This window comes from Variovorax paradoxus (assembly GCF_022009635.1).
Lineage (GTDB): Bacteria > Pseudomonadota > Gammaproteobacteria > Burkholderiales > Burkholderiaceae_C > Variovorax.
On sequence record NZ_CP091716.1, the window covers coordinates 3815754 to 4043694 of the forward strand.

The 227941-nt window shown below is 68.1% G+C and carries 202 protein-coding genes, 1 tRNA gene and 1 pseudogene (2 of these 204 only partly in view); 112 read left to right on the forward strand and 92 right to left on the reverse strand.

Annotation, left to right across the window (positions count from 1 at the left end; genetic code table 11):
- The 3 genes in view from L3V85_RS17750 to lptF are tightly spaced (each overlapping or abutting the next) and all read right to left on the reverse strand, a layout consistent with a single transcriptional unit that may run on beyond the window.
- On the reverse strand, positions 1 to 73 hold the 5' portion of the coding sequence (locus L3V85_RS17750; RefSeq protein WP_237680346.1) for a sirohydrochlorin chelatase. 314 nt of this gene lie to the left of the window's left edge; only the first 73 of its 387 coding nucleotides appear in the window; the start codon lies at positions 71 to 73; its stop codon lies beyond the left edge, outside the window.
- Positions 70 to 1182: an LPS export ABC transporter permease LptG gene (gene lptG, locus L3V85_RS17755; protein ID WP_237680347.1), complete on the reverse strand. Its 1113-nt coding sequence runs from the start codon at positions 1180 to 1182 to the stop codon at positions 70 to 72. The genes L3V85_RS17750 and lptG overlap by 4 nt, the downstream gene beginning before the upstream one ends.
- Entirely contained in the window at positions 1179 to 2300 is a 1122-nt protein-coding gene (gene lptF, locus L3V85_RS17760) for an LPS export ABC transporter permease LptF (protein WP_237680348.1), read from the reverse strand. Before lptF ends, lptG begins: the two co-directional genes overlap by 4 nt.
- Before the next feature lie 21 nt (positions 2301 to 2321).
- Here lptF and L3V85_RS17765 point away from each other — a divergent pair, with 21 nt between their 5' ends.
- From L3V85_RS17765 to L3V85_RS17780, 4 genes are all read left to right on the forward strand, one after another.
- Positions 2322 to 3821, forward strand: coding sequence for a leucyl aminopeptidase (locus L3V85_RS17765; protein ID WP_237680349.1), 1500 nt, complete (start codon positions 2322 to 2324; stop codon positions 3819 to 3821).
- On the forward strand, positions 3818 to 4258 hold the full coding sequence (locus tag L3V85_RS17770; protein WP_237680350.1) for a DNA polymerase III subunit chi: 441 nt from the start codon (positions 3818 to 3820) through the stop codon (positions 4256 to 4258). Before L3V85_RS17765 ends, L3V85_RS17770 begins: the two co-directional genes overlap by 4 nt.
- Before the next feature lies 1 nt (position 4259).
- Complete coding sequence (locus L3V85_RS17775; protein ID WP_237680351.1) at positions 4260 to 4658, forward strand: hypothetical protein; 399 nt, start codon at positions 4260 to 4262, stop codon at positions 4656 to 4658.
- A 136-nt stretch (positions 4659 to 4794) separates the two neighbouring features.
- The gene (locus L3V85_RS17780; RefSeq protein ID WP_237680352.1) at positions 4795 to 6012 is read left to right on the forward strand and encodes a branched-chain amino acid ABC transporter substrate-binding protein; all 1218 of its coding nucleotides are present in this window, start codon (positions 4795 to 4797) and stop codon (positions 6010 to 6012) included.
- Between the two features lie 72 nt (positions 6013 to 6084).
- On the opposite strand, the gene L3V85_RS17785 is transcribed toward L3V85_RS17780, so the two are convergent.
- From L3V85_RS17785 to L3V85_RS17805, 5 genes are all read right to left on the reverse strand, one after another.
- Positions 6085 to 6474: a response regulator gene (locus L3V85_RS17785; RefSeq protein ID WP_237680353.1), complete on the reverse strand. Its 390-nt coding sequence runs from the start codon at positions 6472 to 6474 to the stop codon at positions 6085 to 6087.
- A gap of 100 nt (positions 6475 to 6574) precedes the next feature.
- Positions 6575 to 6931: a hypothetical protein gene (locus L3V85_RS17790; RefSeq protein WP_237680354.1), complete on the reverse strand. Its 357-nt coding sequence runs from the start codon at positions 6929 to 6931 to the stop codon at positions 6575 to 6577.
- Between the two features lie 195 nt (positions 6932 to 7126).
- Positions 7127 to 7217: transfer RNA gene (locus L3V85_RS17795), tRNA-Ser, on the reverse strand.
- A gap of 25 nt (positions 7218 to 7242) precedes the next feature.
- Positions 7243 to 8172 carry an SPFH domain-containing protein gene (locus L3V85_RS17800; protein ID WP_093054740.1) on the reverse strand — a complete coding sequence of 310 codons (930 nt, stop codon included), beginning with the start codon at positions 8170 to 8172 and terminating at the stop codon, positions 7243 to 7245.
- A 37-nt stretch (positions 8173 to 8209) separates the two neighbouring features.
- Positions 8210 to 8635, reverse strand: coding sequence for an NfeD family protein (locus L3V85_RS17805; protein ID WP_237680355.1), 426 nt, complete (start codon positions 8633 to 8635; stop codon positions 8210 to 8212).
- Between the two features lie 206 nt (positions 8636 to 8841).
- Here L3V85_RS17805 and L3V85_RS17810 point away from each other — a divergent pair, with 206 nt between their 5' ends.
- A complete protein-coding gene (locus tag L3V85_RS17810; protein WP_237680356.1) occupies positions 8842 to 11148 on the forward strand; it encodes an arginine/lysine/ornithine decarboxylase in 2307 nt (768 codons plus the stop codon).
- 45 nt (positions 11149 to 11193) lie between these two features.
- Here the strand turns inward: L3V85_RS17810 and L3V85_RS17815 are convergent, their stop codons facing one another.
- Both L3V85_RS17815 and fabI read right to left on the reverse strand, forming a co-directional pair.
- Positions 11194 to 12036, reverse strand: coding sequence for a DNA ligase (locus L3V85_RS17815; protein ID WP_237680357.1), 843 nt, complete (start codon positions 12034 to 12036; stop codon positions 11194 to 11196).
- Between the two features lie 62 nt (positions 12037 to 12098).
- Positions 12099 to 12881, reverse strand: a complete 783-nt coding sequence (gene fabI / locus L3V85_RS17820; RefSeq protein ID WP_130424770.1) for an enoyl-ACP reductase FabI — start codon at positions 12879 to 12881, stop codon at positions 12099 to 12101.
- 37 nt (positions 12882 to 12918) lie between these two features.
- Here fabI and L3V85_RS17825 point away from each other — a divergent pair, with 37 nt between their 5' ends.
- The 11 genes from L3V85_RS17825 to typA all read left to right on the forward strand — a co-directional run bounded on the left by L3V85_RS17825 (position 12919) and on the right by typA (position 28402).
- Positions 12919 to 14733 carry an extracellular solute-binding protein gene (locus L3V85_RS17825; RefSeq protein WP_237680358.1) on the forward strand — a complete coding sequence of 605 codons (1815 nt, stop codon included), beginning with the start codon at positions 12919 to 12921 and terminating at the stop codon, positions 14731 to 14733.
- 27 nt (positions 14734 to 14760) lie between these two features.
- A complete protein-coding gene (locus tag L3V85_RS17830; protein ID WP_237680359.1) occupies positions 14761 to 15801 on the forward strand; it encodes a microcin C ABC transporter permease YejB in 1041 nt (346 codons plus the stop codon).
- Positions 15802 to 15948: 147 nt separating this feature from the next.
- Positions 15949 to 16989, forward strand: coding sequence for an ABC transporter permease (locus L3V85_RS17835; protein ID WP_237680360.1), 1041 nt, complete (start codon positions 15949 to 15951; stop codon positions 16987 to 16989).
- Positions 16989 to 18629 carry an ABC transporter ATP-binding protein gene (locus L3V85_RS17840; protein ID WP_237680361.1) on the forward strand — a complete coding sequence of 547 codons (1641 nt, stop codon included), beginning with the start codon at positions 16989 to 16991 and terminating at the stop codon, positions 18627 to 18629. Before L3V85_RS17835 ends, L3V85_RS17840 begins: the two co-directional genes overlap by 1 nt.
- 16 nt (positions 18630 to 18645) lie before the next feature.
- Positions 18646 to 19842 carry a YbfB/YjiJ family MFS transporter gene (locus tag L3V85_RS17845; RefSeq protein WP_237680362.1) on the forward strand — a complete coding sequence of 399 codons (1197 nt, stop codon included), beginning with the start codon at positions 18646 to 18648 and terminating at the stop codon, positions 19840 to 19842.
- Between the two features lie 189 nt (positions 19843 to 20031).
- Positions 20032 to 20691, forward strand: a complete 660-nt coding sequence (gene rimP, locus L3V85_RS17850; protein ID WP_237680363.1) for a ribosome maturation factor RimP — start codon at positions 20032 to 20034, stop codon at positions 20689 to 20691.
- Between the two features lie 15 nt (positions 20692 to 20706).
- The gene (gene nusA / locus L3V85_RS17855; protein WP_237680364.1) at positions 20707 to 22200 is read left to right on the forward strand and encodes a transcription termination factor NusA; all 1494 of its coding nucleotides are present in this window, start codon (positions 20707 to 20709) and stop codon (positions 22198 to 22200) included.
- A 24-nt stretch (positions 22201 to 22224) separates the two neighbouring features.
- Entirely contained in the window at positions 22225 to 25206 is a 2982-nt protein-coding gene (gene infB / locus L3V85_RS17860) for a translation initiation factor IF-2 (RefSeq protein ID WP_237680365.1), read from the forward strand.
- Between the two features lie 21 nt (positions 25207 to 25227).
- Positions 25228 to 25599: a 30S ribosome-binding factor RbfA gene (gene rbfA, locus L3V85_RS17865; RefSeq protein WP_081270552.1), complete on the forward strand. Its 372-nt coding sequence runs from the start codon at positions 25228 to 25230 to the stop codon at positions 25597 to 25599.
- 2 nt (positions 25600 to 25601) lie between these two features.
- A complete protein-coding gene (truB, locus tag L3V85_RS17870) occupies positions 25602 to 26567 on the forward strand; it encodes a tRNA pseudouridine(55) synthase TruB (protein WP_237680366.1) in 966 nt (321 codons plus the stop codon).
- Entirely contained in the window at positions 26564 to 28402 is a 1839-nt protein-coding gene (typA, locus tag L3V85_RS17875; RefSeq protein WP_237680367.1) for a translational GTPase TypA, read from the forward strand. The genes truB and typA overlap by 4 nt, the downstream gene beginning before the upstream one ends.
- A gap of 122 nt (positions 28403 to 28524) precedes the next feature.
- Here the strand turns inward: typA and L3V85_RS17880 are convergent, their stop codons facing one another.
- The 6 genes from L3V85_RS17880 to smpB all read right to left on the reverse strand — a co-directional run bounded on the left by L3V85_RS17880 (position 28525) and on the right by smpB (position 32943).
- Entirely contained in the window at positions 28525 to 30027 is a 1503-nt protein-coding gene (locus tag L3V85_RS17880) for a hypothetical protein (RefSeq protein WP_237680368.1), read from the reverse strand.
- A gap of 120 nt (positions 30028 to 30147) precedes the next feature.
- Positions 30148 to 30531, reverse strand: a complete 384-nt coding sequence (locus L3V85_RS17885) for a COG4315 family predicted lipoprotein (RefSeq protein ID WP_237680369.1) — start codon at positions 30529 to 30531, stop codon at positions 30148 to 30150.
- An 86-nt stretch (positions 30532 to 30617) separates the two neighbouring features.
- Positions 30618 to 31442: an anti-sigma factor family protein gene (locus L3V85_RS17890; RefSeq protein ID WP_237680370.1), complete on the reverse strand. Its 825-nt coding sequence runs from the start codon at positions 31440 to 31442 to the stop codon at positions 30618 to 30620.
- A 13-nt stretch (positions 31443 to 31455) separates the two neighbouring features.
- Positions 31456 to 31971 (reverse strand): RNA polymerase sigma factor, encoded by a 516-nt coding sequence (locus L3V85_RS17895; RefSeq protein ID WP_237680371.1) that lies wholly within the window; start codon positions 31969 to 31971, stop codon positions 31456 to 31458.
- Between the two features lie 15 nt (positions 31972 to 31986).
- Entirely contained in the window at positions 31987 to 32367 is a 381-nt protein-coding gene (locus tag L3V85_RS17900) for a COG4315 family predicted lipoprotein (RefSeq protein WP_237680372.1), read from the reverse strand.
- A gap of 99 nt (positions 32368 to 32466) precedes the next feature.
- A complete protein-coding gene (gene smpB / locus L3V85_RS17905) occupies positions 32467 to 32943 on the reverse strand; it encodes an SsrA-binding protein SmpB (protein WP_081270560.1) in 477 nt (158 codons plus the stop codon).
- A gap of 63 nt (positions 32944 to 33006) precedes the next feature.
- Here smpB and L3V85_RS17910 point away from each other — a divergent pair, with 63 nt between their 5' ends.
- Both L3V85_RS17910 and L3V85_RS17915 read left to right on the forward strand, forming a co-directional pair.
- Positions 33007 to 33453, forward strand: coding sequence for a type II toxin-antitoxin system RatA family toxin (locus tag L3V85_RS17910; protein ID WP_237680373.1), 447 nt, complete (start codon positions 33007 to 33009; stop codon positions 33451 to 33453).
- A complete protein-coding gene (locus tag L3V85_RS17915) occupies positions 33453 to 33788 on the forward strand; it encodes an RnfH family protein (RefSeq protein ID WP_237680374.1) in 336 nt (111 codons plus the stop codon). Before L3V85_RS17910 ends, L3V85_RS17915 begins: the two co-directional genes overlap by 1 nt.
- A gap of 19 nt (positions 33789 to 33807) precedes the next feature.
- On the opposite strand, the gene L3V85_RS17920 is transcribed toward L3V85_RS17915, so the two are convergent.
- A complete protein-coding gene (locus tag L3V85_RS17920; RefSeq protein WP_237680375.1) occupies positions 33808 to 34341 on the reverse strand; it encodes a DUF4124 domain-containing protein in 534 nt (177 codons plus the stop codon).
- 128 nt (positions 34342 to 34469) lie between these two features.
- Between L3V85_RS17920 and guaB the strand changes: the two genes are divergently transcribed.
- The 5 genes from guaB to L3V85_RS17945 all read left to right on the forward strand — a co-directional run bounded on the left by guaB (position 34470) and on the right by L3V85_RS17945 (position 39222).
- Complete coding sequence (gene guaB / locus L3V85_RS17925; protein ID WP_237680376.1) at positions 34470 to 35939, forward strand: IMP dehydrogenase; 1470 nt, start codon at positions 34470 to 34472, stop codon at positions 35937 to 35939.
- A gap of 77 nt (positions 35940 to 36016) precedes the next feature.
- Positions 36017 to 36265: a type II toxin-antitoxin system Phd/YefM family antitoxin gene (locus tag L3V85_RS17930; protein ID WP_237680377.1), complete on the forward strand. Its 249-nt coding sequence runs from the start codon at positions 36017 to 36019 to the stop codon at positions 36263 to 36265.
- Positions 36262 to 36696, forward strand: a complete 435-nt coding sequence (locus L3V85_RS17935; RefSeq protein WP_172839940.1) for a type II toxin-antitoxin system VapC family toxin — start codon at positions 36262 to 36264, stop codon at positions 36694 to 36696. Before L3V85_RS17930 ends, L3V85_RS17935 begins: the two co-directional genes overlap by 4 nt.
- Positions 36697 to 36707: 11 nt before the next feature.
- A complete protein-coding gene (guaA, locus tag L3V85_RS17940; protein WP_237680378.1) occupies positions 36708 to 38324 on the forward strand; it encodes a glutamine-hydrolyzing GMP synthase in 1617 nt (538 codons plus the stop codon).
- 277 nt (positions 38325 to 38601) lie between these two features.
- Complete coding sequence (locus L3V85_RS17945) at positions 38602 to 39222, forward strand: nitroreductase family protein (RefSeq protein ID WP_237680379.1); 621 nt, start codon at positions 38602 to 38604, stop codon at positions 39220 to 39222.
- A gap of 42 nt (positions 39223 to 39264) precedes the next feature.
- On the opposite strand, the gene L3V85_RS17950 is transcribed toward L3V85_RS17945, so the two are convergent.
- On the reverse strand, positions 39265 to 39894 hold the full coding sequence (locus tag L3V85_RS17950) for a porin family protein (RefSeq protein WP_237680380.1): 630 nt from the start codon (positions 39892 to 39894) through the stop codon (positions 39265 to 39267).
- Between the two features lie 247 nt (positions 39895 to 40141).
- On the opposite strand from L3V85_RS17950, the gene L3V85_RS17955 reads away from it, so the two are divergent.
- Positions 40142 to 40678 (forward strand): 2'-5' RNA ligase family protein, encoded by a 537-nt coding sequence (locus L3V85_RS17955; RefSeq protein WP_237680381.1) that lies wholly within the window; start codon positions 40142 to 40144, stop codon positions 40676 to 40678.
- 21 nt (positions 40679 to 40699) lie between these two features.
- Here L3V85_RS17955 and L3V85_RS17960 read toward each other — a convergent pair whose 3' ends face one another.
- The gene (locus L3V85_RS17960; protein WP_237680382.1) at positions 40700 to 41614 is read right to left on the reverse strand and encodes a LysR family transcriptional regulator; all 915 of its coding nucleotides are present in this window, start codon (positions 41612 to 41614) and stop codon (positions 40700 to 40702) included.
- A gap of 126 nt (positions 41615 to 41740) precedes the next feature.
- Between L3V85_RS17960 and L3V85_RS17965 the strand changes: the two genes are divergently transcribed.
- The 7 genes from L3V85_RS17965 to L3V85_RS17995 all read left to right on the forward strand — a co-directional run bounded on the left by L3V85_RS17965 (position 41741) and on the right by L3V85_RS17995 (position 46781).
- Positions 41741 to 42730, forward strand: a complete 990-nt coding sequence (locus tag L3V85_RS17965; protein WP_237680383.1) for a 2Fe-2S iron-sulfur cluster-binding protein — start codon at positions 41741 to 41743, stop codon at positions 42728 to 42730.
- 23 nt (positions 42731 to 42753) lie between these two features.
- Positions 42754 to 44010, forward strand: coding sequence for an aromatic ring-hydroxylating dioxygenase subunit alpha (locus tag L3V85_RS17970; RefSeq protein WP_237680384.1), 1257 nt, complete (start codon positions 42754 to 42756; stop codon positions 44008 to 44010).
- On the forward strand, positions 44007 to 44489 hold the full coding sequence (locus L3V85_RS17975) for an aromatic-ring-hydroxylating dioxygenase subunit beta (protein ID WP_237680385.1): 483 nt from the start codon (positions 44007 to 44009) through the stop codon (positions 44487 to 44489). The genes L3V85_RS17970 and L3V85_RS17975 overlap by 4 nt, the downstream gene beginning before the upstream one ends.
- 14 nt (positions 44490 to 44503) lie before the next feature.
- Positions 44504 to 44872 (forward strand): chorismate mutase, encoded by a 369-nt coding sequence (locus L3V85_RS17980; protein ID WP_237680386.1) that lies wholly within the window; start codon positions 44504 to 44506, stop codon positions 44870 to 44872.
- A complete protein-coding gene (locus tag L3V85_RS17985; protein ID WP_237680387.1) occupies positions 44869 to 45837 on the forward strand; it encodes a Bug family tripartite tricarboxylate transporter substrate binding protein in 969 nt (322 codons plus the stop codon). The genes L3V85_RS17980 and L3V85_RS17985 overlap by 4 nt, the downstream gene beginning before the upstream one ends.
- A gap of 26 nt (positions 45838 to 45863) precedes the next feature.
- Positions 45864 to 46184 carry a non-heme iron oxygenase ferredoxin subunit gene (locus L3V85_RS17990; protein ID WP_237680388.1) on the forward strand — a complete coding sequence of 107 codons (321 nt, stop codon included), beginning with the start codon at positions 45864 to 45866 and terminating at the stop codon, positions 46182 to 46184.
- A gap of 105 nt (positions 46185 to 46289) precedes the next feature.
- On the forward strand, positions 46290 to 46781 hold the full coding sequence (locus tag L3V85_RS17995; RefSeq protein ID WP_237680389.1) for a RidA family protein: 492 nt from the start codon (positions 46290 to 46292) through the stop codon (positions 46779 to 46781).
- Here L3V85_RS17995 and L3V85_RS18000 read toward each other — a convergent pair whose 3' ends face one another.
- Positions 46782 to 47849 (reverse strand): DUF72 domain-containing protein, encoded by a 1068-nt coding sequence (locus L3V85_RS18000; protein ID WP_237680390.1) that lies wholly within the window; start codon positions 47847 to 47849, stop codon positions 46782 to 46784.
- Between the two features lie 62 nt (positions 47850 to 47911).
- On the opposite strand from L3V85_RS18000, the gene L3V85_RS18005 reads away from it, so the two are divergent.
- The 8 genes from L3V85_RS18005 (at position 47912) to L3V85_RS18040 (ending at position 54370) form a co-directional block, all read left to right on the forward strand.
- The gene (locus L3V85_RS18005; RefSeq protein ID WP_237680391.1) at positions 47912 to 49417 is read left to right on the forward strand and encodes a sensor histidine kinase; all 1506 of its coding nucleotides are present in this window, start codon (positions 47912 to 47914) and stop codon (positions 49415 to 49417) included.
- Complete coding sequence (locus L3V85_RS18010) at positions 49414 to 50055, forward strand: response regulator transcription factor (protein ID WP_237680392.1); 642 nt, start codon at positions 49414 to 49416, stop codon at positions 50053 to 50055. Before L3V85_RS18005 ends, L3V85_RS18010 begins: the two co-directional genes overlap by 4 nt.
- A 117-nt stretch (positions 50056 to 50172) precedes the next feature.
- Positions 50173 to 50673 (forward strand): GlcG/HbpS family heme-binding protein, encoded by a 501-nt coding sequence (locus L3V85_RS18015; protein ID WP_237680393.1) that lies wholly within the window; start codon positions 50173 to 50175, stop codon positions 50671 to 50673.
- The gene (locus L3V85_RS18020) at positions 50673 to 51371 is read left to right on the forward strand and encodes an ankyrin repeat domain-containing protein (RefSeq protein WP_237680394.1); all 699 of its coding nucleotides are present in this window, start codon (positions 50673 to 50675) and stop codon (positions 51369 to 51371) included. The genes L3V85_RS18015 and L3V85_RS18020 overlap by 1 nt, the downstream gene beginning before the upstream one ends.
- Before the next feature lie 43 nt (positions 51372 to 51414).
- Positions 51415 to 52059 (forward strand): FMN-binding negative transcriptional regulator, encoded by a 645-nt coding sequence (locus tag L3V85_RS18025; RefSeq protein ID WP_237680395.1) that lies wholly within the window; start codon positions 51415 to 51417, stop codon positions 52057 to 52059.
- Position 52060: 1 nt separating this feature from the next.
- Complete coding sequence (locus L3V85_RS18030) at positions 52061 to 52288, forward strand: hypothetical protein (protein WP_237680396.1); 228 nt, start codon at positions 52061 to 52063, stop codon at positions 52286 to 52288.
- A complete protein-coding gene (gene tadA / locus L3V85_RS18035; RefSeq protein ID WP_237680397.1) occupies positions 52278 to 53399 on the forward strand; it encodes a tRNA adenosine(34) deaminase TadA in 1122 nt (373 codons plus the stop codon). The genes L3V85_RS18030 and tadA overlap by 11 nt, the downstream gene beginning before the upstream one ends.
- Entirely contained in the window at positions 53396 to 54370 is a 975-nt protein-coding gene (locus L3V85_RS18040; RefSeq protein WP_237680398.1) for an LD-carboxypeptidase, read from the forward strand. Before tadA ends, L3V85_RS18040 begins: the two co-directional genes overlap by 4 nt.
- A 27-nt stretch (positions 54371 to 54397) precedes the next feature.
- Here the strand turns inward: L3V85_RS18040 and L3V85_RS18045 are convergent, their stop codons facing one another.
- Positions 54398 to 54733: a hypothetical protein gene (locus L3V85_RS18045; RefSeq protein ID WP_237680399.1), complete on the reverse strand. Its 336-nt coding sequence runs from the start codon at positions 54731 to 54733 to the stop codon at positions 54398 to 54400.
- Positions 54734 to 55068: 335 nt separating this feature from the next.
- Between L3V85_RS18045 and L3V85_RS18050 the strand changes: the two genes are divergently transcribed.
- The 5 genes from L3V85_RS18050 (at position 55069) to L3V85_RS18070 (ending at position 60321) form a co-directional block, all read left to right on the forward strand.
- Positions 55069 to 56019: an adenylate/guanylate cyclase domain-containing protein gene (locus L3V85_RS18050; RefSeq protein WP_237680400.1), complete on the forward strand. Its 951-nt coding sequence runs from the start codon at positions 55069 to 55071 to the stop codon at positions 56017 to 56019.
- A gap of 110 nt (positions 56020 to 56129) precedes the next feature.
- Positions 56130 to 56486 carry a hypothetical protein gene (locus tag L3V85_RS18055; protein WP_237680401.1) on the forward strand — a complete coding sequence of 119 codons (357 nt, stop codon included), beginning with the start codon at positions 56130 to 56132 and terminating at the stop codon, positions 56484 to 56486.
- Between the two features lie 193 nt (positions 56487 to 56679).
- The gene (locus L3V85_RS18060) at positions 56680 to 58497 is read left to right on the forward strand and encodes a DUF1800 domain-containing protein (RefSeq protein WP_237680402.1); all 1818 of its coding nucleotides are present in this window, start codon (positions 56680 to 56682) and stop codon (positions 58495 to 58497) included.
- A 22-nt stretch (positions 58498 to 58519) separates the two neighbouring features.
- Positions 58520 to 59977, forward strand: coding sequence for a DUF1501 domain-containing protein (locus L3V85_RS18065; protein ID WP_237680403.1), 1458 nt, complete (start codon positions 58520 to 58522; stop codon positions 59975 to 59977).
- Positions 59974 to 60321 carry a hypothetical protein gene (locus tag L3V85_RS18070; protein WP_237680404.1) on the forward strand — a complete coding sequence of 116 codons (348 nt, stop codon included), beginning with the start codon at positions 59974 to 59976 and terminating at the stop codon, positions 60319 to 60321. The genes L3V85_RS18065 and L3V85_RS18070 overlap by 4 nt, the downstream gene beginning before the upstream one ends.
- Before the next feature lie 5 nt (positions 60322 to 60326).
- Here L3V85_RS18070 and L3V85_RS18075 read toward each other — a convergent pair whose 3' ends face one another.
- From L3V85_RS18075 to L3V85_RS18105, 7 genes are all read right to left on the reverse strand, one after another.
- Positions 60327 to 61829 carry a mannitol dehydrogenase family protein gene (locus L3V85_RS18075; RefSeq protein ID WP_237680589.1) on the reverse strand — a complete coding sequence of 501 codons (1503 nt, stop codon included), beginning with the start codon at positions 61827 to 61829 and terminating at the stop codon, positions 60327 to 60329.
- Positions 61830 to 61843: 14 nt separating this feature from the next.
- A complete protein-coding gene (gene manD, locus L3V85_RS18080) occupies positions 61844 to 63055 on the reverse strand; it encodes a D-mannonate dehydratase ManD (RefSeq protein WP_237680405.1) in 1212 nt (403 codons plus the stop codon).
- 39 nt (positions 63056 to 63094) lie between these two features.
- Positions 63095 to 63865 carry an amino acid ABC transporter ATP-binding protein gene (locus tag L3V85_RS18085; RefSeq protein WP_414080132.1) on the reverse strand — a complete coding sequence of 257 codons (771 nt, stop codon included), beginning with the start codon at positions 63863 to 63865 and terminating at the stop codon, positions 63095 to 63097.
- Positions 63862 to 64521, reverse strand: coding sequence for an amino acid ABC transporter permease (locus tag L3V85_RS18090; RefSeq protein ID WP_237680406.1), 660 nt, complete (start codon positions 64519 to 64521; stop codon positions 63862 to 63864). The genes L3V85_RS18085 and L3V85_RS18090 overlap by 4 nt, the downstream gene beginning before the upstream one ends.
- Positions 64521 to 65186, reverse strand: a complete 666-nt coding sequence (locus L3V85_RS18095; protein ID WP_237680407.1) for an amino acid ABC transporter permease — start codon at positions 65184 to 65186, stop codon at positions 64521 to 64523. Before L3V85_RS18095 ends, L3V85_RS18090 begins: the two co-directional genes overlap by 1 nt.
- Positions 65187 to 65222: 36 nt before the next feature.
- Positions 65223 to 66053 carry a substrate-binding periplasmic protein gene (locus L3V85_RS18100; RefSeq protein ID WP_237680408.1) on the reverse strand — a complete coding sequence of 277 codons (831 nt, stop codon included), beginning with the start codon at positions 66051 to 66053 and terminating at the stop codon, positions 65223 to 65225.
- 100 nt (positions 66054 to 66153) lie between these two features.
- Positions 66154 to 66888: a FadR/GntR family transcriptional regulator gene (locus L3V85_RS18105; protein ID WP_237680409.1), complete on the reverse strand. Its 735-nt coding sequence runs from the start codon at positions 66886 to 66888 to the stop codon at positions 66154 to 66156.
- A gap of 158 nt (positions 66889 to 67046) precedes the next feature.
- Here L3V85_RS18105 and L3V85_RS37345 point away from each other — a divergent pair, with 158 nt between their 5' ends.
- Positions 67047 to 69101: an Ig-like domain-containing protein gene (locus L3V85_RS37345; protein WP_272934801.1), complete on the forward strand. Its 2055-nt coding sequence runs from the start codon at positions 67047 to 67049 to the stop codon at positions 69099 to 69101.
- Between the two features lie 74 nt (positions 69102 to 69175).
- Here the strand turns inward: L3V85_RS37345 and L3V85_RS18115 are convergent, their stop codons facing one another.
- The 5 genes from L3V85_RS18115 to L3V85_RS18135 form a co-directional block, all read right to left on the reverse strand.
- Positions 69176 to 69535 carry a response regulator gene (locus tag L3V85_RS18115; RefSeq protein ID WP_237680410.1) on the reverse strand — a complete coding sequence of 120 codons (360 nt, stop codon included), beginning with the start codon at positions 69533 to 69535 and terminating at the stop codon, positions 69176 to 69178.
- 73 nt (positions 69536 to 69608) lie between these two features.
- A complete protein-coding gene (locus tag L3V85_RS18120) occupies positions 69609 to 70832 on the reverse strand; it encodes a hybrid sensor histidine kinase/response regulator (protein WP_237680411.1) in 1224 nt (407 codons plus the stop codon).
- Positions 70822 to 71424 carry a chemotaxis protein CheB gene (locus L3V85_RS18125; RefSeq protein ID WP_237680412.1) on the reverse strand — a complete coding sequence of 201 codons (603 nt, stop codon included), beginning with the start codon at positions 71422 to 71424 and terminating at the stop codon, positions 70822 to 70824. The genes L3V85_RS18120 and L3V85_RS18125 overlap by 11 nt, the downstream gene beginning before the upstream one ends.
- A complete protein-coding gene (locus L3V85_RS18130; RefSeq protein ID WP_423838546.1) occupies positions 71421 to 72311 on the reverse strand; it encodes a CheR family methyltransferase in 891 nt (296 codons plus the stop codon). The genes L3V85_RS18125 and L3V85_RS18130 overlap by 4 nt, the downstream gene beginning before the upstream one ends.
- A complete protein-coding gene (locus L3V85_RS18135) occupies positions 72284 to 75784 on the reverse strand; it encodes a response regulator (protein WP_237680413.1) in 3501 nt (1166 codons plus the stop codon). Before L3V85_RS18135 ends, L3V85_RS18130 begins: the two co-directional genes overlap by 28 nt.
- 164 nt (positions 75785 to 75948) lie before the next feature.
- Here L3V85_RS18135 and L3V85_RS18140 point away from each other — a divergent pair, with 164 nt between their 5' ends.
- Positions 75949 to 77004, forward strand: coding sequence for a DMT family transporter (locus L3V85_RS18140; protein WP_237680414.1), 1056 nt, complete (start codon positions 75949 to 75951; stop codon positions 77002 to 77004).
- Between the two features lie 8 nt (positions 77005 to 77012).
- On the opposite strand, the gene chrA is transcribed toward L3V85_RS18140, so the two are convergent.
- Positions 77013 to 78380 (reverse strand): chromate efflux transporter, encoded by a 1368-nt coding sequence (gene chrA / locus L3V85_RS18145; protein ID WP_237680415.1) that lies wholly within the window; start codon positions 78378 to 78380, stop codon positions 77013 to 77015.
- Positions 78381 to 78551: 171 nt separating this feature from the next.
- Between chrA and L3V85_RS18150 the strand changes: the two genes are divergently transcribed.
- From L3V85_RS18150 to L3V85_RS18185, 8 genes are all read left to right on the forward strand, one after another.
- Positions 78552 to 80855, forward strand: coding sequence for an ATP-dependent DNA helicase (locus L3V85_RS18150; RefSeq protein ID WP_237680416.1), 2304 nt, complete (start codon positions 78552 to 78554; stop codon positions 80853 to 80855).
- Between the two features lie 152 nt (positions 80856 to 81007).
- Positions 81008 to 82285, forward strand: a complete 1278-nt coding sequence (locus L3V85_RS18155; RefSeq protein WP_237680417.1) for a family 16 glycosylhydrolase — start codon at positions 81008 to 81010, stop codon at positions 82283 to 82285.
- Between the two features lie 10 nt (positions 82286 to 82295).
- Positions 82296 to 82919 carry an alpha-ketoglutarate-dependent dioxygenase AlkB gene (locus tag L3V85_RS18160; RefSeq protein ID WP_237680418.1) on the forward strand — a complete coding sequence of 208 codons (624 nt, stop codon included), beginning with the start codon at positions 82296 to 82298 and terminating at the stop codon, positions 82917 to 82919.
- 2 nt (positions 82920 to 82921) lie between these two features.
- Positions 82922 to 83512, forward strand: coding sequence for a DUF4304 domain-containing protein (locus L3V85_RS18165; protein WP_237680419.1), 591 nt, complete (start codon positions 82922 to 82924; stop codon positions 83510 to 83512).
- A 103-nt stretch (positions 83513 to 83615) separates the two neighbouring features.
- Positions 83616 to 84635, forward strand: a complete 1020-nt coding sequence (locus L3V85_RS18170; RefSeq protein ID WP_237680420.1) for an acyl-CoA dehydrogenase — start codon at positions 83616 to 83618, stop codon at positions 84633 to 84635.
- The gene (locus L3V85_RS18175; RefSeq protein WP_237680421.1) at positions 84623 to 85384 is read left to right on the forward strand and encodes a PIG-L deacetylase family protein; all 762 of its coding nucleotides are present in this window, start codon (positions 84623 to 84625) and stop codon (positions 85382 to 85384) included. The genes L3V85_RS18170 and L3V85_RS18175 overlap by 13 nt, the downstream gene beginning before the upstream one ends.
- Positions 85381 to 85986 (forward strand): class I SAM-dependent methyltransferase, encoded by a 606-nt coding sequence (locus L3V85_RS18180; RefSeq protein WP_237680422.1) that lies wholly within the window; start codon positions 85381 to 85383, stop codon positions 85984 to 85986. Before L3V85_RS18175 ends, L3V85_RS18180 begins: the two co-directional genes overlap by 4 nt.
- The gene (locus L3V85_RS18185; RefSeq protein ID WP_237680423.1) at positions 85983 to 86681 is read left to right on the forward strand and encodes a glycosyltransferase; all 699 of its coding nucleotides are present in this window, start codon (positions 85983 to 85985) and stop codon (positions 86679 to 86681) included. The genes L3V85_RS18180 and L3V85_RS18185 overlap by 4 nt, the downstream gene beginning before the upstream one ends.
- Before the next feature lie 16 nt (positions 86682 to 86697).
- Here L3V85_RS18185 and L3V85_RS18190 read toward each other — a convergent pair whose 3' ends face one another.
- From L3V85_RS18190 to L3V85_RS18215, 6 genes are read right to left on the reverse strand one after another with little or no spacing between them, the layout of a single operon-like run.
- The gene (locus L3V85_RS18190) at positions 86698 to 88269 is read right to left on the reverse strand and encodes an ABC transporter substrate-binding protein (RefSeq protein ID WP_237680424.1); all 1572 of its coding nucleotides are present in this window, start codon (positions 88267 to 88269) and stop codon (positions 86698 to 86700) included.
- 33 nt (positions 88270 to 88302) lie between these two features.
- Complete coding sequence (locus L3V85_RS18195) at positions 88303 to 89973, reverse strand: ABC transporter ATP-binding protein (protein ID WP_237680425.1); 1671 nt, start codon at positions 89971 to 89973, stop codon at positions 88303 to 88305.
- The gene (locus tag L3V85_RS18200; RefSeq protein ID WP_237680426.1) at positions 89970 to 90797 is read right to left on the reverse strand and encodes an ABC transporter permease; all 828 of its coding nucleotides are present in this window, start codon (positions 90795 to 90797) and stop codon (positions 89970 to 89972) included. The genes L3V85_RS18195 and L3V85_RS18200 overlap by 4 nt, the downstream gene beginning before the upstream one ends.
- Before the next feature lie 5 nt (positions 90798 to 90802).
- A complete protein-coding gene (locus L3V85_RS18205; RefSeq protein ID WP_237680427.1) occupies positions 90803 to 91747 on the reverse strand; it encodes an ABC transporter permease in 945 nt (314 codons plus the stop codon).
- 27 nt (positions 91748 to 91774) lie between these two features.
- Entirely contained in the window at positions 91775 to 92662 is an 888-nt protein-coding gene (locus L3V85_RS18210; protein WP_237680428.1) for a hydrolase, read from the reverse strand.
- Between the two features lie 21 nt (positions 92663 to 92683).
- Positions 92684 to 93844 carry a C45 family autoproteolytic acyltransferase/hydolase gene (locus L3V85_RS18215; RefSeq protein WP_237680429.1) on the reverse strand — a complete coding sequence of 387 codons (1161 nt, stop codon included), beginning with the start codon at positions 93842 to 93844 and terminating at the stop codon, positions 92684 to 92686.
- Positions 93845 to 93997: 153 nt separating this feature from the next.
- Between L3V85_RS18215 and L3V85_RS18220 the strand changes: the two genes are divergently transcribed.
- The 6 genes from L3V85_RS18220 to bioD all read left to right on the forward strand — a co-directional run bounded on the left by L3V85_RS18220 (position 93998) and on the right by bioD (position 99841).
- A complete protein-coding gene (locus tag L3V85_RS18220) occupies positions 93998 to 94891 on the forward strand; it encodes a LysR substrate-binding domain-containing protein (RefSeq protein ID WP_237680430.1) in 894 nt (297 codons plus the stop codon).
- A gap of 114 nt (positions 94892 to 95005) precedes the next feature.
- Entirely contained in the window at positions 95006 to 95317 is a 312-nt protein-coding gene (locus tag L3V85_RS18225; RefSeq protein WP_237680431.1) for a plasmid stabilization protein, read from the forward strand.
- An 18-nt stretch (positions 95318 to 95335) separates the two neighbouring features.
- Entirely contained in the window at positions 95336 to 96199 is an 864-nt protein-coding gene (locus tag L3V85_RS18230; protein ID WP_237680432.1) for an NmrA family NAD(P)-binding protein, read from the forward strand.
- 297 nt (positions 96200 to 96496) lie between these two features.
- Complete coding sequence (bioA, locus tag L3V85_RS18235) at positions 96497 to 97876, forward strand: adenosylmethionine--8-amino-7-oxononanoate transaminase (protein WP_237680433.1); 1380 nt, start codon at positions 96497 to 96499, stop codon at positions 97874 to 97876.
- Positions 97860 to 99098 carry an 8-amino-7-oxononanoate synthase gene (gene bioF, locus L3V85_RS18240; RefSeq protein ID WP_237680434.1) on the forward strand — a complete coding sequence of 413 codons (1239 nt, stop codon included), beginning with the start codon at positions 97860 to 97862 and terminating at the stop codon, positions 99096 to 99098. The genes bioA and bioF overlap by 17 nt, the downstream gene beginning before the upstream one ends.
- Positions 99095 to 99841 (forward strand): dethiobiotin synthase, encoded by a 747-nt coding sequence (gene bioD, locus L3V85_RS18245; protein WP_237680435.1) that lies wholly within the window; start codon positions 99095 to 99097, stop codon positions 99839 to 99841. Before bioF ends, bioD begins: the two co-directional genes overlap by 4 nt.
- On the opposite strand, the gene L3V85_RS18250 is transcribed toward bioD, so the two are convergent.
- The gene (locus L3V85_RS18250; protein ID WP_237680436.1) at positions 99824 to 100876 is read right to left on the reverse strand and encodes an aldo/keto reductase; all 1053 of its coding nucleotides are present in this window, start codon (positions 100874 to 100876) and stop codon (positions 99824 to 99826) included. The two genes, bioD and L3V85_RS18250, sit on opposite strands and share 18 nt — an antisense overlap.
- Positions 100877 to 101107: 231 nt before the next feature.
- Between L3V85_RS18250 and L3V85_RS18255 the strand changes: the two genes are divergently transcribed.
- From L3V85_RS18255 to L3V85_RS18265, 3 genes are all read left to right on the forward strand, one after another.
- Positions 101108 to 102109: an AraC family transcriptional regulator gene (locus tag L3V85_RS18255; RefSeq protein ID WP_237680437.1), complete on the forward strand. Its 1002-nt coding sequence runs from the start codon at positions 101108 to 101110 to the stop codon at positions 102107 to 102109.
- Between the two features lie 24 nt (positions 102110 to 102133).
- Positions 102134 to 103075, forward strand: coding sequence for a cation diffusion facilitator family transporter (locus L3V85_RS18260; protein ID WP_237680438.1), 942 nt, complete (start codon positions 102134 to 102136; stop codon positions 103073 to 103075).
- A gap of 121 nt (positions 103076 to 103196) precedes the next feature.
- Entirely contained in the window at positions 103197 to 104432 is a 1236-nt protein-coding gene (locus L3V85_RS18265) for an SAM-dependent methyltransferase (RefSeq protein ID WP_237680439.1), read from the forward strand.
- A gap of 16 nt (positions 104433 to 104448) precedes the next feature.
- Here the strand turns inward: L3V85_RS18265 and L3V85_RS18270 are convergent, their stop codons facing one another.
- Positions 104449 to 104853 (reverse strand): RidA family protein, encoded by a 405-nt coding sequence (locus L3V85_RS18270; protein ID WP_237680440.1) that lies wholly within the window; start codon positions 104851 to 104853, stop codon positions 104449 to 104451.
- 135 nt (positions 104854 to 104988) lie between these two features.
- Between L3V85_RS18270 and L3V85_RS18275 the strand changes: the two genes are divergently transcribed.
- On the forward strand, positions 104989 to 105966 hold the full coding sequence (locus L3V85_RS18275; RefSeq protein WP_237680441.1) for a LysR family transcriptional regulator: 978 nt from the start codon (positions 104989 to 104991) through the stop codon (positions 105964 to 105966).
- On the forward strand, positions 105963 to 107450 hold the full coding sequence (locus L3V85_RS18280; protein WP_237680442.1) for an MFS transporter: 1488 nt from the start codon (positions 105963 to 105965) through the stop codon (positions 107448 to 107450). Before L3V85_RS18275 ends, L3V85_RS18280 begins: the two co-directional genes overlap by 4 nt.
- Positions 107451 to 107460: 10 nt before the next feature.
- Here the strand turns inward: L3V85_RS18280 and L3V85_RS18285 are convergent, their stop codons facing one another.
- Positions 107461 to 107895 (reverse strand): GNAT family N-acetyltransferase, encoded by a 435-nt coding sequence (locus L3V85_RS18285; RefSeq protein WP_237680443.1) that lies wholly within the window; start codon positions 107893 to 107895, stop codon positions 107461 to 107463.
- 142 nt (positions 107896 to 108037) lie between these two features.
- On the opposite strand from L3V85_RS18285, the gene L3V85_RS18290 reads away from it, so the two are divergent.
- From L3V85_RS18290 to L3V85_RS18310, 5 genes are all read left to right on the forward strand, one after another.
- Positions 108038 to 109660 (forward strand): FAD-dependent oxidoreductase, encoded by a 1623-nt coding sequence (locus tag L3V85_RS18290; protein ID WP_237680444.1) that lies wholly within the window; start codon positions 108038 to 108040, stop codon positions 109658 to 109660.
- Entirely contained in the window at positions 109657 to 109986 is a 330-nt protein-coding gene (locus tag L3V85_RS18295; RefSeq protein WP_237680445.1) for a 4Fe-4S binding protein, read from the forward strand. The genes L3V85_RS18290 and L3V85_RS18295 overlap by 4 nt, the downstream gene beginning before the upstream one ends.
- A gap of 35 nt (positions 109987 to 110021) precedes the next feature.
- A complete protein-coding gene (locus tag L3V85_RS18300; protein ID WP_237680446.1) occupies positions 110022 to 110993 on the forward strand; it encodes an ABC transporter substrate-binding protein in 972 nt (323 codons plus the stop codon).
- Positions 110994 to 111113: 120 nt separating this feature from the next.
- Positions 111114 to 112154, forward strand: coding sequence for an L-glyceraldehyde 3-phosphate reductase (mgrA, locus tag L3V85_RS18305; RefSeq protein ID WP_237680447.1), 1041 nt, complete (start codon positions 111114 to 111116; stop codon positions 112152 to 112154).
- 120 nt (positions 112155 to 112274) lie between these two features.
- The gene (locus tag L3V85_RS18310) at positions 112275 to 112472 is read left to right on the forward strand and encodes a hypothetical protein (RefSeq protein ID WP_237680448.1); all 198 of its coding nucleotides are present in this window, start codon (positions 112275 to 112277) and stop codon (positions 112470 to 112472) included.
- Between the two features lie 196 nt (positions 112473 to 112668).
- Here the strand turns inward: L3V85_RS18310 and L3V85_RS18315 are convergent, their stop codons facing one another.
- The 13 genes from L3V85_RS18315 to L3V85_RS18375 form a co-directional block, all read right to left on the reverse strand.
- Positions 112669 to 114315 (reverse strand): ankyrin repeat domain-containing protein, encoded by a 1647-nt coding sequence (locus L3V85_RS18315; RefSeq protein WP_237680449.1) that lies wholly within the window; start codon positions 114313 to 114315, stop codon positions 112669 to 112671.
- A gap of 180 nt (positions 114316 to 114495) precedes the next feature.
- Complete coding sequence (locus L3V85_RS18320) at positions 114496 to 114822, reverse strand: hypothetical protein (protein WP_237680450.1); 327 nt, start codon at positions 114820 to 114822, stop codon at positions 114496 to 114498.
- 31 nt (positions 114823 to 114853) lie between these two features.
- Complete coding sequence (locus tag L3V85_RS18325; protein ID WP_237680451.1) at positions 114854 to 115519, reverse strand: orotate phosphoribosyltransferase; 666 nt, start codon at positions 115517 to 115519, stop codon at positions 114854 to 114856.
- Positions 115520 to 115560: 41 nt separating this feature from the next.
- Positions 115561 to 116469 (reverse strand): helix-turn-helix domain-containing protein, encoded by a 909-nt coding sequence (locus L3V85_RS18330; protein ID WP_237680452.1) that lies wholly within the window; start codon positions 116467 to 116469, stop codon positions 115561 to 115563.
- A gap of 32 nt (positions 116470 to 116501) precedes the next feature.
- A complete protein-coding gene (gene pyrC / locus L3V85_RS18335; RefSeq protein WP_237680453.1) occupies positions 116502 to 117554 on the reverse strand; it encodes a dihydroorotase in 1053 nt (350 codons plus the stop codon).
- Complete coding sequence (locus L3V85_RS18340; RefSeq protein ID WP_237680592.1) at positions 117551 to 118816, reverse strand: hydantoinase/carbamoylase family amidase; 1266 nt, start codon at positions 118814 to 118816, stop codon at positions 117551 to 117553. The genes pyrC and L3V85_RS18340 overlap by 4 nt, the downstream gene beginning before the upstream one ends.
- 31 nt (positions 118817 to 118847) lie before the next feature.
- Positions 118848 to 119798: a dihydroorotate dehydrogenase gene (locus L3V85_RS18345; protein ID WP_237680454.1), complete on the reverse strand. Its 951-nt coding sequence runs from the start codon at positions 119796 to 119798 to the stop codon at positions 118848 to 118850.
- On the reverse strand, positions 119791 to 120666 hold the full coding sequence (locus tag L3V85_RS18350) for a dihydroorotate dehydrogenase electron transfer subunit (protein ID WP_237680455.1): 876 nt from the start codon (positions 120664 to 120666) through the stop codon (positions 119791 to 119793). Before L3V85_RS18350 ends, L3V85_RS18345 begins: the two co-directional genes overlap by 8 nt.
- Positions 120663 to 121895: an MFS transporter gene (locus tag L3V85_RS18355; protein WP_237680593.1), complete on the reverse strand. Its 1233-nt coding sequence runs from the start codon at positions 121893 to 121895 to the stop codon at positions 120663 to 120665. The genes L3V85_RS18350 and L3V85_RS18355 overlap by 4 nt, the downstream gene beginning before the upstream one ends.
- A gap of 311 nt (positions 121896 to 122206) precedes the next feature.
- Positions 122207 to 122749 (reverse strand): response regulator transcription factor, encoded by a 543-nt coding sequence (locus L3V85_RS18360; RefSeq protein WP_237680456.1) that lies wholly within the window; start codon positions 122747 to 122749, stop codon positions 122207 to 122209.
- 228 nt (positions 122750 to 122977) lie between these two features.
- On the reverse strand, positions 122978 to 124906 hold the full coding sequence (locus L3V85_RS18365) for an esterase/lipase family protein (protein WP_237680457.1): 1929 nt from the start codon (positions 124904 to 124906) through the stop codon (positions 122978 to 122980).
- Complete coding sequence (locus tag L3V85_RS18370; RefSeq protein ID WP_237680458.1) at positions 124903 to 125928, reverse strand: DUF4105 domain-containing protein; 1026 nt, start codon at positions 125926 to 125928, stop codon at positions 124903 to 124905. Before L3V85_RS18370 ends, L3V85_RS18365 begins: the two co-directional genes overlap by 4 nt.
- Positions 125929 to 125941: 13 nt before the next feature.
- Positions 125942 to 126721, reverse strand: a complete 780-nt coding sequence (locus L3V85_RS18375; protein ID WP_237680459.1) for a FadR/GntR family transcriptional regulator — start codon at positions 126719 to 126721, stop codon at positions 125942 to 125944.
- Between the two features lie 188 nt (positions 126722 to 126909).
- Here L3V85_RS18375 and L3V85_RS18380 point away from each other — a divergent pair, with 188 nt between their 5' ends.
- Genes L3V85_RS18380 through L3V85_RS18410 form a run of 7 tightly spaced genes read left to right on the forward strand, consistent with a single transcriptional unit; the run spans position 126910 to position 132241 of the window.
- On the forward strand, positions 126910 to 127422 hold the full coding sequence (locus L3V85_RS18380) for a RidA family protein (protein WP_237680460.1): 513 nt from the start codon (positions 126910 to 126912) through the stop codon (positions 127420 to 127422).
- A 3-nt stretch (positions 127423 to 127425) separates the two neighbouring features.
- Positions 127426 to 128091 carry an amino acid ABC transporter permease gene (locus tag L3V85_RS18385; protein ID WP_081271577.1) on the forward strand — a complete coding sequence of 222 codons (666 nt, stop codon included), beginning with the start codon at positions 127426 to 127428 and terminating at the stop codon, positions 128089 to 128091.
- Between the two features lies 1 nt (position 128092).
- A complete protein-coding gene (locus L3V85_RS18390) occupies positions 128093 to 128749 on the forward strand; it encodes an amino acid ABC transporter permease (protein ID WP_237680461.1) in 657 nt (218 codons plus the stop codon).
- On the forward strand, positions 128730 to 129458 hold the full coding sequence (locus L3V85_RS18395; RefSeq protein WP_237680462.1) for an amino acid ABC transporter ATP-binding protein: 729 nt from the start codon (positions 128730 to 128732) through the stop codon (positions 129456 to 129458). Before L3V85_RS18390 ends, L3V85_RS18395 begins: the two co-directional genes overlap by 20 nt.
- Before the next feature lie 28 nt (positions 129459 to 129486).
- Positions 129487 to 130263 (forward strand): transporter substrate-binding domain-containing protein, encoded by a 777-nt coding sequence (locus L3V85_RS18400; RefSeq protein ID WP_237680463.1) that lies wholly within the window; start codon positions 129487 to 129489, stop codon positions 130261 to 130263.
- A complete protein-coding gene (locus L3V85_RS18405) occupies positions 130260 to 131285 on the forward strand; it encodes a succinylglutamate desuccinylase/aspartoacylase family protein (protein WP_237680464.1) in 1026 nt (341 codons plus the stop codon). Before L3V85_RS18400 ends, L3V85_RS18405 begins: the two co-directional genes overlap by 4 nt.
- A complete protein-coding gene (locus tag L3V85_RS18410; protein ID WP_237680465.1) occupies positions 131282 to 132241 on the forward strand; it encodes a threonine ammonia-lyase in 960 nt (319 codons plus the stop codon). Before L3V85_RS18405 ends, L3V85_RS18410 begins: the two co-directional genes overlap by 4 nt.
- A 10-nt stretch (positions 132242 to 132251) precedes the next feature.
- Here the strand turns inward: L3V85_RS18410 and L3V85_RS18415 are convergent, their stop codons facing one another.
- The gene (locus tag L3V85_RS18415) at positions 132252 to 134954 is read right to left on the reverse strand and encodes a bifunctional acetate--CoA ligase family protein/GNAT family N-acetyltransferase (protein WP_237680466.1); all 2703 of its coding nucleotides are present in this window, start codon (positions 134952 to 134954) and stop codon (positions 132252 to 132254) included.
- 204 nt (positions 134955 to 135158) lie between these two features.
- Here L3V85_RS18415 and gspG point away from each other — a divergent pair, with 204 nt between their 5' ends.
- The 15 genes from gspG to L3V85_RS18485 all read left to right on the forward strand — a co-directional run bounded on the left by gspG (position 135159) and on the right by L3V85_RS18485 (position 162416).
- The gene (gene gspG, locus L3V85_RS18420; RefSeq protein WP_237680594.1) at positions 135159 to 135566 is read left to right on the forward strand and encodes a type II secretion system major pseudopilin GspG; all 408 of its coding nucleotides are present in this window, start codon (positions 135159 to 135161) and stop codon (positions 135564 to 135566) included.
- Positions 135567 to 135571: 5 nt separating this feature from the next.
- A complete protein-coding gene (gene gspK, locus L3V85_RS18425; protein WP_237680467.1) occupies positions 135572 to 136594 on the forward strand; it encodes a type II secretion system minor pseudopilin GspK in 1023 nt (340 codons plus the stop codon).
- Positions 136591 to 137736 carry a type II secretion system protein GspL gene (gene gspL / locus L3V85_RS18430; protein WP_237680468.1) on the forward strand — a complete coding sequence of 382 codons (1146 nt, stop codon included), beginning with the start codon at positions 136591 to 136593 and terminating at the stop codon, positions 137734 to 137736. Before gspK ends, gspL begins: the two co-directional genes overlap by 4 nt.
- A complete protein-coding gene (gene gspM / locus L3V85_RS18435; protein ID WP_237680469.1) occupies positions 137733 to 138305 on the forward strand; it encodes a type II secretion system protein GspM in 573 nt (190 codons plus the stop codon). The genes gspL and gspM overlap by 4 nt, the downstream gene beginning before the upstream one ends.
- Positions 138302 to 140920 (forward strand): type II secretion system secretin GspD, encoded by a 2619-nt coding sequence (gene gspD, locus L3V85_RS18440; protein WP_237680470.1) that lies wholly within the window; start codon positions 138302 to 138304, stop codon positions 140918 to 140920. The genes gspM and gspD overlap by 4 nt, the downstream gene beginning before the upstream one ends.
- Positions 140917 to 142344 (forward strand): type II secretion system ATPase GspE, encoded by a 1428-nt coding sequence (gspE, locus tag L3V85_RS18445; protein WP_237674192.1) that lies wholly within the window; start codon positions 140917 to 140919, stop codon positions 142342 to 142344. Before gspD ends, gspE begins: the two co-directional genes overlap by 4 nt.
- Positions 142345 to 142361: 17 nt before the next feature.
- The gene (gene gspF / locus L3V85_RS18450) at positions 142362 to 143567 is read left to right on the forward strand and encodes a type II secretion system inner membrane protein GspF (protein WP_237674193.1); all 1206 of its coding nucleotides are present in this window, start codon (positions 142362 to 142364) and stop codon (positions 143565 to 143567) included.
- Positions 143568 to 143751: 184 nt separating this feature from the next.
- Positions 143752 to 145041 carry a substrate-binding domain-containing protein gene (locus L3V85_RS18455; RefSeq protein ID WP_237674194.1) on the forward strand — a complete coding sequence of 430 codons (1290 nt, stop codon included), beginning with the start codon at positions 143752 to 143754 and terminating at the stop codon, positions 145039 to 145041.
- A gap of 335 nt (positions 145042 to 145376) precedes the next feature.
- On the forward strand, positions 145377 to 146075 hold the full coding sequence (locus L3V85_RS18460) for an STN domain-containing protein (RefSeq protein ID WP_237674195.1): 699 nt from the start codon (positions 145377 to 145379) through the stop codon (positions 146073 to 146075).
- On the forward strand, positions 146072 to 146632 hold the full coding sequence (locus L3V85_RS18465; RefSeq protein WP_237674196.1) for an RNA polymerase sigma factor: 561 nt from the start codon (positions 146072 to 146074) through the stop codon (positions 146630 to 146632). Before L3V85_RS18460 ends, L3V85_RS18465 begins: the two co-directional genes overlap by 4 nt.
- Positions 146633 to 146640: 8 nt before the next feature.
- Entirely contained in the window at positions 146641 to 147630 is a 990-nt protein-coding gene (locus L3V85_RS18470) for a FecR family protein (RefSeq protein WP_237674197.1), read from the forward strand.
- 104 nt (positions 147631 to 147734) lie between these two features.
- On the forward strand, positions 147735 to 148052 hold the full coding sequence (locus L3V85_RS37555; protein ID WP_366491861.1) for a FecR/PupR family sigma factor regulator: 318 nt from the start codon (positions 147735 to 147737) through the stop codon (positions 148050 to 148052).
- A 71-nt stretch (positions 148053 to 148123) separates the two neighbouring features.
- Positions 148124 to 160936 carry a filamentous hemagglutinin family protein gene (locus tag L3V85_RS18475; protein WP_237674198.1) on the forward strand — a complete coding sequence of 4271 codons (12813 nt, stop codon included), beginning with the start codon at positions 148124 to 148126 and terminating at the stop codon, positions 160934 to 160936.
- A 120-nt stretch (positions 160937 to 161056) separates the two neighbouring features.
- Positions 161057 to 161719 (forward strand): RNA polymerase sigma factor, encoded by a 663-nt coding sequence (locus tag L3V85_RS18480; protein ID WP_237674199.1) that lies wholly within the window; start codon positions 161057 to 161059, stop codon positions 161717 to 161719.
- 58 nt (positions 161720 to 161777) lie between these two features.
- The gene (locus L3V85_RS18485) at positions 161778 to 162416 is read left to right on the forward strand and encodes a transposase (protein WP_237674200.1); all 639 of its coding nucleotides are present in this window, start codon (positions 161778 to 161780) and stop codon (positions 162414 to 162416) included.
- Between the two features lie 27 nt (positions 162417 to 162443).
- On the opposite strand, the gene L3V85_RS18490 is transcribed toward L3V85_RS18485, so the two are convergent.
- Complete coding sequence (locus L3V85_RS18490) at positions 162444 to 162887, reverse strand: type II secretion system protein N (protein ID WP_237674201.1); 444 nt, start codon at positions 162885 to 162887, stop codon at positions 162444 to 162446.
- A 108-nt stretch (positions 162888 to 162995) separates the two neighbouring features.
- Here L3V85_RS18490 and L3V85_RS18495 point away from each other — a divergent pair, with 108 nt between their 5' ends.
- Genes L3V85_RS18495 through L3V85_RS18510 form a run of 4 tightly spaced genes read left to right on the forward strand, consistent with a single transcriptional unit; the run spans position 162996 to position 165031 of the window.
- Positions 162996 to 163481 carry a prepilin-type N-terminal cleavage/methylation domain-containing protein gene (locus L3V85_RS18495; protein WP_237674202.1) on the forward strand — a complete coding sequence of 162 codons (486 nt, stop codon included), beginning with the start codon at positions 162996 to 162998 and terminating at the stop codon, positions 163479 to 163481.
- Between the two features lie 2 nt (positions 163482 to 163483).
- On the forward strand, positions 163484 to 163861 hold the full coding sequence (gspI, locus tag L3V85_RS18500; RefSeq protein ID WP_237674203.1) for a type II secretion system minor pseudopilin GspI: 378 nt from the start codon (positions 163484 to 163486) through the stop codon (positions 163859 to 163861).
- The gene (locus tag L3V85_RS18505; RefSeq protein ID WP_237674204.1) at positions 163862 to 164479 is read left to right on the forward strand and encodes a prepilin-type N-terminal cleavage/methylation domain-containing protein; all 618 of its coding nucleotides are present in this window, start codon (positions 163862 to 163864) and stop codon (positions 164477 to 164479) included.
- Between the two features lie 57 nt (positions 164480 to 164536).
- Positions 164537 to 165031, forward strand: coding sequence for a protein tyrosine phosphatase (locus tag L3V85_RS18510; RefSeq protein WP_237674205.1), 495 nt, complete (start codon positions 164537 to 164539; stop codon positions 165029 to 165031).
- Positions 165032 to 165092: 61 nt separating this feature from the next.
- Here L3V85_RS18510 and L3V85_RS18515 read toward each other — a convergent pair whose 3' ends face one another.
- The 5 genes from L3V85_RS18515 to L3V85_RS18535 are packed head-to-tail and all read right to left on the reverse strand — an operon-like array spanning position 165093 to position 169905.
- Positions 165093 to 166178: an alginate O-acetyltransferase AlgX-related protein gene (locus tag L3V85_RS18515; RefSeq protein ID WP_237674206.1), complete on the reverse strand. Its 1086-nt coding sequence runs from the start codon at positions 166176 to 166178 to the stop codon at positions 165093 to 165095.
- 32 nt (positions 166179 to 166210) lie between these two features.
- Entirely contained in the window at positions 166211 to 167605 is a 1395-nt protein-coding gene (locus tag L3V85_RS18520) for an MBOAT family O-acyltransferase (protein WP_237674207.1), read from the reverse strand.
- Positions 167606 to 167612: 7 nt separating this feature from the next.
- A complete protein-coding gene (locus L3V85_RS18525) occupies positions 167613 to 168293 on the reverse strand; it encodes a cell division protein FtsQ (RefSeq protein ID WP_237674208.1) in 681 nt (226 codons plus the stop codon).
- Positions 168290 to 168964 carry an SGNH/GDSL hydrolase family protein gene (locus L3V85_RS18530; protein ID WP_237674209.1) on the reverse strand — a complete coding sequence of 225 codons (675 nt, stop codon included), beginning with the start codon at positions 168962 to 168964 and terminating at the stop codon, positions 168290 to 168292. Before L3V85_RS18530 ends, L3V85_RS18525 begins: the two co-directional genes overlap by 4 nt.
- Positions 168965 to 169005: 41 nt before the next feature.
- A complete protein-coding gene (locus L3V85_RS18535) occupies positions 169006 to 169905 on the reverse strand; it encodes a LysR family transcriptional regulator (protein WP_237674210.1) in 900 nt (299 codons plus the stop codon).
- 131 nt (positions 169906 to 170036) lie between these two features.
- Between L3V85_RS18535 and L3V85_RS18540 the strand changes: the two genes are divergently transcribed.
- From L3V85_RS18540 to L3V85_RS18560, 5 genes are all read left to right on the forward strand, one after another.
- A complete protein-coding gene (locus L3V85_RS18540) occupies positions 170037 to 170753 on the forward strand; it encodes an SDR family oxidoreductase (protein ID WP_237674211.1) in 717 nt (238 codons plus the stop codon).
- Between the two features lie 112 nt (positions 170754 to 170865).
- On the forward strand, positions 170866 to 171927 hold the full coding sequence (locus L3V85_RS18545) for a putative FMN-dependent luciferase-like monooxygenase (RefSeq protein WP_237674212.1): 1062 nt from the start codon (positions 170866 to 170868) through the stop codon (positions 171925 to 171927).
- Positions 171924 to 172577 carry a CMD domain protein gene (locus L3V85_RS18550; protein ID WP_237674213.1) on the forward strand — a complete coding sequence of 218 codons (654 nt, stop codon included), beginning with the start codon at positions 171924 to 171926 and terminating at the stop codon, positions 172575 to 172577. Before L3V85_RS18545 ends, L3V85_RS18550 begins: the two co-directional genes overlap by 4 nt.
- Before the next feature lie 8 nt (positions 172578 to 172585).
- Complete coding sequence (locus L3V85_RS18555) at positions 172586 to 173188, forward strand: alkylhydroperoxidase domain protein (RefSeq protein ID WP_237674214.1); 603 nt, start codon at positions 172586 to 172588, stop codon at positions 173186 to 173188.
- Positions 173189 to 173325: 137 nt separating this feature from the next.
- Positions 173326 to 174969, forward strand: a complete 1644-nt coding sequence (locus L3V85_RS18560; protein WP_237674215.1) for an NAD(P)/FAD-dependent oxidoreductase — start codon at positions 173326 to 173328, stop codon at positions 174967 to 174969.
- Positions 174970 to 175011: 42 nt separating this feature from the next.
- Here the strand turns inward: L3V85_RS18560 and L3V85_RS18565 are convergent, their stop codons facing one another.
- The 6 genes from L3V85_RS18565 to L3V85_RS18590 form a co-directional block, all read right to left on the reverse strand.
- On the reverse strand, positions 175012 to 175218 hold the full coding sequence (locus tag L3V85_RS18565) for a dodecin (protein ID WP_237674216.1): 207 nt from the start codon (positions 175216 to 175218) through the stop codon (positions 175012 to 175014).
- Positions 175219 to 175290: 72 nt separating this feature from the next.
- Entirely contained in the window at positions 175291 to 176454 is a 1164-nt protein-coding gene (locus L3V85_RS18570; RefSeq protein WP_237674217.1) for a c-type cytochrome, read from the reverse strand.
- 1 nt (position 176455) lies between these two features.
- Positions 176456 to 177259 (reverse strand): ABC transporter ATP-binding protein, encoded by an 804-nt coding sequence (locus tag L3V85_RS18575; RefSeq protein ID WP_237674218.1) that lies wholly within the window; start codon positions 177257 to 177259, stop codon positions 176456 to 176458.
- Positions 177253 to 178320, reverse strand: a complete 1068-nt coding sequence (locus tag L3V85_RS18580; protein ID WP_237674219.1) for an ABC transporter permease — start codon at positions 178318 to 178320, stop codon at positions 177253 to 177255. Before L3V85_RS18580 ends, L3V85_RS18575 begins: the two co-directional genes overlap by 7 nt.
- Positions 178317 to 179333, reverse strand: coding sequence for an ABC transporter substrate-binding protein (locus L3V85_RS18585; protein ID WP_237674220.1), 1017 nt, complete (start codon positions 179331 to 179333; stop codon positions 178317 to 178319). Before L3V85_RS18585 ends, L3V85_RS18580 begins: the two co-directional genes overlap by 4 nt.
- A gap of 106 nt (positions 179334 to 179439) precedes the next feature.
- On the reverse strand, positions 179440 to 180369 hold the full coding sequence (locus tag L3V85_RS18590; protein WP_237674221.1) for a LysR family transcriptional regulator: 930 nt from the start codon (positions 180367 to 180369) through the stop codon (positions 179440 to 179442).
- Between the two features lie 72 nt (positions 180370 to 180441).
- On the opposite strand from L3V85_RS18590, the gene L3V85_RS18595 reads away from it, so the two are divergent.
- From L3V85_RS18595 to L3V85_RS18605, 3 genes are read left to right on the forward strand one after another with little or no spacing between them, the layout of a single operon-like run.
- Positions 180442 to 181101, forward strand: a complete 660-nt coding sequence (locus tag L3V85_RS18595; protein WP_237674222.1) for an HAD family hydrolase — start codon at positions 180442 to 180444, stop codon at positions 181099 to 181101.
- A gap of 2 nt (positions 181102 to 181103) precedes the next feature.
- Positions 181104 to 182237: a DSD1 family PLP-dependent enzyme gene (locus L3V85_RS18600; RefSeq protein ID WP_237674223.1), complete on the forward strand. Its 1134-nt coding sequence runs from the start codon at positions 181104 to 181106 to the stop codon at positions 182235 to 182237.
- Positions 182238 to 182261: 24 nt separating this feature from the next.
- On the forward strand, positions 182262 to 183071 hold the full coding sequence (locus L3V85_RS18605; protein ID WP_237674224.1) for an AadA family aminoglycoside 3''-O-nucleotidyltransferase: 810 nt from the start codon (positions 182262 to 182264) through the stop codon (positions 183069 to 183071).
- A gap of 6 nt (positions 183072 to 183077) precedes the next feature.
- Here L3V85_RS18605 and L3V85_RS18610 read toward each other — a convergent pair whose 3' ends face one another.
- From L3V85_RS18610 to L3V85_RS18705, 19 genes and pseudogenes are all read right to left on the reverse strand, one after another.
- A complete protein-coding gene (locus L3V85_RS18610; RefSeq protein WP_237674225.1) occupies positions 183078 to 184589 on the reverse strand; it encodes a mannose-1-phosphate guanylyltransferase/mannose-6-phosphate isomerase in 1512 nt (503 codons plus the stop codon).
- A gap of 28 nt (positions 184590 to 184617) precedes the next feature.
- Positions 184618 to 185400: a response regulator transcription factor gene (locus L3V85_RS18615; protein WP_237674226.1), complete on the reverse strand. Its 783-nt coding sequence runs from the start codon at positions 185398 to 185400 to the stop codon at positions 184618 to 184620.
- A complete protein-coding gene (galE, locus tag L3V85_RS18620; protein ID WP_237674227.1) occupies positions 185393 to 186511 on the reverse strand; it encodes a UDP-glucose 4-epimerase GalE in 1119 nt (372 codons plus the stop codon). The genes L3V85_RS18615 and galE overlap by 8 nt, the downstream gene beginning before the upstream one ends.
- Before the next feature lie 31 nt (positions 186512 to 186542).
- Positions 186543 to 187775, reverse strand: a complete 1233-nt coding sequence (locus L3V85_RS18625; RefSeq protein ID WP_237674228.1) for a glycosyltransferase WbuB — start codon at positions 187773 to 187775, stop codon at positions 186543 to 186545.
- Positions 187772 to 189025: a lipopolysaccharide biosynthesis protein gene (locus tag L3V85_RS18630; RefSeq protein ID WP_237674229.1), complete on the reverse strand. Its 1254-nt coding sequence runs from the start codon at positions 189023 to 189025 to the stop codon at positions 187772 to 187774. The genes L3V85_RS18625 and L3V85_RS18630 overlap by 4 nt, the downstream gene beginning before the upstream one ends.
- Positions 189026 to 189047: 22 nt before the next feature.
- Positions 189048 to 189995, reverse strand: coding sequence for a hypothetical protein (locus L3V85_RS18635; RefSeq protein ID WP_237674230.1), 948 nt, complete (start codon positions 189993 to 189995; stop codon positions 189048 to 189050).
- A gap of 23 nt (positions 189996 to 190018) precedes the next feature.
- Positions 190019 to 190972 (reverse strand): hypothetical protein, encoded by a 954-nt coding sequence (locus L3V85_RS18640; RefSeq protein WP_237674231.1) that lies wholly within the window; start codon positions 190970 to 190972, stop codon positions 190019 to 190021.
- The gene (locus L3V85_RS18645; RefSeq protein WP_237674232.1) at positions 190969 to 192078 is read right to left on the reverse strand and encodes a glycosyltransferase; all 1110 of its coding nucleotides are present in this window, start codon (positions 192076 to 192078) and stop codon (positions 190969 to 190971) included. The genes L3V85_RS18640 and L3V85_RS18645 overlap by 4 nt, the downstream gene beginning before the upstream one ends.
- Positions 192059 to 193405 (reverse strand): hypothetical protein, encoded by a 1347-nt coding sequence (locus tag L3V85_RS18650; protein ID WP_237674233.1) that lies wholly within the window; start codon positions 193403 to 193405, stop codon positions 192059 to 192061. The genes L3V85_RS18645 and L3V85_RS18650 overlap by 20 nt, the downstream gene beginning before the upstream one ends.
- 16 nt (positions 193406 to 193421) lie before the next feature.
- The gene (gene gmd / locus L3V85_RS18655; protein ID WP_237674234.1) at positions 193422 to 194546 is read right to left on the reverse strand and encodes a GDP-mannose 4,6-dehydratase; all 1125 of its coding nucleotides are present in this window, start codon (positions 194544 to 194546) and stop codon (positions 193422 to 193424) included.
- Positions 194539 to 195516 (reverse strand): GDP-L-fucose synthase family protein, encoded by a 978-nt coding sequence (locus L3V85_RS18660; RefSeq protein ID WP_237680595.1) that lies wholly within the window; start codon positions 195514 to 195516, stop codon positions 194539 to 194541. The genes gmd and L3V85_RS18660 overlap by 8 nt, the downstream gene beginning before the upstream one ends.
- A 36-nt stretch (positions 195517 to 195552) precedes the next feature.
- A complete protein-coding gene (locus L3V85_RS18665; protein WP_237674235.1) occupies positions 195553 to 196254 on the reverse strand; it encodes a sugar transferase in 702 nt (233 codons plus the stop codon).
- On the reverse strand, positions 196251 to 198569 hold the full coding sequence (locus L3V85_RS18670) for a polysaccharide biosynthesis tyrosine autokinase (RefSeq protein WP_237674236.1): 2319 nt from the start codon (positions 198567 to 198569) through the stop codon (positions 196251 to 196253). Before L3V85_RS18670 ends, L3V85_RS18665 begins: the two co-directional genes overlap by 4 nt.
- A gap of 39 nt (positions 198570 to 198608) precedes the next feature.
- Positions 198609 to 199820: a polysaccharide biosynthesis/export family protein gene (locus L3V85_RS18675; RefSeq protein WP_414080133.1), complete on the reverse strand. Its 1212-nt coding sequence runs from the start codon at positions 199818 to 199820 to the stop codon at positions 198609 to 198611.
- A 67-nt stretch (positions 199821 to 199887) separates the two neighbouring features.
- Positions 199888 to 200817, reverse strand: coding sequence for a hypothetical protein (locus tag L3V85_RS18680; protein ID WP_237674237.1), 930 nt, complete (start codon positions 200815 to 200817; stop codon positions 199888 to 199890).
- A complete protein-coding gene (locus L3V85_RS18685; RefSeq protein ID WP_237674238.1) occupies positions 200810 to 201628 on the reverse strand; it encodes a serine aminopeptidase domain-containing protein in 819 nt (272 codons plus the stop codon). The genes L3V85_RS18680 and L3V85_RS18685 overlap by 8 nt, the downstream gene beginning before the upstream one ends.
- The gene (locus tag L3V85_RS18690; RefSeq protein ID WP_237674239.1) at positions 201625 to 202338 is read right to left on the reverse strand and encodes a 4'-phosphopantetheinyl transferase family protein; all 714 of its coding nucleotides are present in this window, start codon (positions 202336 to 202338) and stop codon (positions 201625 to 201627) included. The genes L3V85_RS18685 and L3V85_RS18690 overlap by 4 nt, the downstream gene beginning before the upstream one ends.
- Before the next feature lie 26 nt (positions 202339 to 202364).
- Positions 202365 to 207401: a non-ribosomal peptide synthetase gene (locus L3V85_RS18695; RefSeq protein WP_237674240.1), complete on the reverse strand. Its 5037-nt coding sequence runs from the start codon at positions 207399 to 207401 to the stop codon at positions 202365 to 202367.
- Positions 207398 to 214692, reverse strand: a pseudogene (locus L3V85_RS18705) (amino acid adenylation domain-containing protein). Before L3V85_RS18705 ends, L3V85_RS18695 begins: the two are co-directional and overlap by 4 nt.
- Before the next feature lie 554 nt (positions 214693 to 215246).
- On the opposite strand from L3V85_RS18705, the gene L3V85_RS18710 reads away from it, so the two are divergent.
- From L3V85_RS18710 to L3V85_RS18730, 5 genes are all read left to right on the forward strand, one after another.
- Positions 215247 to 216113 (forward strand): class I SAM-dependent methyltransferase, encoded by an 867-nt coding sequence (locus L3V85_RS18710; protein ID WP_237674243.1) that lies wholly within the window; start codon positions 215247 to 215249, stop codon positions 216111 to 216113.
- A 104-nt stretch (positions 216114 to 216217) separates the two neighbouring features.
- A complete protein-coding gene (locus tag L3V85_RS18715) occupies positions 216218 to 216949 on the forward strand; it encodes a peptidoglycan DD-metalloendopeptidase family protein (RefSeq protein WP_237674244.1) in 732 nt (243 codons plus the stop codon).
- 102 nt (positions 216950 to 217051) lie between these two features.
- Positions 217052 to 217243, forward strand: coding sequence for a hypothetical protein (locus L3V85_RS18720; protein ID WP_237674245.1), 192 nt, complete (start codon positions 217052 to 217054; stop codon positions 217241 to 217243).
- A gap of 119 nt (positions 217244 to 217362) precedes the next feature.
- Positions 217363 to 218490, forward strand: coding sequence for a metallophosphoesterase family protein (locus L3V85_RS18725; RefSeq protein WP_237674246.1), 1128 nt, complete (start codon positions 217363 to 217365; stop codon positions 218488 to 218490).
- Positions 218487 to 221126 (forward strand): AAA family ATPase, encoded by a 2640-nt coding sequence (locus L3V85_RS18730; RefSeq protein ID WP_237674247.1) that lies wholly within the window; start codon positions 218487 to 218489, stop codon positions 221124 to 221126. The genes L3V85_RS18725 and L3V85_RS18730 overlap by 4 nt, the downstream gene beginning before the upstream one ends.
- A 24-nt stretch (positions 221127 to 221150) precedes the next feature.
- On the opposite strand, the gene L3V85_RS18735 is transcribed toward L3V85_RS18730, so the two are convergent.
- The 4 genes from L3V85_RS18735 to L3V85_RS18750 all read right to left on the reverse strand — a co-directional run bounded on the left by L3V85_RS18735 (position 221151) and on the right by L3V85_RS18750 (position 226620).
- Entirely contained in the window at positions 221151 to 221927 is a 777-nt protein-coding gene (locus L3V85_RS18735) for a DeoR/GlpR family DNA-binding transcription regulator (RefSeq protein WP_237674248.1), read from the reverse strand.
- Positions 221928 to 222030: 103 nt separating this feature from the next.
- Positions 222031 to 224307, reverse strand: coding sequence for a phosphocholine-specific phospholipase C (locus L3V85_RS18740; protein WP_237674249.1), 2277 nt, complete (start codon positions 224305 to 224307; stop codon positions 222031 to 222033).
- 26 nt (positions 224308 to 224333) lie between these two features.
- Entirely contained in the window at positions 224334 to 224510 is a 177-nt protein-coding gene (locus tag L3V85_RS18745; protein ID WP_237674250.1) for a hypothetical protein, read from the reverse strand.
- 46 nt (positions 224511 to 224556) lie between these two features.
- Positions 224557 to 226620: a LamG-like jellyroll fold domain-containing protein gene (locus L3V85_RS18750; protein WP_237674251.1), complete on the reverse strand. Its 2064-nt coding sequence runs from the start codon at positions 226618 to 226620 to the stop codon at positions 224557 to 224559.
- A gap of 247 nt (positions 226621 to 226867) precedes the next feature.
- Between L3V85_RS18750 and L3V85_RS18755 the strand changes: the two genes are divergently transcribed.
- From L3V85_RS18755 to L3V85_RS18765, 3 genes are all read left to right on the forward strand, one after another.
- Positions 226868 to 227314 (forward strand): hypothetical protein, encoded by a 447-nt coding sequence (locus L3V85_RS18755; RefSeq protein WP_237674252.1) that lies wholly within the window; start codon positions 226868 to 226870, stop codon positions 227312 to 227314.
- A 69-nt stretch (positions 227315 to 227383) separates the two neighbouring features.
- Positions 227384 to 227707, forward strand: coding sequence for a hypothetical protein (locus tag L3V85_RS18760; RefSeq protein WP_237674253.1), 324 nt, complete (start codon positions 227384 to 227386; stop codon positions 227705 to 227707).
- A 180-nt stretch (positions 227708 to 227887) separates the two neighbouring features.
- Positions 227888 to 227941 carry the 5' end (the start) of a hypothetical protein gene (locus L3V85_RS18765; protein WP_237674254.1) on the forward strand. Its footprint extends 1092 nt past the window's final position, so 54 of the gene's 1146 nt are visible here — the first part of the coding sequence; it begins with the start codon at positions 227888 to 227890; the stop codon falls past the right edge of the window.

A 227941-nucleotide genomic window follows, 5' to 3' on the forward strand; every position in this document is an offset into this window, starting at 1 on the left:
AGCGCTCGTCTCGCGAGCCGTGCGCCAGCAGGACGATGCCCTGGATCTGCCTGCCCCGGGTTGGCGCCGTCATCGTCTCAGGACCAGCCAACTGAAGGCCGTCAACGACATCACCGAGTAGATCAGCCCCGGCGCCGCGGCCGTGAGCCATGGCGACCAGTTGCCGAGGTTGCCGAGGTAGCCGAACACGTTGTTCAGCAGGAAGAAGCTGATGCCGATCATCACGCCGCCGAACACATAGGTCGTGATGCCGGCCTGGCGGAAGTGCAGGTAGGCGAAGGGCAGGGCGAGAACCACCATCACCAGGCACGACAGCGGATAGAACACCTTGCGCCAGAACTCGATCTCGTAGCGCTGGGCGGTCTGGCCGTTGGCGTCGAGGTGGCGGATGTAGTCGAACAGGTCGATCGTGCTCATGCGGTCGGGGCGCAGCAGGGCCACCGACACCATCTCGGCGGTCAGCGAGGTCGGCCAGTTCAGCTCGGGAATCTTGGTGCTGACGATGTGCGCCCGGTCGGCGGCGCCTTGCGTGTCGTAGTGCTGCTGGTCGACGTCGGTCAGTATCCAGTGGCCGTCGCCGCCGATGCGGGCCGAGGCCGCGAGCGTCTGCGTCTTGATGTAGCCCTTGTCGTCGAACTCGAAGATGCGGGGGCTCTTGAGCGCGCCGCCGCGGTCGATGGCCAGCACATTCACCGCATACGAGACGTCGCCGCGCTTTTCCTTGAGCCAGGCGCCGGTGTTGCCCGCCAGGGAATAGGTGCCCTGGTAGCGCGCCTTGAGCAACTGGCCGGTGCGCTCCGAGGTGGGCGCCACGTAGTCGCCGATCGCGAAGGTCAGCACGACGAAGCTCAGGCCCAGCAGCAGCAGGGTGCGCAGCGCGCGCCACGGTCCCAGGCCGCTGGTGCGCAGGATGGTGTATTCGGAGCTTTGCGCGAGCCGCGCCATCACGAAGATGGAGCCGATCAGCACGGTGATCGGCAGCAGTTCGTACAGGTGGCTCGGAATCAGCAGGGCCACGTAGATCAGCGCCTGCATGGGCCCGTAGTTGAGGCTGTCCGGCTTGCCGATGGACTGCAGCTCGTCGACGAAGTCGAAGAAGAAAAAGAGGCTCAGGAAGCCGAGCGTCACGAACGCGACGGACTTCAGCACCTCCACGTAGATCAGGCGTCTTATCGTTTTCACGTGGTGGGTTCGATCTTGGCAATGGTCGGCGCGGCGGCGCGGACTTTTCTGGCGCGGCGGCCCCAGTTGTTCTGGCGCGCGGTCAGCCACGCGAGGTTGATCGCGAGCACGCCGCCGTGCAGCAGCAGCATGAAGCCGCCCATGCTGAAGCGGCCCGAGCTGATCCAGCTCTGGCCCAGGTTGAGCATGTTGTAGTAGACGACGAAGGCGAACAGCGCCAGCAGCAGGTTGCCGCTGCGGCCGACGCGGGGGTTGGCGCTGGAGACGTTCAGCGCCAGCAGCACGAAGTTGACGGCGGTCAGCAGCATGCCGATGCGCCAGGCCAGCTCGCCCCGGCTCATGTCGCTCGGGTCGGTCAGCAGCGAAAGCGTGGTGCGTGCGCGCGACGGCGTGGCGTCGTTCGTGAGGCCGTCGCTGCCGCCGGCGCGGGTGCCGTAGGTCTTGAATTCGCTGATCTTCAGGCCGGTGTTGGCCATCGGCTGCTCCAGCCGCTGGCCGTTGTTGAGCAGCAGGTAGCGGGAGTCGCCGATGTTCTCGATGCTGCCGCTGCGCGCCGAGGTGGTGATCTGCATGTTGCGCTCGACCGACCAGATGAAGACGTTGGTGGCCTTGGAGTTGTCAGGCGTCTCCTTGTCGATGAAGAACACCCGCACGCGGCCCGCGGATTCGCGGAATTCGCCGGGCGCCACGCGCTCGATGTCGCTGCGCTGCTCGTACTGCTTGCGCATGCCGATGGTCTGCGAGTTGGCCCACGGCCAGCCGACCAGCGCCATCACCGCGATCAGGATCAGCACCGGCCAGGCGAAGCGAAACAGGGGCTTCACGAAGTCCATGAGGCCGCGGCCGCTGGAGAACCAGATGACCATTTCGCTGTCGCGGTACATGCGCGAGAGCGTCCCGACGATGGCGATGAACAGGCTCAGGCTCAGGATGGTCGGCATGTAGCCTAGCACCGTGTAGGCCATGACCAGGAACACCTCCTGCGGGTTCACACTGCCCTTGGACGCGAGCCCGAGGGTACGGATGAGCATCATGGTCATCACGATGGTGACCAGAACCACGAGGGTCGCTCCGAAGCTGCGGGACAGCTCCTTGCGTAGGGAAGAATGGAATAACATCGTTCGAGGAAAAAAAGGATTATGGACTTTCAACTCAAGACCCTCACCGTCGCCCAGGCCGCAGCCGAGAAATCCGATGTCCTGATCGTGCTCGTCGGCAGCGCCCCGCTCACCACCAAAGACCCGCTTTCCGTGCTGGCCGCCAGTGCCCGCAAGGCCGGGGACCTGCCCGACAAGGCCGGAAAACTCCTCACGCTGTACCGCCCCGACGACGTCGTGGCGGCCCGCGTGGTGTTCGCGGCCATCGGCGACGGCAAGCCCGCGTCGGTGCGCAGCGGCGTCGCGGCGGCGGTCAACGCGGCCAAGGCCCATGGGCCGAAGCGGGTGGTTCTTGTGTTCGCGCAGCCCGCGGACGGCGCGGCGGTGGCTTGCGCCGTCACGGCGGCGGCCGATGCCAGCTATGTCTACACCACCACCAAGTCGAAGGCCGAGCCGCGCAGCATCCGCAACCTGAGCGTCGGTGTGGCCGATGCGACAGCTGTTACCGGCGCTTTCAACGATGCCCGCGCCACCGTGCGGGGTATCGAGCTGGCCAAGGAGTGGGGCAACCGCCCCGCCAACCACGCCACGCCCACGCTGCTGGGCGAGGCCGCCAAGGGGCTGGCCAAGCTGCCCAAGATCAAGTGCGAAGTGCTGGGCCCGAAGGAAGTCGAGAAGCTCGGCATGGGCTCGTTCATGGCGGTGGCGCAGGGCTCTGCCGAGCCGCTGCGCTTCATCGTGCTGCGCTACCAGGGCGGCCCCAAGGACCAGGCGCCCGTGGTGCTGGTCGGCAAGGGCATCACCTTCGATACCGGCGGCGTTTCGCTCAAGCCCGCCGCCGAAATGGACGAGATGAAGTTCGACATGTGCGGCGCTGCGAGCGTGCTGGGCACCTTCCGTGCGCTCGGCGACATCCAGCCCGCGATCAACGTCGTCGGCCTGATTCCGTCGTGCGAGAACATGAACGACGGCCGCTCGGTCAAGCCGGGCGACGTGGTCACCAGCATGAGCGGCCAGACCATCGAAGTGCTCAACACCGATGCCGAAGGCCGCCTGATTCTTTGCGACGCGCTCACCTATGCCAAGCGCTTCGACCCCACCGCGGTGATCGACATCGCCACGCTGACCGGTGCTTGCGTGGTGGCGCTCGGCGGCGTGCGCAGCGGCCTGTTCTCCAGCGACGAAACGCTGGCCGCCGCGCTGGAAACCGCCGGTGAAGCCTCGCAAGACCGCTGCTGGCGCCTGCCGCTGGACGACGACTACGCCGAGGGCCTCAAGAGCAACTTCGCCGACGTGGCCAACATCGCCGGCCGTGCCGGCGGCGCCATCACCGCGGCCAAGTTCCTGCAGCGCTTTGCGGGCGACTTCGCCTGGGCCCACCTCGACATCGCCGGCACGGCCTGGAAGAGCGGGGCGGCCAAGGGCTCGACCGGCCGACCGGTGGGGCTGCTGGTCTCGTACCTCACGAGCCGCGCGGCCAGTGGCGTGCAGGCCAAGGCGGCCGACAAGGCTCCGGCTCGAAAGGCCCGGTCCGCGAAGTGACGGAAATCGGTTTTCACTACAACGCGCCGGACAAGCTGAACTACGCCTGCCGGCTGGTTCGAAAGGCCGTCAATGCGCGCGGCCTGCGCGTGGTGGTGATCGGCGACGCGCGCGCGCTCGACGTGGTGGATGCCGCGCTCTGGCAGCTTTCGCCGGTGGACTTCGTCGCGCATTGCCGTGGCGATGCGCCGCCTCATGTGCTTGCGCGTACGCCCGTCATTCTTTCTTCCGACGGTGCGGACGCGGCCGCGCTGCCGCACCGCGAGATGCTGGTGAACCTCGGGCTCGAGGTGCCGGCCGGCTTCGAGCGCTACGAGCGTCTCATCGACATCGTGAGCGACGAAAGCAACGACCGTCAGGTCGGCCGTTCGCGCTGGCGTCACTACGCCGACCGCGGCTACACCATCCAGCCGCACGACTTCGCAAAGAGTTCCTGACATGGCCAGCAACCTGCGCACGCCGCCCCGGTTCGTTCCCACCCTGACCACGGTGCTCGAGATCCCGGCGGAGCCCGCGGTCCCCGAGCCGCAGGCGGCCGTGCAGGCGACGCAGCCAGACCCGGAAAGCACCATGGCATTGCCGCCGGCGGCGCAGCTGTCGCAGGCGGAAATCGTCAGCCTCGAAGAGCAACTGCTGCATCGCGTGCTGCAGCGCGTGGACCTCTCTTTGGAAGAGCGTTTGAGCGACACCGTGTCAGCTGCCGTTCAGCATCAACTCGATGCAATGGTGCCGCGTTTGCGCAATGAAATCGAAGCCGTTCTGCGTGCTCTGGTGATCGAGGCAATGGCTGCCGAACTCAGCGAAAACACAGGGTCTACGCCAGCTTCCGGCGCATAAATCCTCGGCTAAACTGCGCCGCAGGTCGGAAGGGCGTGAGGGTGCCGCTGGTCTGCGGCGCGAAACTTGCGAGGTCTAGCCGCCCGGATCACACGACCGGTTTTTTATTCTTTTCATCCAAGTTCTGGAGGTTCCCATGCAATTGAAATGGACTGCGGTCGCACTGGCTGCAATCACGCTTGTGGCTTGCGGCAAGAAAGAAGAAGCCGCTGCTCCCGCTGCAGCGCCCGCGCCAACGGCCGCGGCCCCGGCTGCCGCGCCTGCACCTGCACCTGCCGGGGACACGCTGGTCGTCAAGATCGGTCACGTTGCACCTACCAGCGGTCCCATTGCCCACTTGGGCAAGGACAACGAAATGGGCGCCAAGATGGCCATCGAAGACCTGAATGCCAAGGGCATCAAGATCGGCGACAAGACCGCCAAGTTCGAGCTGGTCGCCGAAGACGACGCAGGCGATCCGAAGCAAGGCACCGCAGTGGCCCAGAAGCTCGTCGACGAAAAGGTCAACGGCGTGGTCGGCCACCTGAACTCGGGCACCACCATCCCCGCTTCCAAGCTGTACAGCGACGCTGGCATTCCCCAGATCTCGCCTTCGGCCACGAATCCCAAGTACACGCGTCAAGGCTTCAAGACCACGTTCCGCGTGGTGGCTGACGACACGCAACTCGGCGGTACGCTGGGCAAGTACGCAGTCGAAACGCTCAAGGGCAAGAACATTGCCGTGATCGACGACCGTACGGCTTACGGCCAAGGCGTTGCCGAAGAATTCGAGAAGTCGGCCAAGGCCGCCGGCGCCACCATCGTGGGCCACGAATTCACCACTGACAAGTCGACCGACTTCAACGCCATCCTGACCAAGCTCAAGTCGGCCAAGCCCGACGTGCTGTTCTTCGGCGGCATGGACGCCGTGGGCGGCCCGATGCTCAAGCAGGTCAAGCAACTCGGCCTGAACGTCAAGTTCATGGGTGGCGACGGCCTGTGCACCGGCGAACTGCCGAAGCTGGCTGGCGATGCCATCGGCGAAGACATGGTGGTGTGCGCTGAAGCCGGCGGCGTGGACGGCGACTTCAAGCAACCTCTGGAAGACTTCAAGGCCAAGTTCAAGACCAAGAACGGCGTGGAAGTGCAGATCTATGCACCGTACGTGTACGACGCGGTCAACGTGCTGGCTGAAGCCATGGTCAAGGCCGGCTCGTCCGACCCCGAAAAGTACCTGCCGGAAGTCGGCAAGGTGCAATACAAGGGCGTGACCGGCCCGATCGCCTTCGACGAAAAGGGCGACATCAAGAACGGCGCGCTGACGCTGTACACCTACAAGGGTGGTGCACGCACGCAAATCGCCGTGGTGCGTTGATTCGCGCAGGCAACTGCCGCAAAAGAAAAAGGGCCTTCGGGCCCTTTTTTCATGTCTGCTTCAAAAGCGGGTTTACAGCGGTGCGAGCCCTGACGGGCGGTCCGCGTTGCAGTACTCGATGAAGGCGTCGAGGTCACGCGACTTGTCGAATACCGCATCGGCTCCAAGAGCACCGCAGCGTGAGCGGATGTCTGCCGTGACGTAGTTGCTCAGCACCACGACCCGTTGGCCGGGCTTGCGTGTCTTGCAGCCGGCGAGCACACCGAGGCCGGAGCCTTCCTTGAGGAACAGGTCGACGATGAGGAGCTGCCAGTCGTCCGGGTGCGCCGCGATCCATGCCAGTGCATCCGATTCGGTTTCGGCGAAGCCGACCACACGGCCATTGACCAGGTCCTCCAGTGCCGGGACCAGGTTGTCCCTGATGGTCTTGTTGTCCTCGACGAGGAACGTGATGAGGGCCATGCCGTGGTTTCGCTTTGAGAACCAATAGCGTAGCGTGCCTGATGCCGGCGCAGCGTAGGAGAAAGGATACGGACGGGGAGAGCGGTGCGCGATGCGCCGCTCAGTCCGTCTGTCCCGAGCGGATCTTGGCCTTGAGCTTCTCGGCCAGCGCCTGGCTCTCGTCGCGCTCGGCCGTCACTTCGAGGCGCTTCTCGATTTCTTCGCTCAGGGCCGCGTTCACTTCAGCCAGCTTCTCTGCCGACTTGGCCAGTTTTTCCTCGAGCTGGCTCGTGTGTTCGATGGCTTGGGCCACTTCGCCGACCTGAACCTCCTCAGGCAGCTCCTGCTCGAGCACCGTGTTCACCACGGCAAGGTTGTCCGATGCCCGCTGCACGTCAGCGGCCACCTGTTCGCTTTTCTGCAGGGTGCGATCCAGCGATGTCGTGCCACGCGGCGAGGGTTGCGGTTGTCCAGCCATCGAGGCTCCTTTGCGGGCTTGAAAGTAAAACCTTTGGATCGTACGCCAGACGAAAGTGCCTGGGTTGCCGACGCCAGTTGTTGCAAAGCAACGCTTGAGCTTGTCTTGCGGACGACAAAAAAGCCCGAGTGCTTGTGGCGACTCGGGCTTCTTCTGATCAGCAATGTTCGCGAACGGTTACGAACAATCAATCTTTGGCGGAGCAGGCGGGATTCGAACCCGCGGAGGGCTATTAACCCTCACACGCTTTCCAGGCGTGCGACTTAAACCGCTCATCCACCGCTCCTGAGCCTCTGATTGTAGCAGTCTGTTCAGGTCGGATTCGAAGGTTTGCCTGCCTGGACCATGCGCATTGCCGAAGCGATGAGCGCAGCGGTCTCCGACATGTTGCTCGGAACGATCAACGTGGTCTTGGAATCGGCTGCAACCTTGCCGTAGGCATCGACCGCGCGCTCGGCCACCTTGAGCTGCACTGCCTGTTCGCCGCCCGGCTGGCGGATGGCGGCCGCCACGCGTTCGATGGCGTCCGCCGTGGCCGTGGCCACCGCCGTGATGGCGGCTGCTTCACCCTGCGCGTTGTTGATCTGTGCCTGCTTTTCGCCCTCGGAACGGGCGATGAAAGCCTCGCGCTCGCCGGTCGCGATGTTGATCTGCTCCTGGCGGCGGCCTTCGGACGCCGCAATCAGCGCGCGCTTGCCGCGCTCGGCGGTGATCTGCGCCTGCATGGCCAGCAGGATTTCCTTCGGCGGCGTCAGGTCCTTGATTTCGTAGCGCAGCACCTTCACGCCCCAGTTGAGCGCGGCCTCGTCGATGGCGGCCACCACCTGGGCGTTGATGACGTCGCGTTCCTCGAAGGTCTTGTCGAGCTCGAGCTTGCCGATCACGCTGCGCAGGGAAGTCTGGGCCAGTTGCGTCACCGCCACGATGTAGTTCGACGAGCCGTAGCTCGCGCGCATCGGGTCGGTCACCTGGAAGTACAGGATGCCGTCGACCTGCAGCTGCGTGTTGTCGCGCGTGATGCAGATCTGGCTCGGCACGTCGAGCGGGATTTCCTTCAGGCTGTGCTTGTAGGCCACGCGGTCGATGAACGGGATCAGGAAGTTGGGGCCGGGCGTCATGGTGCCGTGGTACTTGCCCAGGCGCTCGCGCACCCATGCGTTCTGCTGCGGCACGAACTTGACCGACTGGCTGATGAAGATGATCGCGATGACCAGGATGATGAGAGGGACCGAAAATTCCATGGTGCGCTTCCTTTTCTGAGTTCTAGAGACGGACTGACTAAACCTTGTCGACGACGAGACGGCTGCCGATCACCTCGACCACCCGGTGCTCGCCGGTCGAGGGCGCGCGGCCTGCGCGGGGCACCACCGTCCATTGCGCGCCCCGATAGCGCACGGTGGCCGTGCCGTCGGCGTTCCATGCCTCGACGTGCACGATCTCGCCGATGTCGAGGTTCAGGTCGGGGTTGGCGCCGCTGGGCGGGGCGGGCGGGCGCTTGCGCTGAATGGAATACCAGACCAGCACGGCCCCCACGCCGATCACCGAAGCCACGATCAGCTGCGTGACGATGTCGAAGCCCAGGTGTGCCGAGATGGCGGCTCCTGCAAAGCCCGCGGCCAGGAGCAGCAGGTAGACCGTGCCCGAAAGCAGCTCGGCCACGATGGCTGCCCCCGCGATCAGCCACCAGACGGTGGAATTCGCCATGTTGTCGACTCCTCTTCTTGCTTGTTCGATGCGCGCCATTCTGCGGCATCGCGCCCAAGCGCTTGTCCTGCGTAGGGGTACTGGCGCCGGGTCGGCGCGGCCCTTGCCTGCCTCCGATGAATGGCTTGCGGCAGGCTGACCGGATTCTTCATCTGAATTCCGTACACTTCGCGCCTCGTCTCATTGCCTGACCCGGAGCCCCGCTCATGAAATTCCGCTTTCCCATCGTCATCATCGACGAGGACTTCCGCTCCGAAAACACTTCGGGCCTCGGCATCCGCGCGCTCGCGCAGGCCATCGAGACGGAGGGCTTCGAGGTGCTGGGCGTCACGAGTTATGGCGACCTGAGCCAGTTCGCCCAGCAGCAAAGCCGCGCCAGCGCCTTCATTCTGTCGATCGACGATGAAGAATTCACCGTCGGCCCCGACCTCGATCCGGCCGTGCTGAGCCTGCGCAACTTCATCGGCGAGGTGCGCCGCAAGAACGCCGATGTGCCGATCTACATCTACGGCGAGACCAAGACCTCGCGCCACATCCCGAACGACATCCTGCGCGAGCTGCACGGCTTCATCCACATGTTCGAGGACACCCCCGAATTCGTGGCGCGCCACATCATCCGCGAGGCCAAGAGCTATCTCGAAGGCGTGCAGCCGCCGTTCTTCAAGGCGCTGATCGACTACGCGGAAGACGGTTCCTACTCCTGGCATTGCCCCGGCCATTCGGGCGGCGTGGCGTTCCTGAAGAGCCCGGTGGGCCAGATGTTCCACCAGTTCTTCGGCGAAAACATGCTGCGCGCCGACGTCTGCAACGCCGTGGAAGAACTGGGCCAGCTGCTCGACCACACCGGCCCGGTGGCCGCCAGCGAGCGCAACGCGGCGCGCATCTTCAATGCCGACCACTGCTTCTTCGTGACCAACGGCACCAGCACCAGCAACAAGATGGTCTGGCACCACACCGTGGCGCCCGACGACGTGGTGGTGGTCGACCGCAACTGCCACAAGTCGATCCTGCACGCGATCATCATGACCGGCGCGATTCCGGTGTTCATGAAGCCGACGCGCAACCACTTCGGCATCATCGGCCCGATTCCGAAGAGCGAGTTCGAGCAGAGCGCCATCAAGGCCAAGATCAAGGCCAACCCGCTGCTGGCCGATGTCGATGCCGACAAGGTCAAGCCGCGCGTGATGACGCTCACGCAGTCGACCTACGACGGCGTGATCTACAACACCGAGACCATCAAGAACATGCTCGACGGCTACGTCGACACGTTGCATTTCGACGAAGCCTGGCTGCCGCACGCCGCCTTCCACCCGTTCTACGGCGCCTACCACGCGATGGGCAAGCGCCGCGTGCGCCCGAAGGAGTCGCTGGTGTTCGCCACCCAGTCCACGCACAAGCTGCTCGCCGGCATCAGCCAGGCCAGCCACGTGCTGGTGCAGGACTCGCAGAACCGTCAGCTCGACCGCGACCTCTTCAACGAGGCCTACCTGATGCACTCGTCGACCAGCCCGCAGTACGCGATCATCGCGAGCTGCGACGTGGCCGCCGCCATGATGGAGCCGCCCGGCGGCACCGCGCTGGTGGAAGAAAGCATCCTGGAGGCGCTGGACTTCCGCCGCGCCATGCGCAAGGTCGAGGAAGAATTCGGCAAGGACGAGTGGTGGTTCAAGGTCTGGGGCCCCGAGAAGCTCGTCGACGAAGGCATCGGCCGCGCCGAAGACTGGATCATGCACGGCGAGAAGAACGGCCCGTCCAAGAGCAAGAGCAAGAAGTCGCCGCGCAACTGGCACGGCTTCGGCGAACTGGCCGACGGCTTCAACATGCTCGACCCGATCAAGTCGACCATCGTGACGCCGGGCCTCGACCTCGAAGGCAACTTTGCCGAGACCGGCATTCCTGCCAGCGTGGTCACCAAGTTCCTCGCGGAACACGGCGTGATCGTGGAGAAGACGGGCCTGTACAGCTTCTTCATCATGTTCACCATCGGCATCACCAAGGGCCGCTGGAACACGCTGCTCACGGCGCTGCAGCAGTTCAAGGACGACTACGCGCGCAACCAGCCGATGTGGCGCATCCTGCCGGAGTTCTGCCAGCAGCACCCGGGCTACGAGCGCCTCGGCTTGCGCGACCTGTGCCAGCACATCCACCAGCTGTATGCGCGCTACGACGTGGCGCGCCTCACGACCGAGATGTACCTGAGCGACCTGACGCCGGCCATGAAGCCCAGCGACGCCTTCGCCCATATCGCGCACCGCAAGACCGAGCGCGTGGAGATCGACGAGCTCGAAGGCCGCATCACCACCAGCCTGATCACGCCGTACCCGCCGGGCATTCCGCTGCTGATTCCGGGCGAAGTGTTCAACAAGAAGATCGTCGACTACCTCAAGTTCTCGCGCGAGTTCAACCTGCAGTGCCCGGGTTTCGAGACCGACATCCACGGCTTGGTGGCGCGCGTCGACGAAACGGGCAAGAAGCGCTACTACGCTGACTGCGTGCGCCAGACGGCCAAGTAACTGGCAGGAGGGAAGGGCGCGAAGGCCCTGGAGCAAAAGCTCCGGTTAGCCTTCGTGCACCCTTGCGAAGCGCGCGAGCTTGGGCAAGCCGTTGGCGGTGGTGCCGTCGAAGCGGTACGTGACCCAGCTGCCGATGGGTGGCGGATTCTCGCGCTCGGCGTCGGTCAGGCCGGTGCCGAGCTTGAAGCGCTGGCCTTCGGGCGTTTCGACCAGCAGCGCGGCGAGCCGCGGGCCCCGGCGACTCTTGGTCATGATGTGCTCGACCACGCGGGCCTCGGCGTCGTCGTAGGGCTTGAACTTGAGCAGGTCGCTGTTGCGCTCGCCCCGGTAGAGCGAAGCGCCGCGATGCAGCATCAGGCCCTCGCCGCCCATCTTCACAGTCTTGTCGAGCAGGGCCTGAAGCTCGGCGTGCGTGGTCGCGCGTTCCTGTGGAACGGCGACGACCCACGGCGCGTCGGTGATCGGCAGCAGCTTGCGCAGCTTGGAGAGGCGCGTCGTGAAGTCGCCGCCCTGTGTGGGCAGGTCGAAGACCATGAAGTGCATCTCGCGCCACGCGATGTCGTTGGGTGTCTTGCTGCGCACCGTGGACACGGTACGCGCGAACCGGCCGCGCCCCACCCAGAGTTCGCCGTCCATCGGCTGCCTGGGCAGCGGCGCGGTGAACCACGCCGGGGCCGCGATGCGCTCGCCGCCGCGTGTCCAGAGCTGCTTGCCGTCCCAGTAGCCTCGCACGCCGTCGTATTTCTCGCTGACCCATTGGTCCTCGAGCGACATGCCGGGGCGGTAGACGTCCGCCAGCATCAGCGACGGTGCGCCATCGCGTGCCGCCGCGGCATGGGCGACGGCCCAACCGAAGCCGGCGAGCAGAAGAGAACGGCGAGTCAGCATGATGCTATTGAATACGTAGCGAGAATCGGCCGGCTGGCGACCGGTTCAAAGCTGAAGGGGCGTTACTCCGCCATGCCCCCGACGACGTTGCTGAAGCCGCCGTCGACATAGGTGATCTCCGCCGTCACGCCGCTGGCCAGGTCGCTCAGCAGGAAGGCGGCCACGTTGCCGACTTCTTCGATCGTCACGTTGCGGCGGATCGGCGAGGCGTCGGCCACGGCCGCGAGCATCTTGCCGAAGCCCTTGATGCCGCTGGCCGCCAGCGTCTTGATCGGGCCGGCGCTGATGCCGTTGACCCGCATGCCCTTCGGGCCGAGCGAGGCGGCCGTGTAGCGCACCGAGGCCTCGAGCGAGGCCTTGGCAAGGCCCATGGTGTTGTAGTTGGGCAGTGCGCGCTCGGCGCCCAGGTAGGTCAGCGTGAGCAGGGCCGACTTGTCGTTGAGGTAGGGCAGGGCCGACTTGGCCATGGCCGGGAAGCTGTAGGCACTGATGTCGTGCGCGATCTTGAAGCCTTCGCGCGAGAGCCCGTCGAGGAAGTCGCCGGCGATGGACTCGCGCGGCGCGAAGCCGATGCTGTGCACGAAGCCGTCGAACTTGGGCCAGGTCTGCGCCAGATCGGCGAAGAGCTTGTCGATTTGCGCGTCGTCGCCCACATCGCAGTCGAAAATGAGCTTCGAGCCGAAGTCTGCGGCATATTCGGTGATACGGTCCTTGAATCGCTCGCCGACGTAGCTGAAGGCGAGCTCCGCGCCCTGTTCATGACAGGCCTTGGCAATGCCATAAGCAATGGAGCGATTGCTCAATACACCAGTGATCAGCAGTTTCTTGCCGGAAAGAAAGCCCATGAAGTTGCCTCGTGAAAATCTTGGGCAGAATTCTCGCATGCGGTTTCTCTGGGCCTGGTCGTTGATGGTGTGTGCGGTTCCCGCGTGGGCCGCGCATGGATATGCACTCTGGGACGACCTGAAATACGGCCCCGATTTCAAGGCCTTCGACTACGTCGACCCGGCCGCGCCCAAGGGCGGCGAGCTGCGGCTGGTAAGCAACCTGCGCGTTTCCACCTTCGACAAGTACAACCCGTTCACCATCAAGGGCTCCGCGCCGGCCTACCTCGACAGCCTGCTGTTCGACACGCTGCTGACCGGCTCGATGGACGAAACCGCCTCCGGTTACGGACTGCTGGCCGAAGACGTCACCGTGGCGCCCGACCGCCGCAGCGTGACCTTCCGCCTGCGTCCCGAGGCCAGGTTCCACAACGGCATGCCGGTCGAGGCGGCCGATGTGAAGCACAGCTACGACACGCTGATCGGCCCCTACACCTCGCCGGGCTACAAGACCCTGCTGCAGGAAGTCGACGGCGCCGACGTGATCGACGCGCGCACCATCCGCTTTCGCTTCAAGACGCCGAACCGCGAACTGCCGCTGATCGTCGGCAGCCTGCCGATCTTCAGCCGCGCATGGGGCGTGGAGAACGGCAAGGCCAAGCCTTTCGACCAGGTGGTGATGGACATTCCCATCGGCAGCGGCGCATACAAGATCGGCCCAGTGCGTTTCGGCAAGGACATCACCTACGTGCGCGACCCCGGCTACTGGGCGCGCGATCTTCCCGTGAACCGCGGCTCGCACAACTTCGACCGCATCACCGTGAAGATCTACAAGGACAACACGGCCCGGCTCGAGGCGCTGAAGGCCGGCGAGTTCGACATGATGAGCTTCTACTCGGCTGGCGACTGGGCGCGGCGGGTCAACGGCAAGCGCTTCAACACCGGGGAGCTGGTCAAGCGCGAGTTCCAGCACAAGAAGCCCGCGGGCTTCCAGAGCTTCGTGCTCAACAGCCGCCGCGACAAGCTGAAGGATCCGCGCGTGCGCGAGGCGCTGGGCCTGGCGCTCGACTACGAATGGATGAACCGCCAGATGTTCTACGGCGGCTATCCGCGCGTGACCGACCTGTTCGGCAACACCGACTGCGAAGCCAAGGGCCTGCCGTCGCCCGAAGAAAAAGCCTTGCTCGAACCCTGGCGCGGCAAGATTCCCGACGCGAGCTTCGGGCCGATGTATACGCCTCCCACCACCGAGGGCGAGGGCCATTCGCTGCGCAACAACCTGCGCCGCGCGCGGGACCTGTTGAAGGAAGCCGGCTGGGAGTACCGCGACGGCGCGCTGCGCAACGCCAAGGGCGAGCGCATGACGCTCGAGTACCTCGACAGCAAGGAGGGCGGCGTGCGCACCGTTTCTCCGTGGGTCCGCAACCTCGAGAAACTCGGCATCACGCTGAACTTCGCGACCGTCGATTTCGCGCTCTACCAGGAGCGGCTCGACCGCTTCGACTTCGACATCACCACCATCAACTTTCCCGGCACCAACAACCCGGGCCAGTCGCTGCTCGAAATCTTCGGCAGCAAGGCGGCCAAGACGGAGAGTTCCGGCAACTACATGGGCGTTTCCACCCCGGCTATCGATGCGCTGCTCAAGGACATCGTCGACGCCGACACCAAGGCGGAACTGATGCCCGCATGCCGCGCGCTGGACCGCGTCATCATGCACAGCCACTACCTGATTCCCCAGTGGACGCTGACCTCGCACCGCATCGTCTACGACGATTGGCGCCTGTCGTTCAAGTCCCCGATGCCCCCGTATGCCGGTGGTGAAGACTGGGTCATGGGCACCTGGTGGGCCAAGCAGCCGCCGAAGCAATAAAAGAAATAAAAGAGAAGGAAACAGCCAGTGCTCTCTTATGTCCTCAAGCGATTGCTGTTGTTCATTCCGACATTGCTCGGCGTTCTGCTCGTCACTTTTCTCGTCATTCAATTCGTGCCCGGCGGCCCGGTCGAGCAGTACCTGGCCGAGGCCAAGACGGCGGGCCGCGGCGGCGGAGGTGGCGGTTTCGAATCGGGCGGCGGCAGCTACCGGGGCAACCAGGGGGTGGACCCCAAGCGCCTGGAGCAGATCAAGGCCCTCTACGGCTTCGACAAACCGCCGCACGAGCGCCTTTGGCAGATGCTCGGGCAGTTCGCGCGCTTCGACCTCGGCAAGAGCTTCTTCCAGAACAAGGATGTCTGGACGCTGATCCTCGAGAAGCTGCCGGTGTCCATCAGCCTGGGTTTGTGGACTTTCTTCATCAGCTACGGAGTGGCCGTGCCCCTGGGCGTTGCCAAGGCGGTGAGGGCGGGCACGCGCTTCGACCTGATCAGCACGCTGATCGTGCTGATCGGCTATGCCATTCCGGGCTTCGTGCTGGGGGTGGCGCTGCTGGTGGTCTTCGGCGGGCAACTGCAGTGGTTTCCGCTGCGTGGGCTGACCTCCGCCAACTGGGACGACCTGAGCTGGGGCGCGCGCATCGTCGACTACCTGTGGCACATCACGCTGCCGGTGACGGCCATGGTGCTCGGCAGCTTCGCGGTGACGGCGATGCTCACCAAGAACGCATTTCTCGAGGAAATCCGCAAGCAGTACGTGCTGACCGCGCGGGCCAAGGGGCTGGGCGAGCGGCAGGTGCTGTGGAAGCACGTGTTCCGCAATGCGCTGATTCCGATCATCACGGGCCTGCCGTCGGCCTTCATCGGCGCCTTCTTCGCGGGCTCGCTGCTTATCGAGACCCTGTTCTCGCTCGACGGGCTGGGTCTGCTGGGCTACGAGAGCGTGATCCGCCGCGACTATCCGGTGGTGCTGGGCACGCTGTACCTCTTCACGCTGATCGGCTTGGTGACGAAGCTGATTTCCGATCTCTGCTACGTATGGGTGGACCCGCGTGTCAAATTCGAATGAACACTGGCTCGCCCCCAGGCTGCGCGCACTTCGTGTCGCTTCGCCTTCCCCCTGCCGGGGGCAACACCTGCGGCCCGGCAAAGCCGGTTCCGCGGTGTTTCTGGAATGGGCTTTGCCGAATGCAGGCGCGGCGGGGTTGATGCACCCATGGTGAGCGGCTCGACCCATATCTCGCCCGGCCGTCGCGCCTGGCTTCGTTTCAAGCGCAACCGGCTCGGCTTCTGGAGCCTGGTGATCTTCACCGTCATGGTGGTGCTCAGCCTGTTCGCCGAGGTGCTGTCGACCGACAAGCCGCTGGTGTTGCGCTATGAAGGCCGTACCTATTTCCCGGTGCTGCGCGACTATTCTGAGAAAACCTTCGGCGGCGACTTCGAAACGCCGGCCGACTACCTCGACCCCTACATCCGCGACCGGATCACCCAGGGCGACAACTGGGCGATCTACGCGCCCAACCCCTACGGCCCGAAGACGCTCAACTACTTTGCCAAAGCGCCCAGCCCGGCTGCCCCGACGGCCGACAACATCTTCGGTACCGACGACCGCGGCCGCGACCTGCTGGCGCAACTGATCTACGGCTTTCGCGTGAGCGTGCTGTTCGGCCTGGCGCTCACGGCCATCGGCACGGTGCTGGGCGTGGCTGCCGGAGCGGTTCAGGGTTATTTCGCAGGCAAGGTCGACCTGGCGTTCCAGCGCTTCATCGAGATATGGAGTTCGATGCCGGAGCTCTACCTGCTGATCATCTTCAGCGCGATCTTCGCGCCGAGCGTGGCGCTGCTGCTCATCCTGCTGAGTTTGTTCGGCTGGATGGGGCTGGCCGACTACGTCCGCGCCGAGTTCCTGCGCAACCGCCAGATGGACTACGTGCGCGCCGCGCGCGCCCTCGGCGTGAGCAACCTGCAGATCATGTGGCGCCACATCCTGCCGAACAGCATGGTGCCGGTCGTCACCTTCCTGCCGTTTCGCATGAGCGCGGCCATCCTGGCGCTGACTTCTCTCGACTTCCTCGGTCTCGGGGTGCCTCCGGGCACGCCGTCGCTCGGCGAACTGCTGAGCCAGGGCAAGGCCAATATCGACGCGTGGTGGATTTCCATTTCCACCTTCGGCGTGCTGGTCGTCACGCTGATGCTGCTGACCTTCATGGGCGACGCGCTGCGCGATGCGCTCGACCCGCGGAAGGCCGACAAGTGATGAGCGACAACAACAATAAAACCGGCCAACCCCTGATCGACGTGAAGGGCCTGCGCGTCGCGTTCGGCGGCAAGGAGGTGGTGCACGGCATCGACTTCCAGATTGCCGCCGGTGAAAAGCTGGCGTTGGTCGGCGAGTCGGGGTCGGGCAAGACGGTCACCGCGCTCTCGCTGTTGCGGCTGGTGCAGAACGCCGACGTGACGGGCGAGGCCCGGCTTTACGGCGCGGAGCGCCAGCAGGCGCCGCGCGATCTGCTGTCGATTCCTGAGCGCGAACTGCGCGGCATCCGCGGCAAGGAGATCGCGATGATCTTCCAGGAGCCGATGACCGCGCTCAACGCGCTCTACAGCGTGGGCGACCAGATCGCCGAGGTGCTGGAGTTGCATGAGGCCCTGTCGGCGCGCGCCGCACAGGCCGCCGCCGTGCAACTGCTGGCCGACACCGGCATTCCCGAACCGGCGCGGCGGGCGAGGGCGTTTCCCCACCAGCTTTCGGGCGGCCAGCGCCAGCGCGCGATGATCGCGATGGCGCTCGCCTGCAAGCCGCGCCTGCTGCTGGCGGACGAGCCGACGACGGCGCTCGATGTCACGGTGCGCGCGCAGATCCTGGATCTGCTGGCCGACCTGCAGCACAAGTACGGCATGGCCGTGCTGCTGATCACACACGACCTGAACCTGGTGCGCCGCTTCGCGGACCGTGTGGTCGTCATGGAAAACGGCCATGTCGTCGAGCACGGCGCCGTGGCGCCGGTGTTCGATGCGCCGCAGCACCCCTACACCCGCAAGCTGATCGACAGCCATCCGACGCGCGACGTCGCCGCCGTGCAGGCCAGTCCCGCTGCCGTGCCGGTGCTGGAGGCCAAGGCGCTGCGCGTGATCTATCCGGTGCCGAAGCCCGGCATCGGTGGCTGGTTCCGAAAGGGCGAGTTCGTGGCAGTGCAGGGCGCGGACTTCCGTATCGTGCCGGGCGAGACGCTGGGAGTGGTCGGTGAATCGGGTTCGGGCAAGTCGACGCTTGCGCTGGCGGCACTGGGCCTGCTGAAGCATCAGGGCGCGCTGAAGATCGCCGGCAAGGACTGGGCGGTCGACCGTGCGTCCGACCTGGGGTTGCGACGGGTGATGCAGGTCGTGTTCCAGGACCCGTTCTCGTCGCTGTCGCCGCGCATGACGGTGGAGCAGATCGTGGGCGAGGGGCTAAGGGTGCATGCACCCGAACTCGGCGTCGAGGCGCGCCGCGCCCGCTCGCTCGCCGCGCTGGCCGACGTGGGGCTGACCGAATCGCAGTTTCCTTCGTTGCTCGACCGTTATCCGCATGAATTCTCGGGTGGACAGCGGCAGCGGCTGGCGATTGCGCGGGCGTTGATCGTCGATCCACAGCTGCTGGTGCTCGACGAGCCCACCAGTGCGCTCGACGTGACGATCCAGAAACAGGTGCTGGGCCTCCTGCAGAGACTGCAGCGCGAGCGGGGGCTGAGCTACCTGCTGATCACTCACGACGTGGAAGTGATCCGGGCCATGGCCCACCAGGTGATCGTGATGAAGGACGGCGCCATTCTCGAAACCGGGCCGGTCGAGCGCGTGCTCGGTGCGCCCGAGCATCCCTATACAAAAAAACTGGTGGCCGCGGCGCTGCTGGAATAAACGGAGCAAGCAAGAAATGTCGGAAACCGGACGCGACCGGCGCGATGCCTGGCGCGCGGCGCTGGCCTGCATGGTCACCCTCGCGGTGGCGATGGGCCTGGGGCGCTTTGCCTTCACGCCCATGCTGCCCATCATGCTTCACGAGGGAAAGCTGGAGCTGGCAGGTGGCGGGGTGCTGGCGTCGCTCAACTACCTGGGCTATTTCCTCGGGGCCGTGAGTTGCGCCGCCATCGGCGTCAAGGCGTCGACCATGGTGCGCGGCGGGCTGGTCGCCACGGCTGTGTTGCTGATCGGCATGGGGCTGCTGCACAGCTTTACCGGTTGGGGTGTGCTGCGCTGGGCGGCGGGCGTGATGAGCGCGTGGGTTTTCGTCTTCGCGTCAGGCTGGGGATTGCGACGGCTGGCCGAGACCAACGCGCCGACGCTGGGCGGTGTGATCTACACCGGCCCCGGCATCGGGATCGCGATGACCGGCTTGCTGGGCGGCGCGCTGGGGCGCTGGGGCTCCGAGGCAGGCTGGATCGGGCTGGGGCTGCTGGCTTTCGTGCTGATCGCGGTGATCTGGCGGGTTTTTGACGACGGCCAGTCGGCGGCGGCCAAGAGCGGCGCGCCGGTCGCCGTCGCTTCGGGCGCCGCGGCGACTGGGGCCGACCGCAACGACGCGATTTGGCTGGTGTCGCTCTACGGGCTGGCGGGCTTCGGTTACATCATTACGGCCACTTTTCTTCCGGTGATCGCGCGGCAGGCGTTGCCGGAGTCGTCGTGGCCCGACTATTTCTGGCCGCTTTTCGGGCTGGCCATCATTCCGGGCGCCCTGATCGGTGCCCGCGCGCCGACGCATTGGGACAACCGGCTGCTGCTGGCGGTGGCCTATGCGCTTCAGGCGCTGGGGGTGGTGCTGTCGGTGGCGTGGCCGACGATTGTCGGGTTCGCGTTCGGGAGCCTGTTGCTGGGCATGCCGTTCACCGCCATCACGCTTTTCGCGGTGCGGGAGGCGCGGCGCCTGCGCGGCAACGCGGCGGCCGGACTGATCGGCTATGCCACGGCCTCGTACGGGGTGGGGCAGATCGTCGGCCCGCTCTTTGCGGCACCTCTGGCGCAGCGCACCGGATCTTTTCAGCTGCCTTTGCTGGTCGCGGCGGCTGCTTTGGCGCTCGGATCGGTCTTATTTGCTCTGGTCTGGTCCAAATCTCGCCGTCTGATAGCTGTTTGAGCAGTCGAGGCCCTTCATTTATCACGTGAATAGCATATAATTCGAGGCTCACGACCAAACGGGCGGGTACCAACCGCCCGTTTTTTTTGGTCTATGCATTCTGGAGCTTTGAGGCTTTATTCATGCAGGTGGCACCCAAGGCGGGCGGGTGACACGGAAACCGATTCTTAAAAAGGCATTTTCGAACACGTGGCATTGCAGCAAATAGTGGAACAAACCGTAGCCGGTCTGGGCTACGACCTGGTAGAGATCGAGCGCTCCGCCGGGGGATTGCTGCGCGTGACGATTGATTTGCCCTGGACGGCCCCCACCTCCGAAGCTGTGGCTGCCGGCTTGCCCGAGCCCTTCGTGACAGTGGAAGACTGCGAGAAGGTGACCCGCCAGCTGCAGTTCGCGCTGGAGGTCGATGGTGTCGATTACAAGCGGCTCGAGGTGTCCTCGCCGGGTATCGACCGTCCGCTGCGCAATGAGCAGGATTTTGAGCGTTTCGTGGGCGAGGTGATCGACATCACGCTCAAGGCCCCCATGGGCGCCGCCGCGGCGGGCCAGGTGTCGGCCAACCGCAAGAAGTTTCGCGGCACGCTGGAGCGTGCCGCAGCGCCCGAAGGGGCCGAGGGGGCTGACGCAGCCCCGGGCGGCTGGCAAATCGTCTGGAGCGATGCGCCGGAGCCCAAGCCGGGTCAAAAAGTGAGCAAGAAGCGCGCGCCTGCACCGTTGCATGCGCTGGGCTTCGTGCTGGACGAGCTGCGCGAGGCGCGGCTCGCGCCAATTGTGGATTTCAAGGGCCGCAAGGCCAAAACCCAACCGGGTTTTTCGGATATTGACGACGGAACGCAAGTTCCGGAATGACAGAGGAGTGGTGGCATGAATCGCGAAATGTTGATGTTGGTGGATGCGATCTCGCGCGAGAAGAACGTCGAGCGTGACGTCGTTTTTGGCGCGGTCGAGTCCGCGCTGGCGCAAGCCACCAAGAAGCTCCATCAGGGCGACGTGGACATCCGCGTCTCGGTCGACCGCGACAGCGGCGACTACGAAACCTTCCGCCGCTGGCACGTCGTTCCGGACGAAGCCGGCCTGCAGCTGCCCGACCAGGAAATCCTGCTTTTCGAAGCCAAGGAAGAAATGTCGGACATCGAGGTCGGCGAGTACATCGAGGAAGCGGTCGAGTCGGTGCCGATCGGCCGTATCGGTGCCATGGCTGCCAAGCAGGTCATCCTGCAGAAGATCCGCGACGCCGAGCGCGAGATGCTGCTCAACGACTTCATGTCGCGCGGGGACAAGATCTTCGTGGGCACCGTCAAGCGCCTGGACAAGGGTGACATCATCGTCGAGGCCGGCCGTGTCGAAGGCCGCCTGCGTCGCAGCGAGATGATCGCCAAGGAAAACCTGCGCAATGGCGACCGCGTGCGCGCCATGATCATGGAAGTCGACCTGACGCTGCGCGGCGCGCCGATCATCCTGTCGCGCTCGGCTCCCGAGTTCATGATCGAGCTGTTCCGCCAGGAAGTGCCTGAAATCGAGCAGGGCCTGCTCGAAATCAAGAGCTGCGCCCGCGACCCGGGTTCGCGCGCCAAGATCGCCGTGCTCTCGCACGACAAGCGCGTCGACCCGATCGGCACCTGCGTCGGCGTGCGCGGCACCCGAGTGAACGCCGTGACCAACGAACTCGCCGGCGAGCGCGTGGACATCGTTCTATGGAGCGAAGACCCGGCCCAGTTCGTGATCGGTGCCCTGGCGCCCGCCAACGTGTCGTCGATCGTGGTCGATGAAGAAAAGCACGCCATGGACGTGGTGGTCGACGAGGAAAACCTCGCCATCGCCATCGGCCGTGGCGGCCAGAACGTGCGCCTGGCTTCCGACCTCACCGGTTGGAAGATCAACATCATGGACGCCAACGAGTCGGCCCAGAAGCAGGCGACCGAGACCGACGCCAGCCGCAAGCTCTTCATGGAAAAGCTCGACGTCGACGAGGAAATCGCCGACATCCTGATCTCCGAAGGCTTCAACAGCCTCGAGGAAGTCGCATACGTGCCGATTTCCGAAATGCTGGAGATCGAGGCTTTCGACGAAGACACCATCAACGAGCTGCGCTCGCGTGCCAAGGATGCGCTGCTGACCATGGAAATCGCCAAGGAAGAGGGCGTCGAGGGTGCGCCGCAGGTCTCGCAAGACCTGCACGACCTCGAAGGGCTCGACCCCGAGCTGATTCCCAAGCTGGTCGAAGCGGGTGTGAACACCCGTGACGATCTTGCCGACCTCGCGGTCGATGAACTCACCGAGATCACCGGCCACAGCGCCGATGACGCCAAAGCCCTCATCTTGAAAGCCCGCGAACATTGGTTCGCCGGCCAAGAGTGACGGTCATGGAGGCACGAAACCAATATGTCCAGTACCACTGTCGCCGAGTTCGCGAACGAGCTCAAGAAGACTCCCGAAACCCTGCTTGACCAGCTCAAGAGTGCAGGCGTGCCCAAGGCGGCCGCCACCGATGCGCTCACCGAGGCTGACAAGCAGCGCCTGCTCGGCCACCTCAAGGCCAGCCACGGCACCGTCGAGCCCGAGCGCAAGAAGATCACGCTGACCAAGAAGTCGACCAGCGAGATCAAGCAGGCCGACGCCACCGGCCGCGCCCGCACCATCCAGGTCGAGGTGCGCAAGAAGCGCACCTTCATCCAGCGCGAAGACGGCCATCCCGCGTCGCCCGAGGCTGCGCCGCAAGTGGCCGAGGCGCCCGCCGCGGCACCCGCCGCTCCGCGCGTCGACGAGGCCGAACTGGCCCGCCGCGAGGAAGAGGCACGCCGCCAGGCCGAGCTGATCCGCCGCCAGGAAGAAGAACTGGCCGAGAAGCGTCGCCTGCGCGAAGAAGCCGAAGCCCGCGAACGCGAACAGGCCGAGAAGGCCGAGCGCGCGGAACAGGCCGAGCAGGAAGCCGCGCGCGTCGCTGCCGAGAAGAAGGCCGCCGCCGAGGCAGCCGCTGCCGCAGCGGCCGCCAAGAACACGCCCGCCAAGCCGGCTGCGCCCGCACCCGCTCCCGCAGTGACGGCCGCGGCCGCCGCCGCCGAGCAGCAGGCCGCCGACACCAAGCTCGCCGCGCAGAACGCCGCCACGCAAGCCAAGGAAGACGCGAAGGCCAAGGCCGCCGCTGAATCGAAGGCCCGTGCCGACGAAGAAGCCGCGCGCGCCAAGGACCTCGACGAGCGTCGCCGCAAGGCCCTGGCCGAAGCCGAAGCCATTCGCGCCATGATGAACGCACCGGCCCGCGTGCTGGTGCCGCACAAGGCGCCCGAGAAGCCGCAGCCCGAAAAGGCCGCGGTCAAGGGCACGCTGCACAAGCCGGCCACGCCCGCGGCCCGCCCCGGCGCACCCGCTGCGCCCGGCGCTGCAGCCGCACCCGGCGCAGCCGCCGGTGCCGGCAAGGAAGTCAAGTCCGCCAAGCTCTCGTCGAGCTGGGCTGGCGATCCTGCCAAGAAGAAGGAAATCAAGACCCGCGGCGATGCCAGCGGCGGTGTCGGCCGGGGCAACTGGCGCGGAGGCCCGCGCGGCCGCCGCGGCAATGACCGCGGTGGTCACGACGAGCAGCACGCACCGGCCGCACCGGTCGAGGCACGCATTCTCGAGGTGCACGTGCCCGAAACCATCACGGTGGCCGAGCTCGCGCACAAGATGGCCGTCAAGGCGCAAGAGGTCATCAAGCAACTGATGAAGCTCGGCCAGATGGCGACCATCAACCAGTCGCTCGACCAGGACACAGCAATGATCCTGGTGGAGGAAATGGGCCACAACGCGGTGGTTGCCGCGCTGGACGACCCGGAAGCCTTCACCGACGAGGACGTGTCGGCGCAAACGGCGGAAGCCCTGCCGCGCGCACCGGTCGTGACCGTCATGGGTCACGTCGACCACGGCAAGACCTCGCTGCTGGACTACATCCGCCGCGCCAAGGTCGCCGCGGGCGAAGCCGGCGGCATCACGCAGCACATCGGTGCCTACCATGTGGAAACCGAACGCGGCATGGTGTCGTTCCTCGACACCCCGGGTCACGAGGCCTTCACGGCCATGCGTGCCCGCGGTGCGCAGGCCACCGACATCGTGATCCTGGTGGTGGCGGCCGACGACGGCGTCATGCCCCAGACCAAGGAAGCCATCAAGCACGCGAAGGCGGCGGGTGTGCCGATCGTGGTTGCCATCAACAAGGTGGACAAGCCCGACGCCAACCTGGACCGCGTGAAGCAGGAACTGGTCGCTGAAGAAGTCGTGCCCGAAGAGTACGGCGGCGACGTGCCGTTCGTGCCGGTGTCCGCCAAGACGGGCCAGGGCATCGACGACCTGCTCGAGCAGGTGCTGCTGCAGGCCGAGGTGCTGGAACTGAAGGCGCCGGTGGATGCCGCCGCCAAGGGCCTGGTCATCGAAGCCCAGCTCGACAAGGGCCGCGGCCCGGTCGCTACCGTGCTGGTGCAGTCCGGCACGCTCAAGACCGGCGACGTGGTGCTGGCCGGCTCGACCTATGGCCGCGTGCGCGCCATGCTGGACGAAGACGGCAAGGCGACCAAGGCCGCCGGCCCGTCGATCCCGGTCGAAATCCAGGGCCTGACCGAAGTGCCGCAAGCGGGCGACGAGTTCATGGTGATGAGCGACGAGCGCCGTGCGCGCGAAATCGCCACCTACCGTGCCGGCAAGTTCCGCAACACCAAGCTGGCGAAGGCGCAAGCCGCGAACCTGCAGAACATGTTCACCGACCTGTCGGCCGGCGAAGTGCAGACGCTGCGCATCATCATCAAGGCCGACGTGCAGGGCTCGCAGGAAGCACTGGCCCAGTCGCTGCTCAAGCTGGCGACCGACGAGGTCAAGGTGCAGGTGGTGTATGCCGGCGTGGGTGGTATCAGCGAAAGCGACATCAACCTGGCCATCGCCTCGAAGGCGGTCGTGATCGGCTTCAACGTGCGCGCCGATGCCGGTGCGCGCAAGCTGGCCGAGGGCAATGGCGTCCAGCTGAACTACTACAGCATCATTTACGACGCCGTGGACGAGATCAAGGTCGCGATGTCGGGCATGCTGGCGCCGGAGCGCCGCGAGGAAATCATCGGCTCGGCCGAGATCCGCACGGTGTTCGTGGCCTCGAAGATCGGTACGGTCGCAGGTTCGTACATCACCTCGGGCTCGGTCAACCGCAGTGCGCATTTCCGCCTGCTGCGCGACAACGTGGTGGTCTACACCGGCGAAGTCGATTCGATCAAGCGCATGAAGGACGATGTCCGCGAAGTCCGCGAAGGTTTTGAGTGCGGTATCAAGCTCAAGAACTACAACGACATCAAAGAGGGCGATCAGCTCGAATTCTTCGAGATCAAGGAAATCGCCCGGACGCTGTAAGCGTTCGACGCGAGAGAGTCCATGCCGAAAAGAAAAGCCGCCGCCCCCAACCGCGCGTTCAAGGTCGCCGACCAGATCCAGCGGGATCTGACGGAGTTGATCGCGCGCGAGTTGAAGGACCCGCGCGTGGGCATGGTCACGATCCAGGCGGTCGAGGTGACGCCCGACTATGCGCATGCGAAGGTCTTCTTCAGCATGCTCACGGGCGACGTGACCGAGACCACCGAAGCGCTGAACCAGGCCGCGGGCTTCCTGCGCAACGGCCTGTTCAAGCGCCTGCATATCCACACCGTGCCCACGCTGCACTTCCTGTTCGACCGCACCACCGAGCGTGCGGCCGACATGAACGCGCTCATCGCGCAAGCAGTCGCTTCGCGCTCGAAAGACGACTAGCCATGAACGCGCCACGCACACGGGTGCAGCGGCGCCCTGTGCATGGGGTGTTGTTGCTCGACAAGCCGCTGGGACTCTCCAGCAACCAGGCCTTGCAGAAGGCCAAGTGGTTGCTGCGCGCGGAAAAGGCGGGCCACACCGGCACGCTCGATCCGCTCGCGACGGGTGTCCTGCCGCTGTGCTTTGGCGCGGCCACCAAATTCAGCCAGCTCCATCTGGATGCTGACAAGACCTACGAGGCCACGGCCCGCCTGGGCGTGAAAACCGCCACCGGCGACGCCGAAGGCGATGTCATCGCCGAGCGGTCCGTGCAAGTGACGCCGGAAGACCTGGCGCGCGTCGAGGCGCAGTTCACCGGGCCGATCCGGCAGGTGCCGCCCATGCACAGCGCGCTCAAGAAAGACGGCAAGGCGCTGTACGAATATGCCCGCGAAGGCATCGAGATCGAGCGGGCGCCGCGCGACGTGGTGATCCACAAGCTGGCGATCGACACGGTCGGCGCCATCGGCGACAACGTCATCCGCATCCTTGCCACCGTGAGCAAGGGCACCTACATTCGCACCCTCGGCGAGGACATCGGCGAGGCGCTGGGTTGCGGCGCGCACCTGACATCGCTGCGCCGCGTTGCCACCGGCGATTTCGTCGAGGCGCAGTGCGTCACGCTCGAAGCCCTGGAGGCCATGGACGAAGACGAGCGTCTGGCGCGCCTCCTGCCCGCCGAGGCGCTGGTGGACGGCCACAGCCGCGTCACGCTGGGCGCGGAAGATGCTGCACGCTTTCTTTCGGGCCTGCGCCGCCGTGGCAGCTGGGTCGATGCGGGCGAGGTGGCCGTTTTCGGCGCCGAGCCGGCCGCCTTTCTCGGGACGGCCCATGTCACGGCCGGTGAACTGATTCCGGGGCGCTTGCTGAACCCCATCGAAATCCAGCAAATTCTTTTGAACGCACAACAGACCGAAGCGACACCATGAGTACCAAGCAAATTCGCAATATCGCCATCATTGCCCACGTGGACCATGGCAAGACCACCATGGTCGACCAACTGCTGCGCCAGTCGGGAACCTTCGCCGATCACGAGAAAGTGGTCGATACGGTGATGGACAACAACGCGATCGAAAAAGAACGCGGCATCACGATTCTGGCCAAGAACTGCGCCGTGACCTGGCAAGGCACGCACATCAACATCGTCGACACCCCGGGCCACGCGGACTTCGGCGGTGAAGTGGAACGCGCGCTGTCGATGGTCGACGGCGTGGTGCTGCTGATCGACGCCCAGGAAGGCCCGATGCCGCAGACGCGCTTCGTGACCAAGAAGGCGCTGGCCCTCGGCCTGAAGCCGATCCTGGTGGTGAACAAGGTCGACAAGCCCGGCGCCAACCCCGACAAGGTGGTCAACGCCGCCTTCGACCTGTTCGACAAGCTCGGCGCGACCGACGAGCAGCTCGACTTCCCGGTGGTGTACGCCTCGGGCATCAACGGCTGGTCGTCGCTGGAAGAAGGCGCGCCCGGTGAGCAGTGGGGCCCCGACATGTCGGCCCTCTTCGACACCATCCTGAAGCACGTGCCGTCGCAAAAGGGCGACCCCGCCGCGCCGCTGCAGCTGCAGATTTCCGCGCTCGACTTCTCGACCTTCGTCGGCCGCATCGGCGTGGGCCGCATCAGCCAGGGCACGCTCAAGCCCATGACGGACGTCGTGGTCATGGAAGGTCCGGACGGCAAGTCGATCAAGGGGCGCGTCAACCAGGTGCTGACGTTCCAGGGCCTGGACCGCGTGCAAGCCACCGAAGCCGGCCCCGGCGAAATCGTGCTGATCAACGGCATTGCAGACATCGGCATCGGCGTGACCATCACCGACCCGGCCAACCCGGCACCGCTGCCGATGCTGAAGGTCGACGAACCCACGCTGACGATGAACTTCTGCGTCAACACCAGCCCGCTGGCCGGCCGCGAAGGCAAGTTCGTCACCAGCCGCCAGATCTGGGACCGCCTGCAGAAGGAACTGCAGCACAACGTGGCCCTTCGCGTGAACGAGACCGACGAAGAAGGCATCTTCGAAGTCATGGGCCGCGGCGAACTGCACCTGACCATCCTGCTGGAAAACATGCGTCGCGAAGGCTATGAAATGGCCGTCTCGAAGCCGCGCGTGGTGTTCCGCACCGTCAACGGCGAAAAGCACGAGCCCATCGAGCTGGTGACCGCCGACATCGAAGACCAGCACCAGGGCGGCGTGATGCAGGCACTGGGCGAGCGCAAGGGCGAACTGGTCAACATGGAACCGGACGGCCGTGGCCGCGTGCGCCTGGAGTACCGCATTCCGGCGCGTGGCCTGATCGGCTTCACCAACGAATTCCTGAACCTGACGCGTGGCTCGGGCCTCATCAGCAACATCTTCGACAGCTACGAGCCGCACAAGGGCGACATCGGCGGCCGCAAGAACGGCGTGCTGATCTCGATGGACGACGGTGAAATCTTCACCTACGCCCTGGGCAAGCTCGACGACCGCGGCCGCATGTTCGTGCGCGCCAACGACCCGGTGTACGAAGGCATGATCGTCGGCATCCACAGCCGCGACAACGACCTGGTGGTGAACGCCACGCGTACCAAGCAGCTGACCAACTTCCGCGTGAGCGGCAAGGAAGACGCGATCAAGATCACGCCCCCGATCGAACTCACGCTCGAATACGGCGTGGAATTCATCGAGGACGACGAACTGGTCGAAATCACGCCCAAGAGCGTTCGCCTGCGCAAGCGTTTCCTGAAGGAACACGAGCGCAAGCGCGCCGGCCGCGACACCTCGCAAGGCTGATCGATAGCCGTTGCCTTGCAGTGCGCCTCGGCGCACGGCGGGGCATCCCCCAAGAATCACCATCCGGTGCGGCTTCTTCGCGAAGCCGTCGCCGCTGGTGATTTTTGACGTCTGGGGCGTGCTTAGCGGGATGACTTGGGCGGCGGAGGAAGTGGTGGTGGCGGCGATGGCGGCGCCGGGAACGCAGGCATCGCTGCATCGCTCGCGCCGATCTTGCGCATGCGAGCTTCGACGACCTTGCGCATGAAGGTCTGCATGAAGTCGTCGCCCACGCGCCAGGTGCCGTTGTCCTGCACGAAAGTGAATTCGCCGGTCAGCGGCAGCGCCATGCCGCCATTGCCGGCAAGGGCGCCGAGCAGGCGGTCGTTGTATTCGACCACCAGCGGGCAGGCCTGCTGCCCCGCACCGCCCTCGAGGGCCCGGCATGGGCCTGTGGGTTCGATGTCGGCGATTTCGCGGGTGCGGTCAGGGTCGAGGTCCAGCAGCCCCGAGGCGGCGCGTTCCTGCGCACGCATGCGTGCCAGCGCGCCGGACGGCGAACGTGCCGACAGCGATTCGGCGCCTTCACGGAAGGCTTTTTCCATTGCCTCGCGGCCGATGGGTTCTGCATTGAAAAGAGGCTTGCCGCTGGCGTCGAGATGGCCGAAGCGTGCCTCGACGATGTCCGCATCCGCGCCGCGCACCACCATTTCGTCGCTCTTGGGCGATGTTGCGCCGATGGTGAAGGCCATCGAGTCCTTGTCGTCGCCCTGGGTCATCGTCGCGATGCAGCCGCGCACGCGCTGGTCCTTGCGGTAGCCGACTTCGCGGATGCCGCCGAGCACGGGCGTGTGGATGTCGGCGCGTTTCTCGGCATCGAAGGTGCGCATGCGCACGTCCATGGTCACGCGGAACATCATGTTGTTCAGGGTCTTGCGCGTGGAGCTGGCGTCGCAGGCGGGCACGCTGTCCGGCGCGAACAGATACCAGCCCGCGCCGCCACCGATCACGAGCACCGTGAGGATGAATTTCCAGGCGCCGCTGCGGCTCTGGCGCTGCGCGCGTGATTTCCATTCGGCGACAGTCCGGTCTTCGGCCTCGATCAGCGCCTGGGCCTCGGCGACGATGCGCGAGCGCTCGGCGGCCATGGCAAAGGCGGGTTCGGCAGCGACTTGCGCGCGGGTGGCGTCGAAGCGTTCCCGTTCGAGCGGACCGTCCGTCACCAGCCAGCCCAGCGTGGCGCCCAGTGCGGCGGGAACGGTGCCGGCGACGGGCGTTTCCTGCAGCGCCATGTCGCGCGTTTCCGCGTCGATCAGGCCGTCGCGGTAGAGCGCCTGGACCGCCTCGTGGGTGATGCCGCGCTCGGCGCATTCCATGAGGTCGTCGGCATCGATGGCGGTGTCGGTTGCGTCGTCGGCGTTCGGGTCGGGTGGCGTGGCGTCCTGAATCCGGTCGAGCGCCGCGTTCTGTTCTTCTTCGGTGACCAGGCCCTTGGCGCGCATCCAGGCGAGCGCGTGGGCCGGGCTCGGGAGCGGGGGAAGGGTGGAGGTCTCGGGGTGGGCGAGCACTGCGTCGTGCTGCGTGTCGGTGATGAGGCCCTGGTTCAACAGGGCAAGGAACGCGTCCGGATTGGCGTCAGAAGTCATGCGGGGATTCTGCCGTGGGCTCCCGGGGGCCTCGCGTCGGCCAAAGCGGACAAAACGGGCGCAGCGGACAAAAAAACGCCGGCGGGCGCCGGCGTTGTCTTGCGTCAGGTCCCGGGGGAATCAGGGGCGGGCAACTTTCCACGCGCCGTTCAGAGCGCCGTCGCCGGTCTTGTCGCCAGCCTTGGCGTCCTTCGACCAGTAGTACAGCGGCCAGCCCTTGTAGGCCCATTGGCGCTTGCCGTCTTCGCGAATGATGATGGTGTAGCCGCCCATGGGCTTGGCGGTTTCGGCCACGCCGAGCGCGGGCCAGTTGGTGGCGCACTGCGCGTTGCAGGCGGAGGTGCCGGCGCCGGCCGTGTCCTTGGCGAAGGTGTACAGCGTCATGCCGTTCGGGCCGACCAGAATGCCGTCGGCGGTGCGGGTGGGCGTGTCGGGGGCCGGGGACATGCTGCCGCAGCCGGCGAGCAGGGCTGCCGCGAGGATCGAGGCGCTGAGCAATTTCATGCAGTTTCTCCTTCAGTTGATGAATCGCGAAAACAAGGCCGGTGACCGGCCGGGGTGGTTGCGCGAGCCGGCAGTTTATGCGTTCGTTAAGACAAATCGCGGTAGGCCAGCGTCGCGAGTTTGAGCAAAACGTCACGCGGCAACTTGCCGGCGATGGCGTAGCCGAATCCTTGGTCGACCCAGTAGAAGCTGGGCACCGGGCCCTCGGATGCGAAGCGGAACGCGGTTTCCCGCGCGGCGGTGGCGCCGGCCGCGTTGGCGTCGAGGGTGCCAATGTAGAGCGTCACGCGCTCGCCGGCGGCGTCTTCGAACATGAACTGGGCGCGTGCACCGGTCTCTCCCGGCAGCAGGCGGCCGCCGACCAGGGTGTAGCCCTGGGCGGACAGGTCGGGCACCTTCAGCGGCCGGTCCAGGCGCCTGGAGAGCCATTGCACCAAGTGCTGCTGCTCGGCGGCGGTCACTTCGACCGGATGTCTTTTCTCGGGCGAATAGACGGCGTGCGCGACCGATGCGTCGTGCACGAACTCGCGCAGCGCCGGGGCGCGAGCCAGTTGCTGCTGTGCACCGCCGCGCGGCGCGGACCATTGGGCATTGCCCAGCCAGCCGGCGGCAAAGGCCACCAGCAGGCCGGCCGCCAGGCCGCCCCGGTGCATCCACGCGCCGCGCTGCGCATGGCGGGGTTGGCTGCGGTCCAGCACGGCCGTCAGCGTGTCGGGGACGGGCACATCGAGCAGTTCGCCGTGCAGCCGGTGCAGGGCGTCGCGCTGTGTGTGCCATGAAGCGATCTTCGCGGCCACGGCCGGGTCGCGGGCAATGGCGTCCTCGACCACGCCATGACGATCCGGGGCCAACTGGCCGTCGACCCAGGCGTGCAGCTCGTCGTCGGTGGGGGGCGGGGCGGGGCGGTTCATGGTGCGACGGGTTTCATTTGAGGCGGCGCAGGCCGGGGCGGACCGGCGCCGAGGTGCCGTCCATCAGTTCCTGGAGCCGCACGCGGGCGCGCGACAGGCGCGACATCACTGTGCCGGCTGGAATGCCCAGCACCTTGGCCACTTCGGCGTACGACAGGTCTTCGAGCGTGACGAGCAGCAGCACCGCGCGCTGTTCCTCGGGCAACTGCATCAGGCAGCGCTGCAGGTCGAGGCTGGTGTCCTGGCCGCGTCCAGAGTCGATGCCGCCGTGCAGTTCGTGCGGCAGATCGTCCAGCGGCACTACCGCGTGCGGCGGCGGCGTGCGCCGCACCTGGCTCGCGAAGATGTTGTGCATGACGGTGAAGAGCCACGCGCGCAGGTCGCTGCCCACCACCCACAGCCGCCACTTGCTGCAGGCGCGCTCGAGCGTGTCCTGCACCAGGTCGTCGGCCGCCCACGCATTGCCGGTGAGCGCCCGCGCGTAGCGGCGCAGGCTCGGGATGTGCTCGACCAGCAGGCGGGCGTCCATGGGTGGATCGGCGCGTCAGGGCTTGGCGGTTTTCCAGCTGCCGTTGACGCCGTCGCCGGTCTTGTCGCCCGGCTTGGTGTCCTTGGCCCAGTAGTACAGCGGCCAGCCCTTGGCGGCCCATTGCTTCTTGCCGTCGTCGCGCGTGACGATGGTGAAGTCGCCGGCGGGCTTGTCGCTGTCGGCCGCCACGAAAGGCGGCCAGTTGGTGGCGCAGGCGCCGTTGCAGACCGACTTGCCGTTACCGGCGGTGTCCTTGTCGAAGGTGTAGAGCGTCATGCCGTTGGGGCCGACCAGCGCGCCGTCGGCGGGCTTGGGCTGGGCGAGGGCGGGCAGGGCGAGCACGCCGCTCAGCAGGATGGCGGCGAGGCCGACGGAAGAGGCACGGAAGGTCGACATGAAGGGGCTCCTGGGCGGTTGGCTTGCCATCGGCGATCCGATGACAACCGCACAAACGCCCGCAGCCCGTGTTTTATTCCATCGCGCGCAAAAAAAGATTCAGCGGTTGCGGCTCTTCATGGCGCGTTCGACCTCGCGCTTGCCTTCACGGTCCTTGATGGTGTCTCGCTTGTCGTGCTCGGCCTTGCCCTTGGCCAGGGCGATTTCGCACTTCACCTTGCCGGCCTTCCAGTGCAGGTTGAGCGGTACCAGCGTGTAGCCCTTTTGTTCGACCTTGCCGATCAGGCGGCGGATTTCGTCCTTCTTCAGCAGCAGCTTCTTGGTGCGCACCGAATCGGGGTTGACGTGGGTCGACGCGCTCTTGAGCGGGTTGATCTGGCAGCCGACGACGAACAGCTCGCCGTTGCGGATCACCACGTAGCCGTCGGTGAGCTGCACCTTGCCTTCGCGCAGCGATTTGACTTCCCAGCCTTCGAGGACCATGCCGGCCTCGAAGCGCTCTTCGAAGAAATAGTTGTACGCGGCCTTCTTGTTGTCGGCGATGCGGGAGGAGGTATCTTGTTTCTTTGTGGCCATGACTCGGGAATGTTGGGGCTGCATGGCTTCAATACAATCCGTCGCGCACGCGGTGCCGATTCTATGAAAACAGTCAACAAGTCCGTCCTCATCTGGTACAGCGCCGAAGAGATGTATGCGCTCGTCACCGACGTGGCCAAGTATCCGCAGTTTCTGCCCTGGTGCGACAAGTCGCGAATCATCGAGCAGGACGAGGCCGGGATGACCGCCGAAGTCGGCCTGGCCTTTGCCGGCCTGCACCAGAGCTTCACCACCCGCAACACCCATGTGCCGGGGCGCGAAGTCCAGCTCAAGCTGGTCGACGGGCCGTTCTCCAACCTCGATGGCAAGTGGAAATTCGTGCCAGTCGGCGAGGAGGGCGAGCGCGCCTGCCGCGTCGAGCTGCACCTGAGCTACGGCTTCAGCAATTTCGCCCTGCAGACGCTGGTGGGGCCGGTGTTCGACACCATTGCATCGAGCCTGGTCGAAGCCTTCGTCAAGCGCGCAGAGCAGGTGTACGGCAGCTCTTGATGATCGAGGTCACGCTGAGCTGCTCGCCCGCGGCGCGCGAGGTGTTCGAGCAGGTCTTGCAGCTCGCGCCCGGTGCCACGCTGGTCGATGCGGTGAAGGCGAGCGGCCTTTCCGCGCGCTTTCCCGACCTGGATTGGCGCCATGCCATGACGCCCGGCATCTGGGGCAGGGTGGTCGAGTGGGAGCAGGCGCTGAAGGACGGGGACCGCATCGAGTTGTGCCGGCCCCTCGCGGTCGATCCCAAGGTGGCGCGGCGGGAGCGTTTCCAGCGCCAGGGCTCTAAGGGCACGGGCCTTTTTGCGACCCGCCGCAAGGGCGGCAAGGCCGGCTACTGAAGCGAGCGAGGCTGAGGCCTTACTTGCAGTCGGAGTCGATCACCGATTGCACGCGCTTCTGTTCGGCGGCGCGTGCCGTGTCATCCATGATTTCGCGTTCGCCCTGGGCATTGACCCGCGCGATGCGCATGCCGCTGTCGACCGTCGCCTTGGCCTGACGGGCGCGGGTGCAGTTCTCGGCCTTGGCCTGGGCCACCTTGGCGGCTTCCGCGGCCTGCTTGGCCTTGGCTTCGGCCTCGGCCTTCTTGGTCTTTTCCTCGAGTTCCTTGTCGACGCCGGTGGGCTTCGGAGCCGCGGCGGCCTTGGCGGGCGCGCCGCTGGGAGCGTCGGCAGCGCCTTCGGCCGGCGGTGCGTCGACATTCGGGTTGGCGGTGGAGCGCGCCGCGGGCGGCGGGCCTACACGGCGCAGGATGTTCTTCTCGGGCACCTCGGGCGGCGGTGCCTGGTCGCTGAAGACCTTCTTGCCGTTCTTGTCGAGCCATTGCCACTGCGCGCTCGCCGACAGCGGCATCGCAACGACACATCCCAATAGCAGCCAGTGCACGAATTTCATCCCCGAAGTTTAGCCTTGCCTTACTTTTTGCAACATCCGGATTGGGTTGTTTTGCAACGTTCGTTAATGGCCTGCGCCAGCAAACCCCTCGGGGCCCTCGTTACAATCCGTCTTTTGGAGCTTCACCCATGCGCCTTCTCGGCAAAGCGCTCACCTTCGACGACGTGTTGTTGGTGCCAGCGTTCTCCCAGGTCCTGCCCAAGGACACCTCTCTCGCCACCAAACTCTCCCGCAACATCACGCTGAACCTGCCGCTCATCTCGGCGGCCATGGACACCGTGACCGAAGCCCGCCTCGCGATCGCCATCGCGCAGGAGGGCGGCATGGGGATCGTGCACAAGAACCTCACCGCGCAGCAGCAGGCCGCAGAAGTGGCCCGGGTGAAGCGCTACGAATCGGGCGTGCTGCGCGACCCGGTCGTCATCACCCCGACGCACTCTGTGCGCCAGGTGATGGCGCTGTCCGACCAGCTCGGCATCTCGGGCTTCCCGGTGGTCGACGCCGGCAAGGTGGTCGGCATCGTCACGGGGCGCGACCTGCGCTTCGAGAACCGCTACGACGTGCCCGTCAGCGAAATCATGACGCGGCGCGAGAAGCTCATCACCGTGCCCGACGGCACCACGCTGGCCGAAGCCAAGGCGCTGCTCAATAAGTACAAGCTCGAGCGCCTGCTCGTCATCAACGGCGACTGGGAGCTCAAGGGCCTGATCACCGTCAAGGACATCACCAAGCAGACCAGCTTCCCCAACGCCGCACGCGACGCCAACGGCCGCCTGCGTGTGGGCGCGGCGGTCGGCGTGGGTGATGGCACCGAAGAGCGCGTCGAGGCGCTGGTGAAGGCCGGTGTCGACGCCATCGTGGTCGACACCGCCCACGGCCACAGCGCCGGTGTGATCGAGCGCGTGCGCTGGGTCAAGAAGAACTATCCCCAGGTCGACGTCATCGGCGGCAACATCGCCACCGGCGACGCAGCGCGCGCGCTGGCAGACGTCGGCGCCGACGCGGTCAAGGTCGGCATCGGCCCAGGCTCCATCTGCACCACCCGCATCGTGGCCGGCGTGGGCGTGCCGCAGATCATGGCGGTCGACAGCGTGGCCACCGCGCTGCAGGGCACGGGCATTCCGCTGATCTCCGACGGCGGCGTGCGCTACTCGGGCGACATCGCCAAGGCCATCGCGGCCGGCGCCAGCACCGTCATGATGGGCAGCATGTTCGCCGGCACCGAAGAAGCACCGGGCGAAATCGTGCTGTACCAAGGCCGCAGCTACAAGAGCTACCGCGGCATGGGCTCCATCGGCGCGATGCAGCAGGGCAGCGCCGACCGGTACTTCCAGGAATCGACCACCGGCAACCCCAACACCGACAAGCTGGTGCCCGAAGGCATCGAAGGCCGCGTGCCCTACAAGGGCTCGATCGTCTCCATCGTCTACCAGATGGCCGGCGGCGTGCGCGCCAGCATGGGCTACTGCGGCTGCGCGACCATCGCGGACATGCAGAACAAGGCCGAGTTCGTCGAGATCACCACGGCCGGCATCCGTGAGAGCCACGTCCACGACGTGCAGATCACCAAGGAAGCGCCGAACTACCGCGCTGAATAAGCCCAATCTGGCCAGACCTTGAAAGTCAGGCCAGACTGGGTTTAGAATTTGGGCCAGATTCAAATTTTCTGGCCCAAATGCAATCTATCGGTGTCGCTGAAGCCAAGAACAACTTCTCTGCCCTGATCGACTCCGTCGAAAAGGGCGAGGAGGTTCGCATCACCCGTCACGGCAAGGAAGTCGTGCGCATGCTGCCGGTGCGCCGCAAGCCGGTCATCACCGACGAGCAGATCCAGCGCGAGCTCGGCCAGATCGACGCGTTGCACGCCACCATCCAGCCCGGCCCCGCGCCGAGTGCCTTGCGCAGCGAAGGGCGCCAGCCATGACCGCCTTCGTCATGGACGCCTCGGTCACCGCCGCCTGGCTGCTGCCCGACCACGCCACCGAACACACCCGCAAGCTCTACGCGGCCATCCGCCGCGACGAGGTCGAGCCGCAGGCGCCCAATGTGTGGCAATGGGAGTGCGCCAACATCCTCGCCAACGGCGTGCGCAGCGGCCGCATTCCCTCGTCCGCGGTCGAAGGGCTGTGGAGCGTGCTCGACGCCATTCGCCACCGCGTCGAGCTGCACGAGCTTGCGCCGGCGCAGCACAAGGCCGTGCTCGCGGTGGCCATCGACGCCGGCGTGTCCCAGTACGACGCGGGCTATCTCTGGCTCGCAAAATCGCTCAATCTTCCGCTCGCCACCTTCGACGAGCGCCTCATCCAGGCCGCGCCGCAAGCGGGCGTCCGGCTGTTCGACATTTCAACGCTCTGAGTCCTCACGCCATGCAACACGACAAGATCCTCATCCTCGATTTCGGCTCGCAAGTCACGCAGCTGATCGCACGCCGTGTGCGCGAAGCCCATGTGCTGAGCGAAGTGCACCCCTGCGACGTCACCGACGAATGGGTGCGCGAATACGCCGCCGACGGCCACCTCAAAGGCGTGATCCTCTCCGGCAGCCACGCCAGCGTGTACGAAGAGACCACCGACAAGGCCCCGCAGGCCGTGTTCGATCTAGGCGTGCCCGTGCTCGGCATCTGCTACGGCATGCAGACCATGGCCCACCAGCTCGGCGGCAAGGTCGAGGGCGGCCACAAGCGCGAGTTCGGCTTCGCGGCCGTGCGCGCCCATGGCCATACCGCGCTGCTCAAGGACATTGCCGACTTCACCACGCCCGAAGGCCACGGCATGCTCAACGTGTGGATGAGCCACGGCGACAAGGTCACCGAACTGCCGCCGGGCTTCAAGCTCATGGCCAGCACCGACAGCTGCCCCATCGCCGGCATGGCCGACGAAGCGCGCCGCTACTACGCGCTGCAGTTCCACCCGGAAGTGACGCACACCGTGCAGGGCAAGGCGATCATCGAGCGCTTCGTGCTCGGCATCTGCGGCGCCAAGCCCGACTGGGTCATGCGCGACCACATCGCCGAAGCCGTGCAGAAGATCCGCGAGCAGGTGGGCGATGAAGAGGTCATCCTCGGCCTGTCGGGCGGCGTCGATTCGAGCGTGGCCGCCGCGCTCATCCACCGCGCCATCGGCGACCAGCTGACCTGCGTATTTGTCGACCACGGCCTGCTGCGCCTGAACGAAGGCGACATGGTCATGGAAATGTTCGAGGGCAAGCTGCACGCCAAGGTGATCCGCGTCGATGCCAGCGAGCTGTTCCTCGGCAAGCTCGCCGGCGTGAGCGACCCCGAAGCCAAGCGCAAGATCATCGGCGGCGAATTCGTCACCGTGTTCAAGCAAGAGGCCGCCAAGCTCAAGGCCGGCGACGGCGGACACAAGGGCGCGACCTTCCTGGCGCAAGGCACCATCTACCCCGACGTCATCGAGTCGGGCGGCGCCAAGAGCAAGAAGGCCGTCACCATCAAGAGCCACCACAACGTGGGCGGCCTGCCCGAACAGCTCGGCCTGAAGCTGCTGGAGCCGCTGCGCGACCTGTTCAAGGACGAAGTGCGCGAACTCGGCGTGGCGCTCGGCCTGCCGCCCGAGATGGTGTACCGCCACCCGTTCCCCGGCCCGGGCCTGGGCGTGCGCATCCTCGGCGAAGTGAAGAAGGAATACGCCGACCTGCTGCGCCGCGCCGACGCGATCTTCATCGAGGAACTGCGCAACTTCACGGACGAGAGCGGCAAGACCTGGTACGACCTCACCAGCCAGGCCTTCACCGTGTTCCTGCCGGTGAAAAGCGTGGGCGTGATGGGCGATGGCCGCACCTACGACTACGTCGTCGCGCTGCGCGCGGTGCAGACCAGCGACTTCATGACGGCGGATTGGGCGGAGTTGCCGTATGCGCTGCTCAAGAAGGTGTCGGGGCGCATCATCAATGAAGTGCGTGGCATCAATCGCGTGACTTACGACGTTTCGAGCAAGCCGCCAGCGACGATCGAGTGGGAGTGAGCGGAGCTAGGCACTGTGCGTGTGAGCCCATGGCTTCCGCGCGCAGCGCCTTACACGCACCCCGTGCGTGGGCAATGCCCCATCGCATACGATGACTGCTTGTTCGCCGCCCAGTCGAACGATGGTGCAAGCCTTCGTCTTTCGCTTCCTTCCTGCGAAACACAAGAAGCGCCGAATGCCAGCCACCTCGCGAATCCGCGAGCCAGCCCGCCACTGAAGCTTTCCTAGCGCCTGCCATCTGCCGTGGGGCGGCCTTCCCATTTCGAAGGACGCTGACATGCACCCGGATACCCCCAAGCACCGTTCGGACCGGCGCCAAGCGCTGGACCTCTTGCTCGAACGGCATTCGCCCTGGCCGCTGACCGAGCCAGCCCCATCCGCGGAAGAGTTGGACCTCGTGTTCCAGGCCGCGCTGCGTGCACCCGACCACGGGCAACTGCGGCCCTGGCGTTTCGTGATCATTCGAGGCGACGCGAGGGTCGCGCTGGGCAACGTCTTCGCAAACGCAGCGCGGCTGCGCGATCCGCAAGACGACGGCGAGCGCTTTCGTGGCAAGGCGATGGCCGCGCCGGTGCTCATCGCGATCTGCGCACGGGTGCAGGCACCGCACAAGGTGCCGGAGTCGGAACAGGTGCTCGCCGTGGGCGCCGCCGCGATGAACATGCTCAACGCGCTGCACCTGCTGGGCTATGGCGGCTTCTGGGCCACTGGCCTGAACAGCTACGACCGCAACGTGCAGCAGGCGCTTGGCCTGCAAGGCACGGAGCGGTTGCTGGGCTTCCTGTACGTGGGCACGCCGAAAGAAGCGACGCAGCCTCCAGAGCGGCATGCACCCGACGCGTTCGTGCGCGAATGGACGGGTGAAGCAACGCGCGAGGCGGCCGCGAACCTGGCGTGAGCACGCCGATCGCGGCCGCTGCGCAGGCGTTCAGGCGCTTGCTTAGAAGCTCGCCTTCAGACCCACCGACAGCATGCCGCCCTTGGCCTGCTTCGACAGCTTGCCGAAGTAGTCGTAGTCGGCTGTGATCGCGAGGTTCTGCGTCACGCGGTACTCGGCGCCGAAGCCCGCCATCAAGCCGGTCGAGCTGCCCGAGAAGCGCTGGCCGCCGGGTTGCCACCAGTAGCCGGTATTGTTGTTGTCGCCGCCCGAGATGCGGCCGCGCGACACGCCGAGGCGGCCGTTCAGGGCGAAGGCGTCGCCCAACGGCAGGCGTGCCGTGGCCGCCGCGTAAAAGGCCTGGCCGGTGCCGCTCTGCAGGCTGGAATAGCCCAGGCCCGCAGCGGTCCACTGGCTCACGCGGCCGAGGCGTGCATAGCCGACTTCCACGCCGAAGTTCTCCGTCAGGCGATAGCCGCCGTACAGCTTGTAGGCGGTGCCGGCCTTGCTGGCTTTCTGGCCGCCCCACGGGGTGGGCACGGTGTTGGAAGAAGAGAGGCTGTAGCTCGAACGGCCGACCGAGCCGCCCACATAAAGACCGGTGTCCTGTGCGGGACCGGCGGCGTAAGCGCCGATGGAAGCAGTGCCGAGCAGAAGGGCTGCGAGGACGGTGCAGGCTTGCGTTTTCGTCAAGATGAAATTCCTGGTTGGAGTCGTTGGGATCGATGAGACCGATGGCTGCTTGAAGCCATGCCATCAGCGCTCAGCGATTCTGAAATTCCAGCCTGAAGACGAGCTTGGTGCTTGCTGAAGAGCACCTGAAGGTGCCTGTTCGATGGGCGATGATCGAGGGATGTCTCAACAGCTTCTTCTTCCCGGCATCGATCCCCCGCCGCGGCCTTTGCCGCGCCCCCGCAGCAAGGCGCGACGCGCCGAGCCGATGCCGCATTCGCTCTTCTTCGCATTGCTTCCCGGCGCACAGGACGCCGCCACGATTGCCGCGCTCGGCGAGCGCATGAATTTCCAGCACGCACTGAAGGGCACGGTGGTCGAGGCGCATCGCCTGCACGTCACGCTGTTCGACCTGGGCGAGTACGCCGACGTTCCGCGCGACAAAGTCGAGCAGGCCATGGCCGCCGCCGCGACACTGCCTCCGCCTGAATTCGATGTCGTGTTCGACGAGGCCATGAGCTACGCGAAGAACCAAGCGCTGGTGCTCTACGGCGACGACACAGGCGTCGAGGCGCTCATGGCGTTCAGGCAGCGGCTCGGCGAAGCGCTGGCCGATGCCGGCTTCAAGCCCAAGCGCAGCTTCACGCCGCACATGACGCTGCTTTACGCAAGGCGCAAGCTCGAGAAGCACGCGATCGAGGAGCCGGTGCGCTGGAGCGCCGGCAAGCTCGCGCTGATCGACAGCCATGTAGGGCAGGGCGTGCACGAGGTGCTGGGCCAGTGGCCCGCTGCGACCCAAGCCTGAAATGAGGCGTTGCTGCGCCCGTCAACCACCGTCCGCAAAGTTGTCGAACAGCACCCCGCGCATCCACTGGTTGCCCGGATCGCGGTGCGCCTTCGCGTGCCAGAACAAATTGATCGCAATCTGCGGCAGCGCCACCGGGTGAGGGCGCCACACCAGCCCGAAAGGCTCGGCGATGCTCTGCGCGAGCCGCTCGGGCACTGTCGCAATCATGTGGCTCGAGTGCAGGATGTGGCCGATGGCCACGAAGTGCGGCACGCGCAGCTTGATGCGCCGCTGGATGCCCTGCGCCGCCATCACGTCGTCGGCCTTGCCGTGGCCGGTGCCGGCGGCCAGCACCTGCACATGATCGGCCGCGCTGAAATCCTTCAATGACACGCTGCGCTTCTTCGCGAGCGGATGCGCCTGCGAGAACAGGCACACGTACTGCTGCAGGAACAGCCTGCGCTGGAACACGCCCGCCTTGAGTTGCGGCAGCAGGCCGATGGCGATGTCGACGTGGCCGGCTTCCAGCTCGTCGCGCAGGTTGGTCGCGGTGTTGTTGCGCAGCGTGCTCACGGTCACGCCGGGCGCGGCCACGGAGAGCGCTTCCATCAGCTTCGGCGTGAAATAGATTTCGCCGATGTCGGTCATGGCGAGCGTGAAGCTGCGCGTACTGGTGGCGGGGTCGAACACCACCTGCTGATTGAGCGCCGTGTGCAGCGCGCCCATGGCATAGGCCACCGGCTCGGCCAGCTGCAGCGCGAAGGGCGTGGGCTCCATGCCGCGCGCGGTGCGCAGGAACAGCTCGTCGCCCAGCAGCTTGCGAAGGCGCGCCAGCGCATTGCTGATGGCCGGCTGCGAAAGGCCCAGCGATTCGGCCACGGCCGACACGCGCTTCTCGGCCAGCATGCGGTCGAACACCAGCAGCAGGTTGAGGTCGATGTCCTTGAGTTGCACTGTGGACCTTTATTCAGTTCAGTGATGTAAAGGATTCATCAGATTCTATTGGTCAATCGGACGAGGCCGCGCATCATCGCCCCCAGAGACAAGCCGGCACCCACGCCGGCGCAAGAGAACCCCACGATGGACCTGCACATACATCCCATTGCCCGCACCCTCGAGGTCCGCCCCGGCGCGAACCTGCTCGAAGTGCTGCGCGAGCATCACGTGCCGGTGTCGTACAGCTGCATGTCCGGGCGCTGCGGCACCTGCCGCTGCAAGGTGGTGTCGGGCCAGGTGCTCGACGGCGGACAGGACGCCATCCGCCCCGACGGCCAGGGTGAGCGCTACGTGCTGGCCTGCCAGAGCACCCTCACCGAAAGCTGCGCGATCGAGATCCCCGAGCCCGACGAGGTGGTGGTGCATCCGGCACGCATCCTCAAGGCCACGGTGACAGGCATCGACGAGCTGACCCACGACATCCGGCGCCTGCGTCTCAAGCCCAACAAGCCGCTGGAGTTTTCTCCCGGCCAGTATGCGCAGCTGCAGTTCGCGCCCGACCTCGCGCGGCCGTACTCGATGGCCGGGCTGAGCCGCGACGCCGAGCTCGAGTTCCACGTGCGCCGCGTGCCCGGCGGGCGCGTCACGGCGCATATCTTCGAGCAGCTGCGCGTCGGCGATTCGGTGCGCGTGAGCGGGCCGCTCGGCACGGCCTACCTGCGCACCAAGCACCGCGGTCCGATGCTCTGCGCGGCGGGCGGCACTGGCCTTGCACCCATTCTTTCGATCGTGCGCGGCGCCATCGCGACCGGGCTCACGCAGCCGATCCACCTGTACCTCGGCGTGCGTTCCGATGCCGACGTATACGGCCTGCATGAACTGCGCGAGCTGCAGGCGCTGCACCCGGGCCTGAACGTGCACGTGGTGGTCGTCACCGGCCCGGCGAATGGAAGCCGGCGCGTGGGCCTCATCACCGACGCGATCCGCGCCGACTGGCCCGGCAGTCTCGACGGCTGGCGCGCCTATCTTTGCGGCTCGCCGCCGATGGTCGAGGCCGTGACGCAGCTGGTGCGCGGCCGGGGCCTCGCGCCCGAGCAGACGCATGCCGACGCCTTCTATCTGCAAGGCACCTGAACATAAAACAAAGGAGACCCACGATGACCACGCAAGCCGTGTTCCCCGTCGAACTGAAATGGGAGAGCGAGCAGACCGGCCGCATTCCCTTCATGGCCTACACCGACGAGGCCTTGCACAAGAAGGAGCTGCAGCGCTTCTTCTACGAGAAGCACTGGTGCTACGTCGGCCTGGAGGCCGAGATTCCGAACCCGGGCGACTTCAAGCGCACCGCCATCGGCGAGCGCTCGGTCATCATGTCGCGCGACGAGGCGGGCGAGATCCATGTGTTCGAGAACGTCTGCGCGCACCGCGGCATGCAGTTCTGCCGCGAGCGCCACGGCAACAAGAAGGAGTTCGTCTGCCCCTACCACCAGTGGAACTACACGCTCAAGGGCGACCTGCAGGGCGTGCCGTTCCGGCGCGGCGTGAAGCAGGACGGCAAGGTCAACGGCGGCATGCCGTCCGACTTCAAGACCGAGGAGAACGGCCTCACCAAGCTCAAGGTGGCCTCGCGCGGCGGCGTGGTGTTCGCTTCGTTCGATCATGAGATCGAGTCGTTCGAGGACTTTCTCGGGCCCGACATCCTTCATTATTTCGACCGCCTGTTCGACGGCCGCAAGCTCAAGATCCTCGGCTACAACCGCCAGCGCATTCCGGGCAACTGGAAGCTGATGCAGGAGAACATCAAGGACCCGTACCACCCGGGCCTGTTGCACACCTGGTTCGTGACCTTCGGCCTCTGGCGCGCCGACAACAAATCGGAGCTCAAGATGGACCCGCGCGGCCGCCATGCCGCGATGATTTCCACCCGCGGCAGCGCCGGCAAGGCCGCGCAGGTGACGCAGGTGTCGAGCTTCAAGGAGAGCATGCAGCTCAAGGACCCGCGCTTCCTCGACATCGTGCCCGAGCCCTGGTGGGGCGGCCCGACCGCGGTGATGATGACGCTGTTCCCGAGCCTGATCCTGCAGCAGCAGGTCAACAGCGTGTCGACGCGGCACATCCAGCCCGTGGGCCACGACGCCTTCGATTTCGTGTGGACGCACTTCGGCTTCGAAGACGACACCGAGGAAATGACCCAGCGCCGACTGCGCCAGGCCAACCTGTTCGGGCCCGCCGGGTTCGTCTCGGCTGACGACGGCGAGGTCATCGAGTTCTCGCAGGAAGGCTTCGAGCAGAAGCCCTATCACCGCACGCTCGCCGAGCTCGGCGGCAAGGAGGTCGCGAACACCGACCACATGGTGACAGAGACCCTGATTCGCGGCATGTACCGCTACTGGCGCGAGGTGATGGAGGCATGATGAAGCTCGACGCCGTCACTTATCTCGATCTCTCGCGGCTTTACGCCGCCTATGCGCACGCCGTCGATTCCGGCCAGTGGGACCTGTGGCCCGGCTTCTTCATCGAGCAGTGCAGCTACCGCCTGCAGCCGCGCGAGAACCACGAGCGCGGCCTGCCGCTGGCCACGCTTTCTTTCGAGAGCCGGGGCATGCTCGAAGACCGGGTCTACGGCATCCGGGAGACGCTGTTCCACGACCCGTATTACCAGCGCCACGTGGTCGGCCTGCCGCTGGTGCACGCGGTCGATGCCGACGGCACGATCCACAGCGAGGCCAACTACGCGGTGTTCCGCACCAAGCTCGACCAGCCCTCGACCGTGTTCAACGTGGGGCGCTACATCGACACCGTGGTGCCCACGCCCGAAGGCCTGAAGTTCGCGTCGCGCCTGTGCGTGTTCGACAGCGAGATGATCCCGAATTCCATCATTTACCCGATCTGAAACCAGAGTCAGCCATGCAGCAAAAAGAACCAGAGACACACGGCGCGCCGCTGCGCCGCTTCACCGACCCGGCCTATGTGCCGCTGTGCGCCAACCTCGCCGAGGTGCGCGAGAACATCGACCGGCTCGACCGCCAGATCGTCGCGCTGCTGGCCGAGCGCGGCCGCTACGTGAAAGATGCCGCGCGCTTCAAGCGCGACGCCTTCCAGGTCTCGGCGCCGCAGCGCCAGCAAGAGGTGATCGACAAAGTGAAAGCGCTGGCCGAAGAGAAGGGCGCTTATCCGGAGGTGGTCGAGGCCGCCTACCGCGCGCTCATCGCGGGCTTCATCGCGCGCGAGCAGCAGGACCACCTGGGCATGGCCGCGGTGGAGGCCAAGGCATGAGGTTCGCTCGACTCGGCATCGCCTTCACGGCACTGGCAATGGCCGCGGCCGCCCACGCACAGGGCTGGCCCCAGCGCCCGATCCGCATCGTGGTGCCGTTCGCGGCCGGCGCGTCGCCCGACATCCTTGCGCGCATCGTCAACGACAAACTCGCCGCGCGTCTCGGCCAGCCGCTGATCGTCGAGAACAAGCCCGGCGCGGGCGGCAACACCGGCACCGACCAGGCTTCCAAGGCGCAGCCCGATGGCTACACCTTCCTGCTGTCGGTGAACGCGCCGCTGGTCTACAACACTGTCCTCTACAAGAACCTGCCGTACGACCCGTTCAAGGACCTGGTGCCGGTGTCGCTCGCCGCCACCACGCCCAACGTGTGCGCGGTGTCGAATTCGATGAACGTCGATTCGGTCAAGGGCTGGCTCGACGCGATGAAGCGCAATCCGGGCAAGTTCAACTTCGCCTCGACCGGCAACGGCTCCATCTCGCACCTGGGCGTGGAACTCGTCAAGCTCAAGACGAATTCGTTCGCGGTGCACATTCCGTATGCCTCGTCGGGCCAGGCGGTCACTGCCATCATTCAAGGCGACGTGCAGTTCGCCTGCCTGCCGCCGGTCTCGGTGATGCCGCAGGCCAAGGCCGGGCGGCTGAAGGCGCTGGCCGTCACCTCGGCCGAGCGCTCGGCGCTGCTGCCCGACCTGCCGACGCTGCGCGAATCGGGCCTGCCCGACATCCAGGCGGTACCGTGGTTCGCCTACATGGCGCCCAAGGGCACGCCGAACGACGTGGTGCAGCGCATGAGCCGCGAGATCGCTGCTGTGCTCAAAGAACCCGAGACCGTCAAGCGCCTGCAGACCGCCTACTTTGACCCGGTGGGCAGCACACCCGAGGCGCTGACCAAGTTCATGACTGAAGAACTGCGCCGCTGGAAGCCCGTGATCGAGCGCGCCGGCCTGAAGCCCGACAACTGACCACCCCACCGAGCAAGGACAAGAAGATGAGCACGATGACCTGGGTCGACGCCGCGGCGGTCGACGACGTTCCCTCCGACGACGTGGTGGGCATCGAGGTGCAGGGGCGCGACATCGCGCTGTACGGCACCGAAGACGGCATCCACGCCACCGACAACATCTGTACCCACGGCCATGCGCGCCTGTGCGACGGTTTTCTCGAGGGCCATGAGATCGAATGCCCGCTGCACCAGGGCCGCTTCGACGTGCGCACAGGCAAGGCCATGTGCGCGCCGCTGACCGAAGACCTGCGCAGCTACCCGGTGAAGATCGAGGGCGGCCGCGTCTTCCTCGCGTTCGATCAGTAAGCGGGACAAGGCCGGGTCATCTGTTCCGTCTCCGGGCGGGCTGATCTGTATCTGTTTCCCTGAAGCGGGGCTGGCGACAATGAAGCCCCTTTTCATGGAACAGATATGACAGCGCAGAGCCGAGACCAGATCGCCGACCAGATTGCAGCCGAACTGGGCCACAGCTTCGACGGCGACATCATCGCCGGCGGCCACTATGTGCCGATCGTGCGCGACGGCCGCACGGTCTACCTCAGCGGCCAGGTGCCGCGCGTGGGCACCACGGTGGTCGTCACCGGCCGCGTGGGCGATGCGGTGTCGCTCGACAAGGCCCGCGAGGGCGCCCAGATCTGTGCGCTGCGCAGCCTTGCGCTGCTGCGCCGTTCGCTGGGTTCGCTCGACGCGGTAGAAAAGGTGCTGCGCGTCGGCGTGTTCGTGCAGTGCACCGCCGACTTCACGCAACAGAGCGAAGTGGCCGATGCGGCGTCCGACCTGCTGCACCGCGTGTTCGGCGACGCGGGCGTGCATGTGCGCACGGCTGTCGGCGTCTATGCGCTGCCGAAGAACGCGACCGTCGAGGTCGAGATGACCGTGGCGGCCAAGCTGAATATCGGCTGATCAGCCGGCGTTCAGCGCGGCAAGGTCGCGCGCCAGCTGCGCGATGGTCAGCGGTGCGCAGCCTTCGGCGTTGTTGCTCACGGTGACGAAGGCGTTCTGCCCCGCGCGGGTGGTGCCCGCGATCACCTTGGCGAGCGCGGCGCGCGTCTCGGGGTCGGGATCGACGATCTTGTCGAACGGGCCATAGAGTTTTTCCGCGTCTTCATAGCCGAAGCGGCCGTGGCGGCGGTGCAGGTTCCAGCGGCACACCAGCGGCCCGGGCCACAGGGCGCGCAGCATCGGCAATTGCTCTTCGATGGGCGGCATCTTGGCGTGCAGGCCCATGCAGAAGGTGGCGCCCACGCTGCGCAGCATGTCGGCGAAGGCGGAGTTCAGCAACTGCGGGTCGCGCACTTCGACGGCGATCACCGCATCGGGCGCGGTCTGCTTCAGGTCGGGCAGGGCGGCGAGCATGTCGGCGATGCGTGCCAGCAGCGCGGGCTGGTCGGCCAGCAGGTGGCCGGGAATCGGGCTCAGCTGGAACACCAGCACGCCGATGCGATGGCCCAGCCCTTCGAGCGCGGGCAGCACGAATTCCTGCCGCGCAATCTCGCTGCTGAGGAACACCGGGTTGGCCTGCATGCCGCGGCCGCTTTCGTCGCGCACCGTGGCGTCCGTCACCAGGCTGGGCGCTTTCACCATGAAGCGGAAGTCGTCGGGCACCATGGCCGCGTAGCGCGCGTACTGGCTGGCGGTGAGTGCGCGGTAGAAGTTGCGGTCCAGGCTCACCGTGCGGAACAGCGGATGCTGCGCGAGCGCCGAAAGGCCGTTCCTGGAAAGCACCGACTCGGCGTACTCGCCGTTCCACACGAGGTCGGCCCAGCCGGGGTAGCTCCACGACGAGGTGCCCAGCCGCAGATTGGGCGGCAGCATGGCGGCGAGTTCTACGAGCGCCGGGTCCGCCGGCGCGGGCTCGACCGTGCCGGCGCGCGATTTTTTCCGGGCGGGCGCCTCGTCGGGCGGCGCGGCCGCTTGCGCCTCTTGAGGGCGCGGCAGATCGGGGAAAAGGGAGTCCTGTACTTCAGCCATGTCTGGTGCGGCATTCTCGGCCAACATCGGAGCGCCTTGCCGCGCCGGGCACAATCCGCGCCATGAAACAGTGGTTGCGCGCGCAAGGTTGGTGGTGGCTGGCATGGGTGGTGCTCACCGTGGCCGGTGCCGTGTGGATCGCGCGCGCGGAGCTGGCGCAGATGCACCAGGACTTCGAGACCGACGTGCGCATCGCGCACCGGCTCATGAGCCAGCAGATGGTGCAGTACGACGCCGTGCTGGCCACGCTCGCGCTGCTGGAGCCCAGCACCGGCGCCGACCACCCCGAACAACGCCTGCCATCCGTTTATTCGTCGATCCTGCGGGTGCAGCGTCGCGAGCGCGACGAGCCCTGGCCGGACGCCGGGCCGGCGGCCAGCGCAACGCCCGCAGCGCTCGCCGCCGCCGAGGCGCGCTCGCGCAGCCAGCACCGCGCCGATCTCGCATCGCTCGACCTGGCGCATGGCCGCTACGTGCTGGTGATCGGCGCCATACCGTTCAGCTATGCGCTCGACATCGACCTGGCCGGCTCGGTGCCCTGGCGCGACTGGCCCATGAACCCGCAGGTCAGCCCGGTGCGCCTGAGCCTTCAGCGCGATGGCCAGCAACTCTTGCTTCAACCCGGCCGGCCCATGACGGGTGGCTGGCGCTTCGACCTGACCAAGCCGCTGGCATCGCCGAGCCAGCCCTTCGATCTCGTGGCCGAGCGGCATGTGGGCTGGGGCGAGCTCCCGTGGCGCGGCATCGGCGCCTGGGCCCTCGCGATGGCGGTGCTGATGGCCGGCCTGTGGATGGCGCAGCGCCAGCGCATCGCGCGGCGCCGGGCCGAAGAACTGCTGCGGCTCGGGCAGGTCGCGCGGCTCAACGCGCTGGGCGAGCTGTCGGCCGGGCTGGCGCATGAACTCAACCAGCCGCTGACGGCGGTTCTGGCCAACGCGCAGGCCGCGCGCCGCCTGCTGGACGACGAACCGCCGGACCTGTCCACCGCGCGCGAAGCAATGGGGCACGCCGTCGAGCAGGCCCGCTGCGCGGCGAACGTGGTCGGGCGTCTGCGGCGCGTGATCGAGCGGCCCGAGGCCGCGGGCGAAGCCAAGCCGCTGGTGCTGCAGGACGTGGTGCGCAGCGCCATGCACCTGCTCGCGCCCGAGTTCGGCCGGCGTGCCATCGTCACGCAATTCGACCCCACGGCGCAGGCGCCGGTGCGGGTGCAGGCCGAAGCCGTGGCGCTGGAGCAGATCGTGCACAACCTGCTGATGAACGCATTGCAGGCGCTCGAATTGGTGCCGGCGGGTGACCGGCGCCTGGTCATCGCGGTCGGACGCAATGGCGAGGAAGGCGTGCTGACTGTCACCGACAACGGACGCGGCATCGCGCCCGAAGCTCTGCCGCGCCTTTTCGAGCCCTTCTTCAGCACGCGCGAAGGCGGCCTGGGCCTCGGCCTGAGCCTGAGCGAAACGCTGGCCAGCGGCATGGGCGGCAGCCTGAGCGCGGCCAATGCGTCGCCGCGCGGCGCACGCTTCACGCTGTTGCTGCCGCTGGTCGCGCCGTCCACGGAGCGCGCGGCATGAACGCGCCGACACCCCACCAGCCGCAGTCGCCGCTCATTCACCTGATCGACGACGACCAAGCGGTGCGCGACAGCCTGTCGCTGCTGATCGGCACGGTCGGCTTGCGCGTGCAGGGCTGGGCCGACCCGCTCGCCTTCATCGACGGCTTCGATCGCGCGAGCGTCGGCGCCATCGTGCTCGACGTGCGCATGCCGGGCGTCAGCGGGCTCACGGTGCTCGACCGGCTGATGGCGCTGGGCGTGGACCAGCCGGTGATCATGCTGACCGGCCACGGCACGGTCGAGATGTGCCGCCGCGCCTTCAAAGCCGGCGCTGCCGAGTTCCTCGAAAAGCCGGTGGACGACGAGCAATTGCTCGAGGCGCTGCAGCAGGCGGTGCGCCAGCATGTGCGTTCGCGCCAGCGCTCGCAGGCCGACAACGCCGCGCGCGAGCGCGTGGCGCAGCTTTCGGAGCGCGAGCGCGAGGTGCTGGCCTTCATCGTGCAGGGGCTCACCAACAAGGAGATCGCGCGCGTGCTCGCGCTGTCGCCGCGCACGGTCGAGACGCACCGCGCCAACCTGTTCGCCAAGCTCGACTGCGATTCGCTCGCGCAGCTGATCCGCCGCTACGCGGTGCTGGTCGACGGCGGCGCTCCGTAGTTCTACGGAGCGCCGGGCGTAGCCGTACGAATGGCCGCGAAGGCCGGCGTTTTCTACAGTGGCGCAGCCGTCGGCAACAGCCGGCGCAAACACCGCATCCACTGGAGAAAACGAACAATGCAATCCATCCTTCGCCTCGGCGGCCTCGCCGTTCTGCTCGCTGCTTCGGTCGCTCAAGCCCAGACGCCGGCACCGGCCGTTCGCACCGAAAAGAACATGTCGCTCGCGCTGGCCAACCAGATCGCGGCGGAAGCCGTGGCGGCCTGCGCGGCCAACGGCTACAACGTGGCGGCCACCGTGGTCGACCGTGCCGGCACCGTGCGTGCCGTGCAGCGCGCCGACAACGCCGGCCCGCACACGCTCGGCTCCAGCGAGCGCAAGGCCTGGACTTCGGCTTCGGCCAAGAACACGACGCAGGCCATGATGGAAGGAGCGCAGAAGAACCCGGCCGGCGCCAACCTGGTGTACCTGCCGGGCATGCTGCTGTTGGGCGGCGGCGTGCCGGTGAAGTCGGGCAACGAAGTGATCGGCGCCGTGGGCGTGGGCGGCGCGCCCGGCGGCCACCTCGACGAGCAATGCGCCAACGCGGCGATCGAGAAGGTCAAGGGCCTGCTCTGATGATGGCGCGCGGTGTCTGGCGGAGTGTGCTGGCGGTTGCGCTCGGGTTGGGCGTGCCGCTTGGCGCGCTCGCCCAGGTGCCGCCGCCGGCGGCCGAGGTGCAGGCCTATGAAGGGCTGCACCAGGCCGCCTGGCAGGGCGACCTGCCCAAGATCAAGGCGCTGATTGCCTCGGGCGCGAACCTCGACGTCCGCGACATGCGCGGGCGCACCCCGCTGCAGGTGGCCACGCATGCGCGGCAACGCGAGGCGATCAAGCTGCTGGCCAAGGCCGGCGCGAATCTCGACTTGCTGGAGGATGACCGCTACGACGCGGTCACCATCGCCGCGGTGGCCGACGACAGCGCCACGCTTTCGGTGCTGCTGTCGCTAGGCGCCAAGGCCGGGCAGATCACGAGCCGCTACGACGGCACGGCACTGATTGCCGCCGCGCACCTGGGGCATGACGACGTGGTGCGCCGGCTGATCGCGGCCGGTGCGCCGCTGGACCATGTCAACAACCTGCACTGGACGGCGGTGATCGAATCGATCGTGCTCGGCGACGGCGGCCCGCGCCACCAGCGCACGCTGGCCGCGCTGATCGACGCCGGTGCCAGCCTGGCGCTGACCGACCGGCAGGGCAACACGCCGCTGCAGCTTGCAAGGGCCCGGGGCTACACCGCGATGGTCGGCTTGCTGGAGAGCGCGCGCACAAGATAGGCGGCTCGGGGACAATCGGACCTCGCCACGAGGAAACCGCCCCATGTATCTGCCTCCGCAGTTCAATGCCAAGGACCCGGCCATTGCGCTGGACCTGATGCGCTCGCATCCGTTCGCGAGCCTGATCTCGAACGACGACGACGGCCTGCCGTTCGTCACGCACCTGCCGCTGCTGGCCGAACCGCGAGAGGCCGACGAACTGGTGCTGCTGGGGCATTGCGCCAAGCCGAACCCGCACTGGCGCTACCTGCAGGCGCGTCCCACCGCGGTCGCCACTTTCCTCGGGCCGCATGCGTACATGTCGCCGTCGGTCTACCCCGACCTGGCGCGGGTGCCGACCTGGAACTACCTGGCGGTGCACTGCACGGTCGAGGCCACGCTGATCGAAGACCCTGCCGCCAAGGACGCGTTGCTCAAGAAGCTCATCGGCGACCACGAGCCGGCCTATGCGCAGCAGTGGCGCGACCTGGGCGAAGAGTTCCAACTCAAGATGCTCGCCGGCATCGTGGGCTTCGAACTGCGCGTGACGGCGCTTCAATGCAAGGTCAAGCTCAACCAGCATCGCCGTGAAGCGCACGTCGCCATGCGCGCGGTCTACGGCGCGGGTTCGCCGGACGAGCGGGCGCTGGCGACCTGGATGGATCGCTTGGGTCTGACTGCGGAAGCACCCGCGACGGAGGGCCGCTGACATGCGCGGACTTGGATTGATCGGCTTGTTGCTGGCGCTGTTGATCGTCGGACTCGTTGCGAAGAAACAGATGACCAGCACGGTCGTTCCCTCTGTGCCTGGCGTTGCCGCAGCCCCGCCAGGCGAGCCTGCGGGCAATGTGCGCGAGCAGTCGCAGCGCGTGCAGCAGCAGGTCAAGGACGCCCTGGAAGCGGCGAGCAAGCCGCGCGAAATGCCGGATGACAACTGAATCGACCTCGCTTTCAACAACGGACGATGCGCGCTGGATGGCGCTTGCGCTGGCCGAGGCTCGCCTGGCAGCCGAGGCGGGCGAGGTACCCGTCGGCGCGGTGCTGGTGCGCAACGGCCAAGTCATCGCGACTGGCCGCAACACCCCGGTGGCGCATCACGACCCGAGCGCGCATGCGGAGATCAACGCGCTGCGCGCCGGTGCCGCGGCGCTCGGCAACTACCGGCTCGATGGCTGCGAGCTGTTCGTCACGCTCGAACCTTGCGCGATGTGCGCGGGCGCGATGCTGCATTCGCGGCTGGCGCGCGTGGTGTTCGGTGCGACCGACCCCAAGACCGGCGCGGCCGGCTCGGTGCTCGACCTGTTCGCGGAGCCGCGCCTCAACCATCGCACGCAGGTGAGCGGCGGGGTGCTTGCCGATGAGTGCGCAGCCGTGCTCCAGGCTTTCTTCCAGCAGCGCCGCAGCGCGGCGCGCGAGCAGGCGGAGCCCTTGCGCGACGACGCGTTGCGCACGCCGGCGGATCGCTTCGCCGCGCTGCCGGACTACGCCTTCGCGCCGCATTACGTTCAAGACCTGCCTGCCCAGCGGGGCTGGCGCGTGCACTGGGTCGACGAAAGCGGGGAGGGCAGCGAAGGCGACATCGCCTCTTGCCTGTGCTTGCACGGCCCCGGCGAATGGGGCTATTTCTTCCGGCACCTCGTCGGCCAGCCCGGGCTGCGAACGCTGGTGCCCGACCTCATCGGCTTCGGCAAGAGCGACAAGCCCAAGCGCGAGGCAGCGCATCTACTCGGATGGCACCGTGACGTGCTGCTCGAATGGCTGGCACGCGTACAGCCCGCTTCGACGGTGGTGCTGGCGCACAGCGCGGCGGCGAGCGAACTGGCGTCGCTGCTGCATGCCGCGGCGCCCGGGCGCTTTGCCGCGCTGCTCGTGGCGCCCGAGGGCCATGAGCGCATCAAGGACGCATGGCGCGCACCTTTTCCCGACCGTGGCTACGAGGCTGCTCTGCGCGCGCTCGGCCCGGTCGCATCTTCCTCAGGGCCGACCGCCGCGCAGGCCCGAACGTTCGTGCAGCAGGTGCGAAACGCAATGGGATACTCGAACTCGTGACCAAACACATCTACATCTACTCCCCCTCCAGTGCCATCCGCGACAAGGCCGCGTTCCGGCGCGGCGTGAAGCGGCTCAAGGCACTGGGCCATGAAGTCGAAATCGACGAGGCGGCACTGTCCGTGCACCAGCGTTTCGCGGGCGACGACGTCACGCGGCTGGCCGCGATCTCGCGTGCGGCGGCCAGCGGCGCCGACGTGGCGCTCATCGCGCGCGGCGGCTACGGCCTCACCCGCATCCTCGATTCGCTGCCGTACAAGGCACTGGCCAAGGCCATCGAGAAGGGCACCGAGTTCGTGGGATGCAGCGACTTCACCGCGCTGCAGAACGCGCTGTTCGCCAAGACGGGCGCCACCACCTGGGCTGGCCCGGCGGTCGGCGAAGATTTCGGCGCCGAGGGCGGCCCCGACGACATCATGGAAGCCTGCTTCGACGACCTCGTGAGCGGGCAGGGCGAAGGCACCGGCTGGCGCATGCCGGCGCGCGACACGGAACTGAAGTTCAAGCCCGTGCAGGACGCCGTGCTGTGGGGCGGCAACCTGTGCGTGCTGACCAGCCTGCTCGGCACGCCGTACTTCCCGGTGGTGGAGAAGGGCGTGCTGTTTATCGAGGACACCAACGAGCATCCGTACCGCGTCGAACGCATGCTCGACCAGCTGAAGCTGGCCGGTGTGCTGGCGCGGCAGCGCGCGATCGTGTTCGGCCAGTTCACGGGCGTCCGCAAGGTGGCGGGCTACGACCGCGGTTTCGGCATGAACACGGTGATCGACCGGCTGCGTGCGTCGCTCAAGGTGCCGGTGCTGGCAGGGCTGCCGTTCGGGCACGTACAGACCAAGGTGCTATTGCCCGTGGGAGCCAAGGTCGCGATGGCAGCGGAAGGGCGCGATGTGTTCCTCGTCTGGGGCCATCGCCACGGAGCCGGGCATGACGACCACCACGACCACGATCACCACCATCATCACGCCCACTGAGGCGGGCGAGGAAGCCTTCGCGCGGCTTCAGCCGTTGTCGGTGAAGCGCTGATGTGCGCGCGGGCCCATCGAGCCGGGCAGGCCGCCCTTGAACATGCTGTTGATGGCTTTCATCTGGCGGCGTGCGGCGGTTTCGCCGTCGATGGCGCTCAACGCAATCATCACGTCCTGGCGCAGATACCAGAGTGCCTCGACGTCGACCGCGAAGCGGACGCGCTGGCTAACACGCTGGATGGAGTGACCGCCGTGGCCCTGAAGAATCGACAACATCGCGGTGCGGATACGGCCCAATTGGTTCTCCGCCACCTGGCGGGACCCGAAACCGGGTACGTTCAGCAGACGAAGAATGCGGCGGAAAAGCATGGGACGAAAAGCGTATTGCCGGGAGCCAGAACGGTCGCTACCTTAAGCCTCAGTTCACGGTTGCACAAGATCCGGAACAATGTTTCTTGTCTGCAAACAACACGCTTTACCTACGACTTCAAGCTGTCATTAAATTTTGTTTTCTTAAGTAGTACATCTGGTTGTGATAAATCTGCGAATCCGTCTTTCTGTTACTCGCGTATACAACTCCGTCAACAGAGAAGTTGTGCAGATCGTTCCTTTGTCCAGGCGCATGTCAAGGAAACTGCTTGCAGAGGAGCATGAGGAGCGCTGACCATCATTAACCAGAGATCGCAAGCGAGAACCACAACAATATGGGTGTCAATTCCACAGTCGTATTCGCGGACTTGACGGGGAGTACCAGGGTCTTCGAGGCCATGGGCAATGCAAGAGCCACCGAAACCGTGACGCGACTTACTCAATGGATCGGCGGTGTCTGCCAGGCACACGGCGGCCGGGTCGTGAAGTCGCTGGGCGACGGCGTGTTCGCCATCTTCTCCAGCGGCGCGGCTGCCACGCACGCGGTCATCGAACTGCAGCGCTATCACCAGAAGCGCCTGCTGGTCTGGCCCGCGCCGCTGCGCATGGCGCTGCAGATCGGCGTGGCCAGCGGCGACGTGGTCGAGGTCGAGGGCGATTGCTACGGCGATGCCGTCAACCTGGCGTCGCGGCTCAGCGACCTGGCGGGTCCCGGCCAGATCTGGGTGACCGACGCCGTGATCTCGCAGCTCGGCGAAGGCGGAGTGCAGCACCGCGATCTCGGGCTCATCAACATCCGCGGGCGCAGCGAGATGTCGGTGGTGCACCGCATCGACTGGCAAGAGGAAGTGACTTCGTTCCTGACCGTGCCCGCCGCGCTCGCGCCGATGCGCATGCCCGATTCGTCTTTCGGCCAGATCGAGCTGGCCTGGCTCGACGTGCGCTCCATGTTCAGCCTCGAGCAGCTGCCGATCCATCTCGGCCGGGTCGACGACGCGCAGTTCGTGGTGAACGATCCGCGCGTATCGCGGCTGCATGCGCGCATCGAGGTGCGGCAGGGCAGTTGCGTGCTGATCGACGTCAGCACCTACGGCACCTGGGTTCGCTTTCACGGCAACGGCGGCCCCAGCACCGAGATCGCGCTGCGGCGCGAGGAATGCGTGCTGCACGGCAGCGGGGAAATCGGCCTGGGCGCGCCGCTGAGCGATTTCAGCGCCCCGACCATTTCCTTCAACACGACCGGTGGCGACGTGATGTTGTCGCGCCGGGAAATCGCGCGTCGGTGACGTTTGGCAACCATCTGCCCGCGCGGTGGGTACACCGCGCGCGTGCAAGATGCGTTGCGTATGGACCCGGGCGCTGTCCGCCCCCGGTCCCTCCTGGCTCTGGAGCCGCCATGAACATCAAAAATCACTCTTCCGTTTTCAAATGGGCCGCCGTCGGCGCCATCGCAGCCACCGCCCTGCTCACCATGGGTTCCGCCAGCGCACGCACCAGCTGGTCGGTGCAGATCGGAACGCCGGGCTATGTCGAAACTTACCCGGCGGCGCCTGCCTACTACCCGCCGGCGCCGGTCTATTCGTATCCGGCCCCCATCTACTACGCCCCTCCGCCGCCGGTCTATTACCGGCCGCCGCCGCCCGTGTACTACCGTCCGGCACCGGTCTATGTGCCGCCGCCGGGCCGCGTCTACTACGGCCCCGGCTATCCGTACCGTCCGCCGAACGGCGACTACTACGAAGACCGCGACTGAAGCCTTCCTGAACCCGTGGCATGCCTTCTGGCATGCCATTTTTGTTTCTGGGAGTGACGAAAAAGTCACAATAAGTCACACTTATTGAGCCGGCCCGCGCATTCCCGCGTGGCCCCACATCTGATTTCCACAAGGCATGCCGCTTGCCTTGAGCGCTCCAACGGCACACGAAATGCCGAAGGAGCGAGGAACCATGGTGGAACAGATCGAGGCGACTCTCATCGAGGCGCCAGCGCCCGAGGAGGCGGCAGCAGCAACAACCGAAGAGCGGGCCGCCGACGCGGGCCCTCCCCTGAAAACGCTGGCCGCGTTTTCCATCTCTGCGGCACTGGCCGCATGCGGCGGTGGAGGGGGAGGCGGCGGAGGCGGCCTTCCGTTCGCGGGTTTCGGCGGCGCGGCGCCCGGCGCGGCCCCCGATGTCGCCGCCGACACCGGCCCCTACCACTATCCCCAGGCCAAGACCGACGACGAAGCCGCGCGCTTCCTGCTGCAGGCGCAGTTCTCGGCCTCCGACGCAGAAATCGCCGACGTGCGCGCCAAGGGTTACCTGCCCTGGCTCAGCGAACGCTTCAGCGCGGCGCGCGCGCCCACGGCCTGGGACTGGACCAACGGCAAGGCCTACAACACCGTCGACATCGACGCGGTGATCTGGCGCGATCTCATGGTCTCGCCGGACCCGGTGCGCAAGCGCATGGCGTTGGCGCTCAGCGAAATCTTCGTGGTCTCGGCCACCGAGATCGGCTCCAGCTGGCCCACCCACATGATGGCCCAGTACTGGGACATGCTGGTGGCCGGCGTCACCGGCAACTTCCGCCAGCTGCTGGAAGACGTGACGCTCAACCCGGCGATGGGCTTCTACCTGAACACGCGCGACAACCGCAAGGAAGACGCCTCCGGCCGCCAGCCCGACGAGAACTACGCGCGCGAAGTCATGCAGCTCATGACCATCGGCCTGTACCAGCTCAACCCCGACGGCACGCTCAAGACCGGCGCCGACGGCCAGCCGGTAGAGACCTACGTGCAGGACGACGTGTCGAACCTCGCGCGCGTCTTCACCGGCTACGACCTCGACATCAAGGCGGCGGAGCGCAACAGCTTTACCCCGCCCGGCGCTGGCTACACCATCGAGACCAACGCCTGGACCACGCGTCCGATGGCGTTCACGGCCGCGAAGCACTCGATGCTGGAGGCGCGCTTCCTGGGCACCACGGTGCCCGCCAACACCGCCGGACCGGCGGCGCTGAAGATCGCGCTCGACGCGCTCTTCAACCACCCGAACGTCGCTCCCTTCATCGGCAGGCAACTGATCCAGCGGCTGGTGACGAGCAACCCCAGCCCGGCCTACGTCAAGCGCGTGGCCGACACCTTCGCGAACAACGGCGCGGGCGTGCGAGGCGACATGAGGAGCGTGTTCGCCGCCGTGCTGCTGGACGACGAGGCGCGCGCGCCCACGGGCCTGAGCGACCCCAACTTCGGCCGCCTGCGCGAACCGATGCTGCGGCTCGTGCAATGGGGCCGCACCTTCGGCATCAGTTCCACGAAGGACACCTGGAAGATCGGCTCCACCTCAGACCCGGGCTCGGCCCTGGGCCAGAGCCCGTTGCGTTCGCCCTCGGTGTTCAACTTCTTCCGGCCGGGCTACGTGCCTCCGGCCACGGCCATCGCGAGCAACAAGATGGTCGCGCCCGAGTTCCAGCTGGTCAACGAGACCAGCGTTGGCGGCTACCTCAACTTCATGCAGACCGTGCTGCCCAACGGCTTCGACACCAAGGACGTGACGGCCAGCTACGCGGCCGAAAAGACGCTGACCGCCAACCCCGCCGCACTGGTCGGTCGGCTGAACCTGCTGCTCGCCGGCAACCAGCTGTCGGCCGCCACGGTCGCGCTCATCACCGATGCGCTGTCGAAGGCGCCGCTCGTGAACCCCGGCACCGACGCCGCGCGGCTCAACCTCATCTGCGCCGGCATCCTGCTCGTGATGGGCGCGCCCGAATACCTGGTCCAGAAATAAAGCACACGGGAGCGATCCGAATATGTACCTGATCAATCCAGCCGCGCACACGCGCCGCGCCTTCCTGCGCCGCGCGGGGCACCTCGCGATGGCCGGCACCGCGATGCCGTTCGCCCTCAACCTCGCCGCGATGGGCGAGGCCGCCGCCCAGGGCGCGCCGAGCGACGACTACAAGGCGCTGGTCTGCGTCTTCCTCTACGGCGGCAACGACTACGCCAACACACTGGTCGCCTACGACGACGCCAGCTACGGCAAGTACAGCACCATCCGCGGTGCCATCGCGCTACCGTCCCAGGCACTGGCGGACACCGAACTCCAGCCGACGATCGCGCTGCCGGGCGGGCGCAAGTACGCGCTCAACCCGAACATGAAAGGCCTGCGCACGCTGTTTGACAAGGGCCAGATGGCGGTGCAGCTCAACGTCGGCCCGCTGATCAAGCCGCTCACGCGCGCGCAGTTCAACGGTTCCAACCGCAAGGACTTTCCCATCCCGCCCAAGCTGTTCTCGCACAACGACCAGCAGTCGGTGTGGCAGTCGTCCTCGCCCGAAGGTTCGACCATCGGATGGGGCGGCAACATCGGCGACCTGGCGCTCTCGCAGAACGCGACGGGATCGCTGTTCACCTGCATCTCCGTGTCGGGCAACACCGTGTTCCTGTCGGGCGACGAGGCGCTGCAATACCAGGTCAGCACCGGCGGTGCGGTACGCATCAACAGCGTGAGCACCGCCAGCGGCAACGTCTACGGGTCTTCGGCGGTCAAGGCGGCCATGCAGCAGATCGCGCAGCAGGCGCGCGGCCATACGCTGGAGAACGAATACAACAAGGTCACGAAGCGCGCCACGGAAGCCGAGGGCCGGATCACCGGCGCCATCCTGGCGGACGACCTGACCGGCTTTCCTTCCGGCAGCACCAACTACCTGGCCGCCCAGCTCAAGATGGTCGCGCGCCTGATCCGCGGGCGCACGGCGCTGGGCGTGAAGCGCCAGGTGTTCTTCGTGTCGATGGGCGGCTTCGACCTGCACGACGACATCGACACCAAGCAAGGCCCGCTGATGGCGCGGCTGTCGGAAGCCATGTCCGCATTCCAGGACTACATCAACACCAACGACCTGGGCAGCAAAGTGACGGCATTCACCGCCTCGGACTTCGGCCGCACGCTGTCGAGCAACGGCAACGGGTCCGACCACGGATGGGGCAGCCACCACTTCGTCGTGGGCGGCGCGGTGAAAGGCCAGGCCCTGTACGGCACGCCGCCCCCGATCAGCGTCGGCAACACCTCCGCCGACGAAGACCAGTGGCACGTCGGCCAGGGCCGCTTGCTGCCGACCACCTCGGTCGACCAGTACGCCGCCACCCTGGCACGTTGGTTCGGCGTGCCGGATGCCGAGCTGAACGGCATCCTGCCCAATCTCAAGAACTTCGGCCTGACTGCGCCGAGCGGCATCGCCTATCCGCGCGACATCGGGTTCATGGGATGACAGGACTGATCGGAATGGAGGGCGGGGCCAGCATCAGCTTCGCACCGGAACGCCCCAGCCTGCCGCGCGTGCGCAGCGGCGATACGGCGCCGATGCCGGTGCATCCCTTCACCAGCGTCGAAGCCGCCATTGCCGCGGTGGACGCGCTCGACGGCGAGCTCGAGAAGTTCGAACTCGCCGTGGCCGACAGCCTGCAGGACTACCTGGGCGTGCAGATGGCGCAGATCACCGACAGCGCGCTGGCCCGCGGCTGGGAGCCGGTCAGCTTCACGCAGAAGGACGGCTTTCGCCTCTATCGCTACGAGGCCATGCGCACCTACACCCGGCGCGGCAAGCGGCGCTGAAGCGCTCAGGCGCTCGCCGTGGATGCGGCAAGAGCGCCGCGCACGCCCTGGGTCTCGAGCACGCCCAGTTGCTGCGCGACCGCGGCCACGAAGCGGGGCTCGCCACCCAGCTCGCCGAACACCGGCGCAAAGCCGGTGAAGAACGCGACGCGGTCCTGCATCGACGAAGCCGCATTGGCCCGGGCGAGCCGCCGTGCCAGTTCGCTGGCGAGCGGGTCCTGGATCTCATGCGCGGCGCCGGTCTCGTCCACCCCGCGCAGGTAGTGGACCCAGCCGGCCACCGCCAGCGCGAGCCGGTCGATCGGCAAGCCGGCCGCCAGCCGGTCGCGCACCGTGCCCAGCAGCCTCTGCGGCAGCTTCTGCGAGCCATCCATCGCGATCTGCTTCGTCTGGTGCCGCAGCGCGGGGTTCGAAAAGCGCTCGAGCAGCCGCGCACGGTAGCCGTCGAGGTCCAGGCCCTCCATGGCGGGCAGCGTGGGCGCGATTTCTTCGCGCATCAGCGCATCGATGAAAGCGCGCAGCGCGGGCTCGGCCATCGCGCGGTCCACCGTGCGGAACCCCGCCATCGCCCCCAGGTAGGCAAGCGCCGAATGGCTGCCGTTGACCATGCGCAGTTTCAGCCGCTCGAAAGGCTCCGCGTGCGCGACGAAGCGCGCGCCGCCCGCCGTCCAGTCGGGCCGGCCGCTCGCGAAGCGGTCTTCCACCACCCATTCGAGAAAAGGCTCGCCGATCACCGGCCATGCGTCCTCGACGCCCAGGCGCTCGGAGATGCGCGCGCGGTCTTCGTTGGTGGTGCGCGGCACGATGCGGTCGACCATCGAATTGGGGAAGGTGCAGTGCGCGTCGATCCAGTCGCGCAGCGCGACATCGACCGCCTGCGCGAAAGCCAGCACGATGCCGCGCAGCGTGTCGCCATTGGCGGGCAGGTTGTCGCAGGACAGCAGCGTGACCGGCGCGAGCCCGCGCGCGCGGCGCAGTGCCATCGCATGCACCACGAAGCCGGGCATGGTGCGCGGCGCCTCGGGGTGCGCGAGGTCGTGCGCGATGCCGACGTCGTCGAGCTTCAGCGCGCCGGTGGCCGGATCGTGGTGATAGCCCTTCTCGGTGATCGTGAGGCTCACGATGCGCGTGTCCGGATGCGCGATGCGCTCGAGCACGGCTCGTGGGTCTTCGGGCGCCACCAGCACGTCGAGCAGGTTGCCCACGACCTGCAGCAGCTCGCGCGGGCTGCCGTCTTCGGCCGCATCGCGCAGCGCCAGCGTGTAGAGGCCGGCTTGCGGCTTCAGTGCGTCGCGCGTGTCGGGCGCGCGCAGCGACACGCCCACCGTGCCCCAGCGCAGGTCGTCGCCCGCATGCAACGCGGCTTCGTTCACCACCGCCAGGTGCGCGCGATGGAAGGCGCCGACACCCAGGTGGACGATGCCCGCGCGCAGCGACTCCCGCCGGTAGCGCGGCACCGCGACATGCGCGGGCACGTGGGGCAGGGCGTCGGGATGAAGGCGCGGCATGGCTTCTTTCGCGCTCACCAGTTCCAGAGCGTGCCGTCGTGCTGCAGGCGGTTCACCGGCAGGTAGGCGCGCTTGTAGGGGTACTTGGCGGCCAGCGCCTCGTCGATGTCCACGCCGTGGCCCGGCGCCTCGCCGGGGTGCAGCATGCCGTTGGAGAAGGAATAGGAATGCGGGAACACGGCGTCGGTTTCTTCCGTGTGGCGCATGTACTCCTGGATGCCGAAGTTGGGCACCCACATGTCGAAGTGCAGCGCCGCGCCCATGCAGGCCGGCGAAAGGTCGGTCGCGCCGTGGCAGCCTGTGCGCACCTGGTAGAGCGAGGCCAGGTCGGCAATGCGGCGCAGCTGCGTGATGCCGCCCGCGTGGACCACCGTGGTGCGGATGAAGTCGATCAGCTGGTTCTCGATCAGGTCCTTGCAGTCCCAGATGCTGTTGAAGATTTCGCCTACCGCCAGCGGCGTGGTCGTGTGCTGGCGGATGAGCCTGAAGGCTTCCTGGTTCTCCGCCGGCGTGGCGTCTTCCATCCAGAACAGGTTGAAGGGTTCCAGCGACTTGCCCAGCCGGCCGGCCTCGATGGGCGTCAGGCGGTGGTGCACGTCGTGCAGCAGGTGGATGTCCGGGCCCACGGCGCTGCGCACCGCGTCGAACAGCTTGGGCGTGTGCTCCAGGTACTTGGCTGTCGACCAGTCGTGCTCGCTCGGCAGGTCGGCGTCGGCCGGCTCGTAGAACATGGTGCCGCGGCCCACGCCGTACACCTTCTCCAGGCCCGGCACGCCGCTCTGCGCGCGAATGGCCAGGTAGCCTTCTTCCTTGTAGCGCAGCACTTCGTCGACCGTGTGCTCGATGTCGCGGCCGTTGGCGTGGCCGTACACCATCACGCCGGTGCGGCTCTTGCCGCCGAGCAGCTGGTACAGCGGCATGTTGGCGGCCTTGGCCTTGATGTCCCACAGCGCGGTGTCGACCGCGGCGATGGCCGTCATGGTGACCGGCCCGCGGCGCCAGTAGGCGCCCTTGTACAGGTACTGCCAGATGTCCTCGATCTGGTGCGCGTCGCGCCCGATCAGGCAGGGAATGACGTGCTCGGTGAGGTAGGCGGCCACGGCCAGCTCGCGGCCGTTGAGCGTGGCGTCGCCGATGCCGGTGAGGCCTTCGTCGGTCTCGATCTTGAGGGTGACGAAATTGCGGCCGGGGCTGCAGACGATGACGCGTGCGTTGGTGATTTTCATGGTGTGTATCGAATGTGGGGAAGGGGGCGGCGAAGGCGCTCAGCCGTGCCAGCCCAGGTGGCCGAGGAAGTCGCGCGTGCGCTCGGCGGTCGGCGCCTCGAAGATCTGGCGCGGCGGCCCCTGCTCGACCACCTTGCCGTGGTCGAACACCACCACCCAGTCGGCCACGCTGCGCGCGAAGGCCATCTCGTGCGTGACCACGACCATGGTCATGCCCTCGTCGGCGAGCTTCTTCATGACGTTGAGCACTTCGCCTATGGTTTCGGGGTCGAGCGCGGAGGTGGGCTCGTCGAACAGCATCACCTCGGGCTCCATGGCCAGCGCGCGGGCGATGGCCACGCGCTGCTGCTGGCCGCCCGACAGGCCGCTCGGGAAGTTGTGCGCCTTGGCGGCCAGCCCCACCTTGTCGAGCAGCTTCATGGCACGCTCGCGCGCCTTCTCCTCGCTCATGCCCAGCACGGTGACCGGGCCGATGGCCACGTTGTCCAGCGCGTTCTTGTGCGGGAAGAGCTCGAAGTTCTGGAACACCATGCCCATGCGCTGGCGCACCTTGCGCGCCTCGCGCTCGTCGGTGGGCAGCGGCACGCCGTCGATCAGCACGCGCCCGCCGTCGATGGTCTCCAGCGCGTTCGTGCAGCGCAGCAGCGTCGACTTGCCCGAGCCCGAAGGCCCGATGAGGCACATCACCTCGCCCTTGTTGACCTGCACCGTGACGCCGTCCAGCGCCACGAAGTTGCCGTACAGCTTGCGCACCTTGTCGTACACCACGACCGGCGCCTGGCCGGCCGATTTGCGTTCGCCGTTCATCATTCCTTGACCTCGAATTTCTTCTGTATCCAGTCGACCAGCTTGGCCTGCGGGTAGCCCATGAGCCAGTAGATGACGGCCATGGCCGTGAGCATCTCCAGCACGCGGAAGCTCGACGAGCGGATCTGCAGCGCCACGTGCGCCAGCTCGCCCACCGCGATCACCGACACCAGCGAGGTGTCCTTGAAGAGCGACACCCAGGTGCTCGCCAGCACCGGCAGCACGCGCCGCCAGGCCTGCGGGATCACCACTTTCTTCATGGCCTGCCAGCGGCTCATGCCCATCGCGATGGCGGCCTCCATCTGCCCCTTGCGGATCGAGTTGATGCCGGCGCGGAAGGTCTCGGCGTTGTAGGCCGACACGTTCAGGCACAGCGCCACCAGCCCGGTGGTGAAGGCGGAGAACTCGATGTGCATCAGCACCGGCATCACGTAGAACGCCCAGTACACGACCAGGATCAGCGGCAGGTTGCGAAAGAACTCCACGAAGACCTGGCTCGCGCCCGACAGCGCCTTGCTGCTGGACAACCGCATCAGCGCCAGCACGATCCCCAGCGGCACGGCCACCAGCATGGTCAGCACGGTCAGCAGCACCGTGAGGCCGGCGCCGTGCAGCAGGTCGTAGCGGTGGGTCCAGACGATGTTCCAGTCCAGCTCCATCAGGACCTCCCCAGGTGCGCGACGCGCTTGTAGAGCGCATCGATCAGCCGTGTTCCGGGGAACAGGATGATGAAGTAGATGACCATGACCACGGTGAACACCTCGATCGGCCGGTAGCTCTGGCCCGCGATGGTCTCGGCGCGCTTCATGAGTTCAGGCACGGCGATCACCGTCGCGATGGCCGTGTCCTTGATGGTGATCGACAGCACCGAGCCGAAGGCCGGCAGCATGCGCACCAGCGCCTGCGGCAGCACCACCTTGCGCACGATCTGCGCGCGCGACATGCCCAGCGCCAGCGCGGCGCGGATCTGTCCCGGGCGGATCGACTCGATGCCCGCGCGCACGATCTCCGCCACGTAGGCGGCGATGTGCAGCGTGAGCGCCATCAGCGCGGCCCAGAACGGATGGAAGCTGATGCCCGTGAGGATGGGCACCGCGAAATAGAACCACACCAGGATCACCAGCACGGGAATCGCGCGCTGGGTGTCGATGTAGAACACGATAGGAATGCGCAGCCAGGCCGCGCCGTAGACGCGGCCCAGGCCGAGCGCGGTGCCGAGCACCAGCGCGCCGATGGCGGTGAGCACCGACAGCAGCAGCGTGACGCCCAGCCCGCCCAGCAGGTACTGCCAGCTGTCCAGCAGTGGGGAGAAGTCGAGATCCATGAGATCGTTGCGAGAGTCCGGCCGCGGCCGGACGGGTCACATCGCGTTGATGATCCGGGCCTCGTCCGCGTCCAGCTTGGGCTTCATCTGGTCGTTGACGGCCTTGAGCCAGTTCAGGTATTCGGGCTGGTTCTTGTCGATCGCCAGGCCGATGGGCGTGGCCATCTCGGTGGAGTCCTGGCAGTTGTTGGCGTCTGGCAGCACCTTCAGGCCCTTGACCTTGCGGTTCAGCGCCTGCCACGGCACTCGGTTGATGGGGGTGATGTCGGCGCGCTTGGCCATGATTTCTTCCACCGGCGCGGCGGTGCCGGCGGTCGACACGCCGCGCAGCTTGGCGTTGGGGAAGCGCTTCTTGACCCAGTTCTCCTCGCCGCCGCCGGTGAAGTAGGCAACCGTGATGTTCGGGTTGTTGAAGTCGTCGACCGACTTGGCGTTGGCCACCTTCGGGTTGTCGGCGCGGCCGAACACGCACAGCGCGGTGCGCGAGTAGGTCACGAAGTCGACCACCTTCAGGCGCTCGGGCGTCACCGACAGAGGAGAAATGGTCATGTCGGCCTGGTTGGAGGCCAGCACCGGCACCTTGGTCTCGTGCGAGACCGGCACCGCCTGCAGCTTCACGCCCAGCTGCTTGGCCACTTCATTCGCGAGCAGCCATGCCGGGCCGGCCCAGGCGTCGCCCGAGCCGGTGGTGTTTTCCACCAGCCACGGCGGATTCGACAGCACCGCCGCGCGCAGCACGCCGGCCTTCTTGATCGCGTCGATGCGCGCGCTGGTGCCGGGGGCGGGCACGGGCACCGTCTGCGCGGCGGCCTGGCCGACGAACGCCGCGGCCAGCAAGGCGGCGAGCAGGGTCTTGGTCGTTGTCATCTTCAGTCTCCAGTTCTAGGGGCACCCGAATCCGGGCAGAGGGAAAAGTGGAAAAGGCACAGCAGGGCGCGGCATCGCCGCGCGGCCGGCGCGCACGGCGTCAGCGCCAGGCCTGCGCGAACTCGGCGATCACGCGGTCGATGTGCGCGCGCATCGCGGCGCGGGCTTCAGCCGGGTTGCGTTCCAGCAGCGCGTTGAACACGCGCTGGTGGTCGTCCTGCGAGGCGCGGCGCAACTCGGGCGTGTGGAAGTGCGCTTCCATCTGCGACCAGATCGGCGCCTTGGTGTGGTCCCACAGCGCCGTGACCATCTGCAGCAGCACGCTGTTGCCGGTCGACTCGGCAATGCGCAGGTGGAACAGGCGGTCGGCCGCCTCGTTGGCCGCCTTGTCCTGCATGTGCTCGCGCATCGCGGCCAGCGCCGCGTAGATGCGGTCGATGTCGCTGTCCTTGCGGTTCTCCGCGGCGACGGAAGCGATTTCGGATTCGATCAGGCTGCGCGCGCGCAGCAGCTCGAACGGCCCCGGCCCGGGCGACAGCGTGTAGGCCGATGCGGCCGGCACCGCGGCACCGGCCACCGGCGCGCAGATGTAGATGCCCGAGCCGCCGCGCACTTCGACCGCGCCCTGGATCTCCAGCACGATGATCGCCTCGCGCACCAGCGTGCGGCTGACGTTGAAGCGCTCGGCCAGCGCGCGCTCCGAGGGCAGGCGGTCGCCCGCCTTGAACTCGCCCTCGGTGATGAGCCCGGCGATGCGCGCCGCGAGCTTCTGATAGGAGCGGTCCGATTCCGGCTCGGGAGCCTGGACGAGAGGGAGTTCTGTGAGCGTCGCCATTATTGGTGAGCCAGTTTAAAAGTGGTTCACCAATTTATATCTCGTGGTTTACCAGTATGGGTAAGCGGCCGTCGGACTGACTGGCTCCTCTACCTGTTTTCGGCGATGGACATGCGAGCTGGCCGCAAATATCGTCTCGCGCCATTGCTCACTACCAGATGCGAACGCCCGAATTCGGCGCCTTGCTCAGGCGCACGAGGCGCAGGCTGTTCGATTTCCACCCCTTGGCACTCCACCAGTCTTCTTTGGCACCGACCATTCACTTCGGCCAGCAAGAAAACGCGAGGCGCGTTGGATTCCCGGGACTTCATCGTCTTTTTCACGTCGTATCGTCGGTCCTCGCGTTCGTGATGCTCATGGCGCTGGGTGCGTGCGGCGGTGGCGGCAGTTCTCCAGGCGCATCCTTCGTGCCGCTGCCACAGCCTGCGGCGCCGGCCTCGCCGCCGAAGCTGGTCTCGATCCAGGTGACTCCGGCCAACCCCAGCCTGGCGGCCGGCACTTCGGTGCAGCTGACGGCCACGGCCATCTACAGCGACAACACGCACGGCGACGTGACATCCACCGCCGCGTGGAGCACGGCCGATACCGCCGTGGCGAGCGTGGACGCCTCGGGCAAGGCGCTTGGCGCGGCCCCCGGAACCAGCTCGGCCACGGCCAGCTTCGGCGGACAGAGCGGCAGCACCACGCTCACGGTCACGCCAGCCATCGTGGTCGGCATGGAAATCACGCCACGCACCGCTTCCATCGCCAAGGGAACCCAGGCACGGTTCATCGTCACGGCCACGTTCTCGGACCACACGTCGCAGAACATTTCCGCCGATGTCGACTGGAGTTCGTCCCCTCCCGCGGTGGCAACGGTCGATGGAACCGGGCTGGCCAGCGGTGTGACGCAGGGGCAGGCGACGATCACGGCAAGCTGCCGCCTCGCGCGCCCGTGCGCGTCCGTGCCCGCGGCCACGGCCACACTCGATGTCAGCGCGGCGTCGCTGGCCTCCCTTGCCGTCACACCCGCGAACCCGAGCATCGCGCTGGGCACCACGCAGCAGTTCACCGCCATCGGGACGTACAGCGACCAGACCACGCAGGACCTCACGGCCCAGGTGAGCTGGGCGTCGAACAACCTCTCGGCGGCGAGTGTGAATGCACAGGGCCTGGCCACCTCCGCAGCGATCGGCAGCACAGAGATCACGGCCGACCTGGGCGGGGTGAAGTTCACGACGACACTGACCGTCACGCAAGCGCGGCTGGCGTCCATCGCGATGACGCCGCCGTCCGCAACCGCCACGATCGGAGGGACATCCGGCGGCATCACGCAATTCACCGCGACGGGGACCTACACGGATGGCAGCACGCAGGACATCACGTCCCTGGTGACCTGGGCGTCCGACACCGTTGGCGTGGCGACCATCAGCAATGCGGCAGGAACCGCGGGTTTCGCGACGAGCGTGGTCCAAGGCACTGCAACCATCAGCGCGGCGCTAGGGAGCGTGAGCACGAGCGGACTTCTCACCGTCGAACCCAAGACGATCTTCTCCGCATCGGGCCCTGCGGCCTGGAAGGTGCCGGCTGGCGTCTACCTTGTCAGGGTTGTCGCACTGGGCGGCGGTGGCGGCGCTTCGGGCGCTTACAACCGCGGTGGCCACGGCGGCCGGGTGACGGCGCAGATGGCGGTCACGCCGGGTGAAACCTTGAGTCTTTTCATTGGGGGCGGCGGTGGCGGTGGCGGAGTCGGCACCAGCGGCGTCGGCGGTGGCGGCGACTCCGGCACGGCGGCCGGCGGCGGCGGGGCAACGACACTTCAGCAAAGCGCAAGCGTGCTGTTCATTGCCGGCGGCGGCGGAGGCGCCGGTGCCAGTGCGGGGGGAACCGAGGGTGGCGACGGAGGCGGGCACGGCTCGGGCTCCGGAATGCCGGGATCCGGCGTGGGCTCCGCAGGGGGCGGAGCGAACGGGAGCGGCGGAGCGGCGGGCACGGGAACCATCGCGCCCGGCTCCCCTGGCTCCAGCGCGAGCGGCGGCGACGGTTCGACGTTCGGCGGCGGTGGTGGCGCTGGATTCGGAGGCGGCGGCGGGGGCGGCTTCAATGGCAACTACGGCGGGGGCGGCGGCGGCGGGGGCAGTGCAGGCCCCGCCGGTGCCACCTATGACGTCGGCGGCAATGGCGCGACGTCCTACGACAACGGGGGCGACGGCTCGATCACGCTCTCTTACTGATGTGCCTCGCGGAGACCGCGGACACGCCAGGAATCCGGGCTCGACTCGAAAAGCTCGAAAACCTCGCAGGCGCGTCAGGAAGCCGACGCCAGGATCCGGTCCAGCTTGTCGATATCGATCGGCTTTTGCAGGTGGTGATCGAACAGGCCCTGGGCCGACTGGCCGCCGCTGTCCTGCGCGGAGAAGCCCGAGATCGCCACCAGCAGCTTCGGCGCGCCGGCATCCGCACTGGCGCGCAGCCGCCGGGCCACTTCGGTGCCTGGGAAGTCGGGCAGCGTCAGGTCGATCAAGGCGGCATCGAAGCTTTCCGCAGCGGCCGCGTCGAGCGCCTGCTGGGCCGTGTAGGTACAGCGCGCCGTGTGGTCCTGCAATGTCAGCAGTTCCTGCAACAGGTCGGCCGCGGCTTCGTTGTCGTCGACGATCAGCACGTTCACAGCTTTTTTTCTTTCCGGTAGTTCGAAGGATTCAGTATCGCGGGCGCTCGCGCGCCCGGGGGTAGGAGCATGCCTACGTTGGCTGCGCGGCGTCGCCGTCGGCCTCGGGGATGTGCAGCGGCAGATCGACGACGAAGCGCGAGCCCTCGCCGGGCGCGCTCTCCACGCCGATATGCCCTGCGTGCAGGGACACGATCTTGCGGGTGATGTACAGGCCCAGGCCAAGGCCCGCCGCGTGCCGGCGGCTGTCGTCGGTGCGCTCGAACTGCTCGAAGATGCGCGCGTGGTCTTCCGGCGCGATGCCGATGCCCTGGTCGCGCACCGCCACGCGGGCGGTGTCGCCCTCCAGGCTCACCGTCATCTCCACCGGCTTGCCGCTGCCGTAGCGCAGTGCGTTGGTCAGCAGGTTGGTCAGCACCTGTTCGATGCGGAACTCGTCCCACACGCCGCGCAGCTCGGCCGGCGTCTGCAGCGTGATCGGCGAGCCGGCAGCCTCGGCCTGCTGGCGCAGGTTCTCGACCACCGCGCGGGAAAGCGCGCTCAGGTCAACCGGCTTGGTCTGGATCGACAGCGCATCGCGCCGCATGCGGGTGACGTCGAGCATGTCGTCGATCAGCCGCACCATGTTGCGGATCTGCCGCTGGTCGCGCTCGATCATCGAGGGCAGCCGCTCGGGCGTGAAGTTGGCGAGATTGCCTTTCGACAGATGCAGCTGCCGCAACTGCGCCTCCAGGTAGAGCGTGTTGAGCGGCGTGCGCAGCTCGTGCGACACCATCGACATGAAGTCGTCGCGCATACGCACCGCGCGCTCCAGCTCGCGCTGGGTGTGCTGCAACTGCTGCACCAGTTCTTCCTGCTTGTGGTGGGCGACCGCGAGCTGGTCCATCTCGTGGCGCAGCGCCTTGCGGTGACGGTGCAGGTCGACGAAGACGTTGACCTTGCTGGTCACCGCGTGCGGGTCCAGCGGCTTGTGCAGGAAGTCGACCGCGCCGCTCTCGTAGCCCTGGAACGCGTAGTTCAGTTCGCGCCCGGCGGCGCTCACGAAAATGATGGGAATGTGCCGCGTGCGCTCGGTGCCGCGCATCAGCTCGGCCAGCTCGAAGCCGTTCATGCCCGGCATCTGCACGTCGACGATGGCCAGCGCGAACTCGTGCTCCAGCAGCAGCGCCAGCGCGGCTTCGGCCGAAGCGGCGCGATGCACCACGCGGCCCGGCGCGCGGATGAGCGCCTCCAGCGCCAGCAGGTTCTCCGGCAGGTCGTCGACGATCAGCAGCTTGCTCTCGACCTCAATGTTCATGGGCGGCCTCCAGTTGCAGAAGAAGGGCGCGCAGCTCGCGCAAGGGGAGCACGTAGTCGGGAGCGTGGCGCGCGATGGCGGCTTGGGGCATGGTCGGAATCTGAGCTTCGGTCGGTTCCTGTACGGCGGTCAGCCCGCCGGCCAGATGAATGCGGTGCAGCCCCTCGGCACCGTCGTAGTTGGCGCCGGTCAGCAAGAAGCCGGCGAGGGCGGGGCCGTAGGCATCGGCCGCGGAGGACATGAGCACGTCGATGGACGGCCGCGAGAACAGCACGGGCGGCTCGCAGCTCAGCGAGAAAGCGCGCTCGCGCTCTATCGACAGGTGATAGCCTGGCGGCGCGAAATACAGGCTGCCCGCCGAAAGCGGCATCTTGTCGGCCGCCTCGAGCACCTGAATCGGCAGCCGCTGGCCGAAGATCTCGGCCAGATGGCTGTCGTGCTCCTCGGGCAGGTGCAGCACCACCGCCATCGGTATGTGCCAGGTGGCGGGCAGGTCGTGCAGCAGGGTGGTGAGCGCGTCGATGCCGCCCGCGGAGGCGCCCAGCACCACGGCCTCCACGCGCTTGTTGGTCGAGCGAAGCCGCCTTTTCATGTGGCCTTGCGGTAGATGCGCTCCGCGCGCGCATGGGTGTCGAAGCGGGTGGCGTAGCCCGAGAAGTCGATGCTTTCCTTCGAGCCCAGCCCGAGGAAGCCGCGGTGCGACAGCGACTCGTGGAACAGGCCCAGCGCCCGGTCCTGCAGCTGCCGGTTGAAATAGATGAGCACGTTGCGGCACGACACCAGCTGCGTTTCCGCGAACACGCTGTCGGTGGCCAGGCTGTGGTCGGCGAAGATCACGTCGGCGCACAGCGAGGGGTCGAAGCGCGCGGCCTCGTAGGCGGCGGTGTAGTAGTCGGAGAACGCGCTGCGCCCGCCCGCGCGCTGGTAGTTGGTGGTGTAGCCGCGGATCGCCTCGAGCGGAAAAATGCCCTGGCGCGCCTTCTCCAGCGAGGCCGGGTTGATGTCGGTCGCGTAGATCTGCGTGCGTTCGAGCAAGCCTTCCTCGCGCAGCAGGATGGCCAACGAGAACACTTCCTCGCCGGTGCTGCAGCCCGCCACCCACACCTTGACCGAAGGGTAGGTGTGCAGGATCGGCACCACGTGCTGGCGCAGCGCCAGGAAGTACGAGGGGTCGCGGAACATCTCGCTCACCGGAATGGTGAGGAACTGCAGCAGCCGGCCGAACAGCGCCGGCTCGCGCAGCACGCGATCCTGCAGCGCCGAGATGCTCGGCAGCCCGAGCTGCTCGAGCGCATGCAGCACGCGGCGCTTCTGCGAGGCCACGGTGTAGTTTCGGAAGTCGTAGCTGTACTTGAGATAGATCGCCTCCATCAGCAGGCGCAGCTCGATCTCGGTGTCGCTCAGGGGCGGCAGCGGCGGGGGCGTGGAAGGCGAAGCGGAAGGCGGCAGGGTCACAGGCGCTCCATTTTCGGCATCCATACCCGCAGCAGGGAGAACAGGCGCTCCAGGTCCACGGGTTTGGCAAGGTAGTCGTTGGCGCCCGCGGCCAGGCACTGCTCGCGGTCGTCCTTCATGGCCTTGGCGGTGATGGCGATCACCGGCATCTTCTCGAAGCGCGGGTCGGCGCGCATGCGGCGCGTGGCTTCCAGGCCGTCCATCTCCGGCATCATCACGTCCATCAGCACCAGGTCGATCTCGCGCACCTGGTCGAGTTTTTCCAATGCCTCGCGGCCGTTGCGGCCGATTTCCACGGCCGCGCCGCGCTGTTCGAGGGCGCTGGTCAGCGCGAAGATGTTGCGCACGTCGTCGTCCACCAGCAGGATGGTGCGGCCCTCGAAGATGCGGTCGCGACCGCGCGCCGTCTTGAGCATGCCCTGGCGTTCGCTCGAGAGTTCGGCTTCCACCTTGTGCAGGAACAGCGTCACCTCGTCGAGCAGGCGCTCCGGCGAGCGCGCGCCCTTGATGATGATCGAGCGCGAATAGCGCTGCAGCTCGGTTTCCTCGTCGCGCGTGAGGTTGCGCCCGGTGTACACGATGACCGGCGGGAACGACACGATCTCTTCAGCCGCCATGGCCTTGAGCAGGTCGCTGCCCTGCATGTCGGGCAGCCGCAGGTCGGTGATCATGCAGTCGAACACGCGGGTGCGAAGCAGCTCCAGCGCCTCTTCGCCGGAGCCCACGGCCACGATCTCGATGTCGTCGTCCTCGATCAGCCGCATCACGCTCTCGCGCTGCAGATCGTCGTCTTCCACCAGCAGCACCACCTTGACCTTCTGGGTGAGCTTGTCTTCCAGCCGCGCGAACACGCGCATCAGTTCGTCGCGCGTGGTCGGCTTCAGCGCGTAGCCGATGGCGCCCATTTGCAGCGCCGCGCCTTGTGCGTTGTCGGCGGCGGAGACCACGTGGATCGGGATGTGGCGGGTGTGCGGCGAGTCCTTCAGGCGCTGCAGCACGTCCAGGCCGGTGCTGTCGGGCAGGCGCATGTCCAGCAGGATGGCGTCGGGCACGAACTGCGTGGCCAGCTCGAAGCCGTCGGCCGCGCCGTGCGCCACCAGGCAGCGGTAGCCGAGTTCGTGCGCCAGGTCGTAGAGGATGTGCGCGAACTGCGGCTCGTCCTCGATCACCAGCACGCGGCGCACCTGGTCGCGCGGCAGCGAGCGGTCGTCGGCGAATTGCGGCGCGGGCACCGGGGAGGGCGGCTGGGGCGCGAGCGGCGTGGCGGGCGCGGCCGGCGCCTGGCCCACCGGGGCGTGCGCCGGCTTGGGCGTGTAGATGGGCGACTGCGTGGCCGATGCATTGCCCGAAGCCTGCGGCGCCTTGGCCGGCAGCTGCAGCACGAAAGTGCTGCCCTGGCCCGGCTGGCTCTGCACGGCGAGCGTGCCGCCCAGCAGCTGCGTGAGGTCGCGCGAGATCGACAGGCCCAGCCCCGTGCCGCCGTAGCGCCGGCTGGTGGTGCCGTCGGCCTGGCGGAAGGCTTCGAAGATCAGCTCGTGCTGCTGCGGGTCGATGCCGATGCCGGAGTCGGACACCGCGAAGGCCGCGCCGCCATCGGCAGTGCCCGAGACCACCAGCGCCACTTCGCCGCGGTCGGTGAACTTGAGCGCGTTCGACAGCAGATTCTTCAGGATCTGCTCCACGCGCTGGCTGTCGGTCACCAGCGAGCCCGGTGCGTCGGGCCTGATGTCGAGGCGGAAGCTCAGGTTCTTCTGCATCGCCAGCGGGCGGAAGGTGGTCTCCAGGCTTTCGGCGAGCCGGCGCAGGGGCACGTCTTCCGGCACCACTTCGAGCTTGCCGGCCTCGACCTTCGAGATGTCCAGGATGTCGTTGATGAGCACCAGCAGGTCGTTGCCCGACGAGTAGATCGACTCCGCGAACTTCACCTGCTCGGGGCTCAGGTTGCCCTGCGGGTTGTCGCCCAGCAGCTTGGCCAAGATGAGCGCGCTGTTCAGCGGCGTGCGCAGCTCGTGCGACATGTTCGCCAGGAACTCCGACTTGTAGCGGCTCGCGCGCTGCAGTTCGTCGGCGCGGTCTTCCAGGTCGCGCTGCACGCGGCGCAGCGCGGTGTTGCGCTGGTCGAGCGCCTCGGTGCGCTCCGACAGCTGGCTGTTGGTCTGCTCCAGCTCGGCCTGCTGGTTCTCCAGCATGGCCTGGGAGGCCCGCAGCGCGCGCGACTGCTCCTCGAGCTCTTCGTTGGCGGTGCGCAGTTCTTCCTGCTGCACCTGCAGTTCCTCGTTGAGCTGCTGGGTCTCGGCCAGCACATCTTGCAATTGCTCGCGGTAGCGCGCCGCCGCCAGCGAGCTGCCGATGTCGTCGGCCACCACGTCCAGCAACTGGCTGCCGCGCTCGTCCAGCGCGCCCGGCAGGCCGAGTTCGATCACGCCGTTGACCATGCCGTCGCTGGCCACCGGCAGCAGCAGCACCGCCTGGGGCGTCATTTCGCCCAGGCCCGAATTCACCTTCAGGTAATCGGCGGTGACAGGTTCGATCACCATGCGGCGGCGCTCGGCCGCGGCCTGGCCCACCAGGCTTTCGGTCGGCGAGAACACCTGCGGCGTGGCTTCGGCCGCGCTCGAAAAGCCATAGCTCGAGGCGCGCCGCAGCGGTCCGTGCCGCTCGCGCACATACATGGCGCCGACCGAGGTGCCCAGGTGGCGCGAGAAGAAGGCCAGGATCTTGCGCCCCATGTCCGGCGCGCTGAGCTCGCCCACCAGTTCGCCCACCAGCTCGGTCTGCGCGCCGCGCAGCCAGGCCTCATGAGATAGGCGGTCGGTATGGGCGGCCTGTTCCTTCAGCACCGCGTCGTAGCTCTCGGACAGCCGCATCAGCTGCCGGCGGCCGAAGTAGGCGACCAGCCCGGTGAGCGTCAGCGTGAACAGCAAAAACAGGCAGATCACCCACCACGCGGTGCGGTTGGCATCGTTGTTGCGCTGGAAGCGCAGCGCCTGCTCGGTGTCGATGAAGGCGGTGAATTCCGCGCGCATGTCGTCGGTCAGCCGCTTGCCGCGGCCCAGCCGTACCTGCGCCTGCGCGTCCTCGCCGGCGCGGCGCGCGGCGATCAGGCTGCGCGCGAATTCGATCCAGGTGCCCTGGATGGCGGCGATGCGGTCCAGGCGCTCGACCTGCTGCCGGTTGTCCGACACCAGCTCGCGCAGCGCGGCCGTGTCGGTCTTCATGCGGGGCAGGGCGCTCTGGTAGGGTTCCAGGAAAGTCTCGTCACCGGTGATCAGGAAGCCGCGCATGCCGGTCTCCATGTCGATGCTCTGGCGCTGCAGCTCGCTGGCGGCGCGGGTCACGCGGTCGGTGTGCTCGACCCAGCCGATGGTGTTGAGCAAAAACAGGATCAGCCCGACGAACACCACGGCGCCGAAAACGCCGCCGATCAGCGGGAGCTTGAGGTTGCGGCTCAGCAGACGGTCGAAGTCTTCAGGGTCGATCGCGGAGGGAGTGTTCATCGGTCGCATTTGTAAGCAAAACTTGTCAAGTTTTGCCGAAAAACGACGCTGTTCCTGTCGGAGAAGAGCCCGTCAGGGATTTCTTCGGGAAATGGCGGCTCGTCAGGCTGCAATTTCGCGGGGGCGGAACAATGACAATTCACTTCACGACCAGATCACCGACCATGACCGCCCGCCATCTTTCCCTCCCTGCCGTGAAGGGCGGACTGCTCGCCTTGCTCGCAGCGGCTCTTTTCGGCATCAGCACACCGCTCGTCCAGCATTTCGGAAAGGGCGCGGGTGCCTTCACGACCGCGGCGCTTCTTTATGCGGGCGCTGCCGCCGTCGGCTTCGCGACCCGGCAGCGGGTGGAGCGCGAAGCGCGCATGGTGCGCGGCGACCTGCCCCGGCTCCTGTTGATGGCGGCTTTCGGTGCGTTGATCGGCCCCGTCGCCCTGGCCTGGGGGCTGCAGCACACGAGCGGCACCAGCGCTTCGCTGATGCTGACGCTGGAAGCGCTGTTCACGGCGGTGCTGGCGCGGCTGCTCTACCAGGAGACGATGGACCGACGCGTGTGGGCGGCCATGCTGCTCCTTTTTGCCGGCGGCGTGGCGCTGGTCCTGGACCAGGGTCGAAGCGGCGGCACGCAGCTTTGGGGAATGCTGGCCGTGCTCGTGGCGACGGCCGCCTGGGGCGTGGACAACACGCTTTCGCGCGCACTGGCCGAACGGGACCCGGGCCAGGTCGTTCTGGGCAAGGCCGCCATCGGCGCGGTGGCGGCGACCCTTTTGGGCTGGCTGCTGCACGAGCCGGCACCCGCGCCGGCTGCGATGGTGATCTTGTTCACCGTCGGCGCGACCGGATACGGGCTCAGCCTTCGCTTTTATCTTCTTGCGCAAAGAGCCTTCGGCGCCGCGCGCACCGGCTCGGTCTTCGCCTTCGCGCCGTTCATCGGCGCGGCCTTTGCCATCGCGCTCGGCGATCGAAGCGGTACCTGGGTAATGGCGGCCGGCGGCGTGCTGATGATGCTCGGCGTGGTGCTGCACCTGATCGAATCCCACGGCCACGAACATGCGCACGAGCGCCTCGCGCATGAACACGCGCACCGCCACGACGACGGGCACCATGACCACACCCACGAGGTCATGCCGTCAGGCGCCCACAGCCATCCGCATGTGCACGAGCCGTTCCGGCATGCCCATGCGCATGTGCCGGATGCCCATCATCGGCACGCGCACTAGCTAAGCCACTAGGCGGGAAGCAGGAAGGAAAGCAGCAGGCCCAGCACCGCGCAGGCACCGAGCAGCGGCAGCACGCCGACCTTGAAGCGGAACAAGGCAATCGCCGCGGCCACGGCAATCGCAGCCGAGACAGCGTCGAAGCGGCCGCCGAAGCCCTGCGGCCACAGCACGTGATAGGCGAAGAAAAGCGCCAGATTCAGGATCACGCCCACCACGGCCGCGGTAATGGCCGACAGCGGCGCGGTGAATCCCAGCTTGCCATGCGTGGCCTCGATGGCGGGGCCGCCGGCCAGGATGAAGACGAACGACGGCAGGAAGGTGAAGAAGGTCACCACCGTGGCGGCCAGCGCACCCGCCAGGAACAGCGAATCCGGCCCCAGCACTTGGTGCAGCCAGCCGCCGACGAAGCCGACGAAAGCCACGACCATGATCAGCGGGCCTGGCGTGGTTTCTCCAAGGGCCAGTCCGTCGATCATCTGCGTGCCCGTCAGCCAGTGATGCTGCTCGACGGCGCCCTGGTAGACGTAGGGCAGCACGGCATAGGCGCCGCCGAAGGTCAGCAATGCCGCCTTGGTGAAGAACCAGCCCATCTGGGTGAGGGTTCCGCTCAGCCCCTGGACGGCAACAAGAATGCCCATGGCTGCGAGCCACAGGCCCAGTCCAATGCCCAGAACCTTGATCAGCCCCGAGCGCGAGAAACGCGCATGCGGCGGCGTGGGCGTGTCGTCGTCGATCAGCGCGGCCCCGTAGCTCTGTCGTGCCGCGCCGTGGCCGCCGCCCAGCGCGAAGACTGCGGGCGCGCGTTTCGCGCCGAAGTGCCCGATCACGCCGGCCGCCAGCACGATGGCTGGGAACGGGGTGTCGAATGCGAATATCGCCACGAAGGCCGCGGCGGCGATGCCCCACATCCACCCGTTTCTCAAGGCCCGGCTGCCGATGCGGTGCGCCGCATGCAGGACCAGCGCGGTGATTGCCGGCTTGATGCCGTAGAAAACACCGGCCACCGCCGGCACGTTCCCAAAGCGGATGTAGATCCACGACAGCGCGATCAGGATGAACAGCGAAGGCAGCACGAACAGCGCGCCGGCGACGATGCCGCCGCGCGTCTTGTGCATCAGCCAGCCGATGTAGGTGGCCAGCTGCTGTGCCTCGGGGCCGGGCAGCAGCATGCAGAAGTTCAGCGCATGCAGAAAGCGCTTTTCGCTGATCCAGCGGCGGCGCTCCACCAGTTCGGTATGCATGATCGCGATCTGCCCGGCGGGGCCGCCGAAGCTGATGAAGCCGAGCTTGAGCCAGAAGCGAAAGGCTTCGGCGAAAGTGACGGGTTGCAGGGGCGCGGAAGGCGCGGGGTTTGCGTCAGGCAAGGCAGTGTCCACGGAATGCTCCGTTGAGGGTCTCCAGCGCTTGGACGGGACACCGTCTTGCTTTGCAGGCCGGGAGGCTGTTTTCCCGGTGGGGCATCGTAGCAGCGTCCTGTGTCTTCACGGAGGGGTAGTTCTTGGTCCCGGTCGGCGATAACATCTGTATATCCATCCAGTTGTTTCGCAATGGACCCCGACGAACCCCTCCCTCCGGTCGCGCACACCGTTTCCGTCAAGGCCCTGTGCGCCTTTGGCGCGAAGGCGGGCGACCTCGACCTGCGCTTCGTGCCCGCGCCCAGCGCGCTCGAAGGCATGGCCGGCCACGCGCTGGTGCAGCACCGGCGCGGCGGCGACTACGAATGCGAGGTCGGGCTCGAAGCCACCTGCGGCGAGATGCATGTGCGCGGCCGGGCCGACGGCTACGAGTTCCACAAGGCCAGGGTGGAAGAGATCAAGACCTTTCGGGGCGACTTCGACGCCATCCGCGGAAACCACCGCGCACTGCACTGGGCGCAGGCACGCACCTATGGCTGGATGCTCTGTGAGCGGGACGGCCACGACGAGATGACCGTCGCGCTGGTCTACTTCGACATCGCCACGGGCGACGAGACCGTGCTGGAGGAGCATCACACCCGGGAAACCCTGCGCGAGCACTTCGAACTGCTGTGCGGCCGCTACGCCGCCTGGGCCGCGACCGAGGCTGCGCACCGCACCGCGCTGGACAGCACGCTGGCCGCGCTCGTATTCCCGTACGGCAGCTTCCGCGCGGGGCAGCGCGAGCTGGCCGAGGCTGTCTACCGTGCCGGCGCGGGCGGGCGCTGCCTCATGGCGCAGGCGCCCACCGGCATCGGCAAGACGCTGGCCACCATCTTCCCGCTGCTGAAGGCGCGCGCCGCCCGCAAGATCGACAAGCTGTTCTTTCTCACCGCCAAGACTTCGGGCCGCCCGGTGGCGCTGGACGCGCTGCGCGTGCTCGACAAGGGCCAAGGCCAGGGCCGGCTGCGCGTGCTCGAACTCGCGGCGCGCGAAAAAGTCTGCGAATACCCCGACCGCGCCTGCCACGGCGACGCTTGCCCGCTCGCCAAGGGCTTCTACGACCGCCTGCCCGCCGCGCGCGAGCAGGCAGCGAAGGTGGCGTGGCTCGACCGCCAGTCGCTGCGCGACATCGGCCTTGCGTATGAGGTCTGCCCGTATTTCCTCGCGCAGGAAATGGCGCACTGGGCCGACGCCATCGTCGGCGACTACAACTACTACTTCGACAGCAGCGCCTTTCTCTACGCCACCATGCGCGAGGCCGACTGGCGCGCCGCCGTGCTGGTGGACGAAGCGCACAACCTGCTCGAACGCGCACGCGGCATGTACACGGCCGAGCTCGACGGCGGCGCGCTGGAAGAGGCCCATCGCATGGCACCGGCCGTGCTGCGCGGCCCGTTGGCCCGCGTTTTCCGGGAGTGGGACACGGTGCAGCAATCGCAGCAGGCCGACTACGAAACCGGCGACGAGATACCCGAGCGCTTTCTTCGCACCCTGCAGGCGGCCAACACCGCCATGGCCGAGCATTTCGCGGCCACGCCCGATGCTTCGCAGGGGCCGCTGCAGCGCTTCTTCTTCGATGCATTGCATTTCGCACGGCTGGCCGAGGCCTTCGGCGACCATTCGGTGTTCGAGCGCACCCTGGGCGCCACACAGCAGGCGCGCCGGCTGGCGATCCGCAACCTCGTGCCGGCGCCTTTCCTGCAGGGGCGCTTCGTGGAGGCGGCGTCGGTCACCTGTTTCTCGGGCACGCTGTCGCCTTTCGAGTTCTACCGCGACGCGCTCGGCCTGCCCGAAGACACCGCGCTGCTCGACGTGGCCTCGCCATTTCACAGCAAACAACTGCATGTCGAAGTGGCCATGGACGTGTCGACGCGCTTTCGCGACCGCGCGGGCTCGCTGCGCAACGTGGCGGACATCATCGGCGCGCAGTACGAGCGCCTGCCGGGCAACTACCTCGCGTTCTTCAGCAGCTTCGACTACCTGGAGAAAGCCTGCGCCGCCTTCTCCATGCGACACCCCGGCGTGCCCGTGTGGACCCAGACGCGCGGCATGCGCGAGGCCGAGCGCCATGGCTTCATCGCGCGCTTCGAGGAAGGCGGGCAGGGCATAGGCTTCGCGGTGCTGGGCGGCGCGTTCGGCGAGGGCATCGACCTGCCGGGCAGCCGGCTGATCGGCGCCTTCGTGGCCAGCCTGGGGCTGCCGCAATACAACGAACTCAACGAGATCACCCGCGAGCGCATGCAGACGCGCTTCGGCAAGGGCTACGAGTACACCTACCTCTATCCCGGCCTGCAGAAGGTGGTGCAGGCGGCGGGCCGCGTGATTCGCACGGAGGACGACCGCGGCGTGCTGCATCTGCTGGACGACCGCTTCGCGCGTGCCGAAATCCGGGAACTGCTGCCGCGCTGGTGGCATGTGCGGACTGCCGGGGTGCGAATATCGAGCGATGAATGAATTAGGAATTTGCTGACATTAGGCTCCCTCAATTGAATTGAAATTAACGCCGAATTAAAAAATTTCCGGGACTTCCTTTGGGGTCGTTGCCGCTTCCGCCAAATTCGGGATTTAGACTCGATGAGGAATATTCAACAACGGGATGGCCCTCAATGAAATCAATTCGCTCGGTCAAGAATTCGGCAGTCATTAAAAAATCGCGGAGGCGGTTCTTGCAAACAGGCGCGCAAACCGCAACGGTGCTTTGGGGAGGTTCGGTTCTGGCCGGCTGCGGCGGTGGAGGCTCGGGTGGCGGAGCAGGCCCGGGCATTGAAAGCTTGCTTCCTCCCGCAGCCAACCCGCCTCGTGACAACCCGCCGCCCGCCGCAAGCGGATCTGCCACGGAGAACCCGCCGCCTTCGGCAACCAACTCGGCCATCGAAGATTTTTCGCCCACTGCGACCAGCCCGGTCATTCAGTCTTTTTTCCCGTCCGCCGGGGTTGCTGGCAGCGTAATTGTTATCAAGGGTTCTAAATTCGATTCGACCGCGTCGGTGAGCTTTGGCGGTAAGGCTGCAACTCAATTCACAGTGGACTCCGAAACACAGATTTCAGTGACCGTGCCCGCGTCGGCGACCACCGGTCCGGTCATCGTCCGAACGGCTAGGGGAGCCGCCCGATCCAGCGCGCAGCTTGCGGTACTGGCCGCGCCTGGGCCAGCAAAGGACTATCGACTCACTTGGCATGACGAATTCGATGGCACCAGCGTGGACAGCAACAAATGGCGGGTGGTCGACAAAAGGCGGGACGATGCGCAGCAGACGCCCGACGCCGTCGCTGTCTCCAACAGCATCGTGACGATCTCTACCTACACGGACGCAGGCACGCATTACACGGGCTGGCTCGATACGAACAAGGACCCGGGCTGCAAATTCACTTTCGGGTATATCGAGGCGCGCATTCGATTCGTGAACGCTCCGGGGCAGTGGTCCGCGTTCTGGTTGCAGTCCAACAGCAACAGGGTGTATACGCCAGAAAATCCGGCTGCGGGAGCGGAAATCGACGTTATCGAACATCGGGCGGTCGGGGCGAACAATGCGGATGACGTCAGCAATTCGCATTCGAGCGCAGTGCATTGGAATGGCTATACGCCGGGAGAGGCAAAGAGCAGAGACAGCAAGGTGAGGTCACTGCCGGCGGGACAGTCGTTCTCCGACTGGCATACGGTGGGTTTGCTTTGGACTTCGACCGAATATCAGTTCTACCTCGACGGGAAGCAGTTCTGGAGCACCACAGAGGGCATTTCCGAGAGCCCCGAATACATCCTGCTGACCACCGAGATCAAGGACAAGGCCTGGGCGGGCAACATTCCGCCGGAGGGCTACGGTCCGCGCGGCGCCAGTACCAATCCGGTCATGCAGGTCGACTGGGTCCGCCTCTGGCAACCATGACTGAGGGCCCGTGACAAGGAAGACGCGCTCCACCCGACGCCTCGAGCATGCCGCCCAGCCCGACCTGTTCGGCGAGGCGCCCGTGGCTGCCATCGAGGGCCTGCGCTACGAGCGCGACTTCCTGTCCTTCGCCGAAGAGGCCGAACTGCTGCGCATCGTGCAGGGCTTGCCGCTCAAGGAGATGCGCTACAAGGAATACACCGCGCGCCGTCGCGGCACCAGCTTCGGCGGCAGCTACGACTTCGACACCAACCGCCTCAAGCCCGGCGCACCGCTGCCCGAGGTGCTGCATCCACTTCGGGAGAAGGCGGCGGCATGGGCCGGTATCGCGCCCGAAGATCTCAGCCATGCGCTGATTGCCGAGTACCGCCCAGGTACGCCGCTCGGCTGGCACCGCGATGTGCCCGACTTCGAGGACATCGTCGGCGTCTCGCTGCAAGGCGACGCGGTGATGCAGTTTAGGCCCTACGTGCCGGGCTCGCCCAACTCCGGGCCGGCCGCGCTCGAATTCCTGATCGAGCCGCGCTCCGTGTACCTGCTGCGCGGGCCGGCCCGCTGGGCGTGGCAACATGCCATCGCGCCGACCGAGGCGCTGCGCTACTCCATCACCCTGCGAACACGGAAAACACGCTGACCATGAACCGCACCGTCTTTCTCAAGCTGCTCGCGCAAAAACTCCATCCGGTTCTGAAGGCCGAGGGCTTCGAGGGCACGGGCCAGACGCTGCGCCGCATCGACGGACCGATGATCCATGTGTTCAACGTGCAGGGCGCGAGCGGCGGCAAGAAGTGCTACCTGAACCTCGGCGCGCACCTGGACTTTCTGCCGACCGAAGGCGGCGGCAGCGTGGCACCCGATGCAACGGAAGAATCCCACTGCGTGTTCCGGGACCGTCTCGAGCCGCCCCCCGCGCATGGTTCCGACTGGGCCTACGGGCAGACGAAGGAGGAGGCGGAGGCGAATGTCGATCTCATCGTGCGCGAATGGGCGGGCGCGGGCCGTGCGTTCTTCGCCAGGTACGGCAGCTACCCGCAAAGCTTCGAGCAACTGCTGCGCGAGGCCGATCCGAAGCAGATCCATCCGCGCAACGGCTTGCACCTGGCGCGCATCGCCGTGCACCTGGGCGACCGCGAGCGGGCGCGGGTGTTGGTCGACGAGGCGTTGGCGCGCGCGCCCGAGCGGGCAACCTCGTTGAAAGCCGATCTGGCCGAGGTCCTGGCCGGCTGAGGCGGCCCCATCCTTGCCCTGCGCAGCGCGGCAGCCGCGCTCCTACAGGCGCCGGCGCCACGCACCGACGGGGTCGCGCGCAGGCCGTCCCTAAGGTCGGCGCATGTTCGATGCCGCCCCCGACGATGTACTTGCCTCCCTGAAGCTCCGGCACGGCCGCGACCTGGCGCTGAAGCACCTCGTCGACGCCGGCATCGACGTGCTGCCGCGACCGGGCGGCGGCCAGACCCTCGCGCGCTGGCGCGTGCTCGCGGCAGTCGCGGCGCACGATCTTTCGCTCGTCAAGCTCTTCGAAGGCCACACCGACGCGCTCGCCATCCTGGCCGAGCTGGGCGGCGCACCGGCCGTTCCCATGGGCGTGCGCTGGGGCACTTGGTGCGCCGAGCCGCCCGATGCGCGGGTTGTTTTCGAAAAGGGCGATGCAGGGCGAGACATCCGGCTGAACGGCACCAAGGCCTGGTGCTCCGGCGCGGCCAGCGTCACGCATGCCGTGGTCAGCGGCTGGAATACCGAAGGCGAGCCATGCCTCGCGGCGGTCGCCATGGACCAGCCAAGCGTGCGCGTGACCAACGAAGGCTGGCATGCCGTCGGCATGGCCGGGAGCGCGAGCGTCGATGTTCGCTTCGACAGTGCCCGCGCCGTGCAGATCGGCCAGCCTGGCGACTACACCCGGCGGCCGGGCTTTTGGCAGGGCGGGGCGGGCATTGCCGCCTGCTGGTTCGGCGGCGCGCTCGGCATCGCAAGGCGGGTGCGCGAATCAACCGGGCCGAAGGCCGATGCCCACCGGCTGGCCCATCTGGGCGCTATTGAAGTCGCACTCGGAGCAGCCGCTTCTTTGCTGCGCGAATCCGCCGCATGGATCGACCGTCATCCGCAAGGCAATGCACAGCGTGTCGCGATGCGGGTCCGCCTTGCCGTCGAGCAAGCCGCCCAGGAAGTCATGCACCACGCCGGCCGCGCTGTAGGCGCCGGACCGTTGTGCCGCGAGCCGCGGTTCGCACATGCGATGGCCGACCTGCCCGTGTTCCTGCGCCAGAGCCATGCCGAGCGCGACCTTGCGGCGCTCGGCCAGTTGGTCACGACAGACAGCACCGAAGAGGAGACACCGCCATGGACGCTGTAGAGCGCCGCGCCATCCGGGGCGAAGGCACGCCCGAAGCCGAATGGCGCAACTGGCCCGGGATGGCCGAGCTGCCCACGGTCGCGCCGCGCGATCTCGTGCCCGCCGGTTCGCGCGCGGTCGTGGTCGCGCCGCATCCCGACGACGAGGTGCTGGCCGTCGGCGGACTGCTCGCGCAGTTGGCCGACAGCGGCACGCCGGTCGAGGTGATTGCCGTGACCGACGGCACGGCCAGCCATCGCGGCTCCACCGAATGGCCCGCCGAGCGGCTCGCGCAGGCTCGTCCGCGCGAGAGCCTGCGGGCGCTGCACCGGCTGGGGCTGGAAGACGTCGAGCCCGCGCGGCTCGGCCTGCCCGACGGTGGCCTGAAGGCGCTGCGGGCGGTGCTCGCGGCGCGCCTGGTGTCGCTGCTGCGACCGCGCGACGTGGTGTTCACCACATGGCGCCGCGACGGCCACCCCGATCACGAAGCCACCGGAGAGGCCTGCGCGCTGGCCGCCGCGAGCGCAGGCGCGCGACTGGTCGAAGTGCCGGTGTGGGGCTGGCACTGGTCGAGCCCGGGCGATGCGCGCATGCCCTGGAAGCACGCCTTCCGCCTGCTGCTCAGCGAAGAGGCCGTGCGCCGCAAGCGCGCCGCGGTCCAGTCCTTCACCAGCCAGTTGCGGCGCGATGCTTCCACCGGCTCCGGTCCGGTGCTGCGCGCCACCACCGTGCAGCGCGCCGCGCGGCCATACGAGGTGGTGTTCCTGTGAGCGAGGGGCAGCGCCCTTATTTCGACGCGCTCTATGCGCGCAGCGACGACCCCTACGAGTTGCGCTATCGCTGGTACGAATCCCGCAAGCGCGACGTGCTGCTGGCCGCGCTGCCGCAGCCGCACTACGGCAAGGCCTACGAGCCGGGCTGCGGCGCCGGTGAGCTCACGCACGCGCTCGCGCCGCGCTGCGGACGGTTGCTCGCGAGCGACTTTTCCGACCGGGCGGTGCAGATCGCGCGGGGGCGCACCCGCGAATGGTCCCATGTGCATGTCGAACGGCAGTCTCTGCCCGGCGACTGGCCGCATGACGCGGACCCCTTCGACCTGATCGTGCTCAGCGAAGTCGGCTATTTCCTGTCGCGCGACGACATGCAGCGCGTGGCCGAATGCTGCGAGGCCTCGCTGGCCGCCGACGGCACCCTGGTGGCCTGCGACTGGCGGCCGGGCTTCCAGCAGCGCAGCCTCTCGACGGACGAGGTGCACGGCATCCTGGGCGCGCTCGGTCTCGCGCGCCTCGTGCGCCACGAGGAAGACGACTTCGTGCTGCATGTCTGGGCACGCGACGGGCGCTCGGTGGCGCGGCGCGAGGGCATCCGGTGATCGGCGTCGTCATTCCCGCGCACAACGAGTGCGAGCTGCTGGGCGCGGCGCTTGCCGCCGTGTGGGTGGCGGCGCGGCACCCGGCACTGGGCGGCGAGCCGGTCGGCGTGATCGTGGTGCTCGACAGTTGCACCGACGGCAGCGAACGCGTGGCCGAGCATCACCGCGTGGCGCGGCTGGCGCTCGACGTGCGCAACGTCGGCGTTGCGCGCGGCCGGGGTGCCGAGCTGTGCATCGAGGCCGGCGCGCGCTGGCTGGCCTTCACCGACGCCGACACCGTGGTCGCGCCCGACTGGCTGGCGATGCAGCTCGCGGAGAACGCCGATGCGGTGTGCGGCTGCGTCAGCGTCGACGACTGGAGCGCACACGGCGCCGAAGGCGAGCGGGCGAGGGCGCATTTCGACAGCCGCTATGTGCATGCCGAAGGCCATCGGCACGTGCACGGCGCCAACCTCGGCGTGGCGGCGCAGGCCTATCGCCGCGCCGGCGGCTTCGCGCCGCTGGCCTGCAGCGAAGACGTGGCGCTGGTCGAGGCGCTGGAGGCCGTCGGCGCGCGCATCGCCTGGAGCGCCGGCCCGCGCGTCACTACCAGCGCCCGCACCGACGCGCGTGCGCGCGGCGGCTTCGGCGACACGCTGCTGGCCATGGTGGCCTCGCTCGCGCCGGCGCCGTTGCTCGCCAGCGCGCCGACGTGAGCTTCGGCCCCGGGGCTCAGCCGCCCTTGGCGCCGCCGGCCACCGACACGCCCCACAGGCGCGGCTTGCCTTCCCACACCGCGAAGCCGCTCACGCGCTTGCGCACGGCCCAGGCATCGATGCCGTTGAACAGCATCACCATAGGCACCTGCTGGATCATCAGGCCGTGGATCTGGTCGAACAGCGCCTGGCGCTTCTTCGGGTCGGACTCCGCGAAGCTGTCGTCGATGAGCTTCAGCGCCTGCGGGTCTTCCCACACCTTGCGCGACTGCTTGTCCTTGGGGCCCGAGAACTGCTCGTAGCTCAGCGCGGGGTCGAGCCGCGACGAATAGCTGAAGGAGCTGATCTGGTAGTTGCCGCTGTTGTAGCGGTCGAGCTGCGTGGCCCATTCGAGCACTTCCAGCTGTGCGTTGATGCCCACCGACTGCATCATGGCCTGCGCCAGCACGGCCACGGTGTAGCTGGGCACATGGGCGCGCTTGTTGGTCTGGATGGTGATCTTCTCGCCCTTGTAGCCGGCCTCGCGCAGCAGCTTGGCGGCCTGGGCGGGGTCGTAGTGCCAGCCCTTTTTCTGCGCGGCGCTGTAGAAGGCCGAGCCCTTGTGGATGGCCGAGTTGTTGACCGAGCCCAGCCCTTCGGAAGCGGCGGCCACGATCTGCTCGATGTCGAGCGACGCGGCAATTGCCTGGCGCAGTTTCTGGTTCTTGAGCAGCGGATCGCGCGTCTGGATCAGCAGCACGTTCTTGATGGCCTCGGGCGGCGCCTGCACCGCGAGGTTGCGGTCGTTCTTGAGCTCCTGCGCGTCGCTCGACGTGATCTGGCCCGCGTCGATGGCGCCCGACTTCAGGCCCGCCGCGGCGGTGGCGGCGTCGGGCACGACCAGAAATTTCACCGAATCCACCAGCGGCGCCTTCAGGCCGATGTAGCCGTCGGACTTGGTGGCGCCGGGCGTGGAGGTGTAGCCCTTGAAGGCGGTGAGCGTGACGTACTCGCCGCGCTTCCACTCGCCGAACTTGAACGGGCCAGTGCCCACGGGCTTGTCCCAGCTGCCGTCGGCCTTGAGCGAGCTCTTGTGCAGGATGGCGGTCATGCCGCAGTCGGTGCGCGCCAGCGTGTCGAGGAACACGGCCGAGGGCTTGTTGATCTTCATCACGAAGGTGCCGGCGTCTGGCGTGGCGGTCTCCACCACCTTCAGGCCGTTGCGGCCGTCGTACTCGCTGGTGCAGCGCCAGTCGGTCTTCGGGTCCATGTAGCGCTTCCAGTTCCAGGCCACGTCGGCCGAGGTCAGTGGCGCGTCGTTGTGGAACTTCACGCCCTTGCGCAGCTTGAAGGTGTAGGTCAGGCCGTCGGCCGATACGTCGACCGACTGCGCCAGCAGCGGGCCCACGCTGCCGTCCATGCGGTAGCCGACCAGCCCCTCGACGATGTTCAGCACCACGCCGTCGGTGGTGTTGTCGCGGTTCACGCCGGGGTTGGTGGAGCGGATGTCGGCGGGCTGGGCCACCGTGACGCTGGTCTGCGCGAAGGCGCCCGAGGCGGCCAGGCAGGCAGCGGCGAGGGCGGCGTGGCGGAGGGGAAAGCGGGGCATGAAGAACTCCTGCGGTGCAATGACAAAAAAAGATCAGGCGAGGGCGGGTGCCTCGGCGCCGAAACGCCAGCGCAGCCGCACGCCGCCGCCGGCGGTGGGCTCCAGCGCCGGAATGGCGGACAGCAGCTTGCGCGTGTAGTCCTGCGTCGGCGCGTCGAACACGGTGTCGCGCGAGCCTTGCTCGACGATGCGGCCGTCCTGCATCACGACGACGCGGTCGGCCACCTGCTCGACCACGCCCAGGTCGTGGCTGATGAAAAGGCAGGAAAAGCCGTGGCGCTTCTGCAGTTCGGCGAACAGTGCCAGCACCTGCGCGCGCACCGTCACGTCGAGCGCCGACACCGGCTCGTCGGCAATCACGAAGGCCGGCCGGCGCACGATGGCGCGCGCAATGGCCACGCGCTGGCGCTGGCCGCCCGACAACTCGTGCGCATAGCGCGGCGCGAAGCCCGTGCCCAGGCCCACTTCTTCGAGCACTTCCTGCACGCGGCGCGCCCGGTCGGCCGTCGACATGCCCTTGACGAGCCGCAGCCCTTCGCCCACGAGCTGGCCGATGGTCATGCGCGGATCGAGCGAGGCATACGGGTCCTGGAACACCATCTGGCATTGCAGCCGGTAGTCGGACCAGCCGGCGTCGGAGCGCAGGATGGGGCGCCCGCGGAACATGATCTCGCCGCCGCTGGGTTGCAGCAGGCCCGCGATGGTGCGCCCCAGCGTGGTCTTGCCCGAGCCCGAGCCGCCGACCACCGCGACCACCTCGCGCGGCCGCACCACCAGGTCGATGCCGTGCAGCGCGCGCTTGGGCACGGTCTTGGCGAAAAGGCGGCGATGGCCGGCGTAGTCGACCACCAGGTTGCGCACCTCGACCACCGGCGCCTCGTCGGGCACCTGGCGCGCGGGCAGGCGGTGCGGCATGGCCTGCAGCAGCTCGCGTGTGTAGGCGTGCCTGGGCTGTTCGAGCATGTCGTCGGTGCGGCCGGTTTCCATCACCTCGCCGTGGCGCATCACGACCATGCGCTGGGTGAAGCGGGCGACCATCGGCAGGTCGTGGCTGATCATGAGCACGGCGGTGCGGTGCTCGCGCGTGAGGCCGACCATGAGCTCCAGCACGTCGCGCTGCACCACGGCGTCGAGCGCGGTGGTGGGCTCGTCGGCAATCAGCAGCGCGGGCTCCAGCAGCATCACCGAGGCCAGCATCATGCGCTGGCGCATGCCGCCCGAAAACTCGTGCGGCCAGGCATCGAGCGCGCCCTTGGGGTCGCGGATGCCCACGCGCGCCAGCATGTCGAGGATGCGCTCGCGCCGCGCCGCCGGCGACAGGTCGCGCCGGTGCAGCGCCAGCGCCTCGACCAGTTGCTTGCCGATGGTCATCGACGGGTTGAGCGAGGTCATGGGTTCCTGGAACACCATGCCCACGCGCGCGCCGCGCAGTTCGCGCAGCCGCGCCGGCTTTGCCTGCGTGAGGTCTTCGCCCTCGAACAGGATGCGGCCCGCCGTGCGCACCAGCGGCGGCGGCGTGAGCCCCATGATGGCGCGCGCGGCCTGCGTCTTGCCGCTGCCCGATTCGCCGACGATGCCGACCATCTCGCCCGGCGCGATGTCGAAGGACACATTGCGCACGATCTCTCGCCCGCCCATGCCGACGGCCAGCGTCAGGCCTTCCACGCTGACCAGCGGCGTGCCGTTTGTGATGTTGGTCGTCATTGCACGCCCTTCATGCGCGGATCGAGCCAGTCGCGCACCGCGTCGCCCAGCAGGTTGATGCCCAGCAGCGTCAGCGCGATGCACAGGCCCGGAAGAATCGAGAGGTAGCTGGCCTGCGCCATGAACGGGCGGGCCGACGCCAGCATGTTGCCCCAGGTGGGCGCCGGCGGCGGCACGCCCAGGCCCAGGAAGGACAGCGCGCTCTCGGCCAGGATGACCCAGCCGAACATCGAGGTGGCCAGCACCGTGAGCGGCGCGGTGCAATTGGGCAGCACGTGGCGCACCATGGTGTAGAGCTCGGAGTTGCCCAGTACGCGCGAGGATTCGATGAACTCCTTTTCGCGCAGCGACAGCACCGTGCCGCGCACGATGCGCGTCACCGAGGGCGTGTAGGCCAGCCCCAGCGCCAGCACGATGCCGTACTGGTTCGCGCCCACCACGGCCAGCAGGCCCAGCGCCAGCAGCAGGCCGGGGAAGGCCAGCAGCGCATTGTTGAAGGCCATCACGATGCGGTCGGTCCAGCCGCGCAGGAAGCCCGTCAGCACGCCGACGATGCTGCCCACCACGATGGAAAAGCCCACGGTCAGCACCGCGATCCACACGCTGGTGGCGGCCCCGGCCATGAGGCGCGAGAGCTCGTCGCGCCCGAACTCGTCGGTGCCCAGCAGGAACGCGCCGCCGGGCAGCTTCAGGCGCGCGCCGAAATTGATGCGCAGCGGATCGTGCGGCGTCCACACCAGGCTCACGAGCGCGGCGGCCACGATCAGGCCGACGATGACGATGCCGATCAAGGCGTTCAGGGGAATTCGCTTCTTGCGTTTCATCGTTGTCATTCGACGGCGACTCTCGGGTCGAAGAAGGGGTAGCAAAGGTCGATGACGAGGTTCACCGCCACGTAGATCACCGCCACGAACAGCAGGCAGCCCTGTATCACCGGGTAGTCGCGCGCGAAGATCGCGTCGACCAGCAGCCGGCCCAGACCCGGAATGGTGAACACGGTTTCCACCACCGCGATGCCGCCCAGCAGGTTGCCCAGCACCAGGCCGATCAGCGTCCAGGTCGGGCCGAAGGCGTTCTTGAAGGCGTGGCGCATCAGCACCGCGCGCTCCGACAGGCCCTTGGCCCGCGCGTGCGTGATGTAGTCCAGCCGCAGCACTTCGAGCGTGCTGGCGCGCGCCATGCGCATGAGCACGCCGATCTCGTGCAGGAACAGCGTGAGCACCGGCAGCAGCAGGTAGAGCAGACCGTTCTTCCAGTCTTCGGAAATGCCCACGTAGCCCACCACCGGCAGCCAGCCCAGCTTCAGGCCGAACAGCAGCAGCAACAGCAGGCCGAGCCAGAAGGTGGGAATGGACACCAGCAGCGTGGCCGCGCCCACCAGCAGCAGGTCGGGCGCGCGGTTCTGCTTCCAGGCGGCGATCATGCCGGCCGGCACCGCCACCATCGCGGCCAGCGCGACGGCCACCAGCACGATGCGCCCGCTGATGAGAAAGCGCTCGGTGACCAGCGAGAGCACGTCCTGCCCGCTGTTGATCGAGGTGCCCAGGTCGCCCTGCAGCACATGGCCGAACCAGATGCCGAACTGCGCCGGCACCGAGCGGTCGAGCCCGAGGCGCGCGCGAAGCTCGGCCAGGCTGGCCGGCGTGGCGAGGTCGCCCAGCAGCAATTGGGCAGGGTCGCCGGGAATCAGCCGTATCAGCACGAACACCGACACCGCCACGATGAGCAGTGTGGGAATCGCCATCGCGATACGGGAGGCTGCGAAACGGAACATGGGCCGTATTCCTCGTTGAAGTGGACGTCAGGCCGACGATGACACAGCGCGCGGCTCGCGCAGCGCATTCAGCGCGTCGGCGAAGAACTCCTGCACCTGGCCCACGCAGGCCAGGCCGTTGTGCGGCACGTTGTCCAGCAGCTCGAAGCGGACCTTGATGCCCGCGGCCTCGAAGGAGCGGCGCAGCGTGTCCAGCCGCTCGGGGCGGGTGCGGCCGGCGTCGTTGGCGCCCGGCATGTAGTACTTGCCGCCTTCGCGGTGCGTGATCTCCCAGGTCTCGATGTCGGCCTTGCCGGCGATCATGTGCACCGGCAGCTCGCGCAGGGCCTCCAGGTTCATCGGCTTGCCGAAGCGGCCGGCGAAGTCCTTGGTGCCGACCCACCAGCCTTGCTCCGGGTCGATCAGCGTGACCGAGCCCGGCGCGCCGATCGACACGGCCCACAGCCGCTCGGGGTGCAGCATCGCGAAGCGGTTGGCGAACTGGCCGCCGCCCGAGTAGCCGAAGAGCGCGAAGCGGCTGAAGTCGCAGCCGAATTTCTCCGCGACCTCGGCCACCATGTCCAGCAGGATGCGGTCGTAGTGGATGTCGGCCTCTATCAGGTGCTTGAAACCGTCGCGGTTGCCGTCGCCGCGCACGCCGGCCGGGAACAGCGGGCACAGCACGATGCAGTCGTTCCACCGGGCAAAGCCGCTGAAGGCCTCGCGGTAGTTGACGAAGCCGCGGCCGGTACCGTGCATCACCACCACCAGCTGCATAGGCCGGGCGCCGGGCTTGCCGATGTGCTCGGGCACGTAGGTGCAGTAGGAAAAGCGCGGGTCGCTGCGCGAGGCGTAGATGGTGCTCGGGCCCAGGTCGTAGATGGCGCGGGCGCGCTGCTCGGCGAAGGCGGTGTTGGGTTGCGGTGTGGTGGTCATGGGCGTTCGGGCCTGGCTTGCTTACAGCGTGTATTCCTGGAAATTGCGTGCCTCGTAGGGCTTGCGCGCCACCCACATCACGCGGTTGGCGGCGTCCATCAGCGTGGTGGCCACGGTGGCGGAGATGCTGCTGAAGTCCGCGGGCTTTGGGGTGCGCAGCACGCCGTCGGGCTTGCCGAATTCGTCGGCCAGCGCGGCCTTGACGTGGGACCAGTCGATGCGGCGGCCCTCGGGCTGGGCGGTCACGCGGCGCAGCGCGTTTTCGACGCGGTGCTGGCGGTAGATGCTGTCGGGCCGCTGCGGCAGGCCCGGGTCGCGCAGCTTGACGATGGCCGATGGCGACATCCAGTGATTGGCGTGCACCAGCAGGTCGTTCTCCGGCAGGGTCCAGAAGATCTCGCCGGGCGAGGTCTCCAGGCTGATGCCCGAGCCGTCGTTGCCGGTGGCCTGCGCCAGGATCATGTTGTTGGCGCAGTAGCGCTTCGACGCCCAGATGGTCTTCATGGCCTGGGCCAGGTTGGCGGCCTCCAGCACGCGGCGGCGCAGCAGCACCAGCGGCACGCCGGCGCCTTGCTGGAAGTCTTCATGGCAGGTCAGCGAATTGCCGGTGAGAGACACGCCGTTGCTGTTGAAGCCGTGCCGCGCCAGCGCGCCGGCCTCGGTGAAAGTCAGCATGTCGGGGCCGCCCTCGGTGCGGATGCGCAGCACGATGCCGGTGTCGACGCATTCCTGACGCCAGTCCCAGTTATGGGCGTGCATCAGGCGGCCGGTGGCCGAGCGCGCGGGCAGCACGACGAGGCCGGTGCAGTCGCCGTCTTCCGACGAGGCGGCGTCGGTATCGACCTTGGCCTTGGGTTCGGCCGAGCTCTTCATGTCGGCATAGCCGAACAGCATCTCGGTGCGGCAGTTGATCATCACGATGTCTTCGAGCGGCACGCCCGCGCCTTCGGCGATGCCGCGCATTTCCTCGAGGTAGCTGGCGTCGTAGGCCTCGATCAGCGGGAGCATGGACCGGGCCAGGCGGGCGATGGTGGCGTCGTCCAGGCCGCGGCGGCCGAGCTGGGCGCGGTAGAGCGCGACACCGCCGGCCACGCGCTCGGGCACCGCGCGGCCGTGCTGCACGCCGCGCGCATGCGGCGTACCGGAAACATCGACGAGGGGAAAGTACTGGGGGGTGGTCATGGAATGGAAGGGCTGTGTTGTTCTTGTCATCGGCCTGCCGCCCAAAGGCGGTATGGCGATGACCATGGGCCGCATTGTTTTGCATGCACAGGAAAAAATAAATTTAAAAATTATTTAGAATTAATAAAGAAATTCTTTCCCTTTGAACACGGCATGAGCAGCATCCGCTTTCTTCGAACCTTCGTGGCCGCGGCCCGGGGTGGCTCCTTTGCCGCGGCGGCCGACCAGGTCGCGCTCACGCAGGCCGCCGTGGGCCAGCAGATGCGCGCGCTCGAGGCGGAAATGAAGAAGCCGCTGTTCGACAAGACCGGCCGCACCATGGTGCTGAGCCCCGCCGGCCATCTGCTGCTGCCGCGCGCGGAGGAACTGCTGGCGCAGTACGAGACGATGCGGCGCGACCTGCAGGACCAGCGGCAGATCGCCGGCACCATCAAGCTCGGCTCGCTCATCTCGGCCATGGGGCTGCTGTCGAGCACGCTGGCGCAACTCAAGTCGCTGCACCCCAACCTCGAAGTCGAGCTGCGCGTGCGCGAGCAGATGAAGCTCATGGAAGACGTGGCCAGCGGCGAGCTCGATGCCGCCGTGGTGGTCGAGCGCCAGTGGCCCGACGTGCCGGGCCTGCAGTGGACGCCGTGCTACGACGAGTCGCTCACCGTCATCGCCAACTCGGGCATCGCCTCGTCCGACACGCCCATTGCCAGCCTGTTTGCCACGCACCCCTTTATCCGCTTCGACCGGCGCACGCCGACCGGGGCGCGCATCGACCGCATCCTGCGCCGGCTGCAACTGGTGCCCAAGGAGTTCCTGGAGCTGAATTCGCTGCTGGCCATTGCCGAGCTGGTGCGCAAGAACGTGGGCTTCACCATGGCGCCGCTGCTGAAGAACTTCGACTGGGAAAGCGACCCCGCGCTGTGCGTGCTGCAACTGCCGGGCCGGCCGGTGGCGCGGCGGCTGGGCATGCTGGAGAACGGTCGGCGCAGCCACATCACCGGCGTGGTCCGCGAGGAAATGCTGGCGCACCTGCGACGCATGAAGCCCGGCTCCTGACACGCCCTTGACAGAAGACAGACAGCGCTTACGCGAGGCGCGTGCGTCTTCTTACCCGCAAGGCGGCGCGCGTCTCCAGCATCGGAATCTCCCCAACCTTGCAGGAGCACGAACATGCCAAGAGGCGACAAGACGTCCTATACGGACAAGCAGAAGCGGCAGGCCGAGCACATCGAGGAAGGCTACGAACACCGAGGCGTGGGCAAAGGTGAAGCCGAACGCCGCGCCTGGGCCACGGTGAATGCAGAGACCGGCGGCGGAAAGAAATCAGGCTCCGGCCGGGGCAAGGCTGAAAACCATGCGCCGGCCCGCAAGGGTGGCCGCTTGGGCGGTGCCGCTGCGGCAAACCGCACGGCCGCCGAGCGTTCCGCTTCGGCAAAGAAGGCGGCGGCCACGCGCAGGCGCAACGCCGAAAAGCGGGGCTGACCGGCGCGGAGCCAGGCGATGCATATCGTTCTTGGTGCCACCGGCCATGTCGGCTCGGCGCTCGCGCAAGCCCTGCTGGCTCGCAGCGAACCCGTGACCGTTGTGACGCGCGATGCCGGCAAGACAGAAGCTCTGCGCCGCAAGGGCGCCCACGTGGCGGAAGTCGACGTGTTCGACACGCCCGCGCTGCACCGCGTGTTCCAGGGCAGCCAGCGCATCTTCGTGCTGAACCCGCCCGCTGCGCCATCGACCGACACGGTGGCCGAGGAGCGCAGGAGCATGCGCGCCATCGTCGCCGCGCTCGAGGGCTGCAGGCCCGAAAAAATCGTCGCCGAATCGGTCTATGGCGCACGACCCGGCAAAGGCATCGGCGACCTCGGCGTGCTCCACGAGTTGGAGCAGGCGCTGCAGGCCGGTCCGGCGCCGTTCAGCGCACTGCGCGCGGCCTACTACATGAGCAACTGGGACGCATCGCTGAAGACCGCGCGCGAGGAGGGCAAGGTGCACACCATGTATCCGCCCGGCTTCACGCTGCCGATGGTCGCGCCGCACGACCTGGGCGAGTTCGCCGCGAAGCTGATGCTGGGCCCAGCGGAATCGTCGGGGCCGCACCATGTCGAGGGGCCGGCGCGCTACTCCTCGGCGGACGTGGCGGCGGCTTTTGCCGAGGCGCTGGGGCGCCCGGTGGAGGCGGTGCAGACGCCGCAGGCGCAATGGGTGCCGGCGTTCAAGGCACTGGGCTTTTCGGATGCGGCGGCAAGGTCGTACGCGGAAATGACGCGCCTCACTCTGGAAGACAAGTTCGAGCCGGAGAAGCCTGAGCGCGGTGCGATCTCGCTGCGTGACTACATCACGGCGCTGGTGAGAAAGAGTTCGGACTAGCCGGTTGTCGAGAACGCGCCAGTCAGGCGTCCGAAAGTCGAGGAATGGCTGCGCTCGCCAGCGAGAACCGGACATTCCACGGCGATCTCTGGCGCCAGCCTGACAACTTGCAACGAGCCCGCTTGCGTGTTCGCGCGCACATTGCCGCTGTCTTGCACCACCTTGCGCCGAACGCGCGCGCTACCCCGGTCAACATCGCCCAACACACCGTCTTGTCGCACGCCAAAAGCCCGTTTGCCGGCCGCCTGACACGCCGATACGATCCCGCGCCTCAGTCCCTCTTCAAGGAATGCGCGGGTGCCTTCATCGACCGATTTTTCTCCCGGCAACGCCGGCTGGCAGCAACGCAGCCGGCGCCATGTGTGGCACCCGTGCACCCAGAGCATCCGGCTCGAAGCCGTGCCGCCGCTGCCGATTGCGCGCGGCGAGGGCGTCTGGCTCTTCGACCACGAAGGCAGGCGCTACATGGACGCGACCAGTTCCTGGTGGGTCAATCTTTTCGGCCATGCGCACCCGGCCATCAATGCCGCGCTGAAGGCGCAGCTCGACACGCTGCCGCACGTGATGCTCGCGGGCTGCACGCATGCGCCGGCGGTGGAACTGGCCGAGCGCCTGTCCGCGCTCACCGGCCACGCACTGGGCCATTGCTTCTATGCCTCCGACGGCGCCTCGGCGGTCGAGATCGCGCTGAAGATGAGTTTCCACGCCTGGCGCAATGCCGGCCGTGGCGGCAAGCAGCGCTTCGTCGCGCTGCGCCAGGGCTATCACGGCGAGACGCTGGGCGCGCTGCACGTGACCGACGTGCCGGTGTTCCGCGACGCCTACGCGCCGCTGCTCGCGAACGCGCACCTCGTCGCTTCGCCGGATGCGCGCTCGGCGTTGCCGGGCGAAGGCCCCGCCGACGTGGCGCGCCGCGCGGCGGCCCAACTCGAATCGCTGCTGGCCGGGCACCACGACAGCATTGCCGCCGTCATCCTCGAGCCGCTGGTGCAGTGCGCCGCCGGCATGGCGATGCACGACCCCGAGTACCTGCGCTTGGTGCGCGCGCTGTGCGACCGCCACGAGGTGCACCTGATCGCCGATGAAATAGCCGTGGGCTGTGGCCGCACCGGCAGCTTCTTCGCCTGCGAGCAGGCCGGCATCTGGCCGGACTTCCTGTGCCTGTCGAAGGGCATCAGCGGAGGCTATCTGCCGCTGGCACTGGTGATGGCGCGCGACGCGATCTACCAAGCCTTCATCGACGACGATGCGGCCCGCAGCTTCCTGCATTCGCACTCGTACACCGGCAATGCGCTGGCCTGCCGCGCGGCGCTGGCCACGCTCGACCTGTTCGACAGCGAAGACGTGCTGCGGCGCAACCGCAGCCGCGCCGCGCGACTGCTGCAAGGCCTGCAAGAAGGGCTCGGCGGCCTGCCGGTCGACCATCTGCGGCAGCAGGGCATGATCACCGCGTTCGACGTGCGCGAGCCCGGCGCGCGCTTCGCGGAGCGATTCCACATGGTCGCGCGAGAGCAGGGACTGCTGATGCGACCCATCGGCAACACGGTCTACCTGATGCCGCCATACGCCATCGATGACGGCGAGATCGACCAGTTGGTGGGCGGCACGCTGGCCACGCTGAAGGCGGTCGCTGCCACCGGCACGAAGCAAGGAGCCCGCGATGTCGCGCTTGCTTGACCGCCTGCAGGGCGAGATCGACGCGCTCGACGCGCAATCGCTGCGCCGCCGCCGCCAGATCGCCGAGACCGCCTGCGCTCCCCGGCAGACGCTGACCCTGCACGGCGCCGCCGCGCCGCGCACCATGCTCGGCTTCAGCAGCAACGACTACTTGGGCCTGGCCGCGCACCCTGCCTTGGCGGCGGCCTGGGCTGAAGGCGCGGCGCTCTACGGCACGGGCAGCGGCGGTTCGCACCTGATCCTGGGCCATTCGCGCGCGCATGCGCAGCTCGAAGAACGGCTCGCGGACTGGATGGCGCCGTTCATTCCAGATGCGCGCAGCCTGTTCTTCTGCACCGGCTATATGGCCAACCTGGCGGTGCTGTCGGCGCTGGGCGGCGCCGAGGCGGCGATTTTCTCGGAGGCACTCAACCACGCCTCGCTGATCGACGGCGCACGGTTGGCCAAGGCCCGTGTCGAACGCTATGCGCACCGGGACGTGGCTGCGCTCGACGCACAGCTCGGTGCCTGCGATGCGCCGGTCAAGCTCATCGTGAGCGATGCGGTGTTCAGCATGGACGGATGCATAGCGCCGGTGGCCGAACTGCTGGCGCTGGCCGAGCGGCACGACGCCTGGCTGGTGCTGGACGACGCACACGGCTTCGGCGTTCTGGGCGCCACGGGGCGCGGCGTGCTCGAAGCCATGGGGCTGCGTTCCGAGCGGCTGGTGCTGGTGGGCACGCTGGGCAAGGCGGCGGGCGTGGCGGGCGCTTTCGTGGCGGCGCACCAAACCGTCGTCGACTATCTGGTGCAGCGCGCGCGGCCCTACATCTTCACCACGGCCGCGCCGCCGGCCGTTGCGCATGCCTTGCTCGCGAGCCTGTCGCTGATCGAAGGCGAGGAGGGCGACGAACGGCGCATCCGGCTGCGGGCACGCATTGCCCAACTGCGACAAGGCTTGGCCGGTGTGCTTCCCCCGGACGGCAGCGCGTGGCTGCCCGATTCGTCCACCGCCATCCAGCCGCTGATCGTCGGAGACAACGCACGTGCGATGCGGACGATGGCGCTGCTCGACGCACAAGGCCTGCGCGTCGGTGCGATCCGTCCGCCGACCGTGCCCGCGGGCACCGCGCGGCTGCGCATCGCGCTGTCGGCCAGCCATTCGGAGGCGGACGTGGCGCGGCTGGTCGACGCGCTGGGGCAATCGCTCGCATGGCAACAGCCCTGCAAGGAGGCCGCATGACGCCGCGCCGCTGGTTCGTCACCGGCACCGACACCGGCATCGGCAAGACGCTGGTCAGCAGCGCCATGCTGAGCGTGCTTGCCGCCTCGGGCCTGCGCGCCGTCGGCATGAAGCCGGTGGCGGCCGGTCTCGAACAGATCGACGGCGAATGGTGCAACGAAGACGTCACACGCCTGCACGAGGCCGGCAACGTCGATGCGCCGCTCGCGCTGCGTTGCCCGTACCTGCTGCGCGCGCCGATGTCGCCGCACCTCGCCGCCAGGGAGGAGGGCATGCGCATCGCGCTGCAGCCGCTGCTGTCGGCCTTCGAGCAACTGTCGGCGCGTGCCGATGCGGTGGTGGTCGAGGGCGTGGGCGGCTTCTGCGTGCCCTTCGGCGACGACCTGGACAGCGCCGATCTCGCCGTGGCGCTGGGCTTGCCGGTGATTCTCGTGGTCGGTGTGCGGCTGGGCTGCCTCAACCATGCGCTGCTGACCGCCGAGGCGATCCGCGCCCGTGGTTTGGTGCTCGCGGGCTGGGTGGCCAGCATGATCGACCCGCTGATGCTGGCGCCGCAGGCCAACCTGCAAACGCTGCGCGCCCGCCTGGGCGCGCCCCTGCTGGGCATCGTGCCGCACCTGGAGCATGCGAATGCCGCGCAGGCGGCCCGGCACATCGACCTGCGCGCCCTGCGCGCGACGGCGGCCCACGCCGCGCGCCTCGCTGCCCTGCAGGCGCCGGAAGTTTCAGCCGCGCTGGCCTGATTCCGCCAGGCGCTTGGCCCGCGCGCCGCCCTGGCGCTCGAGCATCCAGCCGGGGTATTCGGCGGGCAGCGCGCTCACCTTGTCCAGCGTGGCCAGCTCTTCCGGCGTCAGCTTGATGGCGGTGGCGGCGATGTTGTCGTCGAGCTGCTCGGCGCGCTTGGCGCCGATGATCACGCTGGTCACCACCTGCTGGTGCAGCAGCCATGCCAGCGCGATCTGCGCAACCGACACCTTGCGGGCATCGGCCAGCTTGCGCATCGCGTCGATGCAGTCGTAGGCGCGGTCGACGTTGACGGGCGGAAAGTCGAAGGTGGCGCGGCGGCTGCCTTGCTCGGCCTCGATGTCGCGGCCGAACTTGCCGCTCAGCAGGCCGCCCGCCAGCGGACTCCAGACCATCAGGCCGACGTTTTCGCTGCGCAGCATCGGCGCCAGTTCGCGTTCCAGGTCGCGCCCGGCGATGGTGTAGTACGCCTGCAGCGACTCGAAACGCGCCAGCCGGTCGCGCTCGGCGATGCCCAGCGCCTTGGCGATCTGCCAGGCGGCCCAGTTCGACACGCCCACGTAGCGCACATGGCCGTGGCGCACGAGGTTGTCGAGCGCATGCACCGTTTCCTCGATGGGCGTGACCGGGTCGAAGCCGTGGATCTGGTACAGGTCGATGTGGTCCAGCTGCAGCCGCTTCAGGCTGGCCTTCACGCCGTCCATGATGTGAAAACGCGAGGCGCCGGCGGAGTTGACGCCCTTGCTGCCGGTCTCGCCCAGCACCTTGGTCGCCAGCACGAAGCTGTCGCGCGGCACCTTGAGGTTCTTCAGGGCCTGCCCGGTCATGACCTCGGACATGCCTTCGGAGTACACGTCGGCCGTGTCGATGAAGTTGATGCCGGCGTCCAGCGCGCGGCCGATCAGCCCTTCGGCCTCGGCCTGCTGCAGGTTGCCGATCTGGCCCCAGATGCCGGAGGAGCCGCCGAAGGTCATGGTGCCCAGGCACAGTTCCGAAACCAGGAGGCCGGTACGGCCGAATTTGCGGTATTGCATGGCGTTGTTCCTTTGCGTTGAAGGCGCTCCAGGGCCGGTCGGCCGTGGGCGACAGCCAAAAGTATCCGGCCGGGCGCGCCGGCGGGGCGAGCGCGTTCCTGCAAAGTATTTGCCTGATTCTCCAGACCTCCCCGGCGGCGCGTGCGAATTCGCGGGAGGGGCGCTAAGCTGCAAACCGCTCATTCCTCCATGGGGCCGCTGCGCGGCCCCCATCGCGACAAGGCCCCGAACATGTCCGAAGCAACATCCGAAATCACCGCCGCGGTCGGCCAGCCGGCCCAGCCGATGCCGCTCGAACCCGAGATCGACGACGCCCGCAAGGAGCTGGTGTCGCTGCTCAAGCACATCATGGGCGGGCAGGACGGCACCGTCATCACCGCCGTGCCCGGCCTGCACGTGTTCTGCATCAGCAAGCCCGAAGGCCCCAAGCACGCCTTCGCGTCCCCGGCGCTGGGGCTGATCGCGCAGGGTTCCAAGCGCATCATCGTGGGCGACGACATCTACGTGTACGACCCCATGCACTACCTGGTGACCTCGGTCGACCTGCCGGTGTGCGGCCAGGTGCGCGTGGCCAGCAACAACGAGCCCTACCTGGGCCTGCGGCTGGAGCTGGCGCTCGACGACATCGGCGAGCTCATCCGCGACGATAAGCTGCCCGCCAAGGCCAACGCGCCGGCCTCGCGCGGCATGTACGTCAACCGCATCGCGATGCCCGTGCTGGAGCCGGTGCTGCGTCTGCTGCGCCTGCTGGACACGCCCGAAGACGTGCCGATCATGGCGCCGCTCATCAAGCGCGAGATCATGTACCGCCTGCTGGTGAACGGCGAGGGCGCGCGGCTGCGGCAGATCGCGCTGCAGGACAGCCACACCCAGCGCATTGCCAAGGCCATCAGCGCGCTGCGCGTGAACTATGCGCAGTCGCTGCGGGTGGAGGACATGGCGCGGGCGGTGCACATGAGCGTGTCGTCGTTCCATCACCACTTCAAGGCCGTCACCGCCATGAGCCCGCTGCAGTACCAGAAGCAGCTTCGGCTGCAGGAGGCACGCCGGCAGATGCTGATCGCCGGTGCCGACGTGGCTTCGGCCGCGCACAACGTGGGCTACGAAAGCCCGTCGCAGTTCGCGCGCGAATACGGCCGCATGTTCGGCGCGCCGCCGCTGCGCGACAAGCGCCGCTGGCTCGGCGAGGCGGGCAACGATGCCATCGCCGCCGCGTCGATGGAAGCGGCATGAAGCGCGCCGCGGCCCGCTCGCTTCATGGCTGAATCGAAGATCGCGATCTACGGCGCCATCGGCGCCAACGTCGCGATCGCGGTCACCAAGTTCGTGGTGGCGGGCATCACCGGCAGCTCGGCCATGCTGTCGGAAGGCATCCACTCGGCCGTCGACACCTTCAACGGCGTCCTGCTGCTGGTGGGGCTGCGGCTGAGCAAGCGGCCCGCCACGGTGGAGCATCCGTTCGGGCACGGCAAGGAGCTGTACTTCTGGAGCCTGATCGTCGCGGTGCTGATCTTCGGGCTGGGCGGCGGCGTGTCGTTCTTCGAGGGCATCCAGCACATCCGCAACCCCGAGCCGATGCGCGATCCGACCTGGAACTACGTGGTGCTCGCGGCCGCGGCGCTGTTCGAGGGCACGAGCTTCTTCATCGCGCTGAAGGAGTTTCGCGCGCAGGCACGCGGGCAGCCCTTCTGGCAGGCGCTCGACCGCAGCAAGGACCCGACCACCTACACCGTGCTGGCCGAAGACTCGGCCGCGCTGGCGGGGCTGGCCGTGGCCGCGCTGGGCATCTACTTCAGCCATTCGCTGGGCATGCCCGAGCTCGACGGCGTGGCCTCGGTGGTCATCGGCCTGCTGCTGGCGGGCGTGGCCGTGTTTCTCATCAGCCAGGCGCGCGGGTTGCTGATCGGAGAAGGCATCCGGCCCGAGACGGCACGCGCCATACGCGCCATTGCCATGGAGCAGCCGGGCGTGGAAGACGTGGGCCATGTGCTGTCGATGTACATCGGGGCCGACGAGGTACTGGTGGTGGTCGACGTGAACTTCCGCGACGACACGTCCACCGGCGACGCGGCCGATGCCGTCGCGGCCATCGAGAGGCAGGTGCGCGCGCGCTTCCCGATGATCAAGCGCATCTTCATCGAGGCCAGCGACGCGCCGGGGCAGGACAAGGCAACGCAAAGGCAGCCGGGCGCCTTCTAGCACTTGCCGCGATTTCTTGCGTCGTCACGACCATGCAGAACTTACAAAATTTCGCTATTGTTTTGGTCGCTGCAGCAGCCCGCTCATTCGAACGGGGGAACCAAACAACACGGAGAAATGCATGCTTTGGGAAAAGAAGCTGGCGCAGTGGAGCGCCGGTGTCCGCGCACGCGCCAACCTGCCAGCGCGGCTCACCTTGTGGGACGGACAGTCCTTTGACTTCGGCACCTTCAGCGGGCCCTCGGTCACGCTGCATGTCAAGTCGCCCGCGGCGCTGTCGCTGATGCTGCAGCCCACGCTCGACAACCTGGGCGAGGCCTACGTCAAGAGCAAGATCGACATCGAGGGCAAGCTCAGCGACGTCATCGACATCGCCTACGGCCTGGCCAAGACCTCGATCGACAAGCCCGGCGGCGCGCTGCAGAACATGGCGCGCTACTTCACGCACACCAAGTCGTCGGACAAGAAGTCGATCCAGTACCACTACGACGTGTCGAACGCCTTCTACCAGCTGTGGCTCGACCCGAACATGGTGTATTCGTGCGCCTACTTCGAGAACGGCGACGAAGACCTCGCGACCGCGCAGCTCAAGAAGATCGACCACATCCTCACCAAGATCGAACTGAAGCCGGGCCAGACGCTGCTGGACATCGGCTGCGGCTGGGGCGCGCTGGTGATCCGCGCGGCGCAGAAGTTCGGCGCGCGTTGCGTGGGCGTGACGCTCTCGCAGAACCAGTTCGACCTGGCCACCGAGCGCGTGAAGGCCGCCGGCCTGGAAGACCGCATCGAGATCCGCCTGCAGGACTACCGCGACGTGACCGGCCAGTTCGACCGCATCACCAGCGTCGGCATGTTCGAGCACGTGGGTCGCAAGAACCTGCCGGCGTACTTCAAGCGCGTGCAGGAGCTGCTGGCCGAAGACGGCGTGGTCATGAACCACGGCATCACTTCGTCGGACCCCGAGGGCGGCGGTGTGTCTTATGGCGGCGGCGACTTCATCGACCGCTACGTGTTCCCGAACGGCGAGCTGCCGCACATCAGCCTGGCGCTGCAGGCCATGCAGCAGGGCGGGCTCGAGGCCTTCGACGTGGAGAACCTGCGCCGCCACTATGCGCAGACGCTGCGCTGCTGGAGCGACGCCTACGAGGCCAATGCCGCGAAGGCGCACGAACTGGTCGATGAAGAGAAATTCCGCATCTGGCGCATCTACCTGGCGGGCTGTGCCTATGCCTTCGAGAACGACGACGTGGCCATCTACCAGATCGTCGGGCGCAAGGCGGGCAGGGCGGCCAGGACACTGCCCTGGTCGCGGCGCTACATCTACGACAACACCTCGGCGCTGAGCGCCGGGAGCTGAACCCCGGCGCGACCCGTCAGCTGCCGGAGGGCTCCGGCAGCTTGGCGATGACCTTGATCTCGAACTGGAAGCCGTAGAGCCAGGTCACGCCGATGCCGGTCAGCGTGGGGTGCGGCGCCTCGCCCCAGTACTGGGGCACCAGCTTCCAGATTTTCTCGAAGTTCTTTTCGGGGTCGACGATGAAGACGGTCACGTCGACCACGTCGTCGAAAGTGCAGCCCGCGGCCGCCAGGATCGCGTTCAGGTTGCCGAAGGCGCGGTGCACCTGCGCTTCGAGCTCCGGCTCGGGCGAGCCGTCCTCGCGGCTGCCCACCTGCCCGGAGACAAACAGGAAACCGTTGGCGCGCACCGCCGGCGAATAGCGGTTCTTTTCATAGAGCGCTTGGCGCCCGGGCGGAAAAACGACGTCGCGTCGAGTCATGGATTGCTTTCTTCCTGCTGTGATGGATGACGATGAAGGGACTTTAGGAGGGCCTGCCTTCGCGATAAACGGGCAAAGCCAACAATCACTGTTTGGAAAACCCAAACAATCACCCCATCGACAGGAGCAGCGCACATGGACCGTTTCGATGCGATGCAGGCCTTTGCCCGCGTCGTGGAAGCAGGCAGCTTCACCAAGGCGGCCGACACGCTGCACATGAGCAAGACCACCGTGACGCAGCTGGTGCAGCAGCTCGAAGCCCGGTTGCGCGTGAAGCTGCTCAACCGCACCACGCGCAAGGTGAACGTCACGGCCGACGGCGCGGCCTATTACGAGCGCGTGGTGCGCCTGCTGGCCGACATGGACGACGCCGAAACCAGCCTGTCGGGCGCCTCGGCGTCGCCAAGGGGCCGGCTGCGGGTGGACGTGCCCAGCCCGCTGGCGCGGATGATCCTGGTGCCGGCGCTGCCGGCCTTCCACGCGCGCCATCCCGACATCCAGCTCGACATGGGCGTGAGCGACCGGGTGGTGGACGTGATCGGCGAGAACGTGGACTGCGTCGTGCGCGGCGGCGAGCTGACGGACCAATCGCTGATGGCGCGCCGCGTGGGCGACCTGCAGCTAGGCGTCTACGCAGCGCCGTCCTACCTGGCGCTTGCCGGCACGCCGGCTCATCCGCGCGAGCTGGAAGACACGCATCACCGCATCGTGGGCTTCCTGTGGTCGCGCAACGGCAAGACCTTCCCGTATGCGATATGGCGTGAAGAAGGCGACGAACGCATCGAAGTGCAGGGCCGCTACGTGCTTTCGGTCGACGACGGCAACGCCTACCTGGCGGCCGGTCTTGCGGGGCTGGGCGTGCTGTGGCTGCCGGACTACATGGCAAGGCCCCACCTGGCGAGCGGCGAGCTCGTGCCGCTGTTCCAGGACTGGCGGCTCGACCCGATGCCGCTGTACCTGGCGTTTCCGCCCAACCGGCATGTCAGCGCCAAGCTGCGCGTTTTCATCGACTGGGTGGCCGAGCTGATGGCGCTGCATGCGCCCGTGATGCGGCCCCGAGAGCTTGAGCAGCAGACAGGGGCTCGCGCCGTCTATAGCATCCACCGCTCATGACATCCACAGCAAGAACAACAAGACGCCCCCTGGTCATCGCGTCGATCATGGCTTCCATGGCCATGGTGGCCATCGAAGCGACCATCGTTTCCACCGTGATGCCGCAGATCGCCTCGGAGCTTGGCGGCCTGCACCTGTACAGCTGGGTGTTCGCATCCTTCCTGCTGGCGCAGACCGCGATGACCGTGGTGTTCGGCAAGCTCTCCGACCTGTACGGCCGCAAGCCGATCATGTTCGTGGGCATCGCGATCTTCGTCCTGGGCTCGGTGCTGGCGGGCTTCGCGTGGTCGATGCCGGCCATGATCTGCTTCCGGCTGATCCAGGGCATTGGTGCGGGCGCCATCCAGCCTGTGTCGCTCACCATCGTGGGCGACCTGTACCCGGCGCGCGAGCGCGGCAAGGTGCAGGGCTACCTGGCCAGCGTATGGGCGGTATCGGCGGTGGTGGGGCCGATGATCGGCGCGCTCATCGTGCAGAAGCTGTCGTGGGCGTGGATCTTCTGGGTCAACGTGCCCATCGGCCTGGCTGCCGCGGCCGGCTTCTGGCTCTACCTGCACGAGGCGCCGAGCGTGCGTCGCTCGTCCATCGACATCGCCGGTGCGGTGCTGTTCACCATCGGCATCGCGGCGCTGATGATCGCGCTGACCGACTTCGGCATCGGCGACACCGGCAGCGCGGCGTTGTGGACGGCGGTGTTCGCCGTCACGCTGGTGCTGTTCGTGATGCAGGAGCGCCGCGCCGCCGACCCGATGGTGTCGCTCAAGCTGTGGGGCGCGCGCATCATCGCCACGGTGAACGGCGCGGCCATGCTCGGCGGCATGGTGCTGATCGGCATCACCACCTTCCTGCCGATGTACGTGCAAGTGGTGCTGCAGCGCTCGTCCGTCACGGCCGGGCTCACGCTCACCATGGTGATGCTGGGCTGGCCCATCGGCGCGACGCTGACCTCGCGCACCTTCCACCGCATCGGCCTGTGGCGCATGGTGCTGATCGGCGGGGCACTCATTCCGGTCGGCACTGCCGCCTTCGCGCTGCTGTCGGCGGGCAGCACGCCGCTGCTGGCGGCGGTGGGCTCTTTCATCATGGGCCTGGGCATGGGCGTGATGAGCCTGGCCTCGCTCATCCTCATCCAGGAGGCGGTGGACGTGGCGCAGCGCGGCGTGGCCACGGCGTCGAACGTGTTCTCTCGCAACCTCGGCAGCGCGCTGGGCGCGACCTTCTTCGGCGCGGTCTTCAACTTCGGCCTCACGCGCGGCGATGGCGCCATGGCCTTCACCGACGACCAGTTGCGCCTGCTGCTGCAAGGCTCGCATGGCACGGCCGCCACCGATGCCGGCATCCGCCTGGCGCTGGGCGGCTCGCTGCACCTGACCTTCGTGACCATGCTGGTGGTGAGCCTGGGCGTGGTCGCGCTGGCCTTGCTGCTGCCGAAGGAAGGGCTGGAGAGCCACGCGATAGGGGCCGGCAAGCCGGCCCCGAAGTAAGCAGGGCGGATCAGCCGGGCGCGGCCATCAGTGGCTTGCGCATGAGCTGCAGGTAGTAGCCCGGCGCGTAGTCGTCGATGCGGGCGTAGTCCTCGTAGCCATGCTTGAGGTAGAAGCCGCGCGCCTGCCACTCGAAGGTGCTCAGCTTCGCGTTCTTCGCGCCCAGCGCCATGCCCTGGCGCTCGGCGTCGGCCAGCAGCCGGCTGCCCAGGCCGGTGCCGCGCATGTCTTCCTCGACGAACAGCACGTCGATGTCGAGCCAATACAGAAACACATAGGCGCGCAGCCCGCCGACGAGCTTGCCGGACTCGTCCCGCGCGTTGATGCGCACGTACTGCTGCTCGGGGTACTCGCCGACGAAGCCGTAGTTGAAATGGCGCAGCTTGCGGCCGAGTTCGCCCGAGCGGAGCTCTTCGTCGGTGGGTGTCGAAAACGTGATGTTCATGGCGGCCGGGCTCCGATGTGTGTGGCGGAGGCGGCATTCTGCCCATCCCCGGCTGCCGCATATCGATGCGCACTTTCCTTCTTTGTGCCCCGCGCCCCTCGTTGATACGGTCACTCCCTTTGCATTTGCGGGGCAAGCGACCATGGGCGCGAGAGAAGATTTCGAGAGACAGGCTCTGTCGGGCACCGACGGTGCCATCCAGCACCAGGCCGACGTGCTGGTGATCGGCGGCGGACCGGCCGGCGCCTGGGCGGCGGTGAGCGCGGCGGCGCAGGGCGCGCGCGTGCTGCTGGCGGACAAGGGCTTCTGCGGCACATCGGGCGCCACCGCGCCTTCGGGTACCGGGCTCTGGCATGTGTCGCCCGACGGCAAGGCGCGCGAGGAGGCCAAGGCCAGCCGCTACGCCATGGGCGGCCAGCTCGCCGAGCATGCGTGGATGGACCGCGTGCTCGCCCAGACCTGGGACAACGTCGAGCGGCTCAAGGACTGGGGCTATCCGTTCCCGGCCGACGACCAGGGCACGCTGCGCTGCACTTCGCTGCAGGGCCCCGAATACATGCGCCTGATGCGCAAGCGAGTGAAAGAGTCGGGCGCGCGCATCCTCGACCACAGCCCGGCGCTCGAGCTGCTGGTGGACGAGCACGGCACCGTCTGCGGCGCCACCGGCGTGAACCGCCAGACCGGCGACACCTGGGTGGCGCGCACCGGCGCGGTGGTCATCGCCACGGGCGGCTGCGCTTTCCTGAGCCGCGCGCTGGGCTGCAACGTGCTCACCGGCGATGGCCAGCTGATGGCGGCCGAAGCGGGCGCCGCGCTGTCGGGCATGGAGTTCTCCAACGCCTATGGGCTGGGGCCGGCGTTTTCGTCGGTCACCAAGTCGCTGTTCTACAACTGGGCGACCTTCTACACGGCCGACGGCGTGGCCATCGAGGGCGCGGGTTCGTCCAAGGGGCGCGGGGTGATCGCGCAGACGCTGCAGTCGCAGCCGGTGTTCGCCTGCCTCGACCGCGCCGACGCGCAGATCCGCGCGTGGATGCGCACCGCGCAACCCAATTTCTTCGTGTCGTTCGACCGGCAGGGCATCGACCCGTTCACGCAGCATTTCCCCGTGACGCTGCGGCTCGAAGGCACGGTGCGCGGCACCGGCGGGCTGCACCTGGTCGACGATTCCTGCGCGACTTCGGTGCCCGGCCTCTATGCGGCGGGCGACGCAGCCACGCGCGAGCTGATCTGCGGCGGGTTCACCGGCGGCGGCAGCCACAACGCAGCCTGGGCGCTGTCGTCGGGCTTCTGGGCCGGCGCGGGCGCGGCCGCCTTCGGGCGCGATGCGCGCGCCAGGCTGTCGCAGCGCACCGCGTTGCGCGCGGGCGGTGTTGCGCTTTCGACGCGCGGAGCCTCGCAGTTCGACAGCGCGGAGGTGATCCGCGCGGTGCAGGCCGAAGTCTTCCCCTACGAGCGCAACTGGTTCCGCGAAGGCGATGCATTGCGCGACTCGCTCGGCCGGCTCGATGCATTGTGGGCGCGGCTGCGCACCAGCGCGCCCGCCGCCACGGCCGCTGAGGCGGTGCGCGCCCGCGAGGCCGCGGCCATGCTGGCCACTTCGCGCTGGATGTACCGCAGCGCGCTGCAGCGCACCGAGACGCGCGGCATGCACCGGCGCCGCGAGCACGGCGTGCTCGACCCCGCGCAGCGCCATCGCCTGCTCAGCGGCGGGCTCGACGAAGTGTGGGTGCAACGCCAGGCCGTGCAGGAGGCCACCGCATGATCGAAGTCGTGAGCGCCGAGCGCTGCACCGCCTGCAACATCTGTGTCAATGCCTGCCCGACCAACGTGTTCGAGGCCGTGCCCGGCGCGCCGCCGCGCATCGCCCGGCAGGACGATTGCCAGACCTGCTTCATGTGCGAGCTTTACTGCCCCGAAGACGCGCTGTACGTCGCGCCGATTGCCGACCGGGGCGCCACCGCCGAGGAGCGCGATGCCGCAGCCGAAGCATTGATGGGCAGCTACCGCAGCGCCGTCGGATGGGGCAGGGGACGCCAGTCGACGGCCTCCGCCGATGCGAGCTTCGAGCTGCTTGGCCGCGCGCACTGAACCACCTTTTTCCTTTCCCTTGTTGTGAGTTTTCGATGACCGATCAGTCCGGCCGCCGCAGGTTGTTGCGCGGCGCCATTGCGGTGGCAGGCGCCAGCGCCTTGCCTCTTTTCTCCATCGCCCAAGGCAGCGGCCAGGTGCTGCGCCTGGGCTACATCGGCCCGGGCAAGAAGCCCGCGAACGCCACAGGCTGGGCCTTGCGCCAGGGCCACCTTCAGCGCGAACTCGCGGCGCTGGGCTTCAGCGACGTGACCACGCGCAACTTCCCGAACGGGCCCGACCTCAACGAGGCCTTCATCTCGGGCGCGCTCGATGTGGGCATCTACGGCGACACGCCCGCCATCGTCGCGCGCTCGCGCGGTCTGGAAAGCCAGCTCATCGGCTTCGACGCGGTCGGCATGAACGTGTGGCTGCTCACGCCCCGCAATGGCGCGCGCAGCGTGAAGGAACTGGACGGCAAGTCCATCGGCGTGGCGCGCGGCTCCTACATGCACCGCTATGTGCTGGGCCTGCTCAAGGAACACGGGCTGCAGAAGTCCGTCAAGGTGATCCACATGTTCCCGCGCGACGGCGAGGCCGCGCTGGACCAGGGCTCCATCGCGGCCTTCGCTGCACAGATCGACGTGGGGCCGCTGCTGGCTTCGCGCGGCTATCCGGTGATCGACGAGGCCGAGCAGCATCCGACGCTGCGCGGCACTTCGGTGATCGTCGCTTCCAGCAAGCTGCTCGCGGCCGCGCCGGGCGTGCCCGCCGCATGGACCCGCGCGCGCCGCACCGCGCTGCAGGAGATCCGGCGCGACAACGCGGCCTACTACGCCTTTCATGCCGAGGTCAGCGGCTTTCCGCTCGATGTCGTCAAGGTCTCGCATCCGCTGTCGCAGTTTCCCGAAGCCGCATACCCTGCCGAAGGGCTGGCGCTGCTCGACGAGGTCAAGAAGTTCCTGCTGGCCGAAAACCTCGTGAGCCGAGACTTCGCGCTCGCGCAGTGGCGCGCGCCCGAGGCCTGAGCGGCTCGGGCCGATTTCGGGCAAACCGCCTACCAGCACGGTCACGCGCGCCGCAGTATGGTTGCGCGGTGCGCTCATGCGTGCCCTTCCTCATCGTTCATTCATCGCGTGGAAATCCTCATGACCTACCTCGCTTCTTCGCATCGCTACGACGCGCTTCCCTACCGCCGCGTCGGCCGCAGCGGGCTCGTGCTGCCAGCCATCTCGCTCGGCCTCTGGCACAACTTCGGAGACACCACCTCCATCGCCACGCAGCGCCAGTTGCTGCGCACGGCCTTCGACCTGGGCATCAACCACTTCGACCTGGCCAACAACTACGGCCCGCCGTACGGCAGCGCCGAGAGCAACTTCGGCCGGGTCCTGCGCGAAGATTTCAAGCACTACCGCGACGAACTCATCATCTCCAGCAAGGCCGGCTGGGACATGTGGCCCGGCCCTTACGGCAAAGGCGGCGGCTCGCGCAAATACGTGCTCGCGAGCCTCGACCAGAGCCTGCAGCGGCTCGGCCTGGACTACGTCGACATCTTCTATTCGCACCGCTTCGACCCCGACACCCCGCTGGAAGAAACCGCCTCCGCGCTCGCCCAGGCCGTGCAGCAGGGCAAGGCGCTGTACATCGGCATTTCTTCCTACTCCGCAGGCAAGACCCGCGAAATCGCGGCGTTGCTGCGCGAATGGAAGGTGCCGCTGCTGATCCATCAGCCGGCCTACAACCTGTTCAACCGCTGGATCGAAAAAGACCTGCTCAACGCCACCGACGAACTGGGCGCGGGCGTCATCGCGTTCACGCCGCTGGCGCAGGGCCTGCTGACCGACAAGTACCTGAACGGCATTCCGGCCGATGCACGCATCAACCGGCCGGGCGGTGGTTCGCTCAAGCAGGAGCACCTGTCCGAGGCAAACGTCGAGCGCGCCCGTGCGTTGAACAAGATCGCGCAGCGCCGCGGCCAGACGCTGGCCCAGCTTGCATTGACGTGGACCTTGCGCGACCCGCGCGTCAGCTCCGCGCTGATCGGCGCGAGCCGGCCGGAACAGATCGTCGACAACGTGGCTGCGCTCGCGCATGCACCGCTGAGCGCCGAGGAACTGGCCGAGATCGACAAGTACGCAGTCGAAGGCGGCGTGAACCTCTGGGAAAAGCCGTCGACCGATTTCGCCTGATAGCGCGGCGGCCGCGGTCTCGAATCGCGGATCGCATCAGGTAACTTGGAATCCGTCTTTGGCAAAAGCGCGTGCGCTTTGCAGAATCGGGCAAAGCGTTCATTCGATTCATTGCCTGCCATGCAACTGCGCACCCACTATGTTTCCCCGGCCGCCCAGGCGCGCCACGTTCTGGATCTCACGGCACGGGCCTGGCGCGTGCCGCCGCGCTCAGCCCATGAGGCGGCCCGCCGCGCGCCCCATGGCTACGTGCCGGCAAGAGTGCTGCGTCGGCTGCATGCGGCGACGGTGCTGAGGCTGCTGCCGCATTCGTGGTGAGCCCGCGCCATTGCGCGTTCACCAGATATCGATAGAGGAATTCAGCGCAAACGGCGCATGCGATGCCCGAGAGAATTTGCGCAGGAAAAGAGGGGAGAGGAAGACCGGAATGAGTTCGAGGTGAGTCGGAGCCGGGCTGTGTTTATTGCTGCCCGGTGGGCGACTTTTGAGGCGGGCTCGCGAGGCCCGCTTTTTTTTACCCCTGCGGCGCGCCGAGCAGATAGTCCGTGACCTCTTCCGAGAACCCATAGCGCTGTTGACCGATCAGCACGCCGTTCGTGCCCGCAGGGTCGGGCGTTGCCGTGGGCATGCCATGCGCGACCAGCGCTTCGGCGCAGCCGAGCCAGTCGCCATTTTCGACCGGCTCGTTGACCGAGGCCCATGACAGCGAGCCGCATGCGTTGTCGTCGAAGCCGTGGCGCTCCTGCCAGCTCGCGCCGTGTTCGAGCATGAAGCGGGCGAGGGCGGCATCGCCCCGGAACACGGCATGGTTGAGGGCCGAGGCGTTCCAGTCGCCGGCGCGCACGGCAACGGGCCAACCGAGTTCGACCATGAGCTTCACCGCATCGTCGCAGCCCTCGGCGGCGAGTTCGGGCAGCAGCCGAAGCTGGGTTTCGGACAGCATGCCGATGAGCTTCGGGTTCTTGCCAAGCATCCGTCGCGCGCTCGCCTCGTCGACCCGCGCACAGGCGGCGACGAAGGCTTCGGTCTCGGACAGCATCGAGCCGCCGCCTGCGTGTTGCAGCAGTTGCGCGACCTCGGTAAGCCCGAAGCGCAGGGCCAAGGTGCAGCTGCTGGTTCCGTCCGGCGTGGTGGCCGAAGGGTTCGCGCCGGCGGCCAGCAGGGTTTCGATGTGCGCAGGAGAGCGCCGGCGCCTGATGGCCCACAGCAGCGGCGTGCCCCATTCGGACGTGGGCGAGCTGCGAGCAGGTTCGTTGGCGTCGCCGCCATGGGCGAGCAGCAGCCGCAGCGCTTCGAGCGCATCGAGGTCGAGCACGCGATAGAGTGCATTCGAGCCGGTGACGCGCGCGCCGGCCTTCAGCAGCAGCTCGACGCAGGCCACGCTTTCCAGCGAGTGGTAGAGCGATTCGTTGTCGTTCGGGTCGGCACCGGCCTGCAGCAGCAGCCGCGTGAGTTCGGCGTCGTGGTTCTGGCCGGCGGCGCCATAAAGCGCGGAGAGGCGCTCGTCCTCGTCCGGCGCTTCGAGCGATGCCGGCGGCCAGCGGTTGCCGACCGACTGGTTGGCATCGGCGCCGGCTTGGAGCAGGAACCTGGCGCAGGCCAGCAGGCCTTCGCGGTAAGCCGGCAGCTTCAGCAGACCGGAATGCGTGACAGCGACCAGGGGCGGCAACTCGAGCGGGCCGCCCGGCCGACGGATCCAGCCCGGGTCTTGCGCCGTCGCCTGGCGCAAAGTGGCTTCGTCGCCGACGGCGCAGGCCAGGTAAGGATCAGCGCCCAGCAGACCGGGGCTTTCTTCCAGCAGCCGAACGGCGACCGAGGGCCTGGAACGGTCCGTGCCGCCGGCGATGTCGCCCGCATACACGCAGCGCAGCCAGTGCAGCACGGTGTTGGCCGGATCGTCCGCCTGCGCCCTGCGCGCGAGCACGAAGCCCTGCAGATCGGCCCATGAGGCGAAACCGTATTCGCGCGCAATGCACGACTGCGCATCGTGCAGCCGCAGGCCGAGCGATGCGATCGCGGCATCGCTCTTGCCGGCGGCGGCCGGCAGGGCATCGCGGAATCGGATGGTGGCGGTGGGGTCGTTGGCCCGGTAGAAAGCAAGCAGCTCCTTGGCTTGCTTCTTCAGATGGCCCAGGTCGGGCCGTGCGGGAATGCGCTTCATGAAAACCTCCGTGCAACAGACGCCGAGGACCCGCAATTCCGGCTGCACAAAAGGCTGATGAATGAATCAGCAACACATGAAGGCAAGTGGGTTCAACCCTTCCCGCGGGTCCGGGCGCGGCTTGCAACCGCGGCCCGCATCTTAGCGCAGCGCCCCGGCGTGGAGCACATGCGGCCGTGCTCAGAAATCGTGCACGTCCCACTCGTAAGCAATGGCCACTTCGCCCAGCAGTTGCAACCGCTTCTGCGGCTCCAATGCCAGCGCCTCGACCAGCCTGGCGTTGAAGCCCGACAGCGTGGCCTTGGCGGCATCCGCGAAGTCGCCGCTGATGCCCTGGTCTTCGTAGGTGCGCACATACGACTGCGCTGCGATGCCGACCACGAAGTAGAGGCCGGCGTTGTCGGGGTCGGTCTTCATGAGCGCGAAGGCGTCCTTGTAGAACGACTTGAAGGCGTCGGTGCCCGAGGGAGCGCTGTCGAAACGCTGTGCGATGTCCTGGAATGCCATGTGTCGATCTCCTGTGAGTCTGTGTGTCTGTCTAGGCTTGAAGGGGCGCGCGCAGGCCGCCGTGCGCCTGCGACCAGCCCGCGGGGTCGGCCAGGAAGTCCTGCAGTTCGCCGAGCGCGGCGGCGCCGAAGTCGCCGCGCTCGCGCGCCACGGCGAGCACGTCGTGCCAAGTGGCCAGCGCGTGCACCCGTACGCCGAGCGGGGCCAGCAGCTGCGCGGTCGGAAAGGTGCCGTAGTCGAAGACCACGAAGATGTCGGCCACGCGTGCGCCTGCCTCGGCCAGTGCCTGGCAGAAGCGCAGCTTGGAGTTCCCTGCGGCCATGAGGTCGTCGACCAGCAGCACCCTGCCGCCGGGCTGCACCACGCCCTCGACCTGGCCTTGGCCCGCGCCGCGCTTGCGCACGTACTGCAGCGGCAGGTCGAGCGCTTCGGCCAGCCACGCGGCCAGCGCGATGCCGCTGGCTTCGCCCCCGGCCACCGAAGCCAGTCCGTCGATGGCGCCGCGCGAGGCGAGCAGGGCGATGCCACGCGCCACGAGATCGCGGCGCAGCGCCGGAAACGAGATGAGCCGGCGGCAGTCCATGTAGACCGGGCTGGCCCAGCCAGAGGGCAGGCGGTAAGGCTCGTCGGTGCGCACGCCGACGCAGCCCGCGTCGATGAGGCCGGCGGCCACGCCATGGGCAATGGAAGTGGACAAGGCAGCTCCGTTTCTCATGTCGACGCTCGTCGATGCTTCAGTCAATGAATGCGCTCCAGCAGCTTGCGCAGATGCTGCGCGCCGGTGCGGCCCTTGTAGGCGCTCTTCCAGAGCCGGGCGATCATGTCCTCGTGCATGCGCACGGCTTCGGGCGAAGCCGTCACGGTGGCGATGCCGTTGCGCACGTTGGGCAGCTCGCCGAGCCGGAACGGGCTAACCGCCAGCACCGCGTGCCGGGGCCCGGAGAACAGCTGGAAGGTCGAAGCCGGCATGGCGTCGTCGATCAGGCCGATCTGCACATGGAAAGGTTCGCTGTCCATCAGCTCGGCGATGCGAAGCACCTCGCGGCGCGCGGCCTGCACGCGCTGGGCGCGGACCTTCTCGGGCAAGTCCACCCGGCCCACGAGCCCGGTGTGCACGAAGCGCTCCAGCTCGCGCAGGCCGATCAGGCTGACGATCTGCGGCTTGCGCTTTTCGAAGAAGGCCTTTCGCTCCGCCATGATCTGCAGCATCTTGTCGATGTCGGAAGCCTTCGGGCCCTTGCCGGGCGCGCGCGGAGAGGCCTCCATCAGCATTTCGCGCAGGTGCGGCAGGTAGTCGTCGGAGGTCAGCAGCAGCGAGATGGGCTCGAAGTGCGCGAGGATGCGGTCGGAGTTTTCCTCCAGCTGGCGCATGCGCTCGAACAGGCCCAGCGCGGTGCCGTAGTACTCGACCTCCACGCCTAGCAGCGACGCGAGCGAGGTGTCGAGCAGCGCGGCGAGCCGCTCCAGCGTTTCGATCTTGACGATCTCGCCTTTCTCCATGCGGTAGACCACCGCACGCGAAATGCCCAGCTGCTCGGCCACGTCCTCCGCCAGCAGCGACGCACCGATGCGGTAGGCCCGCAGGCGGTCGCCCAGCGCGGCGTAGTCGATGGACGTCCTGAATGCCTCGGGTGGTTCTGCAGCCATCTCTTTTTCCTGCTCGGGGATCGAAAAAGACACTATAGCGACCAGGGCAGGGTGCTCCCGCCGAGAAAGGGGTGCACGGCGGCGCCATCGAGCAGTTCGACGTTCTCGGGCACGTCCATCGGCGTCCTGTGCAAGGTGACGGTGCCCTCGTTGAGCGGCAGGCCATAGAAACGCGCGCCGTTCACGCTGGCGAAAGCCTCGAAGCGCTCGAGCGCCTTTTCCTCCTCGAAGACGGTGAGATAGCTCTGCAGCGCGACGGGCGCATTGAAGATGCCGGCGCAACCGCAGCCTGCCTCCTTCAGCATGCGCAGATGCGGCGCCGAATCGGTGCCGAGAAAAAAGCGTGCATCCCCCGAAGTGGACACCCGGCGCAGCGCCAGCCGATGGCGCTCGCGCTTGAGCACCGGCAGGCAATACAGGTGCGGCCGGATGCCACCGGTAAAGATGGCGTTGCGGTTGAACATCAGGTGCTGCGGCGTGAGCGTCGCGCCCAGCCTGCCGCTGGCGTCGGACGAGACGAAGTCCGCAGCCTCTTCGGTGGTGATGTGCTCCATTACCACCTTGAGCGCCGGAAAGTCCGCCAGCAGCGGACGCAGCGTGCGGTCGATGAAAGCGGCCTCGCGGTCGAAGATGTCGACGTCTGGGTCGGTGCTCTCGCCATGCACCAGCAGCGGCATGCCGATGGCCTGCATCGTTTCCAGCGCCTTCGCGACCCTGGCCGTGGAGGTGACGCCGAATTCCGAATGCGTGGTCGCGCCGGCCGGATACAGCTTGACCGCGGTGAACACGCCTTCGTCGAAACCCCGCCGCAGTTCGTCGGGCGGCGTGCCGTCGCAGAGGTAGGCGGTCATGAGCGGTGTGAAGTGCGCGCCAGGCGGCAGCGCGGCCATGATTCGTTCGCGATACGCGCGCGCTTGCGCCACGGTGGTGACCGGCGTCTTCAGGTTCGGCATGACGATGGCACGCGCGAACTGTCGGGTGGTGTGGCCCAGCACCGTGCGCAGCATCTGCCCGTCGCGCAGGTGAAGATGCCAGTCGTCGGGACGGCGGATGGTGATCGAGCTGGCGGAAGTCATCTGGTTCATGACGGGTAATCCAGCTGCAGGAAGGCGTCGCTGAGTGCCTGGGCGCCCAGCATGAAGTCGCCGATGTCCATGGCCTCGTGCGGATTGTGCGAACCGTTCTGGTTGCGCACGAACAGCATGCCGGCCGGAATGCCGGCGTTGGCAAACAGCGATGCGTCGTGCCCCGCGCCGCTGGGAATGACCTCGAACGGCACGTCGAGATCCGCACACGCCCTGGAAAGCACGCCGCGGATGCGTTCGTTCATCGTGGCCGGGTCGCTCGTCAGGCGGCGGTCGAATTCGAATCGAACGCCGCGCTCGCGCTCGATGGCGGCGCACTCGGCGCGCATCAACCTGTAGAACGCCTCCAGGGCGTCGGCGCTCTTGCTTCGGGCTTCGAGGCTGAAGCTCACATGCCCCGGGATGCGGGAAATCGAATGCTCGGCCGCGTTGGTCTGCACGATGCCGGTGGTCACCACCAGGTCGGTGCCGCGCTCCAGCAACGCACGCCAATGCTCGTCGATGCGCATGATGAGGTCGGCCACCGCGAACATCGCATCGTGGCGCAGCCATCGCGGCACCACGCCCGAGTGCTGGGCATCGCCGGTGCAGACGATGCGGTTGTGCCGCACGTTGCCACGGATGCCCGAGACCACGGCCAGCGGCAATTGCCTCGCGATCATCACGGGGCCCTGTTCGATGTGCAGTTCCAGGTATGCCTTGACGCGCGACTGGGCGAACAGGGGCTGCTGCGAGCGGATGGCTTCCACGTCGGCACCGGCCTTGCGCATGCACTCGGCCATGGTCTCGCCTGTGTCGCGCTGCCTGAGTTCGAGGTCCGCCTGGCCGATCTTTCCGAACAGCGCGCCCGAGCCCATGTAGGCCTTGCCGAACCATGCGCTTTCCTCGCCGCGAAATGCCAGCACCTCCAGCGGCAGCGCGGCCGCGTGGCCTTCGCGCTTGCGGGCCACCAGGCACAGCAGGCCCGCGACCACGCCGGCCAGTCCGTCGAAGTTGCCGCCCTGCGGGACCGAGTCGATATGCGATCCGGTCCATGCGACGGGCGCGTCCGGCGCCGTGCCGGGCAGCCGGAACACGAGATTCGCGGCCCGGTCCGGCTCGGCTTCCAGCCCCTGGGCGCGTGCGAAATCGCGCAGGTATTCGGCCGTTGCCGATTCGCCGCGTCCGTAGCTTTCGCGCGTGACGCCCACGCCGTCGAAAGACAGGGCGCGCACCTCGTCGAACAGTTGCTCGGCGAGCGGGCGCAGTGCAAGAAGGTCCATGTGAGTGGTCGTCATGAAAACGGGCCGCGATTCACCCCGACTGCTGCGCAAAGCGCAGCCAGCGGTCCGACAACTGACGGTCGAGCTTCACCTGGCCGGTGAGGTCGCGCACATGCGCCACGCCCATCTCGCGGCAATAGGCTTCCAGCCCGTCGATGATCTTCTGCATCACGCCAGGGTCGATAAAAGACGCTGTGCCCACCTGCACTGCGCTCGCGCCGGCCAGCATGAATTCCACCGCGTCGTCAGCGCTGCAGATGCCGCCGCAGCCGATGACGGGAATGCGCACGCTGCGATAGCACTGGTGCACCATGCGCAGCGCAATCGGCTTGATGGCCGGGCCCGACAGGCCGCCCATCACGTTGCCGAGCCTGGGCTTGCGCGTGCGCACGTCGATCGCCATGCCGAGCACGGTGTTGCCCATGACGAGTGCATCGGCACCGGCTTCTTCGGCCGCCTTGGCCACGGCGGCAATGTGCGAGGCATTCGGCGTGAGCTTGGCCCAGAACGGGTGACGGGTCTTGCGGCGGATGGCGCTCACCACCTTGTAGGTGGTCTCGGGCGTCATCGCGAAGGCCATGCCGTCGGCTTCCAGGTTCGGACACGAAATGTTGGCCTCGATCACGGCGACTTCGGGCAGCGACATCTCGGCCACGGCCTCGGCGAACTCGTCCACCGTGTCGGCCGAGATCGACACCACCACGGGCGTGTCGAAGCCGGTGTAGGCCGGCAGCACCTCGCGGCGGTAGTAGTCGAGGCCCTTGCTCGGAATGCCGATCGAATTGAGCATGCCGGCGTGCGCCTCGGCGACGCGCGGCGTGGGGTTGCCGGCACGGCTCACGGGCGACACGCTCTTGACCACCAGCGCGCCGAGCCGGTTGAGGTCGAGCGCTTCGCTGTACTCGATGGCGAAGCAGCCCGAGGCCGGCATCACCGGATTGCGCAGCTCCAGCTCGCCGATGCGGATGTTGAGATCAGCCAAACTCCACCTCCCCGACGACGTCGCGAATGGAAAACACCGGGCCTTCGCGGCAGACGCGAAGGAATTGCTTGTCGCCGTCCTTGTCGAACAGCCGCACGCAAGACAAGCACACCCCCATGCCGCAGGCCATGCGCTGCTCCATGGCGACCTCGCCGCGGGTGTGCGGGTAGTCCTCGAGCACGCGCTGCAGCAGCATCAGGATGCGATGCGAGCCGCAGGTGTAGACCACGTCGTGGCGGGCCGCGTCGAGCAGGCGGCGCAGCAGCACGTCCATGGCCTCGACCGACGAACTGCCGTCGCTGTCGTACACGCAATGCACGTCGGCGTCGATGCCGCGCAGGAACTCGTCGCGCATCAGGTCCTTGGGCGCGCGAGCCGACATGACGGCGGTGATCTTCACGCCGGCCTTCGCGGCCTGCTGCAGCAGCGGAGCCATGGTGGCCAGGCCCACGCCACGCGCTACCACGAGGATGCGCTCGAAGTCCGGCTCCATCGCGAAGGTGTTGCCGAGCGGGCCGACGATGTCCATGTGGCCGCCGACCTCCAGGCTGGCCAGCGCGCGGGTGCCGGCACCGGTGACGTTGTAGAGGAACTCGATGGCGCCTGCCTCGGGCCCCATGCCGTACACGCTCATGGGGCGCAGCAGGAAGGGCTGCGAGTCTTGCGTCTGCGGGCAGCGCAACTGGTAGAACTGGCCGGGCTTCGTGGTGCCGGCCAGGTCGGCACCCGCCGACAGGCGCAGGTAGCGGTAGCGGTCGTTCACCCAGCGGTGCTCTGTCACCTCGCAGCGGTGCGAGGCCACGGTCTCGGCGTTGCGCTGGAAGCACGCGGGTGTCTGCTCCATGGCAAGGGAAAGTGCGAAGTTCATTCGAGTTCCTTGCCCTTGAGTTCGGGAATCAGGAAGAGGGTGGCGAGCATGTCGAGCACATAGATGGCCGCGAGCAGCGCAATGGCCACCTGGAAGGAATAGGCCGTGGCCAGCGCGCCGACCACCACGGGGCCGAAGCCACCGATGCCGCGGCCGATGTTGAAGAGCACGTTCTGCGCGGTGGCGCGCGCCTCGGTCGGGTAGGCCTCGGACATCAGCGCGCCGTAGCCGCCGAGCATGCCGTTTACGAACATGCCCATCACCGCTCCGGCCCAGAGCATCGACACCGGGTCGGAGAGCTGAGAGTACGTGAGCACCATGGCCACGGCGCCGGCCTGGAACAGCAGGAAGCTGGGCTTGCGGCCGATGCGGTCGGCGAGTTGGCCGAACACGAAGATGCCCAGCATCATCCCGAGGATGGTCACCGAGGTCCACAGCGCCGACTTGGTGAGATTGAAGCCGAGCTTGTTCGCGAGGAAGCTCGGCATCCAGATCATGATGCCGTAGTAACCGAAGTTCTGGACTCCGCAAAGCGTGACGAGACCAAGGCTGGTGCGCGCGGTGCGGCCATCTTTCACAAGCAGCTTGAACGCCTTGAGCTTCGAGCCCTTGGCCGCCGGACGGCGCACGAACACCTCGGGCTCGTGCAGCTTGTTGCGGATGACCCAGGCCACCACGGCCGGGATGACGCCGATCAGGAACATGCCGCGCCACCCGATGTGCGGAAGAAGCAGCGGCGTCAGGAGGGCCGCGCCCAGCACACCGGTCTGCCAGCCCAGCGCCACGTAGGAGGACACGCGCGCCCGGTGCTTCGCGGGCCAGGCCTCGGCGGCCAGCGCCATGCCGATGCCGAACTCGCCGCCCAGCCCGATGCCCGCGAGCGTGCGGTAGGCCAGCAGGTCCCAGTAACCCTGCGCGAAGGCGCAAAGGCCGGTGAACACCGCGAACATCACGATGGTCCAGGTCAGCACGCGGATGCGGCCGTAGTAGTCGGACAGCGAGCCGAAGACGATGCCGCCGGCCACGGCGCCCACGAGCGTCCATGTGACCAGCGAGCCGGCCTGGCCCGGCGTGAGGTGCAGGTCTGCCGAGATGGCGGTGAGCATGAAGCCGAGGATCAGCAGGTCGAAGCCGTCCATCGCATACCCGACGGCCGAGCCGGCCAGGGCCTTCCAGCTGTAGCCGGTCACCTTGTCCTTGCCGTCGGCCGTGGCGGCGTTGCCGGCAATGGGCGCCGCGTTGTTCACTCTTGCTTCCACGTCGTGGTCTCCAGGCTGTGCGCGGTGAAGTCCGCGACTGGGGTTTGTTCAGGTTTTGATATTAGTATCTTTTTTAAGACTGGTAAAGTTTTCGAGACCGGGACAAACCCGAGGGGCGGCCAAGGGCGACCGAAATGCAAGACGAACAGCCGGCGTAGGCCGGCTGGTGTCGATGGGGGAAGTGGGGTTGCCGCCGCAGCTTCAGGTGCTGCTGGCGTTCGTCACGCGGTCATGCGCATGCGGAGGCGGTCCGCGCGCACGACGATGTCAGGGAAGGTGGCTCAGGCCCGCAGGCCGAGCGGACTGTGCTCGGTGTCTTTCACGACCGCGTCGTTCATCGCCATCGCCGACGGGTCGCCGCTGCTGGAGCGCCAGATCAGCAGGCCCTGCTTCATGGCCTCGCGGACTGCCTGGGTGCGCGACTTCACACTGAGCTTGCGGTACAGGCTCTTGAGCTGTGCCTCGATGGTGTTGATGGAACGGTGCGTGGCTTCGGCGATCTCGCGGTTGCTCCAGCCGCGCGAGATGAGCCACAGCACCTTGAGTTCGCGCGAGGACAACAGCGCGTTCGCTTCCACGGGCATGAAGTGCTGCATGGCTTCGACGTCGGCATCCACCGTGGCGGGCGGTGACTGCGCCGGAAACGCGATGGGCCTGAGGATCTCGTGCGCCAGCCGCGCCGCGGCCGAGGCGTCGCCCTGTTCGATGGAGCGCAGCAACGATGCGAGTTCCGACTCGCTGGCCTTCGTGAACAGATGGCACAACGCACTCGCCACCGCAGCCGCGCTGGCGGTGCGCGCATCGGGTTCGTCGTGGCCCGTCACCAGATGGAGTTCCGGTGGCGGCGGCCTGTGTGCGACAACAGTTTCGAAGGAAGGAGAGGGCGGCATCTTGAAGCGATTCGCCTCGACGCGAGTGGTGAGCCGCAATCCGGTTCACGCATCTGTCGAAGCGAAGCCGATCGTATTAACTAAGGCCGCCGCGCGCAGCCTGTTTCGCGGCGCGGATGTGTTCCGCATCACATCCGCGCGCAATCAGCGAGGAGCACGCAATCAGCGTGCGGGTGCGGACTCCATGCGCAACTGCTCCTTGAGAATCCGCCGTATCTCCAGGATGGCCAGCGGGTTCTCCTGCACGCTGTGCTGCGACGGAATCACCAGCTCCGACGCCGCGCCATCGAGGTGCGCGCTTTCATACGGCACGATGCCGTCGCTCGACAGCGCGAGCGCCACGCCCGGCGTGTCGTTGCCGATGATCGAATGAAAGCGCACGCGCGGATTCATCGGCAGGCCCGACGACAGGCGCACGAAGGGATCGCGGTCGCTGAGGTTGTCGATGCTGTTCGGAATGCGCAGCGGCCCCAGGTCCTGCTTGCCCGGCGCGATGCGGATCAGCTCGCGCGAGATGTCGCTCAGCTGCCCCAGCATGGTGACCGGCAGCGTGATGAGGTTGGCCACCCAGCGCGAAATGCGGTTGTTGGCAAAGTCGGTGCCGCGGTGCGGCGACGCGATGAAGATGGCGTCGCTGACCTGCGGCAACGGCTCGAAGCGCAGGTAGGGCGCGAGCCGTTTCTCGATGCGCTGCTGCTGCGCGCCCTGCATCGGGTAGCTGGCGAGCAGGGCATCCCACAGCTTGTCTTCCGACGACGACACCATCAGCCGCGACAGCACGCCGCCCATGCTGTGGCCGATCAGCGTGATGTCGTTGGACGCGCGTGCCTTGCCCGTGGGGTCGAAGTGCGCAATGGTCTGCTCGACCGCCTCGCGGATGGCCAGGTTGTTCAGGGGCAGCGGCGCATTGGTCGGGTAGTACACCTGCCAGACCTGGTAGCTGCGGCGCAAGGTCTCGTCGCCCAGCACTTCGTTGGCCACGTTGATCCACGCCTCGGGGCTGCTGGCCAGGCCGTGCAGCATGATGATGGTGCGGCGGTTCGGGTCGTAGGGCTGCATCAGGTAGATGCGCGGCTTGGTGAGCCCGTCGGCGCTGCCGAACAGGCTGCGCAGCGCCTGCAGCGCGAAGTCGGAGCGCGCGAGCCAAAGTCCGTAGCCCGATGTGAAGTTGGCGGCCAGCGGAATGTCCTGCCCGCCCAACTGCACGCTCGATGTGCGGTAGGGGTCGAACACCACGATGCGCAGGTTGCGCGTGGACATCACCTGCCGCAGGTCGGCGCCGTCGAACTTGAGCACCGCGGTAAGCGCGGGGAAGGGCGTCTCGCGGTAGGGCGGCGCGTTGGCGCCGTAGGTGGGCTCGTCGGTCACGGCCACCAGTTCGGCGCCGAAGCCGTCGCGCCGGTAGATGTTGCGCAGGCCCGAGAAGGTGAGCGAGGCGGCCGGAATCAGCTCTTGCGGCAGGCCCGCGCCGGGCGGCAGCTGCATTGCCGACACGTCGCTGTCGATGTGCCAGTCGCCCACTTGAGGCACCGTGGGCGGGCGCGTGGTGTCGCGCCCGCGCCGGCTGTTCTTCTGGTAGCTGCTGTAAAGACCGGTGATGGCCTGCTGCACCGCGTAGTTGTAGTAGTCGCGCACCTGCGTCTGCCGGTCTTCGAAAGCCCGGTCGCGCGGATTGCGGTCGGTGAAGAACAGGTAGGCGTAAGCGTGGCGGGCGGTTTCCAGCCATGCGTCGATGGCCTTGTCGGCGGACGGCCCGTCGCTCGTGCCGCCTTTGTCCGCCGAGAGCGCCACCTGAAGCCACACTTCCGACAGCGCCGACAGCCGCTGCTCGTCGGTGATGCCCGCGGAGTCGGCCAGGGCCTGGCGGCAGGCCTGGCCGTCGCGGCGGCAGAGGTCGGCGTCGGAGCCGATCACGCGCAGCACTTCCTGCGCGGAGGTGCTGAGCTTGCCGGTGGTGAGCACGTCGCCGCGGCGCTGTGCGAGGTATTCGGCCGGAGAGATGGAGCCGACCTTCACGCCCGCGCAGCCGGCTGCCAGCACTGCGGCGCACAGCAGCGCCGCGAACAGGGGCTGGCGGTAGCGGATCGTCATGGCGCCGCTTTCGGTTCCGCGCCCGGCAGGCCTTGCCGGATCGCCTGCGAGAAATCGGCGTCGGGCGTCTTGTCGGCGGCGATGGCGCGGTCGGTGATGCGGCCGGCGGCGCGCAGCGCCTGCATGTCGTAGCCCGGCGTGAGGCCGCCCACGTCGTAAAGGTAGTCGGGCAGGTAGCCCGAGGCGAGCAGCCGGTAGTCCATCGGCAGGCCGGGCACGATGCGCTTGGCCAGCGCGTAGACGATGGTGGTGCAGTTGGCCGTGAGCGTGTTGTAGAAGCTGGGCGCGCGCACCAGCGCGTCGGCCTCGCCCAGGTAGGCGAGGAACAGCGAGCGCATCTCGGGCTGCGGCAGGCGCACGCGGTACATGTAGACGTCTTCGCCGCGCGCATTGGTGCGCACGCGCAGGATGTCATGTTCGTCGGCCGCGACCAGGCCGGTCTCGAACTGCTTGAAGAAACCGCCTATCGAAGAGAAGCTCTCGCCGCGCTCCTTGCGGATCTCGATGGAGAAGGTGACGAACTTGCCGTCGTCGAAACCGAAGGACACCAGCGTGTGCGCGATGGCCGGGCCGGTCCAGTAAGAGAGCGACACGTCGACCGTGCGCAGCCGGTCGAGGTCGTAGCGGCGGGTTTCCCAGCGCTGCGTGTAGTCGGTGTCGCTGCGCCACTCGAAGTTGCGCACGTTCTCCATGGTGACGATGCTGCCGTCCACGCGTGCGTGCAGCTGGCGAGACACGTCGTCGGCCCACACTCGGTCCTGCGAGGGCAGGATGGTGCCCCACCATGCAAGCAGCATCGCGAAGCCCACGGTGTACGAGAGCAGGGCGCGCCCGGCCCGCCCGCGCCACAGCAGCGCGATGGCGGCCAGGCCGAAACCGGCCCACAGCACGCCGGCACCTATCTTCACGAACGCGGGCCCGGGCAGCTGATACCAGAGCGCCAGGCAGGCCCACAGCGCCGTCAGCGCCACCGCCAGAGACAGCAGCAGGCGGCCGGAAAAGCGCAGGATGGCGCGGATCATCGGAGCGCGGCGCCTAGCCGTAGACGCTGAGCGACGCCAGGATGCGCGTGAAGTACGCATCGGCCAGCGCGGTCGCGGCCTTGGCGTCGCGCGCCTGCAGCGCATCGACGATGGCGGTGAGCTCGCGCAAGGTCTGCTCGCGCACGATGGCGCCCACCGGGCCGTTGAGGTTGGAGCGCCCGTCGTACTGCACCGCGCGGCGGTCGGCCACCACGGCGTCGAACACCTGCATCAGGAAGCGGTTGCGCGTGGCGCGGAAGATCGCCTGGTGCACGCCGTAGATGCCTTCCTTGAAGGCGATCCACTGGTCGGCGTCGCGCACCACGGCCAGGTGGTGGCGCATGAGCGCGAAGTCGTCGGCGTCGGCGCGCTGGGCCGACAGCGCCATCATGGCCGGCTCGAACAGCAGCCGGCCTTCCAGGATCTCTGTGTAGGTGGGCACGTCGCGGTGGTGCGCGGCCACGGGCAGATCGGATTCGCTGAGCAACTGCATCAGCGATTCGGCCAAGAAAGTGCCGCTGCCGACCTTGCGCTCCAGCAGGCCCTGCGCGCTCATCATGGCCAGCGCGTGGCGCACCGTGCCGCGCGAGGTCTTGAACTGCTCCGACAGGTCGCGCTCGTTGGGCAGTTTGTCGCCGGGCTTGAGCACGCCGTCGCGGATCGACTGGAGGATGGCGCGGTAGACCTTCGAGGCGGTGGCCTTGTCCTGCGCGGCGATCCGGCCCGACAGGTCCGTCACGTCGATCAGCGGCTGCAGCGGCTGAACTGACTGCGAAGTGGGCTTTGCATCCATGGTTAGAGAGTTCGCCAAAATGGTTGACCAATCACAATTAAGAATCTTAGAATGAATTCATTACGCAGTCACATAAGGCTGCGTTGTCTGGTTCCGGATTGGTTGACCAATCCGTCCGAAGCTGTTGATTTTCGTCGAAAGGTTGACCCGGCGCTGCCCCCACGCGGCGCCGTGGTGAAGTGATCTCAATGACCCTGGATTCCACCACGGCACCGGCGGCTCTCGCCTCCAGCCCCAGTCCCGGCCCCGAAGAGCGACTCGCAGCGCTCGGCCTGGTCCTGCCGCCGCCCCCGGCGCCCGTCGCCAACTTCGTGGCCTGGCGCCGCGCCGGCCCCTTGTTGTACCTGTCGGGCCAGGGCCCGCTGGAGGCGAACGGGCACCTGCATGTGGGCCGTGTCGGCGAGGAAGTGAGCATCGAGGCAGCCTACGCCCATGCGCGCCTCACCGGCCTGAATCTGCTGGCCGTGGCCAAGGCCGCGCTGGGCGACCTGGGGCGCGTGCGCAGCGTGGTGAAGCTGCTGGCCTTCGTGAATGCCTCGCCGGGCTTCGCGCACCACCCGAAAGTCATCAACGGCTGCTCCGACCTGTTCGTCGATGTGTTCGGCGACGAAGTGGGGCGGGGCGCTCGCTCGGCCATCGGCGCGGGTTCGCTGCCGGGCCACCAGACCGTCGAGGTCGAGGCCATCCTGGAAGTGGACTGAGCCATGGCCTACCAGTTCCAGTTCGACGCGCTCGCTCCCTACACCGGGCAACTGGTGGAAGGGCTGCTGCACACGCTGGGCTATGCCGCGTCGAGCATCGTGCTGGGCATGGCGATCGGCGTGGCGGGCTCGCTCGCGCTGGTCTACGGCGGCAAGCCGCTGCGCGGCGTGACGCGGGTGTACGTGGAGTTCTTCCGCAACACGCCGGCGCTGGTGCAGCTCTTTCTCATCTACTTCGGCCTGCCCAACCTGGGCATCCGGCTGGAGGCGCCCGTGGCGGGCGTGATCTCGCTGGCGCTGTACTGCGGCGCCTACATGGTCGAGGTATTCCGCTCGGGGCTGATGTCGGTGCCGCGCGGCCTGTCGGAAGCCGGCGCCGCGCTCGGGCTGCGGCCGCGGCAGGTGCTGGTGCACGTGCTCTTCGTGCCGGCGCTGCGCAACGTGTTTCCCTCGCTCGCGAGCCAGATGGTGCTCACGCTGATCGGCACCAGCCTCATCTCGCAGATCGGGGTGGAAGACATCTTCCATGCCGGCAGCTTCATCGACTCGCGCACCTTCCGCAGCTTCGAGGTCTACCTCGTGATCTGCGCGATGTATTTCGTGGCGGTGCAGGCGCTGCGCGTGATCCTCGGCTTCGTGCAACGCCGCCTGTTCGGCAAGGAGGGCTGAGATGCGCGGACTTTCGATTGCCGACCTCTGGCTCATCCTGGGCGCGATCCGCTGGACCGCCGCGCTGGCCCTCACCGCGTTCGTCATCGGCGCGGTGATCGCGCTCGGCGTGGCCGTGGCGCGCACTTCGCGGCAGCCCTGGCTGCGCGTTCTGGCGCGCATCTACGTGGAACTGGTGCAGGGCACGCCGCTGCTGGGCGTGCTGTTCCTGCTGTACTTCGGCGTGCCGATGCTGCTGGGCATCGAGATCAACGCCTTCACGGCCGCGGCCGCGGCGTTCTCGCTGTCGGCCGGCGCGTTCCTCGGCGACATCTGGCGCGGCGCCATCGAATCGGTGCCCAAGGGCCAGTGGGAGGCCGCCTCCTGCGTCGGCCTGCGCCGCTGGCAGGTCATGCGGCACGTGGTGTGGCCGCAGGCTTTCCGCGTGGCGCTGGGGCCGACGGTGAGCTACCTGGTGCAGCTCATCAAGAACACCTCGCTGGCCGCGCTCGTCGGGCTGGTCGAGCTCACGCGCTCGGGTCAGATCGTGGCCGGCTCCACGCTGGCGCACCTGCCTGTTTTCTGCGGCGTGGCCCTGTGCTACTTCGCCATCTGCTACCCGCTGGCCCGGCTGGCACTCTCTCTGGAAGGACGCATGAATGTCGCTCGTGCTCATTGAATCGGTCGAAAAGCACTTCGGCGACAACCATGTATTGCGGGGCGTGTCCACCGAAGTCGCCAAGGGCGACATCGTGGCGCTCGTGGGCCGCAGCGGTTCGGGCAAAAGCACGCTGCTGCGCTGCGTGAACGGGCTGGAGACCATCAGCGCCGGCCGCATCGTGGTCGACGGCGTGGATGTGCAGTCGCCCGACACCGACCTGGCCCTGCTGCGCCGCCGCGTGGGCATGGTGTTCCAGAGCTTCAACCTGTTCCCGCATCTGTCGGCCGCCGCCAACGTGACGCTGGCGCCGGTGCTCACCAGGAAGATCGCCAAGGGCGAGGCCCGAGACCTCGCCAAGCGCATGCTGGAGCGCGTGGGCCTGGGCCACAAGCTCGACGCCATGCCCTCGCAGCTGTCGGGCGGCCAGCAGCAGCGCGTGGCCATCGCGCGGGCGCTGGCCATGTCGCCGCAGCTGATGCTGTTCGACGAAGCCACCTCCGCGCTCGACCCCGAGCTGGTCGGCGAAGTGCTGCGCGTGATGGAAGACCTGGCGCGCGACGGCATGACCATGATGGTCGTCACGCACGAGATGGCCTTCGCGCGCCGCGTGGCCTCCGAGGTGCTCTTCATGAACCAGGGCCGCATCTGGGAACGCGGCACGCCCGAGCGCATGTTCGGCAGCCCGCAGACCCCCGAGTTCCAGCAGTTTGTCCAATCCGTCGTCTGATCTCTTTCGTCTTCCCCAAGGAGCTTCCATGTTCAAAATGAAAACCCTGTTCGCCGCCGCACTGGTCTGCGCCGCCCCCTTGCTCGCGCACGCCGACAAGCTCGCGGACATCAAGGCCAAGGGCGCGATCCGCATCGCCACGACCATCGACGCCGCCCCCTGGGGCTTCACCGACGCGGCCGGCAAGCCCACCGGCCTGGACGTGGAACTGGCCGAGAACGTGGCCAAGGCCATGGGCGTGAAGCTCGAGCTGCAGCAGGTGACCGGCGCCAACCGCATTCCCTACCTGCTGTCGAACAAGGTCGACGTGGTGATCGCGGCGCTGGGCAGCTCGCCCGAGCGCGCCAAGCAGGTCGCCTTCTCCAAGCCGTACGCGGCCGTGTACCTGGGCGTGTATGGCGGCAAGGGCACGCCCAAGTTCGCCAAGGTGAGCGACCTGGCCGGCCAGACCGTGGCCGTGCCCAAGGGCTCCACGCCCGACCTGTCGCTGAGCGAGCTGGCGCCCGGCGCCAAGCTGATTCGCCTGGAAGACACGGCCTCGACCATCTCGGCCTTCCTGTCGGGCCAGGCGCCGCTGTTCGCCGAGAACAACTTCATCGCCCAGAAGGTGGCCGACGAGAACCCGGCCAAGGGCATCGAAATGAAGTCGCTGATCCGCATCAGCCCCGCCTACATGGCCGTGCAGCCCAGCGAAACCGCGCTGCTGGCCGAGATGAACAAGATCATCGACGCCCAGGCCGCCGACGGCAGCCTCGCGGCACTGCGCCTGAAGTGGTTCAAGGACGAGCAGAAAGAAGTGAAGTGAGCCAGCCGCGTCCTTCCACCGTTTTCACGGACATCGACTGGGCCCGGCCCGGCAAGCAGGTCGGCCATGCGTGGCTGCCGTACTCGGGGCATGAGGATGCCTGGGGCGCGGTCGCGCTGCCCTTGGCGGTCATCGGCAACGGCGACGGCCCGACGGTGCTGGTCACCGGCGCCATTCACGGCGACGAGTACGAAGGCCCGATCGTCATCAACGAACTGATCCGTTCGCTCGACGCCGCGCAGGTCAAGGGCCGGCTGATTCTGATGCCCGCGGCCAACGCGCCGGCATTGCGCGCGGCCTCGCGCGTGAGCCCGCTCGATGGCAAGAACCTGGCGCGCGTGTTCCCGGGCAACCCCTTCGGCACGCCGACCGAGCAGATCGCCGCGTTCATTCACGACGTGCTGTTTCCCAAGTGCGATGCGTATGTCGACCTGCACGCGGGCGGCAGCTCGCTGTTCATCGAGGAAAGCGCGCAAGTGGTGGTCACGCCCACGCTGGCGCCCGAAGTGCGCGAGCGCGCCGAGGACATGGCCCGCTGGTTCGGCGCCAAGTTCACCGTCATCACCGACAACATGGGCGACCCGCGCACCAGCTGCGGCGCCGCCGCGCACCTGGGCCTGGCGGCCATCGCGGCCGAAATGGGCGAGAACGGCAGCGTGTCGCCCAAGGGCGTGAAGCGCACGCGCGAATGCCTGTCTCGCGTGCTGGCGCGGCTGGGCGTGGTGCCAGGCGAACTGCCCGCCGCGCCGCCCGCGAGCCGCCGCGTGCACATCGTGCCGGACGGCGGCAACCTGCTGTCGCCGGGCGACGGCTACTTCGAGCCGCTGCACGAACTCGGCGAGACGGTGGCCGCCGGTGAACTGGCCGGCTACCTGCATCTGCTGACCGAGCCCGCGCTGGCGCCGCGCGAAGTGCGCTTCGCCAAGGGCGGCACGGTGTATTCGCAACGCACCTTCGGCATCGTGAAGCAGGGCAACAACCTCTGCGTGCTGGTCGAAGACGAGGAAGGCGCCGCCGCATGAGCGAGAACACCACCCCGATCACGCTGGACGACTACCGCGCGGCCCATGCCCGCGTGCAGCCCTACATCCGCCATACGCCGCTTGTCAATGCGCACCCCTGGGTGCCCGGCGGCGCGGCGCAGGTGCGCTTCAAGGCCGAGTGCAACCAGGTCACCGGCTCGTTCAAGGCGCGCGGCGCTTTCAACCGCGTGCTCAACCTGTCGGACGACGTGCGCAAGCAGGGGCTGGCCACCGCGTCGGGCGGCAACTTCGGCGCGGCCGTGGCCTACGTGGGCAAGACGCTGGGCCTGCCGGCCAACGTGTTCGTGATGAACACCAGCACGCCCATCACCCGCGCGCGCATCGAGAGCCATGGCGCCAAGCTCACCGTGCATGGCGACTTCTGGGATCAGAGCTGGGACGCCGCCGGCGCCAACGTGGCCGAGCACGGCGGCGCGCTGCTGCATCCGTATGCCGACCGCGACGTGGTGATCGGGCAGGGCACGACCGCGCTGGAGATCATCGACGAATGGCCCGAGGTCGAGACGCTGGTGGTTTCCATCGGCGGCGGGGGCCTGCTCGCGGGCATCGCGCAGGCGGCCAAGCTGCTCAAGCCGTCGATCCGCGTCATCGGCGTGGAAGCGGCGGGCTGCCCCACGCTGTACACCTGCCGCAAGGAAGGCCGCATCGTGAAGCTGGAGAACGTGAAGACGCGCGTGCCGATCCTGGCGGCGCGCTCGACCGAGCCCTTGAACTTCGAGCTGATCGAGAAGTACGTCGACGAGATCGTGCTGGTCGACGAGGAAGTCATCGAGGACGCGGCGCGCTCGGCCTGGCAGCACGCGGGCCTGGCCATCGAGCTGGGCGCGGCCACCGCGCTGGCGGCCGTGAGCCACCGCTGCTTCGAGCGCCGCGACGACGAGAAGATCGCCGTCGTGCTGTGCGGCAGCGGCAGCGACGGCATGCCCAAGGCCTGAGCGGGCCGCGCTACAGCATGTAGGTCACGAGCTTGAAGTCCGGGTCCTCGGGGAAGGACTTCACCGTGAACCCCAGCCTGCGCACCAGCTTCAGCATGTCGGGGTTGTTGGCGAGCACGAGCCCGTCGATCTCCGACAGGCCCTTGTCGCGCGCCACGTCGATGATGCTTTCCATCAGCCGCGAGCCGATGCCCTTGCCGCTGAACTCGTCGGCCACCACCAGCGAGAACTCGCAGCTGGTCTGGTCGGGGTTGGTGATGTAGCGCGAGACGCCCACGATGCGCTCGCTCTCGAGCACCGTGCCGTCGGGCGACACGCTGCGCTCCATCACCACCGCCACCAGCGCCATCTCGCGGTCGTAGTCGATCAGCGTGAAGCGCGACAGCATCGAGGGCGGCAGCTCGTGGAAGCGCGAGACGAAGCGGAACCAGCGGCTCTCGGGCGACAGGCCCTGCACCAGCGCCTGCAGCATCTGCGCGTCGTTGGGATGCACCGGCCGCACGATGTAGGTGCCGCCGCCCGGCAGCGGCCATTCGCGCCGGTAGCGCGCGGGGTACGGCATGATGGCCAGGTGCTGGTAGCCGTTGCCCGCGTTGCCCAGGTGGCCCGCCACCGCCTGCGTGCTGCTGTCGACCACGATGCGCGCGTCGACCGAGATGGCGCCCGACTCGTCCACGATGATCGGGTTGATGTCCATCTCGCGCAGCTCGGGCAGCTCGCACACCATTTCGGACACGCGCAGCAGCACGTGCTCCAGCGCCTCCATGTCCACCGCGCTGGCGCCGCGCCATTCGCCCAGCGTCTCTGCCACGCGCGAGCGCTCGATGAGCCGGCGCGCCAGGAACTGGTTGAGCGGCGGCAGCTCCATCGCGCGGTCGTTCAGCAGTTCGATCATGGTGCCGCCCGCGCCGAACACGATCACCGGGCCGAAGGGCTGGTCGGTCACCAGACCCACGTATATTTCGCGGCCGCGCCGCGCGCGCACCATCTTCTGCACCGTCACGCCGTTGATGCGCGCCTCGGGCGCCAGCCGCGCCACGCGCTCCATCATCTCGACGTAGGTGTCGCGCGCGCCGGTGCCGTTCATCACGTTGAGCGCCACGCCCTCGACGTCCGACTTGTGCGGAATGTCGGGCGAGTCGATCTTCAGCGCCACCGGAAAGCCCAGCTGCGTGGCGATCATCATGGCCTCGTTGGCGCTGCGCGCCAGCAGCGTGCGCGTGATGGGAATGTGGAACGAAGACAGCAGCGACTTCGACTCCATCTCGGTGAGCACTTTGCGCCGCTCGGCCAGCACGCTTTCGATCAGCAGGCGCGCGCCCTCGATGTCGGGCTTGGCCAGCGCGGACAGCGGCGGCGGCGTCTGCTGCAGCAGCTGCTGGTTCTGGTAGAAGGCCGCGATGTTGCCGAAGGCGCCCACCGCCGCCTCTGGTGTGCGAAAGCTCGGAATGGTGGCTTCCGCAAGCACGGCGCGTGCCTTGCCCACCGACGAGTCGCCCATCCAGCAAGCCAGCAGCGGCTTGTTCATGGGGCGGGGAATGTCGGCCAGCGCCTTGGCCGTGGCCGCCGCGTCGGCACCGGCCTTGGGCGAGAAGATGGCCAGCACGCCGTCGACCTGGCTGTCGGCCCAGGCCGCGTCGATGGCGGCGCGGTAGTGCGCGGGCTGCGCCTCTTCCGAAAGATCGATCAGGTCGGCCAGCGAGGCGAGCGGCGGCAGCGTCGGCAGCATGAGCTTTTGCACCGGCGCCGAGAGCTTGCCCAGGTCGAGGCCGATCTCGTTGATCCAGTCGGCCGCCAGCACGCCGGGGCCGCCGCCGTTGGTGACCACCGCCAGCCGCTTGCCCACCGGCCGGTAGCGCGAGGCCAGGCACTTGGCGGCCGAGAACAGCTCGACGAAGGAGCGCACCCGCACCGCGCCCGCACGGCGCAGCGCGGCGTCGAACACGTCGTCGCTGCCCACGATGGCCGCGCTGTGCGTCTGCGCGGCCTCGTTGCCCGCCGGCTTGCGGCCGGCCTTGAGCACCACCACCGGCTTGGCATGCGAGGCCGAGCGCAGCGCGCTCATGAAGCGGCGCGCGTCTGCAATACCTTCGAGGTACACGATGATGCTGTGGGTGGCCCGGTCGTTGGCCAGGAAGTCGAGCACCTGCGGAATGTCGACCGAGGTGTGCGGGCCCAGCGACACCACGCTTGAAAAGCCCACGCCGTTCTGGCGCGCCCAGTCGAGCATCGACGCGGTGAGCGCGCCCGACTGCGACACCAGCGCCAGCGGCCCGGTGCTGGCGAGCGGCCCGGCCACGCTGGCATTCAGGTGCAGCGGCGGGCGCTGGAAGCCCAGCGTGTTGGGGCCGAGCAGGTGCACGCCTTCGCGCCGCGCGATCTTGCGCCACTGCGCGGCCTGGTCGGCATCGATGCCGCTGGAGATGACCGCCGCCGCGGTGCACCCGATGCGGCCCGCGATTTCGAGGGCGGCCGCCACGTCGCGCGGGGCGAGGGCGATCAGGGCCAGGTCGGCATGGGTCTGGGCCAGTTCCTCGAGCGTGCCCTTGGTGCGCACGTCCAGAAAACGCAGCGTGCCGTCGAAGCGGTCGGCGCGGAAGGCTTCGCGCAGCGTGCGGCCGGCCGGCGTCTGGCCGCCGGGGTCGTCGGCATGGCCGACGAAGGCCACGATGGAGGCCGGGGCGAAGAGCGGATTCAGGAAATGCTTGTCCATGCCCTCAAGTCTGCACCGATCGGGGGCGGATGGGCGAGAGGCGGCGCGGAACTCCCGAGGATTTTCAATCGGACTGACATGCTGCACTGCGAGGATCGACGCGGTGAAAGCCCTTGATGTCCTTTGTTCCGGGAGTGGAAGATGACCGCAGGTTCGACCCGTCGCCGCGCAGGCAGCCGGCGCTTCCCCTTCCGGATCCTCCCGATGTGCCAGCGCGGGTTCACCCTGATCGAGCTGATGGTGGTGCTGGTGATCATCGGCGTGCTGGCCGCGCTGATCGTGCCCAGCCTGATGGACCGGCCCGACCAGGCCCGTGCCACCGCCGCCCGCCAGGACGTGGCCGCGATCATGCAGGCGCTCAAGCTCTACCGGCTGGACAACGGCACCTATCCCAGCTCGGCGCAGGGCCTGCAGGCGCTGGTTGCCAAGCCGACGACGGGCAAGGCGCCCGCCAACTGGCGCCCCTACCTGGAGCGCCTGCCCGCCGATCCCTGGAGCAACCCTTATCAGTACCTGAACCCCGGCACGCACGGCGAGATCGATGTGTTTTCGCTGGGCGCCGATGGCGAGCCCGGAGGCGAGAAGGCCAACGCCGACATCGGCTCCTGGTAGGCGCCGTGGCTGCAACGGCGGGTAGCAAGGCGGGCGGCGCTCCCGCCCCGGAAGGCCGCCACCGGGGCATGGCGGTGGTGAGCGCGCTGCTCATCGTCGCGGTGATCGCGGCGATGGCGGCCGCGCTGCTGGGTCGGCAGTCGGCCTTCATCCGCACCACGCAGGGCGACCAGTTCCGCACGCAGGCGCGCTGGCTGCTGCGCGGCGAAGTGAGCGAGGCGCAGCGCACGCTGCGTGCGGATGCCGTACGCGAGCCGACCACGCGGCTCGACGGCGCCTGGAACCGGCCTTACGCACGGCAGGCCTCCGGCCAGGTGGCGGCCGAGGGCGGGCGGCTGCTCAGCGAAATCACCGACGAGCAGGGCAAGTTCAACCTGCGCAACCTGGTGGACCAGGGCCGCATCGACCCGGCGGAAGCCGAAGTCTTCATGCGTCTCTGCGCGTTGGTCGGCGTGCCCAGGCCAGCGGCGCAGGCGATCGTGCGGCGCGTGGCGCTGAGCCTGGGTGGCGCGGACGCATCGCCGGTGGGGGCGGTGTCGGAGGACACGCGCAAGGAGGCCGCGAAGTTCGCCGAGGGCTTGGGCCTGCCGGCCGAACTTCCGCCCAATCCGCAGGCCCCGCGCCTGCGCGCGCTGGAAGACCTGCTGGCCGTGCCCGGCGTGGACGCGGGCGTGCTCGCGCGGCTCATGCCTTTCGTGACCGTGCTGCCGGAACGCACCTGGCTCAATGCCAACACTGCACGCGCGGAGGCCGTGGCCGCGGGTGTGGCGGGGCTGTCGCTCGACCGCGCCCGCGCGCTGCTGACGGCGCGCGACAAGGGCCAATGGTTCATCAACCGCGGCGACTTCGCGAACCGGCTGCGCATGCCTGAACTGGCGGTGGACGAGGTGCGCATGGGCGTCACGAGCAACTGGTTCCGCGTGTCGAGCGTGCTCTCGACCGGGCGCACGCAGTTCGTGCAGAGCGCTTTGCTGCACGACGACAAGGCCGCCTTGCCGCGCGTGGTGTGGCTGCGGGAGGGCGTGTGAAAGCGGATGCGCTGCGCCTGATGCTGCCGCCGTGGCCGGGCGATGGCGCGGCCGACGCGCAGGTGCGCTTCGGCTACCGGCAGCCCGATGGCACCTGGCACGACGGCGGTATGCGGGCACTGGAAGGTCTCGCGCAGAAATTCGCTGCAAAACGGATCGAGGTATGCCTGCATCCGAGCGATGTGCCGATGGCCGTGTTCACGCTGCCGCCGTTGTCGGGTGCGCGCTTGCGTGCGGCCGTGCGTGGCGCCATCGAGCCTTGCGCGCTGCAGCCTCTAGAAAACCTGGTGACCGGTTTCGGGCCGCGTGCGGCGGACGGCACCGTGCCTGCCGCGTGGATCTCGCGCAGCGTGATGGACGGATGGCTCGCGCTGCTGCGCAGGCATGGCTTGCCGGTGCGCGAGCTGCATCTTCCGTGCGCGTTCCTGCCGTATTCGACAGAAGTTAGCGTGGGGTTTCATGTCGACCGATGGCTGGTCGTTCGTACGGGCAAGAGTCAGGGCTTCGCGCAGTGGTTGCCCGAAGGCGCGGGCGACCTGCCGGGCGATATGCAGTGGCTCGGCGACGACGAGGCTGATAAGCGCTGGTCCGGCGAGGGCTGGGGTTGGTCGCTGTCCGGTGGCGAATCGGCTGCGGGCGGCATGGGCTCCGCGGTGGTCGGGCCTGCGGTCGCTTGGGGCGCCCTGGCTTTGGCGGTGTGGCTGACCGGCCTCAATGTGTACGCGAACCAGCTGGCGGCACAAGGCCAGGGCTTGAAGCGGCAGATGGCCGCACGCGTGAAGGCCGCATTTCCGGACATACCGGTCGTGGTCAACCCGGTGCAGCAGGCGAAGCAGCAGAAAGACGCGCTCGCGGCCGGCACCGTGCCTTCGGTCAGCGGCGATGCGGCGGGCCTTCTGCGCGGGGCCACGGCGCTGCTGGCGCAGGGCCCGGCCGGCCAGGTTCAGGGCCTGCGCTACACCGCCGGAGAACTGCACATCCGGTGGCGCGACGGCGGTGCGCCGGGCGCCGAGGAGCGTCGCGGATTGCAGACCCGTGCCACGGAGCAGGGGCTGTCCGCGACCGTCGATACGGACGGGCTGCACCTGACCGTTGCCGCTGGTACTGCCGAAGACGCTCCAGCCAGGAAGGCCACACCATGAAGCCCGGGCCGACCATGCAGTGGCTGCGCGAAGGCAGGGCACGCTGGCAGGCGCTGCCGCCACGCGACCGCCTTGCGGCAAGCGCCGCCGCCATCGTGCTGGTGCTGGCCGTGCTGTGGCTCTTCGCCGCCAAACCCGCGCTGGAAACCATGGCCCGCTGGCAGCGCGACCTGCCCAGGCTGCAGGCGCAGTCGCGCGAACTCGACGAGGTGCTGTCGGGCATGCCCGCGGCGCGTGCGACCCAAGGCGCGACCGCCAGCGAGCCGCCCCAGGCCGGACTGGATCGCGCGGGCCTGCAAGGCGCCTACCGCATCGAACTGATCGTGGCCGATGCGCCGCCAGGCGCCGGCAAGGCACCGCCCGCAAAGGCCTGGCGCATCGCTTTCGAGCAACCCGCGCCGGCCGCAAAAGTCTTCCCCTGGCTGCTGGCGGTTTCCGCCCGCGCCGATCTGGAGGTGACCGGTGTCGTGCTCGACCGCAAGGACGGCACCGATGGCAACGACCCGCAAGCCAGCGTGCGCGGCGTGGTGGACCTGCAGTCCACCCAACTCTACAAGGACGGCCCGTGAGACGAGATCGACAGGGCGCAGCGATGCGCCGATGGACCCTGGCGTGCTGCATCGGGCTTGCATGCACGACCGCTGGCGCGGCCACCACCGCACCAGTCCCCACCACGGCGCCGGCGCAGGCCGCGCGCGCCGGCAAGGACGACAAGGTGGTCCTCAACTTCGTCGACGCGGACATCACTTCGGTGGTCTCCGCGCTGGCCCGCTTCCTGGGCCGCAACTTCCTTTTCGATCCGCGCGTGAAGGGGCAGATCACGCTGGTTTCCGAAGGCGAGGTGCCGGCCGCCACCGCCTACGGCATGCTCTCGACCGCGCTGCGCATGCGCGGCTTCGCGATCGTCGACGTGGGCGAGGTGAGCCGCGTGGTGCCGGTGGCCGACGCCAAGCTGCAGGGTGGCTCGGTCAACACGCGCAACCCCGGCGGCGGGCTGGCCACGCGCACCTTCAGGCTGAACTACGAGAACGCCGAGGCGATGCTGCCGGTGCTCAAACCGCTGATCGCGGCCGAGAACAGCATCAACGCCTACCCGGCCAACAACACGCTGGTGGTGACGGACTACATCGACAATCTCGAGCGCCTGGCGCGCATCATCGAGAGCATCGACACGCCGACCTCGCTCGACGCCGAAGTCGTCAAGCTGCGCAACGGCGTGGCGGTGGACATCGCCGGGCTGGCGACAGAGCTGCTCGAGGGCAGCGGCGAGAAGGGGCGGCGCGACATCGTGGTGCTGGCCGACCCGCGCTCCAACAGCGTGGTGATCCGCTCGAGCAGCCCGGGGCGGACAACGCTGGCGCGCGAGCTGATCGCCAAGCTGGAGAACGCGCAGAGCGACCCTGGCAACCTGCATGTGGTGTACCTGCGCAATGCGCAGTCGGTGCACCTGGCGGGCGTGCTGCGCGGGCTGCTGACGGGCGAGTCGCCCGACGCTTCAGGCACGGGCAGCGGTTCGGTGCGCGCGGCATTGGGGGCGGGCGGGATGCTCGGCGGCGCGGGGGCGGCCAACGGCACCAGTGGCGGCGCGGCCAACGCGAGCTCGGCGAACCGCGGCTCGACAGGTGGCACAGGCACCGGCGTCAGCACCATGCCGAGCGGCGGTCTGCGCGGCGTCGCGGGCGGCGCGAGCGCTGGTGGCACGGGCACGCAGGCAGGCACTTCGGGCAACAGCAATGGCGCAGCTTTTTCCGCGGGCGGCGTCACGGTGCAGGCCGACGCCACCACCAACACGCTCATCATCGCCGCGCCTGAACCGATGTACCGAAGCCTGCGCCGCGTGATCGACACGCTCGACCAGCGGCGCGCGCAGGTGCTTGTGGAGAGCCTGATCGTCGAGGTGACGGAGCGCGATGCATCCGAGCTCGGCATCCAGTGGATGGCCGGCGGCGGCAACGGGCGCGGCGTGCGCGCGGGCACCAATTTCGGCGGCGCCACGCTCAACCCTAATGCACGCAACACCATCGAGGCGATGCCGCGCGGGCTCAACATCGGCATCGTCGACGGCACCGTCAACCTGCCGGGCGTGGGCGAGATCCTCAACCTCAAGATGCTGGCGCGCGCGCTGCAGGCGAAAGACGGCGCCAACATCCTCTCGACGCCCAACATTCTCACGCTGGACAACGAAGCCGCTTCGATCATGGTGGGCAAGACGGTGCCTTTCGTGAGCGGGCAGTACATCACCAACGGCAACAGCAGCACCAATCCGTTCCAGACCATCCAGCGCGAAGACATCGGGCTGAAGCTCAACATCAGGCCGCAGATCTCGGAAGGCGGCACGGTCAAGCTCGACATCTACCAGGAGGTGTCGACCATCGACACGCAGGCCTCGGACATCTCCGGCATCGTCACCAACAAGCGTGCGCTGGACACCAGCATCCTGGTGGACGACGGGCAGATCATGGTGCTGGGCGGGCTCATGGAAGACAGCGTGGCCAACGGCACCGAAGCCGTGCCGGGCCTGGGTGCGCTCCCCGTGGTGGGCAACCTGTTTCGCTACGACAAGCGCCAGCGCGTGAAGACCAACCTGATGGTGTTCCTGCGGCCCTATGTGATTCGCGATGCCAACGCGGGCCGGGGCCTCACGCTGGACCGCTACAACTTCATGCGCGCGCAGCAGGGCCGTGCGCGGCCGGTGCCGCATGGGCTGCTGCCCGATGTCGGCGGACCCGCGCTGCCACCGGCGGACCTGCCGGTTTCAGGGCGGGCGCCGGAGGTCGACCTTCGTCCGCAGAACTGGGAGCACACGCGCGAACAGCCTCCGCCGCCTACCACCACGGCCAGCGCGGTGCGCCAGCAACCGGCCGAAGCGGCACCGCCGCCGCCCGTGCTGCGCTCCCAGCTACCCAGGGGCGTGACCGTCGATTCCGACCCCGCCGTGCTGTACGGAGGCGCGAACGACAAGGTCAGCGTGCTGCAGATTGCCGACGTGACGACCGAGCAGGACGCGGTGCGCATCGTGAAGCGGGTGCGCATCAGCGGCATCGGTGCTTACATCGTCGGCGGGCCGGGCGGGGAGGGCAATCTGGTGCGCGCCGATGTGCCGCGCGACCCGAAAGCGGTCGACAACGCGCTGAGCGTGCTGCGCGAACTGGGCTACCGGCCCGAGCTGGTGGTGACGCCGTGAACGCGGCGTTGCCGCATGCCTGGGCGCGCAGCCATCGCATCGCGGTGCGGCAGGAGGGCGATGCGCGATGCATGGTGGTGTGCGAGCGCACGCCGGGCTGGGCCGTGGTCGAGGCACGCTTGCTGCTGGGCGAGCTGCCGCTGAAGCAGATTGCGTCGCCCGAGATGGATGCGCTGCTCGGCGCCACCTACGCGGAGACCGGCGACGCGGCATCGGTGGTGGGCGCGGTGGAGCAGCAGGTCGACCTCGACCGCCTGATGCAGGACATTCCGGCCGTCACCGACCTGCTCGACGCGCAGGACGATGCGCCCGTCATCCGCATGATCAATGCCTTGCTCGCACAGGCCGCGCGCGACGGCGCGAGCGACATCCACCTCGAGTCCTTCGAGACGCATTCGGTGGTGCGCTATCGCGTCGACGGCACGCTGCGCGACGTGGTGGCCCCACGCAAGGCGCTGCATGCGGCGCTGATCTCGCGCATCAAGATCATGTCGCAGCTCGACATCGCGGAGAAGCGCCTGCCGCAGGACGGGCGCATCACCCTGCGCGTGGGCGGCCGACCGATCGACGTACGCGTGTCCACCGTGCCGACCGCGCACGGCGAGCGCGCCGTGCTGCGGCTGCTCGAGAAGGATGCGGGCCGGCTGCGCCTGGAAAGGCTGGGCATGGCACCCGACACGCTGGCCGAACTCACGCGCCTCGTGCGGCAACCGCACGGCATCGTGCTGGTCACCGGCCCGACCGGCAGCGGCAAGACCACCACGCTTTATGCGGCACTGGGTCAGCTCGATCTGAGCACCAGCAACATCCTCACGGTGGAAGACCCGGTGGAATACGACCTGCCGGGCATCGGCCAGATACCGGTGCACGGCAAGATCGGCATGACCTTCGGCGCGGCCCTGCGCGCGGCGCTGCGGCAGGACCCCGACAACATCATGATCGGCGAGATCCGCGACCTGGAGACCGCGCAGATCGCGGTGCAGTCGTCGCTTACCGGGCACGGTGTGCTGGCGTCGCTGCATACCAACGACGCAGTGTCCGCCGTCACGCGCATGACCGACATGGGCATCGAGCCTTTCCTGCTGTCGTCGTCGCTGCTGGGCGTGCTGGCGCAGCGGCTGGTGCGCTGCCTGTGCCCGGCGTGCAAGGCGCCGCAGACACGGCCCGACGGCAGCGTTGTCTACGGGCCCGTGGGTTGCGCGGCCTGCGGCCATTCGGGCTTCAAGGGGCGCACGGGCATCCACGAACTCTTCGTGGTGCACGACGACGTGCGGCGGCTCATTCACGAAGGCGGCGACGAGCAGGCGATGCGCGCCGCGGCGGCGAAGCGCGGCATGCGCTCGATGCGCGAAGACGGCCAGCGCTGGGTGCGCGAGGGCATCACCACCGCCGAGGAGATCCTGCGCGTGACGCGCGACGCCTGAGGAGGGCGCACCACACCATGGCACGCTTCGAATACGAGGCCGCGAGCGCCAGCGGCGAGCTTCAGCGCGGCACCACCGAGGGCGAGTCCGCGCGATCGGTGCGCGCGCAGCTGCGAGACCGCGGCCTCACGCCGCTCGACATCCGCGAGAAGGCTGCGGGCGGTGGTGCATTGTCGTGGCTCAGCCCGCGCCTGGGCGCGGCCGACCTGTGCTGGGCCACGCGCGAACTCGCGAGCCTGCTGGGCGCGCGGCTCACGCTGGAGGCCGCGCTGGTCGCCACCATCGAGCAGGCCGAGCGCAAGCATGTCGCCGAGTCGTTGAGCGCCGTGTGCGACAGCGTGCGCGCCGGCATGCGGCTGGCCGACGCGCTGGGCGAGCGGCCGCGCGACTTTCCGCAGATCTATCGCGCGCTCGTCAGTGCGGGCGAGGATTCGGGCGATCTCGCGCGCGTGATGGAGCGGCTGGCCGACTACCTGGAGAACCGCGACAACCTGCGCGGCAAGGTACTCACCGCGTTCATCTATCCGGCCATCGTCGGCTTCGTGTCACTGTGCATCGTCGTGTTCCTGCTGGGGTACGTGGTGCCGCAGGTGATCGGCGCCTTCGCGCAGGCACGGCAGGAACTGCCGACGATCACCCGCGTGATGCTCGCCGCGAGCGCCTTCGTGCGCGAATGGGGCTGGCTCACCGCGGGCGTCGTCGTCGCTGCATGGGTGGCCGCGCGTGCATTGCTGCGCGATGCGGCGCACAAGCTGAAGTGGCACGGGCTCATCCTGCGCATGCCCATGGTCGGGCGCTTTGCGCTCGGCGTGGACACCGCGCGCTTCGCATCGACGCTGTCGATCCTCATGGATGCCGGCGTGCCCTTGCTGCGCGCGCTGGAGGCCGCGCGGCAGACGCTGGTGAACGAATGGCTCAAGCGCTGCGTGCTCGAAGCCACCGGCCGCGTGAAGGAGGGCACGCCGCTCGCGGCGGCGCTCAAGGCGCAAAAGATTTTTCCGTCGAACCTCGTGCACCTCGTGGCCAGTGGCGAGAAGACGGGTGCGCTCGCGGCCATGTTCGAGCGCGCCGCGCTAAACCTTTCGCGTGACCTCGAGCGCCGCGCGATGCGCCTCACCACACTGCTGGAACCCTTGATGATCCTTGCGATGGGCGGTGTCGTGATGGCCATCGTGCTCGCGGTGCTGATGCCCATCATGGAGATCAACCAGATGGTCCGCTGAGCCTTTGTTCAGGAGCTTTTAGAGGCCGTGTTCCCGAGCTTTTTTCGGGCTGCTGTCACCTCGTAAATCGAAGATTAACTCCGTCGCCAGAGGGGCGACGCAGGTAGCGAAAAGGCGGCGCGGTCACAACGAGATCCGCCGTCTTTGGTAGCTCATTTCTCTTGGTCCAATCAAAGGAGTTTCCATGAGTGCAAAGTTCAAGTCGGTCGCCCTGTCGGCCGTGATGATGGCGAGCCTGCTGGCCGCCGGTGCCGCTTCCGCGCAGATCGCAGTCGGCGGCGGCGCCACGCTGCCCGAGCCGCTGTACAAGGACCTGCTGCCCAGCGGCATCGGCTCCACCAACTACACCTACACCGGCACCGGCAGCGGCGCTGGCAAGTCGGCGTTCCTCAACAACAACGCGACCGCCTTCAAGAATGAATCGATCGTCGGCACGCCGAACTGGACGGCCACGCAGTCGGTGCACTTTGCCGGCAGCGACTCCGCGCTGACCGCCGCCGAACGTGACGCCTACAAGCTCGCCCACATCGAATCGTCGCCCGGCGTTCCGGTGACGGGTGCCGCCGCCTGGGGCCCGCTGATCCAGATCCCGGCCGTCGGTGCCGCCGTGCTGATCCCCTACAAGAGCTCCGCCACCAGCGCCATCTCCAGCCTGGACCTGCCGGATGCCAAGATGTGCGCCGTCTTCTCCAAGTCCGCCGGTGGCCGCACCTGGGGCGAACTGCTCGGCACCACCGACAGCACGCCCATCCAGGTTGTCTACCGCAACGAAACCAGCGGCACCACCGAACTGCTGGCCCGCTACCTGCTCGCCGCATGCCCGGGCAGCGGCTTCGTCTTCTCCAACAACTTCCGCACCGTGGTTGCTGGCGCCCTGCCGGCTGGCACGCCGCAGCCCCGCCTGTCCACCTCCGCGCCTGACGCGGCGACCGACGCCATCTGGAAGTTCGTCGACGGCAACGGCGGCATGGCGGCCGAGTTCGGCACGGCCGGTCGCATCGGCTACCTGAGCCCGGATTCGGGCTACAACCCGACCAATGCCACGAAGGTCGCGACGGTCAACGGTTTCGCTCCGGTCGCTTCTTCGATCAAGACGGCGCTCGCCAGCCAGGTGCTGCCTATCGGTGGCGCATCGACCGACCCGCTCGCCTGGGTCCCGGCCTATGTGAAGCCGCCCGTCAGCGGCACCGGTGCCGGTTACCCGATCTTCGGCACCACCAACCTGCTGGTGAACCAGTGCTACAAGGATCCGGCCATCACCACGAAGGTCCGCAACTTCCTGACCCGCCTGTACGTGCCGAGCCCGCTGGTTGCTTCGCATGGCTTCGTTGCGCTGCCCGACGGCACCGGATCTGCCGGTTCCAACGCCAACTGGAAATCGGTCATCCAGAGCACCTTCCTGACCTCGACCAGCACCCAGGCTATCGGCAACACGAACGTCTGCAACGGCATCGGCCGTCCGGTGAACAACTGATCATCATCTGATCGCGTGTCTTTTCGCGGCTGTCGCAGCAGGTGCTGCCGGCCGCGGATTCGCCTCGAGGGATCTCGCTGCGCGCAAGCGTGGCCCGGGCCTCGGGGCTTTCTCGCGTCCGTGAGATCAGCGATGAAATGCGATGACCAGCCCTTGTTTTTAAATGTCACGTGAACGTCACCGCCCAAAGCTAACGTCACCTGGGTTCGCCGAAGTGCCTCGCATTTCGGGTAACGAACACGGCAACCCAGGAGCATGTGCGCCCACCCGGTATGAGAGTGAATTCGGCATCGGTCAGTGTCGTGGCACTGGCATGGTGTCTTGCCGGAGCAGCCATGTCGTTCACCGTGCGCACGGCGAACGCGCAGCAAGCGGAGCCGGCATCGGCGACAGCGCTCCCGGTGCGCATGGAATTCGATATCGCGGCACAGCGCCTGGGCGATGCCATCGCCGCCTACAGCAAGGCGACGGGGCTGGACATATTGATCGACGGTGGTCAGGCGCAACGCCTTTCGGGAACGGTGCGCGGCACGTTCACCGCCATGGAGGCTCTGGAGGCCATGCTGGCCGGCACGGGATTGGAGGCGCGCCCTGCGAGCGCGACGTCGGTGGTGATCCGTGCATCGCGCGGGGCAGGCGGCACTGCGTTGCCGCCGTCGGCCGTTGCGGAGGGCATGGAGGAATCGGGATTCAAAGAGGGGGAAGTCTTGCATCAGTCCTACGCCGCCCAGGTCCAGCAGGCCTTGAACGGCACCTTGTGCGCCTCGACGCAGACGCGTCCGGGAAGCTACCGGCTCGCGATGCAGCTGCACGTGGATGCGCGCGGCGTGGTGGACCGCTTTCGCCTCTTGAGCACCACGGGCGTCTCCGATCGCGATGCAGCCATACAGATACGGCTGCGCGGCCTGTCCGTCGGAAGTCCTCCGCCACCTTCGCTTCCCCAGCCGCTGGTCATCCTGATGCTGCCGGAGGGGCCGGGCGCGTGGTCCGATTGCGAGTCGGCGAACGCCGACACGAACAGGCGCACGCAATGAACGAAGGCATGTCCTCCACGCTGCGAGCGCGCATGGTGGCACGCTATGTCGAACTGCGCAGCAAGCTCGAACGCATCGTCGGCTCGCGCGACGACGCCGCGGATGCGATGCAGGAAACATGGTTGCGGCTTTCCACGACGAGTTCCAGCACGAGCGATGGGGGCACGGTGAACAACGCCGACGCCTACCTGCTGCGCATGGCCGCGAACATAGCGACCGACCAGTACCGGCAAAACAATGTGCTCCTGGTGCACGGTGAGATCGATGAGCTGATGCACATCGTCGACGAGGTGAGCGACCCCGAACGCATCGCAAGCGCGCGCAGCGACGTTCAGGCCCTGAGCCAGGTGCTCGGGCGCATGCCGCGGCGACGCCGCGAGATCCTGGTCGCGGCGCGGGTGGAGGGCCAGCTCAACGACGAGATCGCCCGGCGCTTCGACGTCTCGCTGAGCACGGTCGAAAAAGAGTTGCGCGCGGCGCTCGAGTTCTGCAAGCAACACTTGCCTGACGTGGAGGCCGCACAGCGCGGCCGTTTTGCCGGTCCGAGAAAATACTGATGAGCGCCATGTCTTTTTCCGATTCCGAATCCCTGCTGCAACGCCAGGCCGAAGCCTGGTGGGTGCGCCTGCATTCGGGCCGGGCCACCCGCGCCGACGCCGATGCGTTCCGCGAATGGGTGACTCACAGCACGGCGCATGCACAGGCCTGGCGCGAGGTGATGCGGACATGGTCCGCGCTCGATCCATTGCTGGCCGAAGAGGCCGCGCGCCAGGCGTCGCGCGCCGGCACGCTCTCGCTGCGGGGGCTTTCCGCCGCCTTGGGCCTGCATTCGCCGGGGCGCAGGGCATTCCTTGGTGGCGCGGTCGCGGCCTCGGTGACCGCCGGCGTGATGGCGCTCGATCCGCCGCTTGGCTTGTGGCCTTCAGTCGGAGACCTCACGGCGGACTACCGCACCGCCACCGGCGAGCAGCGCCAGGTGGCGCTGGCGCGGGGCATCAGCGTGCGCATGAATACGCAGACGCTCATCAACCGTATCGGCGCCGACGCGAGCCCGCGCGGCCTGGTGCTGGTAGCCGGAGAGGCTGAGATCGCCGCGAACGGCGCGAGCGACTTCCTCGTGGAAACGGGCGGGGGGCGCCTCGTGGCGCGCAGCGCGCGCTTCAACATCCGGCACACCGGTCCGCAGGTCTGCGTGACCTGCCTCGACGGCCGCCTGACGGTATCCGTGAACGGCGAGCAGCGCGCGCTCGAGGCGGGCCGGCAGGTGACCTTCGACAGGGCCGGCCTGCAGGAGGTCGTGCGCGCGGACGAGGCCAGCGTGAGCACATGGCGAACCGGCGTCCTGTCCTTCGACCGCATGCCGTTGGCGGAGGTGATCGACGAGATCAACCGCTACCGGCCCGGCAAGGTCTTCCTGCGCAACGAGGAATTGGGCCGCACGCCGGTGAGGATGCAGCTGAACCTGCGCAGCATCGACAACGCCCTCGTGATGATTCGCGAACTCTACGGTGCGCGCATGCGCAGTCTGCCGGGCGGCATCGTGGTGCTGAGCTGATGCGAAATTAATTTACGGGTTGTGCCGCGCAGGCTCGTCATGGAGGTATGGATGCGATGCCTCACGACGAACGACCAAGCAGGGCGACCGGCTGCGACGCCTGCATGGGCGAAGCGCTGGACTGGATCGTGCGCCTGAACCGTCTGTGTGCGGGCGAAACGGATGTTCGCGCTCTGGCGACATGGTGCGCGCGCAGTTCGGCACATGCCCGGGCATGGCGCGAGGCGGTGGCGTTATGGACTCTGCTGTTGCCAGCCGCGCGCGAGCGCTGTTCAGCGCCAAGCCTCCGCGGTGCGGCGACCCGGCCACGGATTGCCGGCATGACTGGCGACATCCGCATCCCTCACCGCAGCGCCGCGCCCGGCGTCGCGCCAGACGTCTCTTCTTCCTCGCATTTGCGTCCCAGGCACTCATGGTCTTGAATCCGCACACCACTCGCTCGCGCCGCTTCAAAGCGGAATTCCGGGAGCCCGCTGCCGGCGGTGATCTCCGATTGACGCCGTTGTCTCGCGCGGTCGCCCTGGCGCTCGCGGCGCTCGGCGCCTGGGGGCCGGCGCATGCGAGCCAGACCTTCAGTCCGGCATGGTTCGCCAGCAAGGGAGCGGCGCAGGCCGGCGCCGCGCAGACCGGCCGCCTGCCGAACGGCATGCCTGCGTCGAGCCTCACCAATCCCGCGCAGCAGCAGCAACAAGCCAATGCGCAGTTGCAGCGCTCGATCAGCAACCTGAATCTGGCCGCGCAAGCCATCGCGGCGCAACAGGCCGCGCAGGCGGCGGCGCGCGAGGCCGCGTCGAAGGAACCTTCGTCCGTTCCCGATGGCCTGGCCGACGGAGGCCTCAAGGTCGATACCAACAGCCTTACCGCGGGCTGGCACAACGCGCAGGCACCGGTGCAGTCGCAGCAGGCCGATGGCCGCACGAACGTGGCGATCCAGCAGACCGGCGACCGGGCCATCCTCAACTGGGAGACCTTCAATGTCGGGCGCAACACGACGGTGGAGTTCAGGCAGCAGGCCGACTGGGCGGCGCTCAACCGCGTGAACGATCCGCAGGCACGACCCTCGCAGATCCAGGGGCAGATCAAGGCGAACGGCACGGTGCTCGTCGCCAACCGCAACGGCATCGTCTTCAGCGGCAGCAGCCAGACCGATACGCGCAACCTGGTGGCGGCGGCCGCGAATATCAGCGACGCGCAGTTCAAGGCCAACGGCATCCACAGCACGAAGACGGCCGACAGCTACGCGCCGAGCTTTACCGATGCCGGCGGCGCGGTGCGCGTGGAGGCGGGCGCACGGATCACCACCAGCACGCCGGCCTCTGTCAAGCAGGGCGGCGGCTACGTGCTGCTGATGGGCCAGGAGGTGAGCAACGCGGGCACCATCACCACGCCGCGCGGGCAGGCACAACTGGCGGCGGGAGATTTCTTCATCGTTCGGCCCGGCCAGGGCTCGGCGGCCAACCAGGCTTCCACGACGCGCGGCAACGAGGTGTCGCCGCAGTTCAATGCCGACAGCGCGGCAGGACACGTGGCCAACACCGGCCTGATGGTGGCGTCCGAAGGCGACATCACGCTGGCCGGCCGCAAGGTGCTGCAGGATGGCGTGGCGCTTGCCACCACCACGGTGGACACGCGCGGCACCATCCACTTGCTCAACTCGGCGAGTGACAAGCAGGGCAGCGTCACGGTCACCCAGCGCGCTTTGAATGCGGTGCTGCTCGACGACAAGAACGGCCGCACTGCACTCGACAGCCAGCGCGAAGCCGCCATCGCGGAGTCGGGCCGGCAGAACAGCCTGCGCACCGCGACGGGCGCGTTCGACAACCTTTCGCTGCTCGACGACCGGCAGGATCTTTCTCGCATCGAGATCGTCTCGGGCGGCAACGTGCTGTTCGAGGGCGGCTCGATGACCCTCGCGACCGGCGGGCAGCTCGCCGTGAGCGCCGGCAAGGTCGGCGGCCGCAGCACCGTGGCCGATGGTGCGCGGCTGGACGTATCGGGTGCGGTGGGCGTGCAAGTGGCCATGTCCTCCAACAACGTGCAGATCAACGTGCAGGGCAACGAACAGCGCGATGCGCCGCTGAACCGCGACACCTCGAAGCTGAACAATGCCAACGTGTGGATCGACCGGCGCAAGCTCGTGCGCGTGGCGGCCGGCGTGGGCGGCTACGACAAGGAGCGCTGGTACACCTCGGGCGGCCTGCTGGAGGTCGGCGGCTACCTGGGCCTGCAGGGGCACGGCATCGGCGAATGGGCGGCGCAGGGCGGCAGCGTCACCTTCGGCGGCGGCGAGGTGGTGACGCAGGCGGGCTCGAACATCAATCTGTCGGGCGGCACGCTGGACGTGCAGACCGGCTTCATTCGCCAGAGCTGGCTCAAGGGCGCCGACGGACGGCTCTACGAGGTGTCGAACGCGCCAGCCAACACTTCGTACACCGGCCTCTACAAGGGCTTCGAGGATGAGCACAAGCGCTGGGGCGACAAGACCACCGGCTACTTCTACAACCCGCTGATCGGGCCGCAGAGCCGCCTCGAAAACGGCTACACCGTGGGCCGCGATGCCGGCCGGCTGGTGGTGGCGACAGGCGCCGCGGTGCTGGAAGGCGACATTACCGCCGTCGCGTACCAAGGGCCGCGCCAGACAGCGAAGGGCGATGCCGCGCTCGACGGCTACGCCCAGTCGCACAACGCGGCAGCCCAGGCCGCGCAGGTGGTGTTCGGCAACTACACGACCGGCTACAACACCGATCCCGGCCAGGGAGCGGTGGGCGCTTTCCGTGCGCTCGCCCCCACGTTCCGGCATATCGTGTTCGACGATGCGCAGCCTGAACTCGGCGCGGCACTCTCGCCCGAGACCGCCTTGCCGCAGGAACGCAAGAACACCTTGTACCTGAGCAGCAAGCGCCTGAGCGGCTTCGGCCTCGGCGCAATCACCGCCCTGGCGGAAGAGAGCGTGACCGTCGACGACGGCATCGCCGTGTCGCCGGGCGGCAGCATTGAGCTATTCGCGACCAAGGTCGGCGTGAACGCGAACCTCATCGCGCGCGGTGGCGCCATCGTCCTGGGCAACATGGCGACGCCGCTGATGCGCGCGGGGCTCACACCGAGGCTGCTGCCGACGCCGGCCGCCGACAACCCAGGCGAAGTGGTCGTCGCCAAGGACGCGAAGCTCGATGCGCGCGGGCTGTGGACCAACCTGCAACTCGATCCGGCCAATGGCCTCGGCCTGCCGTACCTCGACGGTGGCCGTGTCGACATCCGCAGCGCGGGCGCGGTGACGCTCGCAGCGGGTACGTCGATCGACGTGTCGTCCGGCGGCGCGGTGCTCGTCGACGGCAAGACGCGCGGCGGACGCGGCGGCGACGTGACGCTGGGAGCGGACATGACGCTCGGACAGTCGACCACGCACGGCCTGCTGACGATCGACGGTGACATCCGGGGCTATGGCGTCAATGGCGGCGGCACGCTCAAGCTGATATCGGGTGGGGGCCTCGTGGTCGGTGGCCAGGTGCGCGGCACTGGCGGCATGCTGAGCGCGGGCGACGCCGCGCCCCTGGACTTGATCCTCCTGCAGGACTACCAGGTCCGTGCGGGCGATGTTCTTCCCTTGGACTACCTCTACGAACGCACGCGCGCGCGGCCGGGCGAGGCCATAGGCGCCGTGCCCATTTTTGCCATCGATCCGGCACAGCCGGTCGTCCTCGCGGCCGACTGGAAGCCTCCGGAAGCCTCCGGCGGGGCCAACAGCTCCTACACCCTGCAGGTCATCGTCAATGGCACGCCTCGCAACATTGCCGTGGGCAGGGCAGCGGACGGAGCGGTCATCGAAACTTTGCCGGCAGGGTCCACGCTGGTCGGTATCGTGCCCTTCACCCTCAAGATGTTCCCGCTGGACTACGTGGTGCCCGCGAACGTCTTCCCGAACGGGATTGCGGTGACCCCGCAGAACATCACGGCGGCCGCCGGCAAGGCGGCACCCGTGGACTTCACGATTGCAAGCGGCACTCAGGTGGCCGCCGGTTCCGTCTTCAGGCAGGACATCGCCACCCGGCCCAACACCGCGATTGATCCGTCCGTCCTGCAGTCGGGCTTTTCGCGGTACGACCTCAACGGCCATCTCGGCGTCATCGTGGCCGACAACGCGCGGCTGGATGTGCGGATGCCCGCGTACCGGTTCGCCGATGGGGCGAAAACGGTCGCGACCGGCAGCGACCCCGCAACCGGCCTGGCGCTCTGGACGCCGCCCCTCTGGTCGGAAGATGCGGTGAAGGGCGTTCTCACGCAGCGCGGCGGCGCCAGCCTGACCTTGCAGTCCATGGTGGGCTCGGGCAGCGCATCGACGGCGGGCGGTCCGGTCGCCGTCCGGCCGGGCGCTGCGATCGACGTCGACCCCGGCCAGTCGATCGGCCTGCTGGGCCGCGACGTCACGGTCGAAGGAACGCTCAGCGCACCGGGCGGCATGATCGCGATCGACCGGCCCCGCAGCGCCTTGCCCGGAACGCCCGGCCTGATCTGGATCGGCGACCACGCCGTGCTGGATGTCGCCGCGCGTGCGGCCACCGCGCGGGACGTGTTCGGCCGGACCTACGGCCAGGTGCCCGACGGCGGCACGATCAGCATCGGCGGGGCGCTCGACTGGGACAAGACGAGCGAAGCCGATGCCGCCGACGCGTTCATCGTCATCCGCTCGGGGGCGCGGCTCGATGCCTCCGGCGCCAGCGCAGTGCTCGATCCGTCGGGCAGCGCACCGGGTCGCGCGCCCGCGCCGATCACAGTAGCCAGCAATGGCGGGTCGATCGTGCTCAAGTCCAACCACGGCCTGTATCTCGACGGCACGCTGCGCGCAGCCGCCGGCGGCGAGGGCGCAGCGGGCGGCACGCTCGGGCTCGCGCTCGCATCGCCGGTCTATATCAAGGAGACCACTCGCGGCGACGTGCTGCGGCATCGCGAACTGGTGCTGGCCCAGACACAGGGCGACAGCGCAGTCGCGGCGGCACAGACAATCGCGGATGCCCGTGGCGATTTGCTCACCGGGACAGCGCGCGTCGGCGTCGACCGCATCCAGGCAGGCGGCTTCGGCAACCTCTCGGTGCTGGTCGATGGGGCTCTTGGCTTCGACGGCAATGTGGCACTCGGCATGAGCCAGAGCCTGCGCCTGTATGCGGGTACCTACGCGCACGGCGAGACCGCGACAGCGGATTCGACGGTGTCGCTGTCCGCGCCGTACGTGCGTCTGGCAGGCACGGCTCGCAGGGCCACGGGCGAAGGCACGGTCATGCCGATGGCGCACTGGGAGAACGGCCCGTCCCGCCAGCAGGGCGGCGGCCAGTTTTCCGTCTTGGCGGATCTGGTCGACCTACGGGGCACGGTGGGGTTCGGCACCCGCTCGGAGCTGAATCTAGGCCTCACGAGTTACACGGTGGACCGGCGCGGTTTCGAAGAGGTCGAACTCACGAGCCGCGGCGACGTGCGCCTGCTGGGTGCCAATCTCGTGACGCCCGGCAACGTGCGCCTGATTGCCGAACAGCTCTATCCAGGAACGGGGACGAGCAACACGGTTATGGCCGGCTATGTCCAGGGTGCCGACGCACGCCAGAGCTACGCTGCTGGCAGCGTTCTCTCCATCCGCCGCCATGGCGACGGCGAGGCCGCGATGCCCTATTCGGCCTTCGGCAGCATTACCCTGGCCGCCGAGAGCATCGAGCAGGGCGGCATCGTTCGGGCGCCCCTTGGACAACTGACACTCGGCACGGCATTCGACGCGGTCACCGCCGCGACGAGCAGGGTGACACTGCTGCCCGGCAGCATCACCTCCGTGAGCGGCGAAGGGCTGCTCATGCCGTACGGCGGCACCGTGGATGGCCTGAGCTACCAGTACAACGGCCAGCCGGTAGCGCTCAAGGCCGTGGGCGACCTGGAGCGCGGCGTCAAGGTGAACACACGCCACCTCGAAGCGCAGGCGGGCTCCGTGCTCGACCTGTCCGGTGGAGGCTCGCTGGCTGGCGCGGGCTTCGTGAGTGGGCGCGGCGGCTCTGTCGACGTACTGAAGACGGCGCTGGCCAACTCGAACCCCGCAAACGGCTACAGCCGGGCCGGCAATGCGGTCTATGCCATCGTGCCCGGCAGCGCGGCCAACTACGCGCCGGAGGCGCCAGAGGCGGGCTTCGGCACGCCGGGTGTGGGCCAGCGAGTCACCGTGCCGGCGGGCGTGCCCGGATTGCCGGCCGGAACCTACACCTTGATGCCCTCGAGCTACAGCCTGTTGCCGGGTGCCTTCCGGGTGGAAATAGGCGCGGCCGACCGCATCGGGCTTTCCGGGGTCACGAGCGTGGGCAACGGTTCCTACGTCGCGGGCGGCTACCTGGGCGTTGCCAACACGTCGATCCGGGAGGCGCTGCCCAACCAGGTCGTCATCACGCCGGGCGACAAGGTGCGCAGCTACTCGGGCTACAACGAGACCGACTACAACGCCTTCGTCCTGGCGGACGCGGCGCGGCGCGGCTTCCTGCGCGCGGGGCTCACATCGGATGCGAAGACGCTCGACATCATGCTGTCCAGGCCGCCCGCGGAAGATGCGGACAGGACCGCGTTGAAGTTCGACGGCGAGTTGCGTCTGGGCGCGCAGCGCGCGAGCACGGGCTTCGGCGGAACGGTGAACGTGCGCAATCTGGGCGAGGTTCTCGCCACGGGACAGGCGGCCGACGAGCAACTGGCCGGCGCATCCGTGCAGGACCGCGAATTGAACAAGCTGGGCGGATCGCGCCTGGTGCTCAACGGCACGCTGGGAACCTCCTACGGCCAGCTTGGCCGGATCGTCCCGATCACGGGCGCAGGCAGCCTGATCGTGCGCAGCGGCGCCAGTCTGTCCGCGGGCGAACTCATCCTGGCTGGCGCGCCTCGCCAGGGAGGCGGCGGCCTCACTATCGAGGAAGGGGCGTCGCTCGGCACCATCGGCAGGGGCACGGCGAGCTATGGCTCGAACGACGGCTATGTTTTCACAGGCACGGGCGTGATCGCCTTGTCGAACGGCTGGTTCAATCTGCTTCTTGCACAACCCTCCGCGGCGGAGGGGCCCGGGACGGTTTCCATCGACATCGGCAGTTGCGTGAGCGCGGCGTGCAACGGCTCGACCCGATTGGTGTCGGAGGGCACGCTTGCAATCGCCACCGGCGGCGCACTGACCCTGGCCGACAACGTTTCCTACGGAACACGCAATCTCTCGCTGGCGCTGGCCGCGGTCAATCTCGGTGAGGATGCCAGCATCGCCGCCGCGAGCGCGGGCGGACAGCTGCCGAGCGGACTCGTGCTCAACCAGGCAAAGCTGAATCGTCTGCTGGCCGGCAACACTGCCATCGGCGCGCCGGCGCTGGAAACCTTGATTCTCAATGCACGGGATGCCGTGAACACCTACGGCGCGGTCAAGCTCGACGCATCCAGCCTGGACCGGCTGGTGCTCGGCACACCCGCCATCTACGGCTATGGCGCGGCGGGCGACGTGGTCGCGATCCGCGCGGGAGAGTTCGCCTGGGCCGGGGCCGAGGGCACGCCCGGCGCCGCGGTTTCCGGACTGCTGGGCAGCGGCACACTCGACATTGCCGCGCGCTCCATCGTGCTGGGCCATGGCCCGTACGCGCAGGCGAGCGGCACCCAGACCGATGCACGGCTTGCGCTGGGCTTTGCCGATGTGAAGTTCACAGCCTCCGAACGCGTGACATCCAACGGCAGCAGCACGCTGTCGGTGTACCAGCGGCAGGGCGCCTACACGCCAGGAGAAGGTTATGCCCATGAAGGCGGCAACCTCGTCGTCAGCTCGCCGCTGCTGACAGGGCAGGCAGGCTCCAGGACCCGCATCGCCGCGGGCGGTGCCATCACGATGGTCGCGCCTCCAGGCGCGGGCTCGGCCGCATCGAGCGATGCGTTGGGCGCCACACTGGAACTGAGGGGGAAGAGCATCGACCTGGAGGGCAGCGTCGTGCTGCCCTCCGGGCGGCTGGTGCTCGCGGCGACTGACGACATCGTGCTCGGTGCGAGCTCGCGCATCGATCTGTCGGGCCGCAAGACCTCGCTGTTCGACGTCGACAAATACAGTTGGGGCGGCGACCTCGTGCTGTCCAGCGCGACGGGCAACATCGCGCAGGTCGGGGATTCGGTCATCGATGTCTCCGCGCGCAACAACCGAGGCGGCACGGTCGAGGCCACCGCGCTGGCGGCCGGCGCGGGGCGTGTCGACCTGCTGGGCGCTATTCGCGGCAGCAGCAGTGGCACCTACGACGCGGGCGGCACTGTGGTGCCGTATGGTGCGGGCGAGCTCACGGTGCGTGCGCAGGCGCTGGGCGATTTCGTCGACCTCAACAACCGACTGAACGAAGGCGGCGTGTTCGGCGCGCGCCGCTTCCAGGTGAAGCAGGGCGATCTCGTGGTGGGCGACGGCGTGAAAGCCCGCGAGGTATCGATTGCCGTGGATGGCGGCAGCCTGCGAGTGGATGGCCGCATCGACGCCAGCGGCTTGCAGGTCGGCTCGATCCGTCTCGCTGCGAAGGGCGACCTCACAGTCAACGGCACACTCGACGCGCACGGCACGGGCCTGCGCGTGGACAGCTACGGCAAGATCATCGACAGCCCCAACCGGGCCATCGTCGACCTCACCAGTACCGAAGGCATGCTGACGCTGGGCGGCGGCGCGCGTATCGACCTGCGCGCCGGCACCGACGTGCCCTTGGGCACCAGGGCAGGCCAGAACGACGGCCGCGCACGCGGCACGCTGGACCTGAATGCTCCGCGCGTCGGCGCGGACGACGTCGCCGTCACGATCAACGGCACGCCCGCAATCCAGGGCGCGAAGACCGTCGCAGTCAACGCTTTCCGCAGCTACAGCGACGCGCCGATGGCCGATCTGCCCGACGTGTCGGGCTACCGGCCGCAGCTCGTCACGCAAGGCTATCTTGACCGCATCGACGGCGAGAGCCGGATCTTCATCGACGCCGCGCAGGGCAACGCGGGCCTGCGCAGCCGGCTGTCGGGCCTGGGCAGCTACCACCTGCGCCCCGGCGTGGAAATCGTCAGCGACCGCAGCACGAACCCGCATGGCGACCTGACGATCGACGGCGACCTCGATCTTTCGGGCTACCGCTACGGTCCCGGCGCGGACCGCAACGATCCGGCGCGCCGCGGCTATGGCGAGCCGGGCCGGCTGGTGATCCGTGCGGCCGGCGCGCTCAACGTACACGGGAGCATCAATGACGGATTCGCACCGCCTCCTGCGACGCTGGACGACAACGGTTGGGTGCTGACGAGAGGACCTTCCCCGGCCTTCGGTGGCGACATCGTGGTGCCGATCGATAACGTAGTGCTCGACACCGGCACGACCTTCCCGGCGGGATCGACGCTCAACTACAGCGTGAGCGTGGCGGCAATGACGCTGCCCGCCGGCACCGTGCTGCCAGTGGACGCCGTGCTCACGGGCACGCTGGCCCTCCCGGCGGGCACGGTGGTCGCCGCCAACATCTACAACGCCGACGGGTCGCTGGCTCATGCGGCCGGCACGGTGCTGGGAAGCGCCACGACGCTGGGTGCCGGCGTGCGCCTGGGTGCGGGAACGGCATTGCGTACGGCGGCGGGCGTGGCCGCGCTGACCTGGCCCAAGGGCGTCGCGCTGCCGGTGTACATGACGACCACCGGCCAGACCGTTCTCGCGAGGGGATCGCTGATCCCCTCGACGACCGTGGTCGAACTGCCGGGCGGCCAGCCCGTCAATCTGCGGCCTTCGGTGAACGGCGTACAGGGGCGCAACTGGGCGGTGGCACCGATGCTCGGCGAAGGCGCCACGTCGTGGAGCGTGCAATTGGTGGCGGGCGCCGACCTGGGCTCGGCGGACAGGCGAGCGCTGAACCCGGCTTCGAAGGCGGCCATCCGGCTGGGCGATACGCATGCGATCAGCGACTACACGATCAGCGCTTCCAAACGTTTCGTCTGGGCGCCCAATGACTGGGGTCTTCCAGAGGGAGAAGAAGCCGACCCGGGCACGTGCGAACTCGAACCCAGCATATGCGTCGAGGTTCCAGGCGGCCCGCCGGTCATCACGGGAAGCCAGATCGTTGCGCCAGCCTTCAGCGTGCTGCGAACCGGCACCGGTGACCTCGAGATGCTCGCCGCCGGCGACATCCGCATGGACTCGCTCTACGGCGTATATACCGCCGGCACGGCAACAGCGGCCGACGCCGCATACAACCGGCCGCGTGGCAAGGACGCCAGCGGCTCGCCGATCGGCCCGCAGTCCGAACTGCTCGATTACAGCGCCAGCCTGGCGACATACCGCGCGTGGTATCCCGACCAGGGTGGCAACGTGCTGGTCGCGGCCGGCGGCAATCTGGTGGGGGACCTGATGGGCTCGGGGCTGTCGAGTGCGTTGCCGGGCAACTGGCTGTGGCGGCAGGGCTCGGGCACCGCCGCCATCGACGAGGCGATTCCCACGGCGTGGTGGATCAACTTCGGCGCCTACACAGCCACGACGGAGAAAAGCAACCGCAAGGCACCGGACCTCACAGGTTTCACGGGCTTCGGCACGCTGGGCGGCGGCGATATCCGCATCCGCGTGGGCGGCGAGGCGGGAACGATCGGGCTGCGCAGCACCCAGGGCGCCGGAGCGGTTTCCACCGACCGAAGCGAAGGGCTGGTGGTCGCGGTGGGCAGCACGGGGCGGGTCGGCGCCGACGGCACACTCGCACTGACTGGCGGTGGCGACGTCGACATGCGCATCGCCGGTGCGCTCAATCCCAATCGGAATCTGAGCACGGGGTCGGAAAAGCTCGTCCTCACCGGCGCCATCGCGAACCTGCGCGGCGCCACCGAGGTCAGCGCCGCATCGATCGGCAGTCTGGGTCTGCAGTATCTGTCGGGCACCTTCAGGTTCTCGGACCCTGTCGACGCACGTGGCATCGATCCGTTCTCGGCCAGCTATGCCAGCGCCAAGGGCGGCATCAACCTCGTGCCAGGCGACACGGCGATCTATCTCCAGACACGTGGTGACCTTGTGCTCGGCGGGGCGTCCGATCCGGGGCGTGGAGATACGCCGAACAGCTCCGCCTTCTCGGTCGGCGGCCAGTCGCCGAACGCGGGTGGGCAGGGGTGGTTCAGCCTCTGGACGAATCGCAGCGCGATCAATCTCACCTCCGCAGGCGGCCACCTGACCCCGACCATGGCCGCGGGCGACAACAGCCAGTTGCGCACCACGTCGAAGGATGCGTGGATCGTCTATCCCTCCATCTTCAGGGCCGCAGCCCTCACGGGTAGCCTCTACTACGGTTACGCGGCATTGCCGCTGACCGTGGGCGATCCCACGAAGATCAACTACGGCCTGACGCTCGCGCCGTCTGCCAATGGCGAACTGGAAATGCTCGCGGGCGGGTCGATTTACGCAGGCCAGTATTCGGTCGGCATGTCCGGCACGGGCACGCCGATACCCACGCCGTTCAATCCCGCATTCGTCGGCCAGGCGTATGGTGCTGGCGAAGTGCTTGCGACCAATCTCGCGACGGGCGGACTGGCGATCGCTGGCGCCAGGAACGTGCCCGAGATCACGCCGACGCTCTTCGCATTCGGCCCGAACACGGCAGCGATCGGAATCGACCGTGCCGCAGACGCGGCGCCGGTGCGGTTCTACGCCGCGGGCGGAGACATCATCGGGCTGAAGACCGGCGAAGTCGTCACGCGCGGCACGGAGACCTGGTACAACGCCGCCGCTGCGATCCGCGTCATGGCGGGCCGGGACATCGTCAACACCGGTGTCGCGCCCGGCAGCTCTACGGTGGGCTCCAGGGATCTTTCGGGAAGCCTGCGCGGCAACCTCATCGTCCACACCAACCCCACCGACGTCTCCATCGTCTCCGCCGGCCGAGACATCCTCTACGCCAACTTCGACATCGCCGGCCCCGGCACGCTCGAAGTCTCCGCCGGTCGCAACCTGCTGCAGGAAGACCGCGGCGGCATCACCTCGATCGGCCCGGTGGTTCCGGGCGACACGCGCCCCGGCGCTTCCGTTGCGCTGATGGCGGGCATCGGCGCCGGTGCGCTCGACATGTCGGCGATCCGCGCGCGCTACCTCGATCCGTCGAACCGCGCCGAAGCCGGCACGCCGCTGGCGCAGCAGCCGGGCAAGGCCGCGAAGACCTACGAGGCCGAACTGGCCGCATGGCTCCAGTCGCGCTACGGCTTCAGCGGCGGCAGCACGGCGCAGTCGCTCGCGTACTTCGATGCACTCGCGCCCGAGCAGCAGCGCATCTTCCTGCGCGAGGTGTACTACGCCGAGCTGCGCGCGGGCGGCCGCGAGTACAACGACGCCAGCAGCAGCCGCGCGGGCTCTTACCTGCGCGGCCGCGAGATGATCGCCACGCAGTTCCCCGAGCGCGACGCCGGCGGCAACACGATCGCGCGCGGCGGCGACATCACGATGTTCGGCGGCTCGGGCGTGCGCACCAATTTCGGCGGCGACATCGAGATGCTGGCGCCGGGCGGCAAGATCATCCTGGGCGTGCAGGGCGCGGTGCCGCCCTCCACGTCGGGTGTGATGACGCAGGGGCAGGGCGACATCCGCCTGTTCAGCGAAGGCAGCATGCTGCTGGGCCTGTCGCGCGTCATGACGACCTTCGGCGGCGACATCCTGGCATGGTCGGCCAAGGGCGACATCAACGCGGGGCGCGGTTCGAAGACGACGGTGCTGTTCACGCCGCCCAAGCTGGTCTACGACAACGTGGGCAACGTCGAGATCTCGCCGCAGGTGCCGAGTTCGGGCGCGGGCATCGCGACGCTCGCGCCCATCGCCGAGGTGCCGCCCGGCGACGTGGACCTGATCGCGCCGCTGGGCACCATCGACGCGGGCGAAGCCGGCATCCGCGTGTCGGGCAACGTGAACGTGGCGGCGCTGCAGGTGGTGAACGCGGCGAACATCCAGGTCAAGGGGCAGTCGGCGGGCCTGCCGGTGGTGGCCGCGGTGAACGTGGGGGCGCTGACCAATGCCAGCGCGGCCGCGTCGCAAGCCACGGTGGCGGCGCAGGAAGCATTGCAGCGCGATCGCGCCGCGGCGCGGCAGGCACTGCCTTCGGTGTTCACGGTGCGCGTGCTGGGCTTCGGCAATGAGCCGTTGGGCGGCGGCGGTGCCAGTGACGACAGCAACGGCAGCAACAACAAGCCCTCGGCCACGCCGGTCAGCTACAACCCGCGCAGCGTGATCCGCGTGCTCGGCGGTGGCGGCACGCTGCCGCCCGCGGTGAGCCGGCAACTGACAGACGAGGAGCGCGCCAACCTGCAACGCTGACCCGCGTCCGGCGCCGCACTCGCGTGGCGCACCTGCCGTCCTTCTTTTTCCAAGGCCCGGCCTTGCCCGTCACCGGCGATCCCGGTCGGCGAGCGGGCCGGGCGTTCAGCGAAAACCAACATGACCCTCGACACCCAGGCGATTCGCAATGCGCCGGACCGGTTCTCCGGGCTGCTTTCATCGTTTCCATCGCGCACGCCGCTGCCGCTGGCATGGCGGGCGTTCGAGGAGCGCATCGAACGCATCGAGCTGCTGGCGGAGCCCGAGCCGCGCACGCCGTTGCCGAAAGCGAAGTCGGCCGCTCCCGAGGTCGACTTGCAGGCGCACCTGGCGGCGAACTACCAGGCGCTGCACCGCCGGCTCGAGCGCCAGCTCGGCTGCGCGGACCTGGCAAGCGAATGCCTGCACGACGCATGGCTTCGGCTGGGCGAACGGCAGCCCCGCGAGACGCCCGCGAACCCCGACGCCTACATCTATCGCGTGGCCTGCAACCTCGCGATGGACGGCATGCGCGAGCGCAAGCGCTGGATGGGTCTGAACGAAGATTGCGAAGACGTCGACGTGATCGCCGACCTGCAGCCCGGCCCCGACATGATCGCGGAGGCGCGCTCCGAGGTGGCGGCAGTCGACCGTGCGATGCAGGGCCTGCCGGGGCGCCACCGCGCGGTGCTGGTCGCGCTGCGATGGCACGAGATGTCGCGGCAGGAAGTGGCGCGGCGCCACGGCGTGTCGCTGCGCAAGGTGGACACAGCGCTCAGACAGGCCCTGGGCGTGCTGCGCTGATGGAGCGCCGCCGTCACGCGTCCTGTTGCATGGTCATTCAGGAAGTGGAGGGAGTCAGATGATGAAGTGGATGTCGCCCCTGCGGGTCACGATGCAGGAGCTGGATGCCAAGCTCTCGAAGATCGTCGAGCGCGCACGCGAGCAGCCGGTGGCGGTCAACCGCTACGGCTCGCCCTGGGTCTGGATCGTGAGCCACCATGCCTGGGTGCAGGCCGACAACCTGCGCGCGCTGGTGCCGCGTGGCCACCCGCTGGTGCCGTTGCGCGACCAGGTGGAAGACGCCTTGCGCTACGAGCGCGACCTGCTGGCCGACCTGGAGCGCCAGCACGGCATCACGGTCGGCGCGGCCACGCTGTTCAAGTGCCTGATGCTGCAGATCATCTATTCGCTGGAAGACGGCGAGAAGGTGCACGAGAGCCTCACCTACAACATGCTGTTCCGCTGGTTCGCGGGCTTCGAGAAGTTCGCCGACGAGCTGCCGGCACGGGCCCAGTTCACGCACGAGCTGAACGCGGTGGGGGCCGATGCGCGCGCGGTACGCATCATCACGCGCTGCCTGTCGCACTCGTTCCTGCCGGAGTCGGGCGACGGCGATTTCAGAGTCAATCGCGGCTTGTTGCATGCGCTCTCGGCCTGGGCGTCCGCCGCGCCCGGCACGGTGGGGCCGGATGCAAGGCCGCATGCCGTGGCGCGCTAGATGCGCCGCCGCGCGCGGTCCGCGAGGCTAGCGCGCGGGCCGGGCGATGCCCGGCGTCGCGGGCTGCGGCAGCACCGGCGCGGCGATGCGTTCGGTGATGCCGGCCTTGTCGATCATCACCCCATCGGCCTCGATGGACTTCAGGGTGACCGAGCGCGTCAGCGTTTCGCCGACGCGGTAGGGCCGCGCCGCGGCATCGTTGACGGCCAGCACGGCCACGCCCTGGCCGGTGCCCTTGATCAGCCCCTTGACCGCGACATTCGCGCGCAACTCGCCGGGGCCGAACCATGCGGCGAGCGCGTCGCCCGCGGGGTCCGCTTGCGAGCCTTGTGCCGGTGCGGCGGTCGCTTGTTGCGCAGGCCGGGTCAGCAGCTTGCCCCAGGTCACGAGGCCCGCCACGACGAGCAGCAGGCCCGCCGCATGAACGATGTACTTCGCGGATGCGGCGGACGGCTTGAGCTGAAAGATCACGGCAACTTCCTCGGCGGGCTTGGGAGTGTCGTGTCTATCACAGGGGCGTTGGCGTTTCGTGTCAGCGCCTTCATGCGTGCATCACATGCGCTGCCTAGCATGGCCGCCATGAACGTGCGCAACCGAGAGAGCGGCTTCTCGCTGATCGAGCTGATGGTCGTGATGGTCATCGTCGGCATCGCGACCGCGGCAATCAGCCTCAGCATCGCGCCCGATCCGGCGCAGGAACTGCGGCGCGATGCGCATGAGCTGGCCCGGCACTTCGCGGTCGCGCAGAACGAGGTGCGTGTCGACGGCCGCGTGATCGCATGGCAGGCCGACAGTGGCGGCTATCGCTTCGCGCGTGGGAGCTGGCAGTCGGTGCCCGGCAGCGCGATACCCGTGGTGTCGACGGCGGGCACGCTCGACACCTTCGCGCGCGACGACGAACTGCGGCCCAGGCAATGGCGCGAAGGGCCGGTCGAAGTGACACCCGCGCAGCCCGTGCTGCTGACCTCCGAACCCATCGGCGCCGAGTGGCAAGTGGCGCTGCGGCGTGGCGATGTCACCGTCATCGTGCGGCGCGATGCAGCCGGCAGCTACGAGGTGCGATGAGCATGCGCACGCCACGCTACCGCATCGCCGGTTTCACGCTGATCGAAGTGCTGATTGCGCTGACCATCGTCAGCGTGGCGCTGGCCGCGATCGTGCGCGCGTCCAGCCTCACGATCTCGAACCTCGGGCTTCTGCAGCAGCAGTCGCTGGCCATGCTGTCGGCCGAGAACCGTGTGGCGGAACTGCGCATCGCGCAAAGCCCGATGGTGCTGGGCACGGCCAGCACGCCGTGTCCGCAGGGCGGCGTGCGGCTGGTCTGCCGGGTCGAGACCGGGGCCGTCGCCGACGGACTGCGAAATGTGACGGTGGACGTGTACCTGGCGGAAGACAGCGGGCAGCGGCTGGCCTCGCTGCAGACGCGCCTGGCGGAGCCTCGCTAGATGCAAGCCACCCGAGAGCAGCAGCGCGGCTTCACGCTGATCGAAGTGATGATCGCCATCGCGCTCATGGCCGTGTTGAGCGTGATGGCTTGGCGCGGCCTCGACAGCGTGACGCGCGCCAACGCCATGCTCGAACAGCGCACCGACAACGTCGCGCGGCTCATGCGCGCGCTCGACCAACTGGAGCGCGACGTGGCCCTGCGCGCCACCACCGAACTGCCGCCGTCCAAGGCCGCCGGGTTGCTGCCCGCCGCGATGACGGCGCGGCGCCAGGCGGACCTTCCGTTTTTCGTGGAAATCGTGCGCGCCGCACCCGCCGCGCCGGGCTATTGGCAGCGCGTGCAATGGTGGCAGCGCGGCGGCGTGCTTTACCGGGCGGCGGGGCCGGCGGCGGCGTCGTTCCCGTTGCCGCCGCCCGACGAGCAGGCGCGCGTGGTGGTGCTGGAGGATGTGTCGGCGTTCCAGTTGCGTGCGTGGGAGCCGGGGCAGGGCTGGCGCAACCTGCCGGCCGTGGCACCGGCGCGCGCCAACGCGACCGGACTCGAGCTGGCGCTGGGCATGCGGGCCGAAGGGGAGAGCGGGGCGCAGAGCTTCCGGCGGGTTTTCTCGCTCGACTGATTGCAGTGCCGATGAGGCATGGGCGAACCCGGCCGCGCCTCGCTATAGTCAAGGGTCATGCAAAAACGAATCGGCGTGATCTTCGTCTCCCGGCGAAATTCACTGCGCAGCATCCTGGCAGAAGCATGCCTCTCGCACCTGGACCCCAAGCGGTTCTCGGTCTCTTCCTGCGGCCAGCCGGGGCACGTCGGGCGCGAGTTCCATCCCGCGGCCATCGGCGCGCTTCACAGTGCCAGCATTCCCGTTCCCGACAGGCAGCCGCGCAGCTGGGACGAGGTGGTGCGTGCCCACCCCTCCGGCGCGGATTTCGTCATCACGCTGGACGCCGCCACCGAGTCGTTGCAACCGCCCTGGCCCGGCCAGCCCGATGCGGCGCTGTGGGCTTACCCGGACGTTGCCGCCGAAACCGACCCCGAGCAGGTCGCGCATGCCGCGGTGCAGATGCTGTTCTCGCTGCGCCGCCGGCTCGAACTGCTGGTGAGCCTGCCGATGCAGGGCGCCGACCGTGCGGCAGTGCGCTCCGACGTGCGCGACCTGGGCTACATGCGCTAGCGGCTGCGGCCACTGAAACCCGCGCCCGCTACGCCTCTTGCCTGCGCGATCCGACGCAAGCTCAACGGGGCGAAATCGGCTGGCGCATCCATTGCCTTTCGGCCTGGCCGATGGGCGATTCGAGCGCCCGCTCGGGCACTTCCCAGACGATGACGCGCGGCGGGTTGTCCGCAAAGGCCGGGCCCGCGAAGTAGCGCCGGGCGGCGCCGGAAAAATCTCCGCCATTCATCGCGAAATCGGCGACCAGCGACTGGCTGGCGAGCTGGAGAAACGGCAGGAAGTTCGCACGGTGCGAGAACGAACTGCCGATCAGCACGACGGACGGCAAGGCGGTGTTGCCGAACAGGTCGGTGCTTTCGTTGCGGGTCTCGACGGTCGATTGCCAGTCGGTGTCGGGCGCTGGCTTCAGCGACGGCGGCAGGCTGTCGATGCCGGCCAGATGCACGAGGTCGCCCCGTTCTGTGACCGGCTTGCGCGACGCGACCACGGAAGGCACCGGCGTGGCATCGAGCACCTGCATGCGGCGCAGTCGATCGGCAACGGCCTGCGCGGCGAGCTGGCTGCCATGCTCGGTCCAGTGCGTGTCGGTTTTCAGGAAAGGCGTGGGCGATGTGCCCGCGAGCGTTCGAGAGAGGTCGAGCACGGGCACTTTTGCGGCGTCCAGCATCGCGGTCCATTCGCGCACGCGGGCTTCGAGCTCGGGCGCGCGCCGCAGCCGGCCGAGGTGGGCGGTTTCGATACGAGTCTTGTCCGGCACGACCGCGACCAGCAGCGCGATGCGCCGGGCGGCGAGCGCGCGGGAGATCTGCGCGACGGCGGCGGCGCGGTCACGCGCATTCGCCGCGCGGCCGGGGTGAACGCGCAGCTCATCATCGAGGAAAAGCCAGCCGTCGTCGCCCCGATGCACCTCCGCGCCCAGGTCACCCAGCAGCAGCCAGCTTGCCTCGCGCTGGCGGCGCGCGAGCGTTTCGGTCAGCGGCGTCGTGACCAGCGCCTTCGTCAGCGCACGCCTCGCGGTAGCGTCGTCGAGCAGCGATGCGTCGGCACCGGCCAGTGCGCCGGGCATGTTCGGCAAGGTTGCGATGAACGCCGCCCCCAGCGATGCGAGCAGCACGCCCGCCGTGGTCCAGCGGAGCAGTCCACGCAATCTTCGGCTGGAGCGCGCTGTCGCCATGGTCGTCAGAACTGGAAGTAGAGGAAAGGCACCGTGCCGCGGCTGGACACCAGCGCGAGCGACAACAGAAAACCGGCGATCGGCGCCAAGGTCGCCAGCACCGCCCCGGCATTGCCCGCATGCCGCCTGGCGCTGACCACGGCCGGCGCGAGCACCCAAGCGATGCCCAGCAGATACGCCAGCACCACGGGCAGCCGCAGCATGTTGGACAGCGCCGCCCCCAGCGCCACGCCATGCGCGCCGAACTGGCCGGCCAGCATGTCGCAGGCGACCGCGAAGTCGGGCGAGCGGAACAGCGTCCAGCCCAGCATCACGAACAGCATGGTCGCGATATGCGCAAGCGGCGCCGGCAAGCCCAGCCCGCGCGCACGGCACAGGTGGACCACGCTCAGGCCCATGCCCTGCGCCAGCCCCCAGTACAGGAAGTTCCAGCTGTCCGCGCCATGCCAGAGCCCGCCGATGGCCATCGTCAGCATCAGGTTCAGCACGGTGCGCCGGGTGCCCTTGCGGCTGCCGCCGAGCGGCACGTAGAGGTAGTCGCGCAGCCAGGACGACAGCGAGATATGCCAGCGCCGCCAGAACTGCGCGAGGTTGCGCGCGAGGTACGGCCGGTCGAAGTTCTCGGGAAAGCGAAAGCCCAGCATCGCGCCGATGCCGATGGCCATCGCGCTATAGCCCGCGAAGTCGAAGAACAGCTGCAGCGTGTAGGCCAGGCAGCCCAGCCATGCGTCGGCCAGGCTCGGGTGCGTGGACGAAAAAACCTGCTCCACCACGGGCGAGAGCGTGTCCGCCACCAGCACCTTCATCGTCATGCCGATCATGAAGCGGCGCGCGCCCGTGGCGAATGCCGAGGCATGCACGGCGCGGTGTGCGAGGCGCTGGCGAACCCAGTCGTAGCGGATGATCGGCCCCGCGACGAGGTGGCCGAACATCGCCAGATAGGTCGCGAAGTCGATGGGCCGGCGTTCCGCCGGGAACTTGCCGCGATGCACGTCGACGAGATAGGAGATCGCCTGCAGCACGGTGAACGACAGCCCGATGGGCAGCGCGATGCGTTGCCACGCCACCGGCATTGCGCCGGCATGCAGCAGGGCCGCGTTGAAGGTCTCGACCACGATGTTGGCGTACTTGAACCATACGAGCACGCCCAGGTTCAGCACGATGAACGCCACCAGCATGCCGCGCCTGTTCGGCCCTGCGCGCTCGACCAGCAGCCCGCCCGCCCAAGCGAGTGCGGTGAGCGCAATGAACAGCAGCAGGAACAGCGGGCTCCACCAACCGTAGAACAGCCAGCTCGCCAGCAGCAGCACGACGTTCTTCGCGCGCGCCGGCGTCAGCGCATACAGCAGCAGAAAGGCCGGCAGGAAGACAGCGAGGAATTCGAGCGATGCGAAAACCACGGCCGGGTCAGCGCGCGATGCGGTCCTGCAGGCCCATCAGCCGGCTGCCCTTGCCGGCGGGAACGAGGAACACGCTGTAGCGCTGGCCCGCCTGCAGCGAGCCCAGGTCGACCGTGCCTTCGACGGGCTGGCCGTTGCAGGTGGCATGCACCGCCAGCTTCACCGGGTTGACGGCGCGGCGCGCGCTGGCAAGCGCTGCCTGCTTCTCGAAGATCGCCGCGTTGCCGCTGGCAGCCGAGAGGCCCGCGGCGGTGCAGCGCGCATCGGCGTTGTAGAACGCGAGCGAGGCGCGCAGCGGGTCGAAGGTGGGGGGCGGCTCGATGAAGCTGGTGCCGGCAATCTCGCCGTTCGCGCCTTGCCATGCCACCGCCGACGCCGAGCCGCCCGATGGCACGCGCAGCGTGATCGCCATCTGCTGCTGGCCGCTCTTCCAGTGTCCCGTGACCGGGGCGTCGGAGCGCGCCGGCTGGTAGTCGGTGATGGGTGCCGAAGGCTGCACCACCACGCTCGCCTTGGCCGGGCCGCCGCTTTGCACCGTGAGCGCATTCGATCCGGCATTGACGAAGCGCACCAGCGCCAGGTCTTGCGAGGGGCCCGTGTCGTACAGCTGCGGCGCGGCGCCGGCCACGGCGGGAAGCAGCACGCCGAGCAGCGCACGGCGCCGCACCACGAGAGCGGCGCGCCTCATGGCCGCGCGGCACCGGTGGCGGGTGCGAGGGGCAGCCGGGCGACGGCCTTGGCGATGGCACCTCCCCAGGCGCGATAGCCGCTCGCGTTGAAATGCTGGCCGTCGATGGTCGACCACTGGCCGCGCGCGGACATCTCCAGCGAATCGATGAAAGTGCAGGGCGCCACGTTGGTCGCGAGGAAGCGGCTCACCGTCTCGGCGCGCGCGTAGGTCTTGCCGTACTGGCCGCCTTCCTGCCCCCATGCGGGGCCGACCCATGCGCATCGGGTGCCGGTCGCCGAAATGGCGCCGGTGAGCGCGGTCACCTGCTGCCACACCCAGTTCATCGGGAAATCGTCCTGGCGGTAGGCGGCCATGGTGTCGCCGAGCACGATCAGCACCAGGTCCGGGTGCTCGGCCTTGATGAGCTGCGCCACCGCCGTGGTCCTGGCGCGGGTGCCGGGGCTCACCACCGCCGGCTTGTTGCCGATGCGCTCCGCGCTGCCGCAGGAACCGGGCTTGGACACCGTCCAGTCGTAAGGCTGCACGCCGCACACGCCGATCGAATGCACCTTCGCGCCCTGGCGCTGGAGATCGTCATGCAGCGACGACATCAGATAGCTCGGCTGCGACAGATGACTGTCCCCGATGATGAGGATGGAAAGACCGGCAATTGCCGCTGCGAGTGCCACCAATATCCCTTTCGTTTGCAAGGCCGGAAAATGTACCAGCCTCAGTGCCCCATCGCTTCGGCGATCGCGTCTATCGCCACCCGCAACCTCGGCAGCATCACCGGCGCTGTGAGCCACAGCGCATGGATCGGCAGGTGCCCGGCGATGCGCCCGGCCATCGGCGCGCGCAGGCGGCCCTCGGCCAAGTCCCGGGCCACCAGCCAGCGGGGCAGGAGGCCGATGCCGCGCCCGCCGCGCACGGCCGCCAGCGTGAGCATGCTGCTGTCGGTGCTCAGGCGCGAAGGCGGCGACCAGCTCTCGATGCGCCCGGCGTCGTCCACCAGCTGCCAGGGCACCGGCTGCCCGCGATGCGTGGTCGTGATCAGCGCATGCCGTGAAAGATCGTCCTTCGACAGCGGCTCGCCATGCCGTTCCAGGTAGGCGGCCGACGCACACAGCACCACCTCCTGCGTGCCGAGCCGCCGCGCCGTCAGCCCCGACACATCGGGCAGTTCGCCGATGCGCACCGCCAGGTCGATGCCGCGCGCCAGCAGGTCGATGCGCTCGACGTCCAACGAAATGTCGAAGCCCAGCGCGGGATACCGGTCGCCCAGCGCATGCAGCACCGGCGCGATCACCTCGGTGCCGAACAGCGGCGGCAGGCTCACGCGCAGCACGCCGCTGGGCGTGGACGCGGCCTGCGCGAGCGAAGCCTCCACCTGGTCGATGTCGCCGGTGGCGCGGCGGCAGGCTTCTTCATAGGTCCGGCCCTCGGGCGTGAGCGACAGGCGCCGCGTGGTGCGCTCGAACAGCCGAACCTTCAGCCGGGCCTCCAGCCGGGCAATGGTCTTGGCGATGGCCGAAGGCGAGAGCGCCAGCCCGTCGGCTGCCCTGGCGAAGCTGCCCGCGTGGCAGACGGCCAGGAAAACGCGGATGGGGCCGTGCGGCTCGAGGTTGGACATGGGGGAGGGTCGGGAGCGGGAGCGATTGCGGAACCCGGCGCGCGGGTGTCGCGAAATCTTATCGTTTTACCTGCGCGGGGCGCGTTCCTAGCATCGGATGCCTGTATTCAACACAACCGACAAGGCGCCTCGTGAGCACACTCGCAGAAAAAACCTACGCCATCATCGGCGGCACCTCGGGCATGGGCTTCGCGCTCGCCCGGCAACTGGTCGCGCGCGGCGACCGCGTTCTCATCGGCGGGCGCTCGCGCGAGAAGGCCGACGCCGCCGCGCAGCGCCTCGGCCCGCTGGCCATCGCGCGCACCGTGGATGCCCGGGAGCGCGACTCGATCGCCGCGTTCTTCGAGGGCAGCGGGCCGCTCGCGGGCCTGTTCACGCCGGGCTCGGTCAACCACTCGGTGTCGTTCCGCGAAGACTCGCAGGAGGCGGCCGAGGCGGTGTTCAAGGCCAAGTTCTGGGGCCAGTACTGGGCGGTTCATGCCGCGCTGCCGCACCTCGCGCCCGATGCATCGGTGGTGCTGATGTCGGGCGCGGCGTCGGTGCGGCCGATCGGCGCGCCGGCCTATGCGGCATGCAACGCGGCGGTCGAGGGGCTGGCGCGCGCGCTTGCGCTGGAACTGGCGCCGATCCGCGTGAACTGCGTCTCGCCCGGCACCATCGACAGCGAACTCTGGCGCAACCGCCCGGCCGAAGTGCGCAAGGCCGTGGGCGAGACCTGGGAAAAGCTCACGCTCAACCGCCGCTTCGGCACGGTCGACGAAGCGGCCGGCGCGGCACTGTTCCTGCTCGACAACGGCAACATGAACGGCTCGGCGATCTACGTCGACGGCGGCTACACGCTGCGTTGAGCACGCGGGTCCGTCATCCATGAAAAACACATAAGAAAACTCGAAATCCGGCGTTCCCCAGAGGGCATTGCACGGGCTCAATGTCGGGTTTTCCCGCTGCCGGCTTCGAACCTTGTCAGACCTTTCTTCCGGACTTCCCGCGCCACGGCGCCTGGGCTTCTTCAGCCGCCTGCTCGACGACACGACGGCCGCCGAACGCTACCGGCTCGTTGCGGAGCAGATCGCGCATGCCGAAGCCCTGGGCTTCGACTCCGCATGGGTGGCGCAGCACCACTTCCATGAACACGAGGGCGGCCTGCCGTCGCCTTTTGTCTTCCTCGCTTATGTGGCCTCGCGCACGAAGCGGATTCGCCTGGGCACCGGCATCGTCACGCTGCCGCTCGAAAACGCGGTGCGCGTGGCGGAAGACGCCGCCGTGCTCGACCTGCTTTCGGGCGGCCGGCTCGAAGTGGGGGTCGGCACCGGTGGCACGCCAGAGGCGTTCGCGGCCTTCGGGCTCGACAGCCACGAGCGCTCGGCCATCTTCGCGCGGCAGCTCGATGCGGTGCGCGCGGCATGGGCCGGCCGGCCACTGGCGGGCGGCGACACGCTGTACCCCTCGGGTGCGCAGTTGACGGAGCGCATCTGGCAGGCCACCTTCTCCGTGAGTGGAGGCACCCGCGCGGGACAGGCCGGCGACGGCCTGATGCTGTCGCGCACACAGCCGCGCCCCGGCCATGCGCCCGATGCGCCGCTTTCCGAACTGCAGAACCCCATCGTCGATGCCTACCTGGCGGCGCTGCCGGCCGGCGTGGCGCCACGCATCGTCGGCTCGCGCAGCGTGTTCGTGGCCGAGACCCGGCAGGAGGCGCTGCGGCTGGCCGACATCGGCCTGCGCCGCTCGGCCGCGCGTTTTGCCGCCTCGGGCCAGGCCGGGCTGGCGGACCGCGCGGGACCGCGGGCGTCGCTCGAGGAACTGATCGCCGCCTACGACGTGCATGTGGGCTCGCCCGACGACGTGATCGCCTCGCTGCGCGCCGACAGCACGCTCGACCGCGTGACCGACCTGGTCTGCCAGGTGCATTCGGTCGATCCGCCGCACGCGGCCATCCTGCGCTCCATCGAGCTGATCGCGACCGAGGTCGCGCCGGCGCTGGGCATCCACTCTTCATCCACGCTTCGCGAGACCGCATGAACGCCGTTGCTTCTCCTCCTTCGTCTTCCGACTCCGCCACACCCGATGTGATCGACGCCCTCGTCGGCATTGCATCGAGCGACCATCTCGACCACGTCCGCCGGGGCCGCGAGCAGGCCCGCACCCATGCGCAGCAGAGCTACCTCTCGCTGTTCGAGCCGACGCCGCCGGTGGTCGGCAACTTCGACATCGCCGACCGCTTCGCGATCGCCGCCTTCGTGGCCGCGCTGCACGGCCATGCGGGCGTGACGCGCTTCTATGCGGAGCAACTGGCCGGGCAGGGCGCCCGCGCGGGCGTGGCCGATGCGATTGCCGCCGAGGCAAAACGCGGCGCCGCGCAAGGCCCGTACGGCAGCTACCAGGCGGGCCCGCTCAGCGCCGAAGACACGGCCGGCCCCTCGTATGCCGTGAGCGACGCTCACCGCGAACTGCTCGGCGAGCTTCTCTCCGCAGCGCTCGCGCATGCGCACCTGCTGGTGTTCCATCCGCGAGACGCCAGCCCGGCCGCCCTGCAGGCGCTGCTGGACGCCGGCTGGAGCAGCACCGGCATCGTCACGCTGTCGCAACTGGTGGCGTTCCTCGCATTCCAGATCCGTGTCGTCACCGGCCTGCAGGCACTGGCGCAACGTCCCGCAACCTCCATCGACTGAGCCCGGCCATGAGCAACCGCGAATCGACCCTGATCTATCCCGACAACACGCACCCGACCGTCTTCACCCAGGCGCAGCTCGAATGGCTGCCCTGGCTGGAGCCGCTGCCCGAGGCCGAGCTGACCGAGCGCCACTTCGCCGGACTGGTGGACGCGGCGCGCGCCAAGTCGCCGTACTTCCGGCTGCTGGCGCGCGACCCGGACATCCTGGGCGCCCGCACGCGCACCGACAAGGACATCTTCTACAACCCCGAAGCCGGCCTGCCGCGCGCCGAGCGCGAGCTGTCGGCGGCCGCGGCTTCGCGCTACAACGGCTGCATCTATTGCGCGTCGGTGCATGCGCGCTTCGCCTCGCATTTCTCGCACCGCACCGAAGACGTGCAGCGGCTGCTCGACGAAGGCACCGGCGCCGAACTGGGCGAGCGCTGGAACACCATCGTCGCGGCCTCGGTGGCGCTGTCGTCCACGCCCTCGGCCTTCGGCGTCGAGCACATCGACCAGTTGCGCGCGCAAGGACTGGACGACCTGGCGATTGCCGACGTGATCCATGGCGCGGCCTTCTTCAACTGGGCCAATCGGCTGATGCTTTCGCTGGGTGAGCCGCAGGCCTGATTGCGGGCGCGACAAGAACTTTCGGACTCACCCGTTCTGGGGATGTTCGAGCCAAATCGGCCACAGAACAATCCTCCGGCGCAAACTTTCAAGAAAACCAACTACGCGCAGCACCTCGTTCCTCGAATGGGAAACACATGCCTCGTACCGTTGTCATCGGCTGCGGAATTTCGGCCGCTGCTTACTTGTTGTCCGCCAACCGCAACCTGGGCACCGTGATCGGCACGGGCGGTCCGGACCTCTGGCAACAGATCGCTCCTACCCACAGGATGGGTCAGCCCACTCCGCTTCTGACAGGCAACCTGCTCAACGCGCCGCGAGGGTTCAGCACAAGGCCGCAACCGGGCACGACGCCCTTCATGCAGGCAGGCGATTTTGCGAATCTGGTGGAGTACCACTTCAGAAGCAACACGCACTTCCAGTTTCCGGGCTCACTGGTCGACAGCATCAAGCGTTTGCCGAACGGGCAGTACGAGGTTCGTGGGCGGGTATGGGGCGCAAGCCTGACCATTGTTTGCGACAACGTGATCATTGCCGTCGGGCCTGGGCCTGCACGCCCGCTGATGGTTGGCGAAAACGGTGACATCGGCGTGGATGTGCGAGGGCTCGACGGATACGTTGTAGGTGGCACCGAGTTCATGTCACCCAACTGGCAGATGCCGCGCGGGGAAGCCATGCGCAACAGGACCGTTGCGGTCTATGGCGGTTCCGCCACCGCGGCATGGGTGGTCGAGCTGGCACAGATGCGAGGGATGAATGTGGTGCGCTGGTTCACTCGCCCGGGTACCGGCACCGATGCCTGGAACGTCGATATCCGCTTCGAAGCCGCGTTTCCCGCGGGTTCGAGAAACACCGAAGTCAGGCAGAGCACCCGAGAACAGCGCGCCGTGTTGAAGTTGACGGCAATCAAGATCATCCGGCCGCACGAGGGCTCGCCATTTCTGGGCCTCACGTTCCTTGACGAGGCCGGTCATGTGGTCAGGCTTGCGGTGGACTTGCTTGTGTACGCGCTCGGTGCCGCACACACCAGGGACACAGGCATCCGTGCGATGCTGGACCGAGATACGCAGGCGCAGCTGGTGGCCTACTATGACCGCAACCTCGCGATCAGCGCCCGGCCTTCGCTGCTGGCCGTGGGCACGGGCGACGGGTCTCTGATGATCGTGGGTTCGGCCATGTGCAGCGTGGCCGGTTTTGGCAACGACATGACGCTCCAGGGCGACCCGACCCGAACACTCGCCACGCTGGGCCGCTACACCGACATCAGCAATTCCCTGCCGCCCGCGGCCCGGCCGCCCGAAGGCATCGGCATGATCATGGCCGGCATCGAAGCCTTGAACGAGTTCATGCCTGTCAGAGCCACCGGACGCCTCATCGCGGTCTACAGAAAGCCGCACGGCCAGGGTCTTGGCTTTCATGACGTCGCGTTTGCATGGAACATCAACTACAACACCAGCAATCGAACCCAACTGGCGGCGTTTCTTGCAAGCACCACAGACTTGCCGGCCTTCGCGGCCAATGTCGCCGTGGCGCTGATTGTCAAGCTGCGCACCCGTGCCGGAAACGTGCTGGGCCTCAGCGACGGACAGGTACAACTGATCGTCTGGACAGCACTGTGCTATGCCCATGCACTGGCGGCGCTGAACCGCGACCTGGAAGGCACGCGTCTAAGCTCGGACAGGAACCATGGCGCGGACCGGTTCATCGACATGTGCGTGGACTACATGACCACTGAGCACACGCACGTCGCCTACTGGGCGCACTACGGGATCAACTGCTGAAGCGTCAGCCCCTCCGACCCATTGCACACCGGCCGGGCGCACTCACTCCAGCGTAAAGCCGATCTTCAACGTCACCTGCCAGTGCGCGACCTTGCCGTCGACCACGTGGCCGCGCGTCTCGGTCACGGTGAACCACTGGATGTTGCGCACCGTCTCGTGCGCCTTGGCGATGGCGGTCTGCACTGCGTCTTCGACGCCCTTTGGCGACGAGCCTGTCAGTTCGAGTGTTTTGTAGACATGGTTGGACATGGCGTCTTTCTCCTTGGTTGATTGCAGGATGAGTGAGGCTTGCCAAGGTGCATCGTAGTCCTGCGCCCCGGCTCAATGAACGAAGCCGCCTTTCACGAAGCGCACGGGTTCGGCGTCCATGCGCGCGATGAGCGCGCCGAGGCCGTCGGGTGGCAGCGGAATGGGGCCCGGCGTGGCGCGCGGCGCCTGTTCGGTGCGGCACAGCAAATCGTCGTCGCTCCATGCGCCTTTGCCGGGTTCGCCACGCGCGCGCAGCCAGCCGTCGCGGTCGACGATCAATTGCGTGCCCGCCAGTTGCGGCGTGGCGGCGATGAGCGAGAACGCGGCCCAGGCGCTCGCCGATTCGGCGACGCAATCGCCCGCGTGCGAGGCCGCGGTGGCACTGTCTTCCGCGAGAAACACGGTGACCAGGCGCGGATCTTCGAGCAGGGGCTGCCCGCCGGCCGCGACGATCCGCAGCCGCTGGCCGCGCCAGTCGCTCAACATGCGCGGCGGCTTGTCGGCGCATTGCACGGCCACGTCGGGCGGCGCGATGGGTTGGGTCCACAGGCCGGCCGCGCGCAGGCTCTGGCCGGCGCCCTGGGCTTTCATGAAGTCGATGAGCGCCCATGCATCGTCGTCGCTGATCCTGCGGCCGAAGGCGGGCATGGTCGGCGAACCGCGCTGGTCGCGCATGCCGTTCAGCACATGCCACAGCAGGTCGCCATCGGCGCGGCGCCACAGCAGCGGTCCGGCAAGATTGGGTGGCCACACTGGCTGCACGGCCGCCAGCGGGCCCTGGCCCAGGCCGTCGGCGCCGTGGCAGGCCACGCATTGCGCCGCGTAGAGCACGCGCCCGCGTTCGATGCTGTCGGCGGTGAAGCCGGTGGGCGAGCGCTGGAAGCTGGTCGGATAGGCGGGTACCAGCACCACGTTGGCGTCGGGCCACGGGGCCAGCACGACCAGCAGCGTGGCCAGCGCCAGCAGCCAGATGCGCCGGCGCCGCCACAGCAGCGCGAGCACCAGCACCAGCAACGCCGCCGCGAGCACGACCACGGTGAGCCCGAGCCTGCGCGCCTGCCCGAGGTCGATCAGCAGGTTCTCGCCCGACAGACGTTGCGCCCACGGCCATGCGCGCTGGCCGTGTGCCTGCGCCACGAGGCCGAGTGCATCCAGCAGGCGCAGCAGCTGCAGCTGCGTGTTCTGCAGCAGGCCGATCAGCTGGTTGAGCCAGCCGGCCTCGGGGGAGGCGTTCATGTCACCACGTGGCGTCGAGACCCAGGTGCTTGAGCGCCTCGTGCCGCAGCTCGGCCAGGCGCGGATCGCCGCGATGGCGCGGGTAGGGCAGGTCGACCACCAGTTCCGCCGCGATGCGCGCGGGCCGGTCGCTCAGCACGATCACGCGGTTGGCCAGGAACAGCGCCTCTTCCACGTCGTGCGTGACCAGCAGCGCGGAGAAACCGGCGCGCTGCCACAGGTTGACCAGCTCGCTCTGCATCGCGATGCGCGTGAGCGAATCGAGCTTGCCCAGCGGCTCGTCGAGCACCAGCAATTGCGGGTCGTTGACCAGCGCGCGCGCCAGCGCCACGCGCTGCGCCATGCCACCCGAAAGCTGATGCGGAAATGCCTTGGCGAAGTCGGTCAGCCCCACGAGCCTGAGCGCCTCGTCGACGCGGCCGCGCTGCGCCTTCAACACGCCGCGCGCCTGCAGGCCGAGCGCCACGTTGTCCCACACGCTGCGCCAGGGGTAGAGCGTGGGGTCCTGGAACACGACGATGCGCGACGGGTCGGGCCGCGTGATCGGCTCGCCGTCCTGCGTGATGCTGCCGGTGGTGGCGGGCTCCAGCCCGGCCACGAGCCGCAGCAGCGTCGACTTGCCGCAACCGCTGGGCCCCAGCAGCGCGACGAATTCGCCGGGCCGCACCTGCAGGTCGATGCCGTCGAGCACCTGCAGCACGCCGCCGGACACCTCGAACCAGTGGCTCACGCCTTGAATGCCGATGTGCGCGCCACCCGTGCCCGTGGCCTGAGCAGCGGAGGAGGAGGCCAGCGTGCTCACCATTTGACGGTGCCTTTCTGCCACGACAGCACGCGGTCGCGCACCTTGAAGAGCAGCGTGATGAGGCCCGAGCACAGTACCGCCATGACGAACAATGCCGCGTACATGTTCGCGTAGGCCGCCCAGCCCTGTGCCCACTGCAAGTACCAGCCGAGGCCTGCTTTCACGCCCATCATCTCGGCGGTGATCAGCACCGAGAACGATGCGCCCAACCCCATGAAGAGCCCGACGAACACCTGCGGCAACGCGGCGGGAATCGCCACCCTCAGCACCAGGAAGCGCTCCGACGCGCCCAGCGTGCGCGCCACGTCGTAGTAGCTCTTGCCGACCGAGGCCACGCCCGACCAGGTGAGCACCGCCACGGGAAAGAAGGTCGCCAGGCCCACCAGGAACACGGCCGCCGAATAGCTCGAAGGCGCGAAGAAGAAGGCCAGCGGCAGCAGCGCCGAGGCCGGCACCGGCCCCAGGAAGCGCAGCAGCGGATGCACCCAGTACCCCGCGATGCGCGACCAGCCCACCGCCACGCCGGTGCCGAAGCCGACCAGCGCGCCCAGCACGAAGCCGTTGGCCAGCAGGCGCAGCGAATACGCGGTCGACAGGCCCAGCCGCTGCCAGTCTTCATGCACCACGTCGATCAGGCTCTGCGGTGGCGCGAAAAAGGGCGAGGGCAGCAGGCCGAGCTTGGCGGTGAAGGTCTCCCACAGCGCGAGCACCACGGCGAGCGCGACCAGCCATTGCCCGGCGGGCCGCAGCGCCTGCGCCAGGCGGCCCGCGCGCGCGCCGAGCACCGAGACCGCGAGCAGCAGCGCCGCCACGACGAGCGCAGCAACGCCGAATTCGCGGGTGAAGGCCCAGTCGCTGAAGCCCACTTCCTTGTTGGGCCACAGCAGCGTGAGCAGGCCCAGCGCGACCCATGCGGCGGCCGCCAGCAGGCCGGTGGCCCAGAGGCCGCCGGGCCCCGCGGCGGCCCGAGGCGGCGCTGCCTCGGCAGCGGCTGCGGCTACGACAGGAGAAGGCGCCCGCGGCAGGCGCGGCGCCTCGATGAATCGTTCGGCGGTGGTCATGCCAGCACGTCCAGCGACACGTGGTTGGCGAAGCGCGCCACGTCGGTGCTCTTTTTCAGGATGCCCGCATTGCGGAAGTCGGTGGCGAAGGCTTCGACCTCGTTGCGCAGCGCCTTGCCGGCCGGATGGTGCTTGTAGGTCAGCTCGCCCAGCAGCCGCTGCAGGTCTTCGAGCGCGACCTTGGGCGCGTACTTCGAATAGATGCGCGCCGACTCGTTGGGGTTCTCCGACACGTAGTCGGAAGCCTGCGCCAGCGCGCGCACCACGGCGGCGGCGCGCGGCTTGTCGTTGCGCGCCAACTCGCCGCGCGCGCCGACGATGCAGCACAGGCGCTCGGCGTATTCGCCCTTGGCGCTGTTGGCGATCTCGGTGAACACGCCGGGGTTGCGCTTCTCGATGAGGAACACGTTCGGGTCGCCGTCGGCAATCGCCTGGATCTCGCCCTTCTTCACGGCCACGTCGAGCAGGTCGGCCGGGTACACGCGCCAATCGACGTCCTTGTCGACGTCGATGCCTTTCTTGGCGAGGTGGATGGCGTAGAACTGCCTGGCCGGGCTGTTCTGGTCCGACACGCCGATGGTCTTGCCCTTGAGGCTGGCGAGCTCGGCGGTCACGCCCGCGGCCTTGGCGCCCACCAGGCGCAGGCAGCCGCCGTGCACGCTGCCGACCACCTTCACGTCGAAGCCCGCTTCCAGCGGCTTCACCCAGCGGTGGATCAGGCCCACGCCCAGGTCGGCCTTGCCGGTGGCCAGCGCTTCCAGCATCTGGTCGGACGAGCCGGCCCAGTTCAGCAGTTCGACGTCGAGCCCGTTCTTCTCGAAGAAGCCGCGCTCCAGCGCCACCGGCACCGGGGCCAGGCAGAAGCCGGCCTGGCTCCAGGCGAAAGTGAGCTTGCGCGGCTGCGAGCGCGCCACCGAGGCGAGCAGGGCGCCGGAGCCGACGATGGCGGCCGCGGCGCCGGCCTGCAGCACGCTGCGGCGCGAGGACGGCAATTGATCGAGAGGAACAGTCATCGGAGCTTCTCCACCAGAAATTGGAAGCGCCGAGTGTTGGCGCGCGGTGCGCGCGCGGCCAACGAATGAATGCGGCTATGGATATGCGCCCAAGCGCATACCCGCCTCAGCGCGCGCCGCTGCCGAAGCTCTCCACCAGGAAATCGACGATGGCCGCCACCCGAGCCGTACGCCCTTTCCGGGTGGGTACCAGCAGCGTGACCGGCGCGCTGTCGAAGCGCCAGCCGGGCAGCACGCGCACCAGCGTGCCGCGCGCCACGGCATCGGCCGCGTCCCATTCGGAGCGCAGCACCAGGCCCATGCCCTGTTCGGCCCACTGACGGGCCACGCCGCCGTCGTTGGTCACATAGGCCGGCGACACGCGCAGGGTCTCGCGGGCGGCGGCGCGCTTTCCCTCGGCGGCATTGGCGGCATCCGCGGCCGGGCGCACGTGCCACAGCGTGACGTCTTCGTCGTTCTCGCGGATGCAGATGCAGGCATGCGTCAACACGTCGCGGGGCGTGCGCGGCTCGCCGTGCCGGCGCAGGTAGGCGGGGCTGGCGCACAGCCAGCGCTCGTTGGCGCTCAGCGTGCGCGCCACCCACGACGAATCGCGCACCGCGCCGATGTGGATCACGGCGTCGGCGTCGTGCCGGTCGGGCCATGGGGTCTCGCGCAGGTCGAGTTGCACGCGCAGGCCCGGATGCAGCCTGGCGAAGCGCGCCAGCATCGGCGCCACGTACTGGCGGCCGTAGCCGAAGGGCGCGGCGATGCGCAGCGTGCCCGTGAGCCGCTTGTCGTCGCGCTGCATGGATTCGCGCAGGCCCTCGATCTGCCCGAGCAGCGCGGCGGCCTCGCGCGCGAAGCGCTCGCCCTCGGACGTGAGGCTGAGGCGGCGCGCCGTGCGGCTGGCCAGCGAAAGGCCGAGCGTGGCCTCGAGCTTGCGCAGCCGCATCGACAGCGCCGGCGGCGTGACGTCGAGTGCCCGCGCCGCCGCGCTCAGCGAAGGCTCGCGCAGCAGTGCGGCGGCGAGCTGCATGTCCTCGATCTGGATCATTAAATTGTGCTTAACGATTGATGAGCTTGCATTGAAGCACAGCCGCAGCCTTCGAACGTACAGTCCGTGGCCATGCAAACACCCATCGCCCCGCCGCGCTATCCCCGTGCCGTGCTGTTCGACCTGCTCACCGCGCTGCTCGATTCCTGGACCGTCTGGAACGCCGCCGCCGGCTCTGAAGAAAAGGGCCGCGCATGGCGCGCCGAGTACCTGCGCCTGACCTACGGCTGCGGCGCCTATGTGCCCTACGAGCAACTGGTGAAAGACGCCGCGCGCAACACCGGCATGGCCGTCACCGCCCCCGACGCGCTCGAAGCCCAATGGGACACGCTGCCCGCCTGGGACGGCGCGCGCGAACTGCTGCAGGCGCTCAAGCCGCATTGCAAGCTGGGCGTGGCCACCAATTGCTCGCGCCGGCTGGGCCATCGCGCGGCGGCGCTGCTGGGCATCGAGTGGGACGCCGTCGTCACCTCGGAAGAGGCCGGCTTCTACAAACCCGATCCGCGCCCGTACCGCATGGCGCTCGAACGCATGGGCGTGACGCCGCAGGAGTCGGCCTTCGTCGCCGGCTCGGGCTACGACATGTTCGGCACTTCGGTGGTCGGCCTGCGCACCTACTGGCACAACCGCGTCGGGCTGGCGCTGCCGCCGGGCGCACCGGCACCCGAACTGCAGGGCCCGACGCTCGCGCCGGCGCTGCCGTGGCTGCAATCCTTCACCAACAAGGCATGAGCATGGACACGCTCCACACCATCGATACCCCCGCGGCCCTCGTCGACGAGGCGCGCATGCAACGCAACATCGCGCGCATGCAACAGCGCATGGATGCGCTCGGCGTGCGCTTCCGGCCGCATGTGAAGACCACCAAGTGCATCGAGGTCGCGAAAGCGCAGCAGGCGGCAGGCGCGCGCGGCATCACCGTGTCGACGCTCAAGGAGGCCCAGCAGTTCTTCGCCGCCGGCTTCACCGACATCCTCTATGCCGTGGGCATGGCGCCGCACCGGCTGGCGCATGCGCTGGAGCTGCGCCGGCGCGGCTGCGCGCTGGGCATCATCACGGACGGCATCGAATCGGCGCGGGCCATCGCGGAGTTCGGCCGCGCGAACGGCGAGGCTTTCGACGTGCTGATCGAAGTCGATACCGACGGCCACCGCTCGGGCATCCGCCCCGATGAAGACCGGCTGCTGGAAGTGGCACGCGTGCTGCACGAAGGCGGCATGCGCCTGGGCGGCGTGATGACGCATGCCGGCTCCAGCTACGACTTCGACACGCCCGAAGCCCTGCGCGCCGTGGCCGAGCAGGAGCGCGCCGGCTGCGTTCATGCCGCGCAGCGGTTGCGCGATGCGGGCCTGCCATGCCCCGTGGTCAGCGTGGGCTCCACCCCCACCGCGCTGATGGCCGAGTCGCTCGACGGCGTGACCGAAGTGCGCGCGGGGGTGTACGTGTTCTTCGACCTGGTGATGCGCAACGTCGGCGTGTGCAGCGAGCAGGACATTGCCTTGAGCGTGCTCGCCACCGTGATCGGCCACCAGCCGGAGAAGGGCTGGGCCATCCTCGACGCGGGCTGGATGGCCATGAGCCGCGACCGGGGCACGCAGAAGCAGAAGCACGACTTCGGCTTCGGCCAGGCCTGCGACGTGAACGGCCGGGTGCTGGAGGGCTATGTGCTCAGCGGCGCGAACCAGGAGCACGGCATTCTGTCGCGCGAAGGCGAGGCCGACACCGGCATTGCCGCGCGCTTTCCCATCGGCACGCGGCTGCGCATCCTGCCGAACCATGCCTGCGCGACCGGGGCGCAGTTTCCCGAGTACCACGCGCTGTCGGAAGACGGAACCCTGCAGACCTGGGGGCGTTTCCACGGCTGGTGAGGCGGGTCACTAACATCCGGGCCGATGACCGACACCTTGCCGCCCGCCGAAATCGCGCCTCAACTTTCTCTTGCACGCGCCGTGCTCGAACGCCACTTGGCCGGCACGCTGCAAGCGCTTCACCTGTTCGGATCGGCCGTCGATGGCGGCTTGAAACCCGGCAGCGACATCGACCTGCTGGTGACTGTCACCACGCCGCCGGCAGAGCCCGTGCGGCGCGCGCTGATGACGGAGCTGCTGTCGGTTTCCGCGATGCCGGTGGCGGGCGAATCGCTGCGACCGCTCGAGGTGACCGTGCTGGCGCGGGAGCACGTGGTGCCCTGGCGCCATCCGGCAAGGCGCGAGCTGCAGTTCGGCGAGTGGCTGCGCGAAGACCTGCTGGCCGGGCGCTTCGAGCCGCCCATGGTCGACCATGACCTGGCGATCCTGCTGACGAAGGCAAGGCGGTACAGCATCGGCTTGCTGGGACCGGACGCATCGACGCTGTTCGACCCGGTGCCGGCGCACGACTTCGCGAAGGCGCTTGCCGACACGGTTGCGCAGTGGAGCGAGCCTTCGGACTGGCTGGGTGACGAACGGAACATCGTGCTGGCACTCGCGCGCGTCTGGTTCAGCGTGGAGACCGGCGGCATCGCCTCCAAGGATGTGGCCGCCGCATGGGCCATCGAGCAACTGCCGCCCGAGCACAGGCCCGTGCTGGCGACGGCGCGGGCGGCTTACCTCGGTGTTGCGCAGGACGATCTGGCCGCACGCGCGGATGAGGTGACGGCCTTCGTGCGACACACCCGGGCAACGATAGAGCACATGCAGCGCATGTTGCCCGGCGGCCGGTAGCCTGGGTCAGTGGCTGACGGGTGCGTGCAGCACCGCAGCCGCGCCTGAACCTGCCGACGCGGACGGCGACGACGGCGCCGCCGCGGCTTCCTCGGCGTTCCGCATCGCCTCGCAGCGCCCATAGGTGTCGTCGAAGCGCACGATGTCGTCCTCGCCCAGGTAGCCGCCGGTCTGCACCTCGATCACCTCGAGCATGGTCTTGCCCGGGTTCTCCAGGCGGTGGATGGCGCCTGAGGGCAGGTAGATCGACTCGTTCTCGCGCACCAGCGTCACTTCGCCGTTGCATGTGGCGCGGGCCGTGCCCTTGACCACGATCCAGTGCTCGGCGCGGTGGTGGTGCATCTGCAGCGACAGCTTCGCGCCCGGCTTCACGGTGAGCCGCTTCACCTGGAAGCGCTCGCCCATGTCGACGCTGTCGTAGGCGCCCCAGGGCCGCACCACGCGCCGGTGGTCGGTGGCCTCGGCGCAGCCTTCGCGCGAGAGCTTGCGCACCACGTCCGCCACCTGCTCGGCGCAGCCCGCGCCGGCCACCAGCACCGCGTCGGGCGTGTCCACGATGATCAGTCCGTCGGTGCCCAGCGCCACCACCGGCCGGTGCGGCGCATGGATGAAGGTGTTGCGCGAATTCAGCGCGCTGGCCTTGCCGCTCAGGCGGTTGCCGTCGCCATCGGCCAGTTGCAGGTTGGCCACCGCGTTCCAGCTGCCGACGTCGCTCCAGCCGCCTTCGAATTTCACGACCGCGATGTCTCTGTGCTTTTCGAGCACCGCGTAGTCGATGCTCTCGGCGCGGCAGGCGGAGAAGGCCGCCTGCTCCAGCCGAAGGAAGCTGCCGTCGACCGCCACCGCGGCGGCGGCGCGTTCGCAGGCACGCAGGATGTCGGGCGCATGCGTGCGCAGTGCCGCCAGCAGCGTGCCGGCACGCACGAGGAAGATGCCCGCGTTCCAGTAGTAGCCGCCATGCAGGATCAGCGACTCGGCCACGCTCGCCGTCGGCTTCTCGACGAAGCGCGCCACGGCCCGGCTGCGGCCGTCGGCCGATACCGCTCCCGCCTCTATGTAGCCATAGGCGGTGCTGGGAAAGCTCGGCACCACGCCGAAGGTGACGATCCGCCCCGCCAGCGCCGCATCGACGCCTTCGCGCACGGTCTGCGCGAACAGCGCCGCGTCGGGAATATGGTGATCGGCCGGCGCGAACAGCAGCAGGTCGCCCGGCTCGGCCAAGAGCGCCGCCGAAGCCATGGCCGCCGCCGTGTTGCGCGCCACAGGTTCCAGGATCTGCCGCCCGGTGAGGCCCGCGCCCTCGACCGTTTCCTTCACCAGGAAGCGGTGGTCTTCCGACGCGATGCAGGTGATGTCGTGGTTCAGCCCCGAGAGCCGCTCCAGCGTGAGATGCAGCAGGCTCTTGCCGCCGAGCAGCGGCGCGAACTGCTTGGGCAGCGCCTTGCGCGAAAGCGGCCACAGGCGCGTGCCGCTGCCGCCGCACAGGACCACGGGATGGATGGTGGGGTTGGTGTTCATGATCGCCCGCTGTGAGTGATGTGCCGGCTCAGATGAGCCCGGAGTACGCCGCGTAGCTCACGGCTTGCGCGCGCGAGTGCACGTGCAATTTCTTGTAGATGTTCTTGATGTGCGCGTTGACCGTCTGCCCCGAGATGCCGAGCTTCGCGCCAATCTCCTCGGTGACCTGCCCGCGCGCCACGCAGCGCAGGATCTCGCACTCGCGCGCGGTCAGCGTGGTGGCTTCGCGCGTGGGCGGGTCGCTGGCCGGCGGCGGGCTGCCGGGCCTTGCGCTCAGGCGCGAGAGCAGGCGCCGCGCGAGCCGCGGCGTGATGGCCGCGCCGCCGTTCACCACCTGCAGCACCGCCTGCGCGAAGCTCTGCAGCCAGGCGTCTTTCAGCAGGTAGCCGGTCGCGCCCAGCTCGAAGGCATGCATCACGTGCGACTCGTCTTCCAGCGCGGAGATCACGATGATCTCGCAGCCGGGATGCTGCTTGCCGGCTTCGCGGATCAGCTCGAAGCCGGTGCCGTCGCCCAGCCGCAGGTCGACCATGAGCACGTCGAACTCATGCGTGGCCAGCAGCCGGCGGCCGTCGCGCAGGCTGCCGGCCTGGCCTTCGAGCTGTATGCGCAGGTCCGACAGCAGCTCTTGCGCGATCACCCGGCGCATGAAGCCGTCGTCGTCGACGAGCAGCACGCGCACCGGCGCGCCTTCCTGCCCGGTCAGGAAGCCCGGCCACAGCGGCTGGGCCGGTGGGCAGACGCCGCCCGGCGGATATCCCGGCCGGGCGTCGGCCTGCTCTTCTGGGGAGCGGTATGCGTTGTCAGGCATTGGAGTGTCCGAGGTTGGAGGTTGTGTGAAAGATCTGCAGGTCGGCGGGCAGCCACGGGGGCTGCGCCTGGGCCTGCAACGGAGGCACCGGGTCGTCGAAACCGTGCGGGTTCGCGGCCTGCCAACGCCAGCAGTCCGCGCACATCTGGTCGAGGTCGCGGCGCGCGCACCAGCCCAGCCGGGCCTGTGCGTTGCGCGCGTCGGCCCAGTAGGCGGGGGCGTCGCCGGGGCGGCGCGGGCCGATGCGCAGCGCGATGCGCCGGCCGCTGGCGCGCTCGAACGCGCAGACCACCTCGAGCACCGAGGCGCCGCGGCCCGTGCCCAGGTTGGTCATCAGGATGCCGGGCTCGCGCGCCACATGGCGAAGCGCCGCCACATGGCCTTCGGCCACGTCCATCACGTGCACGTAGTCGCGCACGCCGGTGCCGTCGATGGTTGCGTAGTCCGCGCCGTGCACCATGAGGTATTCGCGCTCGCCGGCCGCCACCTGCGAGATGTAGGGCATGAGGTTGGCCGGCGGGCCGTGCGGGCGCTCGCCCAGCAGGCCGCTTTCGTGCGCGCCGACCGGGTTGAAGTAGCGCAGGCAGGCAATGCCCCAGCGCGCATCGGCATGCGCAAGGTCGGCCAGCAGGTTCTCCACCATGGCCTTGGTGCGGCCGTAGGGGTTGACCGCCGCGTACGGCGCGGTCTCCGGAATGGGCGAGCGTTGCGCGTCCCCATACACCGTGGCCGACGACGAGAACACCAGCGTGCGCACGCCCGCGCGGCCCATCGCCTGCACCAGCGCCAGCGTGCCGGCAAGGTTGACGTCGTAGTAGGCCACCGGGTCGGCCACCGATTCGCCCACCGCCTTCAGCCCCGCCAGGTGCACCACCGCCTCGATCGCATGCTCGGCGAACACCCGGTCGAGCGCCGCGGCGTCGCGCACGTCGCAGGGCAGCAGCAGCGGCTGCAGGCCGGTGATGCAGCCCACGCGCTGCAGCGAGCGCGCGTCGCTGTTGACCAGCGTGTCGAGCACCACAGGCTGGTAGCCCGCCGCGATCAGCGCCACGCACGTGTGGCTGCCGATGAAGCCTGCACCACCGGTCACGAGGATCTTGGCGTGGGGCATGGTGTGGGCTCCGTGGGTGGACGGCTTCGGTTCAGCCGGCGACGCAGCGCTGCAGTTCCTGCTCCAGGCGCTGCAGGATGGCGTCCTCGTCGAGCGCGGACTCGGCATAGCGGCGGCCGGCCGCGCCCATCTCGTCGCGCAGCTCGGTCGACATGGCGAGCTGCTCGATGGCATCGGCCAGCGCGGCGGCGTCGCCGGGCTCCACCACCATGCCGCGCCCGGTGACCACGTTGCTCAGCTCGGTGCCGGCATGCGCGGTCACGATCACGGCGCGTCCGCTGGCGAGCATGCCGCCCAGCTTGGAGGGCATGACCAGGTCCGCCGCATCGGCGCGCTGCGGCAGCACGTGGATGTCGGCCATGCCCAGCAGTTCGTTCAGCCGTTCGGCCGGCTGCACCTCGAGGAAGTGCACGTTGGGTAGCCGTGCGCAGGCCGCCCGCAGCAGCTCGCGGCTGGGCCCGTTGCCCGCGAACACGAAATGGATGTTGCTGGAGCACACCAGCAGGCGCGCCGCCTCCGCCAGCAGCTCGATGCCTTGCTTGGTGCCGAGGCTGCCCGCATAAAGCACCACCACCGCGTCGTCGGGAATGCCGAGCGCAGGCCGGTAGCCGTAGGGCGCGACGGTGCGCGGCACCGGGTGGATGGCCTTCACGTCGACCCAGTTGGGAAAGAGCACCACGCGGCTCTCGTCCACGCCCTTGCCGCGGGCCTTCTCGATCATGGCGGCGGAGATGGTGGAGACCCGGTCGAAGCGGCTCATCAGCCAGCGCTCGGCCCACACCGCGAAGCGCTGCGCGCGCTCGCCGCGCACATGGCCCAGGCCGAAGGCGGCGTCGACCTCGTAGTCCTGGATGTGCAGCCACGACTTGATGCCCCGCAGCTTCGCGAAGAACAGCGCCGACGGCGCGCAGAACAGCGGCGGCTCGACCACGAACACCACCTCCGGCTTCCAGCGCCACTGGGCCAGCAGCGTCGGCAGGCTCGACAGCATGAACGAGAGCAGATGCCCGAGCCGCGCCAGCGCGCGCGGCCGCGCGGGCACCCAGATCGGCGTGCGCCATACGGTGACGCCGTCCCAGTCGCTCTTGCGGTAGGTCCAGCCCGAGTAGCCGCGGTACACCGACCACTGCGGAAAGAAGGGCGGCGCGGCAATCACGCGCACCTCGTGCCCCCTGGCATGCAGCCAGCGCGCCATCTCGCCCGAGTACTTGCCGATGCCGGTCAGCTCGGGCGCGAAGTTCATCGAGTACAGCAGGATCTTCATGGCGACCGCCTCAGCAGACGGACGATGGGAAAGAAGCCGAACTGCAGCCGCATGCGGGTCTCGTACAGCGCGAAGTCGCTCAGGCAGGCGATGAAGAACACGTAGTGCGGACGGCCTGGAAACAGCAGGATCACCACGCCGTAGGACAGCAGCCGCAGCGTCACTTCGAGCAATGCCCAGCGTCCGAGCGAGCCCATGGAGGTCTTGAGCGACAGCACCATCTCGTGATGGATGGTGTAGGTGCGCAGCAGGAAATACGGCGCGATGCACAGGAAGATGGTGCGCGCCTGGTCGCCCATCTTGAGCAGCGGCGCGGCCACGGTGATGAGCCCCGCCAGCCCCACGAACAGCGCGCAGCCCAGCAGGAACGAATGCCGCGCCAGCTGCAGCTTCGAGGCCGCGAGCTTCTCGGGGTCGGCGTCCATCATGGCCGGCGTCTTGGTGAACAGGAATGCCTGCACGAACTGCGACGGCGCCTCCGCCAGCAGGAACGCGAGCTTGAAGGCGCCCACGTAGCTCAGCGGCATGAAGAAGGCCACGATCAGCAGGTCCGACTTGCGCAGCAGGAAGGTCAGCAGCGAATACACCGTGGCGCTGGCCTGCGACGCGAGCGCGAGCACATGCCGCCCGGCCGGCGGCGCCGCGCCGTTGGGCGGAATGCAGATGGCCGCGCACACCACCACGAACGCGAACAGGTTGATGAGCAGCAGGTGCGCCACGCCCAGCTCGAAGCCCAGCGACGCGCAGATGCCCACGCCCAGCACCAGGATGGTCGAGCGGATACCGGCCTCGAGATTCAGCAGCCCCGCATGGCCCAGGCCGCGGCTGTAGGCCAGCCGCAGGCAGTTGAAAGAGAACACCGCCAGCGTGACCACCACCAGCACGAAAGGCACGTCGGCCACCGGCAGCCGCTGCAGGGTCAGGATGACGACGACCAGCGCCGTGGCCAGCGGCAGCCCGAAGGCCAGCGTGCGCACCACGTCGCCCTGCGTCACGGCGGGCGGCACCGCGGTCGCGTTGCGCGAGAACAGCAGCGTGCTGCCCAGCGTGCCGACCACCAGCGCAACTTCCAGCACCGACTGGTAGATCGAGTACTCGCCGAAGCGCGCCGGCGACACATTGGCCGCCATCAGGAAGATGGCGACGAAGCCCGACAGGTATACGTACAGCCGCGAGACCAGCGCCCACAGCCCCATGAGCCGCGCCATGCGCGCGCCGGGCAGTGCGAGTGAGGGGCTGAAGGGCTTCATGGCGCGGCCGTTCCGGTTCGGGCTATTTGGCGGCGGGGGCGCTGGCGAGGCCGAGTGCGTCGAGGGCGCGGCGCACCCGGGTGGCCAGGCGGAACAGCTTGTTCTTGAGGCGCCGCGCCACCATCAGGGCGTAGGTCACGGCGGCCACGGTGCGCATGCGGCCGTACAGCGCGTAGGGCATGGCCATCTTGGCGGTGCCCTGGAAATGCAGCGCCACCACGTTCGTCCTGCCGCCAGCGGCGGGCGTGAGCCACGGGCGTCCGTCGGTGTAGGCGATGCGCTTGGCGCCGCCGAGGTAACGGAACTCGTGCGACAGGTGGTTGTGCGGGCTGTTGATGTTGTGGTCGATCACCTTGCCGTCGAGCACGCGGTTGATCGGGTCGGCATTGCCGCTCGCACGCGCCCAGAGGTACAGCAGCGTCATGTCGGACACGCCGCCCCTGATGCCGCGCGCGGCAAAGCGCGCCGCGATCTCGCGCAGCTTGCGCCGGCCCGATGGCGTGGTGTAGGTGTCGAGCACGAAGGCCACGAAGCGCCGCAGGCCGTTGGCGGTCCAGAAGCTCACGTGCGGCGAGATCTGGCAGGGGTTCCAGCCGTCGCTCGGGCTGATGTAGGAGCCCGAGAAGTCCGCCTTGCCGACCAGGCGCCGCACGTGCTCGCCGATGCCCTCGAACAGCAGCACGTCGCTGTCGATCAGCACGAAGTCCCGGCATTCCGGATGCGCCGATAGGTACTGGGCGAGCAGGAAGTAGCGCCGGAAGCAGATCCGCTCGAACTCCGGCGGGTTGCTCGACAGGTGCACGTAGGCATGGCGAAAGCGCTCGTAGGCCGGGCCGGCGTCGGTGTCCGACAGCACGACAAGGTCTTCCCGGGCGATCGCGGCCGAGCGGCGGCACAGCGCGAGCGTCTGGTTCTGGCGGTCCTCGACCACGATGAAGGGGAGTTCGGTATGGATCATGTGTGACAGCATGGGTAGGTAGTTGTCGATTCGGCTCAGAGCTTGCGGGTGGTGGCGCTTCGCACCAGCGCCACGTTCGCGGGCAGGAAGCGCCCGTTGTTGTCAACGGGCATGTCGAGCGTGAAGAGGCCGCGCGCCACGCGGGCCTCGCCGATCCAGTCGCGCAGTTGCTGCGCCGTGAAGCGCGCCGGTGTCTCGCGGCCCCACCAGGAGGTGAGCGGCGTGAGCACGTGGAACATCAGTTCCGAGGGCGGCGGCGCGAAGTGCGCGGGCGGCTGCATGTATTCGCCCGCCATCAGGTTCTGGCAGGGCGCGCTCTTGAGGCTGAAGCGCTCCGGCCCCTCGCCGGCATTGAAGGCCAGCCAGCGGTTGGAAGCGCCGCTGCGCGCCGCGCCGCACAGCATTTCCCAGCCCGAGGCCGATACGCCCTGCGTGTTGTAGGTGCCGTCGAACCACCAGCCCGCGACCAGCGGGCCGTAGCGCTCCGACCAGTCGCGGATCACGCTCGACCAGGCGGCAATGAAGCGCGGCGGCGGCGGCTCCTGCTCGGAGATGTCGCCCAGGCAGCCCATCAGCGCGGGGTCGGCCTGCGGCGCGCGGAACGGGAGGTACAGGATCAGCGCGATGCCGCGCGCGCGCAGCGCCTCGCCGATCTCCAGCGGCAGGTCGCGCGGCGGGCGATTCTTCGCGGCGACGGGGCACAGCACTTCGAGCGCGGAATTGGGCGCGATGTACTGGCCGTTGTTCTGGCCCAGCGTGAGGATGAGATGCGAAGCGCGCATCTGCGCCAGCCCCGAAGCGAAGGCCTCGACGTCGAAGCTCTTGATCTGCGCGATGGACTGCTTGTCCGGCAGGTAATGCACCATGACGCCGAAGCCGGGCACGGGCGGCTCCGCGGGTTGCGCGGGCTGGGCCAGGGCCGTCGACGCCGCCGTGCAGAGAAGCAGCGGCACCAGAATGCGCTTGAACAGGGCGACGGGCGCGTTCATTGCACGGCCCTCGCAAGCGGCACCGGGCCGCGTTTGAGCGCGAGATAGCGCGCGGCCACGGCACCTGGCGCGCAGGCCTGGGCATGCAGCCACGCGGGCCGCGTGCGCTCGTGCCGCGCCAGATAGCGCGCGAGCCGGTAGGTGTCGCAGGAGGCGCTGCCTACGAAGAAGCCGTAGCCCGTGAACAGTTCGCGGTGCACCGGAATGTCCGACAGCAACAGCGGCACGCCCAGCGTGGCGGCCTCGGCGGCCGAGAGGTTGAAGCCCTCGAAGGTCGACAGCGAAATGAACGCGGTGGCACCCGTGTACAGCCGCACCAGCTCTTCGCGCGACACCAGCCCGCGGTGCCGCACGCAGCCGCGAACCTCGGGCGCCAGCGCGGCCACCATGCGCTCGACATCGGCCGCGCCGTTGCCGGTGATGTCCAGGAAGTCGACCAGGCCCGCGCGCTTCATGCGCTCGAACAGCGCGAGGATGCCGCTGAAATTCTTGTGCGGGTAGTAGTGGTAGGCCGCGATCAGGTAGCGCTCCTGCGCCGGCTCCGGCACGGCGGCGCGGGCGGGGGTGCGCGGCGCGTCCACCGGGTTGAAGATCACCGATGCATGCTCGCAACGCGGGAAGTGCCGCTCGAAGTCGTGCAGGCTGCTCTTGCTGATGAACACCGCGTTGGCCGCGCTGTGCGCCACGCGCCACAGGTTCCAGTCGAGCCAGGCGCGCTTGGCCGCGCTGAAGTACTGCGGGTAGACCTTGTATTGCAGGTCGTGGACGATGACGACCGCATCCGCGTGCCGCCCGAACAGCGTGAACGGCAGGAAGTAGTTCGGGAACATCGCGTACACCCGCTCGCCGGTCAGCAGGGCGCGGATGCGGTAGAGGTTGTAGAGCAGCGTCTCCAGCAGGAAGCGGCTGACCCTGAGCCGCCGCGCCGCTTCGTACAGCCGCGGATGCCGCTCGCTGACCGACTGCACGCGGTCGTCCTGCGACAGCCGCATGTTGCGCAGCAGAACCTCGGCAACGTTCAGCACGCCGCCGGACCTCGGGTTCAGGCGGATGGTGTCGTAGAACAGGTAGGTGGCCATGGCTTGCTCACGGGGTCGGAAGGTCATGGCGCGCCGATGGCGGCAGGGTGCGCGTGCGGCGGACGCGAATGACGCGGCGGGCGCGCGCGCTCAGGGCACCGGCGATCACCGCGGCGATCAGGCCCGAAGCCGCGAACGGCCCCCAGCCCAGGATCGGCCCGCGCATGAACGGCACGTAGGCCGACAGCAGCACCAGCGCCGCGAGATAGCGCCCCGAGAGCGCGCGCTGCGGATCGATCGCCCTGTCGATCAGCCGGAAGACCGCCGAGATCGCGATGCCCAGCAGCAGCGGCCCCATCAACCCGAAGTCGAAGTAGGCGGTGGTGAAGGGCGGCAGCGACAGGTTGCTCTGCGAGAAGTTGCCCAGGATGGCCGACCAGCCGAGCGGATCGAAATCCGGGAACATCTTCAGGTCGCGCGGCAGGAAGAAAGAGAAGGCCGACAGCAGGTAGCGGCCCCAGCCCAGGTCCGGAATGGGCGCGCGCTCCAGGATGCCGCCCACCACGAACATCGCGTCGAAGTCCTGGCTGAACGGAAAGGTCGTGAGCCCTTCGCCCCACATGCTGCCGCGCGAGAACAGGTTCAGCACCGGCCCGAGCGCGGCGATGGCGCCGAAGATCAGCCCGGCCAGCGCCCAGCGCCAATGCCGCAGCCGCGACAGCGCATGGATGAACAGCGGCAACAGACCGATCAGCAGGATCTGCCGCGCCGTGTTGACCGGGTTGGCCGCGACCGCCGCCAGCGCCAGCGCCAGGCCCGCCGAGGCCCAGGCCCACGGCGTGCGACGGCGGAATGCATGGATCGTCAGCGCCACGAAGCACATCAGCACCACCAGCTTGGGCAAGGTGGAGAACACGATGAAGTCGATCGGCACGCTGTCGTCCTCGCCCGGCATGCCGCGCGCCACGAAGTTCAGGTCGGGCCGGATGAAGAGCGTCGCGAAGGCCGCGAACGAGCAGCTCAGCAGCAGCAGGAACGGGTGGGCCACGCCCACGGCGCGTGCGTGATGCAGGCCCGGCTGGTGCACCGGCGTATCGGCCATGCCGAAGCGCGCGGCTTCCACGCCGGCCATGTACAGCAGCAGCAGCACCAGCGCCTGGGTGTGCGAGGCCGTGGTGAGCACGCCGGTTTCCCAGAAATCCACGTCGTTGGCGATCTGCATCGCCGGCGCCAGCGAGAAGTAGGTCAGCATGGTCGCGTAATGGATCAGCAGGAACACGCTGCCGCCCGACGAACCCAGCAGCGCGATCTGCACCAGCGACAGCACGAACACCGCCGCGTAACCCCAGGCGGGATCGACCAGCCCGCACAGGAAGGCGCAGACGATGCCGGACCAGAAGGTGAGGGTTCTCATGGCGGGCTCCGCGTTCTCAGGCCTCGATGCTCTGGGGCGTGTGGTAGCCGTGGCGCTGCAGCAGCGCGCGGCGCTTGGCCAGCCCGAGGTCGCTGGCGACCATCTCGGCCACCATTTCGTCGAGCGTGATCTCGGGCACCCAGCCCAGGTCGTCCGCCGCCTTGGCCGGATTGCCGCACAGCGTCTCGACCTCCGAGGGGCGGAAGTAGCGCGGGTCCACGCGCACCAGCACGTCGCCGACGCAGACGGCCGGTGCGTCGTCGCCTTCCACTGCGCTGACCACGGCCACTTCGTCGAGCCCACGCCCTTCGAAGGCCAGCGTGATGCCGAGCTGGCGAGCGGCCTTGGCGACGAACTCGCGGATGCTGTACTGGATGCCCGTGGCGATCACATAGTCGACCGCCGTCGGCTGCTGCAGCATCAGCCACTGCATGCGAACGTAGTCCTTGGCATGGCCCCAGTCGCGCAGCGCGTTCATGTTGCCCAGAAAGAGGCATTGCTCCAGCCCCTGTGCCACGTTGGCCAGTCCGCGCGTGACCTTGCGCGTCACGAAGGTCTCGCCGCGGCGCGGGCTCTCGTGATTGAAGAGGATGCCGTTGCACGCGTAGAAGCCATAGGCCTCGCGATAGTTCTTGGTGATCCAGTACGCGTAGAGCTTGGCGGCGCCGTAGGGGCTGCGCGGATAGAAGGGCGTGCTTTCGCTCTGGCGGCCTTCCTGCACCAGGCCGTAGAGTTCGCTGGTGCTGGCCTGGTAGAAGCGCGTCTTCGATTGCAGGCCCAGCAGCCGGATCGCCTCGAGCAGCCGCAGCGTGCCCAGTGCGTTGATGTCGGCCGTGTATTCCGGGCTCTCGAAGCTCACGGCCACATGGCTCTGCGCGCCCAGGTTGTAGACCTCGTCGGGCTGGACCTCCTGCATGATCCGCGTGAGGTTGCTGCCGTCCGCAAGGTCGCCGTGATGCAGGTGCAGATGGCGGTGCGAGATGGCGTGAACGTCGGCGTAGAGGTGATCGATCCGCCCCGTGTTGAACTGCGAAGTGCGGCGCTTGATGCCATGCACCTCGTAGCCCTTGTCGATCAGCAGTTCCGCAAGATAGGAGCCGTCCTGGCCCGTGATGCCGGTGATGAGTGCGCGTTTAGGCATGTTCGATCTCTTCGGTGGACAGGGTGGAGGAGAGGTAAGCGGCGTAGGCGTGGCGCAGCCCGTCGGCCAGCGGCACCGTGGGCCGCCAGCCGATGGCGGCTGCGCGCGAGACATCGAGCAACTTGCGCGGTGCGCCGTCGGGTTGCGTCGCGTCGTAGCGGATGTCGCCTTCGTAGCCGGTCACGTCGCGCACCAGTGCGGCCAGCTCGGCGATCGACACGTCTTCACCGGTGCCGAGGTTGATGTGGCCGCGCATCGGCGTCGTGTGTTGCGCATACGCAGTGCGCGACAGGTTCATCACGGCGAGGCAGCCCTCGGCCATGTCGTCGACATAGAGAAACTCGCGCCGTGCCCGTCCGCTGCCCCAGATGCTCACGTGGGGCGCGCGTTCCTCGCGTGCCCGGTGAAAGCGCTGCAGCAGCGCCGGCACCACGTGGCTGTTCAGCGGGTGGTAGTTGTCGCCGGGGCCATACAGATTGCTCGGCATCACGCTGCGATAGTCGATGCCGTGGCTGGCGCCGTACTGCCGGTTGTAGCTCTCGCAGAGCTTGAGGCCGGCGATCTTGGCGATGGCGTAAGGCTCGTTGGTCGGCTCCAGAGGACCGCCGAGCAGCGCGCCTTCGGCCATCGGCTGTTCCGCCAGCCGGGGGTAGATGCAGCTGGAGCCGAGGAACAGCATGCGCTTCACGCCTGCCAGAAAGGCTTGGTGCGTGACGTTGGCCGCGATCATCAGGTTCTCGTAGATGAACTGCGCGGGGTAGGTCGCGTTGGCATGGATGCCGCCGACCCTCGCGGCGGCCAGATACACCTGGTCGACAGGCTCGGTCGCGAAGAACCGGGCAACGGCCGCCTGGTCGAGCAGGTCGAGCTCGACGCGGCTGCGGGTGACGACCTCGTGGCCGGCCTGCACCAGCCGCTTTGCCAGCGCCCGGCCGACCATCCCGCGGTGTCCTGCAACGAAGATGCGCATAGCGTCTTTCATGAGGTGGTTGGTAGGGCGCCGGGCCTAGCGCGACCCGCGCGCCCCGGTCACGACGGAAAAGGTCTTCAGCAGAATCACGAAGTCCCGCCCCAGCGAGAGCGTGGCCACGTACTCGGCGTCCATGGCCGCGCGGCGGCGGTAGCTCACCTCGTTGCGGCCGCTGATCTGCCACAGCCCGGTGATGCCGGGGCGCACCGCGCAGTAGTGGTCCCAGTAGTGCCCGTACAGCTCCTTCTGCGCGAACATGCAGGGGCGCGGGCCGACCATGCTCATGTCGCCCACCAGCACGTTCCAGAACTGCGGGAACTCGTCGATGCTGTACTTGCGCAGGAAGGCGCCGAAGCGGGTGATGCGCGGGTCGTGCTCCAGCTTCTGGTACACGGCCCATTCGCGGCGCGCGGTCGGGTTCTCGCGCAGGTGGCGGGCCAGCACCGCGTCGGCGTCGGCCACCATGGAGCGGAACTTCAGGAAGCGGAACACCTTGCCGTCCTTGCCGTAGCGCGGCTGCATGTAGATGGCCGGGCCGCCCGAGGTCATGCGCACACCGAGCCATATCAACGCGTAGGCCCAGCCGAAGAAGACGAAGAACGAGCCCGCCATCGCGATGTCGGCGGCGCGCTTGGCCACGCGCAGCCACGGCGCGCCGCCGAGCGGCCCGTAGACCGGCGTGTTGGCGGCCGCGCCCGGGGCGGGCCGCGCCGGTGTGTTCGATCGAAGGACGCTCATGCTGCGTGCTCCGGTTCGAGCCGCTTGGGCATCACGGTGTCGGCGTCGTTCACGCCCAGCGAGCCGGCGGGCTCGCGGCGGTAGGCGTCGTAGTAGCCGTAGCTGTAGCCGCGGTAGTGGCGCTGGGTGGTGTCTACCGCGTTGAACACCACGCCGTGGAATTCCGCGCCCACATGGCCCAGCCGCTTGACGCTTTCGAGCAGCTCGCCGCTTTCGCTGTGGTCGGCACGGGCCACCAGCAGCAGCGTGCCCATGCTCGGCGCCATCGCGGCGGTCTCGGAGGCCAGCAGGGTAGGCGGTGCGTCGACGATCACCACGTCGTAGCGGCTGGACAGCGTGGCCAGCGTCTGCGCGAAGACGTCGCTGGTCATCATGCCGGCGGGGTCGGGGTGCAGCGTGCCCGAGGTCATGACGTCCAGGCGCGGCAGCACGTGGTAGTGAATGGCGCGGTCCAGCGGCACGCCGCCGGTGATGACGTCGGACAGCCCGTCCTTGCGCTGCAGCCCGAATTCCTCGCTCAGGGTGCCGCGGCGCAAGTCGGCGTCGATCAGCAGCACGCGCTTGCCCGACGAGGCCACCAGCGTCGCGAAGTTGGACGACACGAAGGTCTTGCCCGCGCCCGGCGTGGCGCTGGAAATGAGCACCCGGTTGTTGGGCGCGCCCAGCATCACGAACTTCAGCGCGGTGCGCAGGCGGCGCAATCCTTCCAGCGCCGGGTCTTCGACATGCAGCGCCGCCAGCACTTTCACGCCCGGTTTGCCGCCGCGGATGGCGCGGTCGAGCACGCGCTGCTGGGTGCTCAGCGCGATGGTGCTGTACACGTTGAGCCCGGTGACGGCCTCGATCTCGTCGGGGCTGCCGATCGACTTCTTCAGCGTCTTGCGCAGCAGCGCCGTGGCCCCGCCCAGGAACAGGCCGCCCGCCAGCGACAGCGCCATGACGATCAGCGCCTTCGGCCGCACCGGCTTCTCGGGCAGCAGCGCCTGGTCGAGCACGCGCACGTTGGCCACCTTGCCTTCCTTGGCCAGCCGCATCTGCAGCGAGCTGTTCAGCAGCGTCGCGTAGAGGTCGGTGTTGACCTTGATGTCGCGCTGCATGCGCAGCGAGTTCTGCTGCAGCATCGGCATGCGGCGGATGCGCCCGTCGACCGCGCCCAGCTCTTTCTTCAGCGAGGCGATCTGCGAGTCCAGCGTCTGCACGGCGGGGTGCGCCGCGGTGAAGCGGCCCACCAGGTCCAGGCGCTTCTGCTTGGCGTCGAGCAGCTTGGCCTGCAGGTCGACGTTCTGCGACAGCGCGTTGCGGGCCTCGTCGTCCAGGCTGATGGTGCCGTTCTGGTTGCGGTACTGGTTGTAGCTGTCTTCCGACTGCTCCAGCTGCGCCTTGAACTTGGGCAGCTCCGTGCCCAGGAAGGCCAGCGCGCGTTCTGCCTGCACCGTCTTCTGGTCGATGTTCTGGCGCACGTACAGGCGCGAGATCTCATTGAGCACGTCGGCCAGCTGGCCGCGGTTCTCGGCCTGCAGGCTGACGTCCATCACGCCCGACTGCTTGCCTTTCTCGACCACCCGCAGATCTTTCTGCAGGCCCAGCAGGGTGAGCTGCTTCGAGTAGCGCACCAGCTCGAAGCCGGCGCCGGGCTCGGCCTCGAAGGAGCCCACCAGCAGGTGCAGCGTGCCGCCCGGCACGGCGGCGTCCAGCGGCACGCCGACCTTGCCTTGCAGCGGCGCTTCCAGGCCGGAATTCGTCAGCGTGTAGTTGCCGTCGGCTTCCGCGGTCAGCAGGAACTTCTTGCCCTCCAGGGGCTGCGGCACGTCCATCTGCGCGACGGCGATGCGTTCGGTGCCCGAAACATAGTCGCCCATGCCGAAGATGCCGGGCGTGGACAGCCGGTTCGAATGCCGCGCCAGGAACTCGCCCACCACCGGGATGTAGCGTGGCTTGGCGCTGATGTAGAGCCGGGTGTTTTCCATGGCCTGGCCCAGCACCATGCGCGAGCGCAGGATCTCGGTCTCGCCGGCGACCGGCGTCTTCACGCTGATGCCGGCGCCGCCGGTGGCGTCGCCCGGGAAGTTGCCGCCCGAGCGGTCCGAGTCTTCCACCTGGATCAGGATGTTGGCCTCGTACACCCGGGGCCCGAAGAGCGCATAACCGGCGCCGGCTACCAGCGCCAGGGCCGTGAGGCCGGCAATCAGCCAGCGGCTGTCGATCAGGATGTCCAGGTACTCCTGGAACCGGGATTCCCGGACCCAGGCGGCCTCGACCATGGGTAGCGGGGTGCCCGCCGGAGCGGGAAGCGAAGGTTGCCAACGCGCGTTCATGGGGTTCACCTTTTCTTGCGGGAAGACGGGGTGGGGCGCTTACCGGCGCGCGGTGTCGCGGGCCAGGTTGATGACCTGGGCCGACGGAAGAATCAGGCTGAACACCCGGCTCCACGTGGCCAGCGGCACGTGGTCGACGTACACCACGTCGCGCGGTTGCAGCTCGAAGCGGTCGGCCAGCGCGAGCGCCACCGGGTTCTTCGCGTTGAGGTTGAAGACCTGCGGCACACCGGAGTTGTCCGGCGAGTTGCGCACCACGTAGATCTGGCCGGGATCGGCAGTCGTCAGGTCGGGTCCGCCCACGTCGCCCAGCGCCTCGTTCAGGCTCAGCCGGCCGTTCAGGCGCATCTGCAGCGCCGACGGCGCCCGCACTTCGCCCATCACGTAGACCCGGTTGTCCTCGCGGGTACCGACGTTCACGATGTCGCCGTTGCGCAGCGGAATGCCGTTGCCGTCGACGCCCATGGCCTGCAGCATCGGCAGGTTGAGTTCGGTCGAGACGCCGCCGCGCGTCAGCGTGATGTGCGAGCGGTCGCCCAGCTGGGTGAAGCTGCCGGCGCGGCTGATGGCTTCCGACAGCGTCATCGGCACGTCGGTGAAGATCTGCAGGCCGGGCGTGCGCACCTCGCCCTGCACATAGGCGCGCTGGCTGCGGAACGACTGGATGCGCACCGACACCTGCGGGTCTTTCACGAAGGCCTTGATGCGCCGCGCCACCAGTTCCGAGGCGCCGCTTTCCGTCAGGCCCTGCACCTTGGTGCGGCCGATGTAGGGGAAGAAGATTTCGCCCTTGGCGTCGACGATGAAGCCGGGCGCCACCGTCACGCCGGTGGGGTCGGACTGCTGCGCGATCACCGCGCCGGCATTCGGCAGCAGTTCGGGATGGTCGTACACGATGATGCCGACCACGTCGCCCGGCCCGATGGTGTAGACCGGCGGCGCGGCGAACAGCTGCTTGATTCCGTCGGGCACGCCCTGGGGCCGCTGCGCGATCTGCGTGCGGATCAGGTCGGGCGTGATCGGGATGATCTTGCCGTTGCCGGCGGCCGCCGACGCGGTGGCGTCGCCGCCCTGGTTGCCGTCGCCGTAGTTCATCGGCCCCGGCGTGCCGAAGCCCGGTGCCGCGCAGCCCGCAAGCCCGAGCGACAGCAGCAGGGCCAGGCCGAGCCATCGCAGGCGGTATTCCGCCAGGGCAAGAGCTGAGAGCGTGCGCATGCCCGGTGAGGGCTTGGCGGAATGGATGCGGTCCATGGTGATCTCCTTGACTGCCGGGGTGAACGGTTCTGTGGTTCTGTATTCGGTGGACGGGCTCGCCGGCTCAGGGCGCGGCCCAGGTGGCGGGCATCGCGCGCCCGGTGCCGGCCGTGGCGCGGCCGGTGCTGCGCCGCTCGGCGCTGGCGCCGAAGCAGCGGCCTTCGACCCAGTCGCCCACCGACTGCAGGAACAGCTGCTGTCCCTTCTCGGTGCAGACGGTGTGGTCGACCTCGCGCATGAACTCGTACTGCAGCGACTGCGCGAAGGGCGCATGGCGAAAGGCGCCGAGCTGGTCGCGGTCGTGGTCGCACACGTGCAGCGAGCCCGAATACAGCAGCTGCATCGCCACCTTGCGGTCGGCCAGCTGCTTCATGGTGGCGGCGAACCAGCTGGCGGTGGCGTCGGGCGAGCTTTCCTCGGTGAAGAAGCCCGGCAGCGGATTGCTTTCCGGCTGGATGCGCAGCAGGCGGCGCTTGACCCAGCGCAGCGTCTTGCCCGCGAACGACGGATGCACAGGCGCCGCCAGCGCGCGCCGCACGGTGCGCTCCCAGCGCGTGCGCCGCTCGGGAAAGGCGAAGCCGTCGAACATCGAGATGCCGACCACGCGCGCATCCGCCGCGCCGGCCGACATGGCGTGCTCCGCGCCCGAGCACATGCCCACGATCACGAACTGCCGGATGCCCAGCCGGCTTTCGATCAGGTCCATGGCGGCGCGCAGGTCCCGCACGGCGCGCGTGCGCAGGTCGCTGCTCGTGTCGACCGCGTCGCTGTCGCCCACGCCGCCCAGGTCGAGCCGCAGGCTGCTCACGCCGCGCGCGGCCAGCAGGTGCGCGAGCTTGACGTTGATGCGGCGCGGGCCGACCCGGTGGTTGGCGCCCATGTTGAGCATGAGGCAGCCCACCGCCGCGGCGCCGTGGCGCCCCGGGGTGGTGAGCATGCCCACCAGCGATTCGCCCTGCCCGAAGCGGACCGGGCTTTGCGTCATCTCATTCATGAAGAGCTCCCTGGAGGCGGTTGAGCGCGTCCGCCGGCACCATCGCGCTGTTGGGGTAGGGGTCGGCGGTCCAATCGAGCCGGTGCTTGAAGTAGGCAAGGCGCACCGGCATGTGGCGCGACTGCTGCTCCGCGGCCCATTGCGCCGTGTGTTCGTCGTCGGGCTGCGCCAGCACCAGCGTGTCGTGCAGGGCGGTGAGCGGCAGCGCGTCGGGTGTGAGCGCCGCGAGCTGCGCGCGCAGGGCCGGCGAGAGCGAGGCGCCCAGCGCCTCCTCGGGCACGGCGTCGGGCTCGCGCAGCAGGTCGCGGCGCCAGGCGAGATCGGGAATACAGAAGGTGGTGTCGATGGCCGCCACGTGCTGCTCGCGCAGGAAGCGGGCGTAGCGCAGGCCGTCGATCACAGGCTCCCACAGCACCAGCCGCACCGGGTCGCAGCGCCCGTTGCGCGCGGCCAGCACGGCCACGGTGGCGCCCAGCCGCGCGCCGACCCAGACGATGCGCGCGCCGGGCGCGTGGCGCCGCAGCTCTTCGTGCGCCGAGCACAGGTCGCGCCGCCAGCCTTCGAACTCGCCCTGGCGCTCGTCGCCGGGCGAATCGCCGGTGCCGTAGAAGTCGAAGCGCAGCGTGGCGATACCGATGCGCGCCAGCCGCTCGGCCAGCACCTTGAAGAAGCGGTGCGTGCGCAGCCCCTCGGGGCCGTAGGGCGGGCAGACCAGCACCGCGGTGTCCGCGCCGCTGTCGTCTTCCGCCGGATGGAAGATGCCGAAGAGCTGGCGCGAGGCCGGCCCGAACATGAGTGCGACGGAGTTCATGCGCGTGCCTCCGCCATCGGGCCGTTGACGGCCGCGCGGCCCTGTGTCTCGCGCCATTCCGCGATGGAGCCGACGCAGTCCATGCGCGGCGGCGCGGCCCCCAGCACCAGCCACAGGATGCGGCCGGCCACCGACAGCTCCACGCTGCGGCAATCGGGCTCCAGCCCGACCTCGAAGCTCTGCGGCGACACCAGCAGGCCCACGCCGATGGCCTTCAGGCAGGCCTCCTTGCGGGTCCAGCAGGTCAGGAAGGCGCGGTCGCGTTCATGCGCGGGCAGGGCGGCCAGCGCCTCGTTCTCGCGCCGCGTGAAATGCCGCGCGGCCAGCGCGGCGGCATCGGGCACCCGGCGCAGCAGCTCGATGTCGGCGCCCAGCGGACCGCGCCCGCCGATGGCGATCAGCGCCAGACCCTGGCTGTGGCTCATCGAGAACTGCGTGCGCGGACGGCCCGGCAGAGAAGGCTTGCCGAAGGCGCCGACCGCGAAGTCCAGCGCGTCGGCGGGCAGCCCGGTGTGCGCCGACAGCACCTGCCGCAGCGCGATGTGCGCCGCCACGAAGCGCTGCTTGTCGGCGGCGAACCGGAAGCCGTCCGCCCGCTCGCACTCCCGCTCCGACAGGATCTGCGCGGGCAGCAGGTCGGTGAATTCGTCCAGGTCGACGTACCGGCAGACCGATGCGTCGATGGAGCGTGCGAGGGTGGCGCTTTTCATGGCGTTCTTTCTTTTTTGTTCTTTCTTCAGCCCTTGCGCAGCCAGCCGCCGAGGGCGCGCCCCAGCAGGCCGCCGCGCGGCGGCGTGGCGGCGGCGGGCAGGCCCTGCAGTTCCGACGGGATGCTGTCCGGACCGGCCGTGTGCACCGGATGGAAGGTCGACGACGCGGCGATCTGCCCGAGGTTCTCGAACAGGTAGCGGCGCGGCTCCACGCGGTAGCCCAGCAGCAGCTCGGTCTGCTGCACTGCCCGCAGCACCAGCAGCGAATCGCCGCCCAGGTCGAAGAAGTTGTCGCTCGCGCGGATGTCGTTGACGTCGATGCCGACCACGCCGGCCCACACCTGCGCCAACTGCGCCTGCTCGGGGTTCATCAGGCCGGTCTTTGCCTTGGGCGCGCCCGGTGCCGCGCTGGCCGGCGCCTCGGCACGCGACGTGTCGGCGGCCAGCTTGCGCAGGTAGGCGGCGCTGCTGGAGCCTTCGGCGCTCGCGATGTAGGCGAGGCTGCCTTCGGGCCGGTCGGCGGCGCGCTGCAGCAGTTCGAGGTAGCGCTCGCGCAGCTGGGCGCCGGTCTCGCGCAGGTAGATGTCGGCGTTGTAGATCAGCGCGCCTTCCAGGCCGCCGGGCTTGTCCATCAGCCACACGCCGATGTCGTCGGTGGCGCCGCGCTGCATCAGGTGCATCTGCCGCGTCTGCAGGCTGCCCAGGCGGCGCGAGCGGTCGCGTGCATCCTGGAACGAGAACATCGACTGGTACGGGCCCGAGGCCTTGGCCTGTCCGCCGGAGCCGGGCTCGGCCATCAGGCGCTCGAACGGCACCTGCTGGTAGTTCATGAGCGTGAGCAGCTCTTCCTTCACGTAGCGCATGAAACCGGGCAGCGACTGGCGCATGTCCACCTGCAGCGACACCGGCAGCACGTTGTTGAAGACGCCCATCACGTCCTCGGTTTCGGGCTGCTGGCGCCCGCGCACCGGGTTGGCGATGACGATGCTGTCGGAGCCGATGGTGCAGGCCATGGTCAGCGCGTAGAGGCCGAAGGTCAGCATGCTGAGCGTCACGTCCATGCCGCGCGCCACTTCGCGCAGCCGCTGCGTGGTCGCCAGGTCGATCTGGATCCACTGCGTGCCGCCCTGGCCGCTCTTGCCGGCGCGGCGCGGCATGTCGGTGTTGGGCAGCCGGGGCAGCGGCGCGGCGGCGAAGCGCTTGCGCCAGAAGCCGATCTGCTCGTCGAACGCCGGCTCCTGCATCCACTGCGCGAGCCATTCGGCGTAATCGCCGTGCGTGGTCGCGATGGCCGGCAGGCCGTGCGGACGGCCGCGCTCCGCGGCGTCGTACAGCGCGGAAAGCTCGCGCTGCATCAGGTCGAAAGACCAGCCGTCCCACACCAGGTGATGCGGCACGAACACGAAGGCATGGTCGCGCTCGTCGAGCCGGAACAGCGCCGCATGGGCCATCGGCGCGCGGTGGATGTCGATGGGCCGGTCGGCCAGCTCCTGCATCTGCTCGGCCAGTTCGGCCTCGCGCTGGTCGGCGGGCAGGTCGCGCAGGTCGATCACCGGCAGCGAGAAATCCACAGACTGCGCAATCGACTGGACAGACTGTCCGCTGACCGGATCGGTGCCCATGCTGGTGCGCAGCGCGGGCTGGCGACGGATGATCTCGCGCAGCACCGATTCGAAGCGCGCCGCGTCGAACTCGCCCAGCAGCCGCTGCGCCGACGGCGCGTTGTAGACCGAGCGGCCGGGGTGCAGCTCTTCCATGAAGCGGATGCGCTCCTGCGACGGCGTCATCGGCGCGGTCGCGCGGTCGGGGCGGTGCGCCAGCGGCACGCGCTCGCCGACACCTGCGCCCTGCAGCGCCTCGACGGCCACGGCCAGCCGCTCGGCGGTGGGCGCCTCGAACAGGGTGCGCAGCGGCAGCGTGATCTGGAACTCGCGGCTCAGCAGCGTGGCCAGCCGCGCGGCCAGCAGCGAATGGCCGCCCATGGTGAAGAAGTCGTCCTTCATGTCCAGGCCGGGCAGGCTCAGCACCTGCTCCATGGCCGCGAGCACCTTGCGTTCGCTGTCGCTGCGCGGGCCGGCGCCGCGCTGCATGTTTTCGCGCGGCACGGCCTGCGGCGCGGGCAGCGAGGCGCGGTCGAGCTTGCCGTTGGGCAGGGTCGGCAGGCTGGCGAGCGTGACCACGTGCTGCGGCAGCATGAAGGCCGGCAGGCTGGCCTGCAGGTGCCGCATCAGCGCGTCGAGGTCGAAGGCGGCGCCGGCCGCGTTGGGTGCCAGCGCGAGGTAGGCCACCAGCCGCACGTCGCCGGGGTTGTCCTCGCGCGCCACGACCACGCTGCGCGAGACGCCGGCAACCTCGTTGCAGCGGGCCTCGATCTCGCCGGGCTCGATGCGGTAGCCGCGCACCTTCACCTGGAAGTCGAGTCGGCCCATGTGCTCCAGCAGGCCGTCGTTGCGCCAGCGGCCGCGGTCGCCGGTGCGGTACAGGGCCGTGGCGTGGCCGAGGATGCGCGCGGTGACGAAGCGCTCGGCCGTGAGCTCCGGCCGTTCGTGGTAGCCCAGCGTCACGCCGTCGCCGCCGATGCAGATTTCGCCCGGCACGCCGAGCGGGCAGGGCCGCAGCTCGGCATCGAGGATCCACACCTGCGTGTTGTCGATCGGATGGCCGATCGACACGCCGCGCGAGGCCACCACGTCGCGCTGCATGTTCCACACGGTCGACCACACCGTGGTCTCGGTCGGGCCGTAGACGTTCCACAGCTGCTCGCAGCGTTCGAGCAGTTCCAGCGCCAGCCGCGGACGCACCGGCTCGCCGCCGATCCAGCCCCGGAAGCCCGAGGCGCCGGGCCACTGGGCGTCGAGCAGCAGTTGCCACATGCCGGGCGTGGCCTGCAGGATGGTGACGTCTTCTTCCTCGAGCAGGGCGCGCAGGCGGTTGCCGTCCATGGCGGTCTCGCGCTGCACCATCACGATCTCGGCGCCGGCCGCGAGCGGCAGCAGCAGCTCGGCCACGGCGATGTCGAAAGACAGCGTGGTGACGGCCGCGATGCGGTCCATCGCGCCGATGCCGGGCTCCACGCGCATCGACTGCAGCAGGTTGGCCACGGCGCGGTGCGGCACGCACACGCCCTTGGGCTTGCCGGTGGAGCCTGAGGTGTAGATCACATAGGCCGGGTCTTCGGCACCGGCGTCCTGCTCGCCGGGCTCGAGCGCGTCAGCGGGGGCCTGGTGCCAGGCGGTGTCGCGGTCGATCTCGAAAATGCGCAGGCCTGCGTCGGCGCGCCACTGGCGCGGGGCGGCCGCGATGTCGGAGGTGGTGAGCAGCAGGCCGAGCCGTGCGTCTTCGGCGTAGTGGTCGAGCCGCGCCTGCGGAAAAGCCGGGTCGAGCGGCACGTAGGCGGCGCCCGACTTCAGCACCGCCAGCAGCGCCACCAGCATGTCGGTGCCGCGCTCCAGGCACAGGCCCACGCGCTGGCCCCGGCCGATGCCGCGCTCGCGCAGCGCATGCGCCAGACGGTTCGATTGCGCATCGAGTGCGGCGTAGCTGCTGCGGCGCGCGCCGTCGCGCAGCGCCGGGCGGTCGGGCTGCAGCAGGGCGCGGGCGACGAAGCCGGCATGCGCCAGGGGTTCGCCCAGCAGCTCGGTGGGCGCGGGCTGCAGCGCGGCCAGCACCAGCGAGGCCTCGGTCGACAGCACCTCGAGCCGGCCGATGGCCTCGGACGGGTCGCGCGTGGCCGAGCGCAGCACGCACTCGAACATGTCGAGCCAGCGCTGCACGCTGAGCTCGTCGAACAGGCCCGTGTTGTACTGGGCCTCGATCACCAGCCCGCCTTCGAGCGGCCGCAGGTTCAGGAACAACTCGAAGTTCTCGTACTGGCGCGGCACGGTGTCCTGCTTGACGGACAGGCCCACGAAGCTGTCGGTGCCGCTGGCCACGTCGGGGTCGACGTTGAACATCACGCTCACCAGAGGCAGCCGGCTGGCGTCGCGCTGCAGCGAGAGCTGGCCGAGCAGCGCGCCATAGGTCAGCGACTGGTGCTCGAAGGCGTCGAGCACCGCGGTGCCGCATTCGCTCATGAGTTCGTCGAAGCGCAGATGCGCATGCGCATTCACGCGCAGCGGCAGCAGGTTCACGCAATGGCCCACCAGGCCGGGCATGTCGCGCGCCAGCTGGCCCGAGGCCGGAATGCCGACCACGATGTCGTCCTGCCCCGTGAGGCGATGCAGCGTGGCGACGAAGGCGCCGAGCAGGCCCGCGAACAGGCTGGTGCCGGCCTTGGTGCTGACAGAGCGCATGGCGGTGACCAGGCGACGGTCGAGCGTGCGTTCGGTGCGCAGCGACGTGAAGGTGCGCACGGCCGGGCGCGGATGGTCCAGCGGCAGTTCGAGCACGGGCGGCGTGCCGCCCGAGAAGCGCTCGAGCCAGTAGTCCACGTGCTGCTGCATGTCGGGGTGCGCCGCCTCGGCGGCTTCCTCGGCCGCGAAGTCGGCGAAGGACGGCGCGGCCTTCAGCCGCAGGCCCTGGCCGATCTGCTCGGCATACAGGTGGCCCAGTTGCTCGGTGATGACCGCCCACGACCAGCCGTCGCACACCACGTGGTGCGCCGACATGACCAGTTCATGCTCGTCCTCGCCCAGCCGGTAGAGCACGGCGCGGAACAGCGGCCCGTGCTCCAGCGAATAGGGCGTGCACACCGCCGCGTTGCGCGCCGACTCGAGCACCTGCTCGCGCGACGATGCATCGAGCGCGGCAAGGTCCATCATGCCCATCGGCTCGGCCGGCGCCTGGCCGACGAGCATGCAGCCGCCGTCCGGCGCGATGGTGGCGCGCAGCGACTGATGGCGCTCGACCAGCTCGGCCATGGCAAGGCCCAGGGCGCGCGCATTCAGCGGGCCGTGCAGGCGCAGCAGCACCGATTCGTTGTAGGCCAGCGAAGCCTCCGGGCTCAGCATGGCGCCGAGCCAGACTTCGCGCTGCGATTCGGTGGTCGGGATGACGCACTCGATGATCCCGCCGGCGGCGGGGCCCGTTCCGTTGCCGGTGGCGGGGCGCAAGACGGCGTTCATGCTGCGGCCTTTCCATTGACGAGGTGGCCGGAGGCCTGGGCCGACGACTGGGCTTCAGGCACGTACCAGAAGGGTTGGCCGTCGACGTCGCGCGCCAGCACCGAGCCTTCTTCCGTCGGCCTGCGCGTGTCGAAGCTGGTCACGACCGCCGCGCGGCGCGGCAGGAAGCCGGACTCCTGCATCTCGGCCACCGATTCCTTGAAGGCGCGCTGGATGAAGGCGATGTCCTCTGCGCTGTGCGCGCTGGTGAGGAAGCACGGGAAGTTGTCCAGGATGTGCACGCCGCGGCTGCGCATCATGGCGAACAGCAGGTCCTGCAGTGGATGGTCTTCGAGCCAGCTTACGCGCCACAGCGAGCCGAAGTGGCGAATCTCGATGGGCGCGCCCACCTCCTTGCACCAGGCCGACAGTTCCGAAGCCATGGCACCGGTGCTGCTGGTGAGGCCGGCCTGCAGCGCGGGGCCGGCCTGCTTCAGGTGCGTGAGCGAGGCCTTGGCCGCGGCCAGCGCCAGCGGGTGGCGAACGAAGGTGCCGGCGAAGTAGGTCACGCCCACGCCGGGAATGGAGTCGTCGCCGTACTGCCACGGGCCGCCGTCGAGCGCGTCCATGAACTCGCGCTTGCCCGCGATCACGCCCACCGGGAAGCCGCCGCCGATCACCTTGCCGTAGGTGGCGAGGTCGGCGCGCACGCCGAACAGCTCCTGCGCGCCGCCCAGCGCGGTGCGAAAGCCGGTGATGACCTCGTCGAAGATCAGCGCGCAGCCGCTCCTGGCGGTGATCTCGCGCACTTCGTGCAGGAACTCGCGCGGCTGGAAGTCGGGCCGGCGGCTTTGCACCGGCTCGGCCAGCACGGCGGCCAGGTCGTCGGCGTTCTCGCGGATGAAGGCCAGCGCCTCGGGCGTGCCGTAGTCGAGCACGCGGATGTCGCCGAACATGCCGCTCATCACGCCCGGCGCGGCCGACAGACCCTTGCCGCCCTTGCCGGCGCGCACCAGCACTTCGTCGAAGGTGCCGTGGTAGGAGCCGGTGAACACCACCACCGTGCTGCGGCCGGTGACGGTGCGCGCGATGCGCAGCGCGGCCATCACGGCCTCGGAGCCGGTGTTGCACAGGCCGGCGCGATCGCAGCCGGTGAGCTCGCAGATGAGCGCGGTGACTTCGGCTGCCAGCGGATGCTGCGGGCCGATCTCGTAGCCGTCGTCCAGCTGCTTGCGCACGGCTTCCTGCACGAAGTCGGGCTGCCAGCCGAACATGTTCATGCCGAAGCCGTTGAGCGCGTCGACGTATTCGTTGCCGTCCAGGTCCCACATCTTCGAGCCCTTGGAGCGCTCGATGACGATCTGGTAGGTGATCTCTTTCGTGACCGGGCGGAAGCCGTTGACCACGCGCGGGTCGGCCATGTGCGGGCGGTTGGCCTCGGTGAACTGCTTGCTCTTGAGCGTGCGCTCGATGTAGCGGCGCATGAAGGCGGCGAGCCGCGCCTTCTGGCGCCCGCTGGGCTCTGCGGTGCGCTGGGTGTGGATGCGGGCGATGGCGCCGAAGGCCTTGGTGACGTCGTAGCGCAGCGGCTCCTTCGACGGAACGGGCTCTTCGGCGGCGGGTGTCGCGACCGGCGCTGCGACGGCCGGCGCCGGCATTGCCTGCAGCATCACCGGGGCGGCCGGCGCCGCGCCCGACAGCAGGGCCAACTGCTGGCGCATCAATTCCATTTGCTGCGCAATCAGCTGGGAGATGGGGCTGGACGCCACATTGCCTTGCATCGGGGCATGCACCAGCGGCGCGGGCATCACGGGCTGGAGCACCGCGGGCGCTTCGGCCGCTGGTGCCGCTGCCGCCACCGGCGCGGCTTCAGGCGGCAGGCTCTCGCGCAGGAACGCGGAGAGCGCGTCGAAGCAGCGGTAGTTTTCCATCAGCTGCCGGAAGCTCAGGTTGACCTTGAAGTGCTTCTTGATCTGCGTGGCCGCCTGGGTCAGCGTGAGCGAGTCCAGGCCTAGCTCGCCGAAGGGCGCGTGGCCCTCCGCTTGCGCCATGTCGATGCCGGAGATGTCCTCGAACAAGGCGCGCAGGCGCGCATCGACAGGCGGGGAGGACGCGGAGGGAGGAAGAGGCGAAGTCGCTGCAGCTGTCACGATCGGCTCCAAAGGGGTGGGGGTGGCGGAAGGGGCGGGCGAGGCGGAAAGGGGGCGACCGGGGTCTCGGGGATCGCGGCGATTGCAGGCATGGCGGCGATGTCGACCCAGAAGCGCTTGCGTTCGAACGGGCTGGTCGGCAGGCACACGCGCTGCGCGCCAACGCGGCTGGACAGGCGCGACAGCTCGACGTCGGCTCCGCAGGTCCAGAGCCGGCCGACGGCCAGGCGCAGCGTGCGGTCTTCGTCGGCGAGCTCGCCGTGCAGCAGCGGCACTGCGGTGCTCGCGCCGTGCTGGCGCACCAGCGTGGACAGGGTGTTGCGCGGCCCGGCTTCGATGAAGAGCGGCTGCGCGGCGTGCGCCATCGCGGCGCGCACGGCTGGCGAGAAGCGCACCGCGCCGCGCAGGTGCCGCGCCCAGTAGGCGGGGCTGGTGGCTTCTTCCGCCTCCAGCAACATGCCGGTGAGCGTCGAGAAAATCGGTGTCTGCGGCGCATGCAGCGCGACCTGGCTCACCAGCGCCTCGAAGGGCGCGACGGCGCCGTCCATCATGGCGGAGTGGAAGGCGTGCGATGTCTGCAGCGTGCGGCATGCGATGCCCTCTGCTTCCAGCGCGGCCTGCAATGCGGCAATGGCCTCGAAGGGGCCGGCGGCGACGCAGGCTGTGGGGCCGTTCTCGGCGGCGAGCGAGAGCGACGGGCCCAGCTTTTCCATCAGCTCGGCCGCGCCTATGCGCACCGACAGCATCGCGCCCGCCGGCAGCGCCTGCATGAGCGCGCCGCGCCGTGCGACGAGTCGCGCCGCGTCTTCGAGCCGCATCACGCCCGCAAGCACCGCGGCGACGAATTCGCCCACGCTGTGGCCCATCAGCGCATGAGGCCGCACGCCGGTGGCCAGCAGCCGCCGCGCCAGCGCGTACTCGATGGTGAAGAGCGCGGGCTGGGTGACGGCCGTGGGCGACAGGGCCTTCGGGTCGTCCGAGAACATGCGCTCGCGCAGGTCGAAATCGGTGGTGCCGACGACGGCGTCGATGCAATCGTCGAAGGCGGCGGCGAACACCGGGTCGGCCGCATGCAGCAGCCTTCCCATGCCGGCGTACTGCGCGCCTTGGCCGGGGAACATCAACACCGGCTGCGGCGCGCGCGAGGCGAGGCGCCCGCTGGCGCGCCAGGGTGAATCAGCGGTGCGCAGCGCGGCGACGGCCTGCGCCGTGTCGGCTGCCACGATCACGCGACGGAAGGCGTGGGCCTTGCGGCCGACCGCCAGCGTGTGGGCCACGTCGGCCAGCGGCTGGTCCGCATGCGCCTGCAGGTGCGCCGCGAGCTGTTCGGTGGCAATGTCCAGCGCGGCCTCCGAGCGGGCCGACAGCGGCAGCATCTGTTCGCCGGTGGCCAGCGGCGATGCCGGCCGCTCGGGCGCTTCCTCGACGATGACGTGCGCATTGGTGCCGCCCACGCCGAAGGAGCTGACGCCCGCGCGGCGCGGCAGGTCGCCGCGCGGCCACGGCTGCAGGCTGGCGCTCACGCGGAACGGCGTGCGCGCGAAATCGATGGCCGGGTTGGGCGCCTCGAAGTGCACGGTCGGCGGGATCTGCGCGTGGTGCAGCGCCAGCGCGGTCTTGATGAGCCCCGCCGCGCCGGCGGCCGTGACCATGTGGCCCACGTTGCTCTTGAGCGAGCCCAGCGTGCAGTAGTCGAGCGCGTCGGTGTGCTCGGCGTAGGCCACGGCCAGTGCCTCGACTTCGATCGGATCGCCCATCGGCGTGGCGGTGCCGTGCGCCTCGACATAGGAAATGCTGCGCGCGTCGACCTCGGCCGCAGCCAGCGCGGCGCGGATGACGGCCGCCTGCCCGTCGACGCTGGGCGCGGTGAAGCTGGCCTTGGCGCCGCCGTCGTTGTTGACGCAGGCGCTGCGCAGCACGGCGTAGATGGTGTCGCCGTCGGCCTGCGCGTCGGCCAGCCGCTTGAGCAGCACCACGGCCGCACCGTCGCTGAAGACCGTGCCCTGGGCCTTCGCGTCGAAGCTGCGCGTGTGGCCGTCGGGCGAGAGCATCGAGCCCTCGTTGTAGAGATAGCCGCTGCGCGGCGGGCAGGTGACCGACGCGCCGCCCGCCAGCGCCATGTAGCACTGGCCGGTGCGCAGCGCATGGAAGGCATGGGCCACCGCCACCAGCGAGGTCGAGCAGGCGGTGTGCACGCTGACGGCCGGGCCGGTGAGGTTGAGCCGGTTCGCCACCCGCGTGGTGATGTAGTCCTTCTCGTTGGCCAGCATCACCTGGAACTCGCCGACCGGCTCCACCAGGTCGGGCCGGGTGCTCACATGGCGCTGGAAGTAGGTGGCGTTGTACATGCCGGCATACACGCCCACCGGGCCGGGCGCGGCGTCGGGCACGTAGCCGGCGCGCTCCAGGCATTCCCAGCAGATCTCGAGGAACACGCGCTGCTGCGGGTCCATGAGCTGCGCTTCCTTGGGGCCGATGCCGAAGAAGGCGGCGTCGAAGTTCTCGATGCCGTCGATCACGCCGCGTGCGCGCACGTAGGCGGGGTCGCGGCGCAGCGCCTCGCTCACGCCGGCGTCGAGCGTGGCGTCGTCGAAGAAACTGACGGTGTCGCGGCCGGCGACGAGGTTGTCCCAGAACTGCTCGACATCGGCGGCACCGGGGAAGCGGCCGGCGGTGGCGATGAGGGCGACCGCTTCGGAAGCCGGCGCTGCAGGGCGCGGCGCGGACGGCGCTGGTTGCACAGGCGCTTCGACCGGCGGACGCATCCGCGCGGCCATCGCCTTCGGCGTCGGGTCGCGGAAGAACAGGTTGGTCGACAGCGGCAGCGCGGTGTCGCGCTTGAGCTCGGCCAGCACCTGCAGCACCAGCAGCGAATCGCCGCCGAGGTCGAAGAAGTTGTCGTTACGCCCGACCTTGTCGATGCGCAGCGCGCGGGCGAAAGCTTCGCACACCTGCTGTTCGACGGCGTCCTGCGGCTCCTCATAGGGCTGCGAGAGCTCGGGGCGGCCGGCGGCGGGCTCGGGCAGCGCGCGGCGGTCGAGCTTGCCGTTGGGCGTGACGGGCAACTGCGCAAGCCATACCTGCGCGGCGGGCATCAGCGCCGCGGGCAGGCGGGCCGCGAGATGGCTGCGCAGCGCCTGCCAGGACAGTTGCCGGCCGCGCGCCACGAGATAGGCCACCAGCCGCAGCTGGCCGTCGGCGTCGGGCCGGGCGACCACGGCGCAGGACTGCACTTCGGGATGGGCGAGGATGGCGGCCTCGATCTCGCCGGTCTCGATGCGGTGGCCGTGGATCTTGACCTGGCCGTCGCGGCGGCCGATGAACTCGATGGTGCCGTCGGGCAGCCAGCGCGCCAGGTCGCCGGTGCGGTAGAGCCGGTCGTCCGGACCGCCGAAGGGGTCCGGCACGAAGCGGTCGGCGCTGAGTTCGGGCTGCCGCAGATAGCCGCGCGCCAGCCCGTGGCCGCCGATGCAGAGTTCTCCGACGAAGCCGCAGGGCAGCAGCGCCATTGCGGGGCTCAGCACGCGCAGCACGGTGTCCTTGATGGGCCGCCCGAGCGGCACGGAGCGGGTGTCGGCGGGCAGTGTCGGCGCGATGCGGTGCGTGGTCGCGAAAGTCGTGCACTCGGTCGGGCCGTAGCCGTTGCTCAGGGTCAGGCCGGGCAGGGCGGCGAGCGCGCGCCGCACATGGGGCACCGACAGCGCCTCGCCGCCCGTGAACAGTTGGCTCAGGCCTGCGAGGTGGGTCGGGTCGTCGTCGACTACCGCGTTGAACAGCGCCGCCGTGAGCCAGGCGGTGTGCACGCCGTGGCGCGCGATGGTGCGGGCCAGGCCGGCACCTGTGGGCACGCGTTCGTCGTGCACCACGCAGCAGCCGCCGTTGAGCAGCGGGCCCCAGATTTCGAGCGTGGCCGCGTCGAAGCCCAGTGGCGCGGCATGCAGCATGGCGCGGCCAGGCGCGAGATCCACATAGTCCACGCCGACCACCAGCCGCAGGATCGAGCGATGGCAGATTTCGATGCCTTTGGGCGTGCCGGTCGAGCCCGAGGTGTACATGACGTACGCGACCGACTCGCCGTCGATGGCCGGTTCATTCCATGAACCGCGTTCTGCGTTGTCCAGGGTGTCGTCGAGCAGAAAAACGGCTTGTTCGGCCGGCACGAGGTGCCGGAAGGCTTGCGTGGTGACCACGTGCCGCGCCTGCGCCTCGCCGAACATGTAGGCGATCCGCTCCGGCGGAAAGTCGGTCGGCACGGGAACGTAGGCGCCGCCCGCTTTCAGGATGCCGATCAGCGCCACGACGGCCGCCAGCGAGCGGTCGAGCAGCAGGCCGACGCTGTCGCCGCTTCGCACGCCCAGTTGCTGGAGGCGGCGCGCAATCAGGTCGCAGCGGCGGTCGAGTTCGGCGTAGCTCAGCCGTGCGTCGCCTTCGACGAGGGCGATGGCGTCGGGAGCGGCGTTCACCTGGCGGCGGAACAGGCCGGTGACGGTGAGCGCGGTGTCGAGCCTGGAGGCGGGCGTGTTCCAGCGGAGCAGTTGGTCGTCGCGGCCGGTGCCGGGCACGGTGCGGATGTCGTTCAGCGCGGCATCGGGGCGGGCCAGCAGGTCGGCGGCGGTGTCAGCGAGGGCGGCCAGCAGGTGTTCGGCGGACGCCATGTCCATCAAGCCTGCTGCCGCATCGACATGTAGGGAAGCGGAGGCTTCGTCCAGCCAGAGGAGCAGGCGCGCATCGGGCGTGGCCGTGCCGGTAGCTTCGCGCAGCCACAAAGAGGAGGGCGGCTCTGCGCCGGCAGCCGTGTGAGCCGCAGCGCGGCGAGCGGCATCGAGTTCCGCGAGCCACTCGCCCGCTGGCCGGGTGGCGTCGAAGGCCACGGTCGTGGACACGGGCAGCGCCTGTGCGCCGACCCGCTCATGCAGTACGGGCCAGAGCACGCCGAGCCAGCGCGACTGCAGCAGCAGCCAGGCGGCGGCGAAGAGGGTGTCGGGCAATTGGGCGGCAGTGGCCGGCTGTTGTGCCCGGCGCTGCAGCAATTCGGGTTCGAGCGCGAGCGAAATGGCATGCCGCTCGCTCGGTGTTTCCGGGTTTGCCCGCGACACGAACAGATCGTCCAGAAGAGAATCTGGAGCATCCCGGCGTGCTGGCGAAACAGAATGAATTTCCATGTAAGTACCCGAAAAGAAATACGATGGAACGAATTGAATAGGCCAAATGGCCAGCTATTCAATTGGGCTTTTGAATTCTTGTGTCATGTTTTTTCGTGTCTCGATCCTAGGGTGTTTCCCCAAGCCGATGTGCGAACTTTCGATCTAAGTTACAAGTTGACATAGTTATTTCTGAAACGTACTACCGCAACTGTCACGTCCTGGGTAACTGATGCGCGATTTAGGGCAAAGACAGGCTAGGGGTCGGCCCTCCAGGCGTGGGTAGAAGCCTGCCGAAGCGGGGTACTCATGGGGATGCCCAGAGGGAAAAGGTGCCCGTGCGAGCAGTGCTCGCTGCCCGGGGGAGCGAGCGGAACAAGGCGGCTGTTCCAGAGGGAGCGATGCGGAAAACGCACCGCCACGGCGCGTTCAAAATGAAACCCGGCCGGAAATCAGGCTGTTATTAATCGGTCGAGTCTGTAACCGGATAAAAAACCGCTGTACAAGCCTGAAAAACAAACAAGACTTCATGGTGTATCTGCTTTCATGCGGAATCCACTCAAGGAAAGTCTCGAATGCTCAGCGACATCTTATTACCCGATGTAGTTCTCAAGCGTCGCGGCCTTTATTACGAGTCTGTTCTCCCGGCCAATTCGGATGCATTGACCGCCAATGCCATTTATTTCGGCAATGAGGCCTGGGCCCAGGAATACCTGGATTTCTGCCATCGCGACGCATATTTCAGGAGCCGTTGGCTCGCGGCTGGCGGAGACTGGACGGGCAAGGTGGTGATCGACCTGGGTTGCGGCCCCGGCAATATCTTTGCCACGCTCGGCGGCAAGCCCAGGATGCTGATCGGCGTGGACGTGGCCGGCGGCTCGCTCGAGCTGGCTTCGCGCCTGGGCTATACGGCGGTGCTGGCCGACGCGGCGCACACGCCGTTTCGCTCGCGGGTGGCGGACATCGTGGCCATCAATGCGTCGCTGCACCATTGCGACGACATGAAGGCCGTATTGCGCGAAGGCGCGCGGCTCGTCAAACCCGACGGCCTGCTCATTACCGACCACGACCCGCAATTGACCGCGTGGGATTACAAAGGCCTCGCCAAATGGATGTGGGACGCGCGCCTGTGGGTCTACCGCATGATGCGGCGCGGATTCCACAAGACCGGCAGCCAGCAGTCATGGGGGCTGCAGACCGAAGTGCACCACCGGCCCGGCGACGGGGTCACGCCCGACCTGTTCAGGCGCACCCTGGAGCCGCTGGGCTTCGAGGTCCGCGTCTACCCCCACAACCATCAGGTGGGTGCGCAAGCCCTCGAGGGCGAGGTCGGCCCGGCGCAATGGAAATACCGCATGGGCAACCGGCTGTCGGGCCGCGACCCGGGCGCGCCGGCCAGCGCGCTGTCCCTGATGTGCATCGCCAGGCGCACCGAGGCCTGACGCCGCGCACTGCCGCCACCACCGTCCGGCCTGGGCGGCGAGGGGTCTTCAGCCACTGCTGGTAGGCTCGAACGTCTTCAGGAAAAAAGGAACGGCCAGTGGTTGTGACAGGCAGGAAATGGGGCGCGGGCATCGCGCTGATCGCGGCATTGACGCTGGCGGCGTGCACCACGACGAAGGCCCCGGTGGCGGGGCCCGGCGAATACGTGGTGCAGCCCGGAGACACGCTCTACCGCATCGCCTCCCGGACCGGCCGTACGCCGGGCGAGATCGCCCGCTGGAGCAACCTGCAGGACCCGGACCGCCTGGAAGCGGGGCAGGTGCTGCGCGTGGCACCGCCGGGCGGCGCTTCGGCGCCGTCGGCGGATGCATCGGCGCCGCCACCGCCGCCTCCCAGGGCCGACCGCCCCAGGCCGCCACCACCTCGCCCCGCCGCACGGGAGCCCGACCCGGTCGTGCCGCCGGCCGCGCGCCGCAGCGACTGGGGCTGGCCGGCGCAAGGGCAGGTCGTCGCGGGCTTCAACGGCAGCAGCAACAAGGGCATCGACATCGGCGGCAACACAGGCGACCCGGTGGTGTCCATCGGCAACGGTTCGGTGGCCGTCACCGAGACGCTGCGCGGCTACGGCAGCGTGCTCATGGTCGACCACGGCGGCTCTTATATGTCGGTCTACACCAATGTGCGCTCGGTGCTGGTGAAGCAGGGGCAGCGCGTGCAGCGCGGCCAGAAGATCGCCGAGATCGGCGGCGCCGACGCCGGCCATCCCAAGCTGCACTTCGAAATCCGCTACCGCGGCAAGGCCGTCGACCCCCGGCAGTACCTGCCGGCCCGGTAGGCGGGCAGGGCACTTCGACCGAAAGTTATCCCACGGATTGGGGATGTTCCCCGCTTCCCGGAGGGCGCAGACTCTCGCCCTCATTCGTTCAGGGGGTGCTACATGGAACTCACGACAAGCTGGCTGCTCATCGGCACCGTGCTGGCGCTGATGCCCGCGGGATGGTTCCTGCTGGCCCCGTTTGGGCTTGGCTGGCAGCCGCTGAGAGACCAGATCGCGCAGCAGGTCGCGCTGTCCACCGCGCTGGCCGATGAATGCGCGGGGCCGTTCGACAGGCCCACCATCTCGTTCTGAAAGCGCGGGCCTTTGCCCGGAGGCCCCGCCGCGCCCTCGCCGCAGGACATTGCGGGCATCTAAGATGCTCGCTGTTTTGAGACGACCGGAAGACGCGAGAGGCAAAGGGAGGGCCACGCATGATTTCTTTGCTCCATACCGCGGATTGGCAGATAGGCCGCGTGTTCTCGCAGTTCGAGCCCGACGACGCCGCGGCGCTGTTCGAGGCCCGCTTCAAGGTGGTCGAGCGGCTGGCCGCCATTGCGACCGAACGCACGGTCGATGCCGTCCTGGTGGCGGGCGACGTGTTCGACCTGCAGACGGTGTCGGACAAGACCATCCGCCGCATGTTCAACGCGATGCAGGGTTTTGCCGGCCCGTGGCTGCTGATTCCGGGCAACCACGATTCCGCGCTCGGCGAATCGGTCTGGAGCCGCGCCGCCAGGCTCGGCGCGGTGCCCCCCAATGTGGTGTGCTGCCTGGAGCCGGTGCCGCGCACGGTGGCCGGCAAGTTCACGTTGCTGCCCGCGCCGCTCACGCAGCGCCACACCTATGGCGACCTCACCGACTGGTTCGCCTCTGCAACGGGTGAAGAAGAAGGCCTGCCGCGCATCGGGCTGGCGCACGGCTGCGTGCAGGGCATTCTTTCGGAAGACATCGACTCGGCCAACCCCATCGCGGCAGACCGCGCGGCGCAGGCCCGGCTCGACTACCTCGCTCTCGGCGACTGGCACGGCACGCGGCAGACCGACGAGCGGACCTGGTACGCCGGCACGCCCGAAACCGACCGCTTTCGCGCCAACGACTCCGGGCAGGCACTGTTGGTGACCATCGCGGGCGCCGGTGCGCTGCCGCAGGTCGAGCCGGTCCGCACCGGCCAGTACGCCTGGCAGCAATGGGAGCCGCGCCTGTCGGTGGCCTCGGACATCGACGAACTGGTGGAGAAGCTCGATACGGTCGGCGCCAACGACGTGCTGCAATTGCGCGCGCAAGGCAGCTGCGACCTCGGCGGCCACAACAGGCTGGACGCCGCGCTCGACGCGGCCCGCGCACGAGCGCGCGCGCTGGTGTGGGACGGCGAGGCGCTGCGTCTGGAGCCGACGGAGGAAGACATCCAGGCCCTCCATGCCGATGGTTTCGTCGGCGAGGCCTTGCAAGACCTGCGCGCGCAGCAGGACGGCGCCGGCGCCGAACTGGCGCGCGACGCGCTGCTGACACTGGCCCGCATCCTCGATGCGCAAGGACCACGCGCGGGAGCCGGCGCATGAGCATGAAGCTGCAACGTCTTCGCATCGAGAACTTCAAGCTGTTTCGCGCGCCGCTGGAGATAGACGGGCTCACGGATGGGTTGAACCTGTTCGCGGCCCCCAACGAATCGGGCAAGTCCACCGTGGCCGAAGCGATTCGCGCCGCGTTCTTCGAGCGGCACCGCTCCAGTGCGGTGGAGCATTTGCGGCCCTGGGGCGAAAGCTCGGCGACGCCCACGGTCGAACTCGACTTCGAGCTCGACGGGCGGCCCTGCCGGCTGACCAAGGCCTTCCTTGGCAAGAAGCGCTGCGAACTCAGCATCGACGGCAAGGCGATGGACGGCGCGGTGGCCGAAGACCATCTGGCGGCGCTGCTGGGGTTCAAGTTTCCGGGCAAGGGTGCGAGCACACCGGAGCACATGGGCATTCCGGGGCTGCTGTGGATCAAGCAGGGTACGTCGCACGACATCTCGAACGCGGTGGGTTTCGCGAGCGACCATCTGCGCAATGCGCTCGGCGAGTCGCTGGGCGAGCTGGCCTCGAGCAATGGCGATGCAGTGCTGAAGGCGGTGGAAAGCGAGCGCAACGAACTGCTCACGCCCGCCGCCGGCACGCCACGCGGTGCGTATGCGGACGCGATCAAGCTCAGGGACGAACTGGATGCCGAACTGAAGCGGTTGCGTGTCGATATCGAGGCGTACCAATCGGGCGTCGACCGTCTTTCGGGCCTGCGCCGCGACCACCAGCGCGACGAGGCCGCGCGCCCCTGGGCCGCGCTGCGGGAGCAACTCGTCGGCGCGCAGCAGCGTCTGGACGAGGCCAAGGGGCTGGCGGACCGCAAGGCCGTGCAAGACGCGGCGCTGCGGCAGGCCACGGTGCAGGTCAATGCCTTGCGCACCCAACTGCAGGCGATGGAGCGTGAGGAATCGACCGTTGTCCAGCGCGAAAAGAACCTGCTGACGGTGAAAGAAGGCCTCGCCAAGGCACAGGAAGAACTGCAGGCCTGGGAGCCGCGCCACGCGGCGGCGGCGCAGGCCGATGCCACCGCCCGTGAAGCGCTGCGGCTCGCACGCCAGGCGGCGGCACGGATCGCGCAGGAAAAAGCCGTCGAAGGGTTTGCCGAGCAACTCGCGGCCCTCATGCAAAGCCACGAAAAAGCGAAAGGCGAGCAGGACAAGGTCACGCGGCTGCAGGCTGAAGCGCAGGCGCTTGCCGTGCCTGAAGGCGAACTCAAGCGCCTGCAGCGGTGCGCGGACACGCTGCGCACCGCGCAGGCAAAGCTGGATGCTGTGGCTACCGCGCTGGAGTTCGACCTGTTGCCCGGCGCCGATGTGCGCGTGGCGGGCGCGGCGGTATCCGGGCTGACGCGCCAGACCGTCATCGCCCGCACCGGCATCGAGATCGCAGGCGTCGGCCGCATCACGGTGTTGCCCGGCGGCATCGACCTGGAAGCCCTGGCCATCGAGCGCGACCGTGCGCGCGACGAGCTGGCAGCGCGGCTGCAGGCCCTGCGTGCGGAGACTGTCGCGGCGGTCGAGGAGCGTGAACGGCTGCAGGCATCCCGCAAGGGTGAAGCTGCGGCGGCCGTCGCCGTGCTGGCTGCATTGGCACCCAAGGGCCTGAGCGCACTGGCCGCCGATATCGCCTTGCGCGAGGCGCGCCTCGTCGAAGCCCGGCAGGTGCTGCAATCCATGCCGGCGTCGACTGACGACGCCCCGGTAACGCCGATCGCACAGGCCGAGTCGGAGGAGGGCGCCGCCCGCGCCGCATTGGCGGACGCGTCCGCCGCGCTGAACGACGCCAAGGTCGCGGCCGGCAATGCCCGCGAACAAGTCAAGGCCGCCGAAGCCGAGCTGGCCGCCGTGAAAGCCACCCTGAGCGACCCACAGCGCGCCGGCCGCAAGGCCGATGCCGGTGCGGCCCTGACCGATGCGCTGGCGCAGCATTCGGCCATCCAGGACAAGGTCGGCGAACTCGCGCAGCAGCTGCAGACCGTCAACCTGCCGGTGCTCTCGCAGGACGTCGAACGGCTGGAGCGCAGCGTGAAGCAGGCCGAGGCGGCGCACAGCCAGCGCGCGAACGACATCACGCGGCTCGAGGTCGAGCTTCAGGTGAAGGGCGCGGCGGGACTGGAGGAATCAGCGTCCGAAAAACAACGCGAGTTCGACCACGCCACGCGCCGATGCGCCGAGTTCGAGCGCCGCTCGAAAGCGCTCGACCACCTGCTCAAGCTGCTGCGCGAAAAGCGCTCGGCCCTTGCACGCCGCTTGCGGGCTCCGTTGCAGAAGCACCTCGACCACTACCTGCAGATCCTGTTTCCGGGCGCGCAGGTCGAAGTCGGCGAAGACCTGTCACCGGGCCGCATCACCCGCCAGGGTTTGCGCGGCGCCCAGAGCGGCGAATTCGAGGAACTGAGCGTGGGTGCGCGAGAGCAGATGGGCGTGGTCGCGCGACTGGCCTATGCCGACCTGCTGAAAGAAGCGCGCAAGCCGACCCTGCTGATCCTCGACGACGCGTTGGTCAACACCGACGAAGAACGCCTGAAGCAGATGAAACGGGTGCTGTACGACGCGGCGACACGGCACCAGATCCTGGTGTTCAGCTGCCACCCGGAGGCCTGGCGCGACCTGGGCGTGGTGGCGCGAAGCATTCCGTAGCGGCGCGCCGCGCCGTCTTCTTTTTCAGGCGATCAGCAGCCGCTCGCAGGCTTTTCGCAACGGCACCAGCGCGGGCAGCGTGCGCGCCTTGGCGTCGGTGACGATCGCGTCGATGTCTTCCGTGCGCGCATAAGTCACGCGGCTGGCCTGGCCGATCTTGGCGTGGTCGGCCAGCAGCACCAGCTGCTGCGCCTGCTCGGCCATGGCCCGCGCCACCGCCGCCTCGTGGTGCTCGAAGCTCATGGCGCCGTGCTTGGCGTGCAGGGCCACGGGCGACAGCATCGCCACGTCGGCGCGATAGCGGCGGATGGCCTCGACCGTGATGTCGCCGCAGGTGGCCTGCGTCTTCACGTCGATCTCTCCGCCCAGCAGGATGGTCTTGTTGCCGGTCAGCCGGCCTTCGCTGGATCCTTCGAGCTTGAGCGCGATGCTCAGCGAATTGGTGATGACCGTCATGCCGCTCAGCGCGGCAAGCTCTTCCGCCAGGATCGACATGGTGCTGCCCGCGTCGAGGAACACCGTTTGCCCCGGCTCCAGCAGCGTGACCGCCGCCTTGGCGATGGCGCGCTTCTCGCGCTGCCGGGCCACCAGTCGCACCGCCAGAGGCGGCTCGGGTTCCACGCCGGTGGCGATGGCGCCACCATGCACGCGCCGAAGTTCGCCGAGGCCTTCGAGCTCCAGCAGGTCACGGCGGACGGTCTCGCGAGACACCGCAAGGTCCTGCACGATGCGGTCGACGCTGAGTCGGGAGAAAGTGGCCAGCAGGCTGCGGATGCGCAGGAATCGTTCTTCTTGAAGCATTGAAACGCCGTGGTGAAAAGAAAGAGCGGCGCCATTGTGCCTACCACCGGCGCGATGCCGGTGGGAAAACAGGCGGCCCCGCAGGGCGAAGCCGCCGCCGGCGTCAGAGGTCGGCCATGCCCATGGCGGGATCGCTCACCGAGTGCCTGCCGGTTTCCACGCGGCCTGCGAAGCGGCGGTAGTAGCTGGGATCGCTGTCGCATGTCACGGCGAAGTCATACCAGCAGCCGCTGGCCGACAGGTCCCAGTGCTGCTCGGCGACAGTGCCGCCGCTGACCGTCGCGGTCCACGGGCCGTCGTCGCGGTAGGCCTTGGCACGGATGGTGAACTTGCAGGCGTTCTTGCCGCCGTTGAGCATCTTCAGGTAGACGTTGCCGTTGGCGATGTCGTAGCACACGCGAACTTCAGGCACTGCAACGTCGCCCGCGCGCAGGGTGTTGAGGTTGCCCTTGAAGTGGCGGTGATAGCCGTTGGGGCCAAGCACCCACAGGTCGTAGAAGCCGCTGTTGTCGGCCATCGGGCTCCAGGTGTCGTCGAGCGTCTTGCCGGCTTCGACCATGTAGCGGCGTGGCAGCAGGCCGAGATTGAGCTTGTCGTACACGTGGAACACGGCAGCCGCCTTGCCGGTGTTGGCAAACAGCAGTTGCAGCTTGCCGTTGACGACGTCGCTGCGCGCGCTGGTGTGCAGCTCGTAGGGCAGGGCGCGCGAAGGACGGGTGCCGGTGGCCTGGCGAGGCAGTTGCGGGTCGAGCGGCACCGGGATCTGCGGCAGCGCCTGCTGGTCGGCGCGCAACTGGTTGGCCTGGGCCAGGGTCATGCGCCCGGCCAGCGCCGGCAGTGCATCGTTGTTGGGCGAGACGAAGTTGAACGCACTGGTCAGATCGCCGGCGATGGCGCGACGGTACGGCGAGATGTTCATTTCCCTGACCCCGAAGCGCGCCTCGAGAAAGCGCAGCACCGAGGTGTGGTCGAACACCTGGGAGTTGACCCAGCCACCGCGGCTCCACGGCGAAATGACATACATCGGCACGCGCGGCCCCGGGCCGTAGACGCGGCCGTCCGAAGGCACGGTGGTGCTGCCGACCAGCGGGTACGTATGACGCTCGAAGGCCACGTCGGCGTCGGACAGCGTGGTCTTGCCGGCGACGGCGCCCGTGGGGTTGGTCGGGTCGATCAGCGAAGGTGCCGAAGGCGAGGGCATGTGGTCGAAGTAGCCGTCGTTCTCGTCGAAGTTGACGATGAACACCGTCTTGCTCCAAACGTCTGGATATGCGGTGAGTGCGTCCAGCACCTCCTGGATGTACCACGCGCCCTGCACAGGGCTCGAAGGGCCGGGGTGTTCGGAGTACGTGGCAGGCGCCACGATCCAGGACACCTGGCGGAGCTTGCCGTTGGCCACGTCTTGCTTGAAGGTGCCGAGGAAGCCACCGTCGGGCATGGTGTTGGCAACGCCCTTGTAGAGCGGGTTGCCCGCGTCGTCGCTGGCGGGGTCATAGGCGGTCACGGTCTGGCCCGCGGGCGGACTGGCGTCGCCGTCGTAGCACATCTTGTTCTTGCCCGAGACTTTGTTGGCCATGCGGTACTGCTTAAAGCCGTGCAGCGGGTTGTCGGTGTAGTTGTCTGGCAGGTTCTGGTAGACGATCCAGCTGACCTTGGCTTCCTCCAGACGCTCTGGGTAGGTCTTCCAGTCGCAGCCGTATCCGGTCGAGTCGCCATTGGGGTCCGTGTCCGGGTTCCACGGATAGCGCAGGTTCTCCCAGGTGTTGTCGATCGAGGCCGTGCCCGCCAGACCGGTGCCGACCTGGCCAGACGGGCCATTGGTGCCGCTCCAATGGAACAGTCGGTTCGAATTGGTGCCCGTATGCATGCCGCAGTGATAGGCGTCGCACAGCGTGAAGGCGTTGGCCAGCGCGTACTGGAAAGGCAGTTCCGCCTGCATGAAGTAGCCCATGGACGCGGTGTTCTTGTAGCGCGGCCACTGGTACATGCGCCCGCCGTCCCAGGCGTTCTGCGCATCGCCCCAGCTGTGCGGCGTACCGCTCACGCGCTGTGCATTGCCCTTGCTCTGGTCAAGGTGATAGGGCAGCACCGGCTTGCCGGCAGAGTCGCTCTGTTGCCAGACATTCATGCCCTTGGGCAGCGGAATCGTGAAACGGTCACCAAAGCCACGAACGCCCATCAGCGTGCCGAAGTAGTGGTCGAACGAGCGGTTCTCCTGCATCAGGATCACGACGTGTTCGACGTCCATGATCGTGCCGGTCTTGTTGTTGGCCGGGATGGCCAGTGCGCGGCGAATGCTGGGCGGAAATGCAGTCAGCGCGACAGCGGCGAGGCCCGACGAAGCGGTGCCCTTGAGAAAGTTGCGGCGTGAGTTCTTCATGATGTTGTTCTGTGATTTCGAGGTGTTCAGGGCGCGCAGCGCATCTCGGGTTTGACGCTCGTGTCCGGTGGCGTTGGTGTTCCGGTGCCGGGCAGGCCGCCGACAACACCGCCGCCGCCGTTGCTGCCGCCGCCGCAAGCGGAAAGCACGCAGGCAAGGATGAGCACGGGTATCAGTCGCGGGGTCGATGAAAGAAATTGCATGGGTCGGTCCTCTTTGGTCGAAGTGGCGTGTGCAGGGGGGAGAAATTCAGGGGGCCAGCGTCGCCAACGGACGGGCGGCCTGGTAGATGCTCTTGATCTCGTCCGCGGTGAGCGCGCGGTTCCAGATCGCGAAGTCGTTGAAGTCCATGGCGCCGCGCGGGGCGCTGTTGCCCGCGCGCTTGTAGTAAAGGCCGGTGCCGTCTTCGTTCAGGCCGATGCCGTTCTTGAGGCCGCCGAGCTTGGCGACCAGTGCGGCCGAGAGGGTCACGCCGCCGGTCTGAACGCCTTTGACGGGATCGATGACGTAACCCTTCATGGCCGTCCCGGTCTTGTCGATGACCATCGCCACGTAGGCCCACTTGCCGGCGCTCAGGAAGTGGACGCCGCCGATTTCTCCGCGCGAACCGCCCAGGCCCGTGTTGAACCGCAGTTCGCAGTTGCCGAACATGCCGATGGCGATGCCTTCGTTGTTGCCGTTGTCGTAGTTCTTGTTGGCGATGACCGACGCGCCGTAGCCCACGCCTTGGGTGCAGGTGGCGTCGGTGCGCATCCAGAAGCCGATGGTGAAGGCGGTGACCGCGGGGTCCGTCGTCACGTCGTTGGTCTGCATCAGTCGGTAGCCCGACATGCCGGCCGCGTTCACGATGCGGTTGTCCACGCGCAGTGCCTTGGCCTGAAAGCGTGGCTTGAAGCCATCGTCATCTACCAGCGAGCCGGCGGCGGCGTCCACGGCCCAGGGGGCGAGCGTCGAGGCACCGGTCCTGACGTCGAGCGTGGGAAGCGCATCGAGCGGGTAGTAGTTGACGAGGCCGTTGAGCAGCGTGAGCGGCAGCGGAACCGGCTTGACGGCAGTGATGGTGAGCGAGGTGTCGCCTGCCACCACGGTATAGAGGTAGCTGAAGTTGCTGTCCTTCACGCCTTCGAGGGTGTCGGTGTACGCAGTGCTGCCCGCGGCCAAGGTAGCGACCTGCTTGCCGTCGCGCAGGACCTGCACCGGCACATTGGTGCTGCCTGCGAGCTTCCAGGAGAGTTCGACGCTGTCCTTGTCGGCGCCGATGCCGGCTGCGAGTTCGCGGATGCTGGTGGCGCCTTGGAGCGCGACGCCGTTCAACGTGTAGCTCGATGGCGCTGGCGGGGTGCCCAGGTGACGCAGCACGGTCGGCGCGATGTCGGTGGCGGCGGCCAGGCGCAGCAACGTGCTGTCGGTCGGGGCGGCCGTGTCGACTCCGGGCAATGCCGGCAAGGTCTTGTTGCTGGCGATGAAGACGGTCTTGTCCGCAATGGCCTGCTGTCCGCCGCTGGTACCGAAGACATCGAGGCCATGGCCAGTGGTGAGAATCACCAGCCAGTCTTCCTTCGAGTCATTGGCGGTGCGCTGTGCGATACGCGCAAGCAGCTTGCCGACGGCGGCGGAGGTGTCGGAGATGGCGCGCTGGTAGTCGGCGCCCTTCAGGCCGCTGTTGGCCACCATGGCGGCAGGCGCACCGTATTGGGCTACCAGCAGGTCGTAGCCGGCATCGATGAGTTGGGCCGTGCGGTCGGTCACGCAGGCGTCGGCTCCCGCGCAGTCGACCGCGGCGTCGATTGCGCCGGGCTCGTTGCCCAGCAGAGCAGGGTAGAGCGCATTCGCGGTGACGGCGCCGGTCTTGTAGCCAGCCGAAGCGTTCTGTTTGGCGATGGCGAAGATCGAGGGTGCGAGCTTGGCGTCGATGCGCTGGGTGCCGCCGGTGCCGCGCACGCCGTGGCGGTTGGCCCAGGTGCCGGTCAGCAGCGTGGCCCATCCCTGGCTGTCGTAAGTCGGTTGCTCGCTGAGCGTGCCGGCGATGCCGCCGGTCCATGCGGGGGCGATGCGAAGCGACTGCAGCGCGGGTGCCTTGCCTTGCGCGACCGCATCGCGCAGCGCCGCATGCGTGAGTCCGTCGATCTCGACCACCAGCGCCTTCGGGCCGCTCTTGCCCTGGTTGGTCGTGGTGCCTGGTGTGCCGCCGGTGACTGGCGGAAAGAATGCGCCGCCATTGTCTCCGCCACCCCCGCCGCAGCCGGAAAGCAAGAAGACGGTGGCGGCCCCCAATGCCGCAAGCCCGCTGTATGCGGTTGTTCCTCTGATCATGTCGTTCCCTCAAGAAGTTGAAATTCGCCTGCAACGCAAATTGCGTTTACTTGTGTTTAGGTATGGAAAGGTTTTTTGCAAAAATTGCCACAAACACAAGCAATGCCACTGATCTTGCGGATGCAAGGTGACATCTCTTTGACAACGCTTACAAAACTACTCATCGAGTGACGCGGCTAGATGGCGGTGCCGCCGTGCGCTTTTTTTGCGCGCCGTCCTACGTCCGAGAGACGCTGCGGAATTTCAGATGGCACTCATGCAAGGCTTTCTGGATCGCGCGCTGCAACTGCTCCAGCAACTGGCGTATGCCCGTGTGCTGAGCGAGTTCCATCGCCTTCAGGATCTGCGTTGCAGGGCTTCCGATATCTGCAGCCACGGTTTCGTGACGGCACAGGAACGCTTGGTGCTTTGCGAGCAGCAGCTGGAGGTTTTTCAGCGGACGCTGGACAACCCGGACAAGGTGGCCGCTGTGCGCCTGGCCCGGGCGCTCTACCTGCGCATGCTGCTGAGCAGCGCGGCCACGCGGCTGCAACCATGGAGCGACGGGGAAGACATCACCGGAATGCCGCTGTCGCACATGTTCGAGTGGATATCGCACGACTTCGAGCGACTCGAACTGGCCGCGCTGGAGGATGCGATGACGCCCGCCGAGATCGTGCTGTATGCACGCTCGATCGAAGGCGTCCACGGCTGAGCGGAGCGCAGACCCGCCCAGCGTAGAAAAAAGGTTTCGTGCGCAACCGATTTTCGGTAGAGTGGTTCGATGCCCACCGTACTTTCTTTCCCCGCCCAGGCGCGCGCGGAAGAACTCGCGTCGAGCCTGGAGGACTGCAGGGTCCTCGAGGTGTCGTTCGCCAACGGGCCGCCGATGCCGGCCATCAAAGGTGGATGCTTCCAGTTCGCCACCGTCTTCAAGGCCTTCGGCGGACAGTGGAACCATGCACGCAAGGTGCATGTTTTCTATGACTGGAGTTCTGTTGCAGCCTCGCTGGAGGCGGCGTTACGTCGGCGGGGAGACGGTGCCGGAGAGCTGGAACAGGATCGGCACTGGGCTCAGGATCCGGGCACCCGGATCAGGGCAGGCTGAAATCGAAGGCAAACGGGAAATTGCTCGCCCCCTATATTTAACATAATGCACATTGTGCTTATTAAAGCAATCCACGACGCTCCCGCACAACAACCCACATGAACATGGGACCAAGGTCTCATGCGCCATCCACGCATCCCACCTAGCATCGAACGCTATCCCAGACCTTGGAACTTTCTGATGCTCGATATTCCACAGACCACGTTCGATGAAGTGGGCAAGAACCTGTCCCAG

Bases quoted from the DNA above. Each gene is read 5' to 3' on its own strand.
- L3V85_RS18010 (WP_237680392.1), top strand. From the start codon at position 49,414: ATGAACGCGCCGACACCCCACCAGCCGCAGTCGCCGCTCATTCACCTG.
- L3V85_RS18630 (WP_237674229.1), bottom strand. From the start codon at position 189,025: ATGAAGCCCTTCAGCCCCTCACTCGCACTGCCCGGCGCGCGCATGGCG.
- L3V85_RS18735 (WP_237674248.1), bottom strand. From the start codon at position 221,927: ATGCTTCAAGAAGAACGATTCCTGCGCATCCGCAGCCTGCTGGCCACT.
- L3V85_RS17790 (WP_237680354.1), bottom strand. From the start codon at position 6,931: ATGGCTGGACAACCGCAACCCTCGCCGCGTGGCACGACATCGCTGGAT.
- L3V85_RS18205 (WP_237680427.1), bottom strand. From the start codon at position 91,747: ATGTTCCGTTTCGCAGCCTCCCGTATCGCGATGGCGATTCCCACACTG.
- L3V85_RS18710 (WP_237674243.1), top strand. From the start codon at position 215,247: ATGCTCAGCGACATCTTATTACCCGATGTAGTTCTCAAGCGTCGCGGC.
- L3V85_RS18660 (WP_237680595.1), bottom strand. From the start codon at position 195,516: ATGCGCATCTTCGTTGCAGGACACCGCGGGATGGTCGGCCGGGCGCTG.
- L3V85_RS18200 (WP_237680426.1), bottom strand. From the start codon at position 90,797: ATGAAACGCAAGAAGCGAATTCCCCTGAACGCCTTGATCGGCATCGTC.
- L3V85_RS18310 (WP_237680448.1), top strand. From the start codon at position 112,275: ATGCAACTGCGCACCCACTATGTTTCCCCGGCCGCCCAGGCGCGCCAC.
- gspI (WP_237674203.1), top strand. From the start codon at position 163,484: ATGCGCACGCCACGCTACCGCATCGCCGGTTTCACGCTGATCGAAGTG.
- L3V85_RS18255 (WP_237680437.1), top strand. From the start codon at position 101,108: ATGTCCGAAGCAACATCCGAAATCACCGCCGCGGTCGGCCAGCCGGCC.
- bioF (WP_237680434.1), top strand. From the start codon at position 97,860: ATGTCGCGCTTGCTTGACCGCCTGCAGGGCGAGATCGACGCGCTCGAC.
- L3V85_RS18100 (WP_237680408.1), bottom strand. From the start codon at position 66,053: ATGACAACGACCAAGACCCTGCTCGCCGCCTTGCTGGCCGCGGCGTTC.
- L3V85_RS17785 (WP_237680353.1), bottom strand. From the start codon at position 6,474: ATGGCCCTCATCACGTTCCTCGTCGAGGACAACAAGACCATCAGGGAC.
- L3V85_RS18480 (WP_237674199.1), top strand. From the start codon at position 161,057: ATGACCCTCGACACCCAGGCGATTCGCAATGCGCCGGACCGGTTCTCC.
- L3V85_RS17935 (WP_172839940.1), top strand. From the start codon at position 36,262: ATGACCGCCTTCGTCATGGACGCCTCGGTCACCGCCGCCTGGCTGCTG.
- L3V85_RS18295 (WP_237680445.1), top strand. From the start codon at position 109,657: ATGATCGAAGTCGTGAGCGCCGAGCGCTGCACCGCCTGCAACATCTGT.
- L3V85_RS17815 (WP_237680357.1), bottom strand. From the start codon at position 12,036: ATGCTGACTCGCCGTTCTCTTCTGCTCGCCGGCTTCGGTTGGGCCGTC.
- L3V85_RS18175 (WP_237680421.1), top strand. From the start codon at position 84,623: ATGGACGCTGTAGAGCGCCGCGCCATCCGGGGCGAAGGCACGCCCGAA.
- L3V85_RS18285 (WP_237680443.1), bottom strand. From the start codon at position 107,895: ATGAACATCACGTTTTCGACACCCACCGACGAAGAGCTCCGCTCGGGC.
- L3V85_RS18495 (WP_237674202.1), top strand. From the start codon at position 162,996: ATGAACGTGCGCAACCGAGAGAGCGGCTTCTCGCTGATCGAGCTGATG.
- L3V85_RS18505 (WP_237674204.1), top strand. From the start codon at position 163,862: ATGCAAGCCACCCGAGAGCAGCAGCGCGGCTTCACGCTGATCGAAGTG.
- L3V85_RS17965 (WP_237680383.1), top strand. From the start codon at position 41,741: ATGGACCTGCACATACATCCCATTGCCCGCACCCTCGAGGTCCGCCCC.
- L3V85_RS18560 (WP_237674215.1), top strand. From the start codon at position 173,326: ATGCCTCGTACCGTTGTCATCGGCTGCGGAATTTCGGCCGCTGCTTAC.
- L3V85_RS18750 (WP_237674251.1), bottom strand. From the start codon at position 226,620: ATGATCAGAGGAACAACCGCATACAGCGGGCTTGCGGCATTGGGGGCC.
- L3V85_RS17805 (WP_237680355.1), bottom strand. From the start codon at position 8,635: ATGGCGAATTCCACCGTCTGGTGGCTGATCGCGGGGGCAGCCATCGTG.
- truB (WP_237680366.1), top strand. From the start codon at position 25,602: ATGAACGCGCCACGCACACGGGTGCAGCGGCGCCCTGTGCATGGGGTG.
- L3V85_RS18625 (WP_237674228.1), bottom strand. From the start codon at position 187,775: ATGAAGATCCTGCTGTACTCGATGAACTTCGCGCCCGAGCTGACCGGC.
- L3V85_RS18315 (WP_237680449.1), bottom strand. From the start codon at position 114,315: ATGAAGCGCATTCCCGCACGGCCCGACCTGGGCCATCTGAAGAAGCAA.
- gspM (WP_237680469.1), top strand. From the start codon at position 137,733: ATGAAGCCCGGGCCGACCATGCAGTGGCTGCGCGAAGGCAGGGCACGC.
- infB (WP_237680365.1), top strand. From the start codon at position 22,225: ATGTCCAGTACCACTGTCGCCGAGTTCGCGAACGAGCTCAAGAAGACT.
- L3V85_RS17800 (WP_093054740.1), bottom strand. From the start codon at position 8,172: ATGGAATTTTCGGTCCCTCTCATCATCCTGGTCATCGCGATCATCTTC.
- L3V85_RS18720 (WP_237674245.1), top strand. From the start codon at position 217,052: ATGGAACTCACGACAAGCTGGCTGCTCATCGGCACCGTGCTGGCGCTG.
- L3V85_RS18095 (WP_237680407.1), bottom strand. From the start codon at position 65,186: ATGGATCTCGACTTCTCCCCACTGCTGGACAGCTGGCAGTACCTGCTG.
- L3V85_RS18000 (WP_237680390.1), bottom strand. From the start codon at position 47,849: ATGGCTGAAGTACAGGACTCCCTTTTCCCCGATCTGCCGCGCCCTCAA.
- L3V85_RS18680 (WP_237674237.1), bottom strand. From the start codon at position 200,817: ATGAATGAGATGACGCAAAGCCCGGTCCGCTTCGGGCAGGGCGAATCG.
- L3V85_RS18690 (WP_237674239.1), bottom strand. From the start codon at position 202,338: ATGAAAAGCGCCACCCTCGCACGCTCCATCGACGCATCGGTCTGCCGG.
- L3V85_RS18275 (WP_237680441.1), top strand. From the start codon at position 104,989: ATGGACCGTTTCGATGCGATGCAGGCCTTTGCCCGCGTCGTGGAAGCA.
- L3V85_RS18075 (WP_237680589.1), bottom strand. From the start codon at position 61,829: ATGCCGCGCCTTCATCCCGACGCCCTGCCCCACGTGCCCGCGCATGTC.
- L3V85_RS18670 (WP_237674236.1), bottom strand. From the start codon at position 198,569: ATGAACGCGCGTTGGCAACCTTCGCTTCCCGCTCCGGCGGGCACCCCG.
- L3V85_RS17910 (WP_237680373.1), top strand. From the start codon at position 33,007: ATGAAAACAGTCAACAAGTCCGTCCTCATCTGGTACAGCGCCGAAGAG.
- L3V85_RS18065 (WP_237680403.1), top strand. From the start codon at position 58,520: ATGTACCTGATCAATCCAGCCGCGCACACGCGCCGCGCCTTCCTGCGC.
- L3V85_RS18550 (WP_237674213.1), top strand. From the start codon at position 171,924: ATGAACGCCGTTGCTTCTCCTCCTTCGTCTTCCGACTCCGCCACACCC.
- L3V85_RS18535 (WP_237674210.1), bottom strand. From the start codon at position 169,905: ATGTCCAACCTCGAGCCGCACGGCCCCATCCGCGTTTTCCTGGCCGTC.
- L3V85_RS18395 (WP_237680462.1), top strand. From the start codon at position 128,730: ATGTCGCTCGTGCTCATTGAATCGGTCGAAAAGCACTTCGGCGACAAC.
- L3V85_RS18105 (WP_237680409.1), bottom strand. From the start codon at position 66,888: ATGGCGACGCTCACAGAACTCCCTCTCGTCCAGGCTCCCGAGCCGGAA.
- L3V85_RS18230 (WP_237680432.1), top strand. From the start codon at position 95,336: ATGCATATCGTTCTTGGTGCCACCGGCCATGTCGGCTCGGCGCTCGCG.
- L3V85_RS18320 (WP_237680450.1), bottom strand. From the start codon at position 114,822: ATGGCATTCCAGGACATCGCACAGCGTTTCGACAGCGCTCCCTCGGGC.
- L3V85_RS18170 (WP_237680420.1), top strand. From the start codon at position 83,616: ATGTTCGATGCCGCCCCCGACGATGTACTTGCCTCCCTGAAGCTCCGG.
- L3V85_RS18130 (WP_423838546.1), bottom strand. From the start codon at position 72,311: ATGGATGCCGAAAATGGAGCGCCTGTGACCCTGCCGCCTTCCGCTTCG.
- L3V85_RS18020 (WP_237680394.1), top strand. From the start codon at position 50,673: ATGATGGCGCGCGGTGTCTGGCGGAGTGTGCTGGCGGTTGCGCTCGGG.
- fabI (WP_130424770.1), bottom strand. From the start codon at position 12,881: ATGGGCTTTCTTTCCGGCAAGAAACTGCTGATCACTGGTGTATTGAGC.
- L3V85_RS18525 (WP_237674208.1), bottom strand. From the start codon at position 168,293: ATGAGGCGCGCCGCTCTCGTGGTGCGGCGCCGTGCGCTGCTCGGCGTG.
- L3V85_RS17970 (WP_237680384.1), top strand. From the start codon at position 42,754: ATGACCACGCAAGCCGTGTTCCCCGTCGAACTGAAATGGGAGAGCGAG.
- L3V85_RS37345 (WP_272934801.1), top strand. From the start codon at position 67,047: ATGCGAACGCCCGAATTCGGCGCCTTGCTCAGGCGCACGAGGCGCAGG.
- L3V85_RS18265 (WP_237680439.1), top strand. From the start codon at position 103,197: ATGCTTTGGGAAAAGAAGCTGGCGCAGTGGAGCGCCGGTGTCCGCGCA.
- L3V85_RS18025 (WP_237680395.1), top strand. From the start codon at position 51,415: ATGTATCTGCCTCCGCAGTTCAATGCCAAGGACCCGGCCATTGCGCTG.
- L3V85_RS17780 (WP_237680352.1), top strand. From the start codon at position 4,795: ATGCAATTGAAATGGACTGCGGTCGCACTGGCTGCAATCACGCTTGTG.
- L3V85_RS18640 (WP_237674231.1), bottom strand. From the start codon at position 190,972: ATGAACGCGCCCGTCGCCCTGTTCAAGCGCATTCTGGTGCCGCTGCTT.
- mgrA (WP_237680447.1), top strand. From the start codon at position 111,114: ATGACCTACCTCGCTTCTTCGCATCGCTACGACGCGCTTCCCTACCGC.
- L3V85_RS18005 (WP_237680391.1), top strand. From the start codon at position 47,912: ATGAAACAGTGGTTGCGCGCGCAAGGTTGGTGGTGGCTGGCATGGGTG.
- gspG (WP_237680594.1), top strand. From the start codon at position 135,159: ATGTGCCAGCGCGGGTTCACCCTGATCGAGCTGATGGTGGTGCTGGTG.
- L3V85_RS18580 (WP_237674219.1), bottom strand. From the start codon at position 178,320: ATGACCACCGCCGAACGATTCATCGAGGCGCCGCGCCTGCCGCGGGCG.
- L3V85_RS18485 (WP_237674200.1), top strand. From the start codon at position 161,778: ATGATGAAGTGGATGTCGCCCCTGCGGGTCACGATGCAGGAGCTGGAT.
- L3V85_RS18330 (WP_237680452.1), bottom strand. From the start codon at position 116,469: ATGGCTGCAGAACCACCCGAGGCATTCAGGACGTCCATCGACTACGCC.
- L3V85_RS18375 (WP_237680459.1), bottom strand. From the start codon at position 126,721: ATGGATGCAAAGCCCACTTCGCAGTCAGTTCAGCCGCTGCAGCCGCTG.
- L3V85_RS18385 (WP_081271577.1), top strand. From the start codon at position 127,426: ATGGCCTACCAGTTCCAGTTCGACGCGCTCGCTCCCTACACCGGGCAA.
- rbfA (WP_081270552.1), top strand. From the start codon at position 25,228: ATGCCGAAAAGAAAAGCCGCCGCCCCCAACCGCGCGTTCAAGGTCGCC.
- guaB (WP_237680376.1), top strand. From the start codon at position 34,470: ATGCGCCTTCTCGGCAAAGCGCTCACCTTCGACGACGTGTTGTTGGTG.
- L3V85_RS18085 (WP_414080132.1), bottom strand. From the start codon at position 63,865: ATGATGAACGGCGAACGCAAATCGGCCGGCCAGGCGCCGGTCGTGGTG.
- L3V85_RS18740 (WP_237674249.1), bottom strand. From the start codon at position 224,307: ATGAAGAACTCACGCCGCAACTTTCTCAAGGGCACCGCTTCGTCGGGC.
- L3V85_RS18665 (WP_237674235.1), bottom strand. From the start codon at position 196,254: ATGAGCGTCCTTCGATCGAACACACCGGCGCGGCCCGCCCCGGGCGCG.
- L3V85_RS17895 (WP_237680371.1), bottom strand. From the start codon at position 31,971: ATGGACGCCCGCCTGCTGGTCGAGCACATCCCGAGCCTGCGCCGCTAC.
- L3V85_RS18220 (WP_237680430.1), top strand. From the start codon at position 93,998: ATGAGCAGCATCCGCTTTCTTCGAACCTTCGTGGCCGCGGCCCGGGGT.
- L3V85_RS17990 (WP_237680388.1), top strand. From the start codon at position 45,864: ATGAGCACGATGACCTGGGTCGACGCCGCGGCGGTCGACGACGTTCCC.
- L3V85_RS18650 (WP_237674233.1), bottom strand. From the start codon at position 193,405: ATGAGAACCCTCACCTTCTGGTCCGGCATCGTCTGCGCCTTCCTGTGC.
- L3V85_RS18350 (WP_237680455.1), bottom strand. From the start codon at position 120,666: ATGAACTTCGCACTTTCCCTTGCCATGGAGCAGACACCCGCGTGCTTC.
- L3V85_RS18510 (WP_237674205.1), top strand. From the start codon at position 164,537: ATGCAAAAACGAATCGGCGTGATCTTCGTCTCCCGGCGAAATTCACTG.
- typA (WP_237680367.1), top strand. From the start codon at position 26,564: ATGAGTACCAAGCAAATTCGCAATATCGCCATCATTGCCCACGTGGAC.
- L3V85_RS18470 (WP_237674197.1), top strand. From the start codon at position 146,641: ATGTCTTTTTCCGATTCCGAATCCCTGCTGCAACGCCAGGCCGAAGCC.
- L3V85_RS18570 (WP_237674217.1), bottom strand. From the start codon at position 176,454: ATGAACGCCTCCCCCGAGGCCGGCTGGCTCAACCAGCTGATCGGCCTG.
- L3V85_RS18165 (WP_237680419.1), top strand. From the start codon at position 82,922: ATGAACCGCACCGTCTTTCTCAAGCTGCTCGCGCAAAAACTCCATCCG.
- L3V85_RS18210 (WP_237680428.1), bottom strand. From the start codon at position 92,662: ATGACCACCACACCGCAACCCAACACCGCCTTCGCCGAGCAGCGCGCC.
- L3V85_RS17810 (WP_237680356.1), top strand. From the start codon at position 8,842: ATGAAATTCCGCTTTCCCATCGTCATCATCGACGAGGACTTCCGCTCC.
- L3V85_RS18695 (WP_237674240.1), bottom strand. From the start codon at position 207,401: ATGAACGCCGTCTTGCGCCCCGCCACCGGCAACGGAACGGGCCCCGCC.
- L3V85_RS18120 (WP_237680411.1), bottom strand. From the start codon at position 70,832: ATGAACATTGAGGTCGAGAGCAAGCTGCTGATCGTCGACGACCTGCCG.
- L3V85_RS18370 (WP_237680458.1), bottom strand. From the start codon at position 125,928: ATGATCCGCGCCATCCTGCGCTTTTCCGGCCGCCTGCTGCTGTCTCTG.
- L3V85_RS18155 (WP_237680417.1), top strand. From the start codon at position 81,008: ATGAAATCAATTCGCTCGGTCAAGAATTCGGCAGTCATTAAAAAATCG.
- L3V85_RS18415 (WP_237680466.1), bottom strand. From the start codon at position 134,954: ATGGACAAGCATTTCCTGAATCCGCTCTTCGCCCCGGCCTCCATCGTG.
- L3V85_RS18340 (WP_237680592.1), bottom strand. From the start codon at position 118,816: ATGGACCTTCTTGCACTGCGCCCGCTCGCCGAGCAACTGTTCGACGAG.
- L3V85_RS18250 (WP_237680436.1), bottom strand. From the start codon at position 100,876: ATGCAATACCGCAAATTCGGCCGTACCGGCCTCCTGGTTTCGGAACTG.
- L3V85_RS17915 (WP_237680374.1), top strand. From the start codon at position 33,453: ATGATCGAGGTCACGCTGAGCTGCTCGCCCGCGGCGCGCGAGGTGTTC.
- L3V85_RS18590 (WP_237674221.1), bottom strand. From the start codon at position 180,369: ATGATCCAGATCGAGGACATGCAGCTCGCCGCCGCACTGCTGCGCGAG.
- L3V85_RS18135 (WP_237680413.1), bottom strand. From the start codon at position 75,784: ATGAACACTCCCTCCGCGATCGACCCTGAAGACTTCGACCGTCTGCTG.
- L3V85_RS18455 (WP_237674194.1), top strand. From the start codon at position 143,752: ATGAGTGCAAAGTTCAAGTCGGTCGCCCTGTCGGCCGTGATGATGGCG.
- L3V85_RS17845 (WP_237680362.1), top strand. From the start codon at position 18,646: ATGTCGGAAACCGGACGCGACCGGCGCGATGCCTGGCGCGCGGCGCTG.
- L3V85_RS18615 (WP_237674226.1), bottom strand. From the start codon at position 185,400: ATGCCTGACAACGCATACCGCTCCCCAGAAGAGCAGGCCGACGCCCGG.
- L3V85_RS18060 (WP_237680402.1), top strand. From the start codon at position 56,680: ATGGTGGAACAGATCGAGGCGACTCTCATCGAGGCGCCAGCGCCCGAG.
- smpB (WP_081270560.1), bottom strand. From the start codon at position 32,943: ATGGCCACAAAGAAACAAGATACCTCCTCCCGCATCGCCGACAACAAG.
- L3V85_RS18070 (WP_237680404.1), top strand. From the start codon at position 59,974: ATGACAGGACTGATCGGAATGGAGGGCGGGGCCAGCATCAGCTTCGCA.
- L3V85_RS18260 (WP_237680438.1), top strand. From the start codon at position 102,134: ATGGCTGAATCGAAGATCGCGATCTACGGCGCCATCGGCGCCAACGTC.
- manD (WP_237680405.1), bottom strand. From the start codon at position 63,055: ATGAAAATCACCAACGCACGCGTCATCGTCTGCAGCCCCGGCCGCAAT.
- L3V85_RS18760 (WP_237674253.1), top strand. From the start codon at position 227,384: ATGCCCACCGTACTTTCTTTCCCCGCCCAGGCGCGCGCGGAAGAACTC.
- L3V85_RS18270 (WP_237680440.1), bottom strand. From the start codon at position 104,853: ATGACTCGACGCGACGTCGTTTTTCCGCCCGGGCGCCAAGCGCTCTAT.
- L3V85_RS17775 (WP_237680351.1), top strand. From the start codon at position 4,260: ATGGCCAGCAACCTGCGCACGCCGCCCCGGTTCGTTCCCACCCTGACC.
- L3V85_RS17930 (WP_237680377.1), top strand. From the start codon at position 36,017: ATGCAATCTATCGGTGTCGCTGAAGCCAAGAACAACTTCTCTGCCCTG.
- L3V85_RS17765 (WP_237680349.1), top strand. From the start codon at position 2,322: ATGGACTTTCAACTCAAGACCCTCACCGTCGCCCAGGCCGCAGCCGAG.
- L3V85_RS18675 (WP_414080133.1), bottom strand. From the start codon at position 199,820: ATGGACCGCATCCATTCCGCCAAGCCCTCACCGGGCATGCGCACGCTC.
- L3V85_RS18610 (WP_237674225.1), bottom strand. From the start codon at position 184,589: ATGAACACCAACCCCACCATCCATCCCGTGGTCCTGTGCGGCGGCAGC.
- nusA (WP_237680364.1), top strand. From the start codon at position 20,707: ATGAATCGCGAAATGTTGATGTTGGTGGATGCGATCTCGCGCGAGAAG.
- L3V85_RS18195 (WP_237680425.1), bottom strand. From the start codon at position 89,973: ATGACGACCAACATCACAAACGGCACGCCGCTGGTCAGCGTGGAAGGC.
- L3V85_RS18290 (WP_237680444.1), top strand. From the start codon at position 108,038: ATGGGCGCGAGAGAAGATTTCGAGAGACAGGCTCTGTCGGGCACCGAC.
- L3V85_RS18280 (WP_237680442.1), top strand. From the start codon at position 105,963: ATGACATCCACAGCAAGAACAACAAGACGCCCCCTGGTCATCGCGTCG.
- L3V85_RS18410 (WP_237680465.1), top strand. From the start codon at position 131,282: ATGAGCGAGAACACCACCCCGATCACGCTGGACGACTACCGCGCGGCC.
- L3V85_RS18645 (WP_237674232.1), bottom strand. From the start codon at position 192,078: ATGACCTTCCGACCCCGTGAGCAAGCCATGGCCACCTACCTGTTCTAC.
- L3V85_RS18300 (WP_237680446.1), top strand. From the start codon at position 110,022: ATGACCGATCAGTCCGGCCGCCGCAGGTTGTTGCGCGGCGCCATTGCG.
- L3V85_RS18685 (WP_237674238.1), bottom strand. From the start codon at position 201,628: ATGAACTCCGTCGCACTCATGTTCGGGCCGGCCTCGCGCCAGCTCTTC.
- L3V85_RS18125 (WP_237680412.1), bottom strand. From the start codon at position 71,424: ATGAAAAGGCGGCTTCGCTCGACCAACAAGCGCGTGGAGGCCGTGGTG.
- pyrC (WP_237680453.1), bottom strand. From the start codon at position 117,554: ATGAACCAGATGACTTCCGCCAGCTCGATCACCATCCGCCGTCCCGAC.
- L3V85_RS18150 (WP_237680416.1), top strand. From the start codon at position 78,552: ATGGACCCCGACGAACCCCTCCCTCCGGTCGCGCACACCGTTTCCGTC.
- L3V85_RS18725 (WP_237674246.1), top strand. From the start codon at position 217,363: ATGATTTCTTTGCTCCATACCGCGGATTGGCAGATAGGCCGCGTGTTC.
- L3V85_RS18050 (WP_237680400.1), top strand. From the start codon at position 55,069: ATGGGTGTCAATTCCACAGTCGTATTCGCGGACTTGACGGGGAGTACC.
- L3V85_RS18555 (WP_237674214.1), top strand. From the start codon at position 172,586: ATGAGCAACCGCGAATCGACCCTGATCTATCCCGACAACACGCACCCG.
- L3V85_RS17985 (WP_237680387.1), top strand. From the start codon at position 44,869: ATGAGGTTCGCTCGACTCGGCATCGCCTTCACGGCACTGGCAATGGCC.
- L3V85_RS17880 (WP_237680368.1), bottom strand. From the start codon at position 30,027: ATGACTTCTGACGCCAATCCGGACGCGTTCCTTGCCCTGTTGAACCAG.
- bioD (WP_237680435.1), top strand. From the start codon at position 99,095: ATGACGCCGCGCCGCTGGTTCGTCACCGGCACCGACACCGGCATCGGC.
- L3V85_RS18565 (WP_237674216.1), bottom strand. From the start codon at position 175,218: ATGTCCAACCATGTCTACAAAACACTCGAACTGACAGGCTCGTCGCCA.
- L3V85_RS18575 (WP_237674218.1), bottom strand. From the start codon at position 177,259: ATGGTGAGCACGCTGGCCTCCTCCTCCGCTGCTCAGGCCACGGGCACG.
- L3V85_RS37555 (WP_366491861.1), top strand. From the start codon at position 147,735: ATGGGCGAAGCGCTGGACTGGATCGTGCGCCTGAACCGTCTGTGTGCG.
- gspF (WP_237674193.1), top strand. From the start codon at position 142,362: ATGGCACGCTTCGAATACGAGGCCGCGAGCGCCAGCGGCGAGCTTCAG.
- lptF (WP_237680348.1), bottom strand. From the start codon at position 2,300: ATGTTATTCCATTCTTCCCTACGCAAGGAGCTGTCCCGCAGCTTCGGA.
- L3V85_RS17945 (WP_237680379.1), top strand. From the start codon at position 38,602: ATGCACCCGGATACCCCCAAGCACCGTTCGGACCGGCGCCAAGCGCTG.
- L3V85_RS18380 (WP_237680460.1), top strand. From the start codon at position 126,910: ATGACCCTGGATTCCACCACGGCACCGGCGGCTCTCGCCTCCAGCCCC.
- L3V85_RS18465 (WP_237674196.1), top strand. From the start codon at position 146,072: ATGAACGAAGGCATGTCCTCCACGCTGCGAGCGCGCATGGTGGCACGC.
- L3V85_RS18390 (WP_237680461.1), top strand. From the start codon at position 128,093: ATGCGCGGACTTTCGATTGCCGACCTCTGGCTCATCCTGGGCGCGATC.
- L3V85_RS17885 (WP_237680369.1), bottom strand. From the start codon at position 30,531: ATGAAATTGCTCAGCGCCTCGATCCTCGCGGCAGCCCTGCTCGCCGGC.
- L3V85_RS17920 (WP_237680375.1), bottom strand. From the start codon at position 34,341: ATGAAATTCGTGCACTGGCTGCTATTGGGATGTGTCGTTGCGATGCCG.
- gmd (WP_237674234.1), bottom strand. From the start codon at position 194,546: ATGCCTAAACGCGCACTCATCACCGGCATCACGGGCCAGGACGGCTCC.
- L3V85_RS17975 (WP_237680385.1), top strand. From the start codon at position 44,007: ATGATGAAGCTCGACGCCGTCACTTATCTCGATCTCTCGCGGCTTTAC.
- L3V85_RS18400 (WP_237680463.1), top strand. From the start codon at position 129,487: ATGTTCAAAATGAAAACCCTGTTCGCCGCCGCACTGGTCTGCGCCGCC.
- L3V85_RS18140 (WP_237680414.1), top strand. From the start codon at position 75,949: ATGACCGCCCGCCATCTTTCCCTCCCTGCCGTGAAGGGCGGACTGCTC.
- tadA (WP_237680397.1), top strand. From the start codon at position 52,278: ATGACAACTGAATCGACCTCGCTTTCAACAACGGACGATGCGCGCTGG.
- L3V85_RS18755 (WP_237674252.1), top strand. From the start codon at position 226,868: ATGGCACTCATGCAAGGCTTTCTGGATCGCGCGCTGCAACTGCTCCAG.
- L3V85_RS18600 (WP_237674223.1), top strand. From the start codon at position 181,104: ATGGACACGCTCCACACCATCGATACCCCCGCGGCCCTCGTCGACGAG.
- L3V85_RS18045 (WP_237680399.1), bottom strand. From the start codon at position 54,733: ATGCTTTTCCGCCGCATTCTTCGTCTGCTGAACGTACCCGGTTTCGGG.
- L3V85_RS17980 (WP_237680386.1), top strand. From the start codon at position 44,504: ATGCAGCAAAAAGAACCAGAGACACACGGCGCGCCGCTGCGCCGCTTC.
- L3V85_RS17955 (WP_237680381.1), top strand. From the start codon at position 40,142: ATGCCGCATTCGCTCTTCTTCGCATTGCTTCCCGGCGCACAGGACGCC.
- L3V85_RS17825 (WP_237680358.1), top strand. From the start codon at position 12,919: ATGCGGTTTCTCTGGGCCTGGTCGTTGATGGTGTGTGCGGTTCCCGCG.
- L3V85_RS18595 (WP_237674222.1), top strand. From the start codon at position 180,442: ATGCAAACACCCATCGCCCCGCCGCGCTATCCCCGTGCCGTGCTGTTC.
- L3V85_RS18215 (WP_237680429.1), bottom strand. From the start codon at position 93,844: ATGACCACCCCCCAGTACTTTCCCCTCGTCGATGTTTCCGGTACGCCG.
- L3V85_RS17840 (WP_237680361.1), top strand. From the start codon at position 16,989: ATGAGCGACAACAACAATAAAACCGGCCAACCCCTGATCGACGTGAAG.
- L3V85_RS18015 (WP_237680393.1), top strand. From the start codon at position 50,173: ATGCAATCCATCCTTCGCCTCGGCGGCCTCGCCGTTCTGCTCGCTGCT.
- L3V85_RS17900 (WP_237680372.1), bottom strand. From the start codon at position 32,367: ATGTCGACCTTCCGTGCCTCTTCCGTCGGCCTCGCCGCCATCCTGCTG.
- L3V85_RS18585 (WP_237674220.1), bottom strand. From the start codon at position 179,333: ATGACTGTTCCTCTCGATCAATTGCCGTCCTCGCGCCGCAGCGTGCTG.
- L3V85_RS18055 (WP_237680401.1), top strand. From the start codon at position 56,130: ATGAACATCAAAAATCACTCTTCCGTTTTCAAATGGGCCGCCGTCGGC.
- L3V85_RS17835 (WP_237680360.1), top strand. From the start codon at position 15,949: ATGGTGAGCGGCTCGACCCATATCTCGCCCGGCCGTCGCGCCTGGCTT.
- L3V85_RS18030 (WP_237680396.1), top strand. From the start codon at position 52,061: ATGCGCGGACTTGGATTGATCGGCTTGTTGCTGGCGCTGTTGATCGTC.
- L3V85_RS18730 (WP_237674247.1), top strand. From the start codon at position 218,487: ATGAGCATGAAGCTGCAACGTCTTCGCATCGAGAACTTCAAGCTGTTT.
- L3V85_RS17890 (WP_237680370.1), bottom strand. From the start codon at position 31,442: ATGAACCGCCCCGCCCCGCCCCCCACCGACGACGAGCTGCACGCCTGG.
- L3V85_RS18090 (WP_237680406.1), bottom strand. From the start codon at position 64,521: ATGGAGCTGGACTGGAACATCGTCTGGACCCACCGCTACGACCTGCTG.
- L3V85_RS18225 (WP_237680431.1), top strand. From the start codon at position 95,006: ATGCCAAGAGGCGACAAGACGTCCTATACGGACAAGCAGAAGCGGCAG.
- L3V85_RS17995 (WP_237680389.1), top strand. From the start codon at position 46,290: ATGACAGCGCAGAGCCGAGACCAGATCGCCGACCAGATTGCAGCCGAA.
- L3V85_RS18365 (WP_237680457.1), bottom strand. From the start codon at position 124,906: ATGACGATCCGCTACCGCCAGCCCCTGTTCGCGGCGCTGCTGTGCGCC.
- L3V85_RS18190 (WP_237680424.1), bottom strand. From the start codon at position 88,269: ATGCCCCGCTTTCCCCTCCGCCACGCCGCCCTCGCCGCTGCCTGCCTG.
- L3V85_RS18460 (WP_237674195.1), top strand. From the start codon at position 145,377: ATGTCGTTCACCGTGCGCACGGCGAACGCGCAGCAAGCGGAGCCGGCA.
- L3V85_RS18745 (WP_237674250.1), bottom strand. From the start codon at position 224,510: ATGCAATTTCTTTCATCGACCCCGCGACTGATACCCGTGCTCATCCTT.
- guaA (WP_237680378.1), top strand. From the start codon at position 36,708: ATGCAACACGACAAGATCCTCATCCTCGATTTCGGCTCGCAAGTCACG.
- L3V85_RS18605 (WP_237674224.1), top strand. From the start codon at position 182,262: ATGACCGACACCTTGCCGCCCGCCGAAATCGCGCCTCAACTTTCTCTT.
- L3V85_RS18635 (WP_237674230.1), bottom strand. From the start codon at position 189,995: ATGCTGTCACACATGATCCATACCGAACTCCCCTTCATCGTGGTCGAG.
- galE (WP_237674227.1), bottom strand. From the start codon at position 186,511: ATGCCCCACGCCAAGATCCTCGTGACCGGTGGTGCAGGCTTCATCGGC.